This is a genomic window from Streptomyces sp. NPDC104226, assembly GCF_055584085.1.
In genome coordinates, this window is record NZ_JBVJMS010000003.1 from 110221 (window position 1) to 334570 (window position 224350).

Annotated in this window: 208 protein-coding genes, 2 tRNA genes, 2 pseudogenes and 2 riboswitches (2 of these 214 running past the window's edge); of the genes and pseudogenes, 79 read left to right on the forward strand and 133 right to left on the reverse strand. The window is 72.0% G+C overall.

Translation table 11 applies throughout. The features are described 5' to 3' along the window. The 9 genes from ACZ60J_RS10410 to ACZ60J_RS10450 all read left to right on the forward strand — a co-directional run. Positions 1-180: the 3' end of a Gp37-like protein gene (locus ACZ60J_RS10410; RefSeq protein ID WP_469680489.1), read on the forward strand. 1377 nt of this gene lie to the left of the window's left edge; 180 of the gene's 1557 nt are visible here — the last part of the coding sequence; its start codon lies beyond the left edge, outside the window; it ends in the stop codon at positions 178-180. After that, positions 181-1251 carry a hypothetical protein gene (locus ACZ60J_RS10415; RefSeq protein ID WP_469680491.1) on the forward strand — a complete coding sequence of 357 codons (1071 nt, stop codon included), beginning with the start codon at positions 181-183 and terminating at the stop codon, positions 1249-1251. A 48-nt stretch (positions 1252-1299) separates the two neighbouring features. Next, entirely contained in the window at positions 1300-2031 is a 732-nt protein-coding gene (locus ACZ60J_RS10420) for a hypothetical protein (RefSeq protein WP_469680493.1), read from the forward strand. 268 nt (positions 2032-2299) lie between these two features. Next, a complete protein-coding gene (locus ACZ60J_RS10425) occupies positions 2300-2869 on the forward strand; it encodes a hypothetical protein (protein WP_469680495.1) in 570 nt (189 codons plus the stop codon). Between the two features lie 79 nt (positions 2870-2948). After that, complete coding sequence (locus ACZ60J_RS10430) at positions 2949-4046, forward strand: hypothetical protein (protein ID WP_469680497.1); 1098 nt, start codon at positions 2949-2951, stop codon at positions 4044-4046. Then, a complete protein-coding gene (locus ACZ60J_RS10435; protein WP_469680499.1) occupies positions 4047-4616 on the forward strand; it encodes a hypothetical protein in 570 nt (189 codons plus the stop codon). Continuing rightward, positions 4613-4894 (forward strand): hypothetical protein, encoded by a 282-nt coding sequence (locus ACZ60J_RS10440; protein WP_469680501.1) that lies wholly within the window; start codon positions 4613-4615, stop codon positions 4892-4894. Before ACZ60J_RS10435 ends, ACZ60J_RS10440 begins: the two co-directional genes overlap by 4 nt. A gap of 79 nt (positions 4895-4973) precedes the next feature. Then, a complete protein-coding gene (locus tag ACZ60J_RS10445; RefSeq protein ID WP_469680503.1) occupies positions 4974-6284 on the forward strand; it encodes a LysM peptidoglycan-binding domain-containing protein in 1311 nt (436 codons plus the stop codon). Then, positions 6274-6546 (forward strand): hypothetical protein, encoded by a 273-nt coding sequence (locus tag ACZ60J_RS10450; protein ID WP_469680505.1) that lies wholly within the window; start codon positions 6274-6276, stop codon positions 6544-6546. Before ACZ60J_RS10445 ends, ACZ60J_RS10450 begins: the two co-directional genes overlap by 11 nt. A 227-nt stretch (positions 6547-6773) precedes the next feature. Here ACZ60J_RS10450 and ACZ60J_RS10455 read toward each other — a convergent pair whose 3' ends face one another. The 12 genes from ACZ60J_RS10455 to ACZ60J_RS10510 form a co-directional block, all read right to left on the reverse strand. After that, positions 6774-8237 carry a YfjI family protein gene (locus tag ACZ60J_RS10455; protein ID WP_469680507.1) on the reverse strand — a complete coding sequence of 488 codons (1464 nt, stop codon included), beginning with the start codon at positions 8235-8237 and terminating at the stop codon, positions 6774-6776. Between the two features lie 275 nt (positions 8238-8512). Next, positions 8513-9274: a histone-like nucleoid-structuring protein Lsr2 gene (locus ACZ60J_RS10460; protein ID WP_469680509.1), complete on the reverse strand. Its 762-nt coding sequence runs from the start codon at positions 9272-9274 to the stop codon at positions 8513-8515. A 91-nt stretch (positions 9275-9365) separates the two neighbouring features. Then, positions 9366-9572 carry a hypothetical protein gene (locus ACZ60J_RS10465; protein ID WP_469680511.1) on the reverse strand — a complete coding sequence of 69 codons (207 nt, stop codon included), beginning with the start codon at positions 9570-9572 and terminating at the stop codon, positions 9366-9368. Positions 9573-9968: 396 nt separating this feature from the next. Then, complete coding sequence (locus ACZ60J_RS10470) at positions 9969-10259, reverse strand: hypothetical protein (RefSeq protein ID WP_469680513.1); 291 nt, start codon at positions 10257-10259, stop codon at positions 9969-9971. Positions 10260-10262: 3 nt separating this feature from the next. Next, on the reverse strand, positions 10263-10718 hold the full coding sequence (locus ACZ60J_RS10475; protein ID WP_469680515.1) for a hypothetical protein: 456 nt from the start codon (positions 10716-10718) through the stop codon (positions 10263-10265). Further along, on the reverse strand, positions 10715-10867 hold the full coding sequence (locus ACZ60J_RS10480) for a hypothetical protein (protein WP_469680517.1): 153 nt from the start codon (positions 10865-10867) through the stop codon (positions 10715-10717). Before ACZ60J_RS10480 ends, ACZ60J_RS10475 begins: the two co-directional genes overlap by 4 nt. A 185-nt stretch (positions 10868-11052) precedes the next feature. Next, entirely contained in the window at positions 11053-11586 is a 534-nt protein-coding gene (locus ACZ60J_RS10485; protein WP_469680519.1) for an antirestriction protein ArdA, read from the reverse strand. A 220-nt stretch (positions 11587-11806) separates the two neighbouring features. Further along, a complete protein-coding gene (locus ACZ60J_RS10490; protein ID WP_469680521.1) occupies positions 11807-12154 on the reverse strand; it encodes a hypothetical protein in 348 nt (115 codons plus the stop codon). Between the two features lie 4 nt (positions 12155-12158). Then, a complete protein-coding gene (locus ACZ60J_RS10495; RefSeq protein ID WP_469680522.1) occupies positions 12159-12416 on the reverse strand; it encodes a hypothetical protein in 258 nt (85 codons plus the stop codon). Further along, positions 12413-12607, reverse strand: a complete 195-nt coding sequence (locus ACZ60J_RS10500; RefSeq protein ID WP_469680524.1) for a hypothetical protein — start codon at positions 12605-12607, stop codon at positions 12413-12415. Before ACZ60J_RS10500 ends, ACZ60J_RS10495 begins: the two co-directional genes overlap by 4 nt. Positions 12608-12947: 340 nt before the next feature. Beyond that, the gene (locus ACZ60J_RS10505) at positions 12948-13766 is read right to left on the reverse strand and encodes a hypothetical protein (RefSeq protein WP_469680525.1); all 819 of its coding nucleotides are present in this window, start codon (positions 13764-13766) and stop codon (positions 12948-12950) included. A gap of 2143 nt (positions 13767-15909) precedes the next feature. After that, positions 15910-17538, reverse strand: a complete 1629-nt coding sequence (locus ACZ60J_RS10510) for a recombinase family protein (protein ID WP_469680527.1) — start codon at positions 17536-17538, stop codon at positions 15910-15912. A gap of 52 nt (positions 17539-17590) precedes the next feature. On the opposite strand from ACZ60J_RS10510, the pseudogene ACZ60J_RS10515 reads away from it, so the two are divergent. After that, positions 17591-17872, forward strand: a pseudogene (locus tag ACZ60J_RS10515) (lipase maturation factor family protein); the annotation flags it as partial. Positions 17873-17933: 61 nt separating this feature from the next. On the opposite strand, the gene ACZ60J_RS10520 reads toward ACZ60J_RS10515, so the two are convergent. Then, positions 17934-18917 carry an NAD-dependent epimerase/dehydratase family protein gene (locus ACZ60J_RS10520; RefSeq protein WP_469680529.1) on the reverse strand — a complete coding sequence of 328 codons (984 nt, stop codon included), beginning with the start codon at positions 18915-18917 and terminating at the stop codon, positions 17934-17936. 162 nt (positions 18918-19079) lie between these two features. Beyond that, positions 19080-19256 carry a hypothetical protein gene (locus ACZ60J_RS10525; protein WP_469680531.1) on the reverse strand — a complete coding sequence of 59 codons (177 nt, stop codon included), beginning with the start codon at positions 19254-19256 and terminating at the stop codon, positions 19080-19082. 312 nt (positions 19257-19568) lie between these two features. On the opposite strand from ACZ60J_RS10525, the gene ACZ60J_RS10530 reads away from it, so the two are divergent. Continuing rightward, positions 19569-19931, forward strand: coding sequence for a hypothetical protein (locus ACZ60J_RS10530; RefSeq protein WP_469681492.1), 363 nt, complete (start codon positions 19569-19571; stop codon positions 19929-19931). Between the two features lie 117 nt (positions 19932-20048). On the opposite strand, the gene ACZ60J_RS10535 is transcribed toward ACZ60J_RS10530, so the two are convergent. Next, positions 20049-21536 carry an SDR family NAD(P)-dependent oxidoreductase gene (locus ACZ60J_RS10535; RefSeq protein WP_469680532.1) on the reverse strand — a complete coding sequence of 496 codons (1488 nt, stop codon included), beginning with the start codon at positions 21534-21536 and terminating at the stop codon, positions 20049-20051. Between the two features lie 200 nt (positions 21537-21736). Here ACZ60J_RS10535 and ACZ60J_RS10540 point away from each other — a divergent pair. Continuing rightward, positions 21737-22513: pseudogene (locus ACZ60J_RS10540) on the forward strand (DMT family transporter); the annotation flags it as partial. A gap of 165 nt (positions 22514-22678) precedes the next feature. Here the strand turns inward: ACZ60J_RS10540 and ACZ60J_RS10545 are convergent. Beyond that, on the reverse strand, positions 22679-23929 hold the full coding sequence (locus tag ACZ60J_RS10545; protein WP_469680534.1) for a transglycosylase family protein: 1251 nt from the start codon (positions 23927-23929) through the stop codon (positions 22679-22681). 207 nt (positions 23930-24136) lie between these two features. Here ACZ60J_RS10545 and gndA point away from each other — a divergent pair, with 207 nt between their 5' ends. Continuing rightward, a complete protein-coding gene (gndA, locus tag ACZ60J_RS10550) occupies positions 24137-25582 on the forward strand; it encodes an NADP-dependent phosphogluconate dehydrogenase (protein ID WP_469680535.1) in 1446 nt (481 codons plus the stop codon). 247 nt (positions 25583-25829) lie between these two features. On the opposite strand, the gene ACZ60J_RS10555 is transcribed toward gndA, so the two are convergent. The 4 genes from ACZ60J_RS10555 to ACZ60J_RS10570 form a co-directional block, all read right to left on the reverse strand. Next, positions 25830-26192 (reverse strand): GNAT family N-acetyltransferase, encoded by a 363-nt coding sequence (locus tag ACZ60J_RS10555; RefSeq protein ID WP_469680537.1) that lies wholly within the window; start codon positions 26190-26192, stop codon positions 25830-25832. Between the two features lie 14 nt (positions 26193-26206). After that, entirely contained in the window at positions 26207-26626 is a 420-nt protein-coding gene (gene panD / locus ACZ60J_RS10560) for an aspartate 1-decarboxylase (protein ID WP_274550606.1), read from the reverse strand. Between the two features lie 105 nt (positions 26627-26731). Continuing rightward, on the reverse strand, positions 26732-28312 hold the full coding sequence (locus ACZ60J_RS10565; protein ID WP_469680538.1) for an alpha/beta fold hydrolase: 1581 nt from the start codon (positions 28310-28312) through the stop codon (positions 26732-26734). Between the two features lie 12 nt (positions 28313-28324). Beyond that, the gene (locus ACZ60J_RS10570) at positions 28325-29890 is read right to left on the reverse strand and encodes an alpha/beta fold hydrolase (RefSeq protein ID WP_469680540.1); all 1566 of its coding nucleotides are present in this window, start codon (positions 29888-29890) and stop codon (positions 28325-28327) included. Positions 29891-30325: 435 nt separating this feature from the next. On the opposite strand from ACZ60J_RS10570, the gene ACZ60J_RS10575 reads away from it, so the two are divergent. Beyond that, a complete protein-coding gene (locus ACZ60J_RS10575; protein WP_469680542.1) occupies positions 30326-31033 on the forward strand; it encodes a cyclodityrosine synthase in 708 nt (235 codons plus the stop codon). Continuing rightward, a complete protein-coding gene (locus ACZ60J_RS10580; protein ID WP_469680544.1) occupies positions 31023-32207 on the forward strand; it encodes a cytochrome P450 in 1185 nt (394 codons plus the stop codon). Before ACZ60J_RS10575 ends, ACZ60J_RS10580 begins: the two co-directional genes overlap by 11 nt. 64 nt (positions 32208-32271) lie before the next feature. Here the strand turns inward: ACZ60J_RS10580 and ACZ60J_RS10585 are convergent, their stop codons facing one another. The 6 genes from ACZ60J_RS10585 to ACZ60J_RS10610 form a co-directional block, all read right to left on the reverse strand. Next, positions 32272-34035, reverse strand: coding sequence for a glycoside hydrolase family 35 protein (locus ACZ60J_RS10585; RefSeq protein ID WP_469680546.1), 1764 nt, complete (start codon positions 34033-34035; stop codon positions 32272-32274). Between the two features lie 34 nt (positions 34036-34069). Beyond that, positions 34070-36022, reverse strand: a complete 1953-nt coding sequence (locus tag ACZ60J_RS10590; protein ID WP_469680548.1) for a glycoside hydrolase family 5 protein — start codon at positions 36020-36022, stop codon at positions 34070-34072. A gap of 82 nt (positions 36023-36104) precedes the next feature. Continuing rightward, positions 36105-36950: a carbohydrate ABC transporter permease gene (locus ACZ60J_RS10595; RefSeq protein WP_469680550.1), complete on the reverse strand. Its 846-nt coding sequence runs from the start codon at positions 36948-36950 to the stop codon at positions 36105-36107. A gap of 7 nt (positions 36951-36957) precedes the next feature. Then, positions 36958-37992, reverse strand: a complete 1035-nt coding sequence (locus ACZ60J_RS10600) for a carbohydrate ABC transporter permease (RefSeq protein WP_469680551.1) — start codon at positions 37990-37992, stop codon at positions 36958-36960. Beyond that, positions 37992-39215: an ABC transporter substrate-binding protein gene (locus ACZ60J_RS10605; protein ID WP_469680553.1), complete on the reverse strand. Its 1224-nt coding sequence runs from the start codon at positions 39213-39215 to the stop codon at positions 37992-37994. Before ACZ60J_RS10605 ends, ACZ60J_RS10600 begins: the two co-directional genes overlap by 1 nt. Before the next feature lie 238 nt (positions 39216-39453). Beyond that, entirely contained in the window at positions 39454-40641 is a 1188-nt protein-coding gene (locus ACZ60J_RS10610) for an ROK family protein (RefSeq protein WP_469680555.1), read from the reverse strand. Positions 40642-40760: 119 nt separating this feature from the next. On the opposite strand from ACZ60J_RS10610, the gene ACZ60J_RS10615 reads away from it, so the two are divergent. Continuing rightward, positions 40761-42902 (forward strand): alpha-galactosidase, encoded by a 2142-nt coding sequence (locus ACZ60J_RS10615; protein WP_469680557.1) that lies wholly within the window; start codon positions 40761-40763, stop codon positions 42900-42902. Positions 42903-42970: 68 nt separating this feature from the next. Further along, positions 42971-43813 carry an alkaline phosphatase family protein gene (locus tag ACZ60J_RS10620; RefSeq protein WP_469680559.1) on the forward strand — a complete coding sequence of 281 codons (843 nt, stop codon included), beginning with the start codon at positions 42971-42973 and terminating at the stop codon, positions 43811-43813. Positions 43814-43885: 72 nt separating this feature from the next. Here ACZ60J_RS10620 and galK read toward each other — a convergent pair whose 3' ends face one another. Continuing rightward, on the reverse strand, positions 43886-45043 hold the full coding sequence (gene galK / locus ACZ60J_RS10625) for a galactokinase (protein ID WP_469680561.1): 1158 nt from the start codon (positions 45041-45043) through the stop codon (positions 43886-43888). Beyond that, positions 45040-46083, reverse strand: coding sequence for a galactose-1-phosphate uridylyltransferase (gene galT / locus ACZ60J_RS10630; protein ID WP_469680563.1), 1044 nt, complete (start codon positions 46081-46083; stop codon positions 45040-45042). Before galT ends, galK begins: the two co-directional genes overlap by 4 nt. Positions 46084-46210: 127 nt before the next feature. Here galT and ACZ60J_RS10635 point away from each other — a divergent pair, with 127 nt between their 5' ends. Continuing rightward, a complete protein-coding gene (locus ACZ60J_RS10635; protein ID WP_469680565.1) occupies positions 46211-47023 on the forward strand; it encodes a DeoR/GlpR family DNA-binding transcription regulator in 813 nt (270 codons plus the stop codon). Between the two features lie 46 nt (positions 47024-47069). Here the strand turns inward: ACZ60J_RS10635 and ACZ60J_RS10640 are convergent, their stop codons facing one another. From ACZ60J_RS10640 to ACZ60J_RS10660, 5 genes are read right to left on the reverse strand one after another with little or no spacing between them, the layout of a single operon-like run. Then, positions 47070-48077 (reverse strand): LacI family DNA-binding transcriptional regulator, encoded by a 1008-nt coding sequence (locus ACZ60J_RS10640; protein ID WP_469680567.1) that lies wholly within the window; start codon positions 48075-48077, stop codon positions 47070-47072. After that, positions 48074-49888, reverse strand: coding sequence for a glycoside hydrolase family 36 protein (locus tag ACZ60J_RS10645; protein WP_469680569.1), 1815 nt, complete (start codon positions 49886-49888; stop codon positions 48074-48076). Before ACZ60J_RS10645 ends, ACZ60J_RS10640 begins: the two co-directional genes overlap by 4 nt. A 2-nt stretch (positions 49889-49890) precedes the next feature. After that, on the reverse strand, positions 49891-50721 hold the full coding sequence (locus ACZ60J_RS10650) for a carbohydrate ABC transporter permease (protein WP_469680571.1): 831 nt from the start codon (positions 50719-50721) through the stop codon (positions 49891-49893). Further along, entirely contained in the window at positions 50718-51641 is a 924-nt protein-coding gene (locus tag ACZ60J_RS10655) for a carbohydrate ABC transporter permease (RefSeq protein ID WP_469680572.1), read from the reverse strand. Before ACZ60J_RS10655 ends, ACZ60J_RS10650 begins: the two co-directional genes overlap by 4 nt. Further along, positions 51638-52987: an ABC transporter substrate-binding protein gene (locus ACZ60J_RS10660; RefSeq protein WP_469680573.1), complete on the reverse strand. Its 1350-nt coding sequence runs from the start codon at positions 52985-52987 to the stop codon at positions 51638-51640. Before ACZ60J_RS10660 ends, ACZ60J_RS10655 begins: the two co-directional genes overlap by 4 nt. A gap of 262 nt (positions 52988-53249) precedes the next feature. Here ACZ60J_RS10660 and ACZ60J_RS10665 point away from each other — a divergent pair, with 262 nt between their 5' ends. After that, on the forward strand, positions 53250-55226 hold the full coding sequence (locus ACZ60J_RS10665) for a carbohydrate-binding protein (protein WP_469680575.1): 1977 nt from the start codon (positions 53250-53252) through the stop codon (positions 55224-55226). Positions 55227-55248: 22 nt separating this feature from the next. Here ACZ60J_RS10665 and ACZ60J_RS10670 read toward each other — a convergent pair whose 3' ends face one another. Next, positions 55249-55959 (reverse strand): TetR/AcrR family transcriptional regulator, encoded by a 711-nt coding sequence (locus ACZ60J_RS10670; protein WP_469680577.1) that lies wholly within the window; start codon positions 55957-55959, stop codon positions 55249-55251. Between the two features lie 155 nt (positions 55960-56114). Between ACZ60J_RS10670 and ACZ60J_RS10675 the strand changes: the two genes are divergently transcribed. Further along, positions 56115-57056, forward strand: coding sequence for an SDR family oxidoreductase (locus ACZ60J_RS10675; RefSeq protein ID WP_469680578.1), 942 nt, complete (start codon positions 56115-56117; stop codon positions 57054-57056). A gap of 101 nt (positions 57057-57157) precedes the next feature. Here the strand turns inward: ACZ60J_RS10675 and ACZ60J_RS10680 are convergent, their stop codons facing one another. Together ACZ60J_RS10680 and ACZ60J_RS10685 are read right to left on the reverse strand one after the other, a co-directional pair. Continuing rightward, the gene (locus tag ACZ60J_RS10680) at positions 57158-57574 is read right to left on the reverse strand and encodes a PaaI family thioesterase (protein WP_469680580.1); all 417 of its coding nucleotides are present in this window, start codon (positions 57572-57574) and stop codon (positions 57158-57160) included. A 64-nt stretch (positions 57575-57638) separates the two neighbouring features. Continuing rightward, the gene (locus ACZ60J_RS10685; RefSeq protein WP_469680582.1) at positions 57639-59663 is read right to left on the reverse strand and encodes an oxidoreductase; all 2025 of its coding nucleotides are present in this window, start codon (positions 59661-59663) and stop codon (positions 57639-57641) included. 203 nt (positions 59664-59866) lie between these two features. Here ACZ60J_RS10685 and ACZ60J_RS10690 point away from each other — a divergent pair, with 203 nt between their 5' ends. Then, positions 59867-60580 carry an alpha/beta fold hydrolase gene (locus ACZ60J_RS10690; RefSeq protein ID WP_469680583.1) on the forward strand — a complete coding sequence of 238 codons (714 nt, stop codon included), beginning with the start codon at positions 59867-59869 and terminating at the stop codon, positions 60578-60580. Beyond that, the gene (locus ACZ60J_RS10695; protein ID WP_469680585.1) at positions 60577-61392 is read left to right on the forward strand and encodes a hypothetical protein; all 816 of its coding nucleotides are present in this window, start codon (positions 60577-60579) and stop codon (positions 61390-61392) included. Before ACZ60J_RS10690 ends, ACZ60J_RS10695 begins: the two co-directional genes overlap by 4 nt. A 16-nt stretch (positions 61393-61408) precedes the next feature. Here the strand turns inward: ACZ60J_RS10695 and ACZ60J_RS10700 are convergent, their stop codons facing one another. Next, complete coding sequence (locus ACZ60J_RS10700; RefSeq protein WP_469680587.1) at positions 61409-62374, reverse strand: universal stress protein; 966 nt, start codon at positions 62372-62374, stop codon at positions 61409-61411. 48 nt (positions 62375-62422) lie between these two features. Continuing rightward, entirely contained in the window at positions 62423-62779 is a 357-nt protein-coding gene (locus ACZ60J_RS10705) for a hypothetical protein (RefSeq protein WP_469680588.1), read from the reverse strand. 185 nt (positions 62780-62964) lie between these two features. Between ACZ60J_RS10705 and ACZ60J_RS10710 the strand changes: the two genes are divergently transcribed. Then, complete coding sequence (locus ACZ60J_RS10710; RefSeq protein WP_469680590.1) at positions 62965-63414, forward strand: universal stress protein; 450 nt, start codon at positions 62965-62967, stop codon at positions 63412-63414. A 24-nt stretch (positions 63415-63438) separates the two neighbouring features. Here the strand turns inward: ACZ60J_RS10710 and ACZ60J_RS10715 are convergent, their stop codons facing one another. Then, a complete protein-coding gene (locus tag ACZ60J_RS10715; protein WP_469681494.1) occupies positions 63439-64368 on the reverse strand; it encodes a serine/threonine dehydratase in 930 nt (309 codons plus the stop codon). A gap of 112 nt (positions 64369-64480) precedes the next feature. Beyond that, positions 64481-65125 (reverse strand): TetR/AcrR family transcriptional regulator, encoded by a 645-nt coding sequence (locus ACZ60J_RS10720; protein ID WP_469680592.1) that lies wholly within the window; start codon positions 65123-65125, stop codon positions 64481-64483. A 204-nt stretch (positions 65126-65329) separates the two neighbouring features. On the opposite strand from ACZ60J_RS10720, the gene ACZ60J_RS10725 reads away from it, so the two are divergent. The 4 genes from ACZ60J_RS10725 (at position 65330) to ACZ60J_RS10740 (ending at position 71545) form a co-directional block, all read left to right on the forward strand. Next, positions 65330-67045, forward strand: a complete 1716-nt coding sequence (locus tag ACZ60J_RS10725; RefSeq protein ID WP_469680594.1) for a ricin-type beta-trefoil lectin domain protein — start codon at positions 65330-65332, stop codon at positions 67043-67045. A gap of 119 nt (positions 67046-67164) precedes the next feature. Continuing rightward, a complete protein-coding gene (locus tag ACZ60J_RS10730) occupies positions 67165-69501 on the forward strand; it encodes an alpha-N-acetylglucosaminidase (protein ID WP_469680596.1) in 2337 nt (778 codons plus the stop codon). Between the two features lie 179 nt (positions 69502-69680). Then, the gene (locus ACZ60J_RS10735; RefSeq protein WP_469680597.1) at positions 69681-69911 is read left to right on the forward strand and encodes a hypothetical protein; all 231 of its coding nucleotides are present in this window, start codon (positions 69681-69683) and stop codon (positions 69909-69911) included. A 20-nt stretch (positions 69912-69931) separates the two neighbouring features. Further along, positions 69932-71545, forward strand: coding sequence for a molybdopterin-dependent oxidoreductase (locus ACZ60J_RS10740; RefSeq protein ID WP_469680598.1), 1614 nt, complete (start codon positions 69932-69934; stop codon positions 71543-71545). A 26-nt stretch (positions 71546-71571) separates the two neighbouring features. Here the strand turns inward: ACZ60J_RS10740 and ACZ60J_RS10745 are convergent, their stop codons facing one another. Then, the gene (locus ACZ60J_RS10745; protein ID WP_469680600.1) at positions 71572-72558 is read right to left on the reverse strand and encodes a metallophosphoesterase family protein; all 987 of its coding nucleotides are present in this window, start codon (positions 72556-72558) and stop codon (positions 71572-71574) included. After that, positions 72555-73403 carry a hypothetical protein gene (locus tag ACZ60J_RS10750; protein WP_469680602.1) on the reverse strand — a complete coding sequence of 283 codons (849 nt, stop codon included), beginning with the start codon at positions 73401-73403 and terminating at the stop codon, positions 72555-72557. Before ACZ60J_RS10750 ends, ACZ60J_RS10745 begins: the two co-directional genes overlap by 4 nt. A gap of 235 nt (positions 73404-73638) precedes the next feature. Here ACZ60J_RS10750 and ACZ60J_RS10755 point away from each other — a divergent pair, with 235 nt between their 5' ends. After that, complete coding sequence (locus tag ACZ60J_RS10755) at positions 73639-74718, forward strand: alpha/beta hydrolase (protein ID WP_469680604.1); 1080 nt, start codon at positions 73639-73641, stop codon at positions 74716-74718. Here ACZ60J_RS10755 and ACZ60J_RS10760 read toward each other — a convergent pair. Further along, positions 74695-75996, reverse strand: coding sequence for a cytochrome P450 family protein (locus ACZ60J_RS10760; protein WP_469680606.1), 1302 nt, complete (start codon positions 75994-75996; stop codon positions 74695-74697). The genes ACZ60J_RS10755 and ACZ60J_RS10760 overlap by 24 nt on opposite strands. Before the next feature lie 170 nt (positions 75997-76166). Here ACZ60J_RS10760 and ACZ60J_RS10765 point away from each other — a divergent pair, with 170 nt between their 5' ends. Next, positions 76167-77090 (forward strand): SDR family oxidoreductase, encoded by a 924-nt coding sequence (locus ACZ60J_RS10765; protein ID WP_469680608.1) that lies wholly within the window; start codon positions 76167-76169, stop codon positions 77088-77090. A 72-nt stretch (positions 77091-77162) separates the two neighbouring features. On the opposite strand, the gene ACZ60J_RS10770 is transcribed toward ACZ60J_RS10765, so the two are convergent. After that, on the reverse strand, positions 77163-77933 hold the full coding sequence (locus ACZ60J_RS10770; protein WP_469680610.1) for a TetR/AcrR family transcriptional regulator: 771 nt from the start codon (positions 77931-77933) through the stop codon (positions 77163-77165). 106 nt (positions 77934-78039) lie between these two features. Here ACZ60J_RS10770 and ACZ60J_RS10775 point away from each other — a divergent pair, with 106 nt between their 5' ends. After that, positions 78040-78441: a VOC family protein gene (locus tag ACZ60J_RS10775; RefSeq protein WP_469680612.1), complete on the forward strand. Its 402-nt coding sequence runs from the start codon at positions 78040-78042 to the stop codon at positions 78439-78441. A 22-nt stretch (positions 78442-78463) separates the two neighbouring features. Here the strand turns inward: ACZ60J_RS10775 and ACZ60J_RS10780 are convergent, their stop codons facing one another. The 3 genes from ACZ60J_RS10780 to ACZ60J_RS10790 all read right to left on the reverse strand — a co-directional run bounded on the left by ACZ60J_RS10780 (position 78464) and on the right by ACZ60J_RS10790 (position 82109). Next, on the reverse strand, positions 78464-79531 hold the full coding sequence (locus ACZ60J_RS10780) for an enoyl-CoA hydratase/isomerase family protein (protein ID WP_469681496.1): 1068 nt from the start codon (positions 79529-79531) through the stop codon (positions 78464-78466). 35 nt (positions 79532-79566) lie between these two features. Next, positions 79567-81273, reverse strand: a complete 1707-nt coding sequence (locus ACZ60J_RS10785; protein WP_469680613.1) for an FAD-dependent monooxygenase — start codon at positions 81271-81273, stop codon at positions 79567-79569. A gap of 83 nt (positions 81274-81356) precedes the next feature. Next, positions 81357-82109, reverse strand: a complete 753-nt coding sequence (locus ACZ60J_RS10790; protein ID WP_469680615.1) for an AraC family transcriptional regulator — start codon at positions 82107-82109, stop codon at positions 81357-81359. A 216-nt stretch (positions 82110-82325) separates the two neighbouring features. Here ACZ60J_RS10790 and ACZ60J_RS10795 point away from each other — a divergent pair, with 216 nt between their 5' ends. Next, positions 82326-83444 carry an MFS transporter gene (locus tag ACZ60J_RS10795; RefSeq protein WP_469681497.1) on the forward strand — a complete coding sequence of 373 codons (1119 nt, stop codon included), beginning with the start codon at positions 82326-82328 and terminating at the stop codon, positions 83442-83444. On the opposite strand, the gene ACZ60J_RS10800 is transcribed toward ACZ60J_RS10795, so the two are convergent. From ACZ60J_RS10800 to ACZ60J_RS10820, 5 genes are read right to left on the reverse strand one after another with little or no spacing between them, the layout of a single operon-like run. Continuing rightward, a complete protein-coding gene (locus ACZ60J_RS10800; protein WP_469680616.1) occupies positions 83425-84033 on the reverse strand; it encodes a DUF6434 domain-containing protein in 609 nt (202 codons plus the stop codon). The two genes, ACZ60J_RS10795 and ACZ60J_RS10800, sit on opposite strands and share 20 nt — an antisense overlap. A gap of 46 nt (positions 84034-84079) precedes the next feature. Beyond that, positions 84080-85411 (reverse strand): TfuA-like protein, encoded by a 1332-nt coding sequence (locus ACZ60J_RS10805; protein ID WP_469680618.1) that lies wholly within the window; start codon positions 85409-85411, stop codon positions 84080-84082. Further along, the gene (locus ACZ60J_RS10810) at positions 85411-86643 is read right to left on the reverse strand and encodes a YcaO-like family protein (protein WP_469680620.1); all 1233 of its coding nucleotides are present in this window, start codon (positions 86641-86643) and stop codon (positions 85411-85413) included. The genes ACZ60J_RS10805 and ACZ60J_RS10810 overlap by 1 nt, the downstream gene beginning before the upstream one ends. Before the next feature lie 19 nt (positions 86644-86662). After that, a complete protein-coding gene (locus ACZ60J_RS10815; RefSeq protein ID WP_469680622.1) occupies positions 86663-87472 on the reverse strand; it encodes an ABC transporter permease in 810 nt (269 codons plus the stop codon). A gap of 4 nt (positions 87473-87476) precedes the next feature. Beyond that, the gene (locus ACZ60J_RS10820) at positions 87477-88418 is read right to left on the reverse strand and encodes an ABC transporter ATP-binding protein (RefSeq protein WP_469680624.1); all 942 of its coding nucleotides are present in this window, start codon (positions 88416-88418) and stop codon (positions 87477-87479) included. 321 nt (positions 88419-88739) lie between these two features. Here ACZ60J_RS10820 and ACZ60J_RS10825 point away from each other — a divergent pair, with 321 nt between their 5' ends. The 6 genes from ACZ60J_RS10825 (at position 88740) to ACZ60J_RS10850 (ending at position 95886) form a co-directional block, all read left to right on the forward strand. Continuing rightward, entirely contained in the window at positions 88740-89573 is an 834-nt protein-coding gene (locus ACZ60J_RS10825) for an MvdC/MvdD family ATP grasp protein (protein ID WP_469680625.1), read from the forward strand. A 39-nt stretch (positions 89574-89612) separates the two neighbouring features. Continuing rightward, the gene (locus ACZ60J_RS10830; protein WP_469680626.1) at positions 89613-90077 is read left to right on the forward strand and encodes an aroma-sacti cluster domain-containing protein; all 465 of its coding nucleotides are present in this window, start codon (positions 89613-89615) and stop codon (positions 90075-90077) included. Between the two features lie 6 nt (positions 90078-90083). Next, positions 90084-93017: an adenylate/guanylate cyclase domain-containing protein gene (locus ACZ60J_RS10835; RefSeq protein WP_469680627.1), complete on the forward strand. Its 2934-nt coding sequence runs from the start codon at positions 90084-90086 to the stop codon at positions 93015-93017. Next, positions 93008-93886, forward strand: a complete 879-nt coding sequence (locus ACZ60J_RS10840; protein WP_469680628.1) for a S8 family serine peptidase — start codon at positions 93008-93010, stop codon at positions 93884-93886. Before ACZ60J_RS10835 ends, ACZ60J_RS10840 begins: the two co-directional genes overlap by 10 nt. 20 nt (positions 93887-93906) lie before the next feature. Further along, positions 93907-94521, forward strand: a complete 615-nt coding sequence (locus tag ACZ60J_RS10845) for a GAF domain-containing protein (protein ID WP_469680629.1) — start codon at positions 93907-93909, stop codon at positions 94519-94521. 81 nt (positions 94522-94602) lie between these two features. Continuing rightward, the gene (locus ACZ60J_RS10850; RefSeq protein WP_469680630.1) at positions 94603-95886 is read left to right on the forward strand and encodes a helix-turn-helix domain-containing protein; all 1284 of its coding nucleotides are present in this window, start codon (positions 94603-94605) and stop codon (positions 95884-95886) included. Between the two features lie 7 nt (positions 95887-95893). Here the strand turns inward: ACZ60J_RS10850 and ACZ60J_RS10855 are convergent, their stop codons facing one another. The 5 genes from ACZ60J_RS10855 to ACZ60J_RS10875 form a co-directional block, all read right to left on the reverse strand. Continuing rightward, entirely contained in the window at positions 95894-97759 is a 1866-nt protein-coding gene (locus ACZ60J_RS10855) for a S9 family peptidase (RefSeq protein ID WP_469680631.1), read from the reverse strand. After that, entirely contained in the window at positions 97756-99237 is a 1482-nt protein-coding gene (locus ACZ60J_RS10860; protein ID WP_469680632.1) for an NAD(P)/FAD-dependent oxidoreductase, read from the reverse strand. Before ACZ60J_RS10860 ends, ACZ60J_RS10855 begins: the two co-directional genes overlap by 4 nt. Next, positions 99234-99551 carry a PqqD family protein gene (locus ACZ60J_RS10865; RefSeq protein ID WP_469680633.1) on the reverse strand — a complete coding sequence of 106 codons (318 nt, stop codon included), beginning with the start codon at positions 99549-99551 and terminating at the stop codon, positions 99234-99236. The genes ACZ60J_RS10860 and ACZ60J_RS10865 overlap by 4 nt, the downstream gene beginning before the upstream one ends. Next, the gene (stsB, locus tag ACZ60J_RS10870; RefSeq protein WP_469680635.1) at positions 99532-101031 is read right to left on the reverse strand and encodes a StsB family radical SAM/SPASM domain sactipeptide maturase; all 1500 of its coding nucleotides are present in this window, start codon (positions 101029-101031) and stop codon (positions 99532-99534) included. The genes ACZ60J_RS10865 and stsB overlap by 20 nt, the downstream gene beginning before the upstream one ends. A gap of 71 nt (positions 101032-101102) precedes the next feature. Continuing rightward, complete coding sequence (locus ACZ60J_RS10875; RefSeq protein ID WP_250741964.1) at positions 101103-101369, reverse strand: StsA-related sactipeptide RiPP; 267 nt, start codon at positions 101367-101369, stop codon at positions 101103-101105. Between the two features lie 311 nt (positions 101370-101680). Between ACZ60J_RS10875 and ACZ60J_RS10880 the strand changes: the two genes are divergently transcribed. Further along, positions 101681-102442 (forward strand): AfsR/SARP family transcriptional regulator, encoded by a 762-nt coding sequence (locus ACZ60J_RS10880; protein ID WP_469680637.1) that lies wholly within the window; start codon positions 101681-101683, stop codon positions 102440-102442. A gap of 51 nt (positions 102443-102493) precedes the next feature. Here the strand turns inward: ACZ60J_RS10880 and ACZ60J_RS10885 are convergent, their stop codons facing one another. The 4 genes from ACZ60J_RS10885 to ACZ60J_RS10900 all read right to left on the reverse strand — a co-directional run bounded on the left by ACZ60J_RS10885 (position 102494) and on the right by ACZ60J_RS10900 (position 108526). Beyond that, the gene (locus ACZ60J_RS10885; protein ID WP_469680639.1) at positions 102494-104344 is read right to left on the reverse strand and encodes an ABC transporter ATP-binding protein; all 1851 of its coding nucleotides are present in this window, start codon (positions 104342-104344) and stop codon (positions 102494-102496) included. 171 nt (positions 104345-104515) lie between these two features. Beyond that, a complete protein-coding gene (locus tag ACZ60J_RS10890; protein ID WP_469680641.1) occupies positions 104516-106195 on the reverse strand; it encodes a hypothetical protein in 1680 nt (559 codons plus the stop codon). A 425-nt stretch (positions 106196-106620) separates the two neighbouring features. Beyond that, positions 106621-108252, reverse strand: coding sequence for a phosphodiester glycosidase family protein (locus ACZ60J_RS10895; protein WP_469680643.1), 1632 nt, complete (start codon positions 108250-108252; stop codon positions 106621-106623). Positions 108253-108452: 200 nt separating this feature from the next. Then, positions 108453-108526, reverse strand: a tRNA-Pro gene (locus ACZ60J_RS10900). A 118-nt stretch (positions 108527-108644) separates the two neighbouring features. Here ACZ60J_RS10900 and ACZ60J_RS10905 point away from each other — a divergent pair. After that, entirely contained in the window at positions 108645-109205 is a 561-nt protein-coding gene (locus ACZ60J_RS10905; protein ID WP_469680645.1) for a DUF309 domain-containing protein, read from the forward strand. Between the two features lie 19 nt (positions 109206-109224). On the opposite strand, the gene ACZ60J_RS10910 is transcribed toward ACZ60J_RS10905, so the two are convergent. The 4 genes from ACZ60J_RS10910 to ACZ60J_RS10925 are packed head-to-tail and all read right to left on the reverse strand — an operon-like array spanning position 109225 to position 112487. Then, entirely contained in the window at positions 109225-109614 is a 390-nt protein-coding gene (locus tag ACZ60J_RS10910; protein ID WP_469680646.1) for a VOC family protein, read from the reverse strand. A gap of 4 nt (positions 109615-109618) precedes the next feature. Next, positions 109619-110251: a LutC/YkgG family protein gene (locus tag ACZ60J_RS10915; RefSeq protein WP_469680647.1), complete on the reverse strand. Its 633-nt coding sequence runs from the start codon at positions 110249-110251 to the stop codon at positions 109619-109621. Then, entirely contained in the window at positions 110248-111735 is a 1488-nt protein-coding gene (locus tag ACZ60J_RS10920; protein WP_469680649.1) for a lactate utilization protein B, read from the reverse strand. The genes ACZ60J_RS10915 and ACZ60J_RS10920 overlap by 4 nt, the downstream gene beginning before the upstream one ends. Continuing rightward, positions 111732-112487 carry a (Fe-S)-binding protein gene (locus ACZ60J_RS10925; RefSeq protein WP_469680650.1) on the reverse strand — a complete coding sequence of 252 codons (756 nt, stop codon included), beginning with the start codon at positions 112485-112487 and terminating at the stop codon, positions 111732-111734. The genes ACZ60J_RS10920 and ACZ60J_RS10925 overlap by 4 nt, the downstream gene beginning before the upstream one ends. A gap of 18 nt (positions 112488-112505) precedes the next feature. On the opposite strand from ACZ60J_RS10925, the gene cobF reads away from it, so the two are divergent. Further along, complete coding sequence (cobF, locus tag ACZ60J_RS10930; protein ID WP_469680651.1) at positions 112506-113258, forward strand: precorrin-6A synthase (deacetylating); 753 nt, start codon at positions 112506-112508, stop codon at positions 113256-113258. 90 nt (positions 113259-113348) lie between these two features. On the opposite strand, the gene ACZ60J_RS10935 is transcribed toward cobF, so the two are convergent. Next, positions 113349-114488 (reverse strand): PucR family transcriptional regulator, encoded by a 1140-nt coding sequence (locus tag ACZ60J_RS10935; protein WP_469680653.1) that lies wholly within the window; start codon positions 114486-114488, stop codon positions 113349-113351. Positions 114489-114575: 87 nt separating this feature from the next. On the opposite strand from ACZ60J_RS10935, the gene ACZ60J_RS10940 reads away from it, so the two are divergent. Both ACZ60J_RS10940 and ACZ60J_RS10945 read left to right on the forward strand, forming a co-directional pair. Continuing rightward, a complete protein-coding gene (locus ACZ60J_RS10940) occupies positions 114576-115631 on the forward strand; it encodes a ferredoxin reductase (RefSeq protein WP_469680655.1) in 1056 nt (351 codons plus the stop codon). A 7-nt stretch (positions 115632-115638) separates the two neighbouring features. Then, positions 115639-116757 carry a fatty acid desaturase family protein gene (locus tag ACZ60J_RS10945; RefSeq protein ID WP_469680656.1) on the forward strand — a complete coding sequence of 373 codons (1119 nt, stop codon included), beginning with the start codon at positions 115639-115641 and terminating at the stop codon, positions 116755-116757. Between the two features lie 25 nt (positions 116758-116782). Here the strand turns inward: ACZ60J_RS10945 and ACZ60J_RS10950 are convergent, their stop codons facing one another. The 4 genes from ACZ60J_RS10950 to ACZ60J_RS10965 form a co-directional block, all read right to left on the reverse strand. Next, the gene (locus tag ACZ60J_RS10950; protein ID WP_469680658.1) at positions 116783-117964 is read right to left on the reverse strand and encodes an aminotransferase class V-fold PLP-dependent enzyme; all 1182 of its coding nucleotides are present in this window, start codon (positions 117962-117964) and stop codon (positions 116783-116785) included. 90 nt (positions 117965-118054) lie between these two features. After that, positions 118055-118741 carry an anaerobic ribonucleoside-triphosphate reductase activating protein gene (locus ACZ60J_RS10955; protein ID WP_469680659.1) on the reverse strand — a complete coding sequence of 229 codons (687 nt, stop codon included), beginning with the start codon at positions 118739-118741 and terminating at the stop codon, positions 118055-118057. After that, positions 118738-120516 (reverse strand): ribonucleoside triphosphate reductase, encoded by a 1779-nt coding sequence (locus tag ACZ60J_RS10960; RefSeq protein ID WP_469680661.1) that lies wholly within the window; start codon positions 120514-120516, stop codon positions 118738-118740. Before ACZ60J_RS10960 ends, ACZ60J_RS10955 begins: the two co-directional genes overlap by 4 nt. Positions 120517-120559: 43 nt before the next feature. Next, positions 120560-120699, reverse strand: a riboswitch (cobalamin riboswitch). A gap of 121 nt (positions 120700-120820) precedes the next feature. Further along, positions 120821-122536 (reverse strand): glycoside hydrolase family 71 protein, encoded by a 1716-nt coding sequence (locus tag ACZ60J_RS10965; RefSeq protein WP_469680663.1) that lies wholly within the window; start codon positions 122534-122536, stop codon positions 120821-120823. Between the two features lie 359 nt (positions 122537-122895). Here ACZ60J_RS10965 and ACZ60J_RS10970 point away from each other — a divergent pair, with 359 nt between their 5' ends. Continuing rightward, positions 122896-123279, forward strand: coding sequence for a hypothetical protein (locus ACZ60J_RS10970; protein WP_469680664.1), 384 nt, complete (start codon positions 122896-122898; stop codon positions 123277-123279). 121 nt (positions 123280-123400) lie between these two features. Here the strand turns inward: ACZ60J_RS10970 and ACZ60J_RS10975 are convergent, their stop codons facing one another. Together ACZ60J_RS10975 and ACZ60J_RS10980 are read right to left on the reverse strand one after the other, a co-directional pair. After that, positions 123401-125623, reverse strand: coding sequence for an NADP-dependent isocitrate dehydrogenase (locus ACZ60J_RS10975; protein WP_469680666.1), 2223 nt, complete (start codon positions 125621-125623; stop codon positions 123401-123403). A 235-nt stretch (positions 125624-125858) separates the two neighbouring features. Then, on the reverse strand, positions 125859-126212 hold the full coding sequence (locus tag ACZ60J_RS10980; RefSeq protein WP_469681499.1) for a DUF805 domain-containing protein: 354 nt from the start codon (positions 126210-126212) through the stop codon (positions 125859-125861). 271 nt (positions 126213-126483) lie between these two features. On the opposite strand from ACZ60J_RS10980, the gene ACZ60J_RS10985 reads away from it, so the two are divergent. Next, complete coding sequence (locus ACZ60J_RS10985) at positions 126484-127521, forward strand: NAD-dependent epimerase/dehydratase family protein (protein ID WP_469680668.1); 1038 nt, start codon at positions 126484-126486, stop codon at positions 127519-127521. Positions 127522-127530: 9 nt separating this feature from the next. On the opposite strand, the gene ACZ60J_RS10990 is transcribed toward ACZ60J_RS10985, so the two are convergent. Continuing rightward, on the reverse strand, positions 127531-128676 hold the full coding sequence (locus ACZ60J_RS10990) for a sensor histidine kinase (RefSeq protein ID WP_469680669.1): 1146 nt from the start codon (positions 128674-128676) through the stop codon (positions 127531-127533). After that, a complete protein-coding gene (locus tag ACZ60J_RS10995; protein WP_469680671.1) occupies positions 128673-129470 on the reverse strand; it encodes a response regulator in 798 nt (265 codons plus the stop codon). Before ACZ60J_RS10995 ends, ACZ60J_RS10990 begins: the two co-directional genes overlap by 4 nt. Positions 129471-129593: 123 nt before the next feature. On the opposite strand from ACZ60J_RS10995, the gene ACZ60J_RS11000 reads away from it, so the two are divergent. The 3 genes from ACZ60J_RS11000 to ACZ60J_RS11010 are packed head-to-tail and all read left to right on the forward strand — an operon-like array spanning position 129594 to position 131646. Beyond that, complete coding sequence (locus ACZ60J_RS11000) at positions 129594-130313, forward strand: glycosyltransferase family 2 protein (protein ID WP_469680673.1); 720 nt, start codon at positions 129594-129596, stop codon at positions 130311-130313. Continuing rightward, positions 130310-130933, forward strand: coding sequence for a TIGR04282 family arsenosugar biosynthesis glycosyltransferase (locus ACZ60J_RS11005; protein WP_469680674.1), 624 nt, complete (start codon positions 130310-130312; stop codon positions 130931-130933). Before ACZ60J_RS11000 ends, ACZ60J_RS11005 begins: the two co-directional genes overlap by 4 nt. Then, the gene (locus tag ACZ60J_RS11010) at positions 130930-131646 is read left to right on the forward strand and encodes a class I SAM-dependent methyltransferase (RefSeq protein WP_469680676.1); all 717 of its coding nucleotides are present in this window, start codon (positions 130930-130932) and stop codon (positions 131644-131646) included. The genes ACZ60J_RS11005 and ACZ60J_RS11010 overlap by 4 nt, the downstream gene beginning before the upstream one ends. 87 nt (positions 131647-131733) lie before the next feature. Here ACZ60J_RS11010 and ACZ60J_RS11015 read toward each other — a convergent pair whose 3' ends face one another. Next, positions 131734-132849, reverse strand: a complete 1116-nt coding sequence (locus ACZ60J_RS11015) for a serine hydrolase domain-containing protein (RefSeq protein ID WP_469680678.1) — start codon at positions 132847-132849, stop codon at positions 131734-131736. 95 nt (positions 132850-132944) lie between these two features. Here ACZ60J_RS11015 and ACZ60J_RS11020 point away from each other — a divergent pair, with 95 nt between their 5' ends. Next, entirely contained in the window at positions 132945-133814 is an 870-nt protein-coding gene (locus ACZ60J_RS11020; protein ID WP_469680680.1) for an AraC family transcriptional regulator, read from the forward strand. Positions 133815-133833: 19 nt separating this feature from the next. Here the strand turns inward: ACZ60J_RS11020 and ACZ60J_RS11025 are convergent, their stop codons facing one another. Beyond that, the gene (locus ACZ60J_RS11025; RefSeq protein WP_469680682.1) at positions 133834-134268 is read right to left on the reverse strand and encodes a hypothetical protein; all 435 of its coding nucleotides are present in this window, start codon (positions 134266-134268) and stop codon (positions 133834-133836) included. After that, positions 134265-135497 (reverse strand): molybdopterin-dependent oxidoreductase, encoded by a 1233-nt coding sequence (locus ACZ60J_RS11030; protein ID WP_469680684.1) that lies wholly within the window; start codon positions 135495-135497, stop codon positions 134265-134267. Before ACZ60J_RS11030 ends, ACZ60J_RS11025 begins: the two co-directional genes overlap by 4 nt. Positions 135498-135611: 114 nt before the next feature. On the opposite strand from ACZ60J_RS11030, the gene ACZ60J_RS11035 reads away from it, so the two are divergent. Beyond that, a complete protein-coding gene (locus ACZ60J_RS11035; RefSeq protein WP_469680685.1) occupies positions 135612-137039 on the forward strand; it encodes a glycosyltransferase family 87 protein in 1428 nt (475 codons plus the stop codon). On the opposite strand, the gene ACZ60J_RS11040 is transcribed toward ACZ60J_RS11035, so the two are convergent. After that, entirely contained in the window at positions 137012-137857 is an 846-nt protein-coding gene (locus tag ACZ60J_RS11040) for a chitosanase (protein ID WP_469680687.1), read from the reverse strand. The two genes, ACZ60J_RS11035 and ACZ60J_RS11040, sit on opposite strands and share 28 nt — an antisense overlap. A gap of 259 nt (positions 137858-138116) precedes the next feature. On the opposite strand from ACZ60J_RS11040, the gene ACZ60J_RS11045 reads away from it, so the two are divergent. Beyond that, positions 138117-139103 (forward strand): class I SAM-dependent methyltransferase, encoded by a 987-nt coding sequence (locus tag ACZ60J_RS11045; RefSeq protein ID WP_469680688.1) that lies wholly within the window; start codon positions 138117-138119, stop codon positions 139101-139103. 15 nt (positions 139104-139118) lie between these two features. On the opposite strand, the gene ACZ60J_RS11050 is transcribed toward ACZ60J_RS11045, so the two are convergent. The 5 genes from ACZ60J_RS11050 to ACZ60J_RS11070 form a co-directional block, all read right to left on the reverse strand. Then, positions 139119-139517 (reverse strand): GNAT family N-acetyltransferase, encoded by a 399-nt coding sequence (locus tag ACZ60J_RS11050; RefSeq protein ID WP_469680690.1) that lies wholly within the window; start codon positions 139515-139517, stop codon positions 139119-139121. After that, on the reverse strand, positions 139475-139747 hold the full coding sequence (locus tag ACZ60J_RS11055) for a hypothetical protein (protein WP_469680692.1): 273 nt from the start codon (positions 139745-139747) through the stop codon (positions 139475-139477). The genes ACZ60J_RS11050 and ACZ60J_RS11055 overlap by 43 nt, the downstream gene beginning before the upstream one ends. A gap of 91 nt (positions 139748-139838) precedes the next feature. Continuing rightward, on the reverse strand, positions 139839-140927 hold the full coding sequence (corA, locus tag ACZ60J_RS11060; RefSeq protein WP_469681501.1) for a magnesium/cobalt transporter CorA: 1089 nt from the start codon (positions 140925-140927) through the stop codon (positions 139839-139841). A gap of 85 nt (positions 140928-141012) precedes the next feature. Then, positions 141013-141405, reverse strand: a complete 393-nt coding sequence (locus tag ACZ60J_RS11065; protein WP_469680694.1) for a TOBE domain-containing protein — start codon at positions 141403-141405, stop codon at positions 141013-141015. A gap of 97 nt (positions 141406-141502) precedes the next feature. Then, a complete protein-coding gene (locus tag ACZ60J_RS11070) occupies positions 141503-142414 on the reverse strand; it encodes a LysR family transcriptional regulator ArgP (protein ID WP_469680696.1) in 912 nt (303 codons plus the stop codon). A 70-nt stretch (positions 142415-142484) separates the two neighbouring features. Between ACZ60J_RS11070 and ACZ60J_RS11075 the strand changes: the two genes are divergently transcribed. Both ACZ60J_RS11075 and ACZ60J_RS11080 read left to right on the forward strand, forming a co-directional pair. After that, complete coding sequence (locus tag ACZ60J_RS11075) at positions 142485-143120, forward strand: LysE/ArgO family amino acid transporter (RefSeq protein WP_469680698.1); 636 nt, start codon at positions 142485-142487, stop codon at positions 143118-143120. Positions 143121-143311: 191 nt separating this feature from the next. Beyond that, on the forward strand, positions 143312-144394 hold the full coding sequence (locus ACZ60J_RS11080) for an NUDIX domain-containing protein (RefSeq protein WP_469680699.1): 1083 nt from the start codon (positions 143312-143314) through the stop codon (positions 144392-144394). Between the two features lie 43 nt (positions 144395-144437). On the opposite strand, the gene ACZ60J_RS11085 is transcribed toward ACZ60J_RS11080, so the two are convergent. From ACZ60J_RS11085 to ACZ60J_RS11110, 6 genes are all read right to left on the reverse strand, one after another. Beyond that, the gene (locus ACZ60J_RS11085) at positions 144438-144830 is read right to left on the reverse strand and encodes a VOC family protein (protein ID WP_469680701.1); all 393 of its coding nucleotides are present in this window, start codon (positions 144828-144830) and stop codon (positions 144438-144440) included. After that, a complete protein-coding gene (locus tag ACZ60J_RS11090) occupies positions 144827-145129 on the reverse strand; it encodes an ArsR/SmtB family transcription factor (RefSeq protein WP_250747923.1) in 303 nt (100 codons plus the stop codon). Before ACZ60J_RS11090 ends, ACZ60J_RS11085 begins: the two co-directional genes overlap by 4 nt. A gap of 51 nt (positions 145130-145180) precedes the next feature. Then, the gene (gene fxsT / locus ACZ60J_RS11095) at positions 145181-150265 is read right to left on the reverse strand and encodes an FxSxx-COOH system tetratricopeptide repeat protein (RefSeq protein ID WP_469680703.1); all 5085 of its coding nucleotides are present in this window, start codon (positions 150263-150265) and stop codon (positions 145181-145183) included. Beyond that, on the reverse strand, positions 150265-151305 hold the full coding sequence (locus tag ACZ60J_RS11100) for an AAA family ATPase (RefSeq protein WP_469680705.1): 1041 nt from the start codon (positions 151303-151305) through the stop codon (positions 150265-150267). The genes fxsT and ACZ60J_RS11100 overlap by 1 nt, the downstream gene beginning before the upstream one ends. A gap of 67 nt (positions 151306-151372) precedes the next feature. After that, positions 151373-153307: a VMAP-C domain-containing protein gene (locus tag ACZ60J_RS11105; protein WP_469680707.1), complete on the reverse strand. Its 1935-nt coding sequence runs from the start codon at positions 153305-153307 to the stop codon at positions 151373-151375. Further along, the gene (locus ACZ60J_RS11110; protein ID WP_469680709.1) at positions 153304-153690 is read right to left on the reverse strand and encodes a CU044_2847 family protein; all 387 of its coding nucleotides are present in this window, start codon (positions 153688-153690) and stop codon (positions 153304-153306) included. The genes ACZ60J_RS11105 and ACZ60J_RS11110 overlap by 4 nt, the downstream gene beginning before the upstream one ends. A gap of 362 nt (positions 153691-154052) precedes the next feature. Between ACZ60J_RS11110 and ACZ60J_RS11115 the strand changes: the two genes are divergently transcribed. Then, positions 154053-154628, forward strand: coding sequence for an RNA polymerase sigma factor (locus ACZ60J_RS11115; protein WP_469680711.1), 576 nt, complete (start codon positions 154053-154055; stop codon positions 154626-154628). Positions 154629-154966: 338 nt separating this feature from the next. Here ACZ60J_RS11115 and ACZ60J_RS11120 read toward each other — a convergent pair whose 3' ends face one another. Beyond that, positions 154967-155755 (reverse strand): class I SAM-dependent methyltransferase, encoded by a 789-nt coding sequence (locus tag ACZ60J_RS11120; RefSeq protein WP_469680712.1) that lies wholly within the window; start codon positions 155753-155755, stop codon positions 154967-154969. 1 nt (position 155756) lies between these two features. After that, positions 155757-157133, reverse strand: coding sequence for an FAD-binding oxidoreductase (locus tag ACZ60J_RS11125; RefSeq protein ID WP_469680714.1), 1377 nt, complete (start codon positions 157131-157133; stop codon positions 155757-155759). A 751-nt stretch (positions 157134-157884) separates the two neighbouring features. Between ACZ60J_RS11125 and ACZ60J_RS11130 the strand changes: the two genes are divergently transcribed. Continuing rightward, complete coding sequence (locus ACZ60J_RS11130; RefSeq protein ID WP_469680716.1) at positions 157885-158052, forward strand: hypothetical protein; 168 nt, start codon at positions 157885-157887, stop codon at positions 158050-158052. On the opposite strand, the gene ACZ60J_RS11135 is transcribed toward ACZ60J_RS11130, so the two are convergent. Continuing rightward, entirely contained in the window at positions 158042-159172 is a 1131-nt protein-coding gene (locus tag ACZ60J_RS11135) for an NADH:flavin oxidoreductase (RefSeq protein WP_469680718.1), read from the reverse strand. The two genes, ACZ60J_RS11130 and ACZ60J_RS11135, sit on opposite strands and share 11 nt — an antisense overlap. A gap of 117 nt (positions 159173-159289) precedes the next feature. Between ACZ60J_RS11135 and ACZ60J_RS11140 the strand changes: the two genes are divergently transcribed. After that, positions 159290-159784 (forward strand): MarR family winged helix-turn-helix transcriptional regulator, encoded by a 495-nt coding sequence (locus tag ACZ60J_RS11140; RefSeq protein ID WP_469680720.1) that lies wholly within the window; start codon positions 159290-159292, stop codon positions 159782-159784. A gap of 101 nt (positions 159785-159885) precedes the next feature. Here ACZ60J_RS11140 and ACZ60J_RS11145 read toward each other — a convergent pair. Beyond that, positions 159886-159962, reverse strand: a tRNA-Pro gene (locus ACZ60J_RS11145). 166 nt (positions 159963-160128) lie between these two features. Between ACZ60J_RS11145 and ACZ60J_RS11150 the strand changes: the two genes are divergently transcribed. Further along, positions 160129-160833 (forward strand): transketolase, encoded by a 705-nt coding sequence (locus ACZ60J_RS11150; RefSeq protein WP_469680722.1) that lies wholly within the window; start codon positions 160129-160131, stop codon positions 160831-160833. A 9-nt stretch (positions 160834-160842) separates the two neighbouring features. Then, complete coding sequence (locus ACZ60J_RS11155) at positions 160843-161742, forward strand: transketolase family protein (RefSeq protein WP_469680724.1); 900 nt, start codon at positions 160843-160845, stop codon at positions 161740-161742. Here the strand turns inward: ACZ60J_RS11155 and ACZ60J_RS11160 are convergent. The 9 genes from ACZ60J_RS11160 to ACZ60J_RS11200 all read right to left on the reverse strand — a co-directional run bounded on the left by ACZ60J_RS11160 (position 161729) and on the right by ACZ60J_RS11200 (position 169197). Continuing rightward, positions 161729-162175: an MmcQ/YjbR family DNA-binding protein gene (locus ACZ60J_RS11160; protein WP_469680726.1), complete on the reverse strand. Its 447-nt coding sequence runs from the start codon at positions 162173-162175 to the stop codon at positions 161729-161731. The genes ACZ60J_RS11155 and ACZ60J_RS11160 overlap by 14 nt on opposite strands. 67 nt (positions 162176-162242) lie before the next feature. Further along, on the reverse strand, positions 162243-162794 hold the full coding sequence (locus ACZ60J_RS11165; protein ID WP_469680728.1) for a GAF domain-containing protein: 552 nt from the start codon (positions 162792-162794) through the stop codon (positions 162243-162245). A gap of 43 nt (positions 162795-162837) precedes the next feature. Continuing rightward, entirely contained in the window at positions 162838-163443 is a 606-nt protein-coding gene (locus ACZ60J_RS11170; RefSeq protein WP_469680730.1) for a GTP-binding protein, read from the reverse strand. Beyond that, complete coding sequence (locus tag ACZ60J_RS11175) at positions 163421-163852, reverse strand: DUF742 domain-containing protein (RefSeq protein ID WP_469680731.1); 432 nt, start codon at positions 163850-163852, stop codon at positions 163421-163423. The genes ACZ60J_RS11170 and ACZ60J_RS11175 overlap by 23 nt, the downstream gene beginning before the upstream one ends. Beyond that, on the reverse strand, positions 163849-164289 hold the full coding sequence (locus ACZ60J_RS11180; protein WP_469680732.1) for a roadblock/LC7 domain-containing protein: 441 nt from the start codon (positions 164287-164289) through the stop codon (positions 163849-163851). Before ACZ60J_RS11180 ends, ACZ60J_RS11175 begins: the two co-directional genes overlap by 4 nt. A 38-nt stretch (positions 164290-164327) precedes the next feature. Further along, positions 164328-165995, reverse strand: coding sequence for a sensor histidine kinase (locus ACZ60J_RS11185; RefSeq protein WP_469680734.1), 1668 nt, complete (start codon positions 165993-165995; stop codon positions 164328-164330). A 355-nt stretch (positions 165996-166350) separates the two neighbouring features. Then, a complete protein-coding gene (locus ACZ60J_RS11190) occupies positions 166351-167550 on the reverse strand; it encodes an MBL fold metallo-hydrolase (RefSeq protein WP_469680736.1) in 1200 nt (399 codons plus the stop codon). 137 nt (positions 167551-167687) lie between these two features. Next, complete coding sequence (locus ACZ60J_RS11195) at positions 167688-168563, reverse strand: SGNH/GDSL hydrolase family protein (protein WP_469680738.1); 876 nt, start codon at positions 168561-168563, stop codon at positions 167688-167690. 25 nt (positions 168564-168588) lie between these two features. Continuing rightward, positions 168589-169197, reverse strand: coding sequence for a TetR/AcrR family transcriptional regulator (locus ACZ60J_RS11200; RefSeq protein WP_469680740.1), 609 nt, complete (start codon positions 169195-169197; stop codon positions 168589-168591). Between the two features lie 216 nt (positions 169198-169413). Here ACZ60J_RS11200 and ACZ60J_RS11205 point away from each other — a divergent pair, with 216 nt between their 5' ends. After that, a complete protein-coding gene (locus ACZ60J_RS11205) occupies positions 169414-171150 on the forward strand; it encodes an amidase (protein WP_469680742.1) in 1737 nt (578 codons plus the stop codon). Positions 171151-171218: 68 nt separating this feature from the next. Here the strand turns inward: ACZ60J_RS11205 and ACZ60J_RS11210 are convergent, their stop codons facing one another. After that, positions 171219-171728, reverse strand: coding sequence for a universal stress protein (locus ACZ60J_RS11210; protein ID WP_469680744.1), 510 nt, complete (start codon positions 171726-171728; stop codon positions 171219-171221). Positions 171729-172037: 309 nt separating this feature from the next. Here ACZ60J_RS11210 and ACZ60J_RS11215 point away from each other — a divergent pair, with 309 nt between their 5' ends. Both ACZ60J_RS11215 and lysA read left to right on the forward strand, forming a co-directional pair. Continuing rightward, positions 172038-172406, forward strand: coding sequence for an SAV_915 family protein (locus ACZ60J_RS11215; protein WP_469680746.1), 369 nt, complete (start codon positions 172038-172040; stop codon positions 172404-172406). Between the two features lie 13 nt (positions 172407-172419). Continuing rightward, positions 172420-173769, forward strand: a complete 1350-nt coding sequence (lysA, locus tag ACZ60J_RS11220; RefSeq protein WP_469680748.1) for a diaminopimelate decarboxylase — start codon at positions 172420-172422, stop codon at positions 173767-173769. Here lysA and ACZ60J_RS11225 read toward each other — a convergent pair. From ACZ60J_RS11225 to ACZ60J_RS11250, 6 genes are all read right to left on the reverse strand, one after another. After that, the gene (locus ACZ60J_RS11225; RefSeq protein ID WP_469680749.1) at positions 173766-174176 is read right to left on the reverse strand and encodes a hypothetical protein; all 411 of its coding nucleotides are present in this window, start codon (positions 174174-174176) and stop codon (positions 173766-173768) included. The two genes, lysA and ACZ60J_RS11225, sit on opposite strands and share 4 nt — an antisense overlap. Positions 174177-174318: 142 nt before the next feature. After that, the gene (locus tag ACZ60J_RS11230) at positions 174319-174561 is read right to left on the reverse strand and encodes a protealysin inhibitor emfourin (protein WP_469680751.1); all 243 of its coding nucleotides are present in this window, start codon (positions 174559-174561) and stop codon (positions 174319-174321) included. Then, on the reverse strand, positions 174555-175460 hold the full coding sequence (locus ACZ60J_RS11235; protein WP_469681503.1) for a phosphatase PAP2 family protein: 906 nt from the start codon (positions 175458-175460) through the stop codon (positions 174555-174557). Before ACZ60J_RS11235 ends, ACZ60J_RS11230 begins: the two co-directional genes overlap by 7 nt. Before the next feature lie 154 nt (positions 175461-175614). Continuing rightward, positions 175615-176568 carry a YihY/virulence factor BrkB family protein gene (locus tag ACZ60J_RS11240; protein ID WP_469680753.1) on the reverse strand — a complete coding sequence of 318 codons (954 nt, stop codon included), beginning with the start codon at positions 176566-176568 and terminating at the stop codon, positions 175615-175617. A gap of 72 nt (positions 176569-176640) precedes the next feature. Next, positions 176641-178410, reverse strand: a complete 1770-nt coding sequence (locus ACZ60J_RS11245; RefSeq protein WP_469680755.1) for a bifunctional phosphatase PAP2/diacylglycerol kinase family protein — start codon at positions 178408-178410, stop codon at positions 176641-176643. An 83-nt stretch (positions 178411-178493) separates the two neighbouring features. After that, entirely contained in the window at positions 178494-179297 is an 804-nt protein-coding gene (locus tag ACZ60J_RS11250) for a metallophosphoesterase (protein WP_469680756.1), read from the reverse strand. Positions 179298-179439: 142 nt separating this feature from the next. Here ACZ60J_RS11250 and ACZ60J_RS11255 point away from each other — a divergent pair, with 142 nt between their 5' ends. The 7 genes from ACZ60J_RS11255 to ACZ60J_RS11285 all read left to right on the forward strand — a co-directional run bounded on the left by ACZ60J_RS11255 (position 179440) and on the right by ACZ60J_RS11285 (position 187158). Then, the gene (locus tag ACZ60J_RS11255) at positions 179440-180063 is read left to right on the forward strand and encodes a flavodoxin family protein (RefSeq protein ID WP_469680758.1); all 624 of its coding nucleotides are present in this window, start codon (positions 179440-179442) and stop codon (positions 180061-180063) included. A 97-nt stretch (positions 180064-180160) separates the two neighbouring features. Beyond that, positions 180161-180346 (forward strand): hydrophobic protein, encoded by a 186-nt coding sequence (locus ACZ60J_RS11260; protein WP_469681505.1) that lies wholly within the window; start codon positions 180161-180163, stop codon positions 180344-180346. A 189-nt stretch (positions 180347-180535) separates the two neighbouring features. Beyond that, positions 180536-180889, forward strand: a complete 354-nt coding sequence (locus ACZ60J_RS11265) for a PRC-barrel domain-containing protein (RefSeq protein ID WP_469680760.1) — start codon at positions 180536-180538, stop codon at positions 180887-180889. Positions 180890-181065: 176 nt separating this feature from the next. Next, positions 181066-181395, forward strand: coding sequence for an STAS domain-containing protein (locus ACZ60J_RS11270; RefSeq protein WP_469680762.1), 330 nt, complete (start codon positions 181066-181068; stop codon positions 181393-181395). Positions 181396-181681: 286 nt separating this feature from the next. After that, complete coding sequence (locus ACZ60J_RS11275; protein WP_469680764.1) at positions 181682-185965, forward strand: molybdopterin-dependent oxidoreductase; 4284 nt, start codon at positions 181682-181684, stop codon at positions 185963-185965. Between the two features lie 127 nt (positions 185966-186092). Then, positions 186093-186440 carry a gamma-glutamylcyclotransferase family protein gene (locus ACZ60J_RS11280; protein WP_469680766.1) on the forward strand — a complete coding sequence of 116 codons (348 nt, stop codon included), beginning with the start codon at positions 186093-186095 and terminating at the stop codon, positions 186438-186440. A 133-nt stretch (positions 186441-186573) separates the two neighbouring features. Continuing rightward, positions 186574-187158: a molybdopterin-dependent oxidoreductase gene (locus ACZ60J_RS11285; protein WP_469680767.1), complete on the forward strand. Its 585-nt coding sequence runs from the start codon at positions 186574-186576 to the stop codon at positions 187156-187158. Between the two features lie 228 nt (positions 187159-187386). Here the strand turns inward: ACZ60J_RS11285 and ACZ60J_RS11290 are convergent, their stop codons facing one another. From ACZ60J_RS11290 to ACZ60J_RS11300, 3 genes are all read right to left on the reverse strand, one after another. Further along, complete coding sequence (locus ACZ60J_RS11290; RefSeq protein WP_469680769.1) at positions 187387-189312, reverse strand: ABC transporter permease; 1926 nt, start codon at positions 189310-189312, stop codon at positions 187387-187389. Positions 189313-189423: 111 nt separating this feature from the next. Continuing rightward, complete coding sequence (gene modA, locus ACZ60J_RS11295) at positions 189424-190236, reverse strand: molybdate ABC transporter substrate-binding protein (RefSeq protein WP_469680771.1); 813 nt, start codon at positions 190234-190236, stop codon at positions 189424-189426. Between the two features lie 76 nt (positions 190237-190312). Further along, the gene (locus tag ACZ60J_RS11300) at positions 190313-190717 is read right to left on the reverse strand and encodes a TOBE domain-containing protein (protein WP_469680773.1); all 405 of its coding nucleotides are present in this window, start codon (positions 190715-190717) and stop codon (positions 190313-190315) included. Between the two features lie 282 nt (positions 190718-190999). Here ACZ60J_RS11300 and ACZ60J_RS11305 point away from each other — a divergent pair, with 282 nt between their 5' ends. The 4 genes from ACZ60J_RS11305 (at position 191000) to ACZ60J_RS11320 (ending at position 193905) form a co-directional block, all read left to right on the forward strand. Beyond that, positions 191000-191416, forward strand: a complete 417-nt coding sequence (locus ACZ60J_RS11305; protein ID WP_469680774.1) for a TOBE domain-containing protein — start codon at positions 191000-191002, stop codon at positions 191414-191416. A 204-nt stretch (positions 191417-191620) separates the two neighbouring features. Beyond that, positions 191621-192292 carry a pyridoxine/pyridoxamine 5'-phosphate oxidase gene (locus ACZ60J_RS11310; RefSeq protein ID WP_469680776.1) on the forward strand — a complete coding sequence of 224 codons (672 nt, stop codon included), beginning with the start codon at positions 191621-191623 and terminating at the stop codon, positions 192290-192292. A gap of 97 nt (positions 192293-192389) precedes the next feature. Then, positions 192390-193166, forward strand: a complete 777-nt coding sequence (locus ACZ60J_RS11315) for a class I SAM-dependent methyltransferase (protein ID WP_469680778.1) — start codon at positions 192390-192392, stop codon at positions 193164-193166. A 31-nt stretch (positions 193167-193197) separates the two neighbouring features. Further along, positions 193198-193905 (forward strand): M24 family metallopeptidase, encoded by a 708-nt coding sequence (locus tag ACZ60J_RS11320; RefSeq protein WP_469680779.1) that lies wholly within the window; start codon positions 193198-193200, stop codon positions 193903-193905. Positions 193906-193987: 82 nt separating this feature from the next. Here the strand turns inward: ACZ60J_RS11320 and ACZ60J_RS11325 are convergent, their stop codons facing one another. Beyond that, complete coding sequence (locus ACZ60J_RS11325) at positions 193988-195163, reverse strand: Dyp-type peroxidase (RefSeq protein ID WP_469680781.1); 1176 nt, start codon at positions 195161-195163, stop codon at positions 193988-193990. A 100-nt stretch (positions 195164-195263) separates the two neighbouring features. Next, entirely contained in the window at positions 195264-195905 is a 642-nt protein-coding gene (locus ACZ60J_RS11330) for a molybdopterin-dependent oxidoreductase (RefSeq protein WP_469680782.1), read from the reverse strand. 344 nt (positions 195906-196249) lie between these two features. Here ACZ60J_RS11330 and ACZ60J_RS11335 point away from each other — a divergent pair, with 344 nt between their 5' ends. Further along, entirely contained in the window at positions 196250-197269 is a 1020-nt protein-coding gene (locus ACZ60J_RS11335; RefSeq protein ID WP_469680784.1) for an alpha/beta hydrolase, read from the forward strand. A 239-nt stretch (positions 197270-197508) separates the two neighbouring features. Here ACZ60J_RS11335 and ACZ60J_RS11340 read toward each other — a convergent pair whose 3' ends face one another. Together ACZ60J_RS11340 and ACZ60J_RS11345 are read right to left on the reverse strand one after the other, a co-directional pair. After that, positions 197509-198012 (reverse strand): hypothetical protein, encoded by a 504-nt coding sequence (locus ACZ60J_RS11340; RefSeq protein ID WP_469680786.1) that lies wholly within the window; start codon positions 198010-198012, stop codon positions 197509-197511. 104 nt (positions 198013-198116) lie between these two features. After that, a complete protein-coding gene (locus ACZ60J_RS11345) occupies positions 198117-199070 on the reverse strand; it encodes a TIGR03557 family F420-dependent LLM class oxidoreductase (protein WP_469680787.1) in 954 nt (317 codons plus the stop codon). A 425-nt stretch (positions 199071-199495) separates the two neighbouring features. On the opposite strand from ACZ60J_RS11345, the gene ACZ60J_RS11350 reads away from it, so the two are divergent. The 6 genes from ACZ60J_RS11350 (at position 199496) to ACZ60J_RS11375 (ending at position 203451) form a co-directional block, all read left to right on the forward strand. After that, on the forward strand, positions 199496-200185 hold the full coding sequence (locus ACZ60J_RS11350; protein ID WP_469680789.1) for a ferritin-like domain-containing protein: 690 nt from the start codon (positions 199496-199498) through the stop codon (positions 200183-200185). Then, entirely contained in the window at positions 200182-200970 is a 789-nt protein-coding gene (locus tag ACZ60J_RS11355) for a ferritin-like domain-containing protein (protein WP_469680791.1), read from the forward strand. Before ACZ60J_RS11350 ends, ACZ60J_RS11355 begins: the two co-directional genes overlap by 4 nt. A gap of 95 nt (positions 200971-201065) precedes the next feature. After that, entirely contained in the window at positions 201066-201452 is a 387-nt protein-coding gene (locus ACZ60J_RS11360) for a cupredoxin domain-containing protein (RefSeq protein ID WP_469680793.1), read from the forward strand. Positions 201453-201468: 16 nt separating this feature from the next. After that, on the forward strand, positions 201469-201909 hold the full coding sequence (locus tag ACZ60J_RS11365; RefSeq protein WP_469680795.1) for a DoxX family protein: 441 nt from the start codon (positions 201469-201471) through the stop codon (positions 201907-201909). Positions 201910-202042: 133 nt separating this feature from the next. Then, positions 202043-202915, forward strand: coding sequence for a DUF4394 domain-containing protein (locus tag ACZ60J_RS11370; RefSeq protein ID WP_469680797.1), 873 nt, complete (start codon positions 202043-202045; stop codon positions 202913-202915). 218 nt (positions 202916-203133) lie between these two features. After that, positions 203134-203451: an SH3 domain-containing protein gene (locus tag ACZ60J_RS11375; RefSeq protein WP_469680799.1), complete on the forward strand. Its 318-nt coding sequence runs from the start codon at positions 203134-203136 to the stop codon at positions 203449-203451. 210 nt (positions 203452-203661) lie between these two features. On the opposite strand, the gene ACZ60J_RS11380 is transcribed toward ACZ60J_RS11375, so the two are convergent. Next, a complete protein-coding gene (locus tag ACZ60J_RS11380; RefSeq protein ID WP_469680800.1) occupies positions 203662-204810 on the reverse strand; it encodes a winged helix DNA-binding domain-containing protein in 1149 nt (382 codons plus the stop codon). 66 nt (positions 204811-204876) lie between these two features. After that, positions 204877-205860, reverse strand: a complete 984-nt coding sequence (locus tag ACZ60J_RS11385; RefSeq protein WP_469680802.1) for a M23 family metallopeptidase — start codon at positions 205858-205860, stop codon at positions 204877-204879. A gap of 2 nt (positions 205861-205862) precedes the next feature. After that, positions 205863-206060, reverse strand: a riboswitch (cyclic di-AMP (ydaO/yuaA leader). A 326-nt stretch (positions 206061-206386) separates the two neighbouring features. Between ACZ60J_RS11385 and ACZ60J_RS11390 the strand changes: the two genes are divergently transcribed. Continuing rightward, positions 206387-207208 (forward strand): tyrosine-protein phosphatase, encoded by an 822-nt coding sequence (locus ACZ60J_RS11390; RefSeq protein ID WP_469680804.1) that lies wholly within the window; start codon positions 206387-206389, stop codon positions 207206-207208. 39 nt (positions 207209-207247) lie between these two features. Here ACZ60J_RS11390 and ACZ60J_RS11395 read toward each other — a convergent pair whose 3' ends face one another. The 15 genes from ACZ60J_RS11395 to ACZ60J_RS11465 form a co-directional block, all read right to left on the reverse strand. Continuing rightward, entirely contained in the window at positions 207248-208630 is a 1383-nt protein-coding gene (locus ACZ60J_RS11395) for an aspartate aminotransferase family protein (protein ID WP_469680806.1), read from the reverse strand. Continuing rightward, on the reverse strand, positions 208627-209661 hold the full coding sequence (hpnH, locus tag ACZ60J_RS11400; protein ID WP_469680808.1) for an adenosyl-hopene transferase HpnH: 1035 nt from the start codon (positions 209659-209661) through the stop codon (positions 208627-208629). Before hpnH ends, ACZ60J_RS11395 begins: the two co-directional genes overlap by 4 nt. 5 nt (positions 209662-209666) lie before the next feature. Continuing rightward, positions 209667-210368 (reverse strand): phosphorylase family protein, encoded by a 702-nt coding sequence (locus tag ACZ60J_RS11405; RefSeq protein WP_469680810.1) that lies wholly within the window; start codon positions 210366-210368, stop codon positions 209667-209669. Continuing rightward, complete coding sequence (gene shc / locus ACZ60J_RS11410) at positions 210368-212440, reverse strand: squalene--hopene cyclase (protein WP_469680812.1); 2073 nt, start codon at positions 212438-212440, stop codon at positions 210368-210370. Before shc ends, ACZ60J_RS11405 begins: the two co-directional genes overlap by 1 nt. Before the next feature lie 115 nt (positions 212441-212555). Then, positions 212556-213650 carry a polyprenyl synthetase family protein gene (locus ACZ60J_RS11415; protein ID WP_469680814.1) on the reverse strand — a complete coding sequence of 365 codons (1095 nt, stop codon included), beginning with the start codon at positions 213648-213650 and terminating at the stop codon, positions 212556-212558. Positions 213651-213772: 122 nt separating this feature from the next. Next, on the reverse strand, positions 213773-215146 hold the full coding sequence (gene hpnE, locus ACZ60J_RS11420) for a hydroxysqualene dehydroxylase HpnE (RefSeq protein WP_469680816.1): 1374 nt from the start codon (positions 215144-215146) through the stop codon (positions 213773-213775). A 91-nt stretch (positions 215147-215237) separates the two neighbouring features. Next, positions 215238-216236 (reverse strand): presqualene diphosphate synthase HpnD, encoded by a 999-nt coding sequence (gene hpnD, locus ACZ60J_RS11425; protein ID WP_469680818.1) that lies wholly within the window; start codon positions 216234-216236, stop codon positions 215238-215240. After that, positions 216233-217153 (reverse strand): squalene synthase HpnC, encoded by a 921-nt coding sequence (gene hpnC / locus ACZ60J_RS11430; protein ID WP_469681507.1) that lies wholly within the window; start codon positions 217151-217153, stop codon positions 216233-216235. Before hpnC ends, hpnD begins: the two co-directional genes overlap by 4 nt. Positions 217154-217572: 419 nt before the next feature. Continuing rightward, a complete protein-coding gene (locus ACZ60J_RS11435) occupies positions 217573-218349 on the reverse strand; it encodes an ABC transporter ATP-binding protein (RefSeq protein WP_469680820.1) in 777 nt (258 codons plus the stop codon). Further along, positions 218342-219271: an ABC transporter permease gene (locus ACZ60J_RS11440; RefSeq protein ID WP_469680822.1), complete on the reverse strand. Its 930-nt coding sequence runs from the start codon at positions 219269-219271 to the stop codon at positions 218342-218344. Before ACZ60J_RS11440 ends, ACZ60J_RS11435 begins: the two co-directional genes overlap by 8 nt. Before the next feature lie 96 nt (positions 219272-219367). Then, the gene (locus ACZ60J_RS11445) at positions 219368-220231 is read right to left on the reverse strand and encodes a glycosyltransferase family 2 protein (RefSeq protein WP_469681509.1); all 864 of its coding nucleotides are present in this window, start codon (positions 220229-220231) and stop codon (positions 219368-219370) included. Positions 220232-220266: 35 nt separating this feature from the next. After that, positions 220267-221046: a CDP-alcohol phosphatidyltransferase family protein gene (locus ACZ60J_RS11450; RefSeq protein ID WP_469680824.1), complete on the reverse strand. Its 780-nt coding sequence runs from the start codon at positions 221044-221046 to the stop codon at positions 220267-220269. After that, entirely contained in the window at positions 221024-222085 is a 1062-nt protein-coding gene (locus ACZ60J_RS11455) for an iron-containing alcohol dehydrogenase family protein (RefSeq protein ID WP_469680825.1), read from the reverse strand. Before ACZ60J_RS11455 ends, ACZ60J_RS11450 begins: the two co-directional genes overlap by 23 nt. After that, positions 222073-222825 carry a phosphocholine cytidylyltransferase family protein gene (locus ACZ60J_RS11460; protein ID WP_469680827.1) on the reverse strand — a complete coding sequence of 251 codons (753 nt, stop codon included), beginning with the start codon at positions 222823-222825 and terminating at the stop codon, positions 222073-222075. The genes ACZ60J_RS11455 and ACZ60J_RS11460 overlap by 13 nt, the downstream gene beginning before the upstream one ends. After that, on the reverse strand, positions 222822-224350 hold the 3' portion of the coding sequence (locus tag ACZ60J_RS11465) for a DUF5941 domain-containing protein (protein WP_469681511.1). The gene runs 262 nt beyond the window's last position; 1529 of the gene's 1791 nt are visible here — the last part of the coding sequence; its start codon lies off the right edge, out of view; the stop codon is at positions 222822-222824. Before ACZ60J_RS11465 ends, ACZ60J_RS11460 begins: the two co-directional genes overlap by 4 nt.

Consider the following 224350-nt stretch of genomic DNA (forward strand, 5'->3'; position numbering starts at 1 on the left):
ATCGACGGCGACACCTATGTGGACGTGGTTCGCGAAGTCAACATCACCGTTGAGGAAGGCGGGCGGGTTTCTACCGTGACACCGAAGATCGGCGAACAAGGCACCGGCGAACCACTCAATCTCTACAAGCACGTTAGTGAGCTTCGCGAGAAGCTGCGCAAGCTGGAAGCGAGGCTATAAATGGCGGAGTCGAGTTACCCGTTCGAGAAGGACACCCCGGATGGCGGCCGTACGGCGGTCACCCAGAACGACTGGCAGAGCATGGCCTCAATGTGGTCGGGCGACCGCATCAACTCGCTCCTGACCTCCAGCAACATGGTCCCGGAAGCCATGCCGTTCTACGCACGCGTAAGCGACGTGAACACCCTCACCGTGCAGCCGGGCGAGGCCTTCGTCGGGGGCTTCTACTACAAGCTCGACGCCCCTTCCGCCGTCCGGATCGACAGCAACCTGTCCAAGGACAAGTCCCGCGTCGATCTGCTCGTTCTCCGAGCAGACCTCGCGAAGGGTTCCGTCAACCTCGTGATACGACGCGGCGCCGAATCAACGAGCCCCAAGATTCCGCGGCCGGCCCGCCAGCCGGGAGGCGAGTGGGAGCTTCCGCTGTACGTCGTGCGTGTACCCAAGGGCGGCGGCGGCAGTCCCGTGGCTGAGCCGGTGCACCCGTACGTAGCCGCAGCCGACGCGGCCTCCGTGGCCCCCGCCCAGTCCGTTGCCTACCACCAGCCGCAGGGCACGTTCATCCGCTGCCTCGACCCGAAGGGCCAGTACGAGGCCTTCAACGGCTCCGACGGCTACACCGTGACCCGGGACCTGGGTGCCACCAAGAGCTACACTCCCAAGATTCTCAACACCCGCGTTGCGACGGACAACAAGCTGCAAGCACGCGGACGTTGGCGCTGGATCGCGCCAAATACCGTCTGGTACGCGATCGATATCGCGAACAACACAGAGACCGACTTCTGGAACAACTCGAAGGACGACTGCATCTCCTTCACCCTCCCGATGCCGTTCCACGGAGAAACGGGCCAGGTCCTCTCCGGACAGATGACGAATGGCGGATATGACGCCAACATGCCCAACTTTGTTGACCTCCGGGGATACACATGGGGCGGCAACCGGACGAATGTGGCCCGAATCCTGTACCAGAACCCGAAGTACCTGCATGAAGGCCTGGACTACCTCCGTGTGTTTCCCCGGAAGTCCTACATCCTCTTCTCCGGCGTCTACGAGGCGCAGGGGCTCAAGTAGTCAGGAGATCCCATGGCACGAAACTTCTTCGGCGGCACATCAGCGGACGTGGCAGAGGACGAGGCCGGCACCCGGCTGCCGAATCTCCCCGGCCGGGTCTACCTGACCGCGACGGACCCTGACCCCGCCCGGGACATCCTCGGCCCCAACGACGAGCCCCTGGACGGTCTCCTCTCGGACGAGCGCGGCATGATCCCGCCGTTCCAGGGACCGGACGGGGCGGAGCAGGTGTGGGTGGACTTCGGCAAGGGCCGGGTCATGCTCACCGCCAACAACGTAGGCGTGCGACTGCGGACACACCTGATGCCGAACGGCGACCCTCACGGCGACCGCGCCTACGCCCGCGAGCTTCTGGAACAGGCCGTACTCAAGACGCAGCGGAACGACCTCCGGACGATCCCGAGCGAACCACTGCTCAACGTTGACGTCCCGGCTGGCACCAACGATGTCCTGCGCATGAGCCGTGACGGGAAGGTCGGGACCAACATCAAATCCAGCGGGGCCCTGTACCTCGATCCGTTCACCGACAACACGGCCCTGGTCATCAACAGCGCCAACGTCACCGACGGAAAGCCGCTGATCACGCTGAACGGAACGACCTCTTCCGTGTATCGGGTGATGCGGAACGGCGACATCCGCACCGCCGGTGCCCTCATTTCCACCTCGCCGGTACAAGCCCCCAACGTCGGCGACGCCCGCGTCTTCTCCGGGCCGGCCGACCCAGCCACGCAGGGTGTCACGCTAAAGCCCGGCGACATTTGGGTGTCCTATGGCATCTAGTTACAACCGGATGATGCGGTGGACAGGAACAGAATGGCGTGAGGCCACAAAGAAGGTCTGGGACGGAACCAAGTGGTCGGACAAGCCTTCCGTCCGAGTCTGGGACGGGGCGGCATGGATGTTCAAATACCCGACCCCGGTTCAGTATCCCTCTTTCCAGGGAGCCAATGGGGCTCCGCGCGAGGATTCTGAATACCGGACGTACAAGATTCCGACAGGAGTCCGCCTCGGCGATTTCGTTGTGTCCATCTGCGTAGCATGGAACGACATGCCGCAACTCCTCAACCCGACCCTTTCCATGCCGCAGATGAAGCAGCTCGCCACGGGCTCATGGGTAGCCTGCGTCGTCTTCCGGTACGACGGGGAATGGGGGCTGCGCGACGGCGATTCAGTTCGCTGGCGCATCCCCAGCGGCGGAGACTCCACGGTGGCCAACTACGTGTACCGCAACGCCGACACGATGAACCTCCCCCTGACTCCGCTCCAGACAATCCGCGAGCATCGCAACGTGTACGAAGTGCCGATGAACTCCCCACTCGGCAATACTTCACTGTTCACCGTCGTCTCCGAATCCAAAAATCTCTCCACTGTTCAGTTCCCCGAAGGCCTTATCTCCAGGCACTCGATGAGCGGCAAGTTCGGGGAGAGTCAGATACGCCTGCACGCGGCGGACACACCTGGCTCAGGAGGCAGTATCGGCGTCGCAAAATTCGACACGACAGTTCCGGCTGCGGCAGTGATCACGATCAGAATTCCCGGGGCCGACGACGGCCGACCGACGTGGATTCTCGGTGACTCCACGGCATCCGTTCTCGGTAAGACCACCTATCTCCAGTAAGGGGGGCACTATGCCCAAGCCAACATTGGCGCGGTGGCAGTCCCGCGAAATTCCCAGTCCGGCCCTTATCAAGCAGAGGGTGACCACGCCTCAGAAGTACTACGCTAAAATGCCGTACTTCTCGGCACGAGGAGTTAAGGTCGGCACTGCGTTCCCGGGGGGTGTTCCCCCGAATCAATCTCTCAACGCCGGGCAGCGGCGGGATGTCACGTGGGAACCGTCCCGCCAGCACAAGAACGGCTTTTCCACGCCGGACAATATTCGCTTTACGATTCCCGAGGACGGGATCTACCACGTCACGTTCAATGCAACGGTCTGGGGAAACGCCGTCAGGAGTGTCGGCGAGAACGTAAACGCCTACCTCACCGCCGAGGGCGCGAGCGGTGCCGGCGTCTCCGGCACGATCGGGCACACGACGTTCCAGCACCAGCAGGCGTCGGCTCACACGACCGTACGCGTCAGCGTCACAGAGTTCTTCACCACCGGTACGTCGATCCGGGCGCAGGTCTACCTCGACTCAGGAGCCACGGGTTGGTGGGGGATCGTGGCGGCCGAGTTCGACGCCGACTTCAACGCCTTCATGCTCAGCCCCAGCAGCGACGGCTGGTCGCAGCCGGCAGTCGAACCGGCAACCCTGACGCCCTGGAAGGACAGTGGAGTCGTCACCACGGCCTCCATGAACGCAGCGACCTTCGACGTCTTCGCCCACCTGGAGAACCGGCCGAGGTTCACCGCCCGCGGAACCTCCTTCAACGTGGCCTCCGGGCAGGAGAAAGTTGCCCTGGCCTGGTCTGGGATGTACGCCAACGACCCCGGCTTCGAGCTGCGCAGGCTGGCAGACGGCTACGCGGACCGGACGGCGATCTCCGTCCCCTATACGGGGCTGTACCTCGTCCACTTCTTCTGCTCGACCAAGCACAGCGACGGAACGGACTCAGCGTCTTACGGGTTTCAGTTCAAGATCCACGGCACCAGTGGAGACGCGCGGATCCTCGCCCAGAACAGCACCACCCGCATCAACCAGGACTGTTCGGTCGCCGTTGACGACCTTCTGTACCTCACCGCAGGCGAGGCCCTGAACGTCCGCTTCTACGGCTGGGGCTCCGGCACCCGCTGGGTCAGCGGTGACGGCGACGGCCGTATCAGCACCTTGGGAGCTGTCTACTTGGGGGCCTGAATGCTCACTTATCCGACCTGGTCTTCGCGGCAGCTCGTGTCCGCCGCAGACCTCAATGCACACGTTCACGAAAACGCCAAGCTCCTTGCCAGCCCAAGCGCGTTCCGCGTCAAGGGGCTTGACAGCCTGGCCAGCTTCTCCAGTCGCACGCAGGTGAAGTGGGACCTGGTGGACTTCCAGCGGCAGGGCTGGACCAACAGCGGTATGACGAAGTTCCGATGCCCGTCCTCGGGGACGTACTTCGTCGCCGCGAACCTCACCTTTCGGCCCCCTGCCGACATGGACGGCAAGAAGGCCGTGATGCTCGATGCCGTGGTGAGCCTTCAGGCGCCGGACGACGACAGCGTGAACGACGTCCTCAAGTCCCTGACAACGACGAAGATCATCGGCTCCTACATCAGCGTGAACGTCTCTGGCCTGATCCACATCCCGGAGGGTTTCAACATCTCTGTGCGAGTGGCCGGCTGGGGCGGCGAATGGACCAAGGCCACATCAGAGAACAAGAGCTGGTCCATGAACTCGCTCTCCGCAGTGCAGATCGCGGCGGACGCTAAGGAGCTTTCCGGATGAATACCACGACGCTGATCCTCAACACGTTTGGCCTGTGCGGCATCCTCGCCACCATCGTCGGCGGATTCGTCGTCGTTCGCGCGACGAAGGAAGCCAAAACCGCCGAGGTATGGAAGGCCGAGGCGGAAGCACAGAAGGCACGCGGTGACCGTCTGGAGCTCGACCTCACCGAGATCAAGGAACGCCTCCAGCGGATTGAGCAGGAGAACGCCCGGCTCATCCAGATCCTCACCGCCATCGACCCGGAGCGTCTGATCGTACTACGTCGCACTGAATGAACTAACTGATCACAGAGGTTAGTTCACGCACGGCCGCCCGCATCGGGTGGCCTTTTTTCATGCCCGAAAGGGGGCACATATGAGTCAGGTATCCCAGGTTCTATCCATCGCCAAGGGCGAGGTCGGCTACCGCGCCGAGCGCGGCGCCGGTGAACGGCCCTCCGGCCACCAGAAGTACTCCCCGCAGGTGCCGGGGCTGGAGTGGTCGAACTACCAGCCCTGGTGCGCCACATGGGTCTCGTGGGTTGCCATGAAGGCGGGCGTCGCCACGCTCTTCCCGCGCACCGCAAGCGTGTGGACGGCGATGCAGTGGTTCAAGCAGCGCTCCCGCTGGAGCGAGTACCCCGCCATCGGGGCTCAGGTCATCTACGGCACCTCGGGCAGCACCCACACCGGCATCTGCTACGCCTACGACCAGACGTACATCTACACCTACGAGGGCAACACATCCCTCTCGAACGATGCGAACGGCAACGGCGTCATGGCCCGCAAGCGGACCCGCCGTGACTCCTACGTCCACGGCTACGGTCTCCCGCAGTACACCGACGGCATCGTCACCGCAGACCCGTCGAAGAAGGGCAAGGTCGGCTTCACCTACGCCGCATCGGCATCGGCGCCGGCCTCCGGCGGAAACGGCTCCACGGGCACGTCGGGCGGTAAGTACAAGGTGAAGAAGGGGCAGACCCTCGGTGCCATCGCAGCCCTGTTCGGCGTGACCCTTGCAGCCCTCCTGGCCGCGAATCCCGACATCAAGGACCCGAACCTCGTCCACCCGGACCAGGAGATCAACGTCCCGGTCAAGCCGACCGCGCCTACGCCGCCGCGGAAGCCCACGCCGCCCGTACCGGAGAAGCCGAAGCCCCCGGCACCCCCGGCAGCCGGGAGCACGTACACGGTGGCGAAGGGCGACTCGCTCTCCTCGATCGCGAACCGCTTCGGGCTGAGCGTGTCTCAGCTTCTGAGCTGGAACGCGGGCCTGGCAGCCAACCCCCACCTGATCTACCCCGGCCAGCAGGTGAAGGTACGGGCCGGAAAGCACGCGGCTGTGCCTGCCGTGGTGAAGGAGTCGAAGCGTGAGCAGTCCCGTCCCCCTCAGCCTGTTGCGCCTGCGGTTCGGAAGCCCTCACAGGATGACCGTCTGGCACGGATCGAGAAGGAGCTGCGAGAGGTCAAGGACCGGCTCGACGAGGTCTCCGGGAAGCTCGACAAGCTGACGCAGAAGCCGGAGTCGAAGCCGACCGGCAAGCCGAAGCCCGACTCAGGCGAGAAGCCCGAGCGTCCCAAGCCGGACGTTCCGAAGCCTGTCCACCCCGAGGTCACCAAGCCTACGCACGTCCCCGTTGTCCCCCAGCTCGTCATCCCGTCTCCGGAGGTTACCCATGTTCCGTAAGCACGCCGTCCGCCTGCTCGGCGCCTTGGCCGCCCTGACCCCCTGGCTGGTGCTCCAGTTCCCGGATGTCCCTTGGGAGGCCCTGATCCCGGCGTCCCTTGCTCTGCTGGGTGGTGCAGAGGTGGCGCAGCGGGTCGAGGACCGGAAGACCGAGACCGCCCTCTTCGAGCCGTCCCCTGCCGAGACGGCTTCCGCCGCGCACCTCCGACTCGCCCTTTACGAGGCAGGTCTCACCAACTCGCCGGACGGGGCGAAGGTGTAGGGGTGCGAGCCTTGACCCTCGAATGAACTAACTAACTGTGGCACAAACGTTGATACAAAGTGGATAACAAAAAAGGCCGGGGCCCCCACTGGGGGCCCCGGCCTTTTTTGCGTTGCTAGGAATTCAGTCCGCTTCGACCCACAAACCTGCGGACCACTTCCGGGCGAGGGCGCTGTAGCGGCCCTGCACAATGCGCATAGGCCGCCTCTGTGGCATCTGGTCCGGGCTCACAGGAGTCCAGCCAGCGGGTTGGCACTCTCCTCCTGCGGAGGCTCGACCACCTTCTTCGCGACCGCCTTCCGCGGGGCTGCCTTCCGGGCCGGTTCGCTCGCCTTCTTGGCGGGCGGTCGGACAGGTGCCGCCTTGCGCTGGGCGGGTACCACGGTCAGCTTGGGCCGCTCAGCATCGTCGGACGCCTGGGGTCCGGCCTCCTCCTGGGCCTCCCGGACGGCCGGCCGGTCGTGCTCACGAGTCGCGTCCACAAACCGAACGACCACAGGCTTCGGCCCGCCCTTGGCGGAGCCCGGCCGCTTCTCCATCACCACGTCGGGCATCTTCTCGATGGCGGCCTCCATGGAGTCCGCGTTGCCCCGTGTGCCGAGGGATCGCAGGATCAGAGTTCGGGTGGCCTCGCCCCCGTACCGGGTCAGGGCCTCCCGGATGACCTGCTCGACCGTCTTCATCTGACGGCCCGTACCCTGCTGGGCTTCATTGATCAGCTTCTCCGTGCAGTTCATGGAGTACTCGATCATTGCGTGGGCCGCCTCCCACGCCTTGACCGAGATCACGGTCTTGCGTTCCGCGGCGACCAGGAGGCAGGCGATCCGGAGCAGGTTCTCGTCGCCGCGCTCAATGAAGCACGAGATCTCCTCGGGCAACGAGGCCATCCGGTCATCGAACTCCGCGCGATAGGCGTCGTGCTTCGCCGCCGCTTCGGGAGACAGCTCCATCTCACGGGCCTTCTCCCGCGCCCAGCGGTAGGCCCGGGTCAGGGCCGGCGTCTCCTTCACCGCGTCGAGCGGCTTCTTGATGCTCGACGGCAAGGACTTCGACTGGCTGACCAGGAAGTGAGGGATACGGTTGAAGGCGCCCCCGAGGGCAAACTCGGGCTTGACCAGGGGCGCCCACCTGCCCGGCTGGATGTGGACGTGGTAGCCGAGGAGGGGCACGTCGATCCGCTGCTCCTCCCTCTTGCCTCCCTTGCCCTTGGTCGTATTGACGACCGCTTCGCCGTCCCAGGCGTTGATGAGCTGGTCGTGGTAAGTCGCATCCCTGTTTGCCCGCTTGAGGACCGAAGCCCACTCGCCTTCCGCGATCATCACGCGGCCGTCCCGCCCGTCCTCCGAGGTAAGGGACTCCTGCTCGACCTCGAAGAGGGTCGTCACGAGCGACGGCCCACTGCTGATTCCCTTACGCATCCGCGTGTCGAGGAACGCGCCGATCGACGGGTCCAGGACCGCGCGGGCCGTCGCCAGGGCGAAGCCCTTGCGGCCGACCCTCGACCGCCCCACGAGCGCCGACCACAACACCGTCGGCCGGCCCGAGGGCTGGAACACCTTCCCCGCCACTGCCGCAGACCAGAGCGACAGGGTTGCCGCATAGACGCCGATCGGGTCCGCTTCGGTGTGCGGCATCGCCGCCGCGACCGCCTTCCCCAGGGGGCCGTACTGCATCGCCTTGAACGTGGTCACTTGTGCTTCTCTCCCCTTAAGCCGCGACGGTCGCGACGGAACCGAACAGGTCTGCGAAATAGGCCGCGAACTTATCGCCGTGCTCCTGGCACAGGTCGTAGCTTGCCGAGCCTATAGCAAGCTCGATAACGCCCGTCCGCTCTTTACCTTTTACCGAGCAGGCGTCACATACGACTGCTTCGACTACCTTCCTAGCCATCTGTCCTCCTATGACCGATAGACCATGGCCGGAAGGCCGTCCTTTCGGACGGCCTTGGCCAAAATCCATCGGTTGGTTATGCGGCTGCATTCAACGCACGCACGCGGTAGGCGTACCGGCCAAAGGGCGTGAGCTCGTACTCATCGTCGATGAACTCGAAGTTCAGGAGCCTTGCTGCCGAGGTACCAAGTCCCTTGATCTTTCCGTTCTTGACCGGGATGTCTCCGGTGAGCTGGCCGAGGACCCGGAGGTTGAAGTCCGTCAGGGCCTCGATGCGCTCCATCAGCGTCATGTCCGCGATCCTGATCGTCCGGTCGCATCCGGACCCCTCACGCTTCGCCCAGTTCTTCTCCCGCCCGGCCGGGACGGGCAGCGCCTCGTAGTGCCGGGCGGCCTCTGCCTCGCCCACGATCACCAGAGCGTTGTCGCTCACTCGCTTCGCCTCCTGGCGACGGGCGTCCTCGTGCTTTCGGGGACTTGCATCGCCCGCCTGGTCTGCGCGGTACGCCTGCTGCACGTCCAGAGGGATCCGCCCGCGAGGGGAAACGGTGTATCCGTGTTCCTGCGCCCAGGCCCTCACAGCCTTCGGGTCCAGTACGTCTCCGTCACGCACCGCAGGGCGGGCCGCGGGACGGCCGGCCTGGGCCTGCCCTATCGCTCGGGCGGCTACCCGGTAGGGGGCCAGGAGCTCGCGGAGCTGGTCTGCGTGTACGTCCGTAAGGTCGATCTCGTACGAGACTCCGTCGATCCCGAACTCGACGGTGCGGATCTCGTTCGGAACGGTGGACTCGGTACCGTCGAGGTCGTCGATGTAGATGGTGATCTGCTTGGTTGCCATGGAGTGTCCTTCTGTCGTCTGATCGCGTTTCGATCAGCCATGACGAAGGGCCCGGCCGAAGCCGGGCCCTTCATCAAGGCCACCGAACCGGTTAGCCGTAGTTCTCCTCGTACATCGCTGTCTCCGCCTCGCCCAGGCGGTCAGTCACCTGATGCACGAGGATCGCGGGGAAGTCCTCCACCCCGTGCGGCTCCTCGGCCCCGCAGTGGAAGCGGGTGGGAGCGTCGTTGCCTGCGGCCGTGAAGTGCGCGGCCCCTTCTTCGTCGGTCCAGACGTCGAGGTACAGCGGGACCGTCATGGACAGGAAGGAGTCGCAGTCCTCAACTGGGCAGGGATATCGCGATAGTTCGATCTCATTCATGCGTCATACCTCGGGTTGGTTGGGGGTGTTCAGCGTCAGGGCCAGCGCACCTTGGGGTCGTGCACCAGTGCAGGCCCGCGAAGGTGGCCCCGCCATGGGCGGCCAGAGCGCCAGCGGCGAGCCCTCGGGCGAGTGCGTTGAATGCCTTCGCCGTCTCACCTCGTTTCGGGGAACGGAACTGCAACACGTCACCCTGAGAACCGATGACCGTGGCGGACTCGACAGCGATCCGTTGGAGCTCCGCCGGTGAGCGTGAGGCGAGCTGCGTCATGTGCAGCGGGACCGCCACCCGCAGGGACTCGACCAGGACCACGTTTTCGGCTGCGGCCTCCTTCACTGCGACCGTCCTGCCTTTGTCCACTCGTAGTGCCAGTGCTCGGGGTCGAGGGACCGGCCGGCCGCGATGCTGGCCGCCTTCCAGGCCGCGTAGCTCTCGGGGTAGTACACCTTCCAGTCGTCCACGAACCGCCGTAGCCAGATCAGGGCGTCGAGGAGATCCACCAGGTCGGCTTCGACCAGCAGGGCCGTACCCTGGCGGTCGTAGACCCACTTCTTCGAGCCGGGCGCGGACGCCCGCCAACTGTCGGCGACGTTTCGGATCAGGGTCTGTTCTGTCGGGCGCATCCCTCAGCCCTCCAGCTCAACCGGATTCGCGGCGAAGAACTTGACGTACAGCGCCTTAAGCTCAGCCCTCCGCGCCCGCCGCTCGGGCCGGTTAAGGGTGCCTGGGAGGACCGCCACCACACGGTCGAGCAACAGGTGCAGCGTCCGCCTGCGGACGTGCACGGCGCATCGCTCGCACGCCACCCAAGGCTCGGAGAAGACGTGCGTGTTGTCGCCCTGCATCATCACGATTGCCTTGACTGTCTCGAACGCGGTCACCGTGCTGCCGGACGAGCAGAAGTCGCAGATCACGGCCAGCCGTTCGGGGTCCACGGCAACAGGCGCCGGGTCGTGATCCCAGGTAACTCCCTGCCAATCCGGATGGCGGTAGGTGACATCTCGGAAGATCGCACCGACGTGCTGATTCAGGGCGACGCAGCAGACGTCACACATTCGCGGTTCCGGGGCGAATACGCTCATGCGGCCACCCCGTCCAGGACGAGTTCGGTTCGGGAGTCCAGGAAGGCCGAGACCGCTTCCTTCACCAGCATTTCCGCTACGGCGTGGGGGCAGTGGTAGCCGTTCGCGGCCGTCCCACACATCTCCCAGACGCGTTCCATGCGGCTCATGCGCCCTTCATGGGTCGGCTCGTGAGCCGCCTCTATCGCCTCCTCGCGCACCGCTGCACGATCCTGTTCGTACGCCTTCATGCGTCCCACTTCCGTCTTCCTTTCCGGTTTGAAGCGAGTCCTTAGAGACTCAAAGCCAGAGGCTCACATTCCAACTTGAGCCCCTGACGTTCAGCCGCTAAGCGTCAGTTATCGCGGACGAAGTGCCAGGTACCACGCCCCTCATAGAGGGCGGACTCTCCACAGATCAGGCGGTCATGCGCTTCACTCACAGCGATTGCCTGCATATGACCGTGGAACTGCTTGGGAAGTTCGTCCCAGTAGTGGTCCTCCTCTTGGAGGATGTAGGCGGCGTAGGCGTTCGCCTCCGGACCCAACTCCTCTTCAACCGCGCCGATGTAGCGTTCCTGGCAGGTCTCCAACAGATCTTCTGCGTCCACGTCGCCATAGAAGTGGGCGACAACCACGGCCGGGTATTCGTCCAAAGCCAGCGCTATGGCATGGAGGTCATCAAGCGACTCATACTCCCCGAGCGGGAGCCCCCCAAATCCGTCGTAGTCGTGAATCGCATACTCCTCCGCACCCTGTATCGGCGAAGACTCCAGCATCATCTGGATTGCGTGATCGATGGACTCGGGGTCCTGCGTGGCATCAATCCATTCACCGTGAAGGATGCCGTTGTTGTAGGAGGCGAGGCAGGCGGCATAAATCTGATGCATGACTAGCGGGCCTTTCGAACGTCGGCGAGGGGGATTACGTGGATGTCGTGGGAGCGCTCGATCGGACGCGTGTCGTACGAGCCCTGTATGACAACGTGGGTGATGTTGGCCCGCTTCATTTTGGGTGCGCCGTAGATAACACCTCGGATCGTTCCGTTGAGCTTGTGTCCAAACATCGAGCGGTACTGCACACGCATTCCGATTTGAACGGCTGCGAGGCTTACCATCCCGACCACCAGGAGCGAACCTCTTCCGGCTCCTCCTCGTAGTTCTCACGGATGACGTCATCAAGCGAAGCGTTCGGGTTTTCGAGGATGTGCATTACCGCGTTCACGACCATGTTCATGAGGTCCTGATCCCGTTCCGAACCGGTCAGCTCATCCGCTACGAGGTCCACGCCAGCGTTAACCGCCGAGGAAATGTCTTCACGCGTCCAGACGTAAACCGTCTCGTGCACGCCACGGCTGATAGATCCGGCGTACTCGCCCATCTTCACGACCGCCGAGGGCGTGAGAACTTCGAGGGCTGTCCCCCGGCCGGCCTGGGTCTCCTGGTGCGTCGTTGTCATTCTTCTACTCTCCGTCGTTCACGAGCGGCGCATGGCCGTGCAGGATTGCGATGTGCTTCAGATAGAAGGCAACCTCTCCCCCGAGAAGTACCTGCGCCTGTTCGTCTGCGAAGTCGCTCGCATCGCAGGCATTTTCCGCCCAGACGTGGAAGACCACTGGTTCGTCACCGCCCCCGGTGGCCCGGATTTCATCCGCACCGGATTCCCACCAGTCCGATTCCCAGTCGAGTACCACCGTGTAGGGCCGCTGCGAGTGCATCACCCCGCATCACCCTTAAGAGTCACGGCGTGCACGTACCGCTCTTCGGCGTCGTGGTAGTAGAGATGCTCCTCAGAAACTGGAAGCGTCTCCCAGAAATCCCATGCCGCATCGGTTGCCGCGTCCTCACTTTCCGCTTCCACTTCAAACCGGTACGTAACATGCTGGACGTACTCCACCTCATAGGTCTTCACGGTTAGCGACCCTCGATCCAGACGCCATGGGAGTCCATTCGCGCGGATCCACTAAGGAAGCCGTTACCCTCCGCGTATCCCTTCCACGGCACCCATATGCCGATGTGGTCGCCCTTCACGTACTCAATTTCACCTCGATAGGTACCGGCACTCCGCCCGCTGTACGCGTCGTAGGAGAGCCTGATCTGAACACGCTTGCCCACGGTGAGCTCGCCCCGATCCATCTGGTCAAGGTGGATAGTCGCCACAACATTTCCTTTCGTTTGCACTCTCGCCTGTCTGAGAGTCCATAGCCGAGACCACATGTCACATTCCAACCTGTGGGCCCGACTAAAGAGCATCAGATTCCGAGCATGGCCCTACCGTTCGGCCAGCGGACCGGATAGCACGTTTCACATCCTCGCTGAATCTCCCGCAGGTCTGCGGAAGTGGGGTACAGCGACATATGCCGGAGCGTCGCTACGTAAGACGGGATACATTCACAGTCGCCCTCCTTTTCACGCTCCGCACAGTCGTAACAGACGCGTTCGCCCGGATATTCGCCAGTCCTAATCCACTCGGTACAGTCCATGCATTGGGCATACCCGAGTGACGCCAACGCATCTTCCACATCACAGCTTGAGCAGTTGGAGCAGTGCGGGACTTCCGACATTTCCCGGATCACGTCATCGCCCGTCACTCCCTCGGGGAGCGTGTAGCATTCCTCGATCATCTTGACTGCGTTTTCCCACTCCAGTTCAGACAGCCGGTCGTCATCCAGGATGGGATACCCGGCCAACTTGTCAGATATCTGGCGAGCGATCCTGAGTCCACGGATGTCGCAAGCATCGAATGCCACGAGGCCGCGCCATTCCCAGTGCTCTACTCCGGCCGCCTCAAATGCTGCGTGAGCAGTTTCAGCATTGACTCGAATGGTGTTCTCGCTGCAATCGCAGTTGTAATACCCCCGCGAATCCCAGTCGGAAAGGGGTTGTCCGTCCGAATCTTCAATGAGGCCGAACCCCTTGGCGTCGGTCAGCCTCTCCGTCTGTTCCCGCATGTCCCGCATGCCGTAGGTACCACACTCCCCACCTCCATAACCATGCTGCTCCGCGTACTCACGGGCAAACCGAGTGAAGCGAAACCCCTTGCGAGGAGAATCGCTGGCAATCTTTCCCATATTGCTAACCCCAGCTCTCAATTGTTGTCACATTCCAACTTGCGGACGTTTCCAATCGGGTGCGCCAGAGATGAGACGGAACCCGTCTCGCTTCAACCTGATGCCAAACATGCAGGAACCACAGCGACCATGCTCGACTCTCGTGTCCGACCACGGGCCGACGAATCGCGCTTCACGGTAGATGCCCCACATTTCACAGACCGCACAGCACACTTGCGCGCCCCTCTCCCTCGTTACGAGTGCCCTACTGTCACTCACCCCCACACATCCACTCTCAGACGCTTAGAGACGCACTGTGGGCCGTCACTCATGGCGTTGGCCCTATGCGCTGGATGCGTCATGTTGCTTGGGTGTGTGAGAGTCAATCTCAGTAGTGCATTGATCTATCCATGCCGGGGCGATCACATCCCGCTATCCGCTCACTCTCCTATGGCGTACTCCGGACCACGCTGCAACACATGCAGATATAGGTTCGGGCGCTCTAGGTTCAACCCGGCTATTCGCTTCGCCAGGTGTGGCCTATGTGATGTTCCTAGTCGGTTTCCCTGCAAGCCGCTGTGCGGCTCTTACGCAGGGACCTAGTCCTAGTACCTGTCTTGCGGGTCCATCTTCCTTTGGGGGCCATTCTGAGCGCCCCTGTCGCGGCCCTGACGCCCGGATTCAGATTCAGGCCCCGTATCCACATCCCCGCTTAGCGGGTGGGTCTCGGTTGGCCTTTCCGGTCGGTGTCTCGCTGACAGGAAGAACACTGTCACACTCCAACTTGACTGTCCACCTCATGCACATGCCAATGCCGACGCCACCGACCCGAACACATCAAGCGGCGCCCTTGGATATCAAAGGAGACGTACGCGAAACCACACTTGCGGGGCGAATGTCAATAGGCATCAAGGTGATTATGGGCACACATATAGAGGGATGTATGCACATTCCTGGCGGAGTGTATATGTGCGGTTCCCACAACCTATAGGCATGATCCTTGTCGCCTTTCTCCTGAGAGGCACAATCCCGCCCACGCTTACTAATGTGGCGCACCTCACACATCTCCCGTACGCAAGGCTGTTCGGCACGGAGCGCATAACGCTAGGTTATCGGCTGAATACCCCTCGATTACGGTTAGTTCATGCATTCCGGGGCACAGAATGGCGCTAGCCGCAATAGCCCAGAAGATATTCCGCACCTGAATGCAGGCAGGTGAATGAACTAACCCGCGCACATACACACACATACACACACGGGGGTAATACCTGTGCATTCATTCAAAGGACCCACCAGGGGTGCCTTCCTTCGACCGTGTACGGGTATGAACTAACTGACGGCCTCCTAAGAGCCTGCCGGCCCGTCGCCCTCAAATCCCTCCCGTGACCTCTTTTGCCGCCCTTGAGTGGCCATTCAGGGTGTTTCGGGAGCAATTTTGGCCCTCAAATCTCCCCGCGGCCCCGAATGGACCTTCGAATCATGTGATCCGGATCTCATTCGACGGGTTTGGCGTCCTGCCGGCTACCCAAAGACGCCGACATTTCTTTTGAGGGGGGTTATATGCTCCTCGGGAGGGGTCCGGGCAACGCAGAGACCCCCTCCCGACAGATGCCGGAGAGGGGGTCTACGTCCTAGCCGTGTACTGCGGGCCGTCTAGGACAAGCCGACCCTACCTCACTCACGAGAGCACCATCCGACTGCTTCCGAGTGCCGGCCCACCCCCTCTGAGGGGTGGAGGATGAAGCAACAGCCGTGAATGAATGAACTAACCGCAGTACAATGACTGACACAAAGGCCCCCGGGTGCACCCGGGGCCCCACCGGCAGGAGCTACGGTCGCCAGCCCTCTCGCCACTCAGGGTCGCCCAGGTCCCCTAGCGGGCGGGCGATGGCCAGCATCAGCCTGCCGAGGACCAAGCGGGCCGGCTCGTCCCCTGCGTCCTTCGCACCCCGGTACTCACGGAGCACAGTTTCGACTACCGGTCGCCCTGCCATCACTGGCGCCTTGGCCTCAAGGAACTCTTCCACCGTATCCATAGCTGTCATCCTTCCCCATGCCTCTGACATCGGCCGCGGCCTCGTCGCCGTCCCTGGCTCTAGGCGTTCGCCGACTGCACCGAGGCCCCCGAACCGGGCGGGGGCCCCTCTTTCAGCTCATGTGTGAACTAACTGTCCTTGTTTGACTCTGTGAACCTTCGGAGCCTGTAGAGCAGGTCATCCGGAAGTTCGAGAACCAGTCGAACCGGTGCGTCCTTGGCCTTGGTCGGCCAGCAGCGGGCTATAACGTCGCACTGACGAAGGAGCTCGCCGCGTGCGGGCCATGTCAGGGATTCCCAGGTCTTGCTGTAAGTCTCGCCAGTCGGTACCCACTCGTAGTGAGGGGTTACGACCTCCTGAGCCTCCAGGCTCTTCCTGCGGCCGGCAAGGTTCCTCATCCGCTCCAGGTACTCCTCCTGGCCACCCGGGTAGTCGTAGAGGTTGGCGTCCTTCTCACCGCGCACGTCGGAGATCAGCTTCTTGACGTTCTCCAACTCCTTGCCGACGTCGTTGCCCGCGATGTAGACCTTCTTCATCGCCGGTTCTTCGCCGACACGTTCCAGGAAGCTCTTCTCTATGAGCCTCTTGACCTCGTCCATGGGCACCGTGCTCACGTCAGGGTGGCACTTCTGAGTCGTGTTGGCCGAGGCGCACCGCAGGTACTTGTACTCGGTCCCGTTCTCGGTCCGCACCCCAACGACCCCATACATGGCGCGACCACAGTTCAGGCACACGCCCACCTTCTTGAGGAACATGGACGCCTTCGTGGCCCCGCCCTCGCTCAGCCCGCGCGAGGCAAGTTTGTCCTGTAGCTCTTCGAACTTCTCGGGGCTGATGAGCGCGTCTGCCCTCAGTACGACGGCCCCGTGTTCGTCACGTACTGGCTTGCCCTCGTGCCAGGACTCGCCGGTGATCACGCGGTTGGTCAGCAGGGAGTAGACCGCTCCCGCGAACCACTGGCCAGGAGGCCGGCCAGCCGCCTCTTCCGGGGTGAGTTCTCCCTTCTTGATCAGAATCCGGCGCTCTGTTCGCTCAGCCGGTGAGATCGCCTCCAGCTCTTCGAGCTTCCTGGCAATGGCGCCGGTCGAGTAGCCGTCGCCTTCCATGGCCATGGCGACCATCATGGAGACCCATCGGATGCTGCCCTCCTCGAAGCGCAGGAAGTACTTGCCTCCGCGCTCGGGGTCGCGGATGGGGGTCCATCCGTAGGGGATTGGGCCGCCCTTCCAGTAGCCGTTGGACCTGTGCTTCCGTGTGGCGTCGAGGTTGCGCTGTTGGATCGCTGTCCACTCCCAGGAAGCGACCATGGCCATCATCTCCGCCATGATCTGACCCGTCTTGGTGGTGGTGTCGATCCCGTCGTCGGTGATGATCGCCTTGCCGTACGTCCGCATCCAGTCCATGAGGATGTGGAAGTGGATCGCGCGGCGAGTGATGCGGTCCATCTTCCAGGCGGTGAGCGCGTCCCACTGGCCCATGCATGGGTCCTTGGGCGTGTGTCCGCAGTCGTTCGTCAGGCAGGTGGGTTCCAGGTCCCGGAACCACGGCCCCAGACCGCTCCGTGACATGGGGTTCGTGGTGCCGGAGACACTGAGGTCGTCCGCGGTGTAGATCAGGGTGCGGTCGTCTCGGCTCGTGACGCGGTTGATGGCGTCGCGCTGCCGTTCAGGGCTGGTGGTGAAGTCGACTTCGAGGGACAGGCGGACGGTGCCGAGGCAACGTAGTACCTGGTCAGGCGGGGTGGGGTCGTGGTGCATGCAGCCATCCTAAGTTGGAATGTGACATTTTTGTCAATCCAACCGGTGGTTCGACTGGCTCATGTGGTTCGCGGCGCTCTCCCCCGGCTACGCCCGCGACTGGTTCGGGCCCTTCGTGGAACGCCTGCTGTCGGGCGACCGGGACACCCTGAAGCTGCTCCGCCACAACCCCTTCCCGGACGCACCGCCGCGCTACGTCCGGGCGCGGCTGTACCGCTACCGGTTCACCACGTGGCGGGAGCTGCGCGAGACGGGTGCCTGGTGGCACCGCACCTTCGTACGGGAGTACCTGCCGCCGACCCGGCTCGCGGAAGCCGCCCGCGACAGGCTCTAGGGGGGCCTGTCGCGGGACCTGTCGATCGGGCCGGCCGATCCGGGTGCGGGATGCGGGGCGGTCAGTGCCCCAGGAGCAGGGCCTCCTGTTCCGCGTTCATGCCCGGGGCGGGCCGGTCGGGGCGCTGCGGGGCGACGCGGTCGAGCTCCTGGAGCCAGGCCCAGGTGTCTGCGACGGTCTCCTCGACGGGGCGGCACTTCAGGCCCGCCGCGAGCGCCTTCGAGACGTCCGCGCCGTACATGTAGTCGTGCGGTTCGCCCTCGAGCATCCAGCACGGCAGGTCGGTCCAGGCCTGCACGCCCGCTTCCTCGATCCGGGCCGGATCGGTCCAGCGGAGCTCGGCGCCGCCGCCGGTCACCTTCGCGCAGGCTTCCAGGAGGCTGCCCATCGTGGCGTGGCCGGTCGGCGAGACCACGTTGTAGGGGCCGCCGTGGCCGGCCTCGGCGGCATCCAGGGTCCAGTGCGCGAGATCGCGCACGTCCACGTACTGGAGCCGAAGCTCACGCGGCCCGGGGGCGGGCAGCGGGCCGCCGCGCGCCGTGCGGTTCAGCCACCAGGGCAGCCGGCCCACGTTCTCGTACGGGCCGAGGATGAGCCCGGCGCGCACCAGCAGGGCACGGTCGCCGAAGGCGTCCACGGCGGCGATCTCGGCGCCGCGCTTGTCCTCGGCGTAGGCGACGGAGTCCGCGTCGGGCGAGCCGTCGACGAGCGGGCCGTCCTCGCCCATGCCCGCCGGGGCGGGGTAGGTGTGCACCGAGCGGCTGGATATGTACGCGTACCGTCCGACCCGGCCGGCGAGCAGCCGGGCGCTGTCGCGCACGGCGGTGGGGGCGCCGCCCCAGGTGTCGACGACGAGGTCCCACTCCCCCTCGGCGAGGGCGTCCAGGCCGCCGGGAGCGGTGCGGTCCCCGTGCAGGGCCGTGGTCCCCGGCGGGGGTGCGTGGTGGCCGCGGTGGAAGACGGTGACGTCCCACCCGCGGCTCAGGGCGTCTTCGGTGATCGCGCGCCCGACGAATTCGGTCCCACCCAGCATCAGCAGCTTCATGCAGGTCAGCCTGCCCGCGACCGGCGGTGCGCGGAACCCTTGATCGCCCACAGCGATGACGCCCACGGCGTACCGGTCCCGGGAACTCCGGGGCCCGCGCGCCGCCGCCCGCCGTCCCGGTTCGTCACCGGGGCGGCGGGCGGCGGACCGCACCGTACGGGTCTAGTCGATGCCGGGAAGGATGTGCGGCTCGGCGAGGTCGTCCTCGTAGCCGGCGAGGCGGATGGGAGCGGACCGGGCCCAGACCTCCAGGTTGCCGAGCGTCTCGGGGCGCTTGCTGCTGCGCGACCCCGTTCGTTCCCTCGGTGCCTGCTCCGTCGTCGTCAGTTCTGGTGTCACCGCGCACTCCTTTGTGTCGCGTAACCCGGCGGGCGAACCGCGCGCCGGTGCGGGAAGGGAAGGTTTCCGGACGCGGTGGCGCCTTGGTGGAGCGAGGGCCCGTGTGGGGCTCTCATGGCGATCAGAGTACACATATGAGCGCACCCCCGCTCGATGGAATAGTAAAATCCACTCCGGACAGCTTGTTTTCGCCACGAGTTCATCACCTCGCACGTCGGCGCGTCGCGTACGACTGATCTGCTCGACGGCGCCATACGGGTGATACGCGGTCGGGCGACGGAAGGAACGACAGTGGCGGAGTCCGAGGTGCCGGTGGTCGTCGGAAGCGTCGGCGAACTGATGGACCTGCTGCGGGTCGGGCACGGCGACGGCCACGGCCTGCGGGTCGCCGCGCTGCTGCGCCGCTCGCACCCCTTCGACAAGGAACTGCAGGTCGCGGGGCTGCTGATCGACCACCCCGCGGAGACGATCCGCCCCCTGCTCGGCGAGCGGGTGGCCCGGCTCCTACGGCTCCACAGGCCCGGCGCCCCGGCCCCCGGGCCGGACCCCGACGCGGAGTCCCTGGGCCACGCGGCCGAAGCGGGCCGGTCCCCGGGCCTGGACGCGGGCGTGCTGGAGGACTGGCGCCCGGTGCTGGAACTGGTGGCGGCGGGGGCCTACGGCCGCACCGCGTGAACCACCCGAACCGCCTGAACCGCGCGAACCGTCCGAAAACACGACAGCGCCCCCGGTCCCTCCTGAGTGAGGGACCGGGGGCGCTCCGTTGACGCGGGCGACCCGACGCCGTGCGGCCTACCAGTTGGCGGGTGCGTAGTCCTTGAGGAAGACCCCGTACAGGTCCTCGCCGAGCTCGCCGCGGACGATCGGGTCGTAGACCCGGGCCGCGCCGTCGACCAGGTCGAGGGGGGCGTGGAAGCCCTCCTCGGCGAGGCGCAGCTTGTCGAAGTGCGGGCGCTCGTCCGTGATCCAGCCGGTGTCGACCGAGGTCATCAGGATCCGGTCGGACTGGAACATCTCCTGGCCGCTGGTCCGGGTCACCATGTTCATCGCAGCCTTGGCGGCATTGGTGTTCGGGTGCCCCGCACCCTTGTAGCCGCGGCTGAAGACGCCCTCCATCGCCGAGACGTTCACGACGTACGCCCGTCCGCCCGACGCCTTGCGGGCGGCCTCGGCCATGGCCGGCCGGAGCGCGCTGATCAGGATGAACGGCGACGTGTAGTTGCACAGCTGGGTTTCGAGCAGCTCCACCGGGGAGATCTGGTCGATGGTCTGCACCCACGTGTTGCTCTCGACGACGTCGGGCAGCAGGCCGCCCGCGTCGATGGCGGTGCCGGCGAGGTGCCGCTCCAGGCTGGCGTTGCCCGCGACCAGTGCGAGGTCGGCGACCTTCTGCGCCTCGAGCCCGCTCACGCCGATGGGCAGCGCCGCCAGACCGTCGACCGCGCCGGAGTTGAAGGCTCCGATGACGTGGTGGGCCGGGAGCTCGCCCGCCGGCAGCGGGGCGCTCTCCCCCTCGACCAGCGCCGCGTAGGCACTGGGCAGGCGGCGCACGGTCTGCGTCGCGTTGTTGATCAGGATGTCGAGCGGGCCGGCCGCGGCCACCTGCTCGGCGAGGGCCACGGACTGGGCCGGGTCGCGCAGGTCGATGCCGACGACCTCCAGGCGGTGCATCCACTCCGCCGAGTCCTCCATCGCCTTGAAGCGGCGGATGGCGTCCTTGGGGAAGCGGGTGGTGATCGTGGTGTGCGCGCCGTCGCGCAGCAGCCGCAGCGCGATGTACATGCCGATCTTGGCCCGGCCGCCGGTGAGCAGCGCGCGCTTGCCGGTGAGGTCGGCGCGGGCCTCCCGCTTGGCCCGGTTCACGGTGGCGCAGGCCTGGCAGAGCTGGTGGTAGAAGTAGTCGACCTCGACGTAGCGCGTCTTGCAGACGTAGCAGGAGCGCGGGCGCTGGAGTATTCCGGCGATCCGGCCGGCCTCCGTGACCGAGGAGGGCAGCAGGCCCTCGGTCTCGTCGTCGATGCGCTCGGCGGAGCCCGTCGCGGTCGCCTCGGTGACGGCCTTGTCGTTGGCGGTCTTGGCGGCGCGGCGGTCCTGGCGGCGGCGCTGCTTGACCGTGCGGTACAGACCGGCGGTGGCTCGGCGCACGGTGATCGCGTCGGGGTGGTCGACGTCGAGCTTGTCGAGCTCGTCGAGCACGCTGAGGCAGAGGGCCAGGCGGTCGGGGTCGATGCCGGGCCCGAAGGCGTGGCCCTGCTCCTGGCTGTCTTCGGTCACCGTCATACCGCTGTCGTTCCTTGATCAGTCGTCCGCGTCCGCCGGCTGCGGAAGTCCCCAAAAGGGCTAGTGTACGGATCCCCGGGGCGGGAAGACAAACGCGCTGCCGCGCTCACGGCTACTGCGTTGGGAGTACGCCCCAGGACGTACACGTCCCCGTCTTCAGGGGGAGGAATAGCTCTCGGGACTCGGGCATTGTGACTTTTATGAGTGCCCTAGCGTTTTCGGTCCTGCTGTGCCTGGTGTCCGCCGTGGCGTATGCGGCCGGTGCGATCGTCCAGGAACGGGTCGCGGCCGGCGCGACGGGCACGTCCTACGCCCCGGTGCGCCGGCCCGCGTGGTACGCCGCGATCGCGCTGAACGGCCTCGGAGCCCTGCTGCACGTGGTGGCGCTCGCGTACGGGCCGCTGAGCCTGGTGCAGCCGCTCGGGGCACTCACCATCGTCTTCGCGCTCCCGATGGCGGCCGTGTTCGTACGGCGGCGGGCGGGGGCCGCGGCTTGGCGCGGGGCCGTCCTGGCCACGGCCGGGCTGGCCGGGCTGCTGGCCCTGACGGGCGGGGGCGGGCGGGCCGAGCAGTCCCTCTCGGGCGGGGAGCAGAGCCTGCTCCTGGCGGCGACCGGGGCCCTGGTGTCCGTGCTGTTCCTGGCCGCGCGCCGGGTGCGCCGGGTCACCCTGCACAGCGTGCTGCTGGCCACGGCGGCCGGGGCCGCCTTCGGGATGGGCTCGGTGTTCACGAAGTCGGTGGCGGAGAGCTTCGCCCCGGACGCGCTGGTCGGCCTGTGGCCGGAGCTGACCGCGATCGCCGGGCTGGCCGCCGCGGGACTCCTGCTGTCGCAGGCGGCCTACCGCGGTGCCGGGCTGACCGCCCCGCTGGCCACCGTGACGGTGGCCAACCCGGTGGTCGCGGCGGCGGTCGGCATCGCGCTGTTCGACGAGGGCTTCCGCTACGGGGCGGCCGGTGTCGCCGCGGCGCTGGTGAGCGCGGCGGCGGCAGCGACCGGGCTCGTCCTGCTCACCCTCGCGCCCCGGGACCGGGACGGGCGCGCGCCCGTCCCGTCGGTACCGGCGCCGGCTGTCGCGCCCACCGCGGCGCCGGCTGCGGCTCCGGCCGTGGCCGGGACCCCGGTTTCCGCCGCGGCCCCGGCGTCAGATGGCGACTCCGTGGGCCCGCAGGTATTTGAGCGGGTCGATGTCGGAGCCGTAGCCGGGTCCCGTACGCATCTCGAAGTGAAGGTGCGGCCCGGTCACGTTGCCCGTCGAGCCGGAACGGCCGATCCGCTGTCCGCCGGTGACCGCCGCGCCGGCTTTGACCGAGAGCGCCGAGAGGTGCGCGTACTGGGAGTACCGGCCGTCGGTGTGACGGATGACGACCTGGTACCCGTACGCACCGGCCCAGCCCGCTGAGACGACCTGCCCGTTGCTGACGGCCTTGACGGTGGTCCCGGTGGCCACCGGGAAGTCGATGCCCGTGTGGTAGCCGCTCGACCAGGACGAGCCCGCCACGTGGTAGGCGGTGCCCAGGCGCGCGTCGACCGGGGCGCTGAAGGCTCCGGAGGGGGCCTGCGGCTTTTCCGCGGGCTTCTCGGCCGGCTTTTCGGCCGGTTTCGCACCGGCCTGCTCGGCGGGCTTCGCCGGCGCCACGGGCTTCACGGGTTCGGCCGTGCGCGGCGGCTTCTCCGGATTCGGCGCGGGCGGCGCGGCAGGGGCGGCGGTGACGCGCAGGGTGAGCCGCTGTCCGGGGAAGATCAGGTCCGGATCGCCGCCGACGACGGCCCGGTTGGTCTCGTACAGGGACTGCCAGCCGCCCTCGACGTGCTGCTCGGTGGCGATCGCCGACAGCGAGTCCCCGGGGGCGACGACGTAGGGGTTGGGCAGGACGGACGTCCCGGTCGGGCGCGGCGCCGTGCTCTGGGCGGCGGCTTTCGGAGCCGCCTGGGGAGCGGCCGGCGCCACGGCCTTCGGAGCCGCCTTCGCGGGGACCGTCGCCTTGCCCTGGGCCCCGAGGGCGGGCGCGGGGCCGCTGCGGCTGAGTCCGGCCTGCTTCCCGCACACCGGCCAGGCCTGCGGTCCCTGCCCCTTCAGCACCTTCTCGGCGACGGCGATCTGCTGTTCCTTGGTGGCCAGGTCGGCGCGGGCGGCGTACGCGGTTCCGCCGAAGGCGCGCCAGGTGCTCTGGCTGAACTGGAGTCCGCCGTAGTAGCCGTTGCCGGTGTTGATGTGCCAGTTGCTCGTGGATTCGCAGGCGGCGACCTTGTTCCAGGTGTCCACGGAGGCGGCGTGTGCCGCTCCTGCCCCGATCAGCGGCAGCGCGATCCCGGCTCCGCCCGCGGTGACGACGAGCGAGGCGCGGTTGATGCTGCTCGGCTGATACCGGCGGTGCCGGCCCCGTACACCCATGGGAGCCCCCATCGAAGACATCAGGAACCCCGCAACGTAGCGCCACGACCGGGGCATGACAAGGCGCACAACACAACGCATCCGAGCGGAAGTTGATTTCCCGCCGAATGTAGGACACCGGTAAGGATCTCCGTCGGGGTAGCGTCGGTGTTCCTGCATTCCTCCGCACATCGAATGCATTGCCGACGCACTCAGGAGCGCACGCACATGACCAGCAGCACGGCCCAGATCGGAGTCACCGGACTCGCGGTGATGGGCAGCAACCTCGCCCGCAACTTCGCCCGCAACGGGTTCACCGTCGCCGTCCACAACCGCACCACCGCCAAGACCACGGCGCTCGTGGAGGAGTTCGGACACGAGGGCTCCTTCGTGGCCGCCGGGAGCGCGAAGGAGTTCGTGGACGCGCTGGAGCGCCCGCGCCGTCTGATCATCATGGTGAAGGCCGGCGAGCCGACCGACGCGGTGATCCGCGAGTTCGCTCCGCTGCTGGAGCCGGGCGACGTGATCATCGACGGCGGGAACGCCCACTTCGAGGACACCCGCCGCCGCGAGAAGGAGCTGCGCGAGCAGGGCCTGCACTTCGTGGGCGTCGGCATCTCGGGCGGCGAGGAGGGCGCGCTGCTCGGCCCCAGCATCATGCCCGGCGGATCCGAGGAGTCGTACGCCTCGCTCGGCCCGCTGCTGGAGAAGATCTCCGCCAAGGCCGCCGACGGCACCCCCTGCACCTCGCACGTGGGCCCCGACGGCGCCGGCCACTTCGTGAAGATGGTGCACAACGGCATCGAGTACGCCGACATGCAGCTGATCGCGGAGGCCTACCACCTGCTGCGCGAGGTGGCCGGCTACTCCCCCGCGAAGATCGCCGAGACCTTCCGCGCCTGGAACAAGGGCCGGCTGGACTCGTACCTGATCGAGATCACCGCCGAGGTGCTCGCGCACACGGACGCCGCCACCGGCCTGCCGTTCGTGGACGTGGTCACCGACGCCGCCGAGCAGAAGGGCACCGGCCGCTGGACCGTGCAGATCGCCCTCGACCTGGGCGTGCCGGTCTCCGGGATCGCCGAGGCGGTCTTCGCCCGCGCGGTATCGGGCCACGGCGAACTGCGCACGGCCGCGCGGGGTCTTGCGGGGCCGCAGGCCGCCCCGCTGTCCGGCGCGGCGGCGGACGCCTTCGCGGCCCGGGTGGAGCAGGCCCTGTACGCCTCGAAGATCGTCTCCTACACGCAGGGCTTCCACCAGATCCAGGCCGGCAGCGAGGAGTACGGCTGGGGCGTGGACCCGGGCGCCGTGGCCTCGCTGTGGCGCGGCGGCTGCATCATCCGCGCCGCGTTCCTGGACCGGATCCGGGCCGCGTACGACGCCCGGCCGGAGCTGCCGAGCCTGCTGGCGGACGCCGGCTTCGCCGACGAGATCGGCGCCGCTCAGGAGGACTGGCGCGAGGTGCTGGTGGCGGCGGTCCGCCAGGGCATCCCCGTACCGGCCTTCGCGGCCTCGCTGGCGTACTACGACGCCCTGCGCTCGGAGCGGCTCCCGGCCGCCCTGACCCAGGGCCAGCGCGACTTCTTCGGAGCGCACACCTACCGGCGCACCGACCGGGAGGGCTCGTACCACACGCTGTGGAGCGGAGACCGCTCCGAAGTCCGTACGGCCTGAGGCGCACGGCCCGGCGGCCCCGCCTCAGCTCAGCGGCTCCGGCGGGGGCTGGGGCGCGGGGCCGGGCGGCGGCGGTACGGGGTCGGGTTCGGGCACCGGAGCGGGTGTGGGCGGCTCGGGCCGGGGCAGCGGCCCCGGATCCGGGAACGGATTCGGCACCGGGACCGGGTCGGGCACGGGAGGCTGTGTCATACCTCCAGCCTCCCCCGATCCCGGCCGCCGCGCCCACCGGGCTATACCGGTTGCGTCACCACAGGTCGGCGTCCGAGGCGAGCTGCGCCTTGGCGGCGGCCACCACCCCGGCGGGCGCCTCGGGCGCCTGCTCGGGGTGTTTGGCGGCCCATGCGGCGGCATACGGGCAGAGCGGGACGACGGGGACGCCCTCGTCGGCCGCGATCCCGTAGAAGGCCTTCACCAGGTTCCCGGCGATCCCCCGTCCCTCGTGCCCCGGCTCGACGACGGTGTGGACCGCCACGAGGGCGTGCGGGTCCTCGGCGAGCACGAAGTAGGCGATGTGTCCGACCACCGCCCCGTCCTCGACGGCCTGCAGCCGCCCGGCCGCACGGTCGTCCACGATCTTGATCGGTTCACTCGGCCCGGTCTGCGCCATGGTCCCCACTCTCCTCAGACAGCCACCGCGTGGGGGCTGCGCTCCTGGTCCGTGCCCGGAACCGGGGCGGAGGGATCCACACCCAGCTCGATGATGCGGTTGTCGCCGTCGACGTGGACGACACGCGGCTCGAACGCGCGCGCCTCGGCGTCTTCCATCTGCCCGTAGCTGATGAGGATGACCAGGTCTCCGGGGTGCACGAGGTGCGCGGCGGCCCCGTTGATCCCGATGACCCCCGAGCCGCGCTCGCCCTTGATGACGTACGTCTCCAGCCGCGCCCCGTTGGTGATGTCGACGATGTGCACGAGCTCGCCGGGCAGCAGGTCAGCCGCGTCGAGGAGATCGGCGTCGATGGTCACGGACCCGACGTAGTGCAGGTCGGCCTGGGTGACGGTGGCCCGGTGGATCTTGGACTTGAACATGGTGCGAAGCATGCGAAACTCCCGATGTGTCTGCTCCCTGCCTGCTTCACGCAGGTCAAGGGCGGTCTGCGGAGCCTACAACGATTCGCATCCGCGGTCAGCTGCTTCCAGGGGGAGTCAGCTCGCGGCAGGGAGGATCTCGAAGGTCGGGGCCTTGAGGTCCTTCAGGCATGCGGTGTCCAGCGCCTTGGGGTCGTCGAAGAAGGAGACGGTGATGGTCTGCGCGCACTGCGACGCGGCGAAGACCACGTGGGCCACGTAGGGGATCGTGACGACGGTGGCGTTGGGCAGGGTGCGCGCCACGTACGCTCCGTTGGACGCCGCGGTCTGGGCGTCGAACCCGCCGGAGATGGCGAGGGTGGGGATGTCGCTCTCGGTGACGTCCCGGATGGAGGCGGGCGCCGCGGGGACGTTCCAGGCGTCGCAGTCGGGACGCAGGAACGTGAGCAGCGGGGCCTGGGCCTGTACCGATTCGGGGAACGACGGGTAGGTCTTCTTGCCTGCGGCGAGCGCTTCGGCCTGGGTCTCGTACGGGGTCCACTCGCTGCAGAAGACGCCGTAGACGAGTCCGTGGGACAGCCGGCCGATGGCCTGGGGGCTGTACTTGCCGCCCGCCCACTGCTCGGCGATGCGCTGGGGCTTGCCGTTGTCCAGTTCGTCGAGGGCCGCGGGCACCTGCTCCGCCACATGGGTGGCGGCGGTCATCCAGTTGACCAGGGTTCCGCCGTCCAGGGTGACTTTGACCTGCTTGCCGCTGTCGGGGAGCGTGACGGTGGTGGTGACCGGCTCGGCTTCGAGTTCACGGACGAGCCGTTCGAAGGTGGCGGACAGGTTCGGATAGCGGCGGTTGCAGTCCGGCTGCTCCGCGCAGGCCTTGAACACGCCGTCGAAGCCCTGTTTGGCGGCGCTCCAGGTCACGGCCGAACCTCCGGTGGACGGCGGCAGGATGCCGTCGATGCCGACCGACCGGATTCCCTCGGGGTGCAGGCGCATGGTGACGAGTGCCAGCTGGGTGCCGTAGGAGATGCCGAACAGGTTCCATTCCTCTAGACCCAGCGCGGTGCGCAGGTCGGCGTAGTCCGCGGCGCTCTCGATGTCGTTGTAGGCGGCGAGGTCGGCCCCGCTCGCCGCCAGTGCGTCGCGGCAGGCCTTGGTGGCCGCGACGTGCTCGCGTTCGGTGGACGGCGCGTCGTAGACGAGACCGGTCGCGCGCGCGTTGAACTCGTCGACGTTTCGGCAGGTGAGTGCCGGGTCGGCCGAGTACGTGCCGCGCTGGGACATGAAGATCACGTCGCGGTCGCGGTTCAGCCCGCCGCCGATCGCCATCTTCGCCTCGCCGACCGCGTCGTCGCCGGGCCCGCCGGCGAGCCACACGATCGGATCGGGTTTCGGTTCGGCCGCTTCGGCCGCCACGATCGCGACCCCGAGGGTGATCTTCGGGCTGTCCGGCTTCGTACGGTTCTCCGGCACGGTGAGCGTGCCGCAGCGGGCTCCTTCGAGCTCGGCGACCGGATCAGCCGTCCTGGGGCAGGGCCCCGGCGTGTACGTCGCATCACCCACGGTGCGGGCGACCGTACCGGTCGGCGAAGGCGTCTCCTCCTGCGCACTCACCGGCGCCGCGAACAGACCGGCGAGCAGCACCCCGGTCGCCGCCGCGGCCGGTCCGGTGCGCAGGCGTCCTGCGTGTGACCGTGCCATCATTCCTCCCCGTCATTTCGGGGTGATCGTGAACGGTTCCCACCTCAGCCCCGCCACGCAGCCGGTGTCGGGTGCGTTCGGATCGGCGAGGAAGGATGCCAGCACCTTCTGGGCGCAGGGCGATTGCGGGACCACCCAGTGTCCGATCCCGGGCACTTGCACGGTGGTCGCGCGGGACAGGGTGCGGGCGGTCTTGGGGGCCCAGCTCGCCCCGGTCTTCATGTCGAACGTCCCGTTGACGAAGAGGACCGGCACCGAACTGACGGTGGGCACCCGCACGTCGGCCGTGCGGTCCTGGACGTTCCAGATCCGGCACAGCGCGTCCTGGAAGGGCAGTTGGGGCGCCTGCGCCTGGACCTGTTCGGGCCATGCGGGGAACGCTTCGCGGCCCGCCTTCAGCACGTCGGACGTCGAGTGGCCCGGCAGCCATTCGCTGCACACCACCGACTGGGTCAGACCGTGTGCGGTCTGGCCTTCCACCGCGACCGCACCGGCGGCCCGGGCCTTGGCGAGGCGCTCGGGGTTTCCCCGGCTGAGCTCGTCGATCGCGGCCGGGGAGTCGGCGAACGGAATCGCCTTGGCGACCAGCAGGTTCACCAGCGCGCCGCCGTCCAGGACGACCTTCACCGGGTCTCCGCCTTGCGGCGGGCTGACGTTCAGCGTCAGCGGGTTCGCCTCGAGCTTCCGCACCTGCTCGTCCAGGGTGCGTTCGAGGTCCGGGTACCGGGCCTTGCAGCGGGGTTCGGCCGCGCAGGCCTTGTACAGGTTGTCCAGTCCCTCCCGGGCGTTGGCCCAGGCGAACGGCAGGGAGACGTACGGCGCGGGGGCGGCCGAGTCGAGCGCCACCGCGCGGATTCCCCGGGGGTGCAGGCGCAGGTAGGTCAGGGCCAGGTTGCTTCCGTAGGAGTGGCCGTAGACGTTCCACTGCTTGAAGCCCAGTGCGGTGCGCAGGTCGGCGAAGTCGGCTGCGTTCTCGGTGCTGTTGTAGGCGCTCAGGTCGGTCCCGTCGGCCGTCAGGCGGTCCCTGCACTGTTTCACCGCGTCGGCCATGAGCTTTTCCGTCTGCGGCGCGTACGAGGGCAGGCCGACGGCCTTGGCGTAGAAGCGGTCCAGTTCGGGGCAGGCGAGGTTGGGCTCGTCGTAGAGGTTGCCGCGCTGGGCCATGACGACCAGGTCGCGGTCCCGGTTCAGGCCGGAGGAGACCAGGAAGGGGATGTCGTCGAAGGTCTCGCCGCCGGGTCCGCCCGCCATGAACACCACGGGGTCCGGGGCGGGTTTCGCCGTGACGGCCGGGATGACCGCCACGGCCAGCCCGATGGTCCGGCCGTCGGGACGGTCCCGGTTCTCGGGGACTTCGAGGACGCCGCACCGTGCGGTGGCCAGCGCTTCGATCGGTTCGGCCGGCTCGGGGCAGGGACCGGGCACGAACCGCGAGGCAGCGGCCGTGCCGGGCCCGGTGACGCGGGTGGTGTCGGCGGGCGGTGGGGCGGCGCTCGCCGCGCCGGGACCGAGGGCTGCCAGGAGGGCCAACGTGACGCCTGCGACCGGCACCGCGAGGTGGAAGCTCTGATCGGCCATGTGATCCCGTTCCTCTGCCGGACTACGGCTGTCCCCCACCGGGCGATGACCAGGCGATCTGGGCGGAACGCACATATCTACGATAACGGGCGCCTTTCGGGCGCACAACGAAGGGCTCCGGCCGGCGGCCGTATTCGACAACTTCGCCACGTGGTCGCAGGCGCCCTTCCTGGCGGGGCCGAACCCCCGGGTCCGCGCCGGAGGGCGGACGGTGACCCCCCGTACCGGGGTGCGTACCCGGCGTTTCGGGCGCCTCGGCGGGTCGACCGGCGGAGTCAGGCTCGTAGCCTGGGGCAACGGTGGTGTCCACCAAGTGAGTTACTCGCCGGTGGGCATAGGCCGGTGGGCACGGTTCCGGTAGCTTTCCGTCACGACGCCGCCACACCCGGGGCACAGGGCCCCACGGGACTTGCGGCGCGAAGGACCCGACTCCTGTTGACGACACTGACCGAAGTCTTCACAGTCCGGCCGTACACCCCGCACTGCCAGGTGATCACCGATGAAGGCGATCACGCCGTCATCGGCATCTCGCCCGGAAACAGCTACTTCTCCGCCCAGCGCGTTCTCGACCTCGCCCAGTGGGGCATGCGCAACTTCGCGCAGGTCGACATCATCTACACCGACCTCCACGTCGCCGACATGTACGAGGCCCTCGGCTACGACGCCGACGAAGCCCGGCGCAAGGCGGTCAAGAACCTGCGGGGCGTCCGCGCGAAGGTCAACAACGCCGCGGCCGAGGCCGACCCCAGTGGTGAGCGCCTGCGCGCACGCCCGATGTCGGCCCTCACCGAGATACCCGCGTACGTGAGTCTCCACACTCACCTGTACAACCTGCTCGACGCCGACCCGGAGTTCCTCGAGACCTGCAACTCCCTGGTCGACTCGTTCCTCTCCTCCAAGGTGCTCGGCGGGAAGTCCGCCACCACCCGACAGCGCGAGGTCTGCCTGCAGTACGTGTGCGCCGAGGCGCCGCTCTTCCTGGACACCCCCGCGATCCTCGGGGTGCCGTCCTCCCTGAACTGCTACCACCAGCTCCTGCCGATGGCGGAACTGCTCTACTCGCGCGGCTCCGGCCTGCGCGCGTCCCGCAACCAGGGCCATGCCGTCATCACCCCCGCCGAAGGAGCATCCGATGTCCACTGAGACCCTTCTCGACTTCCCCTTCTCCGCTCGCGGCGACCAGCTCCCCCGCGAGGTCGAGGAGCTGCGCGACCAGCCGGTCAAGCGGGTCCGGACGATCGCCGGCGACGAAGCCTGGCTCGTCTCCTCCTATGAACTGTGCAAGCAGGTCCTGGAGGATCCCAGATTCAGCCTGAAGGACACCTCGGCCCCCGGGGCGCCCCGCCAGTACGCGCTGACGATCCCGCCCGAGGTCGTCAACAACATGGGCAACATCACCGGAGCCGGCCTGCGCAAGGCCGTCCTCAAGGCGATCAACCCGAAGACCGACGGCCTCACCGACTGGATGCGCGCCGAAGCCGCCGCCCTCGTCGACGGGCTCCTCGCCCACGGGGCCCCGGTCGACCTGCGCGCCCAGTTCACCAACCCGTACGCCGAGAACCTGCACTGCCGCATCCTCGGCATCCCGCAGGCCGACGCCCCCCGTCTGGCGTCCAGCCTCGACATCGCGTTCATGAACTCGGCCTGCCCCGTCACCGGTGCCAAGCTCAACTGGGACCGGGACATGGCCTACATGGTCGAGCGCCTGGACGACCCGGCCACCACCGGGCTCGTCGCGGAGCTGGCAGCCCTGCGCAAGGACCCCCAGTACGCCCACCTCACGGACGAGATGCTCGCCACGGTCGGGGTGACCTTCTTCGGCGCCGGCGTCATCTCCACCATGGGCTTCCTGACGATGGCGATCTTCTCGCTGCTCCAGAACCCGGACGTGTGGGAGCAGCTGCGGAAGGCCCCGGAGAAGATCCCGGCCGCCGTGGACGAACTCCTGCGGGTCAACCTCTCGATCGCCGACGGCCTGCCCCGTCTCGCCCTCGAGGACGTCACCCTCGGGGACGTCGAGGTGAAGAAGGGGGAGCTCCTCCTCGTGCTGGTCGAGGGCGCCAACACCGACGCGTCCGTGTACAGCGACCCCCACGTCGTCGACATCGACCGGGAGAACGCGGGCACCCACCTCTCCTTCGGCGGCGGACCGCACTACTGCCCCGCCACCGCCCTCGGCAAGCGGCACGCCGAGATCGCCATCGAGACGCTCCTGGAGAAGATGCCCCGTCTCCAGCTCGCCGTGCCGGTCGACCAGCTCGTCTGGCGCACCCGCTTCATGAAGCGCATCCCGGAGCGGCTGCCCGTCCTCTGGTAGCGCGCGGTAGCACGCGTACGGGCCGAGGGGCCCCGTCCGGACTGTCCGGGCGGGGCCCTTCGGGTCATTCCTCGGTGGCCCCCAGGTCGGGGCGGTCGCGCAGCTCCACCGTGCGGGTGGCCGAGGCGTGCAGTTCGAGGACGGTGATCTCGTTGCGGCCCGCCCGGAGCACCGGGGCGGGGACGTACAGGGTGGCCTGTGCGCCGCGGGACCAGTACCGGCCCAGGGCGAAGCCGTTGATCCAGACGCTGCCCTTGGTCCAGCCCGGGAGGGCGAGGAAGCCGTCGGCCGGCTCCGGGATGTCGGCGTACCCGCGGTGGAAGGCGGGGCCCACCGGCGGCGCCGCCGGATCGGAGGCGCCGTAGGGCAGGCCGGCGAGGTCGGCGGGGTCGTCCAGGGGCAGGGCCCGGCTGGTCCACCGTTCCGGGGTCAGGCCGCCCACGAGGACCCGGCCGAGCAGTCCCTTCCGGTCGTGGATGCCCGGCCCGTAGTTGACCCTTCCCTGGTTCTCGACGAGTACGGACAGCCGGGCTCCGGGACGGGGGACGGTGAAGGCGAGGGCGTGCTCGTGGTTCTCGCGTTCGAGTACGCCGACGGGCTGTCCGTCCACGAAGACCTGTGCGCGGTCGCGCACGTCCTCGACGGAGAGCACGGCCGGGCCGCGGGCCGCCAGCCGGGTCTCGTACAGCACGAAGCCGAAGTCCTGGCCGAGTTGCTCCATCGTGAGCGGCCGGTCGCCCTCCACCGGCCCGCCGAGGAGCTCCGCATGCTCCAACAAGGCTGCTGAGTGGGTGAGTTCGACCGTCCCGCAGTCGATCTTCGGGCCGGGGGCGGGCACCGGCCCGTCGGGGACGGGGCCGTACTTCGCGAGGACCTCGCGGAAGGCCGCGTACTTGGGGGTGGGGTCTCCGGCCTCGTCCAGGAGCGCGTCGTAGTCGTACGAGGTGACCGTGGGCCGGTACGTGCCCTTGTCGTTCGCGCCGTTGGTGAAGCCGAAGTTCGTTCCGCCGTGGAACATGTAGACGTTCACGGAGGCGCCGGCGGCGAGCAGCCGGTCCAGGTCGGCCGCGGCGTCCTCGGCGCCGCGCACGGTATGGGGCCCGCCCCAGCGGTCGAACCAGCCGATCCAGAACTCCGAGCACATCAGGGGTCCTTCGGGGAGGTGCGCGCGCAGCTCCGTGAGCCCGGCCTCGACCTTGCTGCCGAGGTTGACGGTGCTCAGTACTCCTTCGAGGCTGCCGCGGGCCAGGTCCGAGGGCTGGTCGCAGGTGAACAGGGGGACGTCCACGCCGTGCCGGCGCAGCAGACCCGCCAGTTCGGCGAGGTAGCCGGGGTCCTGGCCGTAGGCCCCGTACTCGTTCTCGAGCTGGACGGCGAGCACCGGGCCGCCCCGGCTGCCCAGCCGGGACAGCAGGGGCGGCAGGAGCACGCCGAGGTACTCGTCCACGGCCCGCAGGAAGCGCGGATCGCGGCTGCGCAGGGCGATGCCCTCCTCGGCGAGCAGCCACGGGGGCAGGCCGCCCCCCTCCCATTCCGCGCAGATGTACGGGCCCGGGCGTAGCAGGACGTACAGGCCTTCGGCGGCGGCGAGGTCGAGGAACCGGGGCAGGTCGAGACCCCCTTCGAGCCGGAACTCCCTGCGCCGCGGGGCGTGCAGGTTCCACGGGACGTAGGTCTCGACCGTGTTGAGGCCCAGCAGGCGTGCCTTGTGGAGCCGGTCGGCCCATTGCTCCGGATGGACGCGGAAGTAGTGCAGTGCACCGGAGACGATGCGGAACGGCCGGTCGTCGAGACGGAAGCCGTCTGCGGCGATCTCCAGTCGGGGCATGCCGTGCGCTCCTGGGGAGGGGGAAGGGGACGGGTCAGTTCAGCGGGCGGCACAGCAGGGCGTCCGGGACGCCGCCGTGGTTCCACTTCCAGGTGTAGGCGACGCCCGCGAGGTACTCGGTGTCGGCGCACTGGCCCTTGTAGTTGCCGGGTGCCCAGTCGCTGGCGTTCGAGCCGCCGGTGGCGGGTCGGTTGTCCCCGTGGTCGAACCAGAGCGTGCGGCCCGTGCCGGGCAGGGAGGCGGCGGCGGGGGCGCACAGCAGGGCGGACATGGCGTTGTTGCGGACGCTGTAGCCGACGGCGAAGGTCTGTGCGGGGCACTGGAGCTTGTTGTAGCCGGATGCCCAGTCGCCCCCGGTGACGTACCGCTCGTCCGTGACCGTGGTCCAGGACCCGGTGGCCTTGGCCGGGCCGCCGGCGTCGGTGCACAGGCCCCGGCTGCTGCTGCGGCCGAGGCCGGTCAGCCGCTGGGTGTCGGGGCAGTTGCCCTTGCGGTTGCCCGGGGACCAGTCGGGCTTGGCGAGCATGGTGGCGGAGACGTCGTAGTCGGCGTGGTCGAGGTCGAGCATGTTCCAGCGGCTGACCGGGGCCACCGGGCCGGTGCGGCCGGGGGTGGAGACCAGCCGGTTCCAGTCGTCGGCGCGCCAGTCACCGCCGTCGCGGATGCCCTGGCGGACACCGGTGGCCGAGTAGGACAGCAGGGCCCAGTTGTCCATCGGGGCGCCGGCCGCGTCGGTCCAGCCGACGAGCGGCCAGATGGCGAAGTCGGTGTCGTTGGCCACGAGGATGTCGGTGAAGCGGTGCAGCCAGGTCTGTTCCTTGGGGTCGTTCGATCCGCGGCCGCCGGCTCCGAACTCGCTGATCCACACCGGGGCGGTGAAGTGCTGCCCTTCCTGAGTGACGAACAGGGCCTGGGAGTTGACCACTTGGGCGAGCTGCTCGGGGGTGAAGTCCTGGTAGCGCGGGTCGTTGGTGGAGCCGGGGCCGCTTCCGGCGCCGGTGTTGGCCGGGCCGGTGTAGGCGTAGAAGTGGGCGGCGTAGACGAGCTTGCCCGATTCGATGAGCGTGTGGGAGAGGTTGGCCACCGGCGTCAGCATGGGCCGCCCGTGCGGAAGTCCGGCGAGCGGGATGCCGTACCAGTTGATGCCCTCCATGACGACCAGCATGTCGGGGGCGGCCCGCAGGATCCGGTTCCCGGCCTCCTCGAAGGCGGCGTAGGCGTCGTGGTTGTCGTACCAGCCCCAGTTGGGGTCGTCCCAGGTGTCGCGGCGTATCTCGTTGCGCAGGTCCGCGCCCACCACCCGCTTGTCCGCCTTGTAGCGGTTCACCATGAACACCCAGTCGTCGACCCACTGCTGGGTGCTCTGGCTGCTGTTCCAGCGCTCGTTGCCGTCGAGGCCGCAGCAGAAGCGGGAGGTGGTGGTGTGGTTGTTGAGGATGACGGCGAACCCGTCGGCGGTGAGCGCCGCGACGACCGCGTCGAGGACCTGGAGCGGGGTCTTGCCCCTCAGCTGCGGGTTGGCGGCGACGGCGGCGTCCGGGACGGGCCTGGTGTCGTGGACGAGGGCGTTGGAGAACGGCAGCCGGATGCTGTTGAGGCCCAGGCCGTGGAAGTCGGCCAGGATCGCGGACATGGGTGCCCGGTCCAGGCCCAGGGGCATGTCGTGGGCGTGTATGCCGTGCATGTGGCTGGCGGGATCGTTGGCGTCCCCGCTGCCGGTCCATGTCCCTTGGGCGCCGGCCCAGTTGCCGGCCCTGAGCTTGAAGCGGTTCCCCGCGGCGTCGACGATCCAGCGGCCCCGGGTGCTGAGCGGTGCGGTCCAGGAGGCGGCCAGTTCGGGACCGGTGAGGACGGTGGGCGCCGCCGGGGCGCCGGCCGTGTCGGGTGCGGTGGCCGTCGCGCCGGCCGCGGTCGTGGTGCCGAGGAGCAGCGCGGACAGCACGGCGAGTGCCGATGCCGCGCGTCGGAGCAGTGGTGTGCCTGTCACGTTGGATCCTTCGGAGAGGGAGGATGTTCCGTGCGGTTGAGGTTGCGGTTGCGGTTGCGGTTGCGTGTCGTGCTGGTGGCGCTCAGCCCTTGAGGCCGCTGGTGGCGATGCCCGCGACGATGTACCGCTGGGCGACCAGGAACATGACGACCAGGGGAACGATCGTCACGACGGCTCCGGCGAACAGGCCGGGCAGGTTGATGGTCTGCGAGGTGAGGAACGTCGACAAGGCGATCTGGGCCGTCCAGGCCGACGGGTCCTGTCCGATGACCAGGGGCCACAGGAAGGAGTTCCAGCTGTCGATGAACGCCAGCGCGCCGAGCGAGGCGAGCATCGCCCCCGAGTTGGGCAGGGCGATCCGGCGGTAGAGGCCGATCCAGCCGAGTCCGTCCAGCCGTCCGGCTTCCTCGATCTCGGCCGGGAGCTGGAGGTAGAAGTTGCGGAAGAGGAGGACGGCGAAGGGGTTGAACAGGCCGGGCACGATGATGCCCCACAGCGTGTTCACGCCGCCCAGTGAGCCGACCACGACGAAGGTCGGTACGAAGGTCACCGATCCGGGGATCATCAGGGTGGCGACCACCAGACCGAGCAGGACGCCGCGTCCCGGTACCGGGATCCGGGCGAAGGCGTAGCCGGCGGCGGAGGCCAGGAGCGTGGAGACGGGGGCCGTGACGAGGGCGATCACGGTGGAGTTCGCCAGCGCCCGGCCCATGGACAGGGTCGGGTCGTCGAAGAGTGCGGAGAAGTTCTCGAAGTGCATCGTCGACGGCCACCAGGTCCAGTGCGGCGACGTGATGCCCCGGGCGTCCATCAGGGAGCCGCGCAGCATCAGGTAGAAGGGCGTCAGGAAGGCCGTCGTCAGCAGGCCCACCAGCAGTCCGCGCACGCAGAGGCCCAGCGCTCCGGACAGTCTCGCTCCGGTCGTCACGGGCGGTTCACCCCTCGCTCCTGCCGAATCCGGTGAGGCGCCCCTGGATCAGGGTCACCCCGACGATGAGCGCGGTGAGCACGAAGGCTCCGGCCGATCCGAGTCCGTAGTCCTGGCTGCCCATCGCGGTGTTGTACAGGTAGCCCAGCGGGGTCTGGACGGGGGCCGAACCGGTGCCCGAGAGACCGCTGTTGAAGAGGTTGTAGAACTCGTCGAAGGCCTGGAAGGCGGCGATGAAGAGCAGCATGAGCACGGCGACGGAGGTACCGCGCAGCATCGGCAGCGTGATCCTGCGCAGCAGCCGCAGGCCGGTCGCGCCGTCGAGGGCGGCGGCCTCGTAGAGGTCGTGGGGGATGCTCTGGAGTCCGGCGAGGAAGAGCACCATGTAGAAGCCGACCTGGAGCCAGAGCCGGAGGGTGACCAGCACGATCCAGTACAGCGGTGGCGAGGTGGTCTGCAGCCAGGGGACCGGGTCCATGCCGAACCAGCCGCCCAGGGTGTTGGCGATGCCGGCCGGGAGCCCGTTGAACAGGCACATCTTCCACAGCAGCGAGGCGGCGACGTAGGACACGGCCGCCGGGATGAGGAAGACGGTGCGCAGCGCCGCCCGCCCCCGCCGGATCCGGTGGACCAGCAGGGCGAGCCCGAGGGAGGCGGCGAAGGTGACCGGCACGATGAAGGCGGTGAACAGCAGGATCTGGGTCAGGGAGCCGCGGAACGCGCCGTCGGAGAGCAGGGTCCGGTAGTTGTCCAGCCCCACCCACCGGCTGGGAGCGATGGTCCCGCGCGCGTCGCTGAGGCTGAGCAGGAAACTCCAGCCGATGGCCACGTACTTGAAGACGCCGAGTCCGATCAGCAGCGGAGCGGTGAGCAGCGCGAAGGCGGTCCATGCGGAGCGGCCGGCCCGGGGACGACCCGTGCGGGGACGACCGGCGCCGGGGCGGCCCGTGCGGGGGCGACCCGTGCGGGCCGCCCCGGCCACGGGCTGCCGGGACGGTCCCGGCCGCCCGGACGGCCCCGTGGTGTGCGGTGCGGAGAGCATCAGCCGCGCTGCTTGTCGATGGCGCCCTGGGCCTGGCGCACCGCGTCCGCCAGGACCTCCGCGGGGTCCCCCTGCCCGCCGGTGATCTTCGCGGCGGCGGCCGAGAACGCGGAGCTGACCGCGGTGTCCCAGGTGCCCGGGTTGGACTTGCCGTACTTGGCGGCCAGTTCCACGGCCTCCTTGGCGGCTCCGCCGGTGAGCTTCGCGGCACCCGCCGCCACGGACTTGCGGGGCGGGACGTGGAACCCGTAGCTCTCGGCCCAGTCCTTCTGCAGGTCCGCCTGCTGGATCCACAGCCACTGGACGAACTTCTTCGCGGCGTCCACGTGCTTGCTCTTGGCGTTGACGCAGCTGGTCCAGCCCCCGACGCGCACGACGGGGCTGCCCCCGGCCTTGTGGGCGGGCCACGGCAGGACGCCGAAGTCCTCGCCCAGCGCGGTCTTGACGGCGGGCATGGCCCACAGGCCGCACCACTGCATCGGAACGACGCCCTGGACGAGGGCGGACGGATCCCACCAGTCGGTGGTGAAGCCGAGGAGGAGGGACTTGTCCTCGTGCAGGCGCCGCAGGCCGGTCAGTGCCTCCAGTGCCTGCGGTGAGCCGAAGGCCACCGTGCCGTCGGTCACCAGGTCGCCGCCGTTCGAGCGGACGGCGAGGATCGGGCTGTCTCCGAGGCCGTCGTTGCCGAGGAACAGGCCCTTGCCGGACTTGGTGGTGAGGGCCTTGGCCGCCGCGACGAGCTCGTCGAAGGTGGTGGGCGGGGTGATGCCGGCCTGGGACAGCACGCTCTTGCGGAAGTACAGCATCATGACGTCGTCGATCATCTTGACGCCGTAGAGCTTGCCGTCGACGCCCACACCGGCGATCGCGTTGTCGTTGAAGTCCGACCTGTCGCTGCCGTAGAGCTCGTCGAGGGCGGCTATCTGGCCCCGGCGGGCCAGGCTCTCGCTGAAGTCGCCGATCTCGAAGACGTCCGGGGCCGCGTCGGTGAGCAGGGTCGCGTTGAGCTTGGCGGAGTAGTCGCCGGGAACCCAGGTGACCTTGACGGCGATGTCCGGGTGGGCCTTGGTGAAGGCGGTCGCGTAGCGCAGTGCGGCCTGCTGCGTGCCGGCCTCGCCGTACGCGTGGAACCAGACGTTCAGGGTGGTCTTCGCGTCGGCGGAGGCGCCGGCGTTCGGGTCGGTGGAGCAGGCGGTGGCCGCCACCGCTCCGGCGACGATCATCAGTGATCCGCCGAGAAAACGCCGTCGGCTAAGCTCGGTCCTGTGCGCGCTCATGTCGCATCCTTCCGTGAGGGTAGGCGGGATGTGGGTGTGTCCGGCCCGGTCGGTGCCCTCCATCAGTGCTTGCCGGCAGTGAGGGGCACCGGCCGGGTGGGCCGGGTGCGGTACGCGTGGTGCGGTGGTACGGGAGTGGTGCGGCGTTACGGGAGTGGTGCGGCGTTACGGGAGTGCTGCGGCGTTACGGCAGTGCCGGGGCGGCCGCGCTCGGCGGGAACAGCGCCTGGACCGCCACCGCGGCGGCTCCACGGGCCCACTCCTCCCAGGGGAGCGGGCGCAGGGACAGCGGGCACCTGACCGCGGCCCCGAAGGCGTGTGCCGCGTAGGCGTCCTTGATGTGCTGTCCGAACAGGTCGTAGGTACCGGCTCCTTCGCCGCTGACCACGACGCGTTCCGGACCCACGAGGTTGACCAGGGCGGCGATGCCGACGCCGATCGCGCGGCCCGCCCGGGCGAAGGCCTCGCGGGCCACGGGGTCCCCGTCGCGGGCCAGTTCCACGGCCCGGTCGAAGCCGAGGTCGGCCGCTCCGGTCCCGCGGCGGACCGCCTCGAGGATCGCGCCGGTCGAGGCGATGGCCTCGACGCAGCCGACCGCGCCGCAGCGGCAGCGCGGACCGGCCGGGTCGACGGGGATGTGCCCCATCTCCCCGGCCACTCCGTAGGCACCGGTCACCAGCTCTCCGTTGACGACGAGCGCCGAGCCGATCCCCGCGCCGATCGTGACCAGCGCGAAGTAGCCGGTGCCGACCCCCTCCCCGAACCAGTGCTCGGCAATGGTGAGTGCTTTGACGTCGTTCTCCACGGTGACCGTCAGACCGGTGGCGGCGGCCAGCGTCTCGGCGAGCGGTACGTCGCGCCAGCCGAGACGGCCGGAGAAGCGGACCCGGCCGCCGCCGCGGTCCACGTCGCCCGAGACCGCGATGCCGAGGTGCCGGGTGCGGTCCCGGAACGCGGTGTCCGTGTCGAGCAGTTCGTCGACCAGGTCGGTCAACAGTCCGGCGACCGAGGCGGGTTCATGACTGTCGAGGGTCCGTTCGGCCGTGGCCCGGACCCGGGCACGCAGGTCGCACACCACGCCGAACAGCCGGTCGTCGCTGATCTTCACTCCGACGAAGAACTCCCGGTCCGGGGTGACGGCCAGCGGGTTGACCGGACGGCCGGCCCCGGGAGCGGTGCGCTCGGGCGGGAGTTCGTACAGGTACCCGTCGTCGATGAGCGGCCGCGCGGCCTTGGTGATGGCCGTCGAGGAGAGTCCGGTGCGGCGCGCGAGCTCCACCCGGCTGAGGGGGCCCTCGGCCAGGAGCAGGGCGAGGACCGCCGTTTCGGCCGGTGCGCTGACCAGCGGTGACTGGGAGTGGTTTCGAAACACGGGTGCAACGTAGAGCAAATAAATAACTTCGTCCAGTATTGATTTCGACCCGGGGTCCGCCCTAGCCTCTGGCCAACTCCTGGCCCGGATAAGGGCCTTCGACCTCAGGGGACCCCTTCGTGCCTGCCGCGCTCCCGCCCGTCACCTTCGATCCCGCTTCCGGCATCGCCGTGCTCCGCACTCCGAACAGCGTGTACGCCCTGCGCACGGGGCCCGACGGCAGCCCGCGGCACGTGCATTGGGGCGCACCGCTCGACACCGCCGCCCTGACCCTGCTGCCGGAGGCCACCTCGCCCGCCGCGAGCAGCTTCGAAGCCGGGGCCGCGGCCGACGAGCTGGCCCCGCAGACCGGGGCGCGGTTCGGCCCGGCGGGCCTCCAGGTCCGCTTCGCCGACGGAACCGTCGGCGCACAGTGGGAGTTCGCCGGACACCGCGTCGACGGCGGCGAACTGCGGCTGCTCCTCGCGGACCGCCGCTACCCCCTGCGCGCGGAGCTCTGCTACCGCGTCCGGCCGGGCAGCGACGTCGTAGAACGCTGGGTGGAGCTCACGCACACCGGAGCCGCGGCTGCGGTCGGTGTCGGGGCCGAGGCCGGGCCGGTCACCGTCGACCGGCTGGACTCCGCCTCCTGGACGGCCCCGACGCTCGCCGACTACCGGCTCAGCCACCTCACGGGCGGTTGGAACAGCGAGTTCCAGCTGCATCGCGACCGGCTCCCCGTCGCCGAGACCGTCCTGACCAGCCGCCGCGGGCTCACCGGCCACCACGCCAGCCCCTGGCTCGCCCTCGACGACGGCGCCGCGACCGAGGAGCGGGGCGAGGTGTGGAGCACCGCCCTTGCCTGGAGCGGCAGTTGGCGCATCACGTTGCACCGCGACGCGGTGGGCCGCACCACCTGGACGGGAGGGTTCGGCCACGAGGGGCTGCGGTGGACCCTGGAACCGGGCGGGAGCCTGCGGACCCCCGTGTTCGCCGGGCTCTACACCCCGCACGGCTTCGGCGCGGCCAGCCGGGCCTGGCACGGCTACGTCGCGGACCACGTACTTCCGGAGCCCGAACGGGAGCGGCCCGTCCTCTACAACTCCTGGGAGGCCACCGGCTTCGACGTCGACCAGGCCGGCCAGATCAAGCTGGCCCACCTGGCCGCCGGCCTCGGCGCCGAGCTGTTCGTCCTCGACGACGGCTGGTTCGGCACGCGGCGCGACGACCGGGCCGGGCTGGGCGACTGGACCCCGCGCCCCGAGGCCTTTCCCGAGGGGCTGCGCCCCCTCGCCGACGAGGTCCGCCGCCTCGGCATGACCTTCGGTCTGTGGGTGGAGCCCGAAATGGTCAACCGCGACAGCGAGTTGTACCGCGCGCATCCGGACTGGGTCCTGCACTCCCCCACCCGGGAGGCGACCGAACTGCGTCATCAGCTCGTACTGAACTTCGCCCGGCCCGAGGTCGAGGCCTGGGCCCACCGCACCCTGGACCGCCTCGTACGCGACCACGGGGTGGGCTGGCTCAAATGGGACGCCAACCGCGCCTTCACCGAGGCCGGCTGGGAGGGGAACCCCGATCCCGACCGGCTGTGGATCGACCACACCCGGGCCGTCTACCGGGTCATGGACCGGCTGCGCGCGGACCACCCGGGCCTGCGCATCGAGGCGTGCGCCGGCGGTGGCGGGCGCGCCGACCTCGGCATCCTGGCCCGCACCGACCAGGCGTGGACCTCGGACAACACCGACCCCGTCGACCGGATCGCGATCCAGGACGGCTTCAGCCAGCTCTTCCCGGCCCGGATCATGGCCGCGTGGGTCACCGACAGCCCCAACACGGCCACCGGCCGGCGCACCCCGCTGCGCTTCCGTTTCCACGTCGCCATGTCCGGGGCGCTCGGCCTCGGCGGGGACCTGACGGGCTGGTCCGCCGAGGAGCTCGACGAGGCCGCCGCGCTCGTGGCCCAGTACAAGCAGATCCGTCCGCTGGTCCAGCACGGGATCCAGTACCGCCTGAAGGGCGCGGGCGGGGTGACGGCCGTCCACTACGCCGCCGCGGACGGTGGCGAGCACGCCGTGCTCGCCTGGCGGCCCGCGACCCGGTTCGGCCACCGGCCCGCGCCCCTCAGGCTGCCCGCACTCGACACCGGCGCCCACTACCTGGACCCGGACCGGGACCAGGTGCACAGCGGCGCCGTCCTGGTCCACCGCGGCATCGACCTCGCGCTGCCCGCCGGGGACTACGCGAGCCGGCTGATCCGGCTGCGCCGCACCACCCCCTGACCCTGCGGACCGGCCACCGCGCCGCTGCGCAGAGACCCGCACCCACCCACGGACACCCTGGACCGGCCATGCACACGCAACACGTTCTGGTCGTCGGCATCGACGGCGTACGGCTCGACCTGCTCCCGCAGCTCGACACCCCCCACCTCGACGGGATAGCCGAGGCGGGGTTCCTCGCCCCCGTCGAGATCGACGAGGCCACACCGACCATGTCCGGGCCGTGCTGGGCCACCATCGCCACCGGCGTCACCGTCGCCAAGCACGGGGTGTGGGGCAACCGGCTCGACGGCAACCGCCTCGACGTCTTCCCCGACTTCACCACGCGGCTGGCACTCGAATGCGGGCGGCGCACCTTCGCGGCCGGCGGCTGGGCCCCCCTGTTCCTCGCCCAGCAGGGCGGCCCGCTCTTCACCGCCCCCAGCCGGCTGAGCTTCATCGCCCCGCGCGCGGACACGCCGGAGGCCTGGGAGGAGGTGGACGAGGCCGTGACCGCCGAAGCGGCGCACGTGCTGGGCTCCGGGGAGGTGCTCCACGCCTCCTTCGTCTACCTCGGCGCCGTCGACGAGACCGCCCACTTCCTCGGCTGCGGCGAGGAGTACCGCCGGTCGATCGAGACGGCGGACCAGCGCCTGGGCCGACTCCTCAAGGCCGTGCGCGACCGCCCGGGCCACCCCGGGGAACGGTGGACGGTCATCGTGGTGACCGACCACGGGCACCGTGACGAAGGCGGCCACGGGGGACGCAGCGAGCTGGAGCGGACCGCCTGGGTGGCCGCCTGCGGCCCGGACCTGGCCGCAGGCGTGACGCCGAAGGCGGTCCGGCACACCGATGTCGCCGCCCACGTCTACGCCGCGCTGGGCATCGGCCTGGACGCCCACTGGACACTGGACGGCGCCCCCTTCACCGCCTGATCGGGCCGGCTGCCGGGGCCCTGGCCTGCGCCCGGGCCCCGGCTACGGCTACGGCTACGGCTACGGCTACGGCTACGGCTCCAGCCGGCGCGCGCCCGCCGCCGGGGTCGCGGTGAGGAGGCGCGGCAGCCGGTGGCCGGCCGCCGCGAAGGCCGCCGTGACGGCCCCGCCCACCGCGTCCTCGCGGCCCGCCTCCACCAGCGCGATGACGGAGCCTCCGAAGCCGCCTCCCGTCATCCGGGCGCCGAGGGCTCCGGCGCTCAGGGCGGCCGTCACGGCGAGGTCGGTCTCCGGGCAGGAGACCCGGTAGTCGTCGCGGAGCGAGGCGTGACCGGCCGTCAGGATCGGGCCGAGGGCGGCCGCGTCGCCCTCCCGGAGCCGGGCGACCGCCTCGGTGACCCGGCCGTTCTCCGTCACCACGTGGCGGACCAGCGGGACGAGGTCCGCCGGGAGCTCCTCCAGGGCCCCGGCGAGGTTCCGGGCGGGCAGATCCCGCAGGGCGCGCAGGCCGAGCAGCCCGGCGGCCCGTTCACAGCCCGCGCGCAGGGCCGCGTACGCCCCGTCGCCCAGGTCGTGGGAGACCCGGGTGTCGATCACGAGGAGGACGAGTCCCTGCCCGGGGAGGTCGAGGGGGACCTGCCGGTGGAGCTCCGGGGTGCGGGCGTCGAGGTGGAGCGCGGCGCCGGTGGTGCAGCACACGGAGGCCATCTGGTCCATGATCCCGCAGGGGACTCCGGCGAAGCCGTTCTCGGCCCGCTGGGCGATGCGGGCCAGTTCCGGCCCGGGCAGTCGCAATCCGTACAGCTCGTCGTAGGCGACGGCGACCACGCATTCCAGCGCCGCGGACGAGGAGAGGCCGGCGCCGGTGGGCACCGTGCTGTCGAAGTGGAGGTCGGCGCCGCCGACCCGGTGTCCCGCCCCGGCGAGGGCCCAGACCACTCCGGCCGGGTACGCGGCCCAGCCCGGTACCGCTCCGGGGGTCAGGTCCGCCACGGCGAGCTCGGTGATCCGGCCGTCGCCCTGCGCGCTGTGCAGCAGCAGCCGCCCGTCCGTACGGGCCCTGGCGGCGAGCAGGGTGGTCTGCGGGAGGGCGACGGGGAGGGCGAACCCGTCGTTGTAGTCGGTGTGTTCACCGATCAGGTTGACCCGGCCGGGCGCCGCCCAGATCCCGTCGGGGACGCCGCCGTAGAGCTTCGCGAAGGTGGCCGCGGCCTGCTCGGAGCGGCTCATGCCAGGGCCTCCCGCAGTCGTCGCGCCGCCGTCTCCGGGGCCACGTCGTTGATGAAGGCCTCCGTCCCGGACTCCGTGCCGGCGAGGAACTTGAGCTTGTCGGGGGTCCTGCGGATGGTGAACAGCTCCAGGTGCAGGGCCAGTTCCCCGCCGTGGGTGCGGGGCGCCTGGTGCCATGCGGAGATGTACGGGGTGGGCGCGGGCTGCTTCTGCGGTACGGGGAACAGCCGGTCGAAGCGTCGGAGCAGGTCGAGGTAGATCCCCGGGAACTCGGCCCGCTCGGCTTCCGTGAGGCAGGTCAGGTCGGGGACCCGGCGGTGCGGATAGAGGTGGACCTCGTACGGCCAGCGGGCGGCGTGGGGCACGAAGGCGGTCCAGTGCTCCCCGGCCGTCACCACCCGCTCCGTGGCGGCGCGGGCCCTGCCCAGCAGGTCCTCGAAGAGGTTGCGGCCGGTGGCGGCGCGGTGCGCCTGCGCGGCGGCCGTCATCTTGGCGGTGCGCGGCGTGACGAAGGGGAAGGCGTAGATCTGGCCGTGCGGATGCGCGAGGGTCACCCCGATCTCCGCTCCCCGGTTCTCGAAGCAGTACACCTGCTCGACGCCGGGGAGCGCGGAGAGCTCGGCGGTGCGGTCGGTCCACGCGTCGAGGACCAGCCGGGCGGCGGACGGGGTCAGATCGGCGAAACCCGCGTCGTGGTCGGGGGTGAAGCAGACGACTTCGCAGCGTCCGGCCTCGCCCGCGAGGGAGGGGAAGCGGTTCTCGAAGACGGCCACCTCGTAGTCGGCGGCGGGGATCTCGCTGAGCCGGCCGTCACGGGACGGGCAGAGCGGGCATTCGCCGGCGGGCGGGTGGTAGGTCCGGTTCTGGCGGTGGGAGGCGATGGTGATCCAGTCGCCGGTGGCCTCGTCGCGCCGCAGTTCCGGGCGGCTGTCCACCGGATCCAGTGGGCGCAGGTCGGGCGCGTCGCGCACGGCACCTTCGTCGGTGTCGAAGTAGATCAGTTCGCGGCCGTCCGCGAGTTTCGCGAGGGTCTTCTTCACCCACCGAGAATAAACACTCTCGAACATTTTCCACCAGCCTGGAGCGAGGTTTCCCCCAGACTTCAACAACATGGCCGTGTTATCTTGCTGCCTTCTGACCGGTTTCGCCGATTCCCGGGAGCGACCCGTGGCCGAGCAGGCTGCCCAACTGGCCCACCAGCGACGCGCTCTCATCCTCGACGCGGTCCGGCGCGAGGGCGCGGTACGAGTGGCCGACCTGGTCGGGCAGCTCGGCGTGTCCGACATGACCGTCCGCCGGGACCTGGACGCCCTCGCCCGGCGCGGCGTCGTCGAGAAGGTCCACGGCGGAGCCGTCGCCCCGGCCGGGGCGAGCGGGCACGAGCCCGGCTTCGAGGCCAAGTCGGACCTGGAGGGCGATGCCAAGGCCGCCATCGCGGACACGGCCGCGGCCCTGGTGGAACCGGGCAGCGTGGTCGCGGTCTCGGGCGGCACCACCGCGCACGCCGTCGCCACCCGGCTCCTCGGGGTCCCCCGGCTCACCATCGTCACCAACTCCCTCCCGGTCGCGGAGCTGGTGTGGGCCGACGGCCGCGACCGCGGAGCCGGTTCCCCGACCCTGCTGCTCACCGGCGGCTCCCCGACCCCCTCGGCCGCCCTGGTCGGACCGCTCGCCGACCTGGCGATCGGCTCGCTCCACGTGGACCTGCTCTTCCTCGGGGCGCACGGGGTGGCGCAGGGCGCCGGCCTGACCACCCCCAACCTCATGGAGGCCCAGACCAACCGCGCCCTGGTCGCCTCGGCACGCCGGGTCGCCGTCGTGGCGGACCACAGCAAGTGGGGGGTGGTGGGGCTCAGCGGCTTCGCGGCGCTCCACCAGGCCGACTGGTTCATCACCGACGCTGGCCTGCCCGCCGCTGCGCGCGCCGCCCTCTCGGAGGAGGTCGGCGAGCTCCTCGTCGCGGACGAGGAGCGGCACTGAGCCCGCCCCCGGATCAGGGCGGGATCCGGCCCGGGCCAGGCCCGGATCAGACCCCGGGCTCCGCGGGGGCCGGCCCGGTGGTGGCCCGGATGACCAGTTCGGGGTCGAAGAGCAGCTCGCCCGTGGGCACGTCCCGGTTGCTGACCAGCGCCAGTACGCTGCGCCCGACCTCCAGGGCCAGCCGGTCGGCGGGCTGGCGCACGGTGGTCAGGGGCGGGTCGGTGAACTCGGTGATGGAGGAGCCGTCGTACCCCACGACCGATACGTCTCCCGGCACCGCCCGTCCCTGCCGGCGGATGCCCCGGATCGCCCCGAGGGCCATGTAGTCGCTGGCGGCCACGATCGCGGTGGCGCCCAGGGCGAGCAGCGGGCCGACGGCGGCCTGGCCGCCCTCCACCGTGTACGACTGCCGGATCACCCAGCGCTCCGGCTCCGCGATGCCCCGCTTGGCCATGGCCTCGACGAAGCCCCGTACCCGCCGGTCGGCGGGCTGGTTACCGGCCGGTCCGGAGGCCATCCCGATCCTGCGGTGGCCCAGCCGGTGGAGGTGGTCGACGGCCAGCTCCGCGGCGAGCGCGTCGTCCGTCGAGAACACCGGGGTCGCCACCCCGTCCGCGAACTCGCCGTTGATGCCGACGTACGGCACCCTGCGCTGGCGCAGCAGTTCGTACGTCTCGTTGTCGGCGCCCTCGACGGTGTTGGAGGCGGAGAGGAAGACGACGGCCGCGACGCCCTTGTCGACGAGCGCGGAGATGAAGTCCCGCTCCTGGACCCCGCCCGGGAAGGCCGGGCACAGGATGGTCTTGAGCCCGTGCGGGGCGAGCGCCGACTCGATGCGCTCGGCGACATCGGCGAAGAACGGATTGGACACGAACTCGGTGATCACCGCGACCAGTTGGCCCTGGGTCTGGCGTTCGTAGCCGACGTCCGCCATGGCCTGTTCGACCGCGTCCCGGGTCTTCTTCGACACGCCCTGGCGTCGGTTGATCACCCGGCTCACGGTCGCCTCGCTGACCTGGGCGCGAGCGGCGACCTCGGTGATCCCGACCTTCATCGCGGTCCTTCCGTGAGCGTGAGCGATACCAGCCCCCCGCGCGGCACCGCCAGCGAGCGTGCTCCCTCCGGCAGGTACGACGGCGGGCCGTCCATGATACGGCCGTCCGGCCCGTGGACCACTCCCCGGACCCCGCCCCCGCCGCCCAGCACCTCGACCATCACCCGGTCCCGCTCCGAGCCGTTGGCCAGGTCGAAGCGTCGGTACGCGGAGAAGTCCAGCGGGACGACCCGGTCACCGTGCACGCTCAGCAGGCAGTGGTCCCCGGCGCTCGCCCGCACCAGCGGGTACAGCTCGTCGGGCCGGCCCGGCTCCACCTCCCCGTCCAGCAGCAGTTCCCGGTGGACCCGCCACTGTGCCAGCCAGAACCCGATCGCCTCCCGGTGCGCCGCGGGGACCCGGTCCAGCCGTACGGAGATCTGCGGGACCGCGTGGAGTGCCCCGATCAGCTGCCGGGCCACCGTCGCCACGGGGGCGTCGGGTGACCACAGGAGCATGTCGGAGTGGACGGCTCCGCCGACGGCGAGCAGCGAGGTGTCGAGGGTGCGGACCCGGTTCGCGGTGGCGTCCGCGGGGCAGTCGAAGGAGCGCAGCATGTTGCCGAAGGGGGCCATGCCCGGTCCCGTGTACGGCTGGCGCAGTTCCAGCAGCACGCCGGGGCGTACGGCCTCCAGCGCCGCGCGGAGCTCCGTCAGCAGGGCCACCATGGCCCGTCCGACGTCACCGGCTCCGTCGCCCGCGTAGACCATGGCCTGCTCGAGGAAGTCGAGCTTGAGTCCGTCGAGCCCGTACGAGCGGACCAGCCGGACGCAGAGCCCGACGACGTGCGCGCGCACCTCGGGGCGGCGGGGGTCCAGCACGTGCGCACCGGGCACGCCGGACGGGGCGGGTGCGCAGGCGGCCCAGCGGTCGTGGCAGGCGGCTCCGGGTCCCAGGAGCAGGGGGGCGACCCAGGCGAGGTAGCTCAGCCCGTGGGCCCGGACCCGGGCCACGTGCCCGGCGAAGTCGGGGAACTTGGCCCGGTCGGGCTCCCAGTCCCCGCAGCCGGCGTAGCCGCGCCCGTGGCCGCCCTCCTGCCAGCCGTCGTCGAGGATCAGCGCTCCGCAGCCGAGTCCGGCGGCCAGTTCGGCCTGGGTTTCGACGGCGGGGGCGCTGACGTCCTGGTTGAAGGCGTACCAGGTGGAGTAGACGGGGGTGCGGGCCGCGTCGGGCACCGGCGCCGGGGCGAGCGCGGCGTCGAACCAGGAGCGCAGGGCCCGCATGGCCCGTGCCACGGAGGGGGCGCGGGGGGCGAGCAGGATCCGGTGGGCCTGCCGTGCGGCGGGCAGGCGGAGGTGGACGACGTGGGTGTCGTTCTCCTCGGAGACCCCGAAGCGGAGCTCCGCCTCGGGTACCGGGTCGGTCGCGGCGAAGGTGAGCAGGGTGGCGCCGCCGTGGTCGTAGAGGCAGCCGGCGGCGTGTCCGTGGACCAGCGAGACCTGGGAGCGGCCCTCCCAGTCCGCGAGCAGGGTGCGCTGCCAGCCGCCCTGCGGGTGCCAGTACCCGGCGGCGTCGCCGAGGGGCACGGAGAAGCGGATCTCGACGGGGGCCCCGTCGGCCCGCACCTCCAGCATCCGCAGCCTGCCCGGGAGTTCGGCCAGGGTCCAGGCGGGGTGGACGCCGGGGGCGTGGGCGAGGACGGCGAGCGAGACCCCGTCGAGCAGCGGCTGCTCGGCGGCGGGTGCGAGCCCGGCGGTGGTCACGGGATCGGCGGTGGCTACGGGAGCGGTGGTGCCGGGACCGGCGGTGGTCACGGGATCGGCGGCGGTCACGGTCACTCCTTCACGGCGCCGGCGAGCAGGCCGGACACGAACTGGCGCTGGAGCGCGAGGAATACGAGGGCCATCGGGATCGCGGCGGCCGCGGTTCCGGCGAGGATCGCTCCGTAGTCGGTCTCGTCGAGGCCCTGGAGGGAGGCGAGGGCCACGGGGACGGTGAACGTGGCGCTGTCGCGCAGGACGATCAGCGGCCAGACGAAGTCGTTCCACTGGTACAGGAACAGGAAGATCGCCAGGGCGGCCAGCGCCGGTTTCATGGGCGGGAGCACCACCTTCCAGAACAGCCGCAGTTCGCCGCAGCCGTCCATGCGCCCCGAGTCGAGGAGTTCGTCGGGGAGCGCGGCCATCGACTGGCGCATCAGGAAGATGCCGAAGGGCAGGGCCAGGTTGGGCATGATCACCGCCTGGTACGTGCCCAGCCAGCGCAGTTCGGCCATCAGCTGGAAGAGGGGCACGAGGGTGACCTGGGCGGGGACCACGAGTCCGAGCATGAGCAGGCCGAACAGCGGTTCGCGCCCGCGGAAGCGGTACTTGGCGAAGCCGTAGCCGGCGAGGGTGCAGACGGCGCCCGCGCACACGGTGTAGATCGCCGCGATGAGAACGGAGTTGAGGAGCACCCGGCCGAACTGCGCGGTGTCCTGGAGGGTCCGGAGGTTCTCCGCCAGATGGCCGCCGGGCAGCAGCGGCGGCGGGCTGTCGAAGATCTCCCCGGAGCTGTGCGTGGCGGCGACCACGAGCCAGTAGAAGGGGATCAGGACGGCGGCCAGCGCGATGGCGAGTCCGGAGGTGAGCAGGATGCTCCTGCCGCGGTGGCGGGCGGCGGTCATGACTTCTCCCCCAGGAAGCGGAACTGGATCACGCCGAGGATGCCGATGAGGACGGCGAGGGCGTAGGCGATGGCGGAGGCGTAGCCGAAGTCGAAGTACTTGAAGGCGTTCTGGTAGAGGTACACGCCGATGGTCAGGGTGGCGTTGTCCGGGCCGCCGCCGGTGAGCACGTACGGCTCGTCGAAGATCTGCAGGGTGCCGATGGTGGACAGCACCGTGGTGAGCAGCAGGGCGGGGCGCAGGCCCGGCAGGGTGACGTGGCGGAAGGAGGTCCAGGCGCCGGCCCCGTCGACGGAGGCCGCGTCGTACAGCTCGGCAGGTACGGACTGCAGGCGGGCGAGCAGGATCACCGCGTTGTAGCCGGTGTAGTGCCAGGTCAGCGCCAGGCCGAGGGAGACCTTCGCCCACAGGGGGTCGGTCAGCCACGGCACCGGGTCCAGGCCGGCCAGGCCCGTCAGCCAGTTGACCAGCCCGTAGTCCTTGTTGAGGAGGACGGAGAAGATGATCCCGTAGGCGACCAGCCCGGTGACCATGGGCAGGAAGAAGCCCAGCCGGAAGACCGTGCGGCCGCGCAGCAGCGTGGAGTCGAGGGCCACGGCCAGTCCGGTGGCGAGGGCCAGCATGACCGGCACCTGGACGGCGAGGATCACCGCGGTGTTCTTCAGGGCGGTCCAGAAGAGCGGATCGCCCATCAGCCGCGTGTAGTTGTCGGCGCCGACGAACCGTTCGGTCCCGCCGACGGTCTTGTGCAGGCTGATCACGAAGGACCGGCCGATGGGGTAGAGCTTGAAGGCGGCGAAGAGGAGCAGCGCGGGCAGGACGAAGAGGTACGGGGCCGGGCGCCGGCGGGGCCGGGTGCGCGGGGCCGTCCCCCGGGAGGGGACGGCCCGGGTCTCGCCGCCGGTGAGCGTGACGGTCATCGGGAGACCTTGCGTCCGGTCTGCTGGGCGAGCTGGTCGGCGGCCTCCTTGAGCACCTTCGCCGGGTCGGCGCCGCCCAGCAGCACCTTGGACTGGGCGTCGGTGACGAGCTTGAGGGCGCGGGCGTAGTCGGCGGTGTAGTTGAAGGCGGACGAGGGCGCCTTCAGGGCCTCCAGGAAGACCTCGCCCTTCTTCTGGCCGCCGAAGAAGGGGGACGGCTCGTGGAAGACCGCGTCGTCGTACGCCTTCATGAGGGCCGGGGCGATGCCCTTGCCCTTGTAGATCTGCACCTGGGAGGCGGGGCGGGTGAGGACGAACTCGACGAAGGACCAGGCCGCGGCCTGGTGTTTGCCGGCGCCCGCCACGGCGAGGTGGGTGGAGTTGACCGTGGCCGCCGTCGAGCCGCCCCGGCGGACGGCCGGGGGCAGCCGGACCTTCCACTTCCCGGCCTCCTCGGGCACCTGCTCCTGGATGATGCCGCCGAACCAGGTGGGCATGGGCAGGACGGCCGCGGTCCCCTGCTTGAGGGAACTCATCAGTGCGTTCCAGCCGCCGGCGAGATCGCTGACCAGGCCGGCGTCGTTCATCGTCTTGATGAGGGTCATGGCCTTCACGGCCTCCGGGGAGTCGAGCGTGATGTCCCCGGCGAGGCTGAAGTAGAAGGAGCCCTGGAGCTGGAGCAGCATCTGGAAGAAGTTGGCGGCGTCGGCCTGTGAGGCGGGCTTGTCGATGCCCAGCAGGTGGGCGCCGGTCTTCGCCTTGATCTCCTTTCCGGCTTCGATGGTCTCCTCCCAGGTCTGGAGGGCGCCGGCGTCGATGCCCGCCTTCTCGAAGAGGTCGGCCCGGTAGTAGAAGCCCGCCGAATTCGCCTCCCAGGGGAGCGCGTTGACGCGCTTGCCGTCGGGGGACACGGTCTGCCACATGCCCTGCGCGAAGGCGTCGCGGTAGGCGTTCGCGCCGAGCGGGCCGAGGTCGGCGAGGCCGCCGGGGAACTTCTCCACGTAGCCCGGCAGGTAGTCGACGCCGATGTGCAGGACGTCGGCGAGACCCTGGCCGCCGGCGGCGAGCCCGGTGGTGATCTTGTCCCAGATCGCCGGGTTGCCGATGTCCTCGACCGTCACCTCGATCCCGGGGTACGTCTTGTTGAACTCCGGTACGAGGGACTTCATTTCGGCGGCGGGACCCTGCCAGGACCAGACCGTGATCCTGCCCTTGTCCTTCTCCCCCGCGGCTCCCGAGACCCCGCCCTGGCCCGTGCCACCCGTTCCGGAACAGGCGGTCAGGCCGGTGAGCCCGGCCCCCGCGGCGATCGCGCCACCCAGCTGCAGCACTCTCCGACGTTCCATTCCCATACCTGACCCACCCCTGCTCGCACCGTTGCGGAAGCCGACTGGCCAGGACTGTAGCCAGGCCGACTCTCGACTTGCAAGAGTTCGATGAAATCTTTCAGTTCGATCTGGCAGATAATTTTGACAAGGTCATTGCAAATCTTCCGGCGGGGTTGCTAGCGTGCCGCCCGCCCTGCTCCGCGCAGGCCGGCCGGCCCACTGCACGACCACCGCACGGCCACCCCACCCCACCCCACCCCACCCCCTCAGGGAGAACCCGATGACGCGTTCCCGTGTGTCGCTGCTGTCCGCCCTCGCCCTGCTCCTCCCGTTGACCCCGCTCGCCCTCGGCGGCCAGGCCGCAGCGGCCGCGCAGGGTGTGCAGGGTGCGCCCGCGCCGCTCACCGTCACCAACCCGGGCTTCGAACAGGGCAGTACCGGCTGGCAGTTCACCTCCGGAACCGGGGTCGCCACGAACTACCCGCACGGCGCGGCCCGGCTCGCCTACCTCGACGCCGGGTCCGGGATGAAGGTGTCCCAGACCGTGACGGCAGCGGGCCGGGGTGCGTACGACATATCCGCCTGGATCGCGACGGGCGGGCCGAACGGCCGCTACACCGCCCGCGTCAACGGCGCGGTCGCCGGCACGCTCACCCTGCCGAGCGCGGCGAACTACCGCCGCTACACGCTCAGCCGGATCGCCCTGGCCCCCGGGGACAGGCTGGAGATCGCCTTCGAGTCGGGGGACGGCTGGGTCAACGCCGACGACGTGATGCTCTCCCCGGCCTCCCCCGCGGACCCGCGGGTCAGCTCGTCCGACCCGAAGATCGTCGAGATGTTCGACTGGTCCAAGCGCAAGGCCAACAGCTGGGTCCACCTGCCGGGCACGAAGGGCCCGCTCAACGTGGACGAGAACCGCACCGGCGGCAGTGGCACCGGCACCTACGCCGCCTCCTACTGGGCCGGGTACGCCAACCGCAGCGGCTACTACTCGCGCGACATGGCCCACCAGCTGTCCGGCGCGGGAGTCCTCGCCCTGCACGCCGAGAACAAGTCGATGCTCCGCTCGTTCGCCGCGTCCGCCACCCCCGCGCACAAGTACTACCCGGCGTGGGCCTTCAACTTCGACACCTCGACCTACCTCTCGATCGACTACAAGAGCCCGACGAACTTCGTCCGCGAGGTGCCGGCCACCTTCGAGCTGGTGCAGAAGTCCGAGGAGGCCTACCGCTGGAGCGGGGACCGCGCCTACCTCGACGATCCGGCCCTGTGGAACTTCTACCGCCGCGCCACCGACGAGTTCGTCACCCTGCACGACGGCCTCAAGGACAACGGCGCGGTGAAGGTGGCCGAGGGCACGGGCCAGGGCATCTTCCAGGGCACCGCCAGCTACAACGAGCAGAGCGGAGAGCCCCTCGCCGAGGCGGGCGACGCGATCGGCTCCCAGTACCAGGCCTACCTGGCGATGGCCTCGCTCGCCCGCTCCAAGGGGGACCGTACGCTCGCCGACCGGTACGAGACCAAGGCCCGGGAGCTGAAGACCTACTTCAACTCCACCTGGACCGGGACCGGTTCGGGTGCGGACATGGTCCGCGGGTACACCACGGACGGGCGGGCCCTGACCGGCTGGGGCATGGAGAACAGCTGGTTCATGCCGATGAAGGGGATCCTCGAACCCGGCGCCCGCCGGGAGGCCTACCTCGACTACGTGGACCAGCAGGCCTCGGGTCCGGGCCGGCCCTCCAACATCGAGGCCCTCACCTACCTGCCGGACACCTTCTTCCGGAACAACCGCAACGACACCGGCTGGAAGTGGATGAAGGACGTCTACGACCACAAGGACATCCAGCACGTGAACACCAAGCAGGGGACCAACGGGGACTACCCGGAGGTCTCCTTCACCCTGCTCGGGCAGACCGTGCAAGGCCTGATGGGCGTGGCCCCCGACGCGCCCGCGCACGCCCTGACCACCCAGTCCCGGCTGCCCTCGGGCATGGACTGGCTGCGCATCGACGACCTCCGGGTCGGCGGCTCGGCCTTCTCCCTGCGCCACGACGGGGCGACGCGGTCCTCGCTCACGCACACCTCGGGCAACTGCCCGTACACCTGGGAGGCCCGCTTCCCCGGCACGTACGCCACGCTCACCGTCGACGGGGTGGCCCGGCCGGCCCGCACCAAGGTGGTGGACGGGGTGACCTACAGCTACGTGACCCCGGTCGTGGCCCCGGGCCGCACGGTCACCGTCCAGGCCGGCTGACCCCCGCGGGCGGACCGGCCGTTCACTCCGGACGGTCCGCCCGCGCCAGCAGCCCGGACAGCAGGACCTGCAGCGTGTCGCGCAGCGTGTCGGCGAAGTCCAGGCGCAGGACGGCGAGCGAGGGGTCCGCCTCGTAGGCGGCGCGCATCGCGGCGGACGGGTTGGAATGGGCCCAGACGGCCCCCGTGAACATGATCGCGGAGGCGACGAAGCGGAAGGCGCCCGCTTCGCCCAGCTCCGGCAGGTGCGCGGCGATCCGCCCGGCCACCGCGGTGGCAACGGCGACGGCGGCCCGTTTGTACTGGGCGGCGACCTGCGGGGAGACGTTGCGCTCCAGGACGGCGGCCTGGGCGCTGGTCAGGTCGCAGAGGACGGGACGCTCGGCCAGGGCCCGCGCCAGGTGCCCCGCGAGCCGGTCGGCGCGCTCGGCCGGGGTGCCGGCCTCCACACCGGCCGCCGCCTCGGCCTCGGCCTCGGTGAGCACGCCGTCGAGGTGGGCGGCGAACTCGCGGAAGGCATCCGCGAGCAGTTCGAGCAGGACGTCCTCGCGGGACTCGAAGTAGCGCAGCACATTCGATTTGGCCAGTCCCGCCCGGCGGCTGAGCTCGTTCAGGGTGACCTGGGCGACCGGCATTTCCATGAGCATCGCGGCCGTCGCGTCGAGGATCGCCCGGCGGCGGGCGGCGCGCTGCTCCTCGCTGCGGGCGCGCTGGAAGTTCGTAGGCGTGGACACGGTGCCAGCTTACAGACCGCGGGGGCTTTAGAGACCCGCGGTCTGTTGTTATCAGACCAGCGGTCTGCTAGCTTCGGGGAAGGCGGACAGACCGCCGGTCTCTTATTTTTCGACCCACCGAACCCCCTTGCCTGCCCTGCCCCGAGGAGCACGCCATGTACGCCGTCCCCGACCAGTCCGGAACGTTCGCCGTCGTCACCGGCTCCAACAGCGGTACGGGCAAGGAGGCCGCCCGCCGCCTCGCCGAGGCCGGAGCCCGCGTGGTCCTGGCCGTCCGCACCCCCGCCAAGGGGGACCGGGCCCGGGCCGAGATCCTGGCCCGGCATCCCGGGGCCCAGGTCGAGGTGCGCCGGATCGACCTGGCCGACCTCGCCTCGGTCGAGGCCTTCGCCGACGGGATCCTCGCCGACGGAACCCCGCTCGACCTGCTCGTCAACAACGCCGGGGTGATGGCCCCGCCGACCCGCATGACCACGGCCGACGGCTTCGAGGTCCAGTTCGGCAGCAACTTCCTCGGCCCGCTGGCCCTGACCGTGCGGCTGCTGCCCGCGCTGCTGGCGGCCCGCGCACCGCGGGTGGCCACGATGAGCAGCGGCACCGCGAACTTCGGCCGGATCGACTTCGCCGACCTGCAGTGGGAGCGGCGGCGCTACAGCCCGATGCGCTCCTACGCGCAGTCCAAGCTGGCCGATCTGATGCTGTCCCGGCACCTGGCGGTCCTGGCCGCCGAGAACGGCTGGCCGCTGCGCAGCACCGCCGCGCACCCCGGGTACACCAAGACCAACCTGCAGACGGCCGGAGCGAGCCTGGCCACGGGCCGGCCCTCCCTCGGGAGCCGGATTCTGTACGCGGTGGACTTCCTGCCGAAGCAGGAGGTCGGGCCCGGTACCGAGCCCCTCCTGTACGCCGCCACCAGCCCGGACGCGGCGGCCGGCGGCTACTACGGCCCGGGCGGCCGGTTCGGCCTGGTCGGTCCGAGCACGGAGGCCCGCATCACCCGCCGGGCCCTGGACCCGGCGGCCAACGCCCGGCTCTGGTCCGCGGCGGAGCGGCTCACGGGCGTCGGCCCGGCCGCAGCCGTAGCCGCGGGGCGGTGACCGGGCCCTGACCCGACCCGTCGACCGGCTCCCGCGAGCCCCCGGGCCGGCTCCCCCGCAACGGGGTCGGCAGCAAGGTCAGCAGGATCGCCCGCCGGAGATCACCCGAGCAGGGCGTAGACCGTGGAGGCTTTGGCCGCCGGCTCCTGGGAGCCGTCGGGGGTCATCGTGATGTCGGCGAAGGCCATCCGCTTGCCGAGTTTGGTGATCCGTACGTCGATCAGCACATCGGCGCCCACCACCGGCCGCTGGAAGCTGGTGGACTGCTGGACGGTGGTCATCGGGCCGTACGCCCCGCGCGCGGCGGAGACGGCGATGACGGTGGCGGTGTCCGCGGCGGCCATCAGGGCCTGGCCGGACAGGCCCCCGCCGTCGCGGGCGAGGGTATCGGACCAGGGCAGCCGCAGGACGGCGTGCCGTTCGCCGGTCTCCTGGACGGTGAGTCCGAGGGCGAGCACCCAGGGGGCGAAGTTGTCGTGGAGGATCTTGTCCGCGTCTGCCGGTGTCAGCGTCGTCACCAGGTGATTGTGGCGGCCCGGGCCGGGCCGCCACAACACCCCCGCCACGCGCGAGTGGTGGGTCTCAGAGGGTGGCGGCCAGCTCGGTGCCCTGGCGGATGGCCCGCTTGGCGTCGAGCTCGGCGGCCACGTCGGCGCCGCCGATCAGGTGCGCCTCGACACCGGCCGCGCGCAGGTCCTCGTACAGGTCGCGGCGCGGTTCCTGGCCGGTGCACAGGACCACCGTGTCGGCGGGTACCAGGCGCTGCTCGCCGTCCACCGTGATGTGCAGGCCCTCGCTGTCGATCCGGTCGTACGCGGCCCCCGCGACGGAGACGACGCCGCGGTGCTTGAGCTCCGCCCGGTGGATCCACCCGGTGGTGGTCCCGAGCCCGGCGCCGACCTTGGTGGCCTTGCGCTGGAGCAGGTGGACCTGGCGCGGCGGGGCGGGGCGCTCGGGGGCGGCGAGTCCACCGGGGCCGGTGTAGGCGGTGTCCACACCCCAGTGGCGGAAGTAGACCTCGGGGTCCTGGGAGGCGCCTTCGCCGCTGTCGGTGAGGAACTCCGCGACGTCGAAGCCGATTCCGCCGGCGCCGAGGACGGCGACGCGCTGTCCGACGGGGGCGCCGTCGCGCAGGACGTCGAGGTAGCTGACGACGTTGGGGCCGTCGACGCCCTCGATCTCGGGGATGCGCGGGGTGACTCCGGTGGCGACGACGACCTCGTCGTAGCCGCGCAGGGTCTCGACGTCGGCGCGGGTGTTCAGCTTGACCTCGACCGCGTGCTCGGCGAGCTGGGTGCCGTAGTAGCGGATGGTCTCGTCGAACTCCTCCTTGCCGGGGATGCGGCGGGCGATGTCGAGCTGGCCGCCGATGTGGCCGGAGGCTTCGTAGAGGGTGACGGCGTGGCCGCGGCCGGCCGCGGAGACGGCGCAGGCCAGGCCGGCCGGGCCCGCTCCGACGACGGCGACGCGCTTCTTCAACTGGGTGGGAGACAGGACGAGTTCCGTCTCGTTGCAGGCGCGCGGGTTGACCAGGCAGGTGGTGAGCTTGCCGCTGAAGGTGTGGTCCAGGCAGGCCTGGTTGCAGCCGATGCAGGTGTTGATGGTCTCGGAGCGGCCGGCGGCGGCCTTGGCGACGAAGTCGGCGTCGGCGAGGAAGGGGCGGGCCAGCGAGACCAGGTCGGCGCGGCCGTCGGCCAGCAACTCCTCGGCGATCTCCGGGGTGTTGATGCGGTTGCTGGTGACGAGGGGGACGGAGACCGCGCCCATCAGCCGCTTGGTGACCCAGGTGTACGCGCCGCGCGGAACGGAGGTCGCGATGGTGGGGATGCGGGCCTCGTGCCAGCCGATGCCGGTGTTGATGATGGTGGCACCGGCCGCCTCGATCTCCTTGGCGAGGTGGACGACCTCGTCGAGGGTGGAGCCGCCGGGGATCAGGTCGAGCATCGAGAGGCGGTAGACGAGGATGAAGTCGTCACCGACGGCCGCGCGGGTGCGCCGGACGATCTCCAGCGGGAAGCGCACGCGGTTCTCGTAGGCCCCGCCCCAGCGGTCGGTGCGCTTGTTGGTGGCGGCGGCGATGAACTCGTTGACCAGGTAGCCCTCGGAGCCCATGATCTCGACGCCGTCGTAGCCGGCCAGCTTGGCGAGGCGGGCGGCGCGGACGAAGTCCTCGATGGTCCGCTCGACTTCGGCGTCGGTGAGCGCGTTCGGGACGAAGGGGCTGATGGGGGCCTGGAGGGCGCTGGGGGCGACCAGGTCCTTGTGGTAGGCGTAGCGGCCGAAGTGGAGGATCTGCATCGCGATCTTCCCGCCCTCGGCGTGCACCGCGTCGGTGACCACCCGGTGCTCGGCGGCCTCCTCCTCGGTGGTGAGGCGGGCACCCCCCTCGAAGGGGCGGCCGGCGTCGTTCGGGGCTATGCCGCCGGTGACGATCAGGCCGGCGCCGCCACGGGCGCGCTCGGCGTAGAAGGCGGCGAGGCGCTCGAAGCCCCGCTCGTGCTCTTCGAGGCCGGTGTGCATGGAACCCATGATCACGCGGTTCGGCAGGGTGGTGAAGCCGAGGTCCAGGGGGCTCAGCAGGTGCGGGTACCGGCTCTGGGAACTCATGGAGGCGCCTCCTCGCGCGGGGGTGATGCTCCTGTTCTAGCTGAGCGCCCGCTTATTATGCAACTAGGTGCACAATCGAGTGCGGAGCTCCACGTCCCGCGGCTCCGGGAAGCCCCCGGGATCCAGGGCCCGCGCCGAAGGGCCTGTGGCGCAGTTCACGGCCCGGGTGATCGCCGAGGACGGGGGCCGGTACCCTCGGCCGGATGACGCCCGAGCCCGGCACCACCCGGCCGACCGAGCAGCACACCGTGACGGTGAACGGCGGAGTGCGCCTCGCCTACGAGGTCACCGGCCCGCCGGCCGGACCGCCGGTGCTCCTCCTTCCCGCACTGGGCGAAACCGCCGCGGACTGGGCGCCCGTACGCGACGGACTCGCGCGGGACCGGAGGGTGTTCGCCCTGGACCTGCGCGGCCACGGAGCCAGCGCACGGCCGTCCGCGTACTCGCTCCCGCTGATGCGGGACGACGTACTGGGCTTCCTGGACGCCCTCGGCCTCGACCGGGTGGACCTCGTGGGCCACTTGATGGGCGGTGTCGTCGCGTACCTGGCCGCCTCCGCACAGCCGCACCGCATCGGCCGCCTGGTCCTGGAGGACGCGCCCGCGCCGCTCCCCCGCGAGGCCGTGGCACCCGTACGCCCCGAGGGCGAGCTCGCCTTCGACTGGGCGATGGTCCTCGCGGTCCGCCCCCAGCTCGACCGCCCCGACCCGGCCTGGCCGGCGGACCTGTCCCGCATCACGGCCCCCACCCTGGTCGTCCACGGCGGCCCCACCAGCCACCTGCCGCCCGACTCCGCCGCCGAGCTCACCCGGCTCATCCCGGACGCCCGACTGATCACCCTCCCGTACGGCCACCTGATCCACGCGGCCGCGCCCGGGGAGTTCACCGCGGCCGTCTCGGCCTTCCTCGCGGCATGACCCCGGAAACGGAGCCGCACCCGGAAACGGAGCCGCACCCCGAGACGGCCCTCGCCCGGAGCTGGCTCGCCGAGGACGGGCTGACACAGGGCACCGACGGCGTGTGGTGGTACGCGGAGCCCGACGCTCCCGGTGACCCGCCCCCGGAAGCCATGAGCACGGACGACATCGCGGAGACCTACGGATTCCTGGTCTTCGACGACGAGCGGATCGGCCCGGCCGACCGGGTCCGCGTGGCGCTCGGCCTGATGGACCTGGTCGGCAGCCACATCCTGGTGCACCGCCCGATCCACACGGTGCACCTCGGACCGGCGGGGCCGCTGCCGAGCGAGGTCCTCTGGGGCGGGTACCGGCGGCGCCTGGAGGGCGAGCCTGAGCCGGAGGCCGTCGTCGCCTCGCTCTGGCTCGACTGGTTCGAGCACGGACTGACCAGCGCGACCGCCTTCACCGAGGTGCTGGGCCGGGATGCCGGGCGGATCCGCGCCGGGGCCCCCGCGGGGTTCCTGCGGCGGACCCGGCGGGTCCTGGAGTGCTCCGGACCGGTGCCGTGGGCCGCCAAGGAGCCCGCCTACCGGGCGGCCGCGGCCGTGCCGGAGCTGCACACGGCCGTATTCCGGGCCCTTCGCGGCAGCTACCACGACCTCTTCGGGCAGCTGGAACCCCCTTCGGCACTGGCCCTGTTGGACACGCTGACCCTGCCGCCCGGAACCGAGCACCTGGCCGCGCTGCGCACCGTACTCGCAGCCGGGCACGCCAACCACTACCGCGCTCCGGACGCGTGGCGGCAAGCGGCGGGACCCCGGACCGGCTGATCCGGTCCGGTCCGGTCTACCCGGCCCGTACGGGAACCACCGCCACCGGGCACAGGGCGTGCAGGAGCACCGCGTTGGACACCGAGCCCATCAGGAGGGAGGGGGCGCGCAGGCGGCGGCGGTGACGGCCCACCACGATGAGGTCGGCGTGCTGGGAGGCGGTGACCAGGCGGCCCGCCGGGTCGCCCGGGGTGACCACCGCTTCGACGGTGACGTCGGGGTAGTGCCTGGTCAGGTACGGATGGAGTCGGGTGCGCTGGTCCTCGGCGAGTTCCCGGGCCGTTTCGGTGGCCCCGCCGCCGGCCGCGCCCGGCGGGTAGCCGCCGCCGCGCTCCGCGACGAGGGAGCCGACCAGGGTGAGCGAGGACAGCGGGACCGGGTGCGTGGAGACGACCTGGAGCACCGCGTCCCGGCGGCGGGCCTCCGCGAAGGCGAAGTCGACGACGTCCTCGGAGGTTTCGCCGGGTGCCAGGCCCAGGACGACCCTGCGCTCGCCGCCCGGGGCCGGCGTTCCGGGCTCCTGGGTGACGAGCCGCGCGCTGTGCGGGACGACCACGACCGGGCAGGGCGACTGGGCCGCGCACACCCGGCTGTTGGAGCCGAGCAGCAGGCTGGCGAAGCCGCCGAGCCCGCGCGAGCCCATGACCAGCAGCTGCGCCCCCGCCGCGAGTTCGGTCAGGGTGGCGGAGGGGGTTCCGTCGCGGGAGACGCAGGTGACGGGTGGCAGGTCCTCCCGCCCGGCCAGCCGGTCCCGCACCGCGCCCAGCACCGGATCGGTGTCCCAGTCGGGTGGCGGTACGAGCGACTCCCCGGGGGCGTGGCCCCGCGGGGAGTCCGGCCGTACGTGTGCCACGTGGAGCGCCGCTCCTCGCGTGCGGGCGGCGTCGAGGGCCCAGTCCAGGGTCCTCAGGCTGTGTTCCGAGCCGTCCACCGCGGCCAGGACGGGCCTGGCGGGGGCGGAACCGGCCGAGTTGGTCTGCATGCCTCCACCTTCCGGCGGAGCCGGCCCGGCGGGCAGGGACCGAAGGCCCTACTTCATGCGGTAGTCGGCCTTCTCGGCGAGCTTGCCGTCCTTGTAGCAGAAGCGCAGCACCGTATCGCCGTTCCCGGAGTCGGACAGGTACCAGGAGCACTGGCTGCCGTCGGGCACGGCGGGGCCGCCGTCCTTGAGGGCCGAGGTGACGAAGCTTTCGCCGGACGGCAGCTTGGCGCGGACCTCGGCCTCGGAGTCGCCGACGCTGACGCCCTCGTACACCTTGTGGTCGACGAGGGTCTTGTCGGCCACGTCCATGACCTTGCCCACCCCGAACAGCAGCGCCACCAGCAGCCCGATCCCCAGTACCCCGGCCACCGCACAGCCGATCAGACATCCCTTGCGTCGCGCCACGTCGAGAGCTCCTCGTTCCCCTTCGGACGACCTCCGTCCGTGGTCCCGACTCTCGCAAGTGCGGGCCGCCGCCGCTGTTCTCCAAAGTCTCGGGACCGCGCAACGATCGTCGTTCGAGGCCGGAGCCGGTGCGGCGTGTATACAGGGATGAGAACGATCATTCGGACGAAACGTGAGGAACCATCGTGAGCCAGAACACCGAGCCTCTGATCGTCGTCGGCGTGGACGGTTCGAACCACTCGAAGCAGGCCCTGCGCTGGGCCGCGGCGCAGGCGAAGCTCATCGGCGGCCGCGTGCACGCCGTGATGAGCTGGGAGTGGAACACCAACCCCTTCGGCGTCAGCCCGGCCGAGCAGACCGAGCTGGTCCACGCCGAGGACGCGGCCCGGCAGAAGCTCGCGGACACCGTGGCGGAGGCGGTCGGCACCTCGCCGGGGGTTCCGGTCTTCCGCCGGGTGGAACAGGGCTCGCCCGCGCAGGTGCTGGTGGAGGCCTCGAAGGAAGCGGCGCTGACGGTCGTCGGCACCCGCGGCTACGGGGGCATCAAGGGCGCGCTGCTGGGCTCGGTGAGCCAGCAGGTGGTGCAGTACGCGGCCAGTACGGTCGTCGTGGTCCGCGAGGACGGCTCCGCCTGAGGGACTCCCGCGGGCCCCGCCCCGTCAGGACGGCGCCGCGCCCAGGTCCGCCGGGTCGGTGTTGGCCCCGCAGAGCACGACGGCGACCCGCTCGCCGAGCGGCCCGGGCGCGGTCCGTACGGCCGCCAGGGCGGTGGCCGCGCCCGCTTCGACCACGATGCGGTGCTCGTCCCAGAGCGCGCGCCGGGCGGCGGTGATCGCCGCGTCCGGAACCAGGACGGATACGGCGTTCGGCTCCCGTACGGCGGCCAGCGCGTCGGCGGAGACCCGGGTGGCTCCGAGCGAGTCGGAGGCCACGGAGTCCACCGGGACGTCCACCGGCCGGCCGGCTTCGAGGGCCGCGTTCAGGGCCCGGCAGTTCTCCGGCTCGGCCGCGACGACCCGTACGCCGTGTTCCCGAGCGGCGGTCGCGATGCCGGCGAACAGCCCGCCTCCGCCGACCGCGACGACGACCGTGTCCAGACCGGGCAGGGCGGTGCGGATCTCGTCGAGCAGGGTCCCGGCGCCCGCGGCGATGAGCGGGTGGTCGTACGCGTGGCTGCTCAGCGCCCCGCTCCCGGCGGCGAACTCCCGGCAGGCGGCGAGCGCTTGGGCGTACCGGTCGCCGACGAGCCGTACGTCGGCCCCGTAGCCGCGCAGTCGCTCCACCTTCACGCGCGGGGCCGTGCCCGGCAGGAACACGGTGGCGGGTACGCCCTCGGCGCGGGCCGCCCAGGCGCAGGCGAGCCCGGCGTTGCCGCCGGAGGCGATGGTGACCCCGGCATCGGGGAGGGTGCCGGCGTCGCGGTGGGCCACGAGGAAGTTGCGGGCGCCGCGCGCCTTGAAGGAGCCGGTGTGCTGGAGGTACTCCAGGGCGTACGAGATCCCTCCGCCCGCCGGTACCACCGCGACGGGGCGCACGGCCCCGGCGATCCGTCCGGCGGCGGCGCGCACGGCGCCGTAGTCGAGGGGCATCGCGTCGAGCGGCACCGCGTCGAGGTGAGGTGAGTCGGACTGCCCCGCGTCGAGCGGCACCGCGTTCAGCTGCTGTTCCATGGACCCGTACTCCTGTCGTTCGGCACTCTCGTCAGGCTCCGGCGGGCCGGTTCGCCTCGATCAGCTGGCGCAGGGCGCCGTAGTACACCTCGTGGTCGGTCAGCGCGGGCAGTACGTCGGCCAGCCCGGCCGAGAGCACGGGGAACTCCTCGGGGTCCAGGGCGGCCAGCGCCCCGCGCGAGGCGGCGGTGGCGGCGGCCGGGTCCCGGTGGTCGACGAAGGCCGCGCTGCCCAGGGTCAGCAGGTACATCCGCCGGTACGCGGTCATCGCCTCGGCGGGGGTCATGCCGGCGGCCACGCTGTCGGCGAGCGCCGGTTCCACGAGCCGGGCGAGCAACTGCCGGCCGAGCCAGGGGCGGCCGCCGCGCAGGATCATCAGCCCGGGGTGCGCCGCGAGGAGCCGGTAGAGGGCGGTGAACCGCTGCTCGGCGGCCTCCGCCCAGCCCACCCCGGCCGGGATGTCGGGCAGCTGGGCGGCCAGGTGCTCGGTGCAGAGGTCGAGCAGCCCGGCGAGGTCGGTGCACCGGCGCTGGACGGTGGCGTGCGAGACGTCGAGCTGCTCGGCGAGCGCGCGGAAGCTGAGCGCGGCGGGCCCCCGCTCGTCGAGGATCCCCAGGGCGGCGGCGGCGATGGCCGCGGGTGTGGCGCGGTCCAGGGCGGCTGATCTTCTCGGCATGAGATACACCGTATCATCCACCGTCACAGCCAATGTCACAGCCATCGTCACGTACGACGTACGGTACGTCGTATCGCCCCCTTCGTACGTACTCGACTACACCCAAATTGCTGGTCATTGGCATATAACCCCCGACTTATGTTGACAGCGGGTAGTCACACCGCTGCACTGAGCCCTCGACAGCCCCCACGTCAAGGAGACTCCGTGCCGCCTCGCCTGCGTGCGTCGCTCCCCTGCCTGACCGCGGCCGCCCTGCTCGCCCTCGTGCTCTGCCCCGCCCCTGCGGCGGCCGAGCCCACCGCGACGTCGGACACCCCGCTCGCGCTCACCCCGCCCATGGGCTGGAACAACTGGGCGCACTACATGTGCGACATCGACGAGGCCAAGGTCGTGGCGAACGCGGACGCGCTCGTGGCCACCGGCCTGGCCGCCAAGGGCTACGACACCGTCACCATCGACGACTGCTGGATGACCAAGAGCCGCGACGCGGACGGCAATCTGGTCGTCGACACGGAGAAGTTCCCGCACGGCATGGCCTGGCTCGGCGCGTACCTGCACGCCAGGAAGCTGAAGTTCGGCATCTACCAGGACGCCGGCTCCCTCACCTGCGAGCGCTACCCCGGCAGCGGCTCCCCCGAGGGCGGCGGCCCCGACCACTACGCCCGCGACGCCCGGCAGTTCGCCTCCTGGAAGGTGGACTACGTCAAGATGGACGGCTGCAACCTCTGGGTGCCCGAGGGCAAGACCAAGGAGCAGGCCTACCGGGACGCCTACAACTCCGTCGCCCGGGCGCTGCGCGACAGCGGCCGGGACATGGTGCTGTCCGCCTCGGCGCCCGCCTACTTCCAGCAGGGCGAGTGGGGCGGGTCCGACTGGCACAAGGTGATCGACTGGGTCGGCGAGACCGGTCAGCTGTGGCGCGAGGGCCGGGACATCAAGGTCTACAAGCCGACGGCCCCGGACACCTCCCGCTGGAGCTCGGTCATGGGCAACTACGGCTACAACCGCTGGCTCGGCCGGTACGCCGGTCCCGGCAACTGGAACGACCCCGACTTCCTGATCGCGGGCGCCCCCGGACTCACCGCGGCGGAGAGCCGCAGCCAGGTCGGCCTGTGGGCCATGATGGCCGCGCCGTTCATCCTGTCCTCGCAGGTCTCCGAGCTCACCCCGGACGGCCTCGCCGCCCTGGGCAACACCGACCTGATCGCGCTGGACCAGGACCCGATGGGCGTCCAGGGCACGGTGGTCTCCTCGAACGCCACCTTCGACATCCTGGTGCGTCCGCTGGCCAACGGCGACCGCGCGGTCGCCGTGCTCAACCGGTCCGGCGCCGTCCGCGACATCCGCGTACCGCTCGACGAGCTCGGACTGGACTCCTGCACCGTCGAGGCGAAGAACCTGTGGAACGGTGAATCCCGGGAGCTCTCCGAGACCTTGACCGGAACGGTCGGCGCGCACGACACGGGCGTCTGGCGGCTCACCCCGCACACCGGCTGCGCCGAGGCCGTGCCCACCGGGCAGATCGCCGGCCGCGGCTCCGGCACGAACGCCGCCTGCGCCGACGGGGCGAACACCACCGGCGTCGGCGCCGTCGTGATGGCCGCCTGTACGGGCGCACCCGACCAGCGCTGGACCGTGGGCCGGGACAGCAGCCTGCGCCTGGCCGGTGCGTGCCTGTCGGCGGGCGAAGCGGGCCTCGTGGAGCTGGCCGACTGCTCCGACGGGCGGCAGCGCCGCGCCCCGGGCCAGAGCTGGACGCCCCGCCGGGACGGAGCCCTGGTCGAGGACACGAGCGGGCTCTGCCTGACGGCGCCCGCCCCCGCGGCGGCCCCCGTCGAACCGGGCACCCCCGCCGAGCGGCTGCGGCTGACGCCCTGCGGCGACCACCAGGTCGACCAGGCGTGGGCCCTGCCGGTCTGACGGCCGGGCCCATGGGGAAGCAGACGAGGCACCAGACGAGGACGCACCCACCCACCGAGCCGAACGAGCCGGCCGCAGCACCGGGGCCGCCCGAGCCGACGAGAACGAGGACGATGCGCATGCCGGTCCCCCTCCCCCACCGCGGCCGGGCCGCCCGGCGGGTGCGCCGCCGGGTCACCCTGGCCGCGCTGCCCGCGGCCCTGCTCACCCTGGCCGTCGCCGGGGCGGCCCCCGGAGCGGCCGCCCCCGCCGCGGGGACGGCTCCGCCCTCTGCGGAGGCGGCCGCTCCCGCCGTCCGGTCCTCCGGGCGGGCCGGGCCGGGGCACACCGCGACGGCGCCCGCGCCCCGGCCGCGGGCCTTCGACGCCGCGCCCGCGCGGGCCTCCCTGCAACGGCTGCTGCCGCGCCACGCGGGGCAGTTCACGCTGGTGCCCGACCCGGGAGCCGGGCCCGACACCTTCACCGTGTCCGGTACGGCCGGCGCGATCACCGTCCGGGGCTCCACCGGCGCCACCCTGCTCACCGGGGTCGGCTGGTACCTCCAGCACGTCGCCGGGGCCGACATCGGCTGGCCCGGCGACAGCATCGGCCTGCTGCCCGCCGAGCTGCCGGCGGTGCCCGCCCCGGTCACCCGCAGCGCGCAGGTGCCGCACCGGTACGCGCTGAACGACACCGACGACGGGTACTCCGGCCCGTACCGCACCTTCGAGGAGCACCAGCGGCAGATCGACCTGCTCGCCCTGCACGGCATCAACGAGGTGTTCGTGCAGGTCGGTGCCGAGTACCCGTACTACCGGGCGCTCCAGCAGTTCGGCTACTCCGCCGAGGAGCTGCGGGAGTGGATCCCCGGTCCGGGCCACCAGAGCTGGTGGCTGCTGCAGAACCTGAGCGGCTTCGGCGGCCCGGTGTCCGAGGAACTCATGCGCGGACGGGCCGAGTTGGGCGGCAGGATCGCCGAGCAGCTGCGCGGCCTCGGCATGACCCCGGTGCTGCCGGGGTACTTCGGGACGGTGCCGCCGGCCTTCGCCGGACGCAACCCGGGCGCGGTGACGGTTCCGCAGGGCGACTGGGCGGGCTTCGAACGGCCCGACTGGCTGGACCCGGTGTCGCCGCCCTTCGCCCGGCTGGCCGCCGCGTACTACGCGGAGCAGCGCGCGGTGTTCGGGGACAGCACGATGTACCGGATGAGCCCGCTGCACGAGGGCGGGCAGACCGGCTCGGTGGACGTGAAGACGGCCGCCGGGGCGGTGCAGCAGGCCCTGTGGGCGGCCCATCCGGGCGCGCTGTGGGCGGTGCTCGGGTGGCAGGACGACCCGACCAAGGAGCTGCTGGCCGGGGTGGACACCTCGAAGCTGCTGATCCTGGACGGGCTCTCCGACCGCTACAACCGGCTGGACCGCGAGACCCGTTGGGGCGGGACCTCGTACGCCATCGGCTCGATCTACAACTTCGGCGGGCACACGACGATCGGGGCCAACACCTCGGTGTGGATCGACCGGTACCAGTCCTGGCGGGCGAAGCCCGACAGCGCGCTGAAGGGCATCGCCTACCTCCCCGAGGCCACCGGGACCAATCCGGCGGCCTTCGACCTCTTCACCGACCTGGCCTGGGAGCCCGGCCCCGTCGACCAGCAGAAGTGGTTCGCCGACTTCGCGGGCCGGCGGTACGGCGCCCCGGACGCCGCGGCCGCCGCGGCCTGGGAGGAGCTGCGCAAGGGCCCGTACAGCACCTCCTCGGGGCTGTGGTCGGAGTCCCAGGACAGTCTGTTCAGCGCCCGGCCGAGCCTGACCGCGGTGGGGTCGGCCTACTGGAGCCCCAAGGCGATGCGGTACCAGGCCGGTTCGGTGCGCCGGGCCCTGGACCACCTGCTGGAGGTCGACCCCCGGCTGCGCGGCTCCAGCGCCTACCGCTTCGACCTGGTGGACACCGCCCGACAGGCCCTCGCCAACCATTCGCGGGTGCTGCTGCCCCGGATCAAGGCGGCCTACGACGCCCGGGACCTGGCCCTGTTCCGGCAGCTGACCGCCGACTGGGCCCATCGGGAGCAGCAGCTGGACGCGCTCGTCGGGTCCGACCCGAACTTCCTGCTCGGCTCCTGGCTGTCGGCGGCCCGCGCGCACGGCGCGGACGCGGCCGAGCAGGACCGGTACGAGTACGACGCCCGCTCGATCCTCAGCGTGTGGGGGCGGCAGAGCACCAGCGAGGGCGGTTTCCTGCACGACTACGCGAACCGCGAATGGAGCGGCCTGATCAGCGAGTTGTACGCCCGGCGCTGGTCCTCCTACTTCGCCTCCCTGGAGGAGGCGCTGGTGCGGCGTGCCGCGCCGAGGGCGATCGACTGGCACGCCTTCGAGGACGACTGGGCCAAGCTCACCACCCGCCACCCGGCGCGGCCGAGCGGTGACCCGTACACCCTGGCGAGCGGTATCGCAGCCACCCTTCCCGAGGTCAACTGACCTGCACGACACGGGAGATCGGAGTCCCCCGGTCGGGGGACATCAGGGCCGACCGGGTCACGCTCCGGCGCGGCACCGGGTTGACTGAAGGACACTGCCGGAAACGGAGCAGGGGCGGTCGCCGGAGCCATCCGGCGGCCGCCCTTTCCGACGCCGCCCTCGCCGGAAGGACGCCCGCCATGTCCGAGACCGACCCGCACCCCACCTCCCCGACGCTGGAGCTGCTGGCCCTGCTCACCTGCGGGGCCCCAGCGCCCGACACCGCCCGGTTACGGCCGCCCGCGGACCGTGACCAGCAGCTGCGGCACCCTTCGGAGCTGCGGGAACGGCTCACCGACGGGATCGTGGAACTGCGCAAGCGCCGGCAGAACGAGGCACCCTGGTACCTGGGGGGACACATCCCGACGTAGCGGGGCGGCGGTGACTCCGCATGATCCGTACGAATCCGCAGCGGACCGGTCCCGGCACGCCCCGCGCGCCCCGCAGGCCCGGCCGCGCCGCGCTCGCCGCCGTCAGCGGACTGCTCGCCGCCTTCGCCGGGCTCGCCCTGGCCCAGCTCGCCGCGGCGGCGGTCCGGCCCGAGGCCGCCCCGGTCACCGCCGTCGGCGGGGCCGTGGTCGACGCGACCCCGGCCGCCGTCAAGGAGTGGGCGATCCGCCGGTTCGGCACCGACGACAAGCTGGTCCTGACCCTGGGCATCGGCGCCCTGCTGGCCGCCGTGGCCATCGCGGCCGGACTGCTCGCCGTACGCCGCCCCGCCGCGGGCACCGCGCTCGCCGCCGCCTTCGGCGTGCTCGGCGCGGCGGCCGCACTCGGCCGGCCGGAGGCGGCCTGGCAGGACGCGCTGCCCTCGCTGGCGGGCGGGTTCGCCGCCGCCGGAGTGCTGTACCTCCTGGTCCGAGCCGTCCCGCGGCCCCGTTCGCGGCCCTCCGGCGCAGGCCCGCCCGGCGCCATGGACCGCCGCCGTTTCGGCCGCCTCGCCCTGGCCACCCTGGCCCTGTCGGCCGGAGCCGGGTACGCCGGGCGGCGGCTCGGCGCCTTCGGGGACGCGGGGGCCACGGCCTCGCGGGCCGCGTTCGTGCTTCCCCCGCCCACCGTGGCGGCTCCGCCCGTACCGGCCGGGGCCGAGCTGCGGATCCCCGGAGCCACCCCCTTCATCACCCCCAACCGGGCGTTCTACCGGGTGGACACCGCGCTGGTCGTCCCGCGCGTGGACGCGGACACCTGGCAGCTGCGCGTGCACGGGGACGGGGTCTCCAGGCCCCTCACCCTGGGCCTGCGGGAGCTGCTCGCCCGTCCCCTGGTCGAGCACGACGCCACCCTGACCTGCGTGTCGAACGAGGTCGGCGGCCCGTACGCGGGCACGGCCCGCTGGCTGGGCGTGCGCCTCGCCGACCTGCTCCGCGAGGCGGGGGTGCGGCCGCCTTCGCAGGGCGGACCCGCGGACCAGCTCGTGGCGCGCTCGGTGGACGGGATGACCCTCGGCACCCCCGTCGAGGCCGTGATGGACGGCCGGGAGGCGCTGCTGGCCGTGGGCATGAACGGCGAGCCGCTCCCCTTCCGGCACGGCTTTCCCGTCCGGATGATCGTGCCGGGCCTGTACGGGTACGTCTCCGCGTGCAAGTGGCTGCGCGAGCTGCGGCTCACCACGTTCGCCGCCTACGACGCGTACTGGGTGCGCCGCTCCTGGGCGCAGCAGGCGCCGGTCAAGACCCAGTCGCGCATCGACACCCCGCGCCCCTTCGCCGAGGTCGCGGCGGGCCGGGTGGCGGTCGCCGGGGTGGCGTGGGCGCTGCACCGGGGCATCGCGCGGGTCGAGGTACGGGTGGACGCGGGCCCGTGGCGGGAGGCCCGGCTCGGCGCGGCGGACGGGGAGGACACCTGGCGCCAGTGGCTGTGGCTCTGGGAGGCGGCTCCCGGCGGGCACACCCTCCAGGTCCGCGCCACGGACGGCACCGGCGCCGTACAGACGCAGGAGCGCGCCGGCACCCTCCCCGACGGCGCCACCGGCCACCACACGGTGACGGTCCGGGTGCGGGGCTGAGGGGCCGTCCTTCGAAGCGGGTCCCGTCAGCAGGAGACGGCCGCGCCCTCGGCCGGGCAGACCATGGCGGCCGGGCCGGCCAGGGTGCGGGCTTCGTGGAGGAGGCCGGGCGGGGTGGCGGGGCTGAGGGTCCAGACGACGGCGCCCCCGCCCGGCGGCGGCGGGACGGCCGCGAACCGGTCCCGCAGCTCGGCCTCGGCGGTCTCCGGGTACGGGAGGTGGAGCGTCTCGTAGCGCACCGGGGCCGTGTCCACCGGGAGGATGCCGACCCGGCGAGGGTGGTCGCCGGGGGCCGGATCGATCAGCAGCTCCGTGAAACCGCGGCCGCCCGTCTCTCCGGGGCCGCGGGCGTGCGTGTTGCCCGGGTAGGCGGCGAAGGCGCCGGCGCCGGGGAGCAGCCGGTGGTGGACGTGGCCCAGCGCCCAGTAGTCGTAGCCGGCGCGGGCCAGCGTCCGCGGGTCGGCCGGTGCGCAGATCCGGCGGCTCCAGGCCCCGTGCAGGCTGGTGTGCAGCAGCCCTATGTTGACGGCGCCGGGGGTCGCGGACGGGAAGCCGGCCGCGAGGTCGCGGCGCTCGTCGGGCTCCGCCACCGACTGGCCGTGGACGGTGATGCCGAGGTCGGGCCAGATCACCGACTCGGGGGCGTCGGCGCCGAGCCAGCGCACCGAGGGCGGGAGCTGCAGTTTGTGCGGCAGCGGGGTCTCGGCGTCGTGGTTGCCCGACACGACCACCGTGCGCAGGCCCGCCTCGTGGAAGGCGCCGAGGGCGTCCTGGCAGGCGGCCAGTGCCCGGGCGTCGCTGTGGCGGCGGTCGAAGACGTCCCCGGCGATGAGCACCGCGTCGTAGCCGCCCTCGACGATGCGGCGCACGGCCGCGCGCAGGGCCTCGTACGGGGCTTCGCTGCGGTCTATCGCGGGTGCGCCCGGGTAGTCCGCGAGCCCGCGCAGGGCGGAGCCTATGTGCAGGTCGGCCAGGTGGGCCACGCGTATCGGGGCGGTCGCGGGGGCGTTCACGAGCCGAGGACGAGTTCGGTCTTGAAGGCGTCCCGCTCCAGCAGCCAGCCCTCGGCGCGGAGCTTGCCCATCAGGTCGGAGCGCAGCTCGACCGCTTCCCGCAGGGTGCGCCCCTTGGCGGTGATCTCGGCGAACCAGGCCAGCTCTCCGGAGGCGGTCCGCAGCCGGCTGACTTGCGTCTCCATCGCGTGATCGAGCATCCGGCCAGGGTAGTTGGCCTGTCTTACGGGACCGTGGAGTCGGGATGAAGCGGTGACCGACTCCGCCCAACCGGCAGGTTTCGCAGCCCACTTGGCGAGCTTTCCGGGGAGGCGCTCCAGGACCAGCGCGCGGGAGGCGTCGAGCCCCGGGAGTTCGCCGGGCTCCAGGCCCGGGACCGGCCGGCACTTCTTGTTGGTGAAGTCGAGGGTGGCGCGGCTGTGGCTGAGGTTGACCTGGACGGAGTAATTGCCGTCGTCCGCACAGAAGTTGTGAGCGGTCGCCCGGTCCATCACGCGCCGCACCGCGGCCGGGTCCGTGCCGTCGCCCTCGATGTCGAAGCGGGCCTTGTAGGCGAGGCGGATCCGGTTCTCGTCGTCGTGGCGCCGGATCCGGACGATCCAGCCCTGTCCGCCCAGGCTGCGCCCGGCGTCGTCCATGTACTGGGCGACCTCGAAGCGGCCGGGCGCGCCGAGGGACAGCGCGGCGGCCGCGGCGGCCGTGGGCAGGCCGTCGGCGTCGAGCACCCGGTCCGGGTCGACCAGCAGCTTGACCTGGTAGCCCGCGCGCACCGGAATCACCGGCGACATCCTGGTGCGCACCCCGGAACGGATCCGGCGGCTCGCCGCCTTCTGCACTTTCTTCATGCTCTGCGTGTTCTGGACTTTCTGCGTTTTGCGCATATCCCCGTCGATCATGCCTCATACGGCACCAGCCCGCCCGAAAGCCCCGGAACGCGCAGGTGAACAGGCGGTGAATCTACCCCAGGTCAAAGGCGGTCCGACACGGCGCGCGCCACCCGCAGCCGCGGGCGGTGCGCACCGTAGATTTGGCACATTGTCCGGAATTCTCCGATTCCGTCGCACGTCAGGAGCCGGCGCAGTGGAGCTGACCAGCACGTCGTTCCTCGTCACGCTGATCGTCGTCACCGGGCTCGCGATGCTCGCCGCGCTGCTCCTGTGGAACCGGATCCCCGGCCCCGGCTGGGTGCGCTGGCCCGCCCGGCTGCTCATGATCGGCCTGTGCCAGCTCACCGCCATCTGCGTGGTGGCGACCTGGATCAACGGGAGCTACGGCCTCTACGCCTCGTGGGACGACCTGCTGGGCACCGAGGCCGGACAGAACGACTCCGCCATGACCGGGCCGCCGCTCGGGCGGGCCAAGTTCACCCTCGGCGGCGACGGCACCCGCACCACCTACTTCCGCGGCTCCCACTCCAAGCTCGCCGGCCAGGTGATCGTGTGGACTCCCCCGGAGTACGACGCACCGGGCGCGGACAAGACCCGGTTCCCCGTGCTGATGCTGCTGCACGGCTACCCGGGCTCGCCGCGGTCCTGGCTCGACATCGGCGACATGCCCGGCGCACTGGAGCAGCTCGTCCAGCTCCGCGCGGCGCACCCCTTCATCCTGGTGATCCCCGACCTGTACCCCGGAGGCGTGAACACCGACTGCACGAACACCCCGCAGCGCAAGGTGGCGAGCTGGCTCGCGCAGGACGTGCCGGACCTGGTCGCCAGGAACTTCCGCACGCTCCCCGAGCCCAAGGGCTGGGGGCTGATGGGCATCTCCACCGGGGCCTTCTGCGCGGCCAAGCTCCCGCTCCAGTACCCGAAGGTGTTCCGGGCGGGCGCGGCCCTGGACCCGGATCCGCTGACCGGCGACCCGGACGTGCTGTCCGATCCGGTGCTGCGCGAGCACAACAGCCCGATGTGGCTGGTGCAGCAGGCGAAGGGCGACAAGACCACGGACGTGGGGCTGTTCCTGGCCACCTCCGCACAGGACAAGGACAGCCCGCCGCAGCAGCTGGCCGAGTTCACGAAGGCGGCCCAGAACTCCGGAGTCCGGGTCAAGACGCTGGTCCGCCCTCAGGGCGGGCACAACTTCCAGACCTGGATCGGCATGTACCCCGACGCACTGGGGTGGCTCAGTACGGAGATCTCACCCCCGTCCGAAGCCCCGTAGGCGAACCGGCAGGGACTCGACGCTGTTGCCTATGAAGCTTCGCTGGTGCGGGAGTTCGGCCTCGGGAACGGCCAGGTCCAGGTCCGGGAAGCGGGCGAAGAGGGCTTCCAGGGCGATGGTGGCCTCCAGCCGGGCGAGCGGGGCTCCGACGCAGTAGTGGGCGCCGTGTCCGAAGGAGAGGTTGCGGGCGGCGGTGGGGCGGGTCAGGTCGAAGCGGTCGGCGTCAGGGCCGTGGAAGGCCTCGTCGCGGCCGGCCGCCGTGTAGCCGGCGAGGACCGGGGTGCCCTGCGGGATCACGGTCCCGTCGATGGTCAGATCGCGGGTCGGGTAGCGGAACGGGAACCAGCTGACCGGGCCGTCGAAGCGCAGGGTCTCGTCGACCACGTCCGACCAGGTGGCCTTCCCCTCCAGGACCAGCGCGAGCTGGTCGCGGTGGGTGCACAGGGCGCGTACGGCGTTGCTGATCAGGTTGAGCGTGGTCTCGTGGCCCGCGACCAGCATCAGCCGCATGGTGCCGGTGAGTTCGGCCTCGCTGAGCCGGTCGCCGTCGTCGTCCCGGGCGGCGATCAGGGCGCTCGTCAGGTCCTCACCCGGATCGGCCCGCCGGGTGGCGGCGATGGTGCCGATCAGCTCGATGAGCTCGCGCACGGCCGCCATGACCTCGGCCGGGGTGGTGTCGGTGGCGATGACGGCGGTGTTGGTCAGCTCGTGCAGCCGCCCCCGGTGTTCGGGGTCCACGCCGAGGAGTTCGCAGATCACGCTCATCGGGAGCGGGAGCGCGACGTGCGTGCGCAGGTCCGCCACCCCGTCCGGGGAGGCTTCCGCCGCACGCTCGAGGTCGGCCAGCAGCCCGGCCGTCAGTTCCTCGATGCGGGGGCGCAGCCGCTCGACCTGCCGGACGGTGAAGGCGTTGCCCACCAGGGAGCGCAGCCGGCGGTGGTCGGCGTCGTCGGCGGTGTGCATGCCCTGGGCGTTGGCGAAGACGCGCAGCGGCCAGTCCGCGGCGATGGTGCCGTCGTGCAGGGCCGGGAAGTGCCGGGCGGACTTGGCCACGTCGGGGTGGGCGAGGAACTCCTTCAGCGCCTCGTGGCCGAGGACGACCGCGCCGGGGACCCCGCCGGGAAGCACCACCTCGGCCACGGCGCCCCGGGCGCGCAGCCGGGCGTTGAGGGCGTGCGGGCAGCCGCCCGCGGGGTCGATGACGTGCGGGAGCGGGGCCGCGGACGGGAGCGTGGACGGGGGCGTCGGCTCGGATGCCTGCGCGGGGTCGGTGGACAAGCCTGTCTCCTGACAATACGAACGGATCTCGGCCAACAGTGCGGCCTCGGGGGCCCGTTGTTCAAGGCCGCACCCGCCCCGTCTCACGCGCCCTCGCCCGCCCCCGTCCCGAGAACCCCCCGTCGCGCCGCACGGCCCCGCCGCGCGCGGAGCATCGTAGGGTCGGGGGCATGACGCAGGAACGGCGGACTCTCGAAGGCAAGGTGGCCCTGGTGGCCGGGGCGACCCGCGGCGCGGGCCGGGGCATCGCGGTCGCGCTGGGGGCCCAGGGCGCGACGGTGTACGTGAGCGGGCGCAGTACGCGCGGCAGGCGCTCGGAGTACGACCGGCCCGAGACGATCGAGGAGACGGCCGAGCTGGTCACGGCGGCGGGCGGGCACGGAATCGCAGTGGTCGCGGACCACTTGGTGCCCCGGCAGGTCGAGGAGCTGGTCGGGCGGATCGACTCCGAGCAGGGCCGGCTCGACGTGCTGGTGAACGACATCTGGGGCGGCGAGCAGCTCTTCGAGTGGGAGAGCACGGTCTGGGAGCACGACCTGGACAAGGGGCTGCGGCTGCTGCGGCTGGCCGTGGAGACCCACGCGGTGACCAGCCATTACGCGCTCCCGCTGCTGCTGCGCGAGCCGGGCGGGCTGGTGGTGGAGATGACGGACGGCACGGCGGAGTACAACGCGAGCCGCTACCGGGTCTCCTTCTTCTACGACATCGCCAAGTCGGCGGTGCTGCGCATGGCGTTCGCCCTGGGACACGAGGTGGGACCGCGCGGAGCGACGGCGGTGGCCCTGACCCCGGGCTGGCTCCGGTCGGAGATGATGCTCGACGCCTTCGGCGTCACCGAGGCGAACTGGCGGGACGCACTGACCACGGTCCCGCACTTCGGCATCTCGGAGACCCCGCTCTACGTCGGCCGCGCGGTGGCCGCCCTGGCCGCCGACCCGGAACTGTCCCGCTGGAACGGGCAGTCGCTCTCCAGCGGGCAGCTCGCCCGGGTCTACGGCTTCACGGACGTGGACGGCAGCCGGCCGGACGCCTGGCGGTACATGGTCGAGGTGCAGGACCCCGACCTCCCGGCCGACCCCACCGGCTACCGGTAGGACGCCGCCCCGGGCCCGCTCCCGGGCTTGCTCCCGGGCCCGCTCCCGGGCCGGGTCGGCCTCCGGACCCGGTCAGCCCCGCTCCAGCAGCCGGGCGATCCCGTCCAGGACGCAGCGCAGGCCGAAGTCCCATACGGTCTCGGGGCTGTACCCGCCGACCGCACTGCCGACCCGCCCGGCGAGGGGGTAGCGCTCGGGGTCCATGGCCCGTTCCAGCAGCGGGGCACTGAGCTCCCACCACTCCTGGTCGCTCTGGCGGGCGTTGTGCGCGGCGGTGTCGGCGGCGGCCAGGGCCTGTGCGTGGACGAAGCCGAGGAGGTGGGTCAGGGCGGCGTCCATCTCCACGTCGGTGAGGCCGATGCCCTCGAAGGCCGCGAGCTCGCACTCGTACTTGCCGATCACTCCGGGGCCCAGCGGGGGCCGGGTGACGGACACCTCGCCCATCCACGGGTGCCGCAGGTACAGCGCGCGGTTGTCCTCGGCGACGCGGGCGACCTTCTCCCGCCAGGACTCCGCCGGGCCCGGCTCCCCCCGCTCCATCGCCAGGTACGCGGCGTCCAGCATCAGGTCGAGCAGCTCGGCCTTGCCGGGGACGTAGGTGTAGAGGGTCATGGGGGTCACCCCCAGCCGCTGGGCCAGCGCCCGCATCGTGAGGGCGGCCAGCCCGGACCCGCCGTCCTGCCCCGCCTCGTCGGCGAGCGCGATCGCGCCGTCCACGACGGCATCGACGGTCAGCCCCTGCCGGGGCCCGCGCCGCCCGCTGGGCGCCCCCTGCCCCGGCTCGCGCCACAGCAGCTCCAACGTACGGACGGGGTCACCCGCTCCGCTCCGGTCCGTGGCCACTCCCGACCCCTTCCCGCCGCCTTCCGGCAGCCCGCTCCATTAACTTTCTACGCTGTATAGAATACTGTGTACAATGTAATTCCGAGCCACGACACCAGGAGGACCCATGCGGATCACCGCCACCGCCATATGCCTCACCGTCGAGGACACCACGACCTCATCCGCCTTCCTGACCAGGCATTTCGGATTCAAGGAAACGATGGCCGCCGACGGCTTCGCTTCCCTCTCCCACCCCGACGGCCCGAACGTGGTCTTCGTACGGCGCGGCCTGGAAGTGCTCCCCGAGGGCCTCCGCGAGCAGCGCGCGGCAGGAGTGCTCCTCGCGTTCACCGTGGCCGACCTGCCCGCCGAGTACGAGCGGCTGCGCGCCGAGGGCGTCCCGATCGTCATGGAGCCGCGCGTGGAGCCCTGGGGCGAGCGGGTGTTCCTGGTCTCCGACCCCAACGGCGTGATCATCGAGGTCGTCGACTGGGTGGAGACCGTGGCGGAGCAGGGCCCCGACGCCTGACGCCCACGCCCCGCGGGCGGGTTCACCCCGCGGCGATCCCGGGGACGTCCCCGGCGAGCGGGGCGAAGAAGCCGGCCACGTCCTGCTCGGAGACCTCACCGAGGGTGGCCGGGGACCAGCGCGGGCTGCGGTCCTTGTCGACGACCTGCGCCCGGATCCCCTCCACCAGGTCGGGGGAGGTCAGCGCATGGCAGGAGACCCGGAACTCCTGCTCCAGCACCGGCTCCAGCGCGCCGAGCACGGCGGCCCGGCGCACGGCCTCCAGGGTCACCTTGAGGGCGGTCGGGGACTTGGCGAGGATCGTCTCGGCGGCCTCCTTCGCCTCCGGTTCCCCGCAGCCGAGCAGCCGGTCCACGATCTCCTCGACGGTGCCGGCGGCGTAGCAGTGGTCGATCCAGCCCCGCCCCTCGGCCAGCGGCGCCGGCCCGGCATCGACGGCGTACCGCGCCAGCACCTCCCGGGCCGGCGCCCCGGCGAGCTCGGCGGTCAGCTCCGACAGGCGGCCGGCGGGTACGAAGTGGTCGGCGAGCCCGCACAGCAGCGCGTCGGCGGCGCCCACCGCGGAGCCGGTGAGGGCGAGGTGCGTGCCGAGCAGGCCGGGGGCGCGGGCCAGCAGGTGGGTACCGCCGACGTCCGGGACGAAGCCGATGCCGGTTTCGGGCATGGCGACGCGGGAGCGCTCGGTGACCACGCGGACGCTGCCGTGGGCGGACACGCCGACTCCGCCGCCCATCACGATGCCGTCCATGAGGGCGACGTAGGGCTTGGGGTAGCGGGCGATGTGCGCGTTGAGCCGGTACTCGTCGCGCCAGAAAGCGGCCGAGGCGCGCGTCCCGGCCTTCGCGTCGTCGTGGATGGCCCGGATGTCCCCGCCGGCACACAGCCCCCGGTCACCCGCACCGCGGATGAGCACCTGCGCCACGCCCGGATCCCGCTCCCAGCCGGTCAGGGCCTCGGCGATGCGGAGCACCATGGGGTGGGTGAGGGCGTTGAGGGCCCTGGGGCGGTTGAGGGTGATCACCCCGGTGCGGCCTTCGACGGCGCACAGGACGGTGTCGGCGGTGTCGGCAGCTGCGGTGTCGGCTTCGATCTTCACGCCGTCCAGTATGGAGGGCGCGGGGTGCCCTACGGGGCGGACAGCGAGGCCGCGTAGTCGGACAGGGCCGCCGCCGTGCCGGAGAGCGGGAAACGGGCGCCGAGGTACCCGTCCGGGCGTACGAGGAATCCCGTCGGGCCGTCGGCGCCGTACAGCCGGGCGAACTCCCCGGCGGCGTCGCGGTATCCGGGTACCGGGGCGGGGAGGCCTGCGGAGGCGTCGAGTGCGGCCTCACGGGCGAGGACGACCACGGTGCGCGGGCCGGTGGCACCGTCCCCGGCGGCGCCCTCCGCCAGCGCCGGACCCGCGGTCCGGGACTGCTCGGCGGCCTCGGCCAGGGCCGCGCCGTCCTCCCCGTACAGGAGCACCACGTGGCCGGCCCGGCCGCGCAGGACGTCGAGCAGCCGTGCGGGGTAGGCGGCGAGCGGCAGGGTCAACCCGCTGCAGTCCGGGGCCCGTTCACCGGGCTGCGGTGCGTCCGCCGGGCCGGACGGAGGGCCGGCGAGCGGGCCGTCGCGGTAGCCGACCAGGAGTTGGGCCTCGCGGAGCAGCACGGTCCGCAGATCGTCCGGTTCCTTGTCGATGCCCCGGGTCGCGTGCCGCACGGTCCGGCCGACGACCTCCTCGCCGACGGGGCGGCGCTCGGCGTCGTAGCTCGCGAGCAGGCGGGGGCCGCCCGTTCCGCGGAGCGCGAGTGCGAGCTTCCAGGCCAGGTTGCAGGCGTCCTGGATCCCGGTGTTCATGCCCTGGGCGCCGGTGGGCGGGTGGATGTGGGCGGCGTCGCCCGCGACGAAGACGCGCCCGTCGCCGTACCGGTCGACGATGCGGTGGCTGATGCGGAACACGGAGGACCAGCGCATCCCGGAGACCGTGGCCGGGGCCGGGGCGAGCCGGTCGACGACGGCCTGGATGTGGGAGAGCTCGGGAACCCGGCCCCCCTCCAGCCCGTGCAGCACGCCGTCGCCCGCTCCGGGGCCTCCCGCCGAGCCCCCGACAGGTCCGCCGGCCGGCCGGGCGGAGAGTTCGGGCGGGACCAGCATCGACATGCGGTAGCGGCCCCGGCCGGGGAGCGGGACGCACACCAGCACGTCGTCGGCGGCCCCGTCGACGCCCTGGTGCGTGGACCGCAGACCGTACCCCTCGGGCAGGTCCCAGTCGCTCACGACGTCGGCCAGCATGTACTCCTCGGCGAAGGCGCCGCCCTCGTAGGAGAGTCCCAGCCCCTTGCGCACGGCGCTGTGCGCTCCGTCGCAGCCGACGAGGTAACGGGTGCGCAGCTCCTCCTCGTCGCCGGACGCGGTGCGCAGGAGGCTGGTGACGCCGTCGGCGGACTGGGTGAACGACAGCAGTTCGGTGCCGCGTTCGATGACGGTACCCAGCGCCGCGAGGTGCTCCTCGAGGATCCGCTCGGTCTCGTACTGCGGCAACGCGGCGAACCGGTAGGGCACTTCGGGGGGCAGCATGAGCTCGATCCGGGCCTGTTCGGTGCCGTTGACGTAGATCAGCTGACCGCGCAGGGGCACGGCGGCCTCGACGACGGTGCGGGCCAGGCCCATCCGGTCCCAGATCTCCAGCGTGCGCGGCTGGATGCCGACCGCCTTCGCGTACGGCAGCCGGGCCGGCAACCGGTCGACGAGGCGGCAGCTCACGCCGTGCCGGCGCAGTTCCCCCGCCGCGCTGAGGCCGACCGGACCGGCGCCCACGATCAGTACGTCGGTCTTCGGGGTGTGCGCCATGGGTTCCTCCCGATCGCCCTGCCCCGAACCGGATCCCTGCCTCCATGCTGACCCGGTGCGGCGCGGACGGCCAGACGAGCCGGTCAGCCCTCCTTGGCGTGCGCGCCCGGGGTGTGCCCGAAGGCGCGCCGGAACACGTCGATGAACGCGCTCGCCGAGGACCAGCCGCAGCGGTGCGCGACCGCGGTCACGGGGGTGTCCACGGCCAGCAGCCGCAGCGCGTGGTGCAGCCGCAGCTGGGTCCGCCACTGGGGGAAGGTCATGCCCAGCTCGGCGCGGAACAGCCGGCTCAGGGTCCGCTCCCCCGCCCCGGCCCCGGCCTGTACGGAGAGTTCCGCCAGTCCGCGCGCATCGGCGGGATCGGCGTACAGCAGCGCGCACACCGCGGCCAGCCGGGGATCGGAGGGAGCGGGCAGGTGCAGCGGCTGGAGCGGCGAGGCCCGCAGCTGGTCGAGCAGCACGGCCAGCATGCGGCGCCGCTCGGCGCTGCCGTCCTGCGGGGCCCGGGTGTAGGCCAGGATCAGCTCGCGCAGCAGGGGGCCGACGGCGAGCACGGCCGGGGCGGAGAGCGAGAGCGGGTTGAGGTGCGTGGGCAGGCCCACGCAGTGCAGGTCGACGCGGCCGAAGGCCCGGTGCTCGTGCACGGTCCCGGCGGGGATCCACAGGGCGCGGGTGGTGGGCGCCACCCAGGTGCCGGCATCGGTGGTCACGGACAGCACCCCGGAACCGGCGTAACAGATCTGGTGGTCGTCGTGGCGGTGCGGATCGATGCCGTGGTGCGTGTCGAGCTCGCGGATGCTCGTCGCTGCGCGCGGGGTGTGGCGGATTTTCTGCATCACCCGGCAATTTATCGGAAGCGGGACGCCCCCGGCGAGCGCGATCCTCGACCGGTGACCTCCTCGAGACCGCCCAAGACCCAAGCCCAAGCCCACACCCAGTCGCCTGCGCAGTCCCCCTCCCTTGCCCCTACCCCTGCCTACGCCTCCGCCGCCACGTCCGCGCCCGGCCCGGCCCGGCTCCGTACGGCCGCCTTCTCCGCGGGTCACTCCTGCGTGGACGTCTACCAGGGCGCCGTCGCCGCGCTCGTGCCCTTCCTCGTCTCCGAGCGCGCGTACGGCTACGCAGCCGCCTCCGGCATCGTGCTGGCCGCCTCGCTGCTCTCCTCCGTGGTCCAGCCGCTGTTCGGGGCGCTCACCGACCGGTGGCCGATGCCCTGGCTCATCCCGCTGGCCACGGCCGCCGCGGGGCTGGGCGTGGCACTGGTCGGGCTCGACGCGGGATACGCGGCCACCCTCGCCGCCGTCGCCCTGTCCGGGCTGGGCGTCGCCGCCTACCACCCGGCGGCGGCCCGTCTGGTCCGTACGGTGGGAGGCCCCGGGCACGGCGCGATGAGCTGGTTCGCGCTCGGCGGGAACATCGGCTTCGCGTGCGCCCCGTTGCTGGTCGTCGGCGCGCTGGCGCTGCCGGGGCCGGCGGGGTGGTGGCTGCTGGCCGCCCCGGCGGCGCTGGGCGTGTTCCTCAACTGGCCCCCGTCGGCGCAGCGTTCGGCGGCCGAGCGGGCGGCCGCAGGTCCGGCTCCGGCGGCCTCCCGGCGGCCGCGGGACGACTGGCGGTCCTTCCTGCGGCTCTCCCTGGTGGTCGTCGTGCGCTCGGTCGTCTTCACCGGCCTGAGCACCTTCGTCGCGCTGTACGTCCGCGAGCGCGGCGGCGGCGAAACCGCCGGCGCCGTCGCCCTGTTCGCCCTCTTCGCCGGGAGCGCCGGCGGTACGCTCCTCGGCGGCCGGCTGGCCGCCCGCTGGGGCCGCGTCACCACGGTCCACCGTGCCTACGCGGCCGTGGTGCCGGCCGTCGCGGGCATCCTCTTCCTGCCGCTGCCGCTGGTGTACGTCTGCTCGGCGCTGGCCGCCACCGCGCTGTACGTGCCGTTCTCCCTCCAGGTCACCCTGGGCCAGGACTACCTGCCGACCCGCATGGGCACGGCGAGCGGGGTCACCCTGGGCCTGACCGTCAGCGTGGGCGGTCTCGCGAGCCCCCTGATCGGCGCGGCGGCCGACGCGGCCTCCCTGCGGACGGCCCTGCTCCCGCTGGCCGTGCTCCCGCTGCTGGCCTGGGCCCTGGCCCGGCGGCTGCCGGAGCCCGCGGAGCCGGAGCTCACCGCGGCCCGGGGCTGACGGGCGCCTCCCGCGGTCGGGAACGGTGGTCCCGCCAGGCGGCCAGGGCCTGCGGGCGGGTGCCCTCGGGGTGGCGGGCGTGCCAGTCGCGGAGGAACCGGTTCAGCTCGAACTGCACCCCGATCTCCTGGGGTTCGGCCGCCCGCGCCCGGGTGGCGTGCCAGTGGGCGACCGCCTCGGCGAGGGTGCGTCCCGCGCCCTGGGCGACGTAGTCCCGCATGAAGGCGTCGAAGTGGAAGCCGGGCCCGATCTCCCGGACGAAGTACTCCCGCAGCACCTGGCTGCACCGCTGCCCCGGCGGGATCACGTCGGCACCGTCCACGGGCGCGGCCAGCTGCCGGCCCGTACCGCGGGCGGGCCGGGAGCCGGCCGGGGCCGGGGAGGGCGCCGGGGAGGGCGCCGGGACCGGAAGACCGTCCAGCGCGGCGGCGATCCGCGCCGTGACCGCCGCCTTCCCGCCTCCGACGGGAAGGCCCATCCGGCGCGCCAGCGCGGTGAGTTCGGCCAGCGTCCAGTACCAGCGGGCCAGCTCCGCCCCGGTCAGCCCGGGGCTCGGAGCGGGCCGCGCCTCCCCTTCGTTCGTACGCATGTTCCCATCCTAGGCGCCTCGCCTCGCCGCCCCGGACCGCCCGCCGTCAGCGGACCCCGGCGTTGCGGCGTTCGCGGCCGCGCAGGACGTCGAGGGCGAAGAACCTCGGGACCGCGCCGCCCAGTCCGTCGGGGCCGGAGAACCCCCGGCGGGCCATCTCGACGTCCGGTGAGGTGCCGCGCCCCTGCCAGTGGCGCAGGAAGAGCTTCGCGCACATCGGCGGCGGCGGAACCACCAGCCTGGGCCCGGCCGCCTCCGCGGCCTCGTCGGCCCGGACGACGAGCGCGCACCACTCCTCCCAGTGCTCGGATTCCCGCAGGCGCGCGAGGACCGCCGGCCGCCAGTCCACCGACTGCCATACGGGCCACACCCGCACCATCAGGAGCCGGATCCGGTCGGCGACGGGGAGCCCGTCCCGCTCCTCTTCCGTGAACCAGCGGGCGAGGGAGTCCGGCATCCGCGACCGGCCGTCGAGCCCGAGCCTGGCCCGTGCGTATGCTTCGAGCGTCATGCCCCGGGCGGCGGCGAGCTCCTCCAGCAGACCGGTCAGCACGTCCTCGTGCAGCGCCGGGTAGCCCTCGTCGAACAGCCGGGCGGCGTCCAGTACGTCGAGGTCCGACATCCACCGGCCGGGGGCGTGCTCCCGGCGGGTCCGGCGGACCAGGGACCGGGTCCGGCTGATGCCGGTGAAGGGCACCTCGGGCGCGATCGGACCCGGGGTCACCGCGCCCCGGCTCGCGATCGCGCGCAGCGCCGCCATCGCGTCGAGCCGTTTGAGGTCCCAGACGCCCGAGGCGATCATCTCCTCCAGCGTCCCCAGGGACTCGTGGTCCTCCTCGCCCAGCTCCCGCTCGATGTCCTTCCAGCCGCGGTGGGTGAAGGGCAGCGCCGCGGCCGCCGCCACGATCCGCCGTCCGGCGTCGGCCGCGATCAGCTCGGTCTCGGTCCCTTCCTTGCAGCCGTAGCGGAGGTTCACCAGGGCCACGGTCTGCGCCGGGTACCCCATCTCGGCCGGGCCGTGCAGGACCCCCACCTCGTCGTCCCCGTCGATCTCCCCGGAGGCGTACATGGTGAAGACGGTGCCGAGGCCCCGCATACCGCACGGGGCGAGTTCCGCGGCCCGCAGCGCGCCCATGCTCGCGGTGCCGATCACCTCCGCGCCCTCGGTGAGCACGTGGAGGATCTCCTTGTGGCCGACGGAGCGGCGCTCCCGGAAGTAGCCGTCGACGACCACGACCACGTCGCCCGGGTGCCACCGGTCGGCGAGGAGGTCGCCCCGGCCCGCGGGCGGGCGCACCTCCGCCTCCGGGAGCACCGCGTGGACGTCGGCGGCCGAGAGGGTCGGCCCCGCGTAGACGATCACCCTGGACCCGCTCACTACAGCACCTCCGGGCATACGCGGCTCCCCGGAGCCACGACCTTGACGACCGGGACCCCGATCTCCTCGCGCGTCAGGTCGACGAGGAGGGGCGGATGGGAGAAGGCGGCGGCCGCCCTGCGCACCACGTGCGCGAGGGCCCCGGCCAGACTGTCGTGCGGGACGGGATCCTCCACGAGGCCCTTGATGTCGGCGGCCGCCGGGCCGGACCGCGCGCTCCGCAGCCGGCCGGCGTCCGCGTGACCGAAGTCGTCCCGGAGGTCGTCCCGGGCCCCCGAGATGTACGCGAGCCTGGCCTGCGCCGCCTCGGAGACGGCGCGGGTGAGGGCGATCTCCGGGCTGAGGTGGCAGCCGAAGCCGAACATCGGCGCCGGGTACTCCTCGCTCGCCACCCAGGACAGGAAGCACGGCAGGCCGGTGGGCGACGGAACGAGGCGGACCTCCAGGGTGACGTCGGCCCGTTCGATCAGCGTGCACAGCTCGTCGGCCACCGGCGACCCGAGGGAGCGCGGGTCGACGCGTACGCCCATCTCCCCGCCCCCGGTGACCGCGGCCGTCATCGCGTCGCGTTCGATGACCTCGCAGAGGGCGTGCAGAGCGGCTTCGATGCGGGTGTTCCCGCTGGCCAGGCCGTTCGTCGACTCGAAGAACACCGGCGGGTTCCAGTCGGTGTGCTCCTCCAGCGTCAGCCGGACCACGTTGACGGGGACGAGGGTGCGCGCTCCGTCGACCAGGGATCGGGCCGCCACCCAGTCCAGCGGCAGGCCGTCGTGCAGCAGGCTCGGGGCGGAGGGCGCCAATGCGCCGACCTCGTAGCCCAGTTGTGCATGGAGCTTGCGGGGCGTGGCGGTCAGCGCGGGCAGGGACGGCTGCTCCACGTGCCAGGTCTCGACCGATTCCATCACCGCCGAGAGCCTGGCCAGTTCGGGTGTCATCCCCTTGCCCTGCGAAACGGCGAGCGTTCTGGAGAGCGGCCGGATCGCCTGGAAGGTCGGGATGCCGATGGAGTCGAGCCGGGTGATGTCGGCGACCCGGGTGACGCCCACCTTGGCGGCTGCCCGGGTCGCCATCTCCCAGGTCGCCTTGGGTGGTTGGGCCCGGTCGGTGCCCGGGAGGCGGTGCACGGAGCGGTCGTGCGGCGTGGCGAGCCAGGCCAGGGGCGCATCGTCCGTCTGTACGGTGTCGCCCGTCTGCACGGTGTCGTCGGACTGCACGGTGTCGTCGGTCTGCACGGTGGGGAGCTCCTGCGGGTCAGAGGTTCCGGGTGCGCCGCAACAGCGCCCGGCCGGCGACGAAGTTGGCGACGAGCGCGACGACGGCGAGCACCGCCAGGGAGGGCCAGGCCTTGCCCAGGCCGAAGATCGCGGCGTCGCGCATCCCGGTGACGGCGTACGACACCGGGTTCACGGTGGAGATCCACCGCAGCACGGTCGGGAGCTGCTGGGAGGTGGACAGCGACGGTGCGGCGAAGACGAGGACGGGCACCGACACGCTGGTGAGCACCATGAAGGTGCGGTAGTCGCTGATGAGGACGGCCGCCGCGAGGTACAGCCCGTTGAACGCCACCGACGAGAGCACCAGCGCCAGCAGCAACCAGATCCAGTGGGACGCGTGGAACGGGTAGTCGAAGATGATCGCGGCGACGGCCAGGGCCAGCAGGCTCTGGGCCAGTACGAGCGAGACTCCGGCCAGCAGCTTGCCGGCGAGGAAGCGCGACCGGCGCAGCGGCCAGCTCCAGAGCTGGGTGGAGACCCCGCTCATCTCCTCCTGGAACATGGCCATGCCCGTCGTCCCGGAGGCGCTGACCACCGACATGGACAGCACCATGGGGAGGAGGAAGACGGCGAAGGGGAGGGTTTCGCCGCGGTAGGTGATGTTCCCGACGACGTTGCCCAGCGAGGTGTTCACCAGGAGCAGGTATACGAGCATCGGGGTCAGGCCGAGGATGAGGTTGACCCTGTTGCGGGCGAGGAGCGCGTACTCGCGGTAGAACACGGCGGTGAAGTCGGCCGGCTTGCCCGACGCGACCGGTGCGGTGGTCTTGAATCCCAGGTCGGCCATGGTGTCAGCCCTCGTTCCCGGTCATGCGCAGGAAGACCTTCTCCAGCGAGTCGGTGACGGTGGAGATTCCGGAGATCGCGACCCCGGAGTCGTGGCAGTGCCGGGACAGTTGCGGCAGCACGTCCCGGACCTGCGCGTTCTCGATGCGCACCTCGGTGTCCTGGACCGTCGCGGCCAGTCCGGCCGTGCCCGCCCACTCCTTGACGACCTTGGCCCCGACCGCGTCGTCGACGCTGACCAGCAGGTGCGCTCCGCCGAACTCCTCGACGAGCTCGCTCGGCTGGGCGAAGCGGACCACCCGGCCCTGGTTGACGACCAGGACCCGCTGGGCGTTGCGCTCCAGTTCCTGGATGATGTGGCTGGTCCAGATCACGGTCATGCCGTACTCCTCGCGCAGCCACCGGACGAAGCGCTCGATCTGGTGCCGGCCGGCCACGTCCAGCCCGGCGGAGGGCTCGTCGAGGATGAGGAGTTCGGGGATGGTCAGCAGGGCCCGCACGAGCTGCAGCCGCTGACGCTGTCCGCCGGAGAGCTGGAAGACGAGCCGGGACAGGTGGTCGGCCAGGCCGAGGTACTCGGCCACCTCCATCGCCCAGGGGCGGGTGGTGTGCCAGGACAGGCCCTTGAAGCGGGTGGCGATCAGCAGGTTGTCCAGGGCCGAGAGCATCTCGTCGTAGGGGGCGGACTGGTGCATCGCGCCGATGCCGGTCTTGGCGGCGACCGGGTCGCGGGCCGGATCCACGCCGAACACCCGGATCCGCCCGGTGGTGGGCGGGGTGACGCCGCAGATCATCTTCATCAGGGTGGTCTTTCCGGCACCGTTGGGTCCCAGCAGCCCGATGGTCTCGCCTTTGGCGATGTCGAACGAAATTCGGTCGACGGCCGGCGTTTCTTTCCCGCGATATCGCTTGGTCAGTTCCTCGGCGTTCACCACACCATTCGCCACGGTCCGCCCTCCAGAATGTGATCGAGGTTTCTCTTGGATTGGCCGGTCGAGTTGCTGCGGCTGGACGTTACGCCCGCCGGAGGCCGGGGAAGCGGCCGCTGCCCAAGTTGCCTTGAAGCTGCCTCCGTTCTGCCGCCTCCCGCGCCGACCCCGTTGGCTAGCATTTGCTGCATGAGCCGTTCAGGACTGGCGGAAGACCGTGACGGCCAATCCGTTGTGGTTCTGGTGAATTGCGCGGGCGGCCGTGAATTGGAGGTCGTACGAGATGCTTTGACGGGTCCGCTGGAAACTCCGGCGATACTGATCCGGCAGGAAGAACTCATGTCGACGCCCCTGGCTCTGGACGTGGACACCGGTCTGCTGGACGTCTCCGGGCGCCGGGTCAGACCGGCCGTGGTGTGGGTGCGGCACGGTTCGGCCTGTGCGCTGATGGCGCAGGCGAAGCCCGCCGGTTCGGTGAATCCGCTGCGGGCCGAGTCCTGGTCCGGGTTCCTCCGGCAGGTGGCGGCCACGGCGGACGCCGCGCTGCCCGGTGGCACGGTCGTCGGGCCGGGCCAGCTGGCGCAGGCGAGCCGGCTGGGCGTGCGCACGCCCCGTACGGTCATCACCACGGACGTGCCGGCAGGGGCGCGCGAGGTGGGGGCGCCGACCCTCGTGGTCAAGACTCCGGACTTCCGGCTGTTCGAGCCGGACCGGCGCAACTGGCAGGCCGTCCTGCCCTCGGTCGTGGGCCTGGAGGCGGTGGAACAGGCCACCGGACCGGCCCCGGGCGGCGCGGGAGAGCGCCCGGTCGTGGTCCAGGAGTACGTGCCGCACGCGCGCGAGCTGCGCGTCTACCACCTCGACGGCGGGATCTGCGCCTTCGAGGTCCGCAAGCCCGGTCCGGCCGGCCCGATGACGGATCCCGCCGGCGTCACCGTGACGCGCGTCGACTGCCCGTCCCCCGCGGCGGAGGCGGTGCGCACGCTGTGCACCGCCTGGAACCTGCGCTACGGGGCGTTCGACCTGCTCGTGTCCGACACCGGGGAGGCGGTGTTCCTGGAGGCCAACCCGGACGGGGACTGGCTCTGGTTCGAACGAAAGGCGCGCTGGCACGGCGTCTCTTTCATGGCCGCCGTCATGGTCCGCGAGTTGTTCGTCCGCAGTACGTCCTGAGGGAGAGCGTCGTGAGGAGTGCGTCGTGAGGAGAGCGTCGTGGAGCTCTCGCCGGTGACGGCGATACGGGGTGCCGAGATCTCCGGCCGGGGCCTGGTGCTGGTGGCCCTGGTGGCGCGGGGGCATACGACCGACCGCGTGGCCCGTGCGCTGCGCCTGAGCAGGCACACGGTGGGCGAGGAGATCAGTGTCCTGCTCGACCGGTTCAACTGCAGGAACAGGGCTGAGCTGGTGGCCTACTGCTACGTCCACCGGCTCCTGCCGATCGATGTCTGGCCGCCGCCGTGCGGCCCCGTGAAAGGGGTGGGTGACGTGTTCGACCCTCTGACCGCTCTGCGCGAGGCCGGGCTTCCGGTCGACCAGTTGAGCACCGCGCAGCGCGAGGTGCTGGCGGGCCTGACCGAGGAGGAGACGTCGGTCGTCGTATCGGTGCAGCTGCGGCTGGTCGAGGCGGATTCCGGTGCGGATGCCGAGGTGTGGGCGCACGACCTGAAGCTGCTCTGAGCGCGCATGAGCCGCAGACTGGTGGTCGTTCTCTTCCTCGATCTGGTCGGGTGGACCCGGCTCGCCGAGCGCGTGGACCCCGAGCCGCTGCAGCGGCTGCTCGACGAGTACTACGAGATCTGCTCGGCCGCGGTGGAGGAACACGGCGGGGTCGTGGAGAAGTTCATCGGCGACGCCGTCATGGCGGTCTTCGGAGCCGACACCTCCCAGGAGGACGACGCTCCGCGGGCGCTGCGCACGGCGATGCGGATCCGTGCCGAGGTCCGCGACCTGCGCACGCCCGCCAGCGACGCCGCGCCGGTCGAGGTCCACTGCGGGATCGCGGCCGGTGAGGCGCTGGTGACGCGTTCGGCCCGGGCCGGCATCCGGGTCGTCGGCGACGTGGTCAACCTCGCCGCACGGCTCCAGTCGCTGGCGGTCGCCGGGGAGATCGTCGTGAACGAGACCGTGGCGCACCTGGCCCGTCCGCACTACACGATGGTGCCGGTGCCCCCGGTGGCACTGAAGGGCAAGGCCGAGCCGGTGCCCGTGCTGCTGGTCACCGGTGAGGCGGCGGACGGCGGGGCCGGCGAGGACTCCCTCATGGTGGACCGCGCCGCCGAACGCCACCGGCTGCGCCGGATCTACCACCGGGTGGCCCGGGAGCGGCGCGCGGAACTGGTGACGGTGCTCGGACCGCCCGGTATCGGCAAGACCCGCCTCGTCCGGGAGGCCGTGGACGATCTCGTCGCGGCCGGGGCGAGGCCCGTCGCCGTGTTCGGCAGCTGCCAGTCGTACGGAACGGCCGGGAACTACGGGGCGCTCGTCGAAATGCTGGACGCGCTGACCCGGCGGTCGCCGTCCTGCGCGGAGTTGCTGCGGGCGGACGGGCGGATCGCCGGAGTGCTGGCGGCGCTGCGGGACGCCTCGCTCCCCCGGCGGGACGGCGCCGTCCCCGGCCCGGGCGTGGAGGAGGTGTCCTGGGCGACCCGGGAGCTCCTCACCGCCGCGGCCAGCGACCCGCTCGTCGTGGTGTGGGACAACCTCGCGTGGGCCGGGCAGTCGCTCCTGCGGCTCATCGGCGAGCTGCTGGACGGCCTGCGGGACCTCCCGCTCCTGATGGTCTGCGTGTCCAGACCGGAGCCGGAGGTACCGGGCGCGTCGCAGGAGGCCGACGTGATCGAGGTCGGGGCGCTGGTCCCGGCCGACAGTGCGCGGCTGGCGTTCTCGCTGGCCGGGCGGGCGAGCGGCGACGAGGTGGAACTGCACGGGCTCGACCTGGCCGGACAGGTCGACCGGGTCGCCCTCTACAGCGCGGGCAACCCGCTGTACATCCGGCTGATGATGGACTGGCTGAGGAACGGCCGGACCGTCGACGAGGTCCCGCCGAGCATCACGGCCATGGTGGGGGCGATGATCGACCGGCTGCCCGCGCCGGGCCGGCGGCTGCTGGGCGCGGCCTCGGTGATCGGTCCCTCGTTCACCCTGGAGCAGCTCGCGCTGCTGGGCGAGCCGGCCCCGGAGACGGCGGTCGCGGAGCTCGCCGGCCGGCGGCTGTTCCGGGCCACGGAGGAAGCGGGGGGCTACCGCTTCGTCCAGCAGCCGGTGCACGAAGTGGCGTACGGCAGGCTGGAGAAGGAGCAGCGCGTCATCTGGCACCGGCGGCTGGCCGAGCACGGTTTCAGTCCCGGCTTCCACCTCGAAGCCGCCGCCCGGCTCCTCGGAGGGCTGCGCCCGGACGATGCGCAGCTGCCGGAGCTGGCGCGGCAGGCGGCCGGGGCCCTGCTCGGCGAGGGCACCGTGGCCTTGCGGCAGCGTGACGTGCCGACGGCGATCGGACTGCTCGGGAGGGCGCTCGTGCTGGCGCGGGGCGGTCCGGACCGGTGCCGGTCGGTCGCGGCCGTCCGGCTGAGCGACGCCCTCATGCTGTCCGGGGACACCCGGGGTGCGCTGGAGGTGGTGGAGGAGGGCCCGTGGCGCGCCGCGTCGCCTCCGGCCCTGGTACGGGTACAGCGGCACCTGCTGGCCGCCCGGCTCGGCAAGGTCGCGGAGGCCGACGTGGAGGAGCTGCGGTCCGTGCTCGACGGCGAGGAGCCCGACCGGTCCGCCCGGTGCCGGTTCGAGCAGCTGCTGATGCTGATCCATTTGGACGGCGGCAGGTTCGGGGCGGCCGAGGAGGCGGCCTGCGCCGCGCTCGGGCATGCCCGCGGCGTCGGTGACGCGTACGAGGAGGACCGGCTGCTGGTGGCGCTGTGCGAGATCCGGCAGTGGTCGCCGAGTCCGATGGCGCAGAAGCTCGCGGGATGCGCGGAGTTGCTGGAGCGGTTCGCCGCCGACCGGTTCCTGGCCCTGCCCGCGCTGGCCGCCCGCGCGCGCTGCCTGGCGCTGACCGGGGACCGCAGCGGTGCGCGTTCGGCGCTGACCGAGGCGGAGTCCGTCGTCGTGCAGCTCCGGCTGACCCTGGGGCGGGTCCTGGTGGACCAGGTGGCCGCGCTGGCCGCGTCGCTGGACGGTGAGCACGCGGAGGCGGAGCGGCGCTTCGGCCGCGCGGCGGACGCGCTCGAACAGGCCGGTTACGTACCGGTCGCGCTGACCATGCGGGTGCAGGCGGCCCGCGAGTGCGCCCGCCGGGACCGGACGGACGAGGCGGCCCGCCGGATCGCGGACCTGCTCGCGCGGCGCGAGGAGATGGACGTCCGGGGGCGGATCCTGTGCCTGTCGGCCGCCGTGCTGGGGGCCGCGGCGCAGGGCCGCGCCGAGCCGATGCGCGCCGAGGTGCTGCGGCTGCTCCGGAACCTCGACGACCCGTGCCTGCGGGGCGAGGTCTGCTTCGACCTGGCCCGGGCGCACCGGTGCCTGGGCGAGGGGGCCGGGGCCCGCACGATGGCCGGGCTGGCCGCCGAGAGCTACGCGGCCGTCGGCGCGGTGAAACCGCTGGAGGCGGTGCGCGCATGGATGTGAGCGGCGCGCCCTGGCGGCGCGAGCGGCGGCCGCACGCGTCGGGGATGCCCGCGTGGAGCATGCCGGCCGGCGGGGACCCCGGCGAGCCGCTGCCGACGGCGCTGTTCGAGGGGATCGGCCCCCGCTGGGCCTGGGAGGGCGCCGACGGCGAGGGCGTACGGGTCTGCGTGCTCGACAGCGGTGTCCAGTCCGGGCATCCGCTGGTGGGCACGGTCGAGCGGGCCTGGCAGGTGGTGAGCGCCGAGGGCCGGGCTCCGCGGGTGGAGGAGTGCGAGCCGCTCGACAGCGCCGGGCACGGGACCGCCTGTGCGGGGATCATCCGCTCCCTCGCACCCCGGGTGTCGCTCAGTTCGCTGAAGGTGCTCGGCGACGGGCGGGCCGGCAGCGCCTCCGCGCTGATCGCCGGGCTCGCCTTCGCGATCGAGGAGGGCTTCGACGTCATCAGCATGAGCCTGTCGACGACCAGGGTCGAATTCCGGGACCGGCTGGGCGAGTTGTGCGACCGGGCCTACTTCCGGCGCACCGCGGTCGTGGCGGCCGCGCACAATCTGCCCATCGAGAGCTTCCCGTGGAACTTCGCCTCGGTGATCTCCGTGGCCAGCCATGCCGAGCCGGACGGCATGCGCTTCTACTACAACGCCGCTCCCCCGGTCGAGTTCCGGGCCCGGGGGGTGCGCGTACCGGTGGCGAGCCTGGGCGGCGGCACGGTCCGCAACACCGGCAACAGCTTCGCGGCGCCGCACATGGCCGGGATCGCCGCCCTCGTGCTGAGCAAGCACCCGTGGCTCACGCCGTTCCAGCTCAAGAGCGTCCTGTACCACTGCGCGGCGAACGTTTCGGTCCGAGGAGAAGAGGGCGGAGAAGAATGAAACCCTGGCCGCACGATCTGATGGCCACCGAACGTCAGCTCCTGCAGTCTGTCGTCACGGTGGCCCGCTACATCTACGGGGCCGCCGCGTCCTCGGTGTTCATGGTGAGCCCCGACACCGGTGAGCTGATCTTCGCGGCGGTGGCCGGCGAGGGCGAACAGGGCCTGGTCGGGAGGCGGTTCGAGCCCGGCACCGGCATCGCCGGCTGGGTGGCGGCCAGCGGGCAGCCGCTGATCACGGACGACGTCGGCGCGACCGACCGGTTCGCCCGCGACGCCGCGGCCTCCACCGGGTACGTTCCCGCGAGCATCATGGCTGCCCCGCTCATCGCGGACGGGGAGTGCATCGGCGTGATCGAGGTACTGGACCGCCACGTCCACGACGCGGACGCCCCGGGCCGGGAACTCGACGACATCGAGCTGCTGGGGCTGCTCGCCCAGCAGGCCGCCCTGAGCCTCGCGCTGCTGCGCCGCAGCGAGCAGGCCGCGGACGCGGCGCCGCGCCTGGGAGAGCTGCTGGCCCGGCTGTCCCGGCACGCGGTCGTGGACGCGTCCGACCCCTTGGCCGTCTCGCTGCTGACCCTCTCGCTGGATCTGTTGGACCGGAGTTCGCACCCCGGTTCGAAGGTGGTCTGACGGCCGACGGAGACGGAGCGCAGACGTGCCGGGGACGCCGCCGAGACGCCTTCGGAACGGGCCCCTCCTAACCTCTGGCCCATGGTCCACCGTGCCGAGGCCCAGCCTCCCCCGTTTCCCGACCTGCTCCGCTCCCGGCGCGTGCAGGCCGGGCTCACCCAGCGGACGCTGGCCGACCTGTCGACGATCAGTCCGCGGACGATCCGGGCCCTGGAGTCGGGCCGGGTGAACGCGCGGACGCAGACCGTGCGGCTGCTCGCCGACGCCCTGGGGCTGGAGGGCCTGGCACGGGAGCTCTTCGTCGGCGCGGGCCGGGGCAGCGGGGGTCCGGCTCCGGCCGGGGCCGATCCCTGCCTGGCGGTGCCCAGGTCCGTCAACGCCCTCATCGGGCGGGACGTCGAGGTCCGGGCGATGGTGGGCGCCCTGGAGTCGGACCACCGCCGGATGATCTCCCTCTCGGGGCTGGCGGGCGTGGGGAAGTCGCGGGTGGCCGCGGAGACGGCGGCCCGGCTGAGCTCCCGGCGCGGCTGGCCCGTGTTGTGGATCGGCTCCGGGACGGCGGCCCCCGACGGTCTCGGCACGGCCTTCGGGCCCTTGCTGCGGTCCTTGCGCCTGCTCGTCGAATCGGGTGCGCAGGACGTGTCCGCCGTCTGCCGGCTCATCGGCCGGCACGAGGTGCTGGTCGTGCTCGACGGGGTCGCCGACACCCGGGATCCGGTCGGCGTGGAGGAGCTGCTGGCGTACTGTCCGGGCATCCGGGTGATCAGTACGTCCCGCGCACCGTGGAACGTGGCCGGCATCCAGGGGACGGTGCTCGCCCCGCTGCCCGTCCCGGGGCCGGACTGGGAGGCGGCCGGCTCCCTGGACGCCCTGGCCGCCGTGCCGTCGGTGGGGCTGTTCGTGGAGCGGCTCTCGGAGGTCCGGCCGGGATTCCTGCTCGGCCGGGCGGACGCGGGGGCCGCGGTCCGGCTGTGCCGGGCCCTGGACGGCCTGCCGGCCGCGCTGGAAGCGGCCGCCGCGGGGTGCGGGGTACTGAGCCTGCACCGGCTCGCGGACCTGCCCGCCGACCAGCTGCTCGAACTCCCGGCCGCCACCCGGACCGCCGGTGCCCCCGCGACGATCGGCTGTCCGATCCGGACCGGCGTCGAGCGACTGGCCCCCGCACCCCGCACCCTCCTCGGCGAACTGGCCGGTTTCGAGGAGGCGTTGACCGTCTGCGAGGCCGCCGCGGTCCTGGACCGGCCGCTGACCCGGGTGGTGGACGGACTGGGCGCGCTGACGGGAGGCGGGTTCGTCCGGGCCGCGCACGAGGAGGCGGAGACCCGCCTGCACCTGCCGAACCTGGTGCGGGCGGCACTGGCCTGAGGCGGATTCAGCCCAGGTGCTCCGCGAGGAACCGCTCGACCGCGGCGTAGTAGACCTGCCGGTTGGCGGGCCGGGCCAGTCCGTGCCCCTCGTCCGGGAACAGCAGGTACTCGTGCGGGAGTTCCTTGGCCGCGAGTGCCGCGACGATCTGCTCGGCCTCCGCCTGCGGCACGCGGACGTCGTTGGCCCCCTGGACGACCAGGACGGGGATGCGGATCGCGTCGACCCGCGACAGCGGAGAGCGTTCCCACAGCATCGCGCGGTCCGTCTCCGGGTCCCCCACCTGGGCGTGCATGAACGCGCGCAGCGCGGTGCGGTAGGGAGCCCCGGCCGCCAGCAGCGTCAGCAGGTTCGACGGACCGCAGAGGTCGATCGCGCACGCGAACATCTCCGGGGTGAACGCCGCGCCGACCAGCGCCGCGTAACCCCCGTACGAACAGCCCATGATCGCGATGCGTGCGGGGTCGATCCCGCCGCCCTCGACGAGGTGGGCGACCGCGTCGAGCAGGTCGGTCTGCATCGCGGCGCCCCATTGCTTCGCGCCCAGGTTGCGGAACCGCTTGCCGTAGCCCGTCGAACCGCGGAAGTTGACCTGGATGCAGGCGTAGCCGCGATTGGCCAGGAGCTGCGCCTCTTCGTCGAACGCGAAGGTGTGCCGGGCCCAGGGCCCGCCGTGTACGTTCACCACCGCGGGCAGGCCCGCGCGTTCGGCGCCGGGCGGCCAGGTGACGTAGCCGTGGACGGTGACCCCGTCGCGCGCGGCGAAGGCGAAGGGTTCCATCCTGGCCAGCGTGTACGCCTCAAGCTCCCGCTGGTGGCTGAAGAGGTAGCGGAGCGTACCGGCCGGCCGGTCGTAGACGTAGTAGAGGACGGGACCGGCTCCGGTCACCACGGAGACCGTCCACAGCCGGTCGGCGCGGTCGGTGCGGTCCACGTAGACCTCCCCGTCGACCGACAGGAGCGCGAGCTCGCCGCGGATCCGCCCGAGGTCCTTGCCGAACTCCTCGTCGAGGAAGACCCGTTCGTCGCGGTCCTTCGCGAACAGCACGGCTTGGGGCCGGCGGGTCTCGGGGTCGAACTCGACCTGCTTGACGTCGTACACCGGGTCCTCCGCGAGCAGCCTGCGCCGCCCGGTCGCGAGGTCGACGGCGAACAGGCGGCCGGCGTTGGCCCCGATGGAGGACAGGAGGTGGCAGGTGGCGCCGTCGCGCGAGAAGCCGACGACGCGCGTCCCGACGGCGTCCTCGTACGGCACGTCGAGCCAGGGCGGGGCGCCGTCCGGGCCGCCCGGAGCTTGCGGGCCCTCCGGCGGGTCGAGGAACACGGACAGGCCGCCGTCGGGCTTCATCACCGTGCCGCCGCGCACCCGCAGGTCGGTGTCGATGATCCAGCTCACGTACCCCGGGTTCTCCGCGACCTTGGTGAGCCGGTCCGTCTCCAGATCGAGGGCGTAGACGTCGTGCAGCCCCGGCCGGTCCTTGTTCAGCCCGATCAGCAGGGTCGTCGGATGCCACCGGTTGTGCGCCAGCACCCGTGCCTGGACGCCGTCGAAGGGCGTGGCGCAGCGCTCCCGGCCCGTGACCAGGTCGACGAGGTGGATCCGCCAGCTCTCGTCGCCGTCCCGGTCGCGCAGGTAGAAGAGGGTCCGGTCGTCGTGGCACAGGCCGTACGTGCGGATGCCGCGGCCCCGGTCGTGCGTGACGGGCCGCGCGTCCTCGGGCCGGTCCACGGGCGCCGTCCATACGTTCAGCACGCCGTCGTCCGGGGCCAGGTAGACGAGGCGGGTCCCGTCCGGCGAGATCTCGGGCACGAGGTACGACGGGTTGCCGAACAGGACGGAGTGCGGGATCAGCGGTACGGCTTCGGTGGTCACGGTTCCCTTCCCGGGGTGGGTTGGCGGGGGCCGCGCTCCGAGAACCACCAGTCGCGGAGCCCGGGGAACTGCGCGACCGCCTCGTCCGTGTCGAGGGGAGGGGGCGCGGAGCGGCCGGCGGAGGGCCTCGGGAGGGCCGCCCCGGAAGGGACCAGTGTCTGGGCGCGGAACAGCCTGGTCATCAACACCGGGCTGCCGAGAACTGCTTGGGACACCCGGGCCCGCATCCGCTGCCCGGCTGCGGAGCCGGGGCCCTCGGGGGAGGCGGATGCGGGGCCCTGGGCTGATGCGGGGCCCCGGGCTGATGCGGAACCCTCCGCGAAGGCCCGTACCCGGTCCTGTTCGGTGGCCATCCTCCAGGATTCGGCGGCCGCTTCCGCCACCGCCGCCTGGACCGCGGGCAGCACCGAGGGCCGGGCGCCGCGCTCCGCCAGCTCCCGGTCCAGCCGCACGGCGCCGAGCAGCGCGACGGACATCCCGTGCGAGTACACCGGGTTCACCGCCGTCAGCGCGTCGCCGATGACCAGGAACCCCTCGGGCGGGGGCAGCCGCTCGAAGTACCTCCGGCGGTTCGCGGTGGCGCGGAACGGCCTTACGCCGCCCAGGGGTTCGGCCGCCGCCAGCAGCTCGGCCACGATCGGCGAGCGCAGCGAGCGGGCGCCGTCCGCGAATCCCGCCTCGTCCACCGGCGGTCTGGCGGCGCGGGTGCCGGTCAGGGTGAAGATCCACCGGCCGTCCTCGATGGGGAACAGCGTGGCTCCGTACCCCGGACGGCCGCTCGAAGGCCGCGGGTGCACCATGATCGCCGGGAGGTCGGCGGCGAGTCCGGGGGGCGCCCGGTAGATCCTGGTGGAGTACGCGAGTCCCGGGTCGACCACCTCCTCCTCCACACCGGGTCCGCCGAGGGCGGTCAGCCATCGCCCGGCCCGCGAGCGCCGGCCCGTCGCGTCCACCACGAGGTCGGCGCGAAGGGTCTCGACGGAGCCGCCCCCGCCGGAGCCGCCCTGGCCGGATCCGTCCTCGCACGTGACCCGGACACCGGTCACGCGCGACGCGTCCCCGACGAGCCCCAGGACCCGGGTGCGCTCCCGTACGGTGACCGCCCTGCCGGCCAGGGCCCGCTGCCGGATGACGTGGTCCATCAGCCAGCGGCTGCACGAGACCATGAAGGCCCCGGTCTCGTGGCGGCGGAACCAGCCGTCCGCGCTCAGGATCAGCGCGCCGTCCGGCAGGCCCCGGCGGTGCGCTCCCCGGGCGAGGAGCTCGTCCAGCGTTCCGGGGAGCAGGGCGTCCAGGGCCTGGGCGCCGGCGGTCACCAGCACGTGGCTGTGGAAGGCCTGCGGCAGACCCGGGCGGACGCCCGGGCCGGCCGGGTACCGGCCGCCCTCGACGACGGTGACCTCGTCGACGTGCCGGGAGAGCACCTGGGCCACCAGCACGCCCGCGAAGCCCCCGCCGAGGACGACGGCCCTGGTCATGACCGCGCGGCCGGCTCGCTCCGTGCGGCCTGCGTTCCGGGTTCCGTCTCCTCGATGAGGTCGGCTTCGATCATGGAGCTGATGAAGGCGTCCACTTCGGCACGGATGCGGGCCGTCATCACGGGGTTGTGCCCGGCGAAGAGCAGGGACAGGTTCCTGATGACGGTCTCCCGGTCCCCGTCGCTCTCCACGAGCGCCCAGATCTGGGCGGCCGTCGCGTTCAGGGTGCGGAAGTCGCCGGATTCGCTGTGGTAGAGCGAGATGCCGTCCCCGCTCTCCTGCCAGATCACCGCGTCACTGATGTGCAGGGACATCGCCCAGCCTCCTGTTCACCGGCATGATCGGAATCAGTTCGCCCACCTTGATCCCGGGCACGGGCGCCGGCGGGCGGACGTAGGTCTTCCACTGCTCGTGGGCCTCGTGCACCTCTCCGGTGGCGACCAGCCGCGGGACCGTCATCTCCTCGCCACCCAGGGCGAGTTCGGCGCGGGTCACACCGGTCTCCTGCCACAGCTGGGTGGTGACGCCGTGCCGCAGGATCCGGCACAGGTGGCGGCTGTTGCGCCGCAGGTCCCCGGATTCCGACATGTGCGCGGCCCGGCAGCCGCCGCCGCAGTTCGCCTTGATGTAGCACTTCTCGCAGTCGGCGTGGAACTCCCCGCCGTACACGGTGCTCTTGCGCATCGAGGTCAGGATCGGGCCGGCGAAGATCTCCGACAGCCGCTGCTTCCTGATGTTTCCGGCGAACTCCCCCTTGCCCGTGATGAGTTTGCACGGGTAGACGTCACCGAGGGAGTTCACGTAGATCTCGTTGCCGCCCATCCCGCAGTTGCCCTTGACCGAGCACGCGGTGACGGGCCTCGGGCCGTCCGGCTTGAGTTTGCCGGCGACCGGGGAGGTCCAGACGAGCTCCTGCACCTTCAGGTGGTCCTGCCAGCCGAAGTCGTAGTCGTCGCCCACGCCCCGGCCGAGGTCGTTGTGGTTCATCAGGCGGACGCTGTGGATCTCGATCCCGTCGAGGAACGAGGCGAAGTCCTCCAGCTCGTGGACGTTGTCCGAGGTGACGATGTGGTTGATGGCCGGCGCCACCCCGGCCTCGTTGAGGAGCTGGATCGCCCGGTGGGTCTTGGCGAACGCGCCTTTGCCGCGGGTGCGGTCGTGGGTCTCGGCCGTCCCTCCGTCGAGGCTCACGGTGACCGCGTCGAAGAGCTCGGCGAACCGCTCGGCCTTCGCCTCGGTGCGGATCATCGTCGCGTTGGTGATGATGTTGACCTTCAGGCCGCTGCTCTTCGCGTGCTCGACGATCTGGAACAGGTCCTTGCGGAGCATCGGCTCGCCGCCGGTGAAGATGATGGTCCCGGCGCCGAAGTCGGCGATCTGCGAGACCAGGTCCAGGGATTCGGCGGTGTCGAGCTCACCCGGAAGGCACTTCTCGGAGGAGGCGTAGCAGTAGGGACAGCGGAGGTTGCAGCCGTCCGTGATGGCGTAGTACGCGACGCCCAGGGGCGGTTCGCCCAGCCTGACCTTGGGCTTGTTGCCGTTGAAGTACACGATCCAGTTCAAGATGAGCTTGGCGAGGACGCGTTCCGTCGCGTCGTCCTGCTCCAGCTCCGGCTGCTCCCCCCGGGCCCGGGCCGCCGCCAGGGTTTCGAGGACGTGAAACTCCCGTCCGGAGAGGACGCACCGGGCGGCCACCTCCGGGTTGACCACGAGGTGGTCCTCACCGTGCACGAAGTACGTCAGGTCGTTGGGTACCTCGAACAACGACAGGTTCCGAACCAGGTTTCCGCGCATCCCGCCTCCTCTCTGGGCTGACACAGGCGCGGCCCGACGCGAGTGGCCGCCGGACCCCGCCTGTGGAACGGTCAGTTCTCGGCCTGGCCCGATCCCGACCAGAGGCCGCAGGCACAGAGCATCGCGGCGTCGAAGCCCTCCTTCGTGGCCTCCGGGGAGGTCCAGTCCTGGGAGTGCGCCACCACGTCGGGCAGGATCGCCGCGAGGCGGGTCTTCGTCGAGATGAGGACCTTGGTCTCCTCGGGGGTCAGGCTGGCGTAGAACTCTTCGAGGGCGGGTGCCATCGTGCCTCCGATGACGCCGGCCGCACGCAGGGACTCCAGGGCGTTGAAGGTCATGCTTCCACCTTTCGCTGTCGCGTTCGATCGGGGACGCAACCGAGACTGGTCGCGGCGGACCCCTGAAACAACCCCACGAATGTGGGTTGTGCGGGAGCGACGAAGGGGACATACGCAACGCGGGCGAGCGTCTTCCGACAGCGCGTCGGGACGGCTGGAACGCGCCGCACGCGGGTGTTGACGACCTCCGGACCGTGCCTCACGCTCATACCACAGCCGCTGTGAAGCCCATGTGAAGCGAACGTGGAAATCGGGATCAATGGAGCGCCCACCCGGCGGCCGGCGGCCCGTCGGACGACCCGAGAGGTGCGATGAACCCCACCGGCTTAGGCATCGTGCACATATCGCTGTTGCCAGGCTTCGTCTGCCGCACCGACCAGCGGGTCACCGATCTCAGCGACATCCAGCAACGGCTCGTCGCCGCCCTGGTGCTCGGCGACCGCCCGCTCCGGCGCGGTGAACTCGCCGCCCGACTGTGGCCCGACGCCCCGCAGGACCGGGCGGGTGCCCGGTTGCGCCAGACCTTGTGGCGGCTGAATCAAGCCACGGACGGGGGCCTGTTGAGGGTCTCGCACACCACCGTCGCCCTCGCCGATCACGTCGAGGTGGACTACCGGGCGGCGGCGCGGCTGATCGCGGCGGAGACCGGTGCGGCCGGGGCGGCGATGACGACGGCCGGCGAGGACCGGCTGCCGCAGGCGTGGAGCGTACTGCGCCACCCGCTGCTGAACGACTGGGACGACGACTGGCTCGTACCGTTCCAGGAGAAGTGGAAGGTCCAGCGCATCGGGACCCTGGAGCGCCTCGCCGAGCGGTTCCTCCAGCGCCGCCAGCACGCCGCGGTGCTCGAACTGGCCGACGCCGCGACCCAGGCCGACCCGCTGCGGGAGGCGCCCCGGCGCATCGCCGTCCAGTCGTGCCTGTTCGTCGGCGAGGTGGCCGACGCACACCGCCGCTACCGCGGCTATCAGGAGCTGCTCTCCGCGGAACTGGGCGTGGCGCCGAGCGGCGCCATCCCACAACTGCTCAGACAGGACCGCGAGCGACAGCTCGCCCTGGCGGCGGAGTTCTGAGCGGGTGCCGTCGTACCGCCGCCGGTACGAGGCCCCCCTCCCACCCCCTTCTCAGTGCAGGTCGGCCCGTTCGGCGGTGTCGTCGATGAAGCCGCCCGACTGGTGCTGCCACAGCTTGGCGTAGGCGCCTTCCGCGTCGAGGAGTTGGTGGTGCGTGCCCTGCTCGACGATCCGCCCGCGGTCGAGGACGACGAGCTGGTCCATGGTGGCGACCGTGCTCAGCCGGTGCGCGACCACGAGCGCCGTCCGCCCGGCCATCAGCCGCCACAGCGCGTCCTGGACCAGGATCTCGCTCTCGGAGTCCAGGGCGCTGGTCGCCTCGTCGAGGAGCAGGATCGGCGCGTCGCGCAGGATCGCCCGGGCGAGGGCGACCCGCTGGCGCTGCCCGCCGGACAGCTTCACCCCGCGCTCGCCCACCATCGTGTCGAAGCCGTCCGCCAGCCCGTCGGCGAACTCCGTGACGTGTGCGGCCTCGGCCGCGCGCCGGATCTCCGCCTCGGTGGCGTCCGGGCGGGCGAAGGCGATGTTGTCGCGCAGCGTGCGGTGGAACATCGCCGGGTCCTGGGGGACGTAGGCGATCAGGCTGCGCAGGTCGGCCTGGCTCAGCCGGCTGATGTCCTGCCCGCCGATCAGGATCCGGCCCGCGTCGATGTCCGTCATCCGCAGCAGCAGCCGGGTGAGCGTGGTCTTGCCCCCGCCGGACCGGCCGACGAGACCGAGCTTGGACCCCGCGGGCACGGCCAGCTCCAGGCCCTCGAAGAGCGGCTTCCCGCCCTCGTGGCCGAAGCTCACCCGGTCGAACCGGACATCGGCGGTCGGCGGACGCCGCAGCGGTTCGGGCTCCACCGGGTCGAGCACGGTCGGCGGTGTCAGCAGCAGTTCGGTGAACTGCGCGGCCTCCGTCATCGAGCTCTCCAGGCGGCGGTAGATCTGGTTGAACTCGAACACGATCCGGGTCGCGCTGGCATAGTAGGTGAAGGCGACGATGACCGCTTCCACCCCGTGTGCTCCGCCGCCGAGCACGATGGCGAGCATCAGTCCGAGCACGTTGGTCGCCACGGACAGGGGTGCGACCAGGGTGTCGATCCGCAGGTTGCCGTAGTCCCACGAGCGCAGGGTGAGCTTCCTCGACTCCGCCACGCGGGTGCGGTGTTCGGCGGCCTCGCGCGATTCGGCGGCGAACGCCCGGACGGTGTCCATGTTCATCAGGCTGTCCGCCACGTGGCCGGACACTCGGGCGATCGCCTCCTCCCGCCGGGCGACGAGCACTTGGCGGCGGCGGATCAGGGGCGCCACGCACACCCCGGTGATCGTGATCATCACCAGCAGCCCGACGACGAGCAGCGGGTCGTACTGCCACAGCACCACCGAGGCGAACAGCAGGGGCACGAAGCTGCCCATGACCGAGAACGTCAGCGTGTCGACGAACTCCTCGAAGCGGGAGGCGAAGCTCAGGACCCGCTTCGTGAGGGATCCGGCGAAGTTGTCGTGGAAGAACGCCGCGTCCTTGGCGAACAGTTCGTCCATTCCGGCGACGTAGAGCTGCTCGATCCCGCGGGCGTCGAGACGGTTCAGGCAGTGCAGCCCGATGCGCCAGAACGCCTCCGACAGCAGCAGGACCCCGGCGAAGCCGAGGACGTAGGGCATCGCCCAGCCGAGGGATCCCCCGCTGGCCCCCGCACCCTCTCCCCCGCCCGCGATCCGGCCGACGAGCTTCGCGACGACCAGCGGTGCGATGTAGTGGATGCCGATGTTGCCCAGCGCCGGGAGCAGCATCGCGGGCACCGTCAGCCGGCGCAGGCGGACCAGCTCCCGCCCGTAGTAGCGAAGTGCGAGGAGTACGGGACTCCTGCGCGGTGGGTGTGTGTTCGGTGGACTTCCGTGCGATTCGGGCGATCCCATCCCAACCCTGCCTTCTCGGACCGTCTGGTCGGAAAGCGGAGTGTCCCGCACGGGCGCCCACGGGGTCCAAGGCTTTTCTCCCGATAGCCGAAAACCGGCCGCCCCCTCAACGAAGGGCGGCGCCGCCGGGTCGACCGGCGGCGCCGCACGTGTTGCTCGGGTCGGGTGAGGTCAGAAGAGGTTGGTGACGCTGGTCGCCCAACCGCTCGCGCCGACCAGCTGGGGCTGCTTGAGCCCGGTGGGACCACCCGGATAGAAGAGCAGGCAGCCGGTGGGGCAGGTGGTGCTGGCCGCCTTGCCCGCGCTGTCGACGTAGTTCACCACGCGCTTGGCGTCGGCCGGAGTGGTGGCCCACAGGTCGCCCTGCTCGTCACCCGCCTTGGGCTGGAACTGCTTGTACGCGACGGTCTGGCCCTCGTCGGTGAACGTCTTGCCGAGAACTGCGCCCTGGGCGTTGCCGTGGGTGACGATCAGCGGCCGGTCGGCGGGCTTCCAGCCCCCGGTGGCGTAGGCGACGCGGGGCGCGAGGCTGAACTTGCCGTCCGCGGCGATCTTTCCGGCGTAGAGGTACAGGTTCCCGTCGGTCTTGTTGCGGGCGAGGATGTCCTTGACGCCGTCGCCGTTCTGGTCCCCGATTCCGAGGATCTCGTAGTTCTTCCAGGTGGTACCGCCGGTGTAGACGGGGGTCTGGAAGTCGAAGGGCTGGGTCTGGTCCGCGCCTCCATCGGAAAGGGTCCGGCCGGAATAGATGCGCAGGCGGGCGCTGGAGCAGGCGTCGTCCACGCATTCGACGACGGCCAGGTCGTTGCCCTTCTTGTATCCGTTGCCGGTGCGCTGGTCCAGGTCACCGGGGGCGACGATCTGTTGGAGCCGTCCCCAGCCCAGGGAACCGAGGCCCGCAGGCGGTCGCAGCTCGCGGCGGTTGGCGTGCGTGAGGTCGCCGAACCCGTTGTTCGGATAGAGGTAGAGCTTGTTGTCGCTCAAGCGGGCTATGACGTCCTCGAACCCGTCGGGTGCGGCCGAGCTCCTGAGCCCGCCGAAGTCACCGCCGTGCGCGATCAGCGCGCCCTTCCAGCCGGAGGCCGAGACGACGCGCATCTGCACGCGGCCGGCTCCGTTGCCGGAGTAGAGACGCAGACCGCCGTCAGGCTGGACGCCGAGCAGGTCGACGAAGCCGTCGCCGTTGAGGTCGCCGAGGAGGTCCGCGAACGTCCGGTTCGCCGGAGTCTGCCCGGCCGGGTAGACGAAGGAAGCCGAGTACGTATCCAGCCACGTGACGTCGACTGCACCGTCGGAGGGTGAGCTGTTGCCGGCCTTGTCGTAGGCGCGGACGTACAGCGTGTTCCTGGGCCGGGTCGTGAGGCTGACTTCGACAGTGGCTTCCGCGACGCCCTGCGCGAGGGGAATCCAGTTGCTTCCGGCACAAGGAGTGTTGGATACGGAGAAGGGGCCGTCCATGGTCCAGCAGAATCCGGCGAGGTCGGTGTCCGGATGCTTGAACTTGAGGCGCACCTTGGTGCGCACCGGCTGAGCCGTGTAGGGGGTGCCGTCCTCCTTGGTGACGGTGACGGGCTCCTCGGGCGCTTCGGCGTCGACGCTGAAGGCACACGCGGCCGTGAAGGCGCTGTAGGCGCCCTCCTCGTCCTTCGCGCGGACCTTCCACTTGTAGTCGCCGGTGGGGAGGTTCGCGCCGAGGACCATTGACGTCGCCGTGCCGCCGCTGGACACGCTGTTGACGTAGGTGACCGGTACGGACGCGCCCGCGGCGGTGGTCACGACGAACTGGGGGGTGACGCGGCCACCGTCACCGTCGCGCAGGACCGCGGTCAGCGCCAGATCGCTTTTGCGCATCAGACCGTTGCAAGGGACGGGTTTGCTTCCCTCGGCCGAAGGCTCCCAGTTCCCTTCGTAGGCTGCGGCGCTCAGGACCTCGGGCTTGGTCTGGTCCGCTGCGGCCGCGCCGGGTGCGTACAGCAGGTCTGCTGCCGTGAGCGGGAGGACGAGCGTGACAAGGGTTGTGAGCGCGTGGGGCACTCGTGCACCGGCTCTTCGGCGAATCATGGGATTTCTGCGTCTTCCTGAGAACGTCAAGAACGTGGATCACCGCAGAGTAGGTCACGGAATTCGCATTGGCATAGCTAAATCTGATCCGATGTCATCACCAACACGGCAAACCCGAACCCAAATGATCCGTTTCGGTCGGTCTGACCCTAGGAGCTTGGGTTCGGGCTCACGCGTTCTCTTCGTTCCCACGGTGCGTTTGCTGCACCAAACGATCAGCGGCCGCCGGCGCCGGCATGCAATAGCAGGACGTTGCCCAGGAAGCGGGGGCCCGTGGCGTCCGAGGGGCGGTTGACCACGCCCGTCCCGGCGGTGACCATCACGCTCGATCCGCCGCCGTCGAGGTTCAGCGCCTCCCGGGCGCCCAGGGACTTCATCAGTGTCGCGGCGCCGGCCACGCCCAGGCCCGCACTCCACCCGGCCCGGCGTCCGTCCACGACGACCAGCAGCAGCCTTCCCTGGCCGTCGACGCCCAGCATGGTGCGGGGGTTGCCGCGGACCACCCAGTTGTAGGTGAAGGTCTGGTCGGCGCCCTGGCGGATGATGCCGTCGGCGAGGGCGTTCACCGCGATCCGGCCGTCCCGGATCAGGGTCGGGCCGACCTGGACGATCGTGGTGTCCGCGGTGAGCGGGACGGCGTGTCCCGCTCCGTCCAGAACGCGCTGGACGATGCGCAGCCGGGCGCCGGGGCGCGCGTGCGCGAGCAGCCAGTCGGCGCTCTCGCCGATCGCCTGGAGGGTGGATCCACCCGCGGGCGGCTTGGCCCCGCGCGTGCGGTGCACCGCCGTCACCCGGTCGTTGCGGTCCAGGACCACCTCGGCGCCCGCTCCGGTCGGCGGGGTGCTCCACTCGGGGGTGAAGCGGACGATCTCGCTGTCGTCCGTGCACTTGAGGTCGTGCTGCGGGTGCTGGGTGGGCAGGTCGCCGCCGACGCCCCCGCAGTTCCAGATCTCGCCGGGTATCCGGTTGATGCCGTCGACCTCCCTGGTGGAGCCGCCCGCGCCGACCGTGATCCGCGTGGTGTACGTGTCGACGTCCAGCTGACGCCCGCCGTCCGAGAACCTGACCCCGCTGCGGCCCTGGGTGGCGGCGCTGAGCAGGCGGCCGTCCTTCACGTACAGGCCGAGCGAGGCCTTGTCCGCGAACCACTGGGCGTTGACGCCCGCCAGCGCCCCGGCGGCGGTCGCCAGGTCGGGCAGCTTCTCGTGGACGTCGATGGTCGGCCCGAAGTCGCTGGCCAGGCGGCCGGTGAACTGCTTGAAGTCCACCCGCAGGACGAACACCCGCTGGAGGGCGTCGGCGTCCGTGCCGTCCTGCGCCGTGTACCGGGTGTCCCCGGCGAACCCGGCCGCCCGGACCTGGGCGAGGGCGGCCGTCGCCGCGCTCTGGTCGGCGTACCGCCCGATCCTCACGGTCCAGCCCAGCGTGCCGGCCGGGCGGTCGGCGAAGGCGGGGATGAGGACCTTTTCCACCCGGGGTTCGAAGCCCTTGGCCCGCAGGGCCCCGGCCACCTGATCGGCCCGCTCCCGGGCACCGAGGGCCGCGGTGGCCCGGTCGTACGGGCCGTCGGCGGTCAGGGGCTGGTTCACGTGGACGGTCCAGGCGTCGTCGGCGCCGGCCCGGCCGAGGACGAAGGAGGTACGGGTGACCCCGGGGGCGAGCACGACGGACTGCGCCGAGGCCACGGGCGGGATGGTGAGGGGCGAGAAGCCGGCGGCCTCCGGCGCGCGCGGTGACGCGGCCGGCGGTTCCGGGGCTCCGGTTGCCGGTGCCGCACCGACCGCGGTGACCGCGCAGAGGACGAGGACGGCGGCGGACGACGCTGCGACCCGCGGTGTCAGACGCATACGAATCTCCCTGGAGGTGAGATGGTGCGTCTTCTCAGTGCAGGGTCGGCACGTGGCGCGCGGCGCAACACCGCTTGCTGCACACGTGAATTCCGCGGAACCGCGGGGAAGGCGGGCATCGCAGGGCCGCCACGCGAAAACGACCGAGGGGCCGTTTCAGATTGCTCTGAAACGGCCCCTCGGCCTACGACTCTTTCGAGTCGGGACGACAGGATTTGAACCTGCGACCCCTTGACCCCCAGTCAAGTGCGCTACCAAGCTGCGCCACGTCCCGATGTGCTTCTGATCTGGGGTTTCCCCCGTCTCGGCGGCACATGCAGAACATTACCCCACACCGAGGGGTGTCCATGCACCGGTTATCGGCAGGAGGGGGATGAAGGGAGGATGAAGGGGTGAACGCACGGGATCGGGACGATGAGGGGCGGGCGCGGAACGCCCGGCCCCGGGACGGGCTGGGACGACCGCTGCCCTACGGGGCCCGGGGCGTGGAGCGGCAGCCCGAGGGAGTGGTGCGGTCGCCCGGGGAGACGGTGGCGCAGGCGCAGCGGCTGCTGGACGCCGGGATGCCGTTCCACGCGCACGAGGTGTTCGAGGACGCCTGGAAGTCGGGGCCCGGGGCCGAGGCGCCGCTGTGGCGGGCGCTGGCGCAGCTGGCGGTCGGGCTGACGCACGCCGCGCGCGGGAACGCGGTGGGCGGGGCCCGGCTGCTGCGCCGCGGAGCCGAGGCCCTGGCCGGGCGGGACGCGGCCGGGGCCGCCCCCGGGGCCGCAGACCCGGCCCCGACGGCTCCCGGGACCCCGTACGGAACCCCGTACGGAACCCCGTACGGGATGGACCTCGCCGGGCTGGTCGGATGGGCCCGGGAGCTGGCGGGACGGGTGGAGGCCGGGACGGTCGTCGACGCGGCCGCCGAGGCACCACGGCTCACGGGCGGGCCCGGCCCCGCCGCCTGAGCGCGGGGCCCCGCCCGGGCTACGCCGGCTGGAGGAGGTCCCAGCGGTTGCCGTAGAGGTCCTGGAAGACGGCGACCGAGCCGTACGCCTCGTGGCGCGGCTCCTCCAGGAAGCGGACGCCCTCGGCGGTCATCCGGGCGTGGTCGGCGGCGAAGTCGTCGGTGTAGAGGAAGAAGCCGACCCGGCCGCCCGTCTGGTCTCCCACCCGGGAGCGCTGGGCGTCGTCCTTGGCGCGGGCCAGCAGGAGGGCGGACTCTTTGGCGCCCGGCGGGCGCACCACGACCCAGCGGGAGCCGTCGGGGCGCGGGGTGTCCTCGGCGAGGTCGAAGCCGAGCGCGCGGGTGTAGAAGTCGATGGCCTCGTCGTAGTCGTGGACGACGAGGGCGGTGAGGGCGATGTGGGAGGGCATGCCCTCATTGTGCGCCGAGCAGGACCACTTCCAGGGTGCGGGGGCCGTGCACGCCCTCCACCCGGTCCAGTTCGATGTCGCTGGTGGCGGAGGGCCCGGAGATCCAGGTCAGCGGCCTGGTGGGGTCCAGCAGGGGCAGTGCCTGCGGAACCGAGTCCACCACCTGGCCGGGGACCCGGACCACGCAGATGTGGTGGTCCGGTACGAGGGTGATCCGGCGCCGTCCCTGCGCGGGGCCGCCGTCGAGGACGATGGTCCCGGTCTCGGCGATCGCCAGGGCGCAGCCCGTCACCACGCTGTCCACCGCGTCCAGTTGGTGCGGGGTGGAGGCCGCGCGGTCGTGGATCCGGGTCGGATCGGCCGCCGCGAGCCAGTACGGCGGCAGCCCGGGCGGTACCAGCACCGACGACGCACCCCGTTCGGCGAGGAGGCGGGCCAGCAGATCGCTGATGCCGTCCTCGTCCACCCGGTGGACCTTGGCCCGGTACTCCGCGAGGTTCGCGGCGAGCAGGTCGACGGACTCGGCCGGGGTGCGGGCGCCGTGGGCCGCGAGGTAGTCCCGGGGGATCGCGGTGTCCGGGCGCGGCTCGGGCAGGGCCCTGCGGATGCGGGCCAGGATCTGCTCCCTGGTGCTCATGGGCGTCCCTCCTTCTCCCGCTGTTCCTTCTCGCGCGCCGCCCACCAGTCGCGGAACGAGCGCTCCGGGAGCTCCGGCAGCTCCCGGCTGTCCGTCCAGGCCCGCCCCGGCCCCGGCAGCCGGCGTGGTCGCAGCCGCCGGGCCCGGGCCAGCAGCCGCTCCCCCGCGCGCAGCGCGTCCGGGCGGTCGAGGAGGAGCCTGGCGGCCCGCATGGCGGCCCGTTCGGCGGTGTGGCCGTCGGCGGGGCGGATGTGGACGCGGAGTCCCTCGCGGGTCACCGGGCCGCCCTGGACCACGCGTTCGCGCAGGTGGACCAGGACCTCCGGGATGTCGATGGCGACCGGGCAGACCTCGTAGCAGGCCCCGCAGAGGGTGGAGGCGTAGGGCAGGGTGGCGTCGATCTCGCTGCCGGTGCCGCGGAGTTGGGGGCTGAGGATGGCGCCGATCGGGCCGGGGTAGACGGAGCCGTAGGCGTGGCCGCCCGCGCGCTCGTACACCGGGCAGACGTTGAGGCAGGCCGAGCAGCGGATGCAGCGCAGGGCTTGGCGGCCCACCTCGTCGGCGAGGGTGTCGGTGCGGCCGTTGTCGAGGAGGACGAGGTGGAACACGGAGGGGCCGTCGCCGTCGACGGTGCCGGTCCACATGGTCGTGTACGGGTTCATCCGCTCGGCGGTCGACGAGCGCGGCAGCGTCTGGAGGAAGATCTCCAGGTCGCGGAAGGTCGGGATCACCTTCTCGATGCCGACCACCGAGATCAGCGTCTCGGGCAGGGTCAGGCACATCCGGCCGTTGCCCTCGGACTCGAAGACGACCAGGGTGCCGGTCTCGGCGACCATGAAGTTGGCGCCGGACACGGCGACTTTGGCCCGCAGGAACTTCTCGCGCAGGTGCAGCCGGGCGGCTTCGGCGAGCTCGCGCGGGTCGTCGCCCAGTCCCTCGGGCGCCGGACGGCCCCAGCCGGCCATCTCCGCGGCGAAGACGTCGCGGATCTCCCCGCGGTTGCGGTGGATGGCCGGGACCAGGATGTGGGAGGGGCGGTCGTGGCCGAGCTGGACGATGAGCTCGGCGAGGTCGGTCTCGTACGCGGCGATCCCGGCCGCCTCCAGGGCCTCGTTCAGGCCGATCTCCTGGGTGGCCATGGACTTGACCTTGACGACCTCCCGTTCCCCGGTGGCCCGGACCAGGTCCGTCACGATGCGGTTGGCCTCGTCGGCGTCGGCCGCCCAGTGGACGGTGCCGCCCGCGGCGGTGACGGCGGCCTCCAGTTGGAGCAGGTACCGGTCCAGGTGCGCCAGGGTGTGGTCCTTGACGGCCTTGCCGGCGGCGCGGAGCCGGTCCCAGTCCTCCAGTTCGGCGACGGCCCGCGCCCGCTTGTCGCGGATCGTGTGCGTGGCGTGGCGGAGGTTGGCCCGCAGCACCTCGTCCCGTACGGCCTCGCGGGCCGCGTCGGGGAAGGCCGGCATGCCGAGGTACGTGCCCGTCATACGAGTGGCTCCTCTTCCGTCGCGGCCAGGATCTCGGCGAGGTGCAGGGCCCGCAGCGGGGCGCCCCGGCGGCGCAGGATGCCGTCCAGGTGGGCGAGGCAGGAGTTGTCGGCCCCGCAGAGCACCTCGGCGCCCGTGGACAGGGCGTTCGCGGTCTTGTCGGTGCCCATCGCGGCCGACACGTCCGGGTTCTTGACGGCGAAGGTCCCGCCGAAGCCGCAGCACTCCTCGGCTCCGGGCAGTTCGCGCAGCTCCAGACCGCGTACGGCGGCCAGCAGCCGGCGGGGCCGGTCCCCGAGCCCGAGGCCGCGCAGGCCGTGGCAGGAGGGGTGGTAGGTGACGGTGTGCGGGAAGTACGCGCCGACGTCCGTGACCCCGAGCACGTCGACCAGGAACTCGGTGAGCTCGTACACGCGCGGTACGAGGTCCTCGGCCAGCGCGGCCAGGGCGGGACCCCGGCCCTCGGACTCGGCGGCGCGGCCGATCCGGGGGTAGTGGGAGCGGACCATGGCGGCGCAGGAGCCCGAGGGGGTGACCACGTACGCGTACCCGGCGAAGGCCTCGGCGGTGCGCCGGACCAGCGGTTCCGCCTCACGCCGGTAGCCCGTGTTGTACTGCGGCTGCCCGCAGCAGCTCTGGGCGGCGGGGAAGTCCACGGCGACCCCGAGCCGCTCCAGGAGGCGGACGACGGCGATGCCCGTGCGCGGGTAGAGCGCATCGTTGACGCAGGTGACGAACAGGGCGACACGCATGACGGGCAGAATAGCCCGGTGAAGAAGTTCTCAGTGATCGGCATAGGCGCGGGCGACCCGGACCACCTGACCCTCCAGGCGGTCCGGGCGATCGGCGCGGCGGACGCATTCCTCATCCTGGAGAAGGGCGAGGAGAAGGCGGATCTGACCGGACTGCGGCGCGAGATGCTCGACGCGCACGCCCGCCCCGGACACCGGCTGGTGGAGGGCCGCGACCCCGATCGCGACCGGACGCCCGCCGACTACACCCCCACGGTGGACGGCTGGCGCAGTGCGCGGGCCGAGCTCTTCGAGCGGTTCATCGCCGAGGACCTCGCGGAGGGTGAGACGGGCGCGTTCCTGGTGTGGGGCGATCCCTCGCTCTACGACTCCACGCTCGCGATCCTCGACGAGGTGCTGGAGAAGGGGCGGGTCGCCTTCGAGCACGAGGTGGTGCCCGGCATCAGCAGCATCTCCTCGCTGCTGGCCCGCCACCGCACCACCCTCAACCGGGTGGGCCGCCCGGTCCAGATCACCACCGGGCGCCGGCTCGCGGAGGGCTGGCCGGCCGACGTGGACGACGTGGTGGTGATGCTGGACGCCCGGCACGCCTTCACCGCCCACCTCGACCAGGACCTGTACATCTACTGGGGTGCGTACGTCGGCACCCCCGACGAGATCCTGGTCTCGGGAAAGCTGGCTGAGGTCGCCGGCCGGATCGAGGAGCTGCGCACCGAGGCCCGTGCCCGCAAGGGCTGGATCATGGACACGTACCTGCTCCGGCGCGACTAGGCCGTCTCTTTCGGATCGTGCCGGGCCCGCGGCGTCTGGTGCCGTGACCCAGCAGGTCCACCGGGTCGCGGCGCGAGGGCCGGGCGGACGTCAGGTGGCCCTCGGGCCGACCGCCAGGGTCAGTTCGAGGATCCGTTGCGGTGACGCGAGGTCCGGGAACAGGTCCCGCAGCTGCGCCATCCGGTAGCGGACCGTCTGGGGATGCACGAACAGGGCGGCCGCCACCTCGTCCCGCCTGCCCTGGTGGAGCAGCCAGGCCCGCAGCGTCTCCTCCAGTCGCCGTGCGGTCGTGACGGGCAGGGTCCGCAGCGGTTCGAGGGCCCGTGCGCGCAGGTCCGCGAACGCGTCCGCATCGGCGCTCAGCACCAGCTCGGGCAGGTGGTCCTCGGTGTCGCGGATGTCGGAGGAGAGGGAGCGCGCGCGTACGGCTCGGGCGTAGGAGGCCGACGCACGGGTCCACGGCCGGGCCGGGCCGACCACGGCGGCGCGCTCGGTCAGCTGCCGCACCAGGTGCGGCCGGTCGGCGTCGGGGACGAGCAGCACACCGGTGGCGTCCGGCAGGTCGTCCAGGACGAGGGTGTTCGGGTCGAGCGTGCGGTAGGCGGGCCGGGCCTGGGCGGCGGGCAGCAGCACCGCGGTCAGTGAGACCGGAGGCTGCCACCCGGCCCGTTGGACGGAGGCGAGCAGTACGTCCGTGCTCGCGCCGGCGAGCAGATCGCGGGCCAGGTGTTCCAGGTGGCGCTCGTGGGCCCGGCCGCGGGCCGCCAGTTCGTCCGCGTGGCCCGCGGCGCTCGCGGCGGAGAGCTCGTCGATGTAGGCGAAGGTCAGCTCGGCGAACTTGGCGACCTCGGCGGCGGGCAGGCCCGCGGGTACGGCACCGGCCGCAAGGCATCGCCAGGCCACGCGGGCGCCGACGCGGTAGGCGCTGAGCAGGGCGTCCATCGAGCGGCCGTCGCGCACCTCGCCGCGGCCCAGCTCGTAGGCCGCGTCACCGGCGTCGCCTCCCGTGGCGTTCCCGGTGGCCAGATCCAGATAGTGCCCGAGGGCGGTGCGGACGGACCGGCGGATGGTGGCGCCCATGCGGCCCGACAGGGCGTTGGCGTAGGGATGGACTTCCTCGATGATCGCCTCGACGACCTCGTCGGCGGTGTTCTTCAGCGCTGCACGGAGTGCGGTGACCGTCGTCTCATCCAGGGCCAGCTCACTGGCCCTCCTGCTTGCATGACTCACTTTTTGTTCCCTGCGAACAATTCAGCCGACCAGATTTAACGTCCTACGGTCAGGACTTTACGCCTCGGCGTCTACCAAGCTGGGGCCATGACGAGTACAGCCCTCCGCAGCAGGGCGTGGAAGCTGCTGGAGATGGTCACGACGCCGCTGCTGCCGTCGGACTACCTCGACCTGGTCAGCCCGCTGCGTGCGGGCGCCGACCTGCGGGGGCGCATCGAGGCCGTGCACCCCGAGACGGGTGACGCCGCGACCGTCGTGATCAAGCCAGGGCGGGGTTGGCGCGGCCACACGGCCGGCCAGTACGTGCGGATCGGGATCGACGTCGACGGGGTGCGCCTGTGGCGTGCCTACTCCATCACCTCGCCGACGGACCGCGAGGACGGCCGCTTCACGATCACCGTGAAGGCGATCCCGGACGGCAAGGTCAGCAACCACCTGGTCCGCAGGGCCACGCCGGGCACGCTGATCCAGCTCGACCAGCCGACCGGTGAGTTCGTGCTGCCGCGGGCCAAGCCCGCCAAGGTCCTGTACCTGACGGCCGGCAGCGGCATCACGCCCGTGATGGGCATGCTGCGCGACACCGAGTTCGACGACGTCGTCATGGTCCACAGCGCGCCGCGGCCGCAGGACGTGATCTTCCGCAGCGAGCTGCACGGCCTGGTCGCGGACGAGAAGCTGCGGCTCACCGAGGTGCACACCGACACGGACGGCATGCTCGACATCGCCCGTCTCGAGGCACTCGTGCCCGACTGGGCCGAGCGCGAGACCTGGGCCTGCGGGCCCGCGGGCCTGCTCGACGCCGCCGAGGAGCACTGGACCGGGCACGGCGTACGGGAGCGGCTGCACACCGAGCGCTTCCGCCCCGGCATCGTCGTCGCCGGCGAGGGCGGCGAGGTCACGTTCGGCGCCAGCGGCAAGTCCGTCGACGCGGACGGCGCCACGCCGTTGCTGGACGTCGGCGAGGAGGCCGGCGTGCTCATGCCCTCCGGGTGCCGCATGGGCATCTGCTTCGGCTGCGTTTCACCGCTCACCTCGGGCGCCGTCCGCGACCTGCGCACCGGCGAGATCACCGAGGCCGAGCCGGGCGTCCTCATCCAGACCTGCGTGTCCGCCGCGGCGGGCCCTTGCACCATCGAACGGTAGGAACACCTTGACCGCCATCGACCCCACCGCCCACCTGACCGCGGAGCAGATCGAGGAGCTCGGCCGCGAGCTCGACGCGATCCGTGACGAGGTGATCGCCAGCCGGGGCGAGAAGGACGCCGCCTACATCCGCAAGGTGATCTCGGCGCAGCGCAAGCTCGAGCTGGTCAGCAGGGGCGTCCTGCTGTTCTCGATCTTCCCGCCCGCATGGGTGATCGGCACCGCCGGCCTGTCCGTGGCGAAGATCATGGACAACATGGAGATCGGCCACAACATCCTGCACGGCCAGTGGGACTGGATGCGGGACCCGAAGATCCACTCCACCACCTGGGAGTGGGACCACGTCTCGCCGTCCGACCAGTGGAAGCACTCGCACAACGAGCTGCACCACACGTACACCAACGTGATCGGCAAGGACAACGACCTCGGCTACGGCATCATGCGCGTGGACGAGGACCAGCGGTGGCACCCGTTCCACCTCGGCCAGCCGCTGTGGAACTTCCTCAACGCCTGCTTCTTCGAGTACGGCATCGCGGCGTACGACCTGGAGCTCGGCAGGAACCTGAGCAAGCGCCGCCGCAAGAACCCGGAGTTCCGCGCGCGGGCCAAGGCCGTGGGCCGCAAGATCCGCAAGCAGGTGCTCAAGGACTACGTGATCCACCCGCTGCTGTCGGGCCCGTCCTTCCTCCCCACGCTCGCCGCCACCTTCACCGCGAACCTGGTCCGCAACATCTGGACGCACTCGGTGATCATGTGCGGGCACTTCCCCGAGGGCGTGCAGGTCTTCGAGCGCCGGTCGATCAAGGGCGAGACGCGCGGCCAGTGGTACCTGCGCCAGATGATGGGCTCGGCGAACATCAGCGGCAGCAAGGCCATGCACTTCATGACCGGCAACCTCTCGCACCAGATCGAGCACCACCTCTTCCCGGACCTGCCGAGCAACCGGTACGCCGAGGTCGCGGTGAAGGTGCGCGCGCTGTTCGACAAGTACGAGCTGGAGTACGTCACCGGGCCGCTGCCCAAGCAGGTGTTCTCCGCGTGGCACAAGGTCTTCCGGCTCTCGCTGCCGAACAAGAAGCCCAGGGTCAGGACGCCGGACCGCGAACAGGAGCTCGTCGCGGCCTGATTCCCGGTCCGGCCGTCCCGTACGGCTACGGGCGGAGGTAGGCCGGGAGTACCTCGGCGAGGCGCTCGTACTCCTCGGCCCGGTTGTAGATCTGCCCGCTCACCCGGATCCCGCCGCCGCCCGGCCAGGGCCAGATCAGTACCCGGATCCGCTGCTCGGCCGCGATCCGCTCGCGCAGTTCGCGGGAGGCCTCCGGGGTCTCGGCCACCCCGGGCGGCAGCCGCAGCGTGCGCAGGGCGAGGCCCTCGGTGTACGGGAGCGGGGCGACTGCGGGGATCTCGGCGAGCAGGGCCGCACCGTAGGCGGCGAGGGCGCTGTTGTGCGCCCGCACCTTGGCCGCGTCGAGCTCCTCCAGCAGGTCGAGCCCGTCCGGGGCGGCGAGCCAGCCGGTGTAGTCGTAGGTGGCGCGGTTCTCCACGGAGCGCGGGAAGCCGTAGTGGTCCTCCCAGGACGGCACCGGCGGCCGGATCCGGGCGCGGTGCTGCGGGGCGACGGCCAGGATCGCGGTGCCGGAGGGGGCGTAGGCCCATTTGTGGAGGTTGCCGAACCAGAAGTCGGCGCCCCCGCCCAGGGGGTCGGGAATCATCCCGGGGGCGTGGGCGCCGTCCACGATGGTCGTGACCCCCCGCTCGGCGAGTTCGGCGAGCAGCCGGGGCGAGGCGATGAGCCGGGCGGTGGGCGAGCTGATGTGGTCGAGTACGGCGACCCGGGTGCGCGGGGTGACTCCGGCCAGCACGGCTTCCCGTACGGCGTCCTCGTCGGGCAGGTCGGTGCCCAGGGCCACGGTGGTGAGCGGGGCGCGGCGGGCCGCGGCCGCGACGACCGTGCCGTAGCCGTGGTCGGTGACCAGGATCTCGTCCCCGGCGGCGAACTCCACGGCGTCCAGGGCCACGTTGGCGGCCTCGGTGGCGTTGGACACGAAGGCGATGCCGTCCGGGTCGGCACCCAGACGGGCGGCGATCCGCGACCGGGCCTCGACGAGCCGGTCGGGGGCCCCGATGAAGAACGCGTCGGGGTCGGCGTGCGCTTGGGCGCGCAGGGCCGCGTGCGCCTCCTGCACGGGGATCGGTACGGCTCCGAAGGAGCCGTGGTTGAGGTGGCTGACCGCCGGGTCCAGCCGGAACAGGCTCCGCCCGGCGGGGAATTCGGCGGGGCGGGCCGGTGCGGCGGACGGCAGGGGTGCTGCGGACGGGACCGGATCGTTCATGGATGTGACCTCCGTGGGTGCGGCGCGCGGCTGTCGTGGTCGTCGGGCCGATCATGCCCGCAGACCGCCCGCGACGGCACCCCCACCCCCCTACCCCGCGGCCGGGGCCGGGGGGCGCACCTGCTGGCGGTGGGTGGACCCGGCGCCCAGCTCCGCCAGCCAGGCGTCCAGGTCGGCCATGGCGGGCGGGTCCAGGAGGGCCGGGTCCACCGTGGTGCGGAGCTGGTGGGGAACCCCCGAGGCGAGCAGGAGGCGCAGGCTGCGCTCCGCCGCGGCGGCCGCGTGGCCGATGCCGGTGACCCGTTCGTAGCGGCCGGGCGGGGCCTTGACGTCGAAGCCGACCCAGTCCAGCAGGTCCGCATCCAGCAGCCGGGCCAGGCGCCGGGGGAAGGCTCCCCCGGTGTGGAGGCCGACCTCCAGGCCCAGTGCGCGGGCCTCCCGTACGGCCCCAGGCAGGCCGCGCTGGAGCAGCGGTTCCCCGCCCGAGAAGACGATGCCGTCGAGCAGCCCCGTCCGGCGGGCGAGGTGGCCGAGCACCTCGTCCCAGGAGACGGCGGCGGGGGCCCGGGCCGGCAGCAGGCCGGGGTTGTGGCAGTAGCCGCAGCGCCAGGGGCAGCCCTGGCAGAAGACGGTGGTGACCAGCCTTCCGGGCCAGTCGCAGGTGGACAGCCGGGACCAGCCTCCGATGCGGATGACGTCGCCGGAGGCCGCCGCGCCGGTGGCGGCAGCGCCGGTCGAATCGACGGCCGCCCCGTCCGGGGCCGCCCCGCCGCTCACACCGCCGCCTTGAAGTGGACGCGCTCGGCGTGTTCGCCCTTCTTGCCGATGTTGAAGGAGGACACCGGGCGGTGGTAGCCCATGACCCGGGTCCAGACCTCGCACGCCGCCCCGCACGTGGGGCAGTGGGGCTGCTCCCCCGCCAGGTAGCCGTGGTCCGCGCAGATGGAGAAGGTCGGGGTCACCGTCAGGTACGGGAGCCGGAAGGTCTCCAGCGAGCGCCGGACCAGCTTGCGGCAGGCCTCCGCCGTCGGGATCCGCTCGGGGGTGTACAGGTGCAGGACGGTGCCGCCCGTGTACTTGCCCTGCAGTTCGTCCTGGCGTTCCAGCGCCTCGAAGGGGTCGTCGGTCCAGCCGACGGGCAGCTGGGAGGAGTTGGTGTAGTACGGGTTGGTGTCGGTGCCGGCCTGGAGGATGCCGGGGAAGCGCGCCCGGTCCTCCTTCGCGAAGCGGTACGTCGTGCCCTCGGCGGGGGTGGCCTCCAGGTTGTACAGGTGGCCGGTGCTCTCCTGGAAGTCGACCATCCGGGCCCGGACCCGGTCCAGGAGGCGGACCGCGAGGGCGTGCCCCGCGGGATCGGTGATGTCGTACGCGTCCCCGCTGAAGTTGCGGACCATCTCGTTGACGCCGTTGACCCCGATGGTGGAGAAGTGGTTGCGCAGGGTGCCCAAGTACCGCTTGGTGTAGGGGAAGAGGCCGCCGTCGATCAGGTTCTGGACGGTGATCCGCTTGAGTTCGAGGCTGTCCCTGGCGAGCTCGCACAGCCGGTCCACCTCGGCCAGCAGCCGCGCCTCGTCGCCCGCGTACAGGTGCCCGAGCCGGGCGCAGTTGAGGGTGACCACACCGAGCGAGCCGGTCTGCTCGGCGCTGCCGAAGAGGCCGTTGCCGCGCTTGAGCAGCTCGGTCAGGTCGAGCTGGAGCCGGCAGCACATGGAGCGGATCATGTGGGGTTCGAGCGCGGAGTTGATGAAGTTCTGGAAGTACGGGAGACCGTACTTGGCGGTCATCGCGAAGAGCCGCTCGGCGTTCTCGCTCTCCCAGGGGAAGTCGCGGGTGATGTTGTAGGTCGGGATGGGGAAGGTGAACACCCGCCCGGCGGCGTCGCCCTCCGTCATCACCTCGATGTACGCCCGGTTGATCATGTCCATTTCGGCCTGGAGCTCGCCGTAGGTGAAGCCGGTCTCCTCCCCCGCGACCACCGGGACCTGTTCGCGCAGGTCCTCGGGGCAGGTCCAGTCGAAGGTGAGGTTGGTGAAGGGGGTCTGGGTGCCCCAGCGCGAGGGCACGTTGAGGTTGTGCACGAGCTCCTGGATGCACTGCCTGACCTGGTCGTACGTCATCGCGTCCAGGCGGACGTAGGGCGCCAGGTACGTGTCGAAGGAGGAGAACGCCTGGGCGCCCGCCCATTCGTTCTGCAGGGTGCCGAGGAAGTTCACGATCTGGCCGACGGCCGAGGACAGGTGCTTGGGCGGGGCGGAGTCGATCTGGCCGGGGACCCCGTTGAAGCCCTCGGTGAGCAGGGTGCGCAGGGACCAGCCGGCGCAGTAGCCGGAGAGCATGTCCAGGTCGTGGATGTGGAGGTCGCCCTCACGGTGGGCGCGGGCCACGGCGGCGGGATAGACCTGCTCCAGCCAGTAGTTCGCGGTGACCTTGCCCGCGGCGTTGAGGATGAGTCCGCCGAGCGAGTAGCCCTGGTTGGCGTTGGCGTTCACCCGCCAGTCCCGGCGGTCCAGGTACTCGGTCACGGTTTCCACGGCATCGACGACAGCAGTCACGGCAGCCCTCCCACGAGGCTCGGCACGGAAGAATGGCGGGCTTGTGCGAAACCCCGTGCCGGCAGGTGTCGGACTCGTCCGCCGTGGCGGACTCACCGTTGCGGGGCAGTCCCGGATTCCCACCGGGTTCCCTGTTGCCTCGGTCGGGGAGAGGCCCGCCGAACCGGCAGAGCCAACACTACATATAGATGCGACGGCCGAGCACCACCACTACATATGGGGTGACCAAGGTCCCGAGGCAAGGGACTTCAGCCCCTGCGGACGCGCCCGGAGCCCTCCGGCCGCGCACCGGAGCCCTGCAGCCTCAGCTCCGGCCGCTGGTGGCGGCGTAGTACTGGAGGTCCTGCACCTCCACCGTCCGCTCCACCCGGTGGCGCAGTTCCACCCGGGCCCCGGTCTTGCCGCCCCGCACCACGGACGCCGCGCCGACGCCCGGCGCCAGGGGCAGCAGCTCGGAGTGGACCCCGGCCGGGGCCGCGTGCGCGCCCTCGGCCGCTCCCACGGCCGTACGGATGCTCGCGGGCGCGGTCAGGAAGCTCAGCACCTCCACCGTGTCCCGGGCCGCGGCGCTGCCGCCCCGGAGCGCCATCACGAGGGACTGGCTGCCGCTCGGGTCGGCGGCGGCGAACTGGGTGCGCGAGCTCAGGTAGAGCGTGTCGCGGACGATCTCCGGCCAGCGGCCCGTCTTGAAGCGGGTGAGGTAGTAGGAGGAAAGGTCAAGGTAGGCATGGCCGTTGTGCAGGGAGGGCGCGAACTGGCTGCCCTCGCTGTAGTCGTTCCAGGTGGCGAGCTGGACCCAGTCTGCCCCGTCCTCGATGGCGCGGTTCCATGTGGCGCGCAGGGTCGCGGTGTTGCCGGCCTCGTCGTAGATGCCCTGGTTGGGGCGGGCGTCCTGGACCGATACGGGCTGCATCCAGATCTTGCCCGCGGCGTGCGCGCGCCGGACGTCGCGCGTGGAGCTCTCCTGGCCGACGTAGCTGCGGCTGCCCCACTCGGAGAATCCGTAGCTGATGGGCTCGAACGCGCTGCTGTGGGCGCCGAAGTCGAGGAAGAGCGGGACGAAGGCGGTACGGATGCCGTGCCGGGACTTCAGGAGGTCCATGACCCCGGTCCACCAGGCGGGGCTCTTCTCCTCCGCCTTGAACGGCGAGACGACCAGTCGGCCGTCGGGGAGCCGGTGGGCGGCCGGGGCCCTGCCGAGTTCCGCGAGGAGGTCGGCGAGCACGGCGGGGTCGTCGGTGCCCAGGGAGGTCATGTCCGGCATCAGCATGATCTTGAAGGCCGGATCCACCGAACGGGCCGCTTCCATCAGGAGGTTGCAGCGTTCCCGGTTCTTCCCGGTCAGAGAGAGCAGGTCGAGGGTGAACCCGTCGATGCCTGCGGCGCGGGCCGTCCGGACCTCCTGCCGGAGGTTGGCGAGCTCCCAGTCCCCGTCCTTGGGCGGGACGGGCAGCGGGCGGTCGCGGAGCAGGCCGCCGTAGCGCGCGTGCTTGCCGTTCTCGCCGTCCGGCTTCAGGTAGTTGCGGGTGTAGTAGTCGGCGTCGGCGCCGACGTTGTCCAGGGAGAGCGGGTACGGGGTGAAGTAGTGGGCGAAGACCAGCTTCTTGCCGGCGGCGCCGGAGCGCAGCACGGCCGGTTGGGGCATGTCGAAGGGCAGGGCCCCCGTGGGGCGCGCCGCGTCGTCCGGGCCGGAGCCCTGGGCCTTCGGGGCCGGGGTCTGCCCGCCGGGACTCTGCGGGTCGCTCGCGGCCGGGCCGGTGGCGCCGGGGCCGCCGGCGGCCGGCGAGGGGCCGTCGCCGGGGGTGCCGGGAAGGGTGTCCACCGGGCCGGGTCCGGAGCGGGCCCGTGCGTCGGCGACGGTGCGGGGCTCCCAGGCGATGCCCGTCGCGGCGCCGACGCCGACGAGGAGGAAGGCGGACAGGAAGAGGCTCAGCAGGGGTCTTCGGCGACGGAAGCCCGCACGGCGCCTGTGCGACTCGGGTCTCGCGCCCCGCCCTGCCCGACGCCGGTCCGCACTCATCCTGACCCCTCCCCCGCATATGCCCGCGCCAAGCCCGTACCTCGGGCCGCACAGCAGCAGTACAGCGGATTCCCCGCCCCCGGACAACCGTTCCCCGGGGGTCGGGGCGGCGGGAATGGACAAAGCCGCGTCGGGTGTACATCTCCTGCGATCACCGGGCGGCACGGGCGTTTCACCGGAATAGGGAATTCCCCTAGCCATCCGATAGAACTGGCGCATAATCATCTAGATGCGGCTTGAAACAACACTCTTGCCGCACCTGGTCACGCATGCAGGGGGGCATCGTGCCGATGAGGGATTCCAGAGGAGCCGGTACGTGCCCGGTTGCCTCCACAGAGCTGTCCCGTCTTTTCACCGCCGTGCGGCGGGGCAGAGTGCTGACCGTCACCGGACGGTCCCGCGAGCCCCGGAGCCAGGTGGTACGGGAGATAGGGCAGCGGCTCTCGTCCAATTTCTACGACGGCGTGGCCGTGGTGTCCATGGACCGGCGCTTCGGGGTCCGCGACCTGACGGCTTCGCTGGGCTGCGTACCGGGCATGCCGTTCCTGCCGTGCGGGACGACGAACGCGGCGTCGTGGCTGGCGGAGCGCGACATGCTGCTCGTCCTCGACGGCTGCGAGCACCTCGCGTCCGAGGCCCTGGACTGGCTGCGCGAGCTGCTCGCCGTGGCTCCCGGGCTGCGGGTCCTGGCCGCCGGGAGCGATCCGCTGGCCTTCGCTCCGGATCGGGTGCACCGGCTCTGACCGGGCGCACGAACGGGTCCGCCCCGGCCGGCGGTTGCCGGCCGGGGCGGACCCGTGAAAGCGGTGGACCTCAGTCCTGACGGGCCTCGGCCCCGGTGGACCTCAGTCCTGGCGCAGGACCTCAGCCGAGGAGCGCGAGCGCCTCGTTCAGGGTCGCGGACGGCCGCATGACCGCCGAGGCCTTGGCGGCGTCGGGCTGGTAGTAGCCGCCGATCTCCGCCGGGGAGCCCTGGACGGCGATGAGCTCGCCGACGATCTTCTCCTCGGACTCGGCCAGCGTCTTGGCCAGCGGGTCGAAGGCCGCGGCCAGCTTCGGGTCCTGGGTCTGGCGCGACAGCTCCTGCGCCCAGTACAGGGCCAGGTAGAAGTGGCTGCCGCGGTTGTCGATGCCGCCCAGCTTGCGGCTCGGCGACTTGTCCTCGTTGAGGAAGGTGCCGGTCGCCCGGTCCAGGGTGTCGGCCAGCACCTGGGCGCGGGCGTTGCCGGTGGTGGTGGCGAGGTGCTCGAAGGAGACGGCCAGCGCGAGGAACTCACCGAGGGAGTCCCAGCGGAGGTAGTTCTCCTTGACGAGCTGCTGGACGTGCTTCGGGGCGGAGCCGCCGGCGCCGGTCTCGAAGAGGCCGCCGCCGTTCATCAGCGGGACGACCGACAGCATCTTGGCGCTGGTGCCCAGCTCCAGGATCGGGAACAGGTCGGTCAGGTAGTCGCGCAGCACGTTGCCGGTCACCGAGATGGTGTCCTCGCCGCGGCGGATCCGCTCCAGGGAGTACGCGGTGGCCTCGACCGGCGACAGGATCTTGATGGTCAGACCGTCGGTGTCGTGGTCGGCGAGGTACGTCTTCACCTTGGCGATCAGCTGCGCGTCGTGCGCGCGGCCCTCGTCGAGCCAGAAGACGGCCGGGACGCCGGTGGCGCGGGCGCGGGTGACGGCGAGCTTGACCCAGTCCTGGATCGGCGCGTCCTTGGTCTGGCAGGCGCGGAAGATGTCGCCGGCGGCGACCTGCTGCTCGATGAGCGTGGCGCCCGAGGCGGCGTCGACGACGCGGACGGTGCCCGCGGTGGCCAGCTCGAAGGTCTTGTCGTGGCTGCCGTACTCCTCGGCCTTCTGGGCCATGAGGCCGACGTTCGGCACCGAGCCCATCGTGGACGGGTCGTACGCGCCGTGCTTGCGGCAGTCGTCGATGACGGCCTGGTAGACACCGGCGTAGCTGCTGTCCGGCAGGACGGCGAGCGTGTCGGCCTCGGCGCCGTCCGGGCCCCACATGTGGCCGGAGGTGCGGATCATGGCCGGCATCGAGGCGTCGACGATGACGTCGGACGGGACGTGCAGGTTGGTGATGCCCTTGTCGGAGTCCACCATCGCGAGGGCCGGGCCCTCGGCGATCTCGGCGTCGAAGGAGGCCTTGATCGCGGCGGCGTCGGGCAGCGCGCCCAGGCCGTTCAGGATGGTGCCGAGGCCGTCGTTCGGGGACAGGCCGGCGGCCGCCAGGGTCTCGCCGTAGCGGGCGAAGGTCTTCGGGAAGAAGGCGCGGACCACGTGGCCGAAGATGATCGGGTCGGAGACCTTCATCATCGTGGCCTTGAGGTGCACGGAGAACAGGACGCCCTCGGCCTTGGCGCGCTCGATCTGGTCGTTGAGGAAGGTGCGCAGCGCGTCGACGTGCAGCACGGACGCGTCCACGACCTCGCCGGCGAGCACCGGTACGGAGTCGCGCAGCACCGTGACGGCGCCGTCGGCGTCGACGTGCTCGATGCGCAGCGTGCCGGCCTCGGCGATCACGGCGGACTTCTCGGTGGAGCGGAAGTCGTTCTCGCCCATGGTGGCGACGTTCGTCTTGGACTCGGGGGTCCAGGCGCCCATGCGGTGCGGGTGCGCCTTGGCGTAGTTCTTGACCGAGGCGGGGGCGCGGCGGTCGGAGTTGCCCTCGCGCAGGACCGGGTTGACGGCGCTGCCCTTGATCTTGTCGTAACGGGCGCGGTTCTCGCGCTCCTCGTCGCTCTTCGGGTCGTCCGGGTAGTCCGGGAGCGCGTAGCCCTGGCCCTGGAGCTCGGCCACCGCGGCCTTGAGCTGCGGGATCGACGCCGAGACGTTGGGCAGCTTGATGATGTTGGCCTCGGGCGTCTTCGCCAGCTCGCCGAGCTCGGCGAGGGCGTCCGCGATCCGCTGGCCCTCTTCGAGGTACTCGGGGAAGGCGGCGATGATGCGGCCTGCCAGGGAGATGTCACGGGTCTCGACATTCACACCGGCCGTCGACGCGTACGCCTGGATCACAGGCAGGAAGGAATACGTCGCGAGGGCCGGGGCCTCGTCAGTGTGCGTGTAGATGATGGTCGAGTCAGTCACCGGATGCTCCGCTCCACAGTCTGCGTCTCTCGTCTGCAACATTGCTCGACATCAAGATATCTCGTGATCGGGCCTGTCTGGACAGCCCCCCGGCGCAAGCCCGTGCGAGACGCGCGTCACTCCGGGTGGCCGGCACCCGCCCCGGGCCGCCCGCGCCGCCCGGAAACGCCGAGAGCGCCGCCACCGGCTGCTTTCAGCCAGTGACGACGCTCGGGCACTACGGGTGCGGGCCTGCTCAGGCGTGGACGGCCTTCGGGCTCGGGCCGTACTGGTTCGGGTTCGGCTGGCCCTCGGTGGCCGTGAGGACGAGCAGCCAGATGCCGCCGACGAGGGGGACGAGGGCGATGAGGATCCACCAGCCGGACTTGCCCAGGTCGTGCAGGCGGCGGACGGTGACGCCGAGGCCCGGCAGGAAGGTGGCCAGCGCATAGAGCGCGTAGAGCAGCGGGGAGGTGCCGAGGACCGCGTCGAGGATGGCGACGATGATCAGGGCCGCGATGTTGAAGAGGGTGTACATCCAGAATTCCTGGCGGCGCGCGCGGCCGGAGAAGACGGCGTACTTCTTCAGAACGTCGGTGTAGTAGTTCATGGGTCCCCCCAAGAGACGGATCGTGGGCCGGTCCTGATGGAGCGAGCCGGGGCAGAACTTATGCCCCGCTTACGTCGCGGTCAAGCCAGTTGGCAAGGCACCAAAAGCGTTACTTTTCGCCGCTCGGCTGCTCAAACACCCTGGTACCGGGCGCAACTTGGGACCCCCTGCCCCCACCCCCTCACTGCGCGTGACGAAATGAGCTGACGGAAGTCTTACGGAAAGGCGTGGGACACCCCGCCGCCGCCCGGAATTCCGTAGCGTCCCCGCCATGCGCGTACTCGTCACCGGCGGATCCGGGTTCATCGGCTCCCACATCGTTACCACTCTGCGTCTTCGCGGGCACGATCCCGTCGTCCTGGACCTCGCCCCGCCTTCGGACGGGGGCGAGTTCGTACGGGCGGACGTGCGCGATCCCGAGGCCGTACGGGCCGTCCTGGCCGACGGGGTGGACTCCGTCTGCCACCAGGCCGCGATGGTCGGCCTCGGCAAGGACTTCGCGGACGCCCCGGCCTACGTCTCCCACAACGACCTCGGCACCGCGGTCCTGCTCTCCGCGATGGCCGAGTGCGGGGTCCGGGACCTGGTCCTCGCCGGGTCGATGGTGGTCTACGGGGAGGGCCGGTACGAGTGCCCGCGCCACGGCGTCGTGCGCCCCGGGCCGCGCCGCGCCGCGGACCTGGCCGCCGGCCGCTTCGAACCGCACTGCCCGGCCTGCGGTGCGGAGTTGGCGCCCGGGCTGGTGGCCGAGGACGCCCCCACGGATCCGCGCAACGTGTACGCGACCACGAAGCTGGCCCAGGAACACCTGGCGGCCTCCTGGGCGCGCTGCACGGACGGCCGGGCGGTGTCGCTGCGCTACCACAACGTGTACGGCCCGGGGATGCCGCGCGACACCCCGTACGCGGGCGTGGCCTCCTTCTTCCGCTCCTCGCTGGCGCGGGGCGAGGCCCCGCAGGTGTACGAGGACGGCGGTCAGCGGCGGGACTTCGTCCACGTGACGGACGTCGCGGAGGCCAACGCCCTGGCCCTGGAGGCCCCGACGCCGCCGGGCGTGTGCACCGCCTACAACACCGGCAGCGGAACCCCGCACACGGTCGGCGAGATGGCCACCGCGCTGGCCGCGGCCCACGGCGGCCCCGACCCCGTGGTCACCGGCGCGTTCCGCCTCGGCGACGTCCGCCACATCACGGCCGACTCCCGGCGCCTGCGCGCGGAGCTGGGCTGGAGCCCCGGCGTCGGCTTCGAGGCGGGCATGAGGGACTTCGCACACGCGGCACAGCGCCCCGCGCAGCGCCCCGCTCCCTGACCGGGTGCCTCAGGCCGGCACCGGCAAGGTCACCTCGAACCGGCATCCTCCGGGTACGTTCCGTACCGCCGCCCGTCCCGCGTGCGCCTCCACGATGCCCCGTACGATCGCCAGCCCCAGCCCGGCCCCCGCCGGAGGCGCCGGCACCGAGGCCACCCCTGCCGGAGGCGTCCGCGCCGGAGTGCCCCGCCAGCCCGTGTCGAAGACCCGCGGCAGGTCCTCCGCGGGGATCCCGCCGCAGCCGTCCGTCACGGAGACGACCACCGCTCCCCCGTCCTCGCGCACGGAGGCCGCGATCGCCACCGTGCCGTCGGCGGGCGTGTGCCGGATCGCGTTGATCAGCAGGTTGGCCAGGACCCGGGTCATCTCCTTGCCGTCCACCTCCACCGGCACCCGGTCCACCGCCGCGCCGTCGAGCAGCACCCCGCGCTCCCGCGCCAGCGGATGCACCCCGGACAGCGCGTCGCCGACCAGGTCGTAGACGGACATCCGGCTCGGGCTCAGCGCCAGCGCCCCGGCATGGATGCGGGACAGTTCGAAGAGGTCCCCGACCATCGAGTTCAGCCGGTCCACCTCGGTGCGGATCTGCCGGTGGTAGCGCGCCGGATCCTCCGCCATGCCGTCCTCCAGCGCCTCGGACATCGCCCTCAGGCCCGCCAGCGGGGTCCGCAGGTCGTGCGAGATCCAGGCCACGAGCTCCCGCCGTGAGGTTTCGAGCGCACGCTCCCGCTCCCGGGACACCGTCAGCTTCTCGCTGGTCGCCGCCAACTCCCTTGACAGCGAAGCCAGTTCCGCCGTCGCCAGTCCGGGTGGCGCAGCGAAACTGCCGCCGTCACCGAAGTCCCTTGCCGCCAGGGACAGTTCCCGGCTGCGGGCCACCACCCACCGCCCCAGCAGCAGGGCCACGGCCAGGGAGACCACCGCCGCCATCGCCAGGACCAGGGTGACCACCCCGAGGTCGTGCCGGGAGAGGAACATCGCCTGGGCCACGGCGAGCGTCCCGGCCAGCATCGCGGTGACCGTCACGGCCGCGATCACCGTCAGGGACACGGCGACCGAACGGTGCCGCACCAGCCTCAGCACGAGCGCGCCGAGCGCCCCCGCGCACACGGCCCCGCCGAACGCGAACAGCGCGATGAGCAGGACGTCCTTCATGCCGCGGCCCCCTCGTGCGGCCCGCCCGGTTCGAAGCGGTACCCGACGCCCCAGACCGTCTGGATCAGCCGCGGCCGCCCCGGGTCCTCCTCCACCTTGGCGCGCAGGCGGCGTACGTGCACCGTCACCGTCGACAGGTCGCCGAAGTCCCAGCCCCACACCTCGCGCATCAGCTCCTCCCGCCCGTGCGCCTGCCCGGGGTGTCTCAGGAAGTGCGCGAGCAGGTCGAACTCCCGGACGGTGAGCGCGAGTTCGCGCCCGTCCTTCGCGGCCCGGTGCGTGGTCGGATCGAGGGTGATCCCGGCGGCCGCGAGCCGGGCCCCGCCCCCGCCGGACCCCGGGGCCGGGGCGGCTCCGGCCGCCGCGGCGCGCCGCAGCACGGAGGAGACCCGCAGGACCAGCTCGCGCGGGCTGAACGGCTTCGTCACGTAGTCGTCGGCGCCCCGTTCCAGTCCCGCGATCCGGTCGTCCTCGTCGCCCCGCGCGGTCAGCATGATCACGGGTACCGGACCCGCCGTACGGAGCCTGCGGCACACCTCCAGCCCGTCCAGACCCGGCAGCATGAGGTCCAGTACGACCAGGTCCGGCCGGAACGCGGCGGCCCGGGCGAGCGCCGCCGGGCCGTCCGCGACGCTCTCCACCGCATAGCCGGCGCGCCTCAGGTAGCCGGTGACGACCTCCGCCACCGTCGGGTCGTCGTCGACGACCAGGATCCGCGCGGGCACCGGCTCCGCACCGCCGCCACCACCGCTCACGCCGTCACCCCTGCTGCCGCTCACGCCGTCACCGCTCATACCGTCCAGCCTCCCACCCGCGGGCGCGGGCCCCGACCCCGGAGCGCGTCCACGGGGGCGACGTCCGCGTTTCGTAAGGAGTCCACGCCCCTTTTGCCGGGCCGCGGTTCCTACGGTGACACCGTGAGCGAAACCGTGACGGTAGACGTCGTACTCCCCTGTCTCAACGAGGCCGGAGCCCTGCCCTGGGTCCTCGCGCGCATCCCCGAGGGCTGGCGGGCCCTGGTCGTGGACAACGGTTCCACCGACGGCTCTGCCGAGCTCGCGCGGGCCCTCGGCGCCACCGTGGTCACCGAGTCCCGGCGCGGATTCGGCGCCGCCTGCCACGCCGGGCTGCTCGCCGCCGAGGCGGACCTCGTCTGCTTCTGCGACTGCGACGCCTCGCTGGACCCCGGCCTGCTGACCGGCTTCGCGGCCTCCGTCGCCGCGGGCGAGGCCGATCTGGTGCTCGGCCGCCGTCGTCCGCAGGGCCGCGGCGCCTGGCCCGCGCACGCCCGGGCCGGGAACCTGGCGCTGGCCCGGCTGCTGCGCAGGCGGACCGGACTGCGGCTGCGCGATCTGGGCCCGATGCGGGCCGCGCGCCGGGAGGCCCTGCTCGGGCTGGACCTGTCGGACCGGCGCTCCGGCTACCCGCTGCAGATGGTGGTCCGGGCCGCGGACGCGGGCTGGCGGATCCGGGAGGTGGACGTGCCGTACCTGCCGCGCTCGGGGAAGTCGAAGGTGACGGGCACCTGGCGGGGCACCTGGCAGGCGGTGCGCGACATGAGCCGGGTCCTGGCGCAGCCCGCCGCGCCGGCCGACGGCCGGGCCGGTGCGGGCGCGGCCTCCGGCGGTGGGCGATGAGCACGACCACCCTGCTGGTGATCGCGAAGGAGCCGGTCCCGGGCCGGGTCAAGACCCGCCTCACCCCGCCGTTCACCCCGGCCGAGGCGGCCTCGCTGGCCGAGGCCGCGCTCGCCGACACCCTCGCCGCCGTGGCCGCCTCCCCCGCCCGGCGCCGGATCCTGGTCCTGGAGGGACGGCCCGGCCCGTGGCTGCCGCCCGGCTTCGAGGTGCTCCCGCAGTGCACCGGAAGCCTGGACCTGCGGCTCGCCGCCGCCTTCGGGGCCTGCGACGGGCCCACCCTGCTGATCGGCATGGACACCCCGCAGGTCACGCCGGAGCTGCTGGACGTCGACTGGTCGGACTACCGGGCCTGGTTCGGGCCCGCCGCCGACGGCGGGTTCTGGGCACTCGGACTGGCCGTCCCGGACCCCGCCCTGCTGCGCGGAGTGCCGATGTCGGTCCCCGAGACGGGCGCGGTCCAGTACGAGCGACTGCGCGCGGCCGGGCTGCGCACCGGCCGGCTGCCCGTCCTGCGGGACGTCGACACCGCCGGGGACGCCCGGCTGGTCGCCGCCGAGGCCCCGGCGGGCGCCTTCGCCGCGCGGCTGGCGGAGCTCACCCGGCCGGTCCTGCGATGACCACGCTCACCTCGGGCGGGCCCCGGGGCGGCGGTCCGGGCGCCGCCTGGTCGGCCGATCCGTACACGGTGGCCCTGCGCAGCGGCCGGGGGCCGCTCTACCTGCGGCGGGGCGACGGGTGGCTGCTCCCGCTGGACGTGGAGCGCTGGTGCGAGGCTCCGGACGGCGCCGACCGGACGGTGCTGGACCACTGCCGGGGCACCGTCCTCGACATCGGCTGCGGCCCCGGCCGGCTGGTCTGCGCGCTCGCCGCCCGCGGACACCGGGCCCTGGGCATCGACGTCAGCCCGGAGGCCGTGGCCAGGACCGCCCGCTCGGGCGCCGCCGCCCTGCACCGGTCGGTCTTCGACCCCCTTCCCGGCGAGGGCCGTTGGGACACGGGGCTGCTCATCGACGGGAACATCGGCATCGGCGGCGACCCCGCCGCACTGCTGCGCCGGACGGCCGAGGTACTCGCGGTGACCGGCTCGCTGATCGTGGAGTGCGCTCAGGCGGAGGGCGGGGCCGACGTGGACGAACGCTGCGAGGTCCGGGTGGCCGACGGCCGCGGCGGCCTCGGGGCACCGTTCGCCTGGGCCCGCGTCGGCCCGGCGGCCCTGGCCCGGCACGCGGCGGCCGCGGACTGGGTGCCGACGGGCCGGTGGACGGCGGCGGGCCGGGCCTTCACCCTGCTGACGCGCGGGGCCGCGGCCGCTCGGACCGCGGTCCCGTAGGCGGCAGACCGTACGGGCCGTCGTCCGTGCGGTCAGCCATCCGTGCGGACGACGGCTGGTGCGGTCAGCCGTCCGTGCAGGGAGTCGTCAGTGCAGGCCGCCGTACGCGGCCATGACGATCTCCATGCCGCGGTCGTCCTGCTGCCGCTCCCGGTCGATCATCTGGTTCATGACGTAGGCCACCGTCATCCGGGCGTCGGGATCGCTCACGACGAGCGAACCTCCCCAGCCGCCCCAGCCGAAGGTGTTGCCGAACTTCCCGAATCCGGACGTCCAGGACATCGGCGTCCCCAGCACCCGGTCGGTGCCGCCGAACACCTCCTGCCAGGCGGGCTCGCACCCCTGCGCGGAGAGCAGCCTCACCCCGCCGGCCGTTCCCCCGTTCGCCAGGACCGACTGGACCAGGGCGACGGAGCGGGCGTTGCCGTAGCCGTTCACCGCGGGGATCTGCGCGCGGCGCCAGGCCGGAGCGTTGACGTCCCGGACCCGGACGACGGCGCCGGTGTTCTCCCGGGGTGCGCCGTCCGGGCCGGTCGGCGCACTGGCGGTGTAGTCCTCGGTCAGGGACGGCGGCGGGATCAGCGGTGCGAGGCGGTGGTCGTGCTCCGCGGGGAGCCCGAGGTGGAAGTCCGCTCCCAGCGGCCCGGCCACTTCCTCCGCGAAGAACGCACCGACACCGCGGCCGGTGACGCGGCGGACGAGCTCGCCCACGAGGAACCCGAAGGTGAGCGCGTGATAGCCGGCGGCCGTCCCCGGTTCCCATGCGGGCGCCTGCGCGGCCAGCCCGGCCGTCACCGCCCCCCAGTCGTAGAGCTCCTCGACCGACCGCGGCCCGGGCAGGTCCGGCAGCCCCGCCGTGTGCGACAGCACGTGCCGCACCAGCACGCCCTCCTTGCCCGCGGCGGCGAACTCGGGCCAGTAGGCGGCGACCGGCGCCGACAGGTCGAGCAGGCCCCGGTCGGCCAGGATCAGCGCGCACAGGGCCGTCATGTTCTTGGTCGTCGAGTTCACGCAGGCGAGGGTGGAGCGCTCCCAGCCGACGCGGCGGTCCGCATCGGCGTACCCGCCCCAGAGGTCGACCACCGGCTCGCCGTCGAGGTAGACGGCCGCCGAGGCGCCCACGTCCTCCTTGGCGAGCAGCCCCGCGAGCGCCTCGCGGACCGCACCGAACCGCGGCTCGCAATATCCCTTAATGTCGTTCATGGGGGTAAGCCTCGGGCAGCGCCGCGTCGTGCCGCCCGACAATTCCCGCACGGGATGTGTCGGGTGGGAACGGTGGGAACGGAAGGACGGACGGCGTGCTGGAGCGGCTGAACCAGGCGTTGGAGCACCTGGAGTCCCGCCTCGACCAGGACATCGACATGGCCGAGGTGGCCCGGATCGCCGCCGTCTCGGAGTACCACTTCCGGCGGCTGTTCTCCGCGCTCGCGGGGATGCCGCTCCCGGTCTACGTACGGCGCCGGCGGATGACCCTCGCCGGGGCCGAGGTGCTGGCCGGGGAGCAGACGCTGCTCGACGTCGCGGTGCGGTACGGGTACGGCTCGGGCGAGGCGTTCGCCCGGGCGTTCCGGTCGGTGCACGGCATCGGGCCGGGCGAGGCCCGGCGCACGGGCGCGGTCCTGACGGCGCAGCCGCGCATGTCCTTCCGCGTCGTCGTCGAGGGAAGCACGGCCATGCGGTACCGGATCGTGGAGAAGGAGTCGTTCCGGGTCCTCGGCAGGAAGGCCCGGGTGTCCCTCGTCCACGACGGGACCAATGCGGCCGCCACGGCCCATGTGGAGGGCCTGGACGAGCGGGCGGTCGTACGGATGAAGGAGCTGGCCAGCCTGGAGCCGGAGGGGGTCCTGTCGGCGGTGGTGCACCTGACCGACAGCCGGGAGGAGGGCGCCGAGGTCGACTACTGGGTCGGCGTGGTGACCGGCCCCGGGACGAGCGCCGAGGAGCTCGACGCCCTCGACGTACCGGCCGGGACCTGGGCGGTCTTCGACAACCACGGGCCCTACCCGAGCGCCCTCCAGGAGCTGTGGCGCGACGTGTTCACCCAGTGGTTCCCCTCGAACCCGTACACGAGCCGGCCGGGTCCGGAGCTCCTGCGGACGCGGCCGGTGGAGATCGGCGCGGAGACCGGCTCCCAGTTGTGGATCCCGGTCGAGCGGGGCGGCGCCTGACCCCGCGCCGGGCTGCCCGTCACCCCGCCGGCCCGTCACCCCGCGGGGCGCGGCGGGAGGTCCGGGACCGTGGGCGCCGCCACCGGCCGGCGACCGCCGTCGCCCCGGCGGCCACCGCCACCGCGGCGAGCACCAGGAGCAGGTTGCGCCCGTACGGCAGCGGCAGGGCCGACGGGTTCGGCGGCGCCCCCGGTCGCAGCAGCAGCGGCAGGGTGACCAGGACGAGCGCGCCCGCCGTCAGCAGGGCTCCCCGTACGAGGCCCCGCGCGGGCACGGCGGCGACCGCGAGGCCGGCCGCCAGGACGAGGGGCGCGATGATCCCGTCGTGCAGGACGAGCGCCCCGCCCATCCACACCAGCACGTCGAGGGGGTCGGGCAGGTCCGCCAGCAGCCGTCCGCCGATCGCGATCAGCAGCAGCCCGGCACCGCCCAGGAGCAGCCGCACGCCCTTCACAGCACCTCCAGCAGGGTGACCCATTTGGTCTGCAGGACTCCGGGCCGGTTGGGCGCGATGACGCGCGCCGGGTAGCCGTGGTCGGCGGTCAGGACCTGGCCGTTCAGTTCCAGTGCGAGCAGGGTCAGCGGGTCCTCGGCGTACTCGAGGCCCATGTCCGTCACCCGGTACGCGCCGCCCGTCTCCAGCGAGGTGACCCTCAGCCCGGCCCCTGCCGGGGCGCCGGCCCGTGCCATCAGGTCGCGGATCCGCACTCCGCTCCAGCGCGCTTCCACGCTCCAGCCCTCCACGCACGCGATCGGCAGCCGCGCCTGCGCCCGGGGCAGGGCGCGGAGCTGATCGAGCGTCAGGGTGTAGGGGGTGGGACCCCGCACCTCCAGCCGCCAGTCCCGGACCGCCCGTTCGGTGACGCCGGCCGCCGCGGCCGTGCGGTTGACCGGGAGCCCCTGCGGTCCGTGGTCGGGGTGCCGGGGTGCGAGCAGGTCGAGCCGCTTCAGCGGGGTGAAGGACTGCCCGACGGTGACGAGGGTGACGGCTCCGACGGCCGCGCCGACGCCGAGCATCAGGGAGCGCCGGTCCGGGTCGTCCCGGGAGGGGAGCCGTAGCGTTCCGGGGGAACGGCGGCTCCAATGGGCCCTGATCTCGGGCGCCTTGACGGCGATGTGGAGGAGCAGCGATCCGGTCACCACCCAGGCGAGTGCGAAGTGCGTCTGGATGAAACCGAACGGCCAGGGGTACCACTCGGCGATGTTGAGGAGTCCGGTGAAGACCTGGAGGACGGCGGAGGCCACGAGCACCGCCACCGACAGCCGCTCCAGGCCGTGCCGGACACCGCGCACCGGGGGCCACACGAAGAGCCTCGGGTACACCGTCCACAGTTTCGCCAGGAGCAGCACGATCGCCGCGAGCCCGGCGGCGATGTGCAGGCCCTGACTGACCCGGTAGCCCCAGACCGGGCGGCTGGGCAGCGAGTCCGCGGCCCAGCCGGGCGGATGCTGGAGGTAGTGGCTGATCAGGCCGGTCAGGAAGCAGACGGCGAAGGCGGCGCCGAGCCGGCGGCCGAGGGAGGTGGCGGTGCGGGCGTCGTGCAGGCGGCCGCCGAAGGAAGGCGGCCGGAAGGGGAAGCGGGAGGCGGGCTCCGGCGGAGGCGGGGGCGGGGTCGGAGGCGGGGACGCCGCAGGAGGCGGGGGCTGGGGTCCGGTCGGGGGTGGGGGTGGGGGCGGAGTCATGCCCTCCATGAGAGCGCCGCCGGGCCCCGCGCGGGCGGCCCGACACCTTACGAAACGCGGACGCCGGGCCCGGTCGCCCGCCCGCCGGCACCCCGCGCTGCCAGGCTGGCCTGCATGGACCACCCCCGCGCCCGGACCCTCCTCACCGTGCTGCTGCTCGCCGCGCTGACCGCCGTCCTCCTGCCCGCCGTGCGCGAGGAGGGCTACTTCGCCGACCCGGCGCGGCTCACCTGGTGGTACGCGGCCGCCTGGACGCTGTTCGGTGCGGCCGCCTGGTCGCTGCGGCGGGTGCCGCAGCGGTACGTGGTCACCCTCGTGCTGGCGGGTGCGCTGGCCGTCTGCGCGGCGGGGCTCGCCGGGCCGCCGCTGACCAGCACCGATTCCTTCCGCTACGCCTGGGACGGGCGGGTGCAGGCCGCCGGGATCTCCCCGTACGACCACGCCCCCGCCGATCCGGCCCTGCGCGCCCTGCGCGACGACTGGCTGTTCCCGCGCGGCGCGGCCGCCTGCGCCGGGCCCGACCGGGTGGGCATCGAGCCGGGGGTGTGCACCCGCATCAACCGGCCCGCCGTCCACACCGTCTACCCACCCGTCGCGGAGGGGTACTTCGGGCTGGTCCACGCCCTGTCCCCGGCGGGCGTGCGGCACAAGGCCCTGCAGACCGGAGGAGCCCTGCTGGCGCTCGCCGTCACCGGGGCGCTGCTGCTGGTGCAGCGCCGCCGGGGCGCGCAGCCGCGTACCGCCGCGTACTGGGCCTGGTGTCCGGCGGTGGCGGTGGAGGCGGTGAACAACGCGCACGTCGACGTGCTCGCCGTCCTGTTGTCGGTGGCGGCGCTGGGGGTGGTGGTGCGCCGACGCTCCCTCGGCGGGGCCCTGTTCGGGCTGGCGATCGCGGCGAAGCTGCTGCCCGCGGTGCTGCTGCCGGGTGCGCTGGCCGGCGTACGGCGGTGGCGGGACGCGGCGGCGCTGCTGCTGCCCGCGGCCGCGGTGGTGGGCCTGGCGTACCTGCCGTACGTGCTGGTCTCCCGCGCCTCGGTGTTCGGCTACCTGGGCGGCTACGCCGAGGAGGAGGGGTACGAGGACCCGGGTGCGGGCGGTCGCTACGCGCTGCTGCGCCTCGTGCTCCCGGATTCCTGGGCGGTGCCCGCGGTCGCGGTGGGGATGCTGGCGGTGACGGCGTACGTCTGGCGGCGCGGGGATCCCGAACGGCCATGGAGCGCGGCCTTGTTGGTGACGGGAACGGCGTTCCTGCTGATGACCCCGGGGTACTCCTGGTACGCGCTGCTGCTGATCGCGCTGGTGGCGCTGGACGGCCGCGCCGAGTGGCTGGGGGTGGCGGTCGCGGGGGCGGCGGCGTACGTGTCGGTACGCGCGCTGGGCGGGGCGACGATCCCGGTGGCGTACGGGCTGGCGGGCGCGGCCGTGCTCGTGGGGTGGGCGCTGCGGCGGCGGGCGGCGGCCCGGGGAGGGAGGGGAGGTGCCCCCGGGCCGCCGCCGCACGCTCCTCGGAGCGGTCAGCCGATGTGGAAGGGGTCCCCGTAGACCTTCCAGTCCAGGGGGGTGTTGAGGTTGAGGTTGCCCTTCTTGAGCCACACCCGCTGGGCCGTGTCGACGCGGCTGGTGTCGCTGTGCGCCTCCTCCTGCTTCATCGCCCAGACCCGGGCGTCGAGGAAGGCGTTGAGCCAGGTGGTCTCGTTGCCTCCCTGGGCCGGGGGCTTGGCCTTGGTGAGGGCGCGCTTGCGGATGTTGCGGAAGCTGGTGGAGTCGCCGCCGTCGCCGTGCATGACGATGGCGTCGTAGTAGGTGAACTGCCCGAGCACGCCGACCCCGTCGGCCTTGCCCTGCTTCACGGCCGGGTTGAAGTAGACCCGGTCGCGCTCGTGGTCCTGGGCCTTCTTGAAGTCGGAGTCGGAGGCCGCCTTCACCCAGTCCTTGGTGAAGTTGGGGTCGAGGCCGGCGTGCGAATCGCTGCCGTCGACCTTCCGCAGGGCGGGGAGGTACTTGGCGAGCACGTTGCCCGGCTTGATCTGCGTGTAGTACTCGACGAGTTCGAGCATGTCGTGGGTGCCGGAACAGAAGCCGATGATGCCGGCCGTGTAGCCGCGGCCGTCGTCTATGTCCTCGATGTACTTGTACTGCGCCTTCCAGTTCAGCGAGGAGTTCTCGGCGCTGGAGACGATCTGCATGGCGATGTCCTTCTTCACCGGGTCGTCGAGTCCGACGGCGGCGGCCGACACCTGCACGGAGGCCGGTGCCGTGGCGGGGGCGGCGGCCGTCGCGTGGGCGGTGACGGGCACGGCGAGAAGGGCGGCGCCGAGCAGGCTACTTACGGCCAGTCGCTTGTGGTGGGGGGTGAACACAGTGCCTCCATACGGGAGTTGATGCTCGGGCGACTTCGTTAGGAAACTTTACTACCAGAAGTCCTACGACCTCAAGAGCCCGGCACGCCCCACCCGGCCGGACGGGGTACGACACACCCCCCCCTGGCATATGAGAGGCTGCTCGGGGCATGCTTACGCAGATGCGGCCGATTTCGGCTGCTGGAATCTCAGATGCGCGATCAACGGCGCCGACCACGACGCAGGAACGCGAGCACTACGCAGGAAAGGGGAGGCGCCGATGGCCGTCCTCGTCATCGGAGACGCACCCACCGCCGCCATCGAGGCGGCCGGGCTGCGGATCCACCCGTGCCGGACCGGCGCCGACGACCCCCTGCCGACCACCCTCACCGGGATCGACGCGCTGATCCTCTCCCCCGGCGCCACCCCTGCCGCCCTCCCCCTCGTCGGGCCGGCGCTCGCCGCCGAAGTGCCCGTCCTCGCCCTGGGCGAGGGAGCCCGGCTGCTCACGGAGGCGGCGGGCAGGGACGGCACCGGCGGCGGCAGCACCGATCCGCTGCTCGGCGACGGCTCCGCGCCGCACGGGTTCCGGGTCGGCGCCAGCGCCTGGGGGCTCCCCGTCCCCGACGAGGCCGACTGCGAACTGCTGCGCCGCTTCGCCGAGCTGGTCGCCGGGCGGGCCGAGACCACCGCCACCCGCGCCTTCTTCACGCCCCGGGCCGCCGCCTGGGAGGAGCGCTTCGCCTACCAGACACCGGCGTACGAAGCCGCCGTCGCCCGGATGCGGCTGCGCCCCGGGCAGCGCGCGCTCGACCTGGGCTGCGGCAGCGGCCGCGCCCTGCCCGCGCTGCGCTCCCTGGTCGGAGCCACCGGCACCGTGATCGGCGTGGACGTCACGCACGCCATGCTCGACGCCGCCGCCCGCGCGGGCCACGGCGGCCCGGCGCGGCTGCTGCTCGCCGACTGCGGGCGGCTCCCGCTGCCGGCCGGCGCCGTCCACGGCATCTTCGCCGCCGGGCTCCTGGACCACCTGCCACATCCGGACGCCGCCCTGCGCGAGTGGGCCCGCGTCACGGCCCCCGGCGGGGAACTGCTGCTCTTCCACCCCTCCGGGCGGGCGGAGCGCGCGGCCCGCCACGGGCGCGCCGTCAGCCCCGACGACCCGCTGGCCGAGCCGAACCTCCGCCCGGCCCTCGAAGCGGCGGGCTGGCACGTGGCCACGTACGAGGACGCTCCCACCCATTTCCTGACCCGCGCCACCCGCTGACGGGCGGGGCTCCGGTCAGGCTCCGGGCCGGACGGCGGGGCGGGCCGCCAGACGGGCCTCGAGGCCCCGCTTCGCCTCCGGCCACTCCGGGCGGGTGAGGGAGTACACCGCCGTATCGCGGATCCAGCCGTCCCGCATGACCATGTGGTGCCGCAGTACGCCCTCGTGCTGCGCGCCGAGCCGGGTGATCGCGGCCCGCGACCTCGCGTTCCGCACGTCCGTCAGCAGCTCGACCCGGTTCATGCCCATGGCCTCGAAGGCGTGCGTCAGCATCAGCAGCTTCGCCTCGGCGTTCGCTCCGCTGCCCTGCCGGGACGCGGCCAGGAAGGTCCAGCCGATCTCCAGCCGCCGGTTCGCGGTGTTGATCACCATCAGCCGGGTGGAGCCGATGACCCGGCCCGTCTCCGCGTCCACCGTCGCGTACGGGATCTGCGTGCCCGCGCCCGCGCCGCGACCGCTTCCTCGATGAAGCCCCGGACGTCGTTCGGGTGCGGGACGATCGTCACCGCGAGCTCCCAGAGACTGCCGTCGCGGACCGCCTCGCACAGCCCGTCGTGGTGCCGCAGGTCGAGCGGCTCCAGCCGCACCCGCTCCCCGGCCAGTACCGCCGTCGCCACCGCGCCGTCCACCGCCGCCTGCTGCATGCCCGACCTGCCGTTTCTCGTGTTGCGCGCCGCCCTCGGGGACCCTACCGGGCACAACCCGCCTTCCTCGAAGGGGTTTTCCGCCGGCCGGTCAGAGCCAGCCGTTTCGCCGGAAGCCCCGGTGGATGACGAAGCACGCGACGGCCATCACCGCGAGTACGAGGGGGTATCCGTAGGTCCAGTGGAGTTCGGGCATGTGCTCGAAGTTCATGCCGTAGACCCCGCAGACCATCGTCGGAACGGCGACGATGGCCGCCCACGCGGTGATCTTGCGCATGTCCTCGTTCTGGGCGACGGTCACCTGCGCGAGATGGGCCTGCAGTATCGAGTCCAGGAGGGCGTCGTACGCGGAGATCTGGTCGGTGGCCCGGGTCAGGTGGTCGGCGACGTCCCGGAAGTACGTGCGCATCTCCGGCGGGATGACCGGGATCGGCTGCGTGCTCAGCTGCTGGAGCGGGCGGCTCAGCGGGGCCACCGCCCTGCGCAGTTCCAGCAGTTCGCGCTTGAGCTGGTAGATCCGGCCGGCGTCCCCGCGGCCGCCGTGCTCGCTGAAGACCATGGTCTCGACGGCGTCTATGTCGTTCTGCACCGCGTCCGTGACGGCCACGTACTCGTCGACCACGTGGTCGGCCAGCGCGTGCAGGACGGCGACCGGCCCCTTTGCCACCTGCTCGGGGAGCGTCTCCAGCTCCTCGCGGACCGACCCCAGGGTGCCGCGGCCGCCGTGCCGGATGGTGATGACGAAGTCGGTGCCGGCGAAGGCCATGAGCTCGCCGGTCTCCACCACCTCGCTGGTCGCGGTCAGCTCCTCGTGCTCCACGTACCGCACGGTCTTGAACACGGCGAAGAGCGTGTCGTCGTAGCGCTCGATCTTCGGCCGCTGGTGCGCCTGGACCGCGTCCCCGACGGCGAGCGGGTGCAGGCCGAGCAGCTCGGCGAGCCCGGCGAACTCCTCCTGCGAGGGCTCGTGCAGCCCGATCCAGACGAAGCCCTCGCCCGTCTTGCGGACCCGGCGCAGCGCCTCGCCCACATCGGCGTGGCCGTGGCCGTCCTGGCGGACGCCCTCCCGGTAGACGATGCAGTTGACGACGGCGCTGCCGAGCGGGGAGCGGGCCGGGTGGCTGAGGTCGACGGTCCGCCGGTAGGTACGGCGCACGGCCCGGCGCAGGTTGCTGAACATGGACAACGGACGTACTCCCCTTCGGCGGATCAGCGGCCAGTGTGCCACCGGCACGCGGACCCCATGAACGCCGCGGCCCCCGGCCTCAGGCCCGGTCGATGAAGACGCTCGTGGACTTCACCCGAGCGGTCGCCCTCGCTCCGACCTCCAGGCCGAGTTCCTCCACGGCCTCCCGGGTCAGCAGCGACACGACGCGGTGCGGTCCGGCCTGGATCTCCACCTGCGCGTCGACCACGCCCAGCTTGACGCCCGTCACGATGCCGGGGAATGCGTTGCGCGCCGAGGTGTACGGGGCTCCCTCGCCGTCGCCGTCCTCCTGCGCGACCTCCACGCAGAACGCGGCGAGGTCCGGCCCGTCGACCATCCGCCGGGTACCGTCCCGACGCGTCGGGAACCTTTCCGCGTCGGCCCACCGCCGGGCCGTGTCTACGCTGACGCCGAGCAGCCGAGCCGCCTGGCCGATGGTGTAGGACTCCATGCCCGCAGCCTAACGCCCGCGGACCGAGCCCTCCCCCGGCCGGTCCTCGCAGGCCAACGGGCCGGCGCCGGCCCGCGTGCGGTTCCCGCGGGCCCGCTCAGCGGGGCCCGTCCTGGCCGAGCGCCCCCGCGGCCGCCCGCGCGACCGCCTCCGCCACCATGGACAGCGCGGGCGAGTCCAGCTTCCACTGCTGCCAGTACAGCGGGATCTCCAGGCTCCGACCGGGCGCGATCACCACCAGTTCCCCCGCCTCCAGCAGCGGGTCGGCCTGCACCATCGGCAGCATCGCCCAGCCCAGCCCGGCGGTCGCCGCGTCGCAGAACCCCTCCGAGGTCGGCACGTGGTGACGTACGGCGGACGCCCTGGCCGCCGCGTCCCCCGTCAGGACCCGCACGAACTCGTCCTGGAGCAGGTCCAGCCGGTCGAACACGACGACCGGGGCCCTGCGCAGGTCCCGCTCCACCGCGTCCCGCAGGTGCCGCGCCGCGAACTCCGGGCTCGCCACCGGCAGGTACCGCACGAGTCCCAGCCTGCGCACCGTGCACCCCGCCACGGGCACCGGCTGCGAGGTGACGGCGGCCATCACCCGCCCGTCCCGCAGCAGTTCGGTCGCGTGCGCCTCGTCCTCCCGGTGCAGTTCGAAGCAGACCGGCGGGTCCTGCGGCACCCCCGTCAGCGCGGGCAGGAACCACGTGGCCAGCGAGTCCGCGTTGACCGCGATCGGCAGCCGCACCGGTCCGAGTCCCTCGGCCATGCCCAGCTCGGCCCGCGCGTCGCGCTCCAGCCGGACGAGCTGCCGCGCGAAGCGGACGAGGACCTCCCCCGACTCGGTCGCCCGCACGGGCTTGGTCCGCATCAGCAGCACCCGCCCGGTCCGCTGTTCCAGCGCCTTGACGCGTTGGCTGACGGCGGAGGGGGTCACGTGCAGGGCGGCGGCCGCCGCGTCGAAGGTGCCCTCGTCGATCACCGCGAGCAGGGTCCGCACCTGGTCCACAGGCAGCTCATCCATCACAGCAGCTAATGGTAGGTAAGAATCTTTAGCTGTACTCCTCGCCGCGCCGCTGCCTACGGTCGAAGACATGACACACGGCATCATCCCGGCGGGCCTCGCGGGCTTCGGCACCGGCCTTTCGCTCATCGTCGCCATCGGCGCCCAGAACGCCTTCGTCCTGCGCCAGGGCGTACGCCGCCAGTCGGTCCTCGCCGTGGTCGCCATCTGTGCCCTCTCGGACGCGGCCCTGATCGCCCTCGGCGTGGCCGGCGTCGGCGCGTTCGTCACCGCCTGGCCGCCCGCCCTCACCCTGGTCGGACTCGTCGGCGGCGCCTTCCTGATCGGCTACGGAGCCCTGGCCGCCCGCCGGGTGCTGCGCCCCGACCCGGGCGCCGCCCTCACCGCGGACGCCACCGGCAGGACCCCCGGTTCCGCCGCCACCCGCCGCGCCGTGCTGACCTGCCTGGCCATGACCTGGCTCAACCCGCACGTGTACCTCGACACCGTGCTGCTGCTCGGCTCCATCGCCGCCGGCCGCGGCGACCTGCGCTGGGCCTTCGGCGCCGGAGCCGTCCTGGCGAGCCTCGCCTGGTTCGGCGCGCTCGGCTACGGCGCCCGGCTGCTCAGCCGCCCGCTCGGGAAGCCCGCGGCCTGGCGCGCCCTGGACGGCCTCGTCGCCGCGACCATGGTCACCATGGGCGCCCTGCTCCTCGCCCGCGCCTGAACCCCGGCTGCCCGCCTGCCCGGCTGCCCGGCTGCCCGGCAGAGCCGATCCCGCGCATCCGGTCTGCCACCGGCCTCCGAGGTCCACCCCATGGACGGGCCCCGAGTGGGTACGGATCACCGTGCCCGAAGCCTCGTACCCTCGCCCGCGCCCCCCTCGTACGGCCTTTCCCCGCACCACCAGGAGCCCCCGTGCCGGACCAGCCCCCGACCGCGACCCCGCCGCCCTCCGCGTCCCCGTACACCGACTCGGTCCGCGCCTACTACGCCGCCCAGCCCGCGCCCCTCGTCGCCGCCACCGGGATCGTGCTGGATCCGCGCGGGCGGGTCCTCGTCCTCACCACCTCCTACAAGGCGGAACCGGAGCTCCCGGGCGGGGGCGTGGAGGACACCGAGACCCCTGAGGAGGGGCTGGCCCGCGAGCTCAAGGAGGAGCTGGACCTGAGCGTGCCGGTCGGGCGGCTGCTCGCCGTGGACTCCCGCCCGCCGGGTCCCCTCGGCCGCTCCCTCGTCGTCCACGTCCACCTCGTCGGCCCGCTCACGCCCGAGCAGACCTCCGCCCTCTCCTTCCCCGACGGGGAGGTCACCGAGGCTCGCTGGCTCACCCCGGAGGAGGCCTACGGGGCCCTGGGCACCCGGAAGGGATCCCGCCTGCGCGCCGCCCTGGCCGCCCTGCACTCCGGCTCCCTGGCGCACCTGATCGACGGGGTGCCGCAGCCCGGCTCCCCGGCCGGCTTCGACCCGGCGCGCCGGGCGGAGCTGGAACACGCGGGCGCCTACGACACGGCCGGCCACCGCGCCGCCCGCCCCAAGGCCCTCACGGCGGCGAGCGTGCTGTTCACCGACTCCGCGGGCGGGGTCCTGCTGGTGCGGCCCGCGTACGGCGATCCGGACCACTGGAACCTGCCCGGCGGCGGCATCGACAGCGACCTCGGCGAGATCCCGCGCACCGCGGCCCGCCGGGAGGTCCTCGAAGAACTCGGCCTCGACCTGGCCCCGGGCCCGCTGCTCGCCGTCAACTGGTCCCACCGCTCCGGCTACCCGGCCCGCGTCCGCTTCCTCTACGACGGCGGCACCCTCGACGCCCCCACCCTGGCCCGGATCCGCCTGCCCGGGACGGAGCTCCTCGCATGGCGCACGGTCCCCCCGGCCGAACTCCGCCGGTTCACCAAACCGGCCCTCCGCCGCCAGATCGAGTCCTGCCTCAGGGCCCGCACCACACCGGGCGGCCCCGTGGAACTGCACGCCGGCCGCCTGGTGGACCCATCACCCTAGAACTCGCCGGCGAGCCAGCGCGCCCAAGCGTGCCCGGGGTCGGCTACTTCGGTTCGGTGGCGAGCTGGATCAGGTTGCCGCAGGTGTCGTCGAAGACGGCGGTGGTGACGGGGCCCATCTCCAGCGGTTCCTGGGTGAAGCGGACGCCGAGGCCGCGCAGGCGCTCGTACTCCGCCGTGACGTCGTCGACGGCGAACTGGGCGAGCGGGATGCCGTCCTCGACGAGGGCGTCCCGGTAGGTCCTGGCGGCCGGGTGCGCGGCGGGCTCCAGGAGGAGTTCGGTGCCGCCGGGCTCGGCGGGCGCGACCACGGTGAGCCACCGGTGCTCCCCGCCCAGCGGGACGTCGTGCTTCTTCACGAATCCGAGGATCTCGGTGTAGAAGTGCAGGGCCTTGGCCTGGTCGTCGACGAAGACGCTGGTCATGTGGATCTTCATGGGGTGCTCTCTTCCGGTCCGGGCGGGTCGGGCATGCGCCACCGCTCGGCGATCTGCCGCAGCGGGGCCGTGTTCAGGTCGTGGAACTTGTACCGGCCCTCCCGCCTGGTCTCGACGAGTCCGGCGGCCTCCAGTACGGCAAGGTGCTGGGAGACGCCCTGGCGCGAGATGCCCAGCCGGTGCTTCATCGTGAGCCGCGAGCAGATCTCGAACAGCGTCTGCCCGGACTTCTCCGCGAGTTCGTCGAGGATGGTGCGGCGGGTCGGGTCGGCCAAAGCTCTGAAGAGTTCGTCGGCCACACCCACAGGATAGGCAAGCAAGCACTTGCCTATCAACCCGGGACCCGCCGATCAGTCCGGGAGGGGCTCGAAGTCCCAGCTCGGGCGATCCCGCCGCCTCGCCGCGACCGTGCGGGGGTGTTGGGCACCCAGAGCGCTCGTGAGGCCCCTGATCCCCGCCTCCTCGTACTTGGCGGCCTCCTCGCGCATCCGTACGGCGCGGAGGTCCGCGGCGAGGGCGATCTGCGCGGTGGACGTCATCGGGTGCTTCGTCCCGAGCACCTGTTCCGCGCCCCGCAGGGTCTCCCGGCTCAGGGAGAGCGCCTCCTCCTCGTACCCCATGACGTGGCGGTGCCCGGTGACGTTCAGCGCGCAGGACAGCGTCCACGGGTGCCGCTCACCGAGCGCGCTGCGCATTGCGGCCAGCGCCTGCTCGGCCAGCGACAGCGCTTCCGCGCGCTCGCCCGTTTCCCGCAGGACCAGGGCGAGGTTCCCCAGCGCGCCGGCGCGGTACGGGTGGGCGTGGCCCAGCTGCCTCTCGTACGCCTGGAGCACCTCCTCGGAGAGCCGGCGGGCCTCGGCGAGGTCCCCGTACTCCCGGAGGTACGCGGCATGGTCGCAGCCCACCGCCAGCGTGCCCGGGGAGTCCGGTCCGAAGAGGCCCGTGGCCCGCTCCCACACCGTCCGCAGCAGCTGCCCCGCGCCGGGGGCGTCTCCGCTGTCGCGCAGGCACAGCCCGAGGTGGTGCTCGGCGCGCAGGGCCAGCGGGTGGGCGGGTCCCAGCACCCGCCTGATGAGTACGAGGCCCTCTTCCTGCGCGCTCTGCGCCTCCCGGTAGTGCCCCAGCAGCCTCAGGTCCACGGCGTGGGCGAGGCCGGAGGCGAGGGTGTCGGGGTGCCTGGCCCGCAGCAGGTTCTCGCGGCGGAGCAGGGTGTACCCGTCGAGTTCCACGGCTTCCCGGTAGCGGCCCAGGAACCGGAGGGCGGAGGCCAGATCGTACTGGCCCTGCAAGGTGGCGGAGTCGTCCTCGCCGAACAGGTCCCGCGCGGAACGCACCATCCGCTCGATCCGCTCGCGGGCCTCCTCGTACCGGCCGAGGGCGAGCAGCAGGAGTCCGTGCGCGCCCTCCTCCCGCAGGGCTTGCCTGCTGTGGCCGTACTCCGGGCCGGCGTCGCGCGCGAGGAGCTCGCGGGACGCCTCCTCGGCCTCGTGCAGCCGGCCGAGGAGGCGTAGCGCCGTGATGCGCAGGGAGGCGAGCTCGCGGACGGTGGGCTGGTCCGCGCGGAGCCCGGCCCGCCAGGAGCGGTCGATGTCCTCGCACAGGCGCAGGGAGGTCTGGTACTCGCCTGCGAGGACGAGGTAGCGCACGCAGCGCAGGAGGAAGGCCCGGGTGTTCGGGTCGCTGCTCGTGAGGGCCCCGGAGGTCCCCAGGTGCGGGACGAGTTCGGCGTACCGGGGCCAGAGCCTGGTGTCGGAGGGCCGGCCGGGGTCGGCCGCGACGAGTGCCCGCCGAACGGTGCGGGCGAGGGGTTCGGCTTCTTCCTCGGAGAGGTTCTCGCGGACGACGCGGCGCACCGTGCGGTGGATCTCGGCGGTGTCCGTCCCGCCCCCGTCGTCCTCTCCCCGGGGCGGGTCCGCGTACTCCAGGCGTACGACGGAGAACTGGACCAGCTTGTCGAGCGCCTCGCTCCACCGGACGGGGTTGCCGGTCACTCCGGCGACCCGGTCCGGCATCCCGCGTACGGGGAGGTCGCGCAGCAGCCGCAGCGGCACCGGACCGGGGGCGAAGAAGACGAACAGCCGCAGCAGGGCGAGGGCGTCGGGGAAGTTCGCCCGGATGTTGTTGAGGAGGATGGCCAGCGCGGTGGGGAAGGGCAGCGGGTAGTCCGCCGAGACGGCGACGGCCTCACGGGAGTCCACGCCGTGCTCCAGCTGGGCGAGGTAGTCCCGGACGCCGAGCGAGGAGCCGGCGAGCCACCCGGCGGCCTGGTCGAGCGCGAGCGGGTAGTCGTCCAGGGCCGCGGCCAGCCGGTCGGCGTCGTCAGCGGTGAGGCGCGGTGCGCGGCTGCGGACGAAGGCGACGGACTCGGAGCGGTCGAAGAGCGGGACCTCGACGGGGCGGGCCCGCCGGGAGCCCCACGCGCGGTTGCGGGAGGTGATGACGACGTCGCCGGGACCGGAGGGCAGCAGGTCGGTGAGGTCGTCCGGTTCGTCGCAGCCGTCGAAGACGATCAGCCACCGGTCGTACGGAGCTCCGCGCCGCAGTGCGTCGTGCACGGCCCGGATCTGCTCGCCGTAGCCCCCCGAGCCGTGGGTCAGCCCGAGGGCGCCGGCCAGGGCGGCAAGGTTCTCGCGCAGGGTGGACCGGGCCTCGGCGGGGACCCACCACACCACGTCGTACTCGGACGCGAACCGGTGGGCGTACTCGGCGGCGATCTGGGACTTGCCGATGCCGGAGAGCCCGAGGAGGGCGACGACGGAGGCCCCGCGCGGGCCGTCGGCCAGCCTCGTGCGCAGCTGCGTGAGGAGCGCGTCGCGGCCGACGAAGCGGGGGTTGCGGCGCGGGATCCGGCCCCAGATCTCGGGGGCGTCGTTCGGGAAGCGGGGACCGCGGCGGCCGCTCTCGGTGCCGATCCGGTCGGTCGGCAGGTCCAGACGGCGCAGCACCCGGTACTCCGCCTCGTACGCGTCCAGCCCCCACAGGATCACGGGCTCCAGCGGGGCCGCGGGCAGCCTCGCCTCGGTCGGGGCGACCGCGGCGAACCGCTCCAGTTCCGACGGGGCGAGGGCGCGCCACGCGGCGTTCCACTCCTGGTCGGTCCGGTCGCCGGTGGCGAGGAAGCGTTCGCTGAGCACCATCAGCACCGAGCCCCGGCTCGGCAGCAGGCGGCGCAGCTCGTCCTCCAGCCGCTGCCCGGGGTCCGGGTCCCAGCGGCTCAGCACGGTGCCCGGTCCGTGGGCCTCCAGCCGGTGGGCCAGCCAGACCGCCCACGGCCTCTGGGCACCGCTGTAGACCACGACGATGCTCCGGGCGCGTCCGCCCTCCTCGGGGCGCGTCCGCGCCGCGACCTGTGACTGGTCCCGCGCCTGCTCGGCGGCCCGGGCACGCTCTTCCGCCCGCGCCTGCTCATCCGCCCGGGCGTCCAACTCGGCCCGCAGGCGCTGCTCGGTCTGCGCCCACCGCTCGCGCTCCTCGGCCCGCTCGCGCTCCTCGGCCCGGACCCGCTCCTCGGCCCGGACCCGCTCCTCGGCGACCCGCACTTGCTCCGCGGCCCGAGCCCGCTCGTCAGCCCTGGCCCGCTCGTCGGCCCGTACGCGCTCCTCGATCCGTACGAGCTCCTCGGCCCGCGCCCGCTGCTCCGCGCGCACCCGTGCATCGGCCCGCACCCGCTCCTCGGCCCGCACCTCGTCCAGCACCCGGGCCTGTACCTCGGCCCGCTGCGCCTCCTCCGCTTCCCTCGCCCGCACCGCTGCCCGGTCGGCTGCGGCCCGTGCGTAACGCCGGGCCACCAGCGCGGAGACGTCGGCGAAGGCCTGCGGGGCGAGCAGCTCGCCGTCCTCGCCGGGCGGCTCCTCGCCGGCGAGGTAGGCGCGGGCGAGGGCCGGGAAGTTGTGGGCGCGGCGCCCGTAGTGGCGTTCCACGTACTCCCCGCAGTACCTGAGGACGAGCAGGGCTTCGCCCAGGGGCAGCGCCCGCAGCAGCGCCTCGCGCACGCCGGGCACGAACGCGTACCACCCCTCGGGCTCGGCCCGCCGCAGGAGTCCGCTGAGCAGGACCTCCGCGAGGACGGACGGCCCCGTACCGGGGGCCGTACTGCGCTGGACCAGCTGCATCACGGGGAGGCTGAGGGGGACCGCCGAGAGCGCCACGGCCAGTTGCAGGGCGGGGCGCGAGGCGGTCCGGCGGAACGATCCGATCAGCTCGGCGGGGGGCGGCGTACGGTCCGTGCCGACGGGCAGGGCCGCCGCGTGGTCGGGGCCCACCCAACCCGCCGCCGCCGGCAGCGCGAGGCCGGTCGGCGCCGACAGGAGGCGTGCCCACGCTCCGAGCCCCGCACCGGTCGGCGCGAGCACCGGCACGGGCACCGGCCCTGCCGCGGCACCGCCTTCGAGCGGGACGAACGCGAGCCGGCCCGCCAGCCCCTCGGGGCGCCTCAGTGTTCCCGGCAGCGCCGGCAGATGAGTGCGCCGCCACAGGCGCTGGGGCAGCGGCTGGACCAGGGCCACGGGCGCCACCGCGCTCCAGCGGTGGAGCAGCCGCTGCATCCGTCCCGCACGCCACAGCGGGCCGGCGCAGTCGCTGAGCACCAGTGTCAGCTGCCGGCCGGAGGGGTCCCTCAGCTGCTCCGCTCCCCAGAACGGGCGGCTCCCGTCCCGGGCGGGACCGATCAGCAGCCGTCCGTCGCCGGCCTCGCGCACGTGGTGGACCAGGATCTCGCGGAACGCTCCGGTCCCGGCGAGGATCTCGCTCAGTTCCCCCAGGGTCCGCTGCCACACCGGGGTCGAGGTCGACACGTCCATGACGAGACGGATCCGGGCCTCGCGCCGGGTGGAGGAACGGCCGACGGGCAGCAACAGGCCGGTCAGCGCGGCCCGTTCCGCGGTGGCCTGTTCGTCGAGCTGGTCCGCCACCGGGCGCACGGGGGCCCGGTACCGCTGGAGCGGGCGTAGGGCCCGCACCAGCGCCAGGGGCTGCGGCAGGGCGGTGGCCAGGGGGACCCGGACCCGTTCGAGTCCGTCGGCGGTGGCTGCGCCCCGGCCGCGGTGGCGGGGGTCGTCCGCGTACAGCCGGGTGCGCTCCGCCGGTCCGGCCGTACCGCCGGTGGCTCCGGGGCCCCTCTCGGCTGCGGCGCCGGCCGCGCCCGGCGCGTCCCCGGCGAGGTCCCGTACGTCCCCGGGCGTTCCCACCGCGTCCCCGGCCGGTCCACCGGCGACGGACGGCCCGGCCGGGGCCCGGAGCTCGGGGGCGGCCGGATCCACGTACCGGGCCAGCCAGAGCGTCTCGGCGAGCTCGCGGGCCGTTGGTTCCGCGCCCGCGGACAGCAGCCTGCGCACCAGCTCCGGGAGCGGAGCGGGTCGGGACTCAGGAGGCTCGGGGGACTCCTGGGGCTCGCGGGACTCGCGGGACTCCGGAGGTTCCGGGGACTCGGCGGCCATCAGCTCGGCCCGGGTTCACCGTGGTCGAGGGGGCGCATCAGCAGCTCGGCCAGCCGCTGCCGGTCGGACTCGTTGCCGCGCACCGTCTCCTGCGTCAGGTAGATGGCGTTGAGGAGCTGGTCCGCCGTGCGCAGGGCGCCGGGCCTGCTCGTGAGGAACTGCCGGATCAGCGCGTCGTTGGCCTCGGCGTCGTCCTCGCCGAAGTGGGCGCGGACCATGGACCGGAGGCGGCCGGTGCCCCATTCGTCGTCCTTGGGCGACGACAGTTCCAGGCGGAGGCAGCGGCGCAGCAGCGCGACGGGGAAGTCCCGTTCGCCGTTGCTGGTCATCACAACCACGGGGAAGGCCCGGCAGCGGATCCTGCCCTTCGTGACCTCGGCCCGGGTGTCGTCGTCGGTGTCGACCTCGACGGTCTCCTGGACCGCCTGGAGGCGCTGGAGTTCGGGGATGGTGAACTCCCCTTCCTCCAGGGCGTTCAGCAGGTCGTTGGGCAGGTCGATGTCGCTCTTGTCGAGTTCGTCGACGAGGAGCACGCGGGGTTTCCCGTACGGCAGGAGCGCGGTGCCGAGCGGGCCGAGGCGGAGGTAGCGGCCGATGTCCCGCGTGTGGTCCTCGCCTCCCTCGCGGGCCAGCTGCGTGTCCTGGAGCCGGGCGATGGCGTCGTACGAGTACAGCCCCTCGCGCAGGGTCGTACGGCTGACGACCGGCCAGTGCAGGACCCGGCCGAGCCCCAGTTCGTGGGCGAGGGCGTGCGCGAGCGTCGACTTCCCCGAGCCCGGCTCCCCCGTCACGAGCAGGGGGCGCCGCAGGTACAGGGCGGCGTTGATCATCTCCAGTTCGGCCGGGCGCCAGGCGAGGCCCGCGGATCCCATGGCCGCGTCGGAGCCCAGCCGCCGGGTCGACTCCGCGCCCAGGTCCGGGGGCCCGGAGACCACCGGGGAACCGTCGAAGTCGCGCCAGGGGGGCGGTTCGGGCAGCCGGTCGACACCGTCGTGCGGTTCGCCGGTGCCCCGGAAGACGAACCAGTCGGGGGTGGTCATGACGTACTCCTGGGGTCCTCGGGTGGCGGGTCCTCGGGTGGCGATCGCGGCGGGCCTGCCGGCCGGGTCAGGGCGAGTTCAGCAGGCCTGCCGGCTCGGGGAGCGGACGGTCCGGATCGTCGTAGAGGAGGGCCAGCGGTTCGGCCCAGTCCGCATCGGCGTCGGCCCTGCTGATGCGCTCGCGCAGCATCCGCAGTTCCTCGGGCAGCGCGCCGGCCCGGCGGGCCCGGCGCAGCAGCCGTGCCACCCTGTCCTCCAGCTCCCCGCAGGGCGTGCCGCAGCCCGCCTGGTGCGGGTCGCTCCGATGCCACAGGGCGACGGCGTACCCCGCCCTGATCACCTCGCGCAGCGGCTCGGCTCCGTCGCCCGCCGTTCTGCACACCAGCGGTACGGCGCCGGCCGGCGCCGCCTCCAGTGCCCCGCTCCCCGCTCCGGGCCATCTGAGGGGCAGCGTTTCCAGGGACCCCTCGGCCACGCCCAGCCAGCGTTCCCGGTGCAGCTCCCGGGGGGTCGCCTCCCTTTCCAGCGGGCGCAGCACCACTTGCCGGTGGACGCCGAAGGGCCGGTCGGCGGGGTCCGGGCGGATGCTCCGTGCGACGAGCCGGGAGCGCCACAGGTGCACGTTCTCGTCGAAGCACTCGACGGGCAGCACGAATTCGAGCCGTGCGGGCCCGTCCTCGGTGTCGGTCCTGCCGAAGACCTCGTGCAGCGGTTCGCTCAGCAGGTACGGCAGTTCGGCGAGCGAGGCGCCCTCCGGGTCGTCCCCCTCGTCCCAGGCCCGGAAGCAGCCCGCATCCTCGGCCCAGGTCCAGATCCGCCAGTGGAAACGGTCCTGCGGCCGGTACGCGTCCGGGCGGAGCTCGACCGCGACCACCGGGCCGCCCGTCTCCGCCCCGGCGGCCCGCGCGGCGACCCAGGCCGGGATCCGGGGGGTCTGCAGCAGCGCCCGGAAGTAGACGGGCAGTCGTCCGGCGCGCTGCTGCACCCAGCGCTCCAGTTCGGCGGCCGGACCGGGCCTTTCCGCGGCGCAGGTCCTGGCCACGAGCAGGAGGTAGTGCAGGAAGGCGATGTCGTCGCCGTCGGCCGTCTCGTAGAGCCAGCCGTGTCCGTCGCGCCAGTCGCGCGCCGCGACCGCCCCCGGCCACAGGGGCTCCTCGCCCACCGCCACTTCGATGAGCGATTCGAGTTCCCGTGTGGAGACGGGCGGGGGCAGTTCGGCCAGCAGGGCGGACGCCGCGGCGCTGTCCCTCGGGGTCCAGACCCGCTCGCCCGTGGGGACGAGCCCTTCCTGCGCGGCCACCCAGGACTTCGCGGCCGAGCCGGGCTCCTCGCGCATGCGGTGGTGCCACTGGTCGTGGGCGCGGATGAGCTCCCGGTACGGTTCGCGCCCCAGCCCCTGCTCACCGCCGACGGGCACCGCCCGCGCGAACCCGCGCAGCGCCGTGGCGGAGATGGCCAGCCCGCCGTCCTTGCCGCGCCTGCGCGCCTTGACCACGCCGAGGACGACGCCGCGGTCCCGGTCCAGTACCGGGCCGCCCGAGGCCCCGTGGGGGATCTCGGTCTCGGGGCCTAGGGTGAGCCCGCTCGACCCGTCGCTGCCGTTGACGACGCAGTGCCCGCTCCACGTCTGGGGCTTGCAGCCCTCGGCCGCGCGCCACCCGTAGACCGTCACCCGCGAGGGTGCGTCGCTGCGGTCGCCGAGCCGTACGCACGCGTGCCGGACCGAGTCGTCCGCCAGCCGGATCAGCACGAGGTCCTGTTCGGGGTCGAACCCTCCGCCCAGCCAGTACCCGAGCCGGGCCTCGGTACTGCCGTGCCGGCCGTGCACCAGGAAGGCGCCCACCTCCTCGGGCCGCTCCACTCCCGGAATCACGTGGGCGCAGCTGAGCACCCAGCCGGGTGCGACGAAGAAGCCGGTGCCCCAGAGCCTGTCCGGGTCCTCCTGGGGCCCGATCCGCACCGTGGCGCGGCGGGTGAGCTCCTCCAGTTTCGCCGCCGTCATCCGCTTGCGTCGTCCGGGCCCGGGCCCACCCTGCCTTCGGCTTCTCGGCGGCTCCAGGTGAGGGTGACCGAGATCGCGGCCTTGGCCTCGCCGTCCGCCAGCATGGCGACGGCCTTGCCCGGCTTCACCGCCAGCTCGATCCCGAAGGTGGCGCTGACCTCATCGGGGCGGGCGGCCCGCGCGGATTCGAGTACGGCGGAACCGATGCCGCTGACCAGCTCGTTCAGTTGATCCACCCGGGCGGTCAGGTGGTCGAGGGCGCCCACGTCGTCGTACGCGAACTCGTCCGGTCCGCCGGGAGCGTCCTCGGGGCGCATCACGCTGACGCGTGCCAGTACGGTCTCCCCGTTGGGCAGTTCGATCTCCTGGATCTGCCGTTCCATGGCCCCTCCCCCGCCGCCGGACAACTGGGCACCATCCGCGCCCTGTTGACCTTGCCGGAGGCCATTGTGCAGGCTCGCGTCCGGATCGTGCAGGGAGATGACTCGACTCGCAGCCTTCGCGTGAATCCTTTTCGAGGGCTCCCGCCTCTTGTCCGTGTACCGGCCGAACGGGCCGGCGGAGCCAGGAGGAACAACCATGATGACCATCGGCCTCGTAGTGATCGGAGCCCTGCTCGTGGGCGCGTGCAGCCTGCACCTGATGCGGCGCTACAAGCGCCGGGCCTGACCGGACCGCCGCAATCCCGACCTCTGCAACCCCTGTCGACCCTGCCGTAGGACACACCTTCCGGAATGAGCAGCACATGAACCAGCGTTTCCCCTGGCCTGACGAGCGGCTGATCAAGGCCGCCCAGGACGGCGACGTCACCTCGCTCACCACCGTCGTCATGGAATCGCAGCCCCATGTGCGCAGGTTCGCCCGCTCGCTCTGCGCCTCGCCCCAGGACGCCGAGGACGCGGCGCAGGAAGCGCTGATCATCCTCTACCGGAAGATCGGCACCCTGCGGGCCACCGGCGCGCTCGCCTCGTGGATGTTCCGGATCGTGCGCAACGAGTGCCTGCGGCAGGTACGGCAGCTCCTCGCGCGGAGCGACGGAGCACCGGCCCACCCGGAACAGGCGGACCCGTCAGCGGAGGAGGACGTGCTGCGCAGGCTGGAGGCGGAGCGGATCGCGGCCGCGGTCGGCACCCTCCCCCGCGACCAGCGCCAGGTCCTGATCCTGCGGGACGTCCAGGGCCTGCCCGGCAAGGCCGTCGCCGATGCGCTCGGCCTGAGCACCGCCGCGATGAAATCGCGGCTGCACCGGGCACGCGCAGCGCTGCGCCACGCCCTGACGGCGATCGACCCCCCAGTACTCGAAGGAGACCCACGAGCGTGAACACCGTAGAAGCCGGGCCCGCCCCGCACACCCCGAAGCCCGCGAAGCCCGTACGATCCGCACCGCGCGGGGCACCGGGAGTGCCCGGGGCACCCGGGGCGAACTTCGCCAGCGCGTCCGTCCCGCGCCATCTGGCGCGCGGCGCCCTCGGTTTCGGGCTGATCGTCGGCTCGGTCGCCCTGGTTCCCACCATCGGCCCGGTCGCCCTGCTGGCGGCCCCCTTGGCCCTCGTCGCCTTCCGGGGCTGCCCGACGTGCTGGCTGGTCGGCCTGGCCCAGACCATCTCGCGCGGCCGCTTGGAGCGCCGGTGCGCGGACGGCGTCTGCACCCTCACCACGTCAGCGGGCCGGACGCCTCCCCCGGCCGTTCCAGGCGCGGGCGGTCAGCGCGATCGACCCGTCCGCCTCGACGGGCACCCGGGCGCGCAGCCGCTCGCGCAAGGCATCGCGCCGCTTCGGCGGCAGTGAGGCGAGGTAGGACGGCGCGGGCCCTTGGCCGCCCAGGAACGGGGCCCAGTAGTCGTCGAAGTCACCGAAGGGCGTGGGGATGCTGATCTCGTCGACCTCGACGTCCGTCATTCCGGCCGACCGCAGAAGCTCTTCCAGCGGCCCGGGCGCGCACCACGGGAAGCGGACGGCCTCGTCGAGGTCCCGGCTGCCCGGGTCCAGGGAGGCGGCGGCCTCCCAGAAGTGGCGGATGAGCTCCATGCCTCCCTGTGTGTAGTCCCAGAGGTACGCGGCGACCGTGCCGCCGGGGCGCACGATGCGGACCATCTCGGCGACGGCCCGTTCGGGGGCGGGGACGAAGTTGAGGACCAGTCCGCTGACCGCCGCCGACGCCCGGTCGCCGGGGAACGGCAGCCCCATCGCGTCGGCGCGCACGAACCGGGCCCGGGCGTCCGTGACGTGCCGCCGCGCGTACCGGACGTAGCCGTCAGACGGGTCGGCCCCCACCACCCGCTCCGGGTCCGCCCCGTCCAGGACGGCCTGCGTGACGGCGCCCGTGCCGCAGCCGATGTCCCGCCAGTCGCCGCCCGGCCCGACGTCCAGCCGCCGGACGCACTCCGCCGCCACGTGCCGGCTCCACCGGCCGATGTACGGCTCGTAGGCCTCGCCTTCGCCCCACACGCTAGGGCCTGATGTTCTGGTTCAGGTGGAAGAGGTTGTCCGGGTCGTACGCGCCCTTGACCTGGACCAAGCGGTCGTAGTTGCCCTTGTAGTTGGCGCGGATGCGCTCCTGGTCGTCGTCCGCCATGAAGTTGACGTAGCCGCCCTCCTCCGAGTGCGGGGCCGTGGCCTCGTAGTAGTCGCGGACCCATGCGGTGTTGGCCTCGTTGTCGGCGGGGTCCGGCCACATGCCCGCGATGACGGTCGCGAAGGAGGCGTCCCGGTAGGCGAAGGCCGTTGCGTCCGGGGCGACACGGTGGCAGGCACCGTTGATCGGGTAGATGTGGACCGTGGAGTTGACGGCAGGCACGCGGGGGCCGTGCACCAGGTGCGCCTCGATCGCCTCGTCGCTCAGCTCCGTCACGAAGTTGGCCTTCCAGTAGTGCTGGAGGCCGGGCGGCACCAGTGCGTCGAAGGCACTGTTCAGTGCGGGATACGGCATGACCCCGACGTGCTCAGCGACCACCGGGGCGAAGTCGTGGAACGGCTGGAGGGCGCGCTCGCCCTCCTCGACCGGGCCCGCCCAGCACGACACCATCAGGATGAAGGTGTCGCCGTGCCGGTCCTCCGGGATGAACGGCAGCGGCGGGGCGATCTGGAAGGCCGGGAACGCGCCGAGCTGCTCCGGTGCGTCGGCGATGAACTCCCGGTAGGCGCGCAGCACGGCGCCGGCGCTGTCGAGTTCGTAGAGGATCGGCCCGCCGTAGATGTCCTTGACGGGGCTGAGCCGGAATTCGAGGGAGGTCACCGCGCCGAAGTTGCCACCGCCGCCGCGCAGCGCCCAGAAGAGGTCCTCGTGCTCCTGCTCGCTCGCCACGACCAGCTGTCCGTCCGCCGTCACCACATCGGCCGAGATCAGGTTGTCGCAGCTCAGGCCCAGTCCGCGGTCGAGGTAGCCGATGCCGCCGCCCAGGGTGAGGCCGCCGACGCCGGTGGTGGAGATGATCCCGCCGGTCGTCGCCAGGCCGAAGGCGTAGGTCGCCGCGTTGAAATCGCCCCAGGTCGCACCGCCCTCGGCGCGCGCCGTCCGCCGTACGGGGTCGACGCGGACGCCGCGCATCGCGGACAGGTCGGCGACCACTCCGCCGTCGCAGGTGCCGAAGCCGGGCACGCTGTGCCCGCCGCCCCGGACCGCCAGGTCGAGCCCGTTCTCCCGGGCGAAGTCGACGGCCGCCATGACGTCGCCCGCGTTGGCGCAGCGCACGACGGCGGCCGGCCGCCTGTCGATCATGGCGTTGTAGACCGTGCGGGCTTCGTCGTACTCCTCGTCCCCCGGAGTGACGACGGTGCCGCGCACCCGTTGACTCAGCTGCTCCACCGTGAGGTTGCCCATGACCATCGCTCCTCCTGCCCCGGCCCGGGGCAGGAGTGACCTTCGGCGAGCCCGGGGCTGTCCGCCAGTGGATAGGCCCCCCATTCACGCTACGCCGAATGGGTCGAGCGGCAATCCGAACCGCTCAGCCCTCGCCCGGGGCGCTCAGGCCTCGCCCGTGCTGCTCAGTCCTCACTGGTGGACGCTCCAGCTCGCCCGCCGCAGGACCTCGGCCGGCTCCTCCGGGTCGGCGAGATGGGCCTGCGCGGTCGTGGCGTTGTCCTGGTTGCGCTCTTCAGCCCAGGCCCAGGCCCGGGCCCGGGCGGCGCGGAGGGTGGCCAGGGTGTCGGCGCCGGCGGACGAGCTTCTTCGGCTCCTCGTACAGCTTGCTCCGGGCCCGGGGCCAGATGCGGCCCAAGCTCCGGTCCATCTGCTGTGCGAGCTCGTAGATGCTCCGGGACCGGACCGAGAGCAGGCCGAGGATCGCGTACGACCGCCCTGCGGCCCGGCGGACGCCTCGTCCAGCTCGTCTGGCAGGCCGCGGCGGACAACGAGTGGTTCCGCTCGTTCACTCGGGCCCTGGCCGCCGGGCGCCCGCTGCCCGGCGCCCCCGCCCGGCGCCCCCGGGCCGTTCGCGCTCGCGGACCCGGAGCGGGCCCGGACCGTCCTCGAAGCCGCCGGTTTCACCGAGGTCCGACTGGAGCCCCACAGCGAGACGAGGTGGTTCGGCGAGGACTCCGCCGACGCGGAGGGGTTCCTCCTCGGCATGCTCGGCTGGATGCTCGACGGACTCGACGGACTCGACGGACTCGACGCCGAGGGCCGGCGGCGCGCCGTCGACGGCCTGCGAGCCTCCCTCACGGCCCACGAAACCCCCGACGGCGTCCGCTACGCCTCGGCGACCTGGATCATCCGGGCGGCCCGGCCGCCCGCTGCTACCGGCTGAGCGACTTGAGCGCGGCCGCGTCGTACGGCTTCAGCTCGTCGAAGCGGTTGCCGAGGACCTTCGCGGCCCACTGCGGGTCCTGGAGCAGCGCCCGGCCGACGGCGACCATGTCGAACTCGTCCCGCTCCATGCGGTCCAGGAGGTTGTCGATGTCGCCGAGCGCCGCGCCCTCACCGGCGAAAGCGCGCAGGAAGTCGCCGTCGAGGCCGACCGAGCCCACGGTGATGGTGGGCCGGCCGGTGAGCTTCTTGGTCCAGCCCGCGAGGTTCAGGTCCGAGCCCTCGAACTCCGGGAGCCAGTAGCGCCGGGTGGAGGCGTGGAACGCGTCGACACCGGCCGCCGCCAGCGGGGCCAGGATGGCCTCCAGCTCCTCCGGGGTGTGCGCGAGCCGCCCGTCGTAGGCCTCCTGCTTCCACTGGGAGTAGCGGAAGATCACCGGGAAGTCGGCCGCGACGCGCTCGCGGACCGCGACCACGACCTCCTCGGCGAACTTCGTACGGGCCACCGCGTCGCCACCGTAGGCATCCGTGCGGCGGTTGGTCCGCTCCCACAGGAACTGGTCGATCAGGTAGCCGTGGGCGCCGTGCAGTTCGACACCGTCGAAGCCGATCCGCTCGGCCTCCGCCGCGGCGTCGGCGAACGCGCCGATGACGTCGTCGAGGTCGGCGCGGGTCATCGCCTTGCCGGTCCCCTCGGTGCCGTCGACGCGGATGCCGGAGGGACCCACCGCGGGGGCGTCCGGGTACGGCGCCTCGCCCTGCTTGCGCACCATGCCTATGTGCCACAGCTGGGGGACGATCGTGCCGCCCGCCTCGTGCACGGCCGCGGCGACCTTCGCCCACCCCGCCAGCTGCTCCTCGCCGTGGAACCGCGGCACGCGGTCGCTCTGCCCGGCGGAGTCGTGACCGACGTAGGTGCCCTCGGTGACGATCAGGCCCACACCCGCGGCGGCCCGGCTGGCGTAGTACGCCAGCACGTCCTCGCCGGGCACGCCGCCGGGGGAGAACTGCCGCGTCATCGGCGCCATGGCGATGCGGTTGGGAACGGTCAGGCCGTTCAGCTGCACGGGCCGGGAAAGGATCTCGGCCGCGCGGGAGGCGGTGGACGTGGTCACGGTCATGCGGGTCCTCCGGGTTGAGCTGTGGCTCGTCGGGTGGCGACGAGAAATGCATAGTACACAGGCTATGTATCATGCATATTGCAGGGTTGCGGCCTCCTGGCCCACCGGTCCGCGACAATGGGACGTCCGAAGGAGCGGGGAGGCGCAGTGCTGGAAAGACTGGAGCGGGAGCTGATGCTCCTCTCGCGACACCAGGTGCTGGCCCGCCGCGAGCGCGACCCCGAGCGCCTGGAGCGGTCGGCGTACGTCCTGCTCAGCCGGATCGACACGCAAGGCCCCATGTCCATCGGGCAGTTGTCGGAGGCCTTCGGCCTCGACACCTCGACCGTGAACCGCCAGACCGCCGCACTGCTGCGCTGCGGACTGGCCGAGCGCGTCCCGGACCCGGACGGTGGCATGGCCCGCAAGCTGCGCATCACGGAGGAGGGCGGCCGACGCCTCGCCGAGGACCGCGGGGTCAACCGGTCCTGCCTGGCCCGGGTGGTCGCCGACTGGTCCCCCGAGGAAGTACGGCAGCTCGAGGACGCCCTGCTCCGCCTCAACCGCAGCGCCGAAGCCCTCGAAGGCCGCCACTGGCCCCGCACGGAGGAAAACGACACCCCCGCCGCATAGCCCCCGCCGGCTCCCGCGCCACAAGGGCGCCCGCGACCCCGAACGCACGAAAGGCCGCCTTCTCATTTCTGAGAAGACGACCTCCGACCTGCGTTTCCGCATGGTCGGGACGACAGGATTTGAACCTGCGACCCCTTGACCCCCAGTCAAGTGCGCTACCAAGCTGCGCCACGTCCCGATGCCCGTTGACCTGGGGTTTCCCCTGGTTGAACGCGCAGGAGAACGATACCGCACTTCCGGAGGTGCTCGCGCGCACCTTTCCCCTCCGTGGCGGAACGAGGGTGTGGAGGAGGCGGGCAAGTGGTGGTTGACCTCAAGCGGGCTTGAGGTTGCACGATCGGTGCATGACACGGACAGCAACCGCGGATGCCAGGTTCCGCCACGAAGACCTGGGCGAGCTCATGGCCCTCATGACCGGAGCCGAGAAGCACGGTCCCGCCGCCACCTCCACGCTCGACGCGCTGTGGGTGCTCTACGACCGGGTCCTGCGGGTCGGGCCCGGCAACGCCGGGGATCCGGGGCGGGACCGGTTCCTGCTGTCGAAGGGGCACGGGCCGATGGCGTACTACGCCGTCCTCGCCGCCAAGGGGTTCTTCCCCGTCGGCTGGCTCAGCGGGTTCGGCGCGTACGACTCGCCCCTCGGGCACCACCCGGACCGCACCCTGATCCCCGGAGTGGAGATCGGCAGCGGTTCGCTCGGGCACGGGCTGCCGCTCGCCGTCGGGAGCGCCCTCGGACTGCGGGCCCAGGGGCTCACCGACCCGGCCGTGTGGGTGCTGATCGGGGACGCGGAGCTGGACGAGGGAAGCAACCACGAGGCGATCGCGTACGCCGGCTCGGCCGGTCTGGAGCGGCTGCACACGATCGTGATCGACAACGACTCCGCGACCCACGGCTGGCGGGGCGGCATCGCGTCCCGTTTCGAGGCCGCCGGCTGGTCGGCGGTCACCGTGGACGGCCGGGACCACGCGGCGCTGCACAGGGCGTACACCGCACCTCACCCGGGCCGGCCGCACGCCGTGGTCGCCCGCGTCGAGAAGAAGCACTGAGGGGGAGACATGGACACCATGCGCGAACGGTTCATCTCGGTCACATCGCGTGCACTCGACGAGGATCCCCGGCTGGCCGTCGTGCTGGCCGAGATCACCATGGACGGCTTCCGGCCCGCCCAGGACCGCCATCCCGACCGGGTGATCAACGTGGGCATCCGCGAACAGCTGCTGATCGGCGTGGGCGGCGGGCTGGCCCTCACGGGGCTGCGGCCGGTGGTGCACACCTTCGCCAGCTTCCTCGTGGAGCGCCCCTTCGAGCAGGTCAAGCTCGACTTCGGGCACCAGGGAACGGGCGGGGTGCTCGTCAGCGCGAGCGCGAGCTACGACTGGCCGGCCGGCGGGTTCACCCATATGGCGCCGGGCGACGTGGCCCTGCTGGACACCCTGGACGGCTGGACCGTGCACGTCCCGGGCCACCCGGACGAGGCGGAGGCGCTGCTGCGCCACGCCTACGCCGCCGGGGACGACAAGGTGTACGTCCGGCTCTCCGCGCAGTCGAACACGGCGGCCCGCCCCGTGACGGGCCTGGGCTTCCAGACCGTACGGGAGGGCCGTGCGGGCGTCGTCGTCGCCGTCGGGCCCCTGCTCGACAACGTCCTCGCCGCGACCGAGGGCACGGACCTGAGCGTGCTGTACGCGCCGACCGTACGGCCCTTCGACGACGCGGCGCTGCGTGCCGCCGTCGGGCACGGCCCGGCCGACGTGGTGCTGGTCGAGCCCTACCTCGCCGGGACCTCCACGGCTGCCGCAAACCGGGCCCTGGAAGCGGTTCCGCACCGGGTGCTGGGCCTTGGCGTCGGGCGGGCCGAGCTGCGCCGCTACGGCACGATCGACGAGCACACGGCGGCCCACGGACTCGACCCGGCCGCGCTGCGCGCGCGGATCGCAGCCTTCACCCGGCGGTGACGGTCCCCTTCGGCCCGGGGCGGTCCAGTTCCGGATGGGCCGCCGCCAGGCGCTTGGGGGCGGCCTGGCGCCAGGAGTCGGTCAGGATCGAGCGCAGCTCCGCCGCGTCCTCCACCGCCGCCAGCCGGACCCGGAGCCACGCGTAGTTGTCGTCGTGGCCGGGCCGTATGAAGAACTTCTCCGGCTCCGCCGCGATCAGCTCCGCGCGGTCCTCCCGGGGACACTTCACCCCGATCGAGGTGTCGTCGTCGGCGAGCGCGGCGAAGATCTTGCCGCCCTGGCCGCTCTTCCCGCCCTGGCCGCTCTTCCCGCCCTTGCCCGCCTCCCCGTCGGCTCCGCCCACCCTGAAGGTGGGCATGCCCCAGGCCAGCCTCTCGCTGCTGCCCGGGAGCGACAGCGCGATCTTCCGGACGTCCTCCGCCGTCATGGCCATCCCCGACTCCTCTCCGGTCCGTTCCGGTGCGTCCTCCGTCTCCGACCGTAGACCCGGGCACTGACATTCACCCCCGGGCCGCGCGGTCCTCCCGGTCGTGCACCAGCTCCACCAGTTCCGCCGCCAGGGCCTTCACCGTCGCGAGCCCCGCCAGTCCCCACCGCCTCGGCACCACGTCCACCGCGCACACCGTCCCCAGGACGATCCCGCGCCGGTCGGTCAGCGGTGCGCCCGCGTAGGACCGCACCCCGCTCTCGTCCACGACGGCGTTGCCCGCGAAGCGCGCGAAGTCCCGTACGTCCTCCAGCACCAGCGCGCGCCGCCGGACCACCACGTGGGGGCAGTACCCGTGGTCCCGGGGGAGCGCCCGTGCCGGATAGCCGCTCGCCGGTGCGTCGGGCGCGTGGTGCAGACCGGCGAAGAACTGCCGTTCCTCACTGATGAAGTTGACACCGGCGTACGGCGCCCCGAGCTCGTCCGCGACCCGCCGTGCGAACGCGTCCAGCTCCCCGTCCACCCGCTCCCCCAGGCCCAGTTCGCGCAGTCTCAGCACGCGCGCGGGCGCCTCCCGGTCCACCGGTGTGAGCAGCAGGTGTCCGGTCGATTCGTAGTACGTCATGGTGTCTCCCCCACATCACGTCACTCCGCGCGCCGCGCGGACCTCATGGACGGCATGAACTTCGGATGGAGCGGTTCGGATCGAGCAAGTGGTGGACCAGGGAGGCGAGCACCCCCGTCCCGGAGCTCGGCAGGCGTGCGTCGCAGCGCACGACGGGCACCTCCGGGCCCAGCCCCATGGCGTCCCGGACCTCGTCGGGGGCGTAGCGGTGCCCGCCGGCGAACTCGTTGACGGCGACGACGAAGCCGATCCCCCGGCGCTCGAAGAAGTCCACGGCGGGGAAGCAGTCGGCGAGGCGGCGCGTGTCGGCGAGCACCACCGCCCCCAGCGCGCCCGCGCACAGCTCCTCCCAGAGGAACCAGAAGCGCTGCTGGCCGGGAGTGCCGAAGAGGTAGAGCACGTGCCGCTCGTCCAGGGTGATCCGGCCGAAGTCCAGCGCCACGGTCGTGGTCGTCTTCGCCTCCACCCCGTCGAGCGGGTCGGCGGCCTCGCTCAGCCCGCTCAGCAGCTCCTCCGTGCTCAGCGGCTCGATCTCGCTCACCGCGCCCACGAAGGTGGTCTTGCCCGCCCCGAACCCGCCCGCGACCAGGATCTTCAAGGTCGCGGAGGATCCGCGGGCGGCCGGCTCAGAGCCGTCTGCGCAGGCCATCGAGCACCGCCCGGAGCAGGGACTGGTCGTCGTCGGCGAAGGAGCCGCCGGTGGGGAAGCACGGGGCCCGCACCGTCACGGCCCCGTGTTCCATCAGGTCGCCGAGGACGACCTTGACCACCACCGCCGGCAGCCTCAGGTGTCCCGCCACCTCGGCGACGGTGACCTCCGCCGAGCCCGCGCACAGCCGGAGCGCGAGGGCGTGCTCGGCGCCGAGCGGCGCGCGCGGGCGCACTCCGGTGGCCGTCACCAGCGACAGCAGGTCGAGGGCGACGGACGGCCGGGTCCGCCCGCCGCTCGCGGTGTACGGGCGGATGACCCGGCCCGCCGAATCGTCCAGCCACGGCGCATCGCGCGGTCCCCCCGGCGCCGTTGCCCTTGCCGTTGCCCCCCTGGCACGGGCCCTCATCGCTCCACGTCGGCGGCGGGCCGCCGCGGCGGGGCCGCCAGGTACGGGCGGACGCTCTTGACCAGCATGGCCATCTCGTAGCCGAGTACGCCCGCGTCGGCCTCCCGGTCGGCCAGTACGGCCAGGCAGGTGCCGGATCCGGCCGCCGAGACGAAGACCAGGGCGCTGTCGAGTTCGACCACCACCTGCCGGACCTCGGCGCCCTCCGCGAACCGGGACCCGGCGCTGCGGCCGAGCGCGTACAGCCCGGAGGCGAGGGCCGCCAGGTGGTCCGCGCTGTCCGCGTCGAGCCCGTACACGCAGGTGACGAGCCCGTCGGCGGTCAGCAGGACCGCGCTGCGCGTGTACGGCACGCGCTGGACCAGGCCGCTGAGCAGCCAGTCGAGGTCCGAGAGCCGACTGGTCGTGGTCGTCGTGGTCGCCACTTCGCCGCCCATGGGGGTGCGCTCCTTCGCTGTGGGGTGAGGGGCCGGGGTCACGTCTGGTGCTCCGACTGTGCGAGGCCGAAGCCCCGTTGGAAGGCGGCCATCAGGCCGGGGTCGTGCACGGGCCGCTCCGCGCCCGGGGCGCCGCCCGGGCTGGGCGCGGGGGCCTCGCGCAGCTGGGGCGCGAGGTGCTCCTGGGCCCGCCGGCGGGGCAGCGGCGGCCGCTCTCCGCCGTCCCGGGCGGCCGGTACGGCGGAGAGCGGCGGCGCGACCGGCGCCGGCCCGGCTGGTGCCGCGACGGCTGGTGCCGGAGCGGCTGGTGCCTCGACCGCAGAGGCCGCGACCGTGACCGCGGAGGCCACCCCCGGATGGGCGAAGGAGGGCTCTGGTCCGGGCAGGGGCACCCGCACCGGCTCCAGCCGCGGCGCGCCCGCCCCGGCGCCCGTCCCCGCACCGGCCCCCGCGCCCGTCCCCCAGGAAGTGGCCCGGGAGCCGCCCAGGGCATCGGCCGCGCTCGGCGCCTCGGCCCCCAGCAGCTCCTGGGGCAGGACCAGTACGGCGAGCACGCCGCCGTAGATGTTCGACTTGAGCTCGACGGCGATCCCGTGCCTGCGGGCCAGCGCCGAGACGACGAACAGGCCGATCCGCCCGTCGGCCAGCAGGTGCTGGACGCTGATCTGGTCGGGGTCGCCGAGCAGGGCGTTCATCCGGTGCGCCTCCTCGGGCGGCATGCCGAGGCCCCGGTCCTCCACCTCGACCGCGATCCCTGCCGTGACCCGCTCCGCGCGCACCACGACATCGGTGTCGGGAGCCGAGAACACGGTGGCGTTCTCGACGAGTTCGGCCAGCAGGTGCACGACGTCGGCGACGGCGTGCCCGCGTACGGAACCACCCGCGGGGGGCACCACCTTGACCCGGGTGTACTGCTCGACCTCCGCGACCGAGGAGCGCAGCACCTCGCTCAGGTCGACGGGCCGGGTCCACTGGCGGCGCGAGGCGGCTCCGCCGAGCACCGCGAGGTTCTCCGCGTGGCGCCGGATCCGGGTGGCGAGGTGGTCGACGTGGAAGAGCTCCTTGAGCAGGTCCGGGTCCTCGACCGTGTCCTCCAGGTCGTCCAGCAGCGAGATCTCGCGGTGCACGAGGGACTGGAGGCGGCGCGCGAGGTTGACGAAGACCTCGACCTTGCGGTCGCTGTCGGAGGGCGCGACGGGGCCGCCGAGGCGGACCAGTGTCGCGTGGGCCTGTTCGCGGGCGCCGCGCAGTTCCTGCGCGAGCAGCCAGAACTCGTCGACTCCCGCCGTCTCGGGGCCGAAGGACGGCGCGGCCGGCCCCGTGCGGACCGGGCGGGCGGGCAGCTCCCCGCGCTCCAGCCGCTCGGCGGCGCCGTGCAGCTCCTGGCGGCCGCGGACGCTGGAGCGGCGCAGCGCCTCGCAGCGGTCCCGCACGGTCTTGGCCGCGCGCTGGGCCCCGAGCAGGGCGGCCGCGAGCGCGCCCGCGAAGAGCAGGGCGCAGCCGCTGAGCACCGGCCACAGCCGGGGGTCGCGGGCGCCCGCGCCGCCGCCGAGCTGGAGGGCGAAGATCACCGCGGCGGCGCCGCTGAGCCCGGCGGCGAGCGTCGGCAGCAGGGCGGCGCGGATCAACTGGGGCCGTATCTGCCGAGCGGGACCGGTGACGGCATGTCTCGACGGGGAGTGGCGGGCGGCGCGGAGTCCGGACATCGGCGTCCTCGATAGGCGGGGCCCGGCCCCCGGGCTTCCCGGGGACCGGTGTTGATCACCGGATACCCACGCTAGACCGCACGCTCGGCCCCAGGACGGCCAGTTGGGGAACTTCGCCCGGGTGCTTCCCGCTCCCGATGGAGCGCTCGTACGACAGCCCGAATGCGCCGGGAGCGCGCACTCCCCGGCTCCCGATGGTCACGCGCCGTCCCCCCGGAGCCCCGGCGGCGCCCCTGACAACAGCACGGAGCGGGACCCCCCGCCCGGGGGGGGTCCCGCTCCGCTCACGTTCCGGGCCTACAGGGCCGTGGGCTCACCGGCCTCCGGGGGCCCACGGGCCTACGGGCCTGCGCGCCTAGGACCCCACCGCCTCCGGCTCCTCGCGCGTCACGGCTGCCGGCCTCCCGGTCACGGCCGGCCGGACCGCCGTGGCCGGCGGGGGCGAGCCCGCGGCCACGAAGGGCCGCCACCACGGCGCGCTCGGCGCGTCGGCCGCAGCCGGTTCGAAGGGCTGCCCCGGCACCGGCAGGGCGATCGCCGCGCCGGCCCTCTCGGCGGCGGTCACCGTGCCCTCGCCCGGCTCGTCCCACGGGTGGGGGGCCAGGTTGAAGGTGCCCCAGTGGATCGGCAGCATCGTGCCGCGGACGACGCCGCCCTGGAGGTCGAGGTGGGCGCGGATGCCCTCCTCGGGCGTCATGTGGATGTCGCTCCAGAACTCCGAGTACGCACCGATCTGGATCATCGTCGCGTCGAACGGCCCGTGCGCCGCGCCGATCTCCTTGAAGCCGGGGAAGTAGCCGGTGTCCCCGCTGTGGTAGATCCGGTGCTCGTCGCCCTTGACGACCCAGGAGGCCCAGAGGGTGAACTGCTGGTTGCGCAGGCCGCGGCCGCAGAAGTGCTGGGCCGGGGTGGCGGTGAGCGAGAGTCCGGCGACCTCGGTGGTCTCGTTCCAGTCGAGCTCGCGCAGCCGGTCGGCCGGGACTCCCCAGCGCTCCAGGTGCGCGCCGACGCCCAGCGGGACGGCGAAGACGGTGTCCGTGCCGGCCAGGGCCTTGATCGTCGGCAGGTCGAGGTGGTCGTAGTGGTCGTGCGAGATCACCACCACGTCCACCTCGCCCAGCGAGGCCAGCGGTACGGGGACCGGGTGCAGTCGCTTGGGCCCGGCGAAGGGGAAGGGGGAGCACCGCTCGCCCCAGACCGGGTCGAAGAGGACCCGGCGCCCGTCGATCTCGGCGAGCACGCTGGAGTGGCCCATCCAGGTCAGCCGCAGGCCGCTGACCGGGGGCTTCGACAGCTCCGCGAGGGTCGTCGGGTAGACCGGGATGGGGGCGCCGGGGCTGCGCCGGAGGCGCTGCTCCTTGTGGAAGTAGATCTTGGCGAACTCCGCCATGGATCCGGAGGGTCTGGTCCTGATTCCGGCCGGGTTCTGGAACACTCCGTCGGCGAAGTTCGGCGAACGCCGGATCCGCTCCAGCCGGGCACCGGACGGGTCCGCGCCGAAGGCTTCGGGCCGCAGCGCGCGCAGCCGTGGACGCAGGGGTCGGGAGCCGGTCAAGGCGCCTCCAGTGTGGGGGGGTGCGGGCAGGGCGTTCTGATGGTTACCACCATCCCAACGCGTGATACCCCCCAAGGATTCCGTCACGCGCCCGCGAACGCCCCCCGGCCTCGCTCCCGCCCGCCCCCGCACCACCCCTACAGCGGCAGCAGGTCCGGCCGCTTCGCCTCCACGTGGTCCCCGGAGGACTCCCCGCGCAGCCGGCGGCCGATCCACGGTACGAGGTGCTCGCGCGCCCAGTGGATGTTGTCGCGGGTGGTGTCCACCGACCCGCGCGGCCGCATCGGCGGCCAGGGCTGGTCCGGGTCGGCCGGCGTGTCGAGGCCGAGCACCTGGGCGGCGCGCAGGGCGACCCTGGTGTGCCCTTCGGGTGAGAGGTGGAGCCGGTCGTCGTCCCAGGCCCGCCGGTCCTGTACGGATTTCAGCGACCAGAGGTCGAGTACGGGGCACTCGTACCGGTCGGCGATCGACCGGACGTGCGCGCTGAACGTCGCGATCTTGCCCCGCATGTGCTTGAGGACCGGCATGTCGCGCGTGTCGAAGCCGGTGGTGATCACGACGAGGCCGACGGATCCGGTGAGGTCGCGCACGGCCGCCTCGTACCGTTCGGCCACGTCGTCCGGGTCGCTGCCGGGCCGGATGATGTCGTTGCCGCCCGCGCAGAAGGTCACCAGGTCCGGCGCGAGCTCCTTGGCCCGGGGGACCTGCTCGGCCACGATCTGGTCGAGCAGCCGGCCCCGTACGGCGAGGTTCGCGTAACGGAACCCTCCGGAACCGCCCGAACCCGCCGGACCGGCGGGCTCTCCTGGGTCACCTGCGTGCTCGTACTGCTCCTCGCGCCGGTCGGCGAGGAGGACCGCCAGCCGGTCCGCCCAGCCGAGGTAGGTGTCCCCCGGTCCCGGGTCCCCCACGCCCTCGGTGAAGCTGTCCCCGAGCGCCGCGTACGAGCCAATGGTCTTGGTCTTGGATGTCGTCGTCGCTGCCACGGGAGCCCATACTTCACCGTGGATCATGACCTACGCGACCGTAGCCAGGGCCTTACGGACCGTGATGTTCGCCACGCCGCTCCCCGGGAATACCGCGGGCGGTCCCCGCAGACGGGACCGGACGCAGTTCGCGTTCGAGGGCGGCCAGGGCGAACGCGTGCGCGGAGGTGTGCTCCCAGCGGGACCGCCCGAACATCACGTCCTCGGAGATCCCGCTCAGCATGGCCACCGCCCGGATGGTGAACTCCGCGAGGTCGACGTCGGCGAAGTGCCCCAGGTCCCGGCCCTCGCGAAGGATGGCCTCCAGGCGCTCGTCCCAGCCGTCCAGCAGCGTGGTGAGGGTGCGGCGGCCCGCTTCGTCGTGGCGCTGGGCCAGTACCTGGGTCCACAGTGCGTAGCGTTCGTCGCCCTGGTGGCCGGGCAGGTAGAAGCGGACGAACAGGTCCAGCTTCTCGGCAGGGGAAGAGGCCCGGTCGGTGGCCTCCTGGAGCCGGGCCCAGAGGTCGCCCTGGCTCCACGCGAGGACTTCGAGCAGCAGCCGGTCCTTCCTGCCGAAGTGGTACAGGATGTGCCCGGTGCTCATGCCGGCCCGGGCCGCGATGTCCGACATCCTCGCGGCCGCGGTGCCCTTCTCGGCGATGACGCTGATGGCGGCCCTCATCGCCCGCCCCCTCGCCTCGTCCCCACTGGGCTGACGCTTCCTGTCGACCATGAGTCCACGCACCTCGGCTCGGAAATCCAGACTCCTAGTCTAAGAATCTAGATTTCTAGTCTAGACTGAAAATCTAGTCAGGAAGATCGGGTGTGGCAGCCGTTTGCGCGCGCACCCCGACGGCCGCCGGCCCACCCGTACGGCCCACCACCCGGGAGACACCTCATGACGCGCGGATTCGATGTCGTGGAGACCTGTATCGCCGACCTGCGCGCGGCGCTGGAGAAGGGCGAGACCACCTCCGTCGCGCTGCTCGACGCGTACCTCGCGCGGATCGACGCCTACGACCGGCCCGGCACGGCGACGGCTCTCAACGCCCTGGTCGTGATGAACCCGGACGCCCGGGCGGATGCGGAGGCCTCCGACGCACGCCGCGCGCGGGGCGAGACGCTCGGTCCGCTGGACGGCATCCCGTACACCGCGAAGGACAGCTACCTCGCCAAGGGGCTGACCGCCGCGTCCGGCTCCCCCGCCTTCGAGCACCTCGTCGCCCAGCACGACGCCTTCGCGATCGAGCAGCTGCGCGCGGGCGGCGCCGTCCTCATCGGCCTGACCAACATGCCGCCGATGGCGAACGGCGGCATGCAGCGCGGTGTGTACGGGCGCGCCGAAAGCCCGTACAGCGCCGAATGGCTGACCAGCGCCTACGGCTCCGGCTCCTCCAACGGCTCCGGCACCGCGACGGCGGCGTCCTTCGGCGCGTTCGGCCTCGGCGAGGAGACCTGGTCCTCGGGCCGCGCCCCCGCCTCGAACAACGCCCTGTGCGCCTACACGCCCAGCCGCGGCGTGATCTCGGTCCGCGGCAACTGGCCGCTCGTACCGACCATGGACGTCGTCGTCCCGCACACCCGCACCATGGCCGACATGCTCGAACTCCTCGACGTCATCGTGGCCGACGACCAGCACACGCGCGGCGACCTGTGGCGCGCACAGCCGTGGCTGTCGCTGCCCCCGGCGTCGCAGGTGCGCCCCGCCTCCTACCCGGCCCTCGCTCCCGCCGACGCCGAGGCCGCATCCGGCGCGCTCGCCGGCAAGCGCGTCGGCGTGCCCCTCATGTACATCAACGCCGACCCCGACGCCGGAACCAACCCGGACGGCGGCATCGGCGGCCAGACCGGGCAGCGCATCGACACGCGCCCCTCGGTCATCGCCCTGTGGGAGGCCGCACGCCGCGATCTGGAGGCCGCCGGCGCCGAGGTGGTCGAGGTCGACTTCCCCGTCGTGACCAACTACGAGGCCGACCGCCCCGGTGCGACCTCGCTGTTCACCCGCGGACTGGTCGGCCGCGACTACCTCACCTTCGAGATCGAGGACCTGTCCGCCTGGGCGTGGGACGACTTCCTGCGCGCCAACGGCGACCCGGAGCTCCCCAGCCTGGCCGAGGTCGACAGCTCCCGCATCTGGCCCAAGTCGGAGGGCGAACTGCCCGACCGCTACGCCGGCTTCGACGACACGATCGGCGACTACCCGCGCTTCGTGCGCGAGCGCCCGTACGCCTCCCTCGCCGACATGCCGCACCTGGAGCAGGGGCTGCGCGGCCTCGAGGAGACGCGCCGGGTCGATCTGGAGCTGTGGATGGACGGACTCGGCCTGGATGCCGTGCTGTTCCCCGCCGTCGCCGACGTGGGCCCCGCCGACATGGACGTGTCCGAGGCGTCCGCCGACCTCGGCTGGCGCAACGGCGTCTGGGTCGCGAACGGCAACCTGGTTCCCCGTCACCTCGGCATCCCGACCGTGACCGTGCCGATGGGCACCATGGCGGACACCGGCATGCCGGTCGGGCTGACCTTCGCCGGCCGCGCCTACGACGACAACGCCCTGCTGACCCTCGCGGCGGCCTTCGAGAAGACCGGCAGCCGGCGCACGGAGCCGGCCCGTACGCCGCGCCTGTCGGCGGAGTGACCCTCAGCCCTTGAAACCGTGGAGGGGCCCTTTCCCGTAGGGGGAAGGGCCCCTCCGTGCGCGCCGGTTCACGGGGCCAGTTCGCGCGCGTCCAGGGGCAGGCGCCACAGGTTGCGGCGGTGTACGGCGTCCAGCTCGGCCAGGAGCGGGGAGGGCGGTACGGTCAGCACCGGGCAGGCGGCGTGCGCGAGGCAGTACCGGGCCACCGAGGGCCGGACGAAGCGGCGCAGCGGCGTACGTGACCCGGCGCCCACCACGAGGAGGTCGTCGGAGCAGGCCGTGTCCACGAGGGCCGCACCCGGTGTCGCCCGCACGGTCAGGCCGGCGAGGGTCACGCCCGGATGCTCCGATGCGAAGGCCGAGTTCAGGATCTCGCGCAGCCGCTCGACGGCGGCGCCGCGGCAGTGCGCGAGTGCCGACAAGTCGCACGCACGGCGGCTTCCGAACTCGCCGCCCGGGGCCTGCCAGGCCATGACGACCCACAACTCCGCCTCGCGCACGCGGGCTTCGGCGGCGGCGCGATGCAGTACGGCGAGACTGCCCGGGTTTCCGCTCACTCCGACCACCACTCTGGGCACGGGCACTTCCCTCACTTCTCCGTCGGCCGGCCGGTCTCCATGACCGGGTTCCAGGAAAGGGCCCTCGGTGAAGGCGCGGGTGGTCACTGACGGCCTCCATACGCAGGGACCGGAAACCCTGACGGGCTCCTGACGGCCCCCCGGCGCCCGCCGTCAGCGATCCGTATGGACTCCGCCGGTCGCCGTCAAGGTCCCGTCAGGGGACGACCACAGGTGCCGGGACCCGGGGATAGCTTCGGTGCCGTGCCCCGGACCGCCTCCCCGCATCCGGGGCCCCACCTGCCACTCGTGGTTCCCCTGGGAGGGCCCATGTGTTTGTTCCAGTACGCAGACGACCCCGAGCCCGAAGAACGGGGCCCGGCCGGGCCCCTGTACGTACCGGCCCGGCCGGGTACCGCGCCGGTGGTGGTGCGCCTGTTCCGCACCCCGCTGGGGGCGCGTACGGCCGTCGGCTTCACGACGGCGGAGCGGCTGGCCGCCACCCTCGGCAAGGGCCAGCCCTGGATCCGGCTCTCCGAGGCGGCGCTCCGCTCGCTGGCCGAGCCGCTCGGGGCCTCGCTGCTGACCGTCGACCCGACCCTCACCGCACCCGCGGTCGCGGCGCCCGTGACGACCGCTCCGCTCACGGCCCCGGCCCCTGTTCCGCAGGCGGGCGAACCCACCGCCCGCACAGCCTGAAGGGGGTCACGCCATGACCAGCACCACCCCCGACACCACCACGCTCCCGGACCCTGCGGCCGACGCCGATGAACTGTCCGTATGGCCCGCCTCCACCACTGCGCTCCCGCACGGCGGCCTGGCCGTCGGCGGGGTCTCCCTGACGGATGTCGCCGAGCGGTTCGACACCCCGGCCTACGTACTGGACGAGGGCGAGGTACGGGACCGCTGCCGCGTCTACCGGGACGCCTTCCCCGGCGCCGAAGTCCTGTACGCCGCCAAGGCGTTCCTCTCCCGCGCGATGGTGCGCTGGGTCCGGGAGGAGGGACTCGGCCTGGACGTCTGCTCCGCCGGAGAGCTGGAACTCGCCGTCACCGCGGGATTCCCGCCCGAACGCATCGTGCTGCACGGCAATGCCAAGTCACCCCGCGATCTGGAGGTGGCGCTGCGGCTCGGCGTGGGGCGGATCGTCATCGACAGCCCGTCCGAGATCGCCCGGATCGCGGCCGCCGTGGGCCCCGAGGGGCGTCAGAAGGTCATGGTGCGGGTGGTGCCGGGCGTCGCGGCCGGCGGCCACGACAAGATCCGCACCGGTACGGAGGACCAGAAGTTCGGCCTGTCCCTCACCGGCGGGAGCGCCCGGCACGCGATCGCCCGGATCCTGGACCAGCCACAGCTGGAACTGACCGGCCTGCACTGCCACATCGGGTCCCAGATCACCACTATCGACGCCTACCTGGTGGCGGTGCGCCGCATGGTGGAGCTGATGGCCGGCATCCGTGCGTCCCACGGCGTCGTCCTGCCCGAACTCGACATGGGCGGCGGCCACGGCATCGCCTACCGGCCGGGCGAGCCCACCCTCGACCTCACGGCGCTGGCGCGCATGCTCCGTACCGAGCTCGCTGCGAGCTGCGCCGCCGCGGGGATGAGCGTCCCCCGGCTCCTCGTCGAGCCCGGCCGGGCCATCGCCGGGCCGGCCGGGGTCGCCTTGTACCGGGTGCTCGCCGTCAAGCACACCGGCGAGAAGGTCTTCGTCGCCGTCGACGGCGGCATGAGCGACAACCCGCGGCCCGCCCTGTACGGGGTGCGGTACGCGCCCCGGCTGGTGGGGCGCCGCTCCACGGCCTCACCCCGTACGACCACGGTCGTCGGCCGCCACTGCGAGGCGGGCGACATCCTGGCCGCCGATTCCGAACTGCCGGGCGACGTCCACCCCGGCGACCTGCTCGCCGTCCCGGTGGCGGGCGCGTACCAGCTCTCCATGGCATCCGGGTACAACATGGTCGGCCGCCCCCCGGTCATCGCGGTCCACGAGGGCACGGCCCGGGTTCTGATCCGGCGCGAGACGCTGGACGACTTCCGAAGCCGCGACGTCGGCGACTAGGCCGTGGGCAGCCGGTGTGGACCTGCGGGCGCCGGTCCGCGGTCCGCTCGGGCCTGTAGGTGAGGGCACAGCCCGTCGCCCCCGAGGATCCGCGAGCGGCGCAGGAGGGCGCGGGTGCCGCGCAGGTCGAGGGTGCTGTGCCAGGCGAGGCCCGGATGGCGTACCCGCAGGTGCGACAGGGCTCGGGTGTCCAGGCCCGTACCGAGGAACAGCGGGTCGATGTCGATGCCGGCGATCACGGCCTCGGAGCACGTGAGGCACATCCGGTAGTGGACCTCCCCGACGACCTTGCGGATGTGGACGAGCAGCAGGACCTCGTCACCGGTGCCGGTGTCCCCGGGGATGCGCGAGGACAGCAGCTCGACGTGCTGGTAGGCGAGGATCCGGCGGCGCAGCCGGCGAAGCATCCCTCCCCCGCCCGCATGCCGGCCGGCGCCCGTCGGGGGTGCCTCGCGGAACCCAGTCGTACGGAACAAGGTGCTCGTGGGACGCGCATGATGTCCGTGCATGCCACACGCGTACCCCCGCGTCGGCGGCACATGCACGCGCCTAGGCACCTTCGCCGAGGACCGCGCGGATCAGTTTCCGCTGGTCGCCGGTCAGGTCGGCCTCGTCGAGGTCGACCGCCTGGCCGTCGATCGTGATCCGGTAGTGGAAGCCGTCCGCGACCGGTCGTACGGCGCGCCGTGCGAGGCCCTCCCATTCCGCGGCGTCCCGCCGGACGGAGGTGTCGATCTTCCTCGTCTTGTCCACGCCGGCGAAACCCCCGGAGCGGCTGACAGTGATCAGCATGGCCGTTCTCCTTCGCTTGTCGGAGCTGTCCTCGGGTTCGCCTGCCCCGGATCGGGCGCCGCTCCCGCACCGGGTCCGCGCCCCGGGGGCAACGGCTCGAACTCGTCGGCGTCCGGCCGACATTCGACACCTGGAGAGGAGGATTGCGGGGCGGCCGGCTTCCCTTCGGGGTCGGGTCCGCTGAGTTCCGGCTCCAGTCCCTCGGCCACCGCCGTGCGGCGCCGTCCGCTGTCGGACCGCCAGGCCTCGAAGACCAGGGCCGTCGCGGTGACCACGCAGAGGCCCAGGAACCAGCCGCCCACGACGTCGCTGACCCAGTGGACCCCGAGCGCGACCCGCGTGTAGCCGACGCCCACCACGGTGAGCAGTGCGAGCGCCCAGGGCAGCGGACGCCAGGCCCGCGGGATCACGGGCAGCAGGACCAGCAGCAGGACGGCGCACGAGGTCGTCGCCGTCATCGCGTGGCCGGAGGGGAAGGAGAAGCCGGGCGCGTGGGCAACGGGGTCCGGCAGGTGCGGGCGCGCCCGCTCCACGGCGGTCTTGACCGTGAACCCGATCAGGCCGCCCGCGACCGCCGTGACCCCGGCCCAGGCCGCCAGCCGCCAGGCACGCCGGCTGACGAGCCAGGCCACGAGTACGGCGACCAGCAGGCGCAGGGTGACCGGGTCCCACACCCGGTCCGAGAGCACGCGCAGGAGATCGACATGGTCCGGGTGGGCGAGCGCCGCGGCGTGGAGGCGCTCGGCCGCGCCCTGGTCCAGGCGGTGCAGGGGCCCCCATTGGGACTCCACCACGACCAGGGCCAGGGCGAACGGTACGGCTGCCAGAGCCGTCGCGCCCACGGCGAGCAGGAGTCTCGCGCCGAAGGTGGCGTCGGGTCCGGCATGCCGTGCGAGCAGGCTCCGTAGCGCACCCGGCAGACCTCCTTGCGGTTGGTGCCGAGCGCGTCGGGCGCCTTCCGTGCGCCGTGCCATCGTGGCGGCTCCTCCTCGTGTGCGTGGGGTGGCGGCCCTCCGGCCGCCGGGGCCGGGTCCGCGGCCGCGGCCGCGGCCGTCAGACCCCTGGGTCGTTCATGACCGGCTCCCTCACCCCGGCCCGTACGGCTTCCAGTTGGGCGGCGAAGGACAGGCCGAGGAAGAGCGCCATCGAGGTGAGGTAGGACCACAGCAGCAGGGCCACGATGGCGCTCAGGGGTCCGTAGACGCTGGTGAAGGAGCTGCTCTCGCCGATGTAGAGGCTCAGCCCCCAGGTCGCGAGGTTCCACAGCACCAGGTGGACGACGGCCCCGAAGGCCAGCCAGGTGTAGCCGGGTTGGCTCCGGCGCGGGGAGAGGCGGAAGATCGCGCTGGTGGCGAGGACGGCGAGCAGGATGCCGACCGGCCAGCGCAGGAGGTCCCAGGCCCGCACGGTGTCGGGAGGAAGCCGGTACACCTCGGCCAGTGCGCGGGTCAGGTGACCGCCGATCACGGTGAGGATGAAACTGAGCCCCAGCGGCAGACCGGCGAGGGCCGCCATCACCAGGCCGCGGGCGTACTTGGCGAGGAAGGGCCGGTCCCGCTCGTTGCCGTAGAGCCGGTTCGCGCCCCGTTCGACCTGGCAGAGGGCGGTGGTGACGTTGGCCAGGGAGAACAGCAGGCCCAGCCACAGCGCGGCCTGACCGCCGTCGCCGGCGTGGCGCCTGCTCTCGCTGAGCGCGTCGTCGACGACCGCCTGGCCAGGGCCGCTGGTGAGCCCGCGTATGGTGAGCTCGGCGACCCGGCCCGCGTCCTCGGTGTGCAGCACCACGGACAGTCCGACCGCGGCGATGGCCAGCGGGACGATCGACAGGACGGTCTGCAGGGCGAGCGCGCGGGCATGGCTGAAGCCGTCGGCGTAGCGGAAGCGGACGAAGGAATCGCGCGCCAGACTCCAGCCGCCGTAGCGGCGCAGTGCGGTCCACGCCTCGTCGGCGGACAGTTCCTCACCGCTCACGTCGTGGCGTTGCGGTACCCGTCTCGCGGTGCCCATCCCGTTCCTTCCTTCCGGTGTCTCGTGGATCCGGGTCGTCCGGTGGTGTGTTCCGGCCTGCGTCGCCTGAGGTCAGGACGGCCCGCCGGGGGCCGCCGCCGGAAGCTGCTCGGTGGACGGGGCCCGCTGCGCCCCGGGCGTGCGGGGCAGGTACACCCGCAGGGCTCCCGGCTCGATCTCGGCGGTGAGCCGGACGCCGTCGCTCACGGCATCACCGTCGAGCTCGCGCGGCTGCGGTGCGGCGCAGCGGACGTCGATCCGGGTGGCGCTGAAGTACTCCAGTGCTCCCCCGGCCTCGCTGCGCCCGTACCCGCCGGCCGGGCCGGCGGCTGTGGGCGGACGCCTGCGCAGCACGCGGGCCGCCAGGTGTCCGCCCGCGGTGATCCATCCGGCGGGGCCGCGGGGGTCGAAGAGCACCACGTCCAGGCGTCCGCTGTCCGGACGCGCCGCCGGCACGAGCGGCAGGCCGCCCTGCAGGGTGCCGACGTTCGCGATGACGACCATGCGGGCCCGGCGGCGCAGCCGCCGTCCCCCGTCGACGCGGATCGTGAGGCGGACGCCGGGATCGCGCAGGTGCCGCAGGGCGGAGAGGACGTACGCGGCCCAGCCCATCCGTGACTTGAGCCGCGGGGAGGCGTCCCGGACCATCGCGGCGTCGAATCCGGTGCCGGCCATGACGGTGAACCGCGTCGGTTCGAGCCCGTCGCCCCGGACGCGGCCGACGTCGACGCCGAAGCTCTCCCCGGACAGGGACTCGGCCAGGGCGGTGGCCGGATCCATCGGGAGGCCGAGGTTGCGGGCGAGCAGGTTTCCGGTGCCACAGGGTACGAGGGCCAGCGGGATCCGCGTCCCCGCCAGCACCTCGGCGCAGGCACGCAGGGTGCCGTCGCCTCCGCAGACCACCACGAGGGCGGCGCGCACGGTGCGGAGCTCCTGCGCCAGGGTGCCGCAGGGAAGGTCCGCGGAGGTCGGGATCCACCGGAGGTCCCGGTGGCCGTGCTCGCGCAGCACGGCCGCCAGCCGCTCCGCGAGCTCGTCGGGGCAGCCGTGCGGGTGGCGCACCACGAGGACCGGACCGACCGGACCGACCGGACTGACCCGACTGACCAGACCGACCGGGCCTGTGCCGCGCGGGGCGGTCACCTCCCGGCAGGACCGCTCCGCTCCCTCGGGCTCCGCCGGGTTCCGGCTCCCGTACAGCAGGGCGAACCCGGTGATCAGCAGGGTCAGCGTGCCGTTGAGCAGGCCGCCCGCCACATCGCTGGGGTAGTGCATGCCGCGGGACACCCGCGACAGTCCGACGGCCAACGGGATCAACAGCAGGGCTCCCGACACCGCGTGGCGCCACGGGCCGCGCATGCGCAGCGCCGCGATGACGGCCAGTGCGCCGTAGAGCGCGAGGGAAGCGCCGACGTGCCCGGACGGGAAGCTCGACGTGGGCGGCGCCGCGTCCTCGTGGGGAACCGCGGGACGCGGGCGGTCCACGAAGGCCGTCACCGTCACGAACACCGCCGACTGCGCGGCCACCGAAACGCCGAGGAACAGGGCCTCGGTGCGCAGTGCGACGCGCGGGAGGACGAGCAGGGCGACGATGCAGACCAGCGTCGTGCCGATGACGGCCTCGGTGCCGGCGAGCACGGAGAACAGCCCCGTGACGGCGGACGTGACCGGATCCCGGCTCTCCGCCAGGTCCCTGCTGGTCGAGGCCTCCGCCGACAACGGCCAGTGTCCGGCGCCCGGTCCGGTGACCAGCCGTCCCAGCCCGACCATCAAGGCCGCCTGCACGGGGAGCAGCAGGAGCGGTCCGGCGCCGGGTGCGGAGATACCAGGGCTTCGCTTCATGGATGCCTTCTGGCCCGCACCGGACGAAAGATGCGCGGTTCCCTGGCGGGAGACCGGCGGGCCCTCACCTGACCGTGGCGGGGTCAGGCGAGGCGGGTCAGGAGGATGCGGCCTCCTTCGTACACGCCGCCGTCGATGGCGAGGACCCGGTCGTCGGCGTAGCGCAGGGCGTTGCGGACGTCGGAGGGGGCGACGTCGAAGTACTTCGTGAGCGTGCTGTGTCCGTGGACGAGCACGTTGCCGCCGAGCGTGCGCAGCATGACCGAGACGGGGTCGTCCTCGTGCACGGACTCGGCGTCGCGGAACTCCCCCCGGGCTTTCATCCGGTGGCAGAACTCCAGCCACCGGGAGGCGTCCGAGGAGTCGAGGAACGCGGACACCGATGCGTTGACGTCCTCGACGGTCGACCCGAATTCCAGGTAGCGCGCGGTGTCGGAGTGGATGAGGAGGTGGTCGTCCACGAGGGCGACAGCGGGCAGGCCGGTGATCCAGGCGATGTGCTCCGGAGCGAGACGGCGCAGGTCCTCGTCGAGGCCGCCGAAGCGGGCCCATCCGCCGTGGAAGCCGCCGTCCTGCTCCCACCCCGCGACGGCCGTGTCGCCGAAGCGATGGGCGGCGAGGAGTTGGACCTCGTGGTTGCCGAGCAGGGCCCCCACGTGTCCGCCGGCGGCTGCGGCCTCGTCGGTCAGTCTCCGGACGTCGTCGATGACCCCTATGCCGTCGGGACCACGGTCGACGTAGTCGCCGAGCAGCCACAGCCGCGCGTTCCCCGCGCACCACCGCCCCGTGGCGTCGACCAGTCCCGCGTCACGGAGCAGGTCCCGGAACTCGTCCCGGTGTCCGTGGATGTCGGCAGCTACGTACAGAGGTGTGTTCGACGTCGGCATGATCACGGACGCTACCAGCGCTTCACCGACCGCGGTCGGCGAAAGGAGCACGGGCACCAACCGGACGCGGCAACGCCATCCCCCCGCTCCCCCGGATCGCGGCTGGCGGGTGGGGGCAGGTCCCCGGGGTAGGCGCGGCAGCATGGAAGCCAACGAAACCACCCCGCTGCGCGCCGTCGCCCTCGTCTGCACCCTCTCCCCGTCCCCGAAGCCGTCCAGCTCCCAGCTGCTCGCGGAGCAGACGATGGCGGCGCTCGCGGATCACGGGGTGAGCGGCAAGACCATCCGCATCGCCGACCACGACGTCCACACGGGCGTGGCGGTCGACATGGGCGAGGGAGACTTCTGGCCGGAGATCCGCGAGACGATCCTCGGCACCGACATCCTCATCCTGTCCACCCCGATCTGGCTCGGGCACCCCTCCAGCGTCGCCCAACGCGTCATGGAGCGCTTGAACGCCGAGATCGGCGAGAGCGACGAGGAGGGCAGGATGCTCACCTACGGCAAGGTCGCCGGCGTCTGCGTGGTGGGCAACGAGGACGGCGCCCACCACGTCAGCGCCGAACTGTTCCAGGGCCTGAACGACTGCGGATTCACCCTACCGGCCAACGCGGTCACCTACTGGGTCGGAGAGGCCATGCAGGGCACCGACTACCAGGACCTCGACAAGACCCCCGAGAAGACGGCCACCACCACCGCCACCCTCGCGGCGAACACGGCTCACCTGGCCCGCCGCCTCAAGTACGCCCCCTACCCGCCCTCCTGACTCATCGACGAACAGAAAATCGGGCTGTCCACCTTCCCGCCCAGATGGATAGGAAACAGGGAAGGTCTGTGCGCATGTTCGAGAGATGGTCGGGCAGATGAGTGCTCGGAGGTTGATACATATGGTTCCCCTGCTTCTCGTTCTTCTGCTGATTCTCGTTCTCGCCGGTGCGGGATTCGCGATAAAAATCCTGTGGTGGGTCGCGATCGCGGTCCTCGTCCTGTGGCTGATCGGATTCGTCGCCCGCCCGAAGGGCGGCAGCGGACGCTGGTACCGCTGGTAGCAGCCCCACGGAAGCACAGTCCACGTCCTGACCGGTCCCGCATCCGAAGCAAAGCGCGTACGGAAAAGAATGCGGGGCAGGCGGAGGTCAGAACGGAATGCACGTTCCGCCGTGTATGCAGTACGGAACAAGGAGAGGCGACGGGAAGCGAATTCCCCGCCTTCCATTGACCGGAGGAGTTGTTTTCGCATGACTGAGAACTTTTGGGGTTACCGAGAGAGCGCAGGCCGTCTGGCCGGAGCGGATCTGACGGGATACAAGGTCGAGGCGAGCGACGGTTCCATCGGCAAGGTCGACAAGCACTCCGACGAGGTCGGCTCCTCCTACATCGTGGTCGACACCGGCCCGTGGATCTTCGGCAAGGAAGTCCTCCTGCCGGCCGGCACGATCAGCCGGGTCGACCCCGACGACGAGACGATCTACGTCGACCGGACGAAGGAGCAGATCAAGAACGCTCCCGAGTTCGACAAGGACAAGCACCTCCACGACACCGACTACCACCGTCAGGTCGGCGGCTACTACGACGGCCCGCACCGCCTGTAACAGGCTGTGACACCGACACGGGCACCCCAGGGCGGGGGCGACAGCCGAAGCTGTCGCCCCCGCCCTGCTGTCACGCGCGGGAGCCCCCGGGAGCCGTCCCGGGCCCCGTACCGAGCGGCGGCACGCTGCCCGGGAAGATGCTGTTCACCGCCCTGTCGGCCTCCTACCCTGGACTCATGGAAGACGAGCTGGACCCCACGCCCGTAGAGGTGGAAAAGCAGGAGCAGCAAGTGGTCGTGCACGTCGGCGGAGAGATGGACATCGACCGGGCCCCGCTCCTCCAGGAAGCCCTGCGTGCACTGATCACCCAGCCCGACTGTCCGCCCGACGTCGTCCTCGACCTGAGCGAGCTCAGCTTCTGCGACTCCTCCGGCCTGAACGCCTTCCTCCAGGCCCGCCTCATCGCCGTCGAGTACGGCCGGCGCATCGTCCTCCACGCCCCCAACCAGCAGGTCACCAAACTCCTCCACCTCACCGGCGCCCACCGCCTCTTCACCATCACCTGACCGCCGTCGGACCGGCCCCGCAGTCGTCGTCAGTCGTCAGCTGGCGGCTGTGCGGAGCATGCTGCGGGCAGCCTGGAGGGCGTGGCCCGTGTGGCTGTGGCACTCGCTCACACATCGGTACGGCAGGCTGTGCGCTCGGCTTAACTCCCCGTATCCACCGGGTGTGACGACCCGGTAATCCGGCCTTCCTACGGTGATCATCGTGGGACATCCCCACCGCCTGCCGTTCCGCGATCCGCGTGCGGACCGGGAGGCACGGACTGCGATCCCGGGGAGGGGAGTCTCGGTGACGACGCCAGGCTCGGAGGCGGACAGTGTGCGGACGGCCTGTTCGTACTGCGGCGTCGGCTGCGGCATCGTGCTGGAGATCGGCCGGGACGCCGCCACCGGGCGGCGCACCGCCAGGAAGACCACCGGGGACAAGCAGCATCCGACGAACTTCGGGCGGCTGTGCACCAAGGGCTCGACCAGCGCCGACATGATGGCCGCCCCGGGGCGGGCCTCCAAGGCGCTGATCCGTACCGAGCGCGGCGCCGAACCCGTCGAGACGGACGTGGACGCGGCGATCACCGCGGTCGCCGGGCGGCTGCGCGCGATCCTCGACGAGCACGGCCCGGACGCGCTCTCCTTCTACGTGTCCGGACAGATGTCGCTGGAGGCGCAGTACCTCGCGAACAAACTGTCCAAGGGCTTCGTGCGGACGAACCAGATCGAGTCCAACTCCCGTCTGTGCATGGCCTCCGCCGGCTCCGGCTACAAGTTGTCGTTGGGCGCCGACGGCCCGCCCGGTTCGTACCGGGACTTCGACCGGGCGGATGCCTTCTTCGTCATCGGCGCCAACATGGCCGACTGCCACCCGATCCTGTTCCTGCGGATGATGGACCGCGTCAAGTCCGCCGGCGCCAAGCTCATCGTCGTCGACCCGCGCCGCAACGCCACGGCCGACAAGGCCGACCTCTTCCTGCAGATCAGGCCCGGCACCGACCTCGCCCTCCTGAACGGCCTGCTGCACCTGCTGGTGGAGAACGGCCACACCGACGAGGCGTTCATCGCCGAGTTCACCGACGGCTGGCAGGAGATGCCCTCCTTCCTGGAGGACTACCCGCCCGCGAAGGTCGCCGAGACCACCGGCATACCGGAGGCCGACATCCGGCAGGCCGCGCGGTGGATCGGCGAGGCCGACGAGTGGATGAGCTGCTGGACGATGGGGCTCAACCAGTCGACCCACGGCACCTGGAACACCAACGCCCTGGTCAACCTGCACCTCGCCACCGGCGCGATCTGCCGTCCCGGCTCCGGACCGTTCTCGCTGACCGGCCAGCCCAACGCGATGGGCGGCCGTGAGATGGGCTACATGGGGCCGGGCCTGCCCGGTCAGCGCTCCGTGCTCGTCGACGCCGAACGCGCCTTCGTCGAGGACCTCTGGGGCCTCGAAGCGGGCACCCTGCGGACCGAGGTCGGCCGCGGCACGGTGGAGATGTTCGAGCAGATGGCTGCCGGCGACATCAAGGCCTGCTGGATCATCTGCACCAACCCGGTCGCCTCCGTCGCCAACCGCCGCACCGTCATCGCCGGCCTGGACGCCGCCGAACTCGTCATCACCCAGGACGTGTTCACCGATACCGAGACCAACGCGTACGCCGACGTGGTGCTCCCCGCGACGCTGTGGGCGGAGTCCGACGGCATCCTGATCAACTCCGAGCGCAACCTCACCCTCGTCCAGGGGGTCGTGGACCCGCCCGGGCAGGCGCTTCCCGACTGGCAGTTGATCGCCCGGGTCGCCTGCGAGATGGGCTTCGCCGACGCCTTCAGCTACACGAGCTCCGAGGACGTCTTCGAGGAGCTCAAGCAGGCGTGGAACCCGAAGACCGGCTGGGACCTGCGCGGCGTCAGCTACGACCGGCTGCGCGAGACGCCGGTGCAGTGGCCGGCACCGACCGCGGACGGGGACGACCGCAACCCCGTCCGCTATCTCAACGACGGCGTCAGCCAGACCCTGCTGGAGCGCGAGGACGGCACCCGGCCCCGACTGGCCTTCCCCACCGCGAGCGGCCGGGCGCAGTTCTTCACCCGCCCGCACCTGCCTGCCGCCGAACTCCCCGACGACGACTACCCGTTCGTACTCAACACCGGCCGCCTGCAGCACCAGTGGCACACCCTCACCAAGACCGGCAAGGTCGCCAAGCTCAACAAGCTCAACCCCGGCCCCTTCGTCGAGCTGCACCCGCAGGACGCGGCCGCGATGGACGCCGAGGACGGCGACCACATCGAGGTCGCCTCCCGCCGCGGCCGGGCCGTCCTGCCCGCCGTCGTCACCGACCGGGTCCGCCCCGGCAACTGCTTCGCACCGTTCCACTGGAACGACCTCTTCGGCGAGTACCTCAGCATCAACGCCGTCACCAACGACGCCATCGACCCGATCTCCTTCCAACCGGAGTTCAAGGTCTGCGCCGTGGCGCTGCGCGTGGTGCCCGCCCCGGCACCCGAGGAGACCGCACCCGTGCCGGCCACCACCGACCCCGCCGACCCCGCCCGGCACCAGGAGCAGGACCGGCCCGTCCCGGCGCAGGCCGCCGCGCTGCCCGTACCGGCCGTGACCGGCGGCGTTCCCGGTGCCGTCCCCGCCCTCGCCGCGCTCTTCGGCATCACCGACCTCGCACCTCCGGCCCTCGCCGAACCCGAGCGCCGCTACCTGTCCGGATTCCTCTCCGGCATGGCCCTGCACCCGTCCGGCGGCGGCGTCCCGGTGCTGCCCGCGAACACCCCCTTCGCCCCCGACACGGCCCTGTGGGTCGACGGCGTGCTCGCCGGCATGTTCTCCCGGACGGTGGCCCGCGCCGCCCACGCCCCCGGGGCGGCCGCGCCCCTCTCCCCGGCCCCGGCCTCCTCCGGTCCCGACAGCGCCGTGCCCGCGGCCGCCCCGGTCCGCGAACTGGTCGTCCTGTGGGCCTCGCAGACCGGCACCGCCGAGGAGTACGCCGCCACCGCCACCGCCCGCCTGACCGAGGCCGGCCGCACCCCGGCCCTGCTCGCGATGGCCGACGCCACCCCGGACCGGCTCACCGCCGCCACCGACCTGCTGGTCGTCACCAGCACCTTCGGCGACGGCGACGCCCCCGACAACGGCGCGGACTTCTGGCAGGCCCTCGCCGCCGACAGCGCGCCCCGGCTGGAAGGCGTGCGGTACGCCGTCCTGGCGTTCGGCGACTCCAGCTACGAAGACTTCTGCGGCCACGGCCGCCGCCTGGACGAGCGCCTCGCAGAGCTCGGCGCGACCCGCCTGCACCCGCGTACCGACTGCGAACCCGGCGACGACGAACCCGCCGCACACTGGCTCGACCAGATCACCGGCGCCCTCGCCGAGGCCCCCGAGCCGCGGCCCGCACCCGCCCCGACCGCCAAGGCGAACGCGGCGGCGCCGGCTACGGCACGTCCCACCGCACCGGCCGGCTACTCCAAGACATCCCCCTTCCCCACCCTCCTGGTCGGCAACCGCTTGCTCAGCCTGCCCGGATCGCAGAAGGAGGTACGGCAGTTCGCCTTCGACACCCGCGGCGGCGAACTCGCCTACGAGGCCGGCGACGCCCTCGGCATCTGGCCCGCCAACGACTCCGCACTCGTCGCCGAGTGGCTCGCCCTCACCGGCCTCGATCCCGACCGGAGCATCACCCTGCCCGGCGACGGGGACGTCCCCCTCGGCGAAGCCCTGCGCACCCGCCTCGACATCGCCCGCATCACCCCCGACCTGCTCAAGTTCGTGGCCGCCCGCACCGGCGACCGCGACCTCCGGCGGCTGCTGCGTCCCGACAACAAGGGCGAGCTGGCGAAGTGGAGTTGGGGCCGGCAGGCCGCCGACGTCATCGGGGCCTTCCCCGTCCGGGCCTCCGCCGCCGAGTGGGCCTCGGTGCTCAAGCGCCTCCAGCCCCGCCTGTACTCCATCTCGTCCAGCCCGCTGGCACACCCGAGCGAGGTACGCCTCACGGTGTCCGTCGTCCGCTACGCCAACGGCCGCGGCCACGACCGCAAGGGCGTCTGCTCCACCTACCTCGCGGACAGCGCCGACGACGGCCCGGTGCCGGTGTTCGTCCAGCGCGCCCCGCACTTCCGCCCGCCCGCCACCCCCACCACCCCGATGATCATGGTGGGTCCGGGTACCGGCGTCGCCCCGTTCATGGGCTTCCTGGAGGACCGGCAGGCCCGCGGCCACACCGGCCCCAACTGGCTGTTCTTCGGCGAGCAGCGCGAGGCCACCGATTCCTACTACCGCGAGGAACTGGAGGCGTACCGGGCCACCGGCCACCTGGACCGCCTCGACGTCGCCTTCTCCCGCGACCAGCGCAACAAGGTCTACGTCCAGGACCGCATGCGGGAGCACGGCCCGCGCCTGTGGCGGTGGCTCCAGGACGGCGCCCACTTCTACGTCTGCGGCGACGCCGGCCGGATGGCCAAGGACGTCGACCGGGCCCTGCGCGAGATCGTCGCCGCCCACGGAGGCATGGACGAAGAGGCAGCCACCGCGTACGTCCGCCGACTCACGAGCGACAAGCGCTACGTCCGCGACGTCTACTGACCCGTCCAGACCCCGACCGGCACCCACGCGCCCCTGCCCGTCATCGACCGCGGGTCGGCGGTCCCCGGACGGGGCGGCGACACTTCTAGCAGCAAGAGCCCGACGGCCGGCCCAGAAAGGACCCCGCATGACGAGCGGCGCACTCCACCAGTTGTTCTCCTACGGCACCCTGCGCCAACCGGAGGTCCAGCTCGCCCGGTTCGGCCGGCTCTTGGAGGGCCGGCCCGACGCCCTGCCCGGGTACCGGCTCACGTGGATCGAGATCACCGATCCCGAGGTGATCGCGGCCAGCGGTACCGACCGGCACCCCTTGCTCGTCGCCTCCGACGATCCGGCCGATGCGGTGGAGGGCGCCGTGTTCGCCCTGACCGACGGGGACCTGGCCGCGGCGGACGACTACGAGGTCGACGACTACGCCCGCAGTCAGGTCGTCCTGCGCTCGGGGACGAAGGCGTGGGCCTACCTCGGCGCGTAGCGCGTCCCCGGCTTCGCCGCGGAGTTCGACGAGGGGATCTCGGTGGTACCGAGGGGCTTCGCTGACAGAATCGCCCGGGGCACGGTCGTGCCCCGGGCGCGGCCCGTCGGGCGAGGTGGAGGGCGAGCACAGCATGGGAACCGGGGATCTTCCTCCAGGACAGCGGCTGGCCAAGGGCTGGCCCGTATCGCACTACGGGCCCGTGCCCAAGTTCCGGCCCGAGCGGTGGAACCTCCAGGTGTTCGGTGCCACGGCCTCCGGCGGGAAGTACAGCTGGACGTTCGACGAGGTCGCCGCCCTCCCCCGCGTCTCGATCACCACCGACATGCACTGCGCGTCGGGGCCGTCGTCGACCGGGCACGAGTTCTCGGGTGTTCCCGCTGCCCTCCTGCTGGAGCTCGCGCCGCCCGGGCCCGGGGTGACGCACGTGATGGCGTGGGCCGAGTACGGGTACAGCGCCAATCTGCGCCTCGCCGACTTCACCTCGGAGCGGACCCTGCTGGCCATGCACCACAACGGCGAACCGCTGACCGTGGAGCACGGGTTTCCCCTGCGCCTGGTGGTCCCCCACCTGTACGGCTACAAGGGGCCGAAGTGGCTGCGCGCGATCGAGTACATGACCCAGGACCGGCGGGGGTTCTGGGAGGAGCGCGGTTTCCACAACATCGCGGACCCCTGGAAGGAACAGCGTCATTCCTACCAGGAGGAACTGGCCTGAAACCGGTGGCTGGATGTCCGACCCAGATCCGGCGCCCGGCGGGCCGCGTCTTCTGGGCGATCGACCACTGAAAGGCCGCACCACCGCGGTGTTAGGTTCGGCGTGACCGGGGCGATCCCCCGGTCCCACACGCCCTTGGCTACTGCGGGTCTTGGGGCGTGGCAGGCTTCCGGCGGGAGCTCGGCGGGCCGTCGCCCCCCGAGCCCCCGCCGTGTTCTGGCCCCGGGCTCAGAGCTCGACGAGGGTGATCTCGGTGGCCTTGAGGCCGGCCCAGACCTCGGAGCCGTCGGCCAGGGCCAGGTCGGCTGCGGCCTGCGGGGTGATCTCGGCGATGAGGTCGGGGGTCCGGTCCGAGGTGATCAGGATGCGCAGGCGGCTGCCGACGACGGTGATCTCGCGTACGACGCCCTGCCACACGTTGCGCGGGCTGCCGGTCGGCTCCTCCCGGTGCAGGGAGACCGACTCCGGAGCGATGATCGCGAGGGCCTCGGCGCCCTCGGGGATCGGGTCGGCGGCCACCAGGATCCCGCCCGTGGCCAGGGTCAGGCCCTCCCGGGTCGCGGTGCACGGCCAGGCGTTGCGGCCGAGCATGCGGGCCACCCACGGGGAGCGGGGATGGCGGGTGACCTCCGACGGGGTGGCGTCCTGGAGGGTGCGCCCCTCGGAGAGGACCAGGACGCGGTCGGCGAGGGAGACGGCTTCGACGGGGTCGTGCGTGACGATGAGGCACACCCCGCCGAAGCCGGACAGGTGCCGGCGCAGGGTGTGCCGGACGTGGGCGCGCGTGGTCTGGTCGAGGGCCGCCAGGGGCTCGTCGAGGAGCAGCAGCCGGGGCCGGGCCGCGAGCGCGCGGGCCAGGGCGACGCGCTGGGCCTGGCCGCCGGAGAGTTCGCCGGGCTTGCGGTGGGCGAGGTGTCCGACGCCGAGCCGGTCGAGCCAGCGGTGGGCCTCGGCGCGGGCCTGCGCCTTGGGCATGCCGTGGGCGCGCAGCCCGTAGGCGGTGTTGGCGAGGGCGTTCAGGTGGGGGAAGAGCGCCCCGTCCTGCGGTACCCAGGCGACCTTGCGCTGGTGCGGCGGCAGTGAGGTGACGTCCAGGTCGCCCAGCTTCAGTGCGGCGTGGGCGCGCGGGGTGAGGCCGAGCAGGGCCCGGAGCAGGGTGGTCTTGCCCGCGCCGTTCTCGCCGACGACCGCGATCGTGGTGCCGGGCTCGGCATCGAGGGTCAACTCGTTGAAGCCGGTGACCTCGGCGTGCAGGGGCCAGGGCTCGGTCTTGTGGAGCGGGACGGGCGGCTCGGTGGTGGCCAGTACGGCCGCGGCCGGCTCCGGCTTGGAGGAACCGGTACGCGGGCGGCCGACGGAGCCGGTCCACCGGCCGCGCAGGCCGACCAGGACGGCCATGGCGATGGCCAGCAGCAGCAGCGAGACCGAGGTGGCCGCCTCCGGGGAGTCCTGGAGGAGCAGGTAGACCTGGAGGGGCAGGGTCTGGGTGGAGCCCGGGAGGTTGCCGGCGAAGGTGATCGTGGCACCGAACTCGCCCAGCGCGCGGGCCCAGGCGAGCGCGGCCCCGGCGGCCAGCCCCGGAGCGACCATCGGCAGGGTCACCGTGAAGAACACCCGGACCGGGGAGGCGCCCAGGGAGGAGGCCGTCTCCTCGTAGGACGGCTTCATGCCCGCGAGGGTGCCCTCCAGGCTGATGATCAGGAACGGCATCGCCACGAAGGACGCTGCGAGAACGGCCCCGGAGGTGTGGAAGGGGAAGACGATCCCGAAGGTGTCCTCCAGCCAGGGGCCGAGCAGCCCGCGCCGCCCGAACCCGAGCAGCAGCGCGACACCGCCCACGGTCGGCGGCAGCACCATCGGCAGCAGCACGAGGGACCGTACGAGCGTCTTGCCCGGGAACTCCACGCGTGCCAGCAGCCAGGCCAGCGGAACGCCCAGGAGCAGGGAGAGGCCGAGCGCGGCGAAGGAGGTGAGGAGCGAGAGCCTCAGCGCCTCGACCACACCGGGGCTGGTCAGGTGGGTGCCCAGTTCCCCCCACTGGGTGCGGACCAGGATGCCGATGAGCGGCAGCAGCAGGAACGCGACGGCCAGCATCGCCGGCAGCACCAGGGCGAGCGACGGACGGGTACCGGATATGCGGCGGCCACGGAGCATGGAGGGCGGTCCTCGGCAGGAATCGGTGGGGCGAGACGGTGGGGAACCCGGGGACGGCTGTGGGGCCGCCCGGTCGGGCGGCCCCTGTTCAGCGGGCCGGGCGGGCGCCGGTTACGGCTGCTGGAAGCCGGCGTCCGTCAGGAACTTCTGCGCCTCGGGAGTGGACAGCCAGGCGACGAAGGCATCGGCCGCGGCGGCGTTCTTCGAGCCCTTGAGCGAGGCCGCGGGGTAGGAGGCCACGGCGTTCTGGGCGTCGGGGATGTCGACGGTGACGACCTTGTCCTTCGCCACGGCCGCGTCGGTCTTGTAGACCAGGCCCGCGTCGGCCTCGCCGAGCTCGACCTTGGACAGGACCGCGCGGACGTTGGGCTCCTGGGAGACCGGCTTCACCTCGATCTTCTGGGCATCGAGGATCTGCTTGGAGTAGCGGCCGACCGGGACCTCGGGTGCGGCGAGCACCACCTTGATCTTGGAGTCGGCGAGGTCCTTCAGGTCGTCGATCTTGAAGGGGTTGCCCTTGCCCGTCGCGATGACGAGACGATTCTTCGCGATGACCTTCGGGTCGTTCACCTCCCCCTTGAGGCCGTCCATCGTCTTGGTGTCGGCCGTGACCAGTACGTCGGCCGGGGCGCCCTGCTTCACCTGCGCGGCCAGCTCCTGCGAGCCGGCGAAGGAGAACTTCACCTTGGTGCCCGGGTGGGTCTTCTCGTACTCGGCGCCCGCCGCCTTGAACACGTCGGTGAGGGAAGCCGCTGCCAGGACCGTCAGATCGGCCTTCGGCGCCTCGGACGCGGAGCCGCTGGGGCCGGCCGAGCTCGCGCCGTCCTTGCTGTCGCTGCTGGAGCAGGCCGCGAGGGCGGGGATCAGCAGGGCGCCGGCGAGCAGGCCGGCGGCGGCACGGCGCGGGGTGAAGGTACGGGACATGGTCGCGGGTTCTCCCGGGGGTCGGGTCGGGGCGGAGTGGCTCGGAGTGGCTCGGAAAACGAAAAGGGGCGCCCGGTCAGGTGCGGTCGATGTGGACACTGGTGGATTTCACGCGGGCCGTCGCCCGCATTCCGACCTCCAGCCCCATCTCCTCGACCGATTCCCGGGTCAACAGCGACACCAGACGGTGGGGCCCCGACTGGATCTCCACCTGGGCCGAGACGTCGCCGACTTTCACGGCGGTGATGATCCCGGCGAACGAGTTCCGCACCGAGGTCCGGATCGGGTCGTCGTCCTCCGGGGTCTTCTGCGCGAGGTCGACGGCGAAGGCGGCCAGGTCGCGCCCGTGGATCAGCCGGCGTCCGGCTCCGTCCCCGCCCTCGCGGGAGGTGGGGATCTTCCCTGCATCGGCCCAGCGCCGTGCGGTGTCGGGGCTGACGCCCAGCATGCGTGCGGCCTGACCGACGGTGTAGTGCTGCATATGCAGCAAGTTAAGGCCGAAATCACAGTATCTGCAATTTGGCGATCTCTTTGCATATCAGAAGCGGATGAGATGAGGCGGACCGAAGGGCATCAAACCAGTGAGGTCGAAGGTCCCGAATTGTCGTGACGTTCGGCCGGGCTGGAAATGCCATGCCGCACAGGCGATTCACCTGGCGGATGAGATGACCCTCAAGCAGTGCGCGACTCGGGTGGCTAGCGTGATCGATGTGGCGGCCGACAGGCCGCTTTCCCCACCGATTCCTAGTGAGGCGTTACTTTCATGAGCCTGAGCATCCGCAACCAGATCGCCGGCACCATCACCTCCGTCACGGCCGGCGAGGCCATGTCCACGGTGAAGGTCCGTCTGGCCGGCGGTCAGGACATCACGGCCGCGATCACCACGGACGCCGTCAAGGACCTCGGCTTCGCCGAGGGCACCGCCGTCAAGGCGCTCGTGAAGTCCACCGAGGTCTCCCTCGCGACCGGTCCGGTCGAGGGCATCTCCATCCGCAACCAGATCGCGGGCACCGTCACCGACGTCGCGACCGGTGGCGCCATGGGCTCCGTCAAGGTCTCCGTCGAGGGTGGCGAGCTGACCGCCGCGATCACCAAGGACGCCGTGGAGGCCCTCGGCCTGGCCGCCGGCACCCCCGTCGTCGCCCTGATCAAGTCGACCGAGATCTCCCTCTCCGCCTGATCACCCCCGCACCACGCCCGAGGGCCCCGCACCAGCAGGTGCGGGGCCCTCGGGCGTACCGGGCCCACCGTCACTACGTCCAACACTCCCATCTCAGAAGCTCGGCCATTTGGCCTTTCCGCCAAGCATTTGCCAGAGGATTGTCGAATATTGGTCGCAGATGCAGGATGGAAGCATGAGACTGTCCTGCGGAGGAGACGGCTGGTGAGCGACCGAGACGAGAGCGGTGGGCTCCGCGCATGGCTTCGGGGCATCGAGGTCTTCGCCGGCCCGCTCCCCGAGTTCGCGCCCGAGGAGGCTCCGGCGGACCCCGCCCGCCTGTTCGTGTCCTGGCTGTCCGATGCCGTGGCGGACGGGGTGCGCGAGCCGCACGCGATGACCCTGTCCACCGTGGACGAGGCCGGAGACCCTGATGCCCGGGTACTGATCCTCAAGGGCATCGACGCCTCCGGCTGGCGGTTCGCCGGGCACGGCTTCAGCCCCAAGGGACACCAGCTCGCCGTACACCCGCGCGCCGCGCTGACCTTCTACTGGCCCGAGCACGGCCGCCAGGTCCGCCTGCGCGGGCCCGTGACGCCGGGCTCCGCCCAGGACAACGCGGAGGACTTCCTCGCCCGGGCGGCCACCGCCCGCGCCGAGGCGCTGCTGGGCCGCCAGAGCCAGTACCTGGCGGAACCGGCCGAACGCGACCAGGCCCTGGAGAAGGCCCTGTCGATGGTGGAGAAGGAGCCGACGATCGTCGACTCGGCGTGGACGCTCTACGCCCTGTCGCCGGTGGAGGTCGAATTCTGGCAGGCCGCGAAGGACCGCGCCCACACCCGCCTGCGCTACGAGCGGACCCGGGACGGCTGGGAGCGCTTGCGGCTCTGGTCGTGAATCCCCCACACCCCCTCCCCCACCCCCTGCCCGCTCGGCCGAGCCCTGCGCGCGCGACCGTACATCCCCTGTTCCTGCTCACGAGGCGAGGTACCCCATGACGACACGCACCCAGGACGGCAGCGCGGGCGACGTCGACTACGGCACGGTCGGCGGCGGCTACTCGTTGCACCGCCGACCGGACGAGCGCATCGCCCGGTTCATCGCCGAAGCGCTGGGCGACGCCGCCACGGTCCTCAACATCGGTGCGGGCACCGGGTCGTACGAGACCGCCGCGTGCGGGGTGACCGCGGTCGAGCCGTCCGGGGCGATGCGGGCCCAGCGGCCGGCGCGGCTGGCCACGGCGATCGACGCCGTCGCCGAGGACCTGCCGTTCGCGGACGGCGAGTTCGACGCGTCGATGACGCTGTTCAGCGTGCACCAGTGGTCCGACGTGCGGGCGGGCCTGCGGGAGATGCGGCGCGTGACGCGTGGCCCCGTGGTCATCCTCACCTGCGACCCGGCCCTCGTGCAGGAGTTCTGGCTCGCCCGGTACGCACCCGAAGTACTCGCCACCGAAGCCCGTCGCTTTCCGAGCGTCGAGCAGCTGGCCTCGGCCCTCGGCGGTACCGGCACCGTGCAGACCGTGCCCGTCCCGCTCGACTGCACCGACGGGTTCAACGAGGCCTACTACGGCCGCCCCGAGCTCCTCCTCGACCCTGCCGTGCGCCAGGCCTGCTCGGCCTGGAGCTTCGTCGGCGACCAGGTCCGCGAACACTTCGATGCCTCCTTGCGCGAGGACCTGCGATCGGGCGCCTGGGACGCGGAGTTCGGCCACCTGCGCAGTCAACCCACCTACGAGGGCTCGCTCGTCCTCGTGCGCGCGACCCCCTGAGCACCCCCGCACGAGAAGGCGAACCGGCACGATGGCGATACCCGACCGGATGGACGAACGGCTGCGCGCCCTAGGCCTGTTGGAGGGCCAGCGGGCGGCCCGGGCCCTCTTCGCCGAAGCCGTCCGCCGCGAGGTGATGGCGCCGGGGGTCAGCGAGTACGAGGCGACCGACCGGATCGGGGACCTGGCACGGGAGTTGTGGGGCACGCGGGTGCGGTGGCCCGGGCGGATCGTCCGCTCCGGCCCCCACACCCTCCTCCCCCGGGGCGAGGAGCCGCCCGGCGATCGTGTCATCGGCGCCGCCGACACGGTCACCGCCCACCTCGGCCCGCTCCTCGGGAGCCGCGGGACGGACTTCACCGCGACCCTCGTCCTCGGTGACGACCCGGACCGGCTGCGACTCGGGGAGGACCTCCCCAAGGTCTTCGCCGCGGGCCGCGAGGCCTTCCACGCGGACGCGCGGATCACCGGTCGGCAGTTGCACGCCGAGCTCCAGGCGCTCGCGGCCAAGAGCGGCTGGACGCTCGGCGGCTGGCACGCCGGCCATCTGGCGGGTGCGGACCCGGACGCGAACCCGATGTGCGCGCAGGCCGACGCCCACATCGGGCCCGCCAACGACCAGCCGCTACGCCGTACCACCGCGGGCGGGTGGAAAGCGCACTGGCTCCTGGAGGTCCACCTGATCGAAGCCCATGCCGGTTTCGGCGGCTCGTACAAGGCGCTCCTCGATCCGGCGTGAAGGCCGCTTGCCCCGCGTGAGGGCCACGTGCCCCGCGTGAAGGCCGCCGGGGCCGGGTCCGCGCCCGGCCCGCCCTCGGGGATCAGCCTTCCAGGAGGGCCTGGGCCGGATAGCCGCCCGGGAGACTGCCGCCGGGCACGGCGAACAGCGCCGAGGTCTCGTGGACCAGGTAGCGGGAGAGTGCGTCGCCCCGTGCGAGCCGCTGCTGGACCGGGATGAACCCGGTCCGCGGATCCGGCTGCCAGGCCGTGAAGAGCAGTCCGGCGTCCGGAGTGCCGTCGGGGCGCGGGCCGTCGTGGTAGGACCAGCTGCGCCGGACCATGGTGGCTCCGCCGTTCGACTCCGGGGCGGCGAGCCGGATGTGGGCGTTGGTGGCGATGACCGGGACCCCGTCCGGGCGGGCTGCGGCGAGGTCCACCGCGGTGCGCTCGGTGCCGCCGGTCAGCGGCGCTCCGTCGGCGGCGCGGCGGCCCAGGGCCTGTTCCCGGTGGGTGGGCGGCAGGGTGTCCCAGTGGTCCAGGAGCATGCGGATGCGCCGGATCACGACGTACGAACCACCGACGAGCCAGTCGGGGGCCTCGGGTCCGGTCACCAGGGCCTTGGCGGGGTCCGGATTGTTGGTGCCTTCGACCTGCCCCATGAGGTTGCGGCGGCCGTCGGTGGCCGTGAAACCGGCCATGGTCCAGCGGAGCCGGGCCTCGCCGTGCGCCAGGCGCTGGAGGGTCCGTAGGGCATGGGTGGTGACGAAGGCGTCGTCGGCGCCGATCTGGACGAACAGGTCGCCGTCGCTGCGGGCGGGGTCGAGCCGGTCCTCGCCGAAGGCGGGCAGCGGCGTGAGGGCTGCGGGGCGGGAGGCCGTCAGCCCGGTGCGGTCGAAGAAGCCGGGGCCGATGCCGAAGGTGACGGTGAGGCGGGCCGGGGCGGTTCCGGCCAGCACTCCGGTGTCGGCGGCCCTGGAGCCGGGCGGCTCCAGGGCCGCGGGTACGGGTTCGCCCCGGGTGAGGTGCTCGGCGGCGGTTGTCCAGCGCAGGAGCAGCGCCGCCGCCCTGCCGCGGTCCGTACGGGCTCCGAAGTCGAAGGCGGCCATCCGGACGTGCTGCTGCCGGGGCGTCAGGATGCCCGCCTGGTGGGGCCCGCGGAACGGGATGACGGCAGCGGGGGCCGCGTCGCCCGCACCGTGGAGCCGCACCGCCGCGGTGGCCCCGCCACCGGCCAGGGCGGTCAGGCCGCCGGCGGTGAGCAGGGCACGCCTGGACACCCGCCGGCGGGTGTCCGCGGCCGGACCGGCCTCTGGCGCCCCCGCGTCAGCGGCCGGATCCGGTACGGGCCCTGCGGGGCTCCGGGCCGTCCGGTCCTCGTCAGCTCCCGGCACCGGAGGCTCCGCCGGCGCCGTCGACGGCGGCGTCCACGGTGCCCACCCACAGCTGGTTCAGCTCCGAGACGTACCGGCCGCCCTTCACGTCCTGCGGTACCACCAGGCGCGGACCGGCGGAGTCCTCGAAGGGCTTCCCGTCCTCGGAAACGGCCAGCAGGATCTGCGACCTGGCGAAGCCCGGGTCCAGCTCCGCCCAGGCGAACACGGCCCGGTAGTCGCCTCCGCCGGTCGCCGCGACCACGCCGCGGAGCTGCCCGTTCTTCTTCGAGGCGTCGAACCGCGGCTGCGCATCCTTGAGCACGTCGTGCAGCAGCACACCCTGGTAGGTGTGCTTCTGCTGCCCCTTGGCGCTGCCGTACTCCACCTCCACCGACTGCTGCGGCAGCCCGCGCAGGGAGGCGAGGGTCACGGTGTACGGCTTGTCCACCTGCCCGGCTATCCGTACTTCCCCCGGCGTCAGCGCAGGCGCGGGGGACGTGCTCGCCGATGCACCCGGACCCGGACCGGCAGCCGTCGTCGACTGGGCGGGGGACCCGGTCGGCTCCTTCGAGGCGTTGCCCCCGCATCCGGCGAGCACCAGGACCGCGATGGCGGCGACGGCGGGCAACGAAGCATGACGGTTCACGAAGGGTCTCCCCTCTCGGGCCGGGCGACCCCGAGGTCCGCAGCGCCCGATCGACTCTGACCGCGACTGCGCACCCGAAGACCACTCCCAGCTGGCAAATGCAGGGAGAAACATACCGAACAAACGGCATCTGCCACGCCGTTCGCGCAAGTTCAGCGGAGATCGCCAGAGACCGAGCGGGATGCCGGTCGAGACGTACGGCCCTGACACCTCCTGCGCCCTGTCACCAAACAGTCATTAATCACCAGTGCACCGATTAGGGTGTTTGTGCGTCTTGGTAGTCGGTTCCGGCTGCTGAGCGTTCGGGGCCGTTCCACCGTTCGTGCTTCCTCTGGAGTCGCCCCGTGAAATCCCGCTCCCTCATCCTGGTGCCCGCTGTCGTACTGGCCGCCGCCCTGACCGCGAGCGGATGCTCCAGCGGCCCCGAGGAGGCGTCCTTCGACGGCGGTGCCTCGGCGGGATCGGCCAAGAACGGCCAGAGCACGGCGCCTTCCGCCGCATCCTCCCGCGGGCCCGCCGCGGTGCAGATGCCGACGAACGTCCGCAAGTGGAACCTGCAGCGGGAACTGCCGGACGGCACTCAGGTCATGTGGACCACCCTGAAGGGGCCGAAGTCCGGATTCGAGGGCAGGGTGTGGGCGTGGGTGCCCAAGCAGTACAAGGAGAAGCAGTACGCCAACAGCGGCTTCCCCGTCCTGACCGCACTCCCCGGCGCCTCCGGCTACCCGACGAACTACTGGTTCGGAGCCGATCTGAAACTGCAGGAGCGGATCGCCGAGCAGATCAACACGGGCAAGTCGCTGCCGTTCATCGTGATGATGCCGGTCCTGAACGCCAAGCTCGACCAGTACTGGGACGGCAGCGACATCCCCGGCCAGCCGAAGATGGGCACCTGGATGTCGGATGACGTACCCGACCTCACACGGGAGAACTTCCGCACCTACAAGGACCCGCGCGGCTGGGGATTCTTCGGGTCCTCCGCCGGCGGGTACGTGGGCATGAAGATGGTCCTGCAGTACCCCGACCGGTTCTCCACCGCTGTCGCCGGCGGGCCCGACATCGCACCCGACTCGCCGTTCTGGAAGGGCTTCGACAAGGAGAAGCAGGCCAACAGCCCCGAGTACCTCGCCCAGCAACTCATCCAGAAGAACGGGCCCAAGGTCCACTTGTCCTTCCTCCTCGGCGACAAGGAACCCAGCACCCAGCTGAAAGCCTTCAAGGACAAGATCACCAAGGGTCCCGTCGAGACCGATCTCCACATCATCCCCAACGCCGGCCACAGCGGGACCAAGTACGCGGAGGGCCTCTTCCAGGGCCCACTGGAGTGGATCAGCAAGCGCATGATCGGCCCCACCGCCGGCTGACACGACCAGAGCCGAGCCCCCGGTCCACATCGAGCACACAGCAACGCCGGCCACCCGCCGGCGGGCCTGTTCAGGTTCGTACGGTGCGGCGGGGGCCCACGGCCTGCGCCGTTCTGACGGCCTGGGCGCTGCTCGCCACCGTTGGCCTGAAGGGTGTGGAGTTTGCCGCCGCCGATGTTGGCTGTGCCGATGGTCCCCACGGCCGGCCTCCGGGAGGCCGCGTATGAGAGCTGCCGCCACTACGTCGACGGAGGCCTCTCCCCCTCCATCGGATTCACGCTGGACTCGTTGGCGGGAGGCAGGCCCGCTCTCGCCCGGATGATGTCGGCCCGGGCCTCCACCAGCAGGGCGTACGCCTTGAGGACCGCAGCGATCCCCGCTCCGATCGCTGTCGCCAGAGCACTGATCGAGGTGATGACCTGCGCCGCATCTGAGACTTGGAACCCCTGGGCCGGGACCCTCTCAAACAGCCCTCGAGCCGCCAAGTACGCGATCGCATAAGCCACCGCAGCGGCCATGACGAGCCCCAGCACGTACCAGGCTTCGGATCGTCGGACCTCACGCCGAACCTCGTAAAGAGGAGCAAGAGTCCTGACCCTCCGCTGCCGACGAGCCTGATCTATGTACCTCTCCGCGTCGACACCGGCCGCCCCGGCCTGCTCTTCGAGCATCCTTATACCGAGTTCCTCAAGAGCTTCAGCAGGGGATATAGAAGCCCTGCCACCGTCATCGTTACTGGTCATGGTCATCATCTTGGCCGTGATGTCGCGCACAGACACCGGTTCGGAAGGATCGGCGAGATTCAGCAATCTGCAAGCGGCCCCAGTGATTGTCCGGTTGCGGACCTTCAGGAGAGGGCGGGCAGGATGTGTTCCTGGTACGCGCTGAAGAAGTTCTGCTGGTCGGGGCCGATCTGTCCGACGTAGACCTCGTCGAAGCCGACGTCAACGTAGGCGCGGATCGCTTCCAGGTGCTCGTCGGGGTTGTTGCCGCAGGGCACGTTGTCAGCGATCTGTTCGCGGGTGACGAGCTCGACAGCCTGCTCGAAGTGGGTCGGCGTGGGCAGGGTCTGGGCCAGCTCGCCCGGGAGCTGCTCGTTGGGCCACAGGCGGTGCACGGTGTCGACGGCCTTGTCACGGTCCTCGTTCCAGCAGACCTTCAGTCCGCCGATGACGGGTTTGCCTGCACCGCCGGCGTCACGGAACCTGCCGATCGCTTCTTCGTCGGGCCCCATGGTGACGAAGCCGTCGCCGATTCGGCCAGCCAGCTCGGCGGCCTGCGGGCCGAACCCGGAGACGTACACCGGAAGTTCGCTGGGCGGGGCGGTGTAAAGGCGGGCGTTCTCGACGGTGTAGTGCGTGCCACGGTGGGTGGTCTGCTGTCCGGTGAACAGGGCGCGCATCACCTCGACGGCTTCTTCCAGCATGTCGGCGCGCTGGTCGAAGGGCGGCCAGCGGTCGCCCAGCACGTGCTCGTTGAGGGCTTCGCCGGTACCCACTCCGAGGGTGAAGCGGCCGTCGAGCAGGACGCTGGAGGTGGCGGCGGCCTGTGCGGTCACCGCCGGGTGCATCCGGATCATCGGACAGGTGACCAGCGTGGTAACCGGCAGGGACACGGTCTGGGACAGGGCGCCGATCATGGACCAGACGAGTGGGCTGTTGCCCTGGGCGTCGTTCCAGGGATGGAAGTGGTCGGAGATGGCGAGCCGTTCGAACCCGGCGTCGGCGGCCATGCGGGCCTGCGCGAGCAGTTGGGCCGGGGTGAACTCCTCGCAGGCAAGGAAGTAGCCGAAGGACGTCATCGCTCTCGGACCTCCCCCCGCTCAGGCCGATGCCCGCGGCGGGAACCGGCTGTGCGGGACGCGTCCTTCTGGGCGTCGGGGCTCGGACTCAGCGCATCGCCGGCTTCGCCGTCCTTGCTACGGATCAGGGCTTCTTCGGCCTCACGGCGGCTTTCCTCGTCTCCGCTTTCGCCCGGGGCCTGCGACGGGGGAGTCGGCTTGCGCTGCTGTGCGCTCCGGTCGTCATGGCGGTGGGTCATGGGACGCCCTCTCATCGAGACCTTCGATGGCGGCGACACGGAAGCACACACCGACCCTGTCACATAAGCCCATCTGTGTAGCCGATCCGGGTGAATGGGGCGATCCGCGGAGTTCGTCGTCCCGAACCTGGCGTGGTGCTGTCCGGTAGTGCGGGCGGGCCTTTGGTGACGAGGGATTGGGAAGCGATGGGCGTGAGCAGGATCGACACTCGGCTGCTGGGGCAGTTGACCGAGCAGTCGCAGGATCTCAACAGCAGTGCGATGCGCATGACCGGGTCCGCGCTGGGGGCGGTGGAGGGCCGGGTGTCGCGCGAGGACATCATGGCGTTGCAGACCGCGGCGTCCCTGGAGAACCTCGCGGTGGACGTCTACCGCCAGGCGGCGGGCCTGTCGTTCATCAAGAACGGCAACAAGACGGTGGCGGCCTTCATCTCCACCACCATCAGCCAGCACAGCGCGCACGCGCGCGCCTTCAACGCGGCGGCGACGAAGGCGGGCGGGCGGGCGCAGCACGCGCCGAACGCGAAGTACGCGGCGATCGTGAAGAAGGCGTTGCCTGGGATCAAGGGGCCGGCCGATGTGGTGGCCCTGGCGATCACCTTGGAGGACGTCGCGGCGCAGACCTATACGAAGAACACCGGTGACGTGCGGGACGTTCGGCTGCGGTCGCTGTTCGCTTCGATCGCTCCGGTCGAAGCGCAGCACAGGGCAGTGCTCCTGGCCGTGCAGGCGCTGCTGGGTGCGGGCAAGCCCCGCCTGATCGCGGTGCCCACGGATGCGGCCGCACTACCGGCGGCGGCCGGTTCGGTGGGTTTCCCCGACGGCTTCTACCCGGTGAAGAACGCGTCCCCGATCTCCGAAGGAGCCGTCAAGTGAGCGCCGCGAAGAAGGACTGGAAGCTCGCGATCAGCGAGCGCGAACTCGACTGCCTCACCCGGGACATGGAAGCAGCACATCTGGAGACCCTGCCCGCCATGCAGGCCGGCTCCGCGGAACTGGTCGAAGAGATCCGGACCGCGGATGCGGGCCGGCGCCGCTTCCTGGCCGGGGCGGGCATCGCCGCCGCCGGCGCGGCCCTCTCGCTGGCGGCCGGGTCGGGCGTGCAGAAGGCCTTCGCGCACGGCGGGACGCGGGCCGCGGGCACGGCACCGAGCCCGTACCAGGGGGACCTGAAGGTCGTGGCACTGGCCGTCGCGCTGGAGAACCAGGCCGTCGGCGCGTACGGAGCGGCGCTGAAGGCCGCCGGGGCCGGGAAGCTCGGCAAGGTGCCGCCCGCAGTGGGCACCTTCGCGAAGACCGCCATGGACCAGCACGCCGCGCACGCCAAGGCCTGGAACGCGGTACTGACCGGCGCAGGCAAGCCCGCGATCAAGGGTGTGCCGCTGTCGAACCAGCCCGCCACCCTCAGGGCCCTCGGGCAGGCCAAGGACGTCGGCGCCGTCGCCCGCCTGGCTTTGGACCTGGAGGACCAGGCCGCGCAGACCTACGTGTTCGCCGCGGGCAACGTCACCAGCCCCGCCGGAATCCGGACCGCCGCGAGCATCGCCCCCGTCGAGGCCATGCACGCCGCGATCCTGCACTTCGTCCTCGGCGAGTACCCCGTCCCCGACGCCTTCCTCCAGACGGACAAGTCCGCCAGGCCGAACCTGCTGACCGTCTGACACCGCTCGGCGCTCCCGAGCCCCTGCCCCCGGGTGCCGTGACTGCTTCCAGCCTTCACGGCACCCGGCCTCACCCCGCGAAGGGACGATTCGCCATGCCCCTGCACACACCCGCCGCCCGCACTCCGAGCTCTGCTGCGATCCGAACCACCTGGGTGGCGTTCATGCTCGCCGTCCTGGGCCTGGTACCCGCGGCCGGCGCCCAGTCCGCACCCCTCCACGCGGCACCGGCAGCCCGGATCACGATCAAGGACTTCGGGTTCGGTCCCGCCTCGCTCACGGTGGCGCCCGGCACCGTGGTCACGGTCGTCAACAGGGACGACGCCCCGCACACCATCACCGGCACCGGCCGCGCCCACTTCACCACCGGAACGATCAAGGCAGGCCGCAGCGCCACCTTCGCCGCGCCGCGCGCCCGCGGCCCGTACTCATACGTCTGCGACATCCACCAGTTCATGTCCGGCACCCTCACCGTCCGCTGACCCCCGGGATACGCCCATGCCTCACCTTGCGAGCCCCGCCGGCAACCGCGCCCTGGGCCTCTTCCGGATCGTCACCGGTTTGCTCTTCGCGTGCCACGGCATGGCCAAGCTCTTCGGAGTGATCGGCGACGGCCCCGTCCCGGTGGGCCTGTGGCCGTACTGGTGGGCGGGCCTGGTGGAACTCATCGGCGGCGCGCTCGTCGCCACCGGCCTGATCACCCGGCCCGCGGCCCTGGTCTGTTCCGGCGTCATGGCCTACGCCTACTTCACCGAACACCAGCCTCACGGCCTGTTCCCCATGCAGAACGACGGCGAGGCGGCCGCCCTGTACTGCTGGGCGTTCCTGGCCCTGGCGGTACTCGCCCCCACGGCGCTCTCCCTCCCCGCAGCCGTCCGCCGCGTCACCTCGTCCCTGCGCGGTACGAAGCCCCCCGTTCCGCGACAGGCAGCCGCGTAGCCCGACAAACAGACTATGGCGCCGTAGGGGTCCTCTTGAGGGAATCGGCCCGTCCGCGGGCACGGCCGCCGCGAACCCCGTTCAAGATCCCGTACTCGTCCGGGGCGGGACCACAGCTCAGCCGAGGAGCACCATGCGTACGCGCAAGACCACTGTCGCCCTCTCCCTCGCCGTCACCGCGGCCCTGTCCGCACCCGTCCTGGCCGCCGCCGACGGCGGTGGCACGCACGGCACGGACCGGATGGGCCACAAGGCGCTCACCGCCATCGGTCTGACCTCCGACCAGCGACTGGTGGAGTTCACGGTCGACCGGCCGTCGAAGACCATGTCGATCGGCAAGGTGGCCGGCCTCACGGGCGACACCAAGATCGTCGGCATCGACTTCCGCGTTCAGAACGAGAAGCTCTACGGCGTCGGCGACAAGGGCGGCATCTACACGCTCAGCACGGCCAACGCGAAGGCGATGAAGGTCTCCCAACTGACCGTCGCCCTGGCCGGCACCCGGTTCGGCGTGGACTTCAACCCCGCCGCCAACCGGCTGCGGGTCATCAGCGACACCGGCCAGAACCTGCGCCACAACATCGACGACCAGGCCGCTCCACTGACCACCACGGTCGACGGTCCCCTCACCAACCCGACCACGCCTCCTTCCACCGCCATGGGCGTCACCGGCGCCGCGTACACGAACAACGACCTCAACGCGGCGACCGCGACCACCCTGTTCGACATCGACACCATGGCCGACCGGATCTCCCTGCAGTCACCCGCCAACGCCGGAACGCTGGCCCCCACCGGGAACCTCGGCGTCAACGCCGGCCCCGACGCCGGCTTCGACATCTACTTCGCACCCAAGCAGGGCACCAACCACGGCTTCGCCGCCCTCAACACCGGCAGCGCGTTCCGCCTCTACGGCGTCGACCTCCTCACCGGAGCCGCCCGCGACCTGGGCGCCTTCCCCAAGAACCGGCAGGTCACCGACCTCGCCCTCCCGCTGAACCAGGGCTGATCAGGCCGGAGCACACCGCAGGGGTCCTTCGGCCGCCTCCTCCTCCCTGCACTCGGCCCTACGCGGTTGCGGCGACCACCGCGGTCGCGCACGACGCACCAATCCATCAGGTCGAGGACATCGAATAACAGGGTGGAGGCGTGAGCAGACCGCTCACGGCGCCGGGTCCCACCGGGCCTCGGGGCGCAGGGGCGAGGGGGTCCGAAAGGAGTGCTGCGATGACCGCAAGAACAGTGGGACGCGGCCTGGCCGCCATCGTTCTGGCAGCTGGTTTCGGTGCCGTGGGCGTGGGCGTGGCGGGGGCCGTGCCACAGTCCGACCACCGTGATCACGGGGTGTCGGGGACGGTGACCTCGCGGATCGAGCTCAATGTGCGCCAGCACCCGTGGACGCACTCCCCCGTGGTGTGGAGCCTGTCTCCGGGAAGCCACGTCAAGCTCGGCTGCCAGGAGAACGGCTGGTACCACCTGGCCGACCACTCCGGCTGGGTCGACGCGCGCTACGTCCATGCCCATGAATGGGTGCGCTACTGCTGAACGGGCCGGGCCGGCGGGACCGTCTTCCGCTGTCGCAGATCGTCCCAGCCCAACCGGTCCACAAGCGGGGCCCGCACCGGAAGGTGCGGGCCCCACGCCGTGCCCCGTCGGGTGCCCTTCACCTCTGCCCGGGGCAGCCGCAGCTCAGAGCAGGTTCAACGGGATGATGCCGATGGGACCGGGACCCCCCTCCGGTCCCGGACCCACGGTTCAGGTGAGCAGCCGGGTTTCGGCGCTCGGTAGTTTGGTCCACCAGTGGGCGTACCGCCGGTAGACCTCCGGTTCGCGGTCGGCCAGGAAGGCCGTCAGCGCCCGGGCCTCGCCGGCGAGGTCCTCCCAGACCTCCTCCGGCAGGGGGTGGAAGGCGGTCGCCTCGATCCCGGTGCCGGCCGGGCGCCACACCCCGGCGACGCGGCCGTCGACCAGCAGGGTCGCCAGGGTGTCGCCGTTCATCCGGGCGACGAGCCCCCGGTACTCCGGCGGGACGACGCGGCTGCGGTCGGCGTAGGCCAGCAGCACGCTGTCCCACATGGCCATCAGCCGGGGCGGCGCGGGCGTGTCCTCCTCCGGACGCGGTGCGCCCGGGACGTCGAACAGTTCCTTGCCGTCCGGACCCGTCAGCCGGTCGAGCCCTCCGGATTGCTCCAGAGTGCTCAGCGCCTGACGGATCCTGCCCCGCTGGACCAGGGAGAACTGCGCCACGTCCGCCACCGAGGCCGGCCCGAACCCCTCCAGATAGCGCAGGACCAGCGCCCGCAGGGACTCGGTGGAGGCCTCCGGATCCGCCGGTACCGTGCGCGGCCGGCTCGGGGGCGCGACGTACGACGGGCGTTCCCCGAACGACCACGGCGCGGCGGTCGGTGCGTGCAGCAGCGGCGCGTACTGCCGCAGCCCCCACCACGCTCCGGGCTGCGGCGGCGCCCCCAGCCGCTGTCCGAGCCAGGCCTCGCACTCGGCCGTCGTACGGGGCCGGTCGGCGAAGTCCAGCAGCTCCGGCACGAGGACGTCGGCGTCCTCGGCCGTGAGCCCCGAGTCGGTGAAGCGGGTCCCGAGCCGGGCGGCCCGTACGGACGGCTGCACGGCCTCCCGGAAGGCCGGGTAGTCCTGCGCGTGCACGGCGTGCAGGGTCAGCCGCATCAGCGTCGACTTGACGACCTCGCGCCCCGTGAAGGCGGCGTCGAGGTCGGCCGGGTCGAAACCGGCGAGCCGGTTCCACAGCGCGAGGTAGGGCGAGGCGGCGTGCTGCGCCTGCAGGGCGACCACCCTGCGGACCGCGTCACCGACGCCCATGACCTCGCGCCGCAGCAGCAACTGCCGTGCCAGGGTGGAGCGGTTGAGCTCCCTTGCGCTGACCTTCATGCCACGACCGTCCCGTCCCCTGTCGGAACGGGCAGCCTAACCGGCACCTCCGACAGCGCCCCGGATTCAGATGCTGACGCCCTTCGAGCGGAGGTAGGCCAGCGGGTCGATGTCCGAGCCGTACGAGGGACCGGTGCGGATCTCGAAGTGCAGGTGCGGGCCGGTCGAGTTGCCCGTGGAACCGGAGAGGCCGATGGTCTGGCCGCCGGTGACGCTCTGGCCGGACGAGACGGACAGCTGGGAGAGGTGCGCGTACTGGCTGTACTTGCCGTCGGCGTGCCGGATGACGACCTCGTTGCCGTACGACCCGCTCCACCCGGCGGAGACGACGGTGCCGGCGCCGACCGCCTTGACGGTGGTGCCGCTGCTCGCGGCGAAGTCGACCCCGGTGTGGTAGCCGCTGGACCACATGGAGCCCGCGGTCTTGTACGCGGTGGAGGTGCCGCCGCTGACCGGGGCGACGAAGCCGGTCGAGGTCGAGCCGGTCGTGGTCGATCCGGTCTGCCGCTTGGCGGGCGCCTTGGGGGCGGGCGCCGTGACCTCATCGGAGGAATCCGACGAATCGCCAGAAGCGGAGGAAGCGGAGGAAGCCGACTTCTTGACCGGCTTCGGCTTTTCGGCCGGCGCGGCCTCGGCCGCCGCGGCCGGAGCCGCGCCCTTCGCGCCGAGGGTGAGCTTGAGGCCCGGGTGGATCAGCGAGGGGTCGGCGCCGACGGCCTCGCGGTTGTCCGCGTAGAGCCGCTCCCAGCCGCCGGTGAGGTGCTGACGCTCGGCGATCTTGGAGAGGTAGTCGCCCGGCACCACGGTGTAGACGGCCGGGGCGCCCTGTGCGGCGGCCGGCGCGGCCTGGAGCGCTGCCGGCGCCTGCGCCGCCACCTGCGGGGCCTGGACCGGAGCTGCGGCGGGGGCCGCGGCCGGGACACCCGCGGCGTGGGCGCCGGTGGCGCCGAGCAGCGGAAGCGCGAGGGCCGCGCCACCGGTGCCGGCCGCGGCGAACCCGCGGGATATCGAGCGGGACTTGGGACGGCGGTGCTTACCCGTTCCGGACATGGCGAATTCCTCTCCGACGCCTGCGAGGTGAGCTGTCGGGTTCGGACTGGAGATGTCCGGCCGCCCCTGTGCCGGTGAACGGCACATGGACGGCTTCACCCCGAGCCGTCCCGTTGTGAAGATCTCCACCGGAGATCCGGGACAGCGGCTTATCTGGTTCCCCCGCTCCTGCCACGCGCGTGAATAGTCGGGTGCGGTTTCCGGTCGGTGGCAGGATTAGGCGGTCCGTCCGGATCGATCGCGAACGTAATCCAGTCCGGCCGTACGGAACAAGTCATGAATTCACCAACGGAATCCTGAAGGTGACGGGCCGCCGGAATTCCGGTCACCCTCCGTCCATTCCGCACCTTCAACAACCGCCCCGGCAAGGCAATTCGCCATTCGCGATCAGCCACTCACCGTCACCGTATGATCTGGCTCACGGGGGCATGTCCGATCTCGCCTCTCGCTATGGCAAGTTGCCCACAAGTAGCGTAATTCGGACACCATCAACGAGAACGACGAGACGACGACACGGAGGAGCCCGGTGACCCAGCCGATACCCCAGAGCCCCCACACCGATCCGGCGCCGCAGGAGCCGCTGCTGACCGGAGTGCGCAACTTCCGCGACGTGGGCGGGTTGCCGACCACGGACGGCCGACGGGTCAAGTCAGGACGACTGTTTCGAAGCGGACATCTGGCGCATGCCACCGAAAGCGACGCAGAGTTCCTCGGGTCGCTCGGACTGCACACCGTCTTCGACTTCCGCAACGGGGCCGACCACGCGCTGGAGGGGCCGGACGTGGAGCTGCCGGGGGTCCGCAACGTCAGCATCCCGCTGTCGGATCCTGCCGACGGCAGCGAGTTCTGGAAGATGGTCCGGAGCGGGGAGCTGGCGCAGCTCCGCGAGCTCCTGGGCGAGGGCAAGGCCGCCGCGCGGATGTCCCGTTCGTACCGGACGATGATCCGGACCCGTACCGCCGAGCACAGCCGGGTGGTGCACGCGCTCGCCGAGGACAGCGTCCCGGCCCTCATGCACTGCGCCGCCGGGAAGGACCGGGCCGGCCTGTCGATCGCCGTCACCCTGCTCGCGCTCGGCGTCGAGCGGGAGGCGATCGTCGCGGACTACCTGGAGTCGAACGCCCCGCACAACCGCTACCGGTACCGTCGCAACGGCGAGGAGCCCGAGGCCCGCGCTCCCGAGGCGATGGAGCTGCTCGCCCCGCTCTTCGACGCCCGCGCCCCGTATCTGACCACGGCCTTCGAGGCCATCGACGAGGAGTGGGGCAGCGTGGAGCGCTACCTCGCCGAGGGCCTCGGGCTCGCGCCCGAGACCCTCGGCAGGCTCCGCGACCGGCTGCTGGACTGAGGCCCCACGAGGTGGGCCGCCGCCCGCCGGGCCGCCGGTTCAGCGGTTGGCGACGGCCTGCCTCACCAGCGTCCGGCCGAAGTCCCACATGAGCGCCCCGCCGCCGTGGGCCTCGTCCATGACCGCGCGGAAGGCCCCGACGAACCGGTCGACGTCCGCCTCGTCCACGATCAGCGGCGGGATCAGCTTGATCACTTCCAGGTGGTCGCCGGAGACCTGCGTGAGGATACGGTGCTTCTGCAGGAGCGGCACCACGACCATCTGGGCGAACAGCCCCTTGCGCGCCGCCTGCAGCATGCTCCAGCGGCTCCGCAGGCCCAGCGAGGACGGCCGGCCGAACTCGATGCCGATCATCAGCCCGCGTCCCCGTACCTCGTGGAGGAGTTCGTACTCGTCCACGAGCGCGGCGAGCCTCCCGCGCAGCAGCTCGCCCATCGCCCGGGCGTGGGCCACCACCTGCTCGTCCTCCATGACGGAGAGGACGGCGAGCCCGGCCGCCATCGCCTGCGCGTTGGAGCCGAAGCTGGCGGAGTGGACGAGCACCCGGTCCATGGAGGAGTAGACCTTCTTGAAGATCCAGTCCTTGCCGAGGGTCGCGCCGACGGGCACGTAGCCGCCGGAGAGGGCCTTAGCCACGCAGACCAGGTCCGGTTCGACCCCGGCCTCGTGCTGGTAGGCGTAGAAGTCGCCGGTCCGTCCGAGGCCGGTCTGGACCTCGTCCGCGATCAGCAGCGCCCCCCGCCGGTGCAGCGCCTCCTGTGCGGCGAGCAGGAATCCGGGCGGGGCGGCGAGCACCCCCTTGCCCTGGATCGGCTCCACGACGAGGGCGGCCACGTCCCCCTTCTTCAGCTCCCGCTCCAGCGCGGCCAGGTCCCCGAGCGCGATCGCGGTGTCCGGCAGCAGCGGTGCGAAGCCGTCGCGGAAGCCGGCCTCGCCGTTGACCGAGAGCGAGCCCGTCGTGAGCCCGTGGAAGGCGTGGTGGCAGTAGAGGATCCTGGGCCGCCCGGTGGCGTACCGGGCGAACTTCAGGGCGGTCTCCACCGCCTCGGTGCCGCTGTTGCCGAAGAAGACCCGGTCCAGGTGCGGACTGTGGGAGAGCAGCTTCTCGGCGAGCAGTCCGGGCAGCGGCTGGCAGTCGAAGCGGGTGAGGTCGGCGAGCTGGGCGTCCAGCACGTCGTGCAGGGCCTGCCTGACCACCGGGTGGTGGCGGCCCAGGCCCATCACCCCGAAGCCGGCCAGCATGTCGAGGTGGTCGTTGCCCTCGGCATCCCAGAAGTGGGCTCCCTCGGCCCGCACGTAGACCTTGTCGAAGCCGATGGTGTGCAGCATCCGCGGCAGCTGGTGGTTGAGGTGGCGGGCGTGCAGTTCGTACCGCTCGCCACCCCTCTCGGCCAGCAGGGCGCCGAGATCGAAGCCGGTCATGCCGACGCGTCCCGGTTCCCGCCCCCCACGGTCTCGCGGACCGCCCGCAGCGATTCCTTGAGCGAACCCATGGTGGCCAGGACGGCCGTGGGCTCGTACCCGCAGTGCGCCATGCAGTTCGCGCAGCGCGGGTCCTTCCCGCGGCCGTACTTGCTCCAGTCGGTCTCCTCGATCAGTTCCCGGTACGTGGGCACGTACCCGTCGCTCATCAGATAGCAGGGGCGCTGCCATCCGAAGAGCGAGTAATTGGGAATGGCCCAGGCCGTGCAGGGGAAATCGGCCTTGCCTTCCAGGAAGTCCAGGAAGAGCGGGGAGTGGTTGAGCCGCCAGCGCCGCCGGTTGCCTCCGGCGAAAGCCTTCTTGAAGAGTTCGCGGGTCTGTTCGACTCCGAGGAAGTGCTCCTGGTCGGGGGCCTTTTCGTAGGCATAGGCCGGCGAGATCATCATCTCGTCCACCTGGAGATCGTCATTGAGGTAGTTGAGGACCTCGATGATGGTCTGCGGGGTGTCGGTGTTGAAGAAGGTGGAGTTGGTCGTCACCCGGAATCCGCGGCGCTTCGCCTCCTTGATGGCCGCGACCGCCTCGTCGAAGACGCCTTCCTTCGCCACCGATTCGTCGTGGCGCTCGCGCAGTCCGTCGATGTGGACGGCGAAGGCGAAGTACGGGGAGGGCGTGAACTTCTCGATCTTCTTGCGGAGCAGCATGGCGTTGGTGCAGAGGAACACGTACTTCCGCTTGGCCACCAACTGGCGCACGATCTCGTCGATCTGCGGGTGCATCAAGGGCTCGCCGCCCGCGATGGACACCATGGGAGCGCCCGATTCCAGTACGGCGCCCACCGCCTGGGCCACGGGCATGCGCTGCTTGAGCACCCCGGCCGGGTGCTGGATCTTTCCGCACCCCTCGCAGGCCAGGTTGCAGGCGTAGAGCGGTTCCAGCTCGACGATCAGCGGGAACTTCTCACGCTTGCGGAGCTTCTGTTCGAGCAGGTACGTCCCGACCCTGATGGTCTGTCGCAGTGGCATGGCCATCTGGCTCACCTCCTGGGGAGCAGCAAAGAACGGTGCCATTCATAAAACGCGGGCAGTACGGCACGCAGTACGCGAAAGGCCGATATTCCCCCGCGAACGGTGCCGATGCGGACGAGCTCATGCTCCGGAGCGTCCACGATCACCCGGACGGCCGCAACCGGACGGTCCGCGCCCCCCGGGGCGCTCCCGCCCCGGGTCGCGGTCCAGAGGGTGGCGGCCGATTCCATGTCGACGCCGATGGCGCCGCCGGCGCGCAGCTGGGCGCGCTCCTGGCCCCGGACGACGTGGTCGGATCCGGTCAGTGCACCGAGGTGTACGGTCCGGCCGGGTACGGCCCGGGCCAGCGCCTCGGCGAGCAGGGCGGTACCGGCGCAGGCGACCGTGCCGCGCGGGTCCCGGGTCTCCTCGGCGACGACCAGGTCGCCGGGGCTCATGCCGGGCAGCAGCCCGGCGCAGAAGCCGGTGGCGAGCACGGCGGCGCCGTGCAGTTCCGGCTCGGCCAGTTTCCGGCCCACGGCGCGTTCGGCCGCGCGCGGGCCCATGCCGGTGCGCAGGACCTCGTACCGCTCGGGCGCGCCCCGCTCGCGGCCGCTGCGGTACGGGGTGCTGCGCAGGGCGGTCCGCTCGATGCGCAGGGCGCAGGCGATCAGCAGCGGCGGCGGTGCGGCCGCGGCGGGGCCGCCGGTCAGGGCGGGGCCGCCGCTCATCAGGCCTCCCCGGGCAGCGGGGCGGTGTGCGGGAGGGCGGCCGGATCCGCGTACCGCCCGCCGGGGCCGAACGGTTCTCCGTAGAGGTAGCGGCCCAGCGCGGTGAGCGGGAAGACCTGGCGGTACAGGTGGTAGTTGATGGAGAAGTCCCAGGGGAACCCGGTGCCGGTGAAGTAGGGCTCGTCCCAGGTGCCGTCGGAGCGCTGGGTGGAGACGAGGTAGCCGATCCCCCGCCGCACGGACGGCGCGTCGCGCTCCCCCGCCGACAGCAGGGCCATCAGCGCCCACGCCGTCTGCGAGGCGGTCGAGGCGCCCTTCCCCGCCCAGGACGGGTCCCGGTAGGAGCGCTGGTCCTCGCCCCATCCCCCGTCCTCGTTCTGTACGGATTCCAGCCAGGCCACGGCCCGCCGGATCGCGGGGTGCGAGGGGGCGAAGCCCGCGGCGGTCAGCGCCGGGACCACCGAGCCGGTGCCGTAGACGTAGTTGGTCCCCCAGCGGCCGAACCAGCCGCCGTTCGGGTCCTGTTCGGCGAGGAGCCAGGCGATGCCGCGCCGGGTGCGCGCATCGCCCGCCCGGCCCTCGACGGCGAGCATCTCGACGACGTGGGCGGTGACGTCGGCCGAGGGCGGGTCGATGACCTCGCCGAAGTCGCAGAAGGGCAGCTTGTTGGGGTAGGGGCTGGTGTTGTCGGCGTCGAAGGCGCCCCAGGCGCCGTTCTTCGACTGCATGCCGAGGTTCCAGGACACGCCCCGGGCGATGGCACCTTCCATCCGTGCCGGGTCGGGGTGCTTGACGCGGCGCAGGGCGAGGACGACCTCGGCGGTGTCGTCGATGTCGGGGTAGTTGTCGTTGTGGAACTCGAACGCCCAGCCGCCCGGGGCGAGTCCGGGCCGGCGCACCGCCCAGTCCCCGCTGCGGACGATCTCCTCGTCGAGCATCCAGTCGGCGGCCTTGACCAGGGCGGGATGGTCGGGGCGCAGGCCCGCGTCGGCCAGTGCGATGGCCGCCAGGCAGGTGTCCCACACCGGTGACTGGCAGGCCTCGATCATGCGGGCGCCGTCCGCCCGCCACACCGTGAACCGGTCGAGGGACTCCAGCCCGGCCCGCATCACCGGGTGCGCGAGGTCGTACCCGAGCAGGTGCAGGGCGATCAGGGAGTACACGGCGGGCGGCTGGATGCCGCCCCAGCAGCCGTCGTTCTCCTGCCGTTCCACGATCCAGCGGCCGGCGCTGGCCATGGCCGCCGCGCGCAGCCGGCGCGGGGCGAACCGGCGGTAGACGTGCAAGGCCTTGTCCATCCGCTGGAAGGCGCCGTCCCAACTGGCCATCGAGGCAAGCTTCTTGGCCGGGTAGGGAGTCCGCGCGTCGGTGTGCAGCTCGTCCAGGGCGAAGGGGGCCGGGCGGACCGGGCGCAGGGCGGAGACCACGGTGAGGGGCACGATCGTCTGCCGGGCCCAGCAGCCGAAGTCGTAGATGTTCAGCGGCACCCAGGGCGGCAGGAAGAGCAGTTCGGGCGGGAGTTCGGGCAGGTGGTCCCAGCTCCACCAGCCGAACAGCGCCAGCCAGATGCGGGTGAAGACGCGGGCTCCCGCGACTCCGCCGTGGGCCCGGATCCAGGCCGAGGCGCGGGCCATGTGCGGGGCGCCCGGGTCGTCTCCGGCGAGGCGCAGGGCCACGTAGGCCTCGATGGTGGCGGACAGGTCGGAGGGGCCGCCGTGGAAGGTGGCCCAGGTCCCGTCGTCCTGTTGCTCGCCGCGGATGAACAGGGCGGCGGCCCGGGTGGTGGCCTCGTCCCTGATGCCGAGGAACTGGCGCAGCAGCAGGTCCTCGGCGTCCATGGTGACGTTGGTCTCCAGGTCGCCCTTCCACCATCCGGCCTCGTCCTGCCGGTCGAGCAGGTCGCGGATCGCCCGCTCGGTGGCCTCTCGGACCCCGTGCAGCCCGGCGGGTCCGGGGTCCGGGCCGGCGCCCGGGGCCGGGGCCGGGCGCGGCGGCCCGCCACCGGGCCCGGTCCCCGGCTCGTCCGGGTCGGCGCCGCAGGCGTGGGCGCCGCCGTTGGTCGTCGCAGTCATGGCTTCCCCTTTGCGTGAAGTGTCCTCCGCTGTCATGGGGTTCGCCGTCGGACGGTACTACCGGGAGGCGGTACCGTCCGGCGACTGGCGATTCATATGCGCGTACGGGTGGCGATCACCTCTTGCGCACGACGACGAAGTCGGCGAGCGCCACGAGCTGGTCGCGCACGCGCTGGTCCATGTCCACGTCGTCGAGGGCCCTGATGGCGATCTCGTACTGGCGGCGCGCCTCGTCCGCGGTCCACTGGCGGCCGCCCGCGGCCTCGATGAGCGCGGCGCGGGCCGCGAACTCCTCCTCGGAGAAGTTCTCGAAGTCGTTGCTCTTGGCATCGGCGGCGAGCAGCTCGGTCAGCTCCTCGCAGGCCGGTCCGCCGGCGGCGAGGGCGGCGACGACGGGCAGCGACTTCTTGCGCTGGCGCAGGTCGCTCCAGGTCTGCTTGCCGGTGGACTCCGGGTCGCCCCAGATGCCGAGGAGGTCGTCGACGGCCTGGAAGGCGAGGCCGAGGTGGTAGCCGTACTCCTCCAGCTTGTCGGCCGTACGGTCGTCCGCGCCGCCGAGCACGGCGCCGATGGAGACCGCGCAGGCGAGGAGGGCGCCGGTCTTGTTGCCCTCCATCTCCAGGCACTCCTCGACGGTGACGCTCTCGCGGTGCTCGTAGGAGATGTCCTGGGCCTGGCCGTCGATGAGCTTGCGGCTCGCGGTGGTCAGGCGGCGCGTCGCGCGGCCGGCCTCGACCGTGCCGAGCTCCAGCAGCACCTCGTTGGCCAGGGCGAACAGGGCGTCGCCGACCAGGATCGCGAGGGCGGGTCCGTGGACCTTCCACACCGTGTCGCGGTGGCGGCGCTGCTCGTCGCCGTCCATCAGGTCGTCGTGCAGCAGCGAGAAGTTGTGGACGAGTTCGACCGCGACGGCTCCGGGGATGCCGACCTCGGCGGCGGCGCCGGCGGCCTCCGCCGAGAGCAGGGCGAGGGCGGGGCGGACGGCTTTGCCGCCGTCGCCGTCCGCCGGGTTGCCGTAGGCGTCGATCCAGCCGAAGTGGTAGGCGGCGACGGTGTCCATGGGCGCGGCGAGCCGGTCCACGGCGGCGCGGAGCACGGGCGTCGAGAGCGTACGGCCTCGTTCGAGGAGGGCGAGCGTGTCCGCCTTCTCCCCGCCGGCCGGGCCCGCACTGGCGTCCGTGTTCTCGACGGCCGGATTCCCCGGGTTCACTGGCTCTCCTCTGGTTCCTGTACGTACTGCGGTGCGTGGTGCTGCGGTGGCGGTCGTGCCGGTCGTGCCGGTACCAGGGGTACCGGTGGCACTGACGGTGCCGGTGGTGATGCCGGTGGTGGTCATACCGCCTCCTGCAAGGGGTGTTCGCGGTGGCGGCCCAGCGGGACCAGCGCGGCACGGGCCGCGGTCAGTCCGCTGCGGACGGCGCTCTCCATGGTCGCGGGCCAACCCGTCGCGGTCCACGCACCGGCGAGGTAAAGCCCCGGCGTGTCGGTCCGGGTGCCGGGACGCAGCCGTCCGACACCGGGGGTGGGGGCGAAGGTCGCGGTGCGCTCCCGGGTGACGAAGAAGTCGCGCACCTTGGCTCCGCGCGCGGCGGGCAGCAGCCGTTCCAGCTCGGGCAGGTACTTCGCGCGCAGGACCGAGACGGGCTCGTCGATGTCCTCGTGGGCGACGGACTGGGACAGGGCCAGGTACTGGCCGCCGTCGGGGAGTCCGGAGGAGTCGGTGCGGTCGAAGACCCACTGGACCGGGGAGCCGAGGGCCGCGAAGAAGGGCGCCTTGAGGACCTTGCGGTCGTACACGACGTGCACGTTGAGGATCGGCGCGGTGCCGATGTCGAGCAGCTTGTCGGGGTCGGCGAGCGCCCCGGCGGGCAGCAGTCCGTGCGCCTCGCGTTGCGGGACGGCGAGGACGACGGTGCCGGCGTCGAACGATCCGCTCTCGGTGGCCACCCGCCAACCGTCCTGCGGGGTACGGGAGATGGCCGTGACCCGGGTGCGCAGCTCGGTGCGCACCCCCGCGGCGTCCAGGGCCTTGCGGGCGAGGGTGTCGTGCAGGTCGCCGAGCGGTACCCGGGCCCAGCCGATGTCGGCCGCGCCGTTCTCGGAGAGCAGGCCGGTCTTGAAGACCATGGCGGCCAGGCCCAGCGAGGACTGCCCGGCGGTGGCGTTGAGGGTGGCGATGCCGACGAGGTCCCACAGCGCCTCGATGGTGCGCGGGGACTGGCCGTACCGGCCGAGCCAGGTCGCGAAGTCCAGGCCGTCGAGCGCCGGGTCGGCGGGGTCGAGGCGGCGCAGCGCGAGGGCGGCGCGCCCGACGGAGGTCCGCTCCGCGAGCGAGAGGTGCGGGTAGCGGGCGAGGGAGCCGGCCAGGTGCAGGGGTACGGGCAGGGCGCTGCGGCGCAGCCGTCCGAGCCGGGGGCCGCCGGGGTGGGCGACGTCGAGGACGGGTACGTCGAGCCGGTCCTGCAGGGGTGCCAGGTCCGCGCCGTCGATGCGGTCGAGGAACCACCGGTAGGCGGTGCAGCAGCGCAGGTAGACGTGCTGGCCGTTGTCCACGGTCAGTTCCCCGCGCTTGAAGGAGAACGCCAGGCCGCCGAGGCGGGGCCGGCCCTCCAGCAGGGTCACCTGCAGGCCCGCGTCGGCGAGTTCCAGCGCGGTGGTGACCCCGGCGAGTCCGCCGCCGACGACCACGGCGTGCTGCGCGCTCATGCGTCCTCCTCCGTCGCTCCCACAGACGCCGCCGGGCGCCGCGGGGTTGCTCCCGTCCGCCCCGCCGGCACGGCTCGCCGGCCCGCCGTCATCAGAGCCGCCTCCTGGTGCTCTGGCGCGCGATGGTCCGCGCGTCGAGGCCGGAGAGGCCGCGGACCGCCACGTACGCCTTCTCGTGCGGCGGCAGCGAGACGCGGCCGCGGAGCACGGCCTCCGGCTCGCGCTCGATGCGGTCGAGCAGGCGCCGGTAGATGCCGGCCATGGCCGCGACACAGGCGCCGCTGCGCCGGTCGAGCAGCGGCAGCAGCCGGTAGCCCTCCACGAACAGGGCGCGGGCGCGCCGGACTTCGTGGTGGACGAGGCCGGCGAAGTCGGCGCCGGGGGGCATCCGGTCGCTGCGGAAGCCGTCGGAGCAGCCGAACTTGGCGAGGTCCTCGGCGGGCAGGTAGGTGCGCCCGTTGCCGGCGTCCTCGCGAACGTCCCGGAGGATGTTGGTGAGTTGCAGGGCGAGGCCGAGGGTGTCGGCGTACTCGCCGGCCCGTGCCGCGTCGTGCGCACCGGGCCCGCCGGCGGAGCTGGTGCCGAACACGCCGAGCGAGAGCCGGCCGATGGCTCCGGCCACGCAGCGGCAGTAGACCTTGAGGTCGTCCCAGGTCTCGTACGTCTCGCCGCGGACGTCCATGAGGACGCCGTCGATGAGCTCGTCGAGCCCTTCGAGCGGGATCGGGAAGCGGCGCGAGGCGTGCGCGAGGGCGACCGCGACCGGGTCGGTGTCGTCCTCGTCGATCTCCTCGGCGCGGATCCGGCCGAGCAGGGTGCGGGTCTCCTCCAGCCGGGTCAGCTTGACCTCGTGCGGCAGGGTGCCGTCGCCGATGTCGTCGACCCGCCGGGAGAAGGCGTACAGCGCGGACATGGCCTGCCGCTTGTCTGCGGGCAGCAGCCGGATGCCGTAGGCGAAGTTGCGCGCCTGCGAGCCGGTGACGGCCTCGCAGTAGCTGTAGGCAGCCGAAATCGGTGCGGACATCGCTGTCGGCACGGACGGCGCGCCGGGTGCGGACGCGTGTGTGGGGCCCTCCACGGTCGGGCTCACCCCTTTCTCGGCGCTGTGCGCAGGACGGCGGCCACCTCGCGGAGCAGGACGCTCTTGGTGGCCTTGGGCGGGCCGGGAAGGACGTCGAACCCGGCGGCGGTGACGGCTCGCAGGGCGGCGCGTCCTCCTCCCACGAAGCCCGCGAGCAGCAGCCGGAGCCTTCCGTGGACGCTGCCCACGAGCGGCGTGCCTTCGTCGAGGAGCTCCCGCGCCCGTTCGGTTTCGAAGGCGACGAGGGCGCGTACGGACGCACCCGCGGTCGGGGCCTTCAGGTCGGTCTCGGTCACGTGGAAGCGGCGCATGTCCTCGCCCGGGAGGTAGATCCGGTCCCGGTCGAGGTCCTCGGCGACGTCCTGGAGGTGTTCGGCGATCTGCAGGGCGGTGCAGACGGCGTCGGAGCGGCGGATCCGCTCGGGGGTGCTGGTGCCGGTGAGGTCCAGTACGAGCCGGCCCACCGGGTTGGCGGAGAGCTCGCAGTAGCCGACGAGGTCGCCGTACGTCGCGTAGCGCGCGACCCGCTGGTCCTGGCGGTTGGCCTCGATGAGCGCGAGGAACGAGGCGGGGGTGAGCCCGTGGGCGCGCACGACGGGCTGCAGGGCCAGCATCAGGGGGTGGCGCGGGGGCCCGTCGGTGCCGCCGAAGACGCGGCCCAGGTCGGCTTCGAGGGCGTCGAGCATGGCGGGCCGGTCGTCCGAGGCGGCGGGGTCGAGGCCCAGCAGCACGGCGTCGCGGCCGCCCGGGGCGAGGTCGCCGTCGCCGATGTCGTCGACCAGGCGGGCGTACCCGTACACCGCCATCAGGCCCTCGCGCCAGGCGCGGGGCAGGAAGGCGGGGGCGACGGGGAAGTTCTCGGAGCGGGCCTTGCCGAGGGTGGCGGCGCCGGGACGGGCGGGGAGGGAGGCGGAGGCGTCGGGCAGCTCGTGCGGCCGGGGGCTGGTGCCGTGCCCCGGGGTCACCGCCCGCCGCCCGCGGCGGGGACGGCCGTCGTGCCTGGGGGCCGGAGAATTCCCGTAGCCATTGCCGTCACATCTCCCGTTCTACACTGCCAACCCAAAACATCCTATTTCGGACACGCCGCCGCGTTTTCCCCGGGGCGTTCCGGGCTATTCGCCTATGGGGGGAATCGCCCCCTCTTGCCCGCGATTGGGCCCGGCCCAGCTTACGCTGTACAACGCCGCCGGGCCTCGACGGGTATTCGCTCCACCGCCGATGTCCCCCGCACGCCACCCGCGCGAAAAGCGGCCCGCCCCCTGTACCCGGCGCCCGTACGGCATGCGACGGCCCCCGCCGCCGGACGCGGTGGGGGCCGTCGGTGGCGGCCGTCGATGGGAGACCGTCAGCCGGTCGCCTTCTCGTAGGCCCTGACGACTTCCTCGGTGGGACCGTCCATCAGGAGTTCGCCGCGCTCCAGCCAGAGCACCCGGTCACAGGTGTCGCGGATGGAGTTGTTGTTGTGGCTCACCAGGAAAACGGTGCCGGCCTTCTTGCGCAGTTCGCGGATGCGCGCCTCGGAACGCACCTGGAACTTCCGGTCACCGGTGGCCAGCGCCTCGTCGATCATCAGGACGTCGTGGTCCTTCGCCGCGGCGATGGAGAAGCGCAGGCGCGCCGCCATGCCCGAGGAGTACGTGCGCATCGGAAGGGAGATGAAGTCGCCCTTCTCGTTGATCCCCGAGAAGTCGACGATGTCCTGGTAGCGCTCCCGGATCTGCTCGCGGGACATGCCCATCGCGAGACCGCCGAGGACCACGTTGCGCTCGCCGGTGAGGTCGTTCATCAGCGCCGCGTTGACACCCAGCAGCGAGGGCTGGCCGTCGGTGTAGACCTTGCCGGACTCGCAGGGCAGCAGACCCGCGATGGCGCGCAGCAGGGTGGACTTGCCGGAGCCGTTGGAGCCGATGACACCGATGGCCTCGCCCCGGTACGCCGTGAAGGTCACCCCGCGCACGGCGTGGACCCGGCGGACACCCGGTGCGTCGCCGCCCCGGCGGACTATCTTGCTGAGCGCCGCCGTGGCGCTGCCCTTGCCGGAGCTGCCGGTGTTGACCCGGTAGACGATGTGCACGTCGTCGGCGATGACGGTGGGGACGTGCCCCTGGTTGTTCTCAGCCACGGCCGTAACGCTCCTCAGCCTTCCAGAAGTACACGAAACCGCCCGCGCCGATCAGGACGGCCCAGCCGACCGCGAAGGCCCAGACGTGGGGCGGCAGGTTCTCCCGGCCGTACCCGTCGATGAGCGCGAAGCGGATCAGGTCCATGTAGATGGCGGCCGGATTCCACTGCAGCACGTCCGCGATCCACGCGGGCTTGCCCTTGAGCATCTCGGTGATCGAGAACATGACGCCGGAGGCGTACATCCACGTACGCGTCACGAACGGCATGAGCTGCGCGAGGTCGGGGGTCTTGGACCCCATCCGGGCGAAGATCAGGGCGAGGCCGGTGTTGAAGGCGAACTGGAGGACCAGCGCCGGGAGCACCAGCAGCCAGGACAGGGTCGGGTAGTTGCCGAACCCGATCGTGACCACGAACACGACGACCATCGAGAACATCAGCTGCTGGAGCTGCTGCAGCGAGAACGAGATGGGCAGCGAGGCGCGCGGGAAGTGCAGGGCGCGGACCAGCCCGATGTTGGACGGGATGGCCCTGACACCCGCCATCAGCGAGCTCTGCGTGAAGGTGAAGACGAAGACGCCGATCACCAGGAAGGGGATGTAGTCGTGCTTGTTGATGCCCCGGCCGGCGTCGAGGATCAGCCCGAAGATCAGGTAGTAGACCAGCGCGTTCAGCAGCGGGGTCGCCACCTGCCAGATCTGGCCGAGCTTGGCCTGGCTGTACTGGGCCATCAGCTTGGCCCGGGAGAACGCGATGATGAAGTGGCGGCGGTCCCAGAGCTGGCGCACGTACGCGGGCAGGCCCGGCCGGGCGCCGCTGACGGACAGGCCGTACTTCCTGGCGAGCTCCGAGGGGCTCAGCCCGGCGTCGTCGGACGGCCGCTTGCTCGTGGCAAGGGCTCCGTCCTGGGTTGTGTCACTCACAAGATGAAACTTTCCGTCTTCATGATGCGGCAGAAGGTGGCATCGGGCCTGAGTCGATCGGTTCGTGATCGCGTCATGGTCTCAGACCCGGACGTGTCAGATGACAGGCGGTCGGCCCAGCCGGGTCAGCCGCCAGACCGTACGCCATTTCATGGGGCGCCGTGGACCGCAGGATGTGGTCCAGCCCTCCTTGAACCCTCCGAACCAGGCCTTGAGCGCGGGCCCCGAGGGCTTGCGCAGGAGCGTCAGCAGGAGCCAGACGCCCACGTAGACCGGGACCAGCGGGGCGGGCAGGTTGCGGCGGGCGAGCCACACCCGGTTGCGAGCCACCATACGGTGGTAGACCGCGTGCCGGGAGGGGGCCGTGGCGGGGTGCAGGAGCACCATGTCCGCCCGGTAGTCGATCAGCCACCCGGCGTCGAGCGCCCGCCAGGCCAGATCGGTCTCCTCGTGCGCGTAGAAGAACTGCCCGGGGAGGTCTCCGACCTGCTCGAACACCTTCGTGCGGACGGCGTTGGCGCCGCCCAGGAAGGTGGTGACGCGCGAGGAGCGCATCGGGTCGGAGGCCCGCAGCCGGGGGACGTGCCGCCGCTGGGTCTCGCCGGTCTCCGGATCGGCGATCCGGAAACTGACGATGCCCAGCTCGGGGTCCTCGGCGAAGGCCTGCCGGCACAGTTCGGCGGTGTCGGTGCGCTGCAGCAGTCCGTCGTCGTCCAGGAAGAGCAGGACGTCCACGCCGAAACCCGAACCGTCGGCGGACCGGAAGGCCTCGATGCCGACGTTGCGGCCGCCGGGAATGCCCAGGTTCTCGGGCAGCTCGACGGTGCGCACCCCGGCTGCCGGGTCCGCGAGGCCGTCCAGCCGCACGCCCTGGCCCACGACGACCACCTCGACCGGGGCACCGTCCTGGCGGGCCACCGAGTCGATGAGCGCCTTGAGCTCGTCCGGACGGTTGCCCATGGTGATGATCACGGCGCCCAGCCGCAGCGGGGCCGTCACTTGAGCCTGCTGGAGGCCAGCACCGACACCAGGTGCAGCACGGTCTGGAGCATGGCGATGCCAGCGAGCACCGCGACGCCGAGGCGGGAGAAGTACAGGTCTCCGCGCATCTGGTCCAGGACGGCCAGCACCAGGATGAGCAGCGAGGCCTCGATGCCGAGGACCAGGCGGTGGAACTTGAGCGCGGCGGCGGCCCGGCGGGCGAGCGCCATGCCGGAGGAGCGCGGCGTGGCCGCGGCGTCCTGGACCACGGGCTTGCCGGCCTGGTGGCGGGCGACGCCGACCAGGTCGGTCTCGGCCTTGATCAGGATCGCGCCGAGCGCCGCGAGGGTGCCCAGGAAGGCCCACAGCCAGTCGATGCGCCCGGTGCCCCAGATGTCGGCCGCGCGCAGGCCGAAGCCGACGAGCACCGCCGCGTCGCACAGGTAGGCGCCGACCCGGTCGAGGTACACGCCGGACAGCGAGTACTGCTGCTTCCAGCGGGCGACCTCGCCGTCGACGCAGTCGAGCAGCAGGTACATCTGGACCGCGACCACGCCGAGGACGGCGCCCCAGACGCCCGGCACGAGCAGGGCCGGGGCCGCGAGCACGCCGGCGAGGGTCATCACGTAGGTCAGCTGGTTCGGCGTGACCTTGGTGGTGACCAGGAGGCGGGTGATGCGCAGGGAGATCTCGCGCATGTAGAGGCGCCCGCCCCAGTGCTCGCCGCTGACCCGGTCCTTGACGCCCGCCGGGTGAACGACGGGCCGGAGTTCAGCTACGGATGGTCTTGGCATAGTCGGCGTAAGCGTCCCTGATCTCGGCTGCGGACAGGTTGAGGTGTTCGAGGATGGTGAAGCGTCCCGGACGGGTCTGGGGGGCGTACTCGACGGCCGCGACGAACTCGTCCACGCTGAACCCGATCTCCTCGGGCAGCACGGGCAGGCCGTGACCGCGCAGCACCCGGACGAAGAGCTCGGACGTGTCCGTGTCCCCCCGCAGGTGCATCGCGAAGGCGGCGCCGATGCCGACCTGCTCGCCGTGGAGCGCGGAGCGTCCCGGGTAGAGCAGGTCGAAGGCGTGGCTGATCTCGTGGCAGGCGCCGGACGAGGGGCGGGTGTCCCCGCTGATCGCCATGGCGATGCCGGAGAGGACCAGCGCCTCGGACAGCACGGTGAGGAACTCGTCGTCGCCGACCCCGCCGGGGTGGCGCAGTACGGACTCGCCCGCGGTACGGGCCATGGCGGCGGCCAGGCCGTCGACGGGCTCGCCGTTGAGGCGGTGCGAGAGCTCCCAGTCGGCGATGGCCGAGATGTTGGAGATCGCGTCGCCGATGCCCGCGCGGACGAACCGCGCCGGGGCCTCGCGGATCACGTCGAGGTCGACGACCATCGCGATCGGCATGGGCACCCCGTAGGAGCCCCGGCCGTTGTCGTTGTCCAGGATGGAGACCGGCGAGCAGATGCCGTCGTGCGAGAGGTTGGTGGCGACGGCCACCATGGCCAGCCCGACCCGCGCCGCGGCGTACTTCGCCACGTCGATGATCTTGCCGCCGCCCAGACCCACGACGGCGTCGTAGCGGCGTCCCTTTATCTCGTCGGCCAGCTTGACCGCGGAGTCGATGGTCCCGTCGACGACGGAGTACCAGTCGGCGTGCGGCAGCACCGGCTCCAGCTTGGCGCGCAGCACCGCGCCGGAGCCGCCGCTGATGGCGATCGCGAGCTTGCCGGACGCGGAGACGCGCTGGTCGGCCAGGAGGCCGGCCAGGTCGTCCATCGCGCCGCGGCTGATGTCGACGACGACGGGCGAGGGGATGAGCCTCGTCAGTACTGGCATGCGATCGTCCGGCCCTTGGCGAGGTCGTCGTGGTTGTCGATCTCGACCCACTTGACGTCACCGATGGGGGCCACGTCGATGGTGAAGCCGTCGTTGACGAGCTGCTGGTAGCCGTCCTCGTAGTAGAGGTCGGGGTCGCGCTCGAAGGTGGTCTTCAGGGCCTCGGCCAGCGCCTCGGCGGCCTCCGGCTCGATGAGCGTGACGCCGATGTACTCGCCGGTCGCGGTGGCCGGGTCCATCAGCTTCGTGATCCGCTGGACACCGTTCTCGCCGTCGGTGATGACCTTCATCTCCTCGTCGGCCAGGTTCTTGACCGTGTCGAGGGCGAGGATGATCTTCTGGCCGTTGCCGCGGGCGGCGAGCAGGGTCTTCTCGACGGAGACCGGGTGGACCGTGTCGCCGTTGGCGAGGATCACGCCCTGCTTGAGGACGTCACGGGCGCACCACAGGGAGTAGGCGTTGTTCCACTCCTCGGCCTTGTCGTTGTCGATCAGCGTGATCTTGACGCCGTACTTGGCCTCCAGGGCCTCCCGGCGCGCGTACACGGCTTCCTTGCGGTAGCCGACGACGATGGCGACCTCGGTCAGGCCGACCTCGGCGAAGTTGCCGAGCGTCAGGTCGAGGACCGTGATGCTCTCCTCGGCGCCTTCGGGTCCGACGGGCACGAGGGCCTTGGGCAGGGTGTCGGTGTAGGGACGCAGGCGGCGTCCGGCTCCGGCAGCGAGGACGAGGCCGATCATGCTGGTTCTCCTTCGTCATGTACGGCGGGTGCCCCGGAGGAAACCCAGAAGCGGATGCTCTCCACGAGCACCACGAGTGCCACGAACACGGCGAGGGCCGTGAGCGCGACGGGGAAGTCCACGGCGCGCGACGCCAGGACGGAGGCCAGGACCGTGATCAACAGAACCCGGCCTTCGTGCCCGCCGATCGTCCGCACCAGCCAGTGCGGGGGCGCGCCGGTGCCACCGCGGATGCGGTAGACCGTGTCGTAGTGATGGTAGGCGACCGCCGCGACCAGTCCGAATGCCGCCGGAAGGGCCCCGGGCACGTCCGCCTTGGCGGCGAGGATCAGGACCGTGGTGTACTCGGCGGCCCGGAAGACGGGCGGCACGAGCCAGTCGAGCGGGCCCTTGAGGGGCCGGGAGACGGCCCAGCCGGCGACCACCGCGTAGAAGACGCCGGCGATGACCACCTGGCGGCTCCCGTACGCGTGGTCCCAGGCGCCCCACAGCAGGGCGCCCGAGCCGACGACGGCCGCGGCGATCCCGGCGCCGGGGAGCCTGCGGCCCACCAGACGGCCCACGATCTCGGCGACGGGTCCCGAGTCGGCGAGGTCCGCGAGGGCCTGCGCGGCCCGGTCGGTCCGCTGCGCCTTGCGGGTCAGCGAGCGCAGGACCCGGCCGGCGGTGGTGTAGAGCGCGCCGAACGCGCAGCCGACGAGCAGGGCGTAGAAGACGATCCGCGGGGTGGTGACGGCGATGAGGACCGCGATCATGGCCCAGCGCTCGCCGATCGGCAGGATGATCATGCGCCGGATCCAGACGGTCCAGCCGACGCTGTCCAGCTTGTCGGAGAGCGCCGCGGTGGGGCTCGTGTTCGCCGTGGCGTCGTGGTTGGCCTCGTTGAAGGCGAAGTCCACGACGTGCCGGCAGGTCATCAGGATCATGGCGCCGAGGGCCAGGGCCCAGACGTCGTCGCCGTTGCGTGCCGCGCCCAGCGCGAGTCCCGCGTAGAAGGAGTACTCCTTCGCACGGTCGAAGGTGGCGTCGAGCCAGGCGCCCATCGTCGAGTACTGGAGCGAGTAGCGGGCGAGCTGCCCGTCCGTGCAGTCCAGGACGAAGGAGACGAGCAGCAGCACGCCGGAGGCCACGTACCCCCAGCGCTCGCCGGTGGCGGCGCAGCCGGCCGCGATCAGCGCGGTGATCAGCGAGGCGGTGGTGACCTGGTTGGGGGTCAGCCCGCGGCGCGCGCACCAGCGGGCGATGTAGCGGGAGTACGGGCTGATGAAGAAGGTGGTGAAGAACCCGTCGCGGGACTTCACGGCGGTGCGCAGCCGGACGGCCTCGTCGTCGACGGCCGCGACGGCGGCGGTGGCCGCCCGGCGCTCGTCGGCGGTGGCGGGCACGGCGGCGACGAGGGTGCCCAGCTCGGGGCGGTGCACGGGGGTGCCGGCGGCCTCGACTGCGGCGGCGAGCCGGTCGGGGTACGGGCCGTGGCCCACGGGGGCGTACACGTCGTTCGCGGCGGCCCGGTCCAGGGCCTCGC

Bases quoted from the DNA above. Each gene is read 5' to 3' on its own strand.
- ACZ60J_RS11140 (WP_469680720.1), top strand. From the start codon at position 159,290: ATGGGACGTCCGAAGGAGCGGGGAGGCGCAGTGCTGGAAAGACTGGAG.
- shc (WP_469680812.1), bottom strand. From the start codon at position 212,440: ATGACTGCGACGACCAACGGCGGCGCCCACGCCTGCGGCGCCGACCCG.
- ACZ60J_RS11455 (WP_469680825.1), bottom strand. From the start codon at position 222,085: ATGCCAGTACTGACGAGGCTCATCCCCTCGCCCGTCGTCGTCGACATC.
- galK (WP_469680561.1), bottom strand. From the start codon at position 45,043: ATGAGCCGCTCCGAGCAGGCCGCGGCCACCTTCGCGAAGCTCTACGGC.
- ACZ60J_RS10620 (WP_469680559.1), top strand. From the start codon at position 42,971: ATGCACACGCAACACGTTCTGGTCGTCGGCATCGACGGCGTACGGCTC.
- ACZ60J_RS11280 (WP_469680766.1), top strand. From the start codon at position 186,093: ATGACGAGCGGCGCACTCCACCAGTTGTTCTCCTACGGCACCCTGCGC.
- ACZ60J_RS10445 (WP_469680503.1), top strand. From the start codon at position 4,974: ATGAGTCAGGTATCCCAGGTTCTATCCATCGCCAAGGGCGAGGTCGGC.
- ACZ60J_RS11395 (WP_469680806.1), bottom strand. From the start codon at position 208,630: ATGACCGGCTTCGATCTCGGCGCCCTGCTGGCCGAGAGGGGTGGCGAG.
- ACZ60J_RS11255 (WP_469680758.1), top strand. From the start codon at position 179,440: ATGGAAGCCAACGAAACCACCCCGCTGCGCGCCGTCGCCCTCGTCTGC.
- ACZ60J_RS10720 (WP_469680592.1), bottom strand. From the start codon at position 65,125: ATGCCGAGAAGATCAGCCGCCCTGGACCGCGCCACACCCGCGGCCATC.
- ACZ60J_RS11360 (WP_469680793.1), top strand. From the start codon at position 201,066: ATGCCCCTGCACACACCCGCCGCCCGCACTCCGAGCTCTGCTGCGATC.
- ACZ60J_RS11250 (WP_469680756.1), bottom strand. From the start codon at position 179,297: ATGCCGACGTCGAACACACCTCTGTACGTAGCTGCCGACATCCACGGA.
- ACZ60J_RS11175 (WP_469680731.1), bottom strand. From the start codon at position 163,852: ATGAGGGCCCGTGCCAGGGGGGCAACGGCAAGGGCAACGGCGCCGGGG.
- ACZ60J_RS10735 (WP_469680597.1), top strand. From the start codon at position 69,681: ATGTCCGAGACCGACCCGCACCCCACCTCCCCGACGCTGGAGCTGCTG.
- ACZ60J_RS10600 (WP_469680551.1), bottom strand. From the start codon at position 37,992: ATGCTCTCCGCACCGCACACCACGGGGCCGTCCGGGCGGCCGGGACCG.
- ACZ60J_RS11010 (WP_469680676.1), top strand. From the start codon at position 130,930: ATGACCACGCTCACCTCGGGCGGGCCCCGGGGCGGCGGTCCGGGCGCC.
- ACZ60J_RS11070 (WP_469680696.1), bottom strand. From the start codon at position 142,414: ATGGATGAGCTGCCTGTGGACCAGGTGCGGACCCTGCTCGCGGTGATC.
- ACZ60J_RS10685 (WP_469680582.1), bottom strand. From the start codon at position 59,663: ATGAGTTCCCAGAGCCGGTACCCGCACCTGCTGAGCCCCCTGGACCTC.
- panD (WP_274550606.1), bottom strand. From the start codon at position 26,626: ATGCTTCGCACCATGTTCAAGTCCAAGATCCACCGGGCCACCGTCACC.
- ACZ60J_RS10700 (WP_469680587.1), bottom strand. From the start codon at position 62,374: ATGCAGACCAACTCGGCCGGTTCCGCCCCCGCCAGGCCCGTCCTGGCC.
- ACZ60J_RS11290 (WP_469680769.1), bottom strand. From the start codon at position 189,312: ATGCTCCGTGGCCGCCGCATATCCGGTACCCGTCCGTCGCTCGCCCTG.
- ACZ60J_RS10695 (WP_469680585.1), top strand. From the start codon at position 60,577: ATGACCCCGGAAACGGAGCCGCACCCGGAAACGGAGCCGCACCCCGAG.
- ACZ60J_RS10650 (WP_469680571.1), bottom strand. From the start codon at position 50,721: ATGACCGCCGCCCGCCACCGCGGCAGGAGCATCCTGCTCACCTCCGGA.
- ACZ60J_RS11405 (WP_469680810.1), bottom strand. From the start codon at position 210,368: ATGAGCGGCGGCCCCGCCCTGACCGGCGGCCCCGCCGCGGCCGCACCG.
- ACZ60J_RS11345 (WP_469680787.1), bottom strand. From the start codon at position 199,070: ATGACGTCCTTCGGCTACTTCCTTGCCTGCGAGGAGTTCACCCCGGCC.
- ACZ60J_RS11450 (WP_469680824.1), bottom strand. From the start codon at position 221,046: ATGCCAAGACCATCCGTAGCTGAACTCCGGCCCGTCGTTCACCCGGCG.
- ACZ60J_RS10850 (WP_469680630.1), top strand. From the start codon at position 94,603: ATGGTCCACCGTGCCGAGGCCCAGCCTCCCCCGTTTCCCGACCTGCTC.
- ACZ60J_RS10485 (WP_469680519.1), bottom strand. From the start codon at position 11,586: ATGCATCAGATTTATGCCGCCTGCCTCGCCTCCTACAACAACGGCATC.
- ACZ60J_RS10655 (WP_469680572.1), bottom strand. From the start codon at position 51,641: ATGACCGTCACGCTCACCGGCGGCGAGACCCGGGCCGTCCCCTCCCGG.
- ACZ60J_RS10800 (WP_469680616.1), bottom strand. From the start codon at position 84,033: ATGCGTACGAACGAAGGGGAGGCGCGGCCCGCTCCGAGCCCCGGGCTG.
- ACZ60J_RS11065 (WP_469680694.1), bottom strand. From the start codon at position 141,405: ATGGAGTCCTACACCATCGGCCAGGCGGCTCGGCTGCTCGGCGTCAGC.
- ACZ60J_RS10920 (WP_469680649.1), bottom strand. From the start codon at position 111,735: ATGACGGGCACGTACCTCGGCATGCCGGCCTTCCCCGACGCGGCCCGC.
- ACZ60J_RS11125 (WP_469680714.1), bottom strand. From the start codon at position 157,133: ATGGTCATGGGCAACCTCACGGTGGAGCAGCTGAGTCAACGGGTGCGC.
- ACZ60J_RS11155 (WP_469680724.1), top strand. From the start codon at position 160,843: ATGGACACCATGCGCGAACGGTTCATCTCGGTCACATCGCGTGCACTC.
- stsB (WP_469680635.1), bottom strand. From the start codon at position 101,031: ATGCGCGGAAACCTGGTTCGGAACCTGTCGTTGTTCGAGGTACCCAAC.
- ACZ60J_RS10585 (WP_469680546.1), bottom strand. From the start codon at position 34,035: ATGCCCCGACTGGAGATCGCCGCAGACGGCTTCCGTCTCGACGACCGG.
- ACZ60J_RS10570 (WP_469680540.1), bottom strand. From the start codon at position 29,890: ATGGCCGATCAGAGCTTCCACCTCGCGGTGCCGGTCGCAGGCGTCACG.
- ACZ60J_RS10425 (WP_469680495.1), top strand. From the start codon at position 2,300: ATGCCGCAACTCCTCAACCCGACCCTTTCCATGCCGCAGATGAAGCAG.
- ACZ60J_RS11240 (WP_469680753.1), bottom strand. From the start codon at position 176,568: ATGGGCACCGCGAGACGGGTACCGCAACGCCACGACGTGAGCGGTGAG.
- ACZ60J_RS10860 (WP_469680632.1), bottom strand. From the start codon at position 99,237: ATGACCAGGGCCGTCGTCCTCGGCGGGGGCTTCGCGGGCGTGCTGGTG.
- ACZ60J_RS10845 (WP_469680629.1), top strand. From the start codon at position 93,907: ATGGCCACCGAACGTCAGCTCCTGCAGTCTGTCGTCACGGTGGCCCGC.
- ACZ60J_RS10460 (WP_469680509.1), bottom strand. From the start codon at position 9,274: ATGGCAACCAAGCAGATCACCATCTACATCGACGACCTCGACGGTACC.
- ACZ60J_RS11245 (WP_469680755.1), bottom strand. From the start codon at position 178,410: ATGAAGCGAAGCCCTGGTATCTCCGCACCCGGCGCCGGACCGCTCCTG.
- ACZ60J_RS11055 (WP_469680692.1), bottom strand. From the start codon at position 139,747: ATGCAGCAGGCGGCGGTGGACGGCGCGGTGGCGACGGCGGTACTGGCC.
- ACZ60J_RS10785 (WP_469680613.1), bottom strand. From the start codon at position 81,273: ATGGCGCACACCCCGAAGACCGACGTACTGATCGTGGGCGCCGGTCCG.
- ACZ60J_RS10915 (WP_469680647.1), bottom strand. From the start codon at position 110,251: ATGAGCACCAGGGAGCAGATCCTGGCCCGCATCCGCAGGGCCCTGCCC.
- ACZ60J_RS10790 (WP_469680615.1), bottom strand. From the start codon at position 82,109: ATGCAGAAAATCCGCCACACCCCGCGCGCAGCGACGAGCATCCGCGAG.
- ACZ60J_RS10885 (WP_469680639.1), bottom strand. From the start codon at position 104,344: ATGGGATCGCCCGAATCGCACGGAAGTCCACCGAACACACACCCACCG.
- ACZ60J_RS11200 (WP_469680740.1), bottom strand. From the start codon at position 169,197: ATGAGGGCCGCCATCAGCGTCATCGCCGAGAAGGGCACCGCGGCCGCG.
- ACZ60J_RS11015 (WP_469680678.1), bottom strand. From the start codon at position 132,849: ATGAACGACATTAAGGGATATTGCGAGCCGCGGTTCGGTGCGGTCCGC.
- ACZ60J_RS11215 (WP_469680746.1), top strand. From the start codon at position 172,038: ATGTGTTTGTTCCAGTACGCAGACGACCCCGAGCCCGAAGAACGGGGC.
- ACZ60J_RS11225 (WP_469680749.1), bottom strand. From the start codon at position 174,176: ATGCTTCGCCGGCTGCGCCGCCGGATCCTCGCCTACCAGCACGTCGAG.
- ACZ60J_RS11230 (WP_469680751.1), bottom strand. From the start codon at position 174,561: ATGCTGATCACTGTCAGCCGCTCCGGGGGTTTCGCCGGCGTGGACAAG.
- ACZ60J_RS10480 (WP_469680517.1), bottom strand. From the start codon at position 10,867: ATGAGCCGCATGGAACGCGTCTGGGAGATGTGTGGGACGGCCGCGAAC.
- ACZ60J_RS10475 (WP_469680515.1), bottom strand. From the start codon at position 10,718: ATGAGCGTATTCGCCCCGGAACCGCGAATGTGTGACGTCTGCTGCGTC.
- ACZ60J_RS11030 (WP_469680684.1), bottom strand. From the start codon at position 135,497: ATGACTCCGCCCCCACCCCCACCCCCGACCGGACCCCAGCCCCCGCCT.
- ACZ60J_RS10985 (WP_469680668.1), top strand. From the start codon at position 126,484: ATGCGCGTACTCGTCACCGGCGGATCCGGGTTCATCGGCTCCCACATC.
- ACZ60J_RS10990 (WP_469680669.1), bottom strand. From the start codon at position 128,676: ATGAAGGACGTCCTGCTCATCGCGCTGTTCGCGTTCGGCGGGGCCGTG.
- ACZ60J_RS10660 (WP_469680573.1), bottom strand. From the start codon at position 52,987: ATGGAACGTCGGAGAGTGCTGCAGCTGGGTGGCGCGATCGCCGCGGGG.
- ACZ60J_RS10555 (WP_469680537.1), bottom strand. From the start codon at position 26,192: ATGGCGCAGACCGGGCCGAGTGAACCGATCAAGATCGTGGACGACCGT.
- ACZ60J_RS10840 (WP_469680628.1), top strand. From the start codon at position 93,008: ATGGATGTGAGCGGCGCGCCCTGGCGGCGCGAGCGGCGGCCGCACGCG.
- ACZ60J_RS10895 (WP_469680643.1), bottom strand. From the start codon at position 108,252: ATGCGTCTGACACCGCGGGTCGCAGCGTCGTCCGCCGCCGTCCTCGTC.
- ACZ60J_RS11260 (WP_469681505.1), top strand. From the start codon at position 180,161: ATGAGTGCTCGGAGGTTGATACATATGGTTCCCCTGCTTCTCGTTCTT.
- ACZ60J_RS10545 (WP_469680534.1), bottom strand. From the start codon at position 23,929: ATGGGTGTACGGGGCCGGCACCGCCGGTATCAGCCGAGCAGCATCAAC.
- fxsT (WP_469680703.1), bottom strand. From the start codon at position 150,265: ATGGCCGCCGAGTCCCCGGAACCTCCGGAGTCCCGCGAGTCCCGCGAG.
- ACZ60J_RS10910 (WP_469680646.1), bottom strand. From the start codon at position 109,614: ATGCCCTCCCACATCGCCCTCACCGCCCTCGTCGTCCACGACTACGAC.
- ACZ60J_RS11085 (WP_469680701.1), bottom strand. From the start codon at position 144,830: ATGAAGATCCACATGACCAGCGTCTTCGTCGACGACCAGGCCAAGGCC.
- ACZ60J_RS10465 (WP_469680511.1), bottom strand. From the start codon at position 9,572: ATGACGGTCCCGCTGTACCTCGACGTCTGGACCGACGAAGAAGGGGCC.
- ACZ60J_RS10440 (WP_469680501.1), top strand. From the start codon at position 4,613: ATGAATACCACGACGCTGATCCTCAACACGTTTGGCCTGTGCGGCATC.
- ACZ60J_RS11100 (WP_469680705.1), bottom strand. From the start codon at position 151,305: ATGACCACCCCCGACTGGTTCGTCTTCCGGGGCACCGGCGAACCGCAC.
- ACZ60J_RS11300 (WP_469680773.1), bottom strand. From the start codon at position 190,717: ATGCAGCACTACACCGTCGGTCAGGCCGCACGCATGCTGGGCGTCAGC.
- ACZ60J_RS10835 (WP_469680627.1), top strand. From the start codon at position 90,084: ATGAGCCGCAGACTGGTGGTCGTTCTCTTCCTCGATCTGGTCGGGTGG.
- ACZ60J_RS11035 (WP_469680685.1), top strand. From the start codon at position 135,612: ATGGACCACCCCCGCGCCCGGACCCTCCTCACCGTGCTGCTGCTCGCC.
- ACZ60J_RS10775 (WP_469680612.1), top strand. From the start codon at position 78,040: ATGCGGATCACCGCCACCGCCATATGCCTCACCGTCGAGGACACCACG.
- ACZ60J_RS10665 (WP_469680575.1), top strand. From the start codon at position 53,250: ATGACGCGTTCCCGTGTGTCGCTGCTGTCCGCCCTCGCCCTGCTCCTC.
- ACZ60J_RS11045 (WP_469680688.1), top strand. From the start codon at position 138,117: ATGGCCGTCCTCGTCATCGGAGACGCACCCACCGCCGCCATCGAGGCG.
- ACZ60J_RS11370 (WP_469680797.1), top strand. From the start codon at position 202,043: ATGCGTACGCGCAAGACCACTGTCGCCCTCTCCCTCGCCGTCACCGCG.
- ACZ60J_RS11005 (WP_469680674.1), top strand. From the start codon at position 130,310: ATGAGCACGACCACCCTGCTGGTGATCGCGAAGGAGCCGGTCCCGGGC.
- ACZ60J_RS11375 (WP_469680799.1), top strand. From the start codon at position 203,134: ATGACCGCAAGAACAGTGGGACGCGGCCTGGCCGCCATCGTTCTGGCA.
- ACZ60J_RS11445 (WP_469681509.1), bottom strand. From the start codon at position 220,231: ATGGGCAACCGTCCGGACGAGCTCAAGGCGCTCATCGACTCGGTGGCC.
- ACZ60J_RS11160 (WP_469680726.1), bottom strand. From the start codon at position 162,175: ATGGCCATGACGGCGGAGGACGTCCGGAAGATCGCGCTGTCGCTCCCG.
- ACZ60J_RS11315 (WP_469680778.1), top strand. From the start codon at position 192,390: ATGACGACACGCACCCAGGACGGCAGCGCGGGCGACGTCGACTACGGC.
- hpnH (WP_469680808.1), bottom strand. From the start codon at position 209,661: ATGGCCATGCCACTGCGACAGACCATCAGGGTCGGGACGTACCTGCTC.
- ACZ60J_RS10825 (WP_469680625.1), top strand. From the start codon at position 88,740: ATGTCGACGCCCCTGGCTCTGGACGTGGACACCGGTCTGCTGGACGTC.
- ACZ60J_RS11115 (WP_469680711.1), top strand. From the start codon at position 154,053: ATGAACCAGCGTTTCCCCTGGCCTGACGAGCGGCTGATCAAGGCCGCC.
- ACZ60J_RS10640 (WP_469680567.1), bottom strand. From the start codon at position 48,077: ATGAAGGTCGGGATCACCGAGGTCGCCGCTCGCGCCCAGGTCAGCGAG.
- ACZ60J_RS10925 (WP_469680650.1), bottom strand. From the start codon at position 112,487: ATGCGTGTCGCCCTGTTCGTCACCTGCGTCAACGATGCGCTCTACCCG.
- ACZ60J_RS11165 (WP_469680728.1), bottom strand. From the start codon at position 162,794: ATGACGTACTACGAATCGACCGGACACCTGCTGCTCACACCGGTGGAC.
- ACZ60J_RS11110 (WP_469680709.1), bottom strand. From the start codon at position 153,690: ATGGAACGGCAGATCCAGGAGATCGAACTGCCCAACGGGGAGACCGTA.
- hpnE (WP_469680816.1), bottom strand. From the start codon at position 215,146: ATGAGCGCGCAGCACGCCGTGGTCGTCGGCGGCGGACTCGCCGGGGTC.
- ACZ60J_RS11135 (WP_469680718.1), bottom strand. From the start codon at position 159,172: ATGACCGTGACCACGTCCACCGCCTCCCGCGCGGCCGAGATCCTTTCC.
- ACZ60J_RS11385 (WP_469680802.1), bottom strand. From the start codon at position 205,860: ATGTCCGGAACGGGTAAGCACCGCCGTCCCAAGTCCCGCTCGATATCC.
- ACZ60J_RS10765 (WP_469680608.1), top strand. From the start codon at position 76,167: ATGACGCAGGAACGGCGGACTCTCGAAGGCAAGGTGGCCCTGGTGGCC.
- ACZ60J_RS10605 (WP_469680553.1), bottom strand. From the start codon at position 39,215: ATGATCGTCGCCGGAGCGGTGGCGGCCACCGCCTGCTCCACCGACCCG.
- ACZ60J_RS10815 (WP_469680622.1), bottom strand. From the start codon at position 87,472: ATGGCCGACCTGGGATTCAAGACCACCGCACCGGTCGCGTCGGGCAAG.
- ACZ60J_RS10565 (WP_469680538.1), bottom strand. From the start codon at position 28,312: ATGGCACGGTCACACGCAGGACGCCTGCGCACCGGACCGGCCGCGGCG.
- ACZ60J_RS10535 (WP_469680532.1), bottom strand. From the start codon at position 21,536: ATGACGGTGACCGAAGACAGCCAGGAGCAGGGCCACGCCTTCGGGCCC.
- gndA (WP_469680535.1), top strand. From the start codon at position 24,137: ATGACCAGCAGCACGGCCCAGATCGGAGTCACCGGACTCGCGGTGATG.
- ACZ60J_RS11285 (WP_469680767.1), top strand. From the start codon at position 186,574: ATGGGAACCGGGGATCTTCCTCCAGGACAGCGGCTGGCCAAGGGCTGG.
- ACZ60J_RS11265 (WP_469680760.1), top strand. From the start codon at position 180,536: ATGACTGAGAACTTTTGGGGTTACCGAGAGAGCGCAGGCCGTCTGGCC.
- ACZ60J_RS11340 (WP_469680786.1), bottom strand. From the start codon at position 198,012: ATGACCAGTAACGATGACGGTGGCAGGGCTTCTATATCCCCTGCTGAA.
- ACZ60J_RS11270 (WP_469680762.1), top strand. From the start codon at position 181,066: ATGGAAGACGAGCTGGACCCCACGCCCGTAGAGGTGGAAAAGCAGGAG.
- ACZ60J_RS10435 (WP_469680499.1), top strand. From the start codon at position 4,047: ATGCTCACTTATCCGACCTGGTCTTCGCGGCAGCTCGTGTCCGCCGCA.
- ACZ60J_RS10690 (WP_469680583.1), top strand. From the start codon at position 59,867: ATGACGCCCGAGCCCGGCACCACCCGGCCGACCGAGCAGCACACCGTG.
- ACZ60J_RS10875 (WP_250741964.1), bottom strand. From the start codon at position 101,369: ATGACCTTCAACGCCCTGGAGTCCCTGCGTGCGGCCGGCGTCATCGGA.
- ACZ60J_RS10505 (WP_469680525.1), bottom strand. From the start codon at position 13,766: ATGGGAAAGATTGCCAGCGATTCTCCTCGCAAGGGGTTTCGCTTCACT.
- ACZ60J_RS10740 (WP_469680598.1), top strand. From the start codon at position 69,932: ATGATCCGTACGAATCCGCAGCGGACCGGTCCCGGCACGCCCCGCGCG.
- ACZ60J_RS10415 (WP_469680491.1), top strand. From the start codon at position 181: ATGGCGGAGTCGAGTTACCCGTTCGAGAAGGACACCCCGGATGGCGGC.
- ACZ60J_RS11305 (WP_469680774.1), top strand. From the start codon at position 191,000: ATGAGCCTGAGCATCCGCAACCAGATCGCCGGCACCATCACCTCCGTC.
- ACZ60J_RS10950 (WP_469680658.1), bottom strand. From the start codon at position 117,964: ATGAACGATCCGGTCCCGTCCGCAGCACCCCTGCCGTCCGCCGCACCG.
- ACZ60J_RS10965 (WP_469680663.1), bottom strand. From the start codon at position 122,536: ATGAGTGCGGACCGGCGTCGGGCAGGGCGGGGCGCGAGACCCGAGTCG.
- ACZ60J_RS11150 (WP_469680722.1), top strand. From the start codon at position 160,129: ATGACACGGACAGCAACCGCGGATGCCAGGTTCCGCCACGAAGACCTG.
- modA (WP_469680771.1), bottom strand. From the start codon at position 190,236: ATGTCCCGTACCTTCACCCCGCGCCGTGCCGCCGCCGGCCTGCTCGCC.
- ACZ60J_RS11130 (WP_469680716.1), top strand. From the start codon at position 157,885: ATGCTCGACGGACTCGACGGACTCGACGGACTCGACGCCGAGGGCCGG.
- ACZ60J_RS11075 (WP_469680698.1), top strand. From the start codon at position 142,485: ATGACACACGGCATCATCCCGGCGGGCCTCGCGGGCTTCGGCACCGGC.
- ACZ60J_RS10995 (WP_469680671.1), bottom strand. From the start codon at position 129,470: ATGAGCGGTGACGGCGTGAGCGGCAGCAGGGGTGACGGCGTGAGCGGT.
- ACZ60J_RS11365 (WP_469680795.1), top strand. From the start codon at position 201,469: ATGCCTCACCTTGCGAGCCCCGCCGGCAACCGCGCCCTGGGCCTCTTC.
- ACZ60J_RS11380 (WP_469680800.1), bottom strand. From the start codon at position 204,810: ATGAAGGTCAGCGCAAGGGAGCTCAACCGCTCCACCCTGGCACGGCAG.
- ACZ60J_RS10715 (WP_469681494.1), bottom strand. From the start codon at position 64,368: ATGCCCCTCGACTACGGCGCCGTGCGCGCCGCCGCCGGACGGATCGCC.
- ACZ60J_RS11350 (WP_469680789.1), top strand. From the start codon at position 199,496: ATGGGCGTGAGCAGGATCGACACTCGGCTGCTGGGGCAGTTGACCGAG.
- ACZ60J_RS11185 (WP_469680734.1), bottom strand. From the start codon at position 165,995: ATGTCCGGACTCCGCGCCGCCCGCCACTCCCCGTCGAGACATGCCGTC.
- ACZ60J_RS11195 (WP_469680738.1), bottom strand. From the start codon at position 168,563: ATGATCCACGGTGAAGTATGGGCTCCCGTGGCAGCGACGACGACATCC.
- ACZ60J_RS11205 (WP_469680742.1), top strand. From the start codon at position 169,414: ATGACGCGCGGATTCGATGTCGTGGAGACCTGTATCGCCGACCTGCGC.
- ACZ60J_RS11170 (WP_469680730.1), bottom strand. From the start codon at position 163,443: ATGGCCTGCGCAGACGGCTCTGAGCCGGCCGCCCGCGGATCCTCCGCG.
- ACZ60J_RS10880 (WP_469680637.1), top strand. From the start codon at position 101,681: ATGAACCCCACCGGCTTAGGCATCGTGCACATATCGCTGTTGCCAGGC.
- ACZ60J_RS10510 (WP_469680527.1), bottom strand. From the start codon at position 17,538: ATGCACCACGACCCCACCCCGCCTGACCAGGTACTACGTTGCCTCGGC.
- ACZ60J_RS11320 (WP_469680779.1), top strand. From the start codon at position 193,198: ATGGCGATACCCGACCGGATGGACGAACGGCTGCGCGCCCTAGGCCTG.
- ACZ60J_RS10520 (WP_469680529.1), bottom strand. From the start codon at position 18,917: ATGAAGCTGCTGATGCTGGGTGGGACCGAATTCGTCGGGCGCGCGATC.
- lysA (WP_469680748.1), top strand. From the start codon at position 172,420: ATGACCAGCACCACCCCCGACACCACCACGCTCCCGGACCCTGCGGCC.
- ACZ60J_RS10730 (WP_469680596.1), top strand. From the start codon at position 67,165: ATGCCGGTCCCCCTCCCCCACCGCGGCCGGGCCGCCCGGCGGGTGCGC.
- corA (WP_469681501.1), bottom strand. From the start codon at position 140,927: ATGTTCAGCAACCTGCGCCGGGCCGTGCGCCGTACCTACCGGCGGACC.
- ACZ60J_RS10750 (WP_469680602.1), bottom strand. From the start codon at position 73,403: ATGAAGAAAGTGCAGAAGGCGGCGAGCCGCCGGATCCGTTCCGGGGTG.
- ACZ60J_RS11105 (WP_469680707.1), bottom strand. From the start codon at position 153,307: ATGACGGCGGCGAAACTGGAGGAGCTCACCCGCCGCGCCACGGTGCGG.
- ACZ60J_RS10450 (WP_469680505.1), top strand. From the start codon at position 6,274: ATGTTCCGTAAGCACGCCGTCCGCCTGCTCGGCGCCTTGGCCGCCCTG.
- ACZ60J_RS10490 (WP_469680521.1), bottom strand. From the start codon at position 12,154: ATGACAACGACGCACCAGGAGACCCAGGCCGGCCGGGGGACAGCCCTC.
- ACZ60J_RS10580 (WP_469680544.1), top strand. From the start codon at position 31,023: ATGTCCACTGAGACCCTTCTCGACTTCCCCTTCTCCGCTCGCGGCGAC.
- ACZ60J_RS10865 (WP_469680633.1), bottom strand. From the start codon at position 99,551: ATGTCCCTGCACATCAGTGACGCGGTGATCTGGCAGGAGAGCGGGGAC.
- ACZ60J_RS11180 (WP_469680732.1), bottom strand. From the start codon at position 164,289: ATGGGCGGCGAAGTGGCGACCACGACGACCACGACCAGTCGGCTCTCG.
- ACZ60J_RS10675 (WP_469680578.1), top strand. From the start codon at position 56,115: ATGTACGCCGTCCCCGACCAGTCCGGAACGTTCGCCGTCGTCACCGGC.
- ACZ60J_RS10940 (WP_469680655.1), top strand. From the start codon at position 114,576: ATGACGAGTACAGCCCTCCGCAGCAGGGCGTGGAAGCTGCTGGAGATG.
- ACZ60J_RS10890 (WP_469680641.1), bottom strand. From the start codon at position 106,195: ATGCGCAAAAGCGATCTGGCGCTGACCGCGGTCCTGCGCGACGGTGAC.
- ACZ60J_RS10980 (WP_469681499.1), bottom strand. From the start codon at position 126,212: ATGAACTACTACACCGACGTTCTGAAGAAGTACGCCGTCTTCTCCGGC.
- ACZ60J_RS11460 (WP_469680827.1), bottom strand. From the start codon at position 222,825: ATGATCGGCCTCGTCCTCGCTGCCGGAGCCGGACGCCGCCTGCGTCCC.
- ACZ60J_RS10470 (WP_469680513.1), bottom strand. From the start codon at position 10,259: ATGCGCCCGACAGAACAGACCCTGATCCGAAACGTCGCCGACAGTTGG.